We start from the raw sequence: 230,686 nt of genomic DNA on the forward strand, positions 1-230,686 counted from the left end.
TGAGTTGTGGTTATTGGCAAATATACCCTAGACTCCTCTCTTTCTCCAGCTGGATCAGTAAAAACACCAACCACTTTGAAGGTGATATTATTAATCACAAGTTGTTCACCAATAGGACTTTTTTCTTTAAATAAATCCAGCTTTACTTTTTGTCCAATAACGGTTACTTTTTCGCTGTTTTTTAAATCATTTTCATTGATAAATCTTCCTTGAACAATAGTTGCATTTTCTACATTTACATAATCGGGATAAACCCCAATAAATCTGTAATTTCCAGTTTCTTTACCATAAGTCATAACCCCGTTCCAGAAAATATAATTTGCAGATTTTATGTTTAATTGATCTCCGAATTTCTGAACTGAAATAGCATAGTCACTATTTCTGAATTGAATTTGCCTACCCGGATTTAACCCTTTATAGCCTTTTGTTGTCGTGCCAGACCACACAGAAATTAATCCATCGGCATCACGTTCAAACTGTTTTTCAATTCCGTTTTGAAGTCCCTTGCCCGCACCCAAAAGAATGACTAAAATGAAAATTCCAGAAGCCACAGAAATTCCCGTGAGAAACGTTCTCAGTTTGTTCTTGGCAATTGCCTCAAAAATTTCCTGCCAGCGTTCTACATTAAACATAAGCGGATGCTCTTACTTGTTCTACTAATTTATCATCGATGATTAAGCCATCTTTTAAAACTACATTTCTTTTGCACATAGCAGCAATATCAGGCTCGTGTGTTACAATCAAAATGGTTTTTCCCTCGTCATTAATCCCTTGTATCAACTCCATAACCTCATAAGATGTTTTGGTATCCAAAGCTCCTGTAGGCTCATCGGCCAATAATACTTTCGGATTTGACGCCAGTGCTCTTGCAATGGCAACACGTTGTTTTTGCCCACCGGAAAGTTCATTTGGCAAGTGATGAGAATGCGAAGACAAACCTACTTTCTCCAGAAAATTCATGGCAATTTCATTGCGTTCTTTTCTTTTTATACCTTGATAATACAATGGCATCGCCACATTATCCAAAGCACTTTTATAATTAATCAAATTGAAAGATTGAAAAACAAAACCTAAAAACTTGTTACGATATCTTGAAGCAATAGTTTCATTGAGATTTTTAATAGACACATTATCCAAAATATAATTCCCTGAATCCGCTTCGTCAAGAATCCCAAGAATATTAAGTAGTGTAGATTTTCCTGAACCGGAAGACCCCATAATAGCCACCAACTCCCCTTCTTTAATGTTGAAATTAATTCCTTTTAATACATGTAATTCGGAATTTCCCATTTTATAGGATTTATGTAAATCTTTAATTTCAATCATAATTATGTTAATTTTAAAACAATATTAATTCTTCTCTAAAAGAAATTGTAATAAGAAAACGTTAATACCTTTATCAGGAATTTAATCATAAGACTTAATTGTTGTGAAAATGTTACACATTAATCCTAAAAAAGAATTGTTTTGCTAATTTTGCCTCATCAAACTAAAATAAAATGCATAAATACTTTTCAACTCTACTTATAATCCTGTCTATCGCACTGATAACAAGCTGTTCAACAACTAATAAAATAGCTACTTTAAAACCAGAACCGGACGATGCCACACCTTTGGTTTACGAGAACACTCCTTCCTTTATCAATTTGCCCATCAGCGTAAAATTGAAGGATATCGAAAATCAAACGAACTCACTCCTGAATGGGCTAATTTATGAAGACAACAATATTGAAGATGATGATATTGAAATGAAGATTTGGAAACTAGCTCCAATCACAATCAAGAATGACAACGGAGCCAATGGTCAAAAAATCAGAACCGTCTTACCTTTGAAAGCTATTGTAAAATATAGGATTGGAACTAAGAAAATGGGCGTTGAATTATACAACACTAAAGAATTTAATCTTGATGGCGTCGTAACTTTACTGAGTGATGTAGGTTTGACCAATTGGAAAATGAATACCAAAACGGAATTAAAATCATTGGATTGGAATGAAAGTCCGACAATGACCGTTTTTGGAAAAAATGTTCCTGTAACTTATCTTATCAATCCCGGAATAAAGCTTTTCAAATCAAAAATAGAAAAGAAAATTGATGATGCTATTGCAAAATCAATGGACTTCAAACCGAATGTTTTGGCGGCTTTAGAGAAAATTTGTGTTCCTTTTCAAATGAGCGATGCGTATGAAAGCTGGCTTCGGATTGTTCCTATTGAAATTTATTCTACCAATGCCAAACTCAAAAATGACACTTTTGTATTGGAAATGGGAATGAAATGCAACATGGAAACATTAATAGGAAAGCAACCGGAATCTAAATTTAATGCCAGTAAAATTGTTTTAAAACCGGTATCTAAAATCCCTCAGGAAATAACGGCAAACATTGTTGCTGTTTCTACTTATCTGGAAGCATCAAAACTAATGACCAAGAATTTTGCCGGACAAGAATTTGGTTCAGGATCCAAGAAAGTAAAAGTTCAGAATGTTGCTATTTGGCACAAAAACGGAAAAATGATAATTGCATTAGATGTATTGGGTTCTGTAAACGGAACCATCTATTTAGCCGGTTTTCCACAATATAACGACAAAACCAAAGAAGTATATTTTGATCAATTGGATTATGCTTTGGACACAAAAAATAAATTAATGCGAACTGCTAATTGGTTAGCGCAAGGATTAATCTTAAGAAAAATAGAGCAAAGTTGTCGCTACTCCATAAAACCAAATCTTGAAGAAGGTCAAAAAAGCATGATGACTTATTTAAAAAACTACTCTCCTATGCAAGGCGTTTTTGTAAATGGAAAAATGGAAGAGATTCAATTTCAGAAAATCCAATTGACAAATCAAGCAATTATTGCTTTTATAAAAGTAAAAGGAACCGTAAATGTTTCCGTAGATGGATTGAAGTAGAGTGGTCTGTGGTCAGTTTTTAGTAATCAGTAAACCGTATCCTTTAAACTGAAATACACTGTTTTCAGATTGACTTTTGATATTCCTATTGAAATTTTTAGGATTTTTTCTTTTTCATTCGATAGATAGCATAACCAATTCCTGCAACAAGAAGATATGGAATTACCATTAAATAAACAATCCCATCATTTACCGCTGCTGCTTTAGTTGTATTTCCTTCACTAGTCAATGCAGCGCGACACATGGCACATTGCGCATTTGCTGATAGCGAAAAGAGATTGAAAACAAGAATTAACAATAAAGAAAAAAGATACGATTTACCATTTCTTTTTACTTTTCCAGGGGCTTTGACCACTTTAATTTTATTACTTAAATCGTTAGTATACATAATACGGTGAAATCATTAAATAAACAACTACTCCAGTTACGGCAACATATAACCAGATAGGAAAAGTAATTTTGGAGATTTTTTTATGCTTATCAAAATTTTCTGCCAATGCCCTAACATACGTTATTAAAACCATCGGAATAATGGCAATTGATAAAACAATGTGCGTAATTAAAATAAAGAAATAAACGTATCTAATTATTCCTTCCCCACCAAATTTAGCAGAATCAGAAGTCATATGATATGCTACATACATCACTAGAAAAGCAACAGACAAGGCAATTGCACTCGTCATCAATCTTTCATGAAGTTTTCTTTTTCCGTTTTTAATGGCTACAACAGCCGCGATTAAAATAATAGCTGTAATTCCATTAGTAGTCGCATAGATTGGCGGCAAAAATGAAAGTGGCTCTACATTATATCCAAAATCTTTTAGTTTAACCCCAAAAAGTATGGCAACCACAACGGGTATTAAAATTGAAACTGCAATAATGAACTTACTGAATCTCTGCTCTAACGAATTATTTTCCATTCTTATTCTTCTAATAAAATATTAATATCTTGTTGAATGTTTCTTACTCCTTTTTTATCCAAACCATCATAATATAAAATTGGATTTCCAAAATCATCATTTCTACAACGGATGTTTCCATTTTTATCAATCAATGCAAACAATCCTGAATGCTCGAAACCACCTGCAACTTTTTTGTTTTCACCAGCATAAAGATTAAAACCTTTATTGGCTAAATTAAAAATATAAGCTTTGTCTCCAGTTAAAAAATTCCAATTAGACGATTTTACTCCTAAAAGATTCGCATGTTCTTTTAATAATTGTGGCGTGTCATGTTCTGGATCAATAGTAATAGAAACAATTCCAAAATTAGGATTTCCAAAAAAACTCTTTTCCAAGACCAACATGCTTTCATTCATTTTTGGACAAATCGTTGGACAGGTGGAAAAGAAAAATTCTAAAACATACACTTTTCCTTTGTACGTTTCATTAGTAATTTTCTTATTGTCTTGATTTATTAATTCGAATTTAGGTGCTGGACCAATTTTAATTAACTGCCCTTCTTCTGCAGTTGCTGGATTAACACTGTCTAGTCTATCCCCTTGAACCACTTTATCGTTTTTAATTCTCTCTACTATTTTTGGAACTGCATAAATCCCAAAAATCAAAATAATAAAAGAGATTCCTATGTATGATTTATTTTTGAACATAAAATATTAAATTTTTCTGGTGGCGTTATTGTTCTTTTTAAGGGCTGCACGATATTCATAAAGAATGACTTTAAAATCATCCAGCATTTCGTTACTTAACTCCGCCGGGTGAAATGTATTATATCCTTCTTTAGCATCTTTCACAAGCTTTCGACCGCGAAGATTTCGTTTTTTATCAATGATGTAGACTTTTGGCGTACCAGAATTCTCATCTAATTTCTCCACTAATTTTAATTGGGAATAATAGGCGTTAATTTCTTCCGTAGGTGCGAATACAAATCGCCACTGGGCAACATCAGTAAAAGCGCCCAAAGCATCTACCACTTTTTTAGCATCTTTTTCAGTTCCGGTTGGACAAATCATCACAAACTGAACATCTTTGAACTCATGATACCTTTGATAAATTTTTTGATTTAAATTGAAAAGATTTCCTCTGTTTTTTAAAAGCTCAGTACCCATAAAACCGAGAATAGTTACTTTGCCGTTCAAACTAACTTTTTGACCGTCTAAAGATTGCCAATTCCCTAAATCAGCAGTATTAGGAGTTATTGTTGGTAATTTAGTAAATCCGTTGACACCTGAAGCAAAAAAAAGGTAGGCAACTATAGGTAAAATAAAAAGAACGAAAAGGACAATATTTTTTTTCATTGTAATGATACTTATTAAAGTACAAAAATAAAAAAAGGTACGCAATGCGTACCCTCTTTTTGAATTAATATCTTGTTAAAAATTCCATTTTATGGTAGAATTCTTAAAAACCTCATAAATATAATCCCCTTCTGTCAAAAGAATGAAGAGTAAATATAATATCAGAAAAATTACTGGAAAAACAACTGCACTTCTTAAAGAACTTTTTTCACCTTCCATGTGCATAAATGCATATACAATGTAATAGGCTTTAAAAATAGTAAGAGCATAGAATATCCAATTAAGTAAGTTCATACTTAAAAAATCATTCATGAAAAGAAAATCTGGTTTTAAAATACCCAAATAAACTTCAACAATAGTAACGGCAGATAATATTCCGAAAACTTTCCAGATTCTACCTATATTAGATACGTGTTCGTGTGACATGATAATTACTTTTTGAAATTAAACTAGATAGAAAACTGTAAATACAAATACCCAAACTAAATCGACAAAGTGCCAATAAAGACCCACTTTTTCTACCATTTCATAACTTTTTCTTTTTTCGTAAGTTCCAATTAACACATTAAAAAATATGATAATATTTATGATTACTCCAGAAAAAACGTGGAATCCGTGGAAACCAGTGATAAAGAAAAAGAAGTCAGCAAATAATTTACTTCCGTATTCGTTTCTTTTCAAGTTTGCGCCTTCAACAACATAATGTGCTTGGCTCAATCTTAATTCAGACTCTTCTCTTGAAAGAATTGTTTTTTTCTTCTCTTTGGTTATTACCTCAGTTCTGATTAAAAGTTCAGGATGCGCTTTGAAACCTGCTTGTACTTCAGCAACTGAATAAGAAGGCAAGCTTGGTTCATCCATAAACCATTTTCCTTTACTTCTTGTCAATTGTTCTCTTTCTTCAGGTAAAGTAGCTGCAAACTCAGCTAAAGCAACACGGTTGCCGTCTTTATCCACAAACTGAAGTAAACTTCCTCCTTTTGTTTCAATAGCACCATATTCACCTTTGATGAAATTTTTCCATTCCCATGCTTGAGATCCTACGAAAATCAAACCACCAATAATGGTCAGGAACATGTAAATAACTACTTTGTTTTTTTTCATTTGATGACCTGCATCAACAGCCAAAACCATTGTTACAGATGAAAAAATCAAAATAAAAGTCATTAATGCCACATAATACATCGGAGCAGATACTCCATGCATAAATGGGAAGTGAGTAAACACTTCATCGGCCAATGGCCAAGTTTCAATAAATTTAAATCGAGAAAAACCGTAAGCTGCTAAAAATCCAGAGAACGTTAAAGCATCCGATACGATAAAAAACCACATCATTAATTTGCCATAACTTGCTCCCATTGGCTCATTGCCGCCTCCCCAAGTTTTTTCTTCACTATTTGCAGTAGTAACTGTCGCTTCCATAAAAGTTATTCGTTAAAAAGTTCCCAAATTTACGTTTTTTTCTTATTTAAAGAAATATAAAAACAAAAACAAATAAACCCACAATAAGTCAAGAAAGTGCCAGTACATTGCACCTAGTTCAATTCCAAGGGTTTGAGATGAATTGTATTTTTGTTTAAAATGATTATAAATTATAATTAGAAGTGAAATCACGCCACCAGCAAGGTGAATCAAGTGCACAACCGTAACAACGTATAAAAAAGTAGTAGTTATTGAGCTTCCACTTCCGGTGAAATAATACCCATTATCCACTATTTGACCAAATCCTACGAACTGTAAAATTACAAACAATATTCCTAGAACTAATGTCGTCAAAAGAAAAATTGTCGTTTTACTTTGATTGTTTTTCTGAATCGCTTTTTTAGCCAAATGAAAAGCAACACTACATCCTATTATTGCTGCAGTACTGTAATAAAACGCTATTGGTAATTGAAAATCCTTCAACCAGTCTGCCCTGGATTTACTCACTACAAAAGCACTGGTAAGTCCAGCAAACATCATAGTCATACTAACCATTGCAAACAACAAAATCAACTTATATGATCTTGCAGTTCTAGATTTTTGTTCCTCAGTTGTCATTATCATCTCCATAACTATCTTAAAAATTTATCAAATATATAAACCAATTGTAACAATGTAATATAAGAAACACTAACTAACATTAAAGTTCTGGCCGATTTTGCAGTTCTTAATTTGTATAATCGAACAGCATAAAAAAGCATCCATAATCCAAGTAAAAATACAACAATCGCAGCAATTGGCGTCATGTACAAACGTCCTGTATATCCCAAAACTGGCAAAAGTGACGCTAAAATTAACCAAACCGTGTATAATATAATCTGCAAGGCTGTTCCTTTGTCTTTTTTACCTGTAGGCAACATAAAGAAACCTGCTTTCTCATAATCTTCATACAAAAACCACCCAATTGCCCAAAAATGGGGAAATTGCCAAAAAAACTGAATTAAAAATAAGGTTCCAGCTTCTATTCCAAATTCTCCTGTTGCCGCAACCCAACCCAACATAAAAGGAATAGCTCCAGGAAAAGCACCCACAAAAACAGACAATGAAGTCATCGTTTTCAAAGGAGTATAAACACTTGTATATAAAAATATTGAAACGGCGCCAAACATAGCAGTTTTTGGATTAATTGTATACAACAATGCAATTCCAACAACCGTTAAAAGACTCGCTATAATCAAAGCCGTAGTCTGAGACATTCTGCCAGCCGGAACGGGACGATTTTTAGTCCTATCCATCAAGGCATCTAAATCTTTTTCGATAACTTGATTAAAAGCATTTGATGCTCCTACCATACAATAGCCACCAACTGCCAATTTTAGCAAAACCATCCAATCCAATGAATGCAAATCATAGATCCCAAGCATAAATCCCGCGATAGACGAAAACACAACACTAATAGCTAAACGCGCCTTAGTGATCTCTCGGAAATCAATATAAATGGATTTTAATGAAAATGTATTTTGTGTTGCGTTCAATACTAGAGTTTGTTTGTTTTGAAAAACTTTTGCAAAAGTAGTGTATCAAAAGGGATTTGACAAAAAACAATTCACAAAAAGATTAATAATCAAAATACCAATTAAAAATATCAGCTCTCAATCCTAAAGTAAACCAATTAGTGCTTTCAGTGAAAGTGGTTGCGGTGTTTTTTGTAGGATCAAAACTTCTGTAAATATAACTTCCAAAAAGCTTCAGGTTCGTCGACGGATTCACTAAATACCCACCTTGAAAATCAGCTATAAAAACAGCCGTTTTATTTCCCTGACCTACTTTTACACCACTATCAAGAGCCCTGTTTTCATCATAATCCTTATAGATATTTCCTCCGTAATTAAAACCGTCTTCGGCGGTATCAAAATCAAATCCTCGAGTCCCCACAGTAACTTTTGCATCAGCAAAAAGCCTTCCTTTATGATAACGGGCAATGGCAATAAATTCCTTGAAATTTGCTCCCCATTGATGTCCGATACTTTGGTTGTTGTGCGCATAATTTGTGATTGGCATGCTATGAGAATACACATATGGGCGCACATGATTGTACTCTAATTGCAGCAGTAAATTATCAACTTTGAAAGCATTGTAATACTTAACACCTAACTGATATCCGTACTTATTTTTCCAACTATTATCTCCTTCTTTGATGTCTCCAAGAGAAAATTCATCCAGAATAAACTGTCCGTAAAAATTGATTTGATTGCTCCATTTATACTTAAATGTCAATCCTAAAACTGCATTTCCACTTCTTGCCGAAGAAGCGAATTCAACCGAACGATAAAATATAATTGGATTCACAAAATTCACATCAAAACCTCTGTCATTCGTATTGGTCCAAATCACCGACTCGAAGAAACCAAGATTCAATTTATTCGAAACGTTCCAACTCAAATAATGATTTGCCATAAATTTTGTAGCGTACGTTCTTTCTAATGTTACCTCAGGACGAACATCTTTGAGCCACATGTAGGTATTGGTATATTTTATTTTCCAAAAATTAGTATTCAATTTAAAATAAGGATACGGACTGGCGCCATCACTTTCTAACAAAGAACGGTATCCATCACCAATAAAATTTCTGCCGTAACCCAATTGTAAATCATAATATTTACTAGGCGTAAAAGTCAAATTGGCTTCAGCCAAAGGAAAATCATAAGCATCTGTTTTGAAATCTTTGGCAATCCCTATCCCAGGAATAATAGCAGGATTTCCGCCAGCTGGCTTTATGGATTCCGCATAACGATTGAAGTAATCTGCAAAGCGTCCTTGACTTTCAAAAACCGTGGTAGAAAAATTAAGCTGTTTGCCTAACCCTCCTCTAAAATTGATTCCGCGTGTGTTTACATAAGTGTAAGAGGCTTCACTTTTTGAATCTTTACCAACCTGCAAATCCAGTATAGGATTTAATGTAAACCAATATCCTTCGCCCTGAATTTCAACAGTATTCTCATTCCATAATTTTCTTGCCCACCAACCGGAAGCTTTCTTTTTTATCTTTTCATTAACGGCTTTCAAGTCGTAATATTTTGAAACCTCAGCATACGTATATGGCTTTGAAGCCGTGTGATTATTACTTCCCACTTGATTTAAAGAACCATCAAACTGTGCATAGTAACTGTGCGAAAAAGGAACATTCAAATGGCTTTCAAACTCCGGATTAGCAAACTTTTTATACACAATACTGTCCAATTCAGTAAGCTTCGGTTTATTATTTGAAACTATTTCGGCTTTCGCCAAAGCTTCTGCTTCGATTTCCGCTCTACTTTTTAAAGGTATGGCAATAGTAATGGTAAACTTAGAATAGGTAGGTTTTCCGTTATAGGTTGACGGTTCTATTTTTGGAAATGTACCAAAAACCCTTTTTGTTTCTTTTATCAACGTCTCATCAACAGCATCAACATAAATCACTTTAAAAACACCATTACTGTCCACTTCAAAAAGAACTTTTACATTCCCCTTAAAATTATTTTGCTTTAAATCATCCGGAACTTGGAAATTTTGAAAAACAAAATCCTGAACTTGACTGTAAAAGCAATTCTCAAGCACTTTCGATTGCAAATTTACACAATCAGGAAAAACAGGAAATCGCTCCGCCGAATTAACAGATTGTACTGAAGTCGTATTGAAATCTTGGGAATATGCAAAAAAGGAAAACGAAAATAAAAATAAAGCCAGCAACCCTTTTTTCATGTTTATAATTTTTGTGAATTTAATATTCATTATGTGAATTTTGTCCGTTAGCAATACTTTTTGCACCTGATGTACCTATTCTTTTTACCCCTAATTGAATCATCTTAACCGCTTCTTCATAAGTCCTTACTCCTCCTGCAGCTTTCACCGGAAGGGGCGATGCATTTTCAAGCATCATCAATATTGAAGGAATAGTGGCGCCATTTGGCAAATTATTTTCTGTTTTATAAAATCCAGTCGAGGACTTCACAAAAACCGATGCGAAAAGCTCTTGTTTAAAATTAGAAACGATTACATTTTTTATCAAACTTGACAACTGGATAATTTCCTTATCACTTAGAGCCGCCACTTCAATAATCCACTTTACTACCTTATTATTATCTAAACCCAATTGAGTACATTTCAGAATTTCTTCTTTCACCAAAGCTATTTCTCCTCTTTTAAAAGCTTCATAATTGCACACAAAATCTAAATCATCAGCACCATCATGTATCGCTTGAATAGCTTCGCTAAGTTTATTTTCTAATGAAGATTTCCCTTCCGGAAAATCAATTACAGTTCCTATTGCCACAACTGAATTTGCCTCAAGAATCATTTTTTTTGCCAAAAAAACCATATTAGGACGAATCATAATAAGCTTAAAATGCTCCTCGATTGCTTCTTGGACAAATCCTTTGACAACCAAAGTATTTTCTTTTTCGCTGAGTCCCGCTTGTTCTGCCGTTTTTAAATAGGTAGAATCTAAATATTGCTTAATATTCATGCGCTTTGATTTCTTAATTAGAGTAGATTATCACGCACAAAAATACATTTTATATGCACATAAGTTTACTATAAAATTTCACTATTTTGTATTTTTAACGCTAGAACTGAAGTTTTTACATGCTTTTTAAAAAAAGACAAACTAAACTAAATAAACATTCGTGTTTCTGAATGCTATAAATAAAAAAGTCCCACCAAAGTGGGACTCTATTTAAATTGAATTTTATGTGAATTTTGTTTTCAAATCAAATAAAATAATAACTGCTACTCCTAAAATTGCACCTGATAAATTTGCTAAAACATCAAATACATCTGCATGCCTGGTAGTGGTAAATAATTCTTGAGCTATTTCAATACCTATTCCAAAAAAAACAGAAAACAGCAAAGAAATTAGTATGGGTTTTAAACTGTTTATCGCATTTGTATATTTTTGAACAAACAAAAAACAAAGTATCATTAAAACAAAATGAAAAAAGACATGCACTAATTTATCCAGATTTGAAACCTCTCCCAGCGGAACATTATTCAGTTGAATCAAACAAAAAAAAGCAATAACTCCAGCCCATAATAAAGCGGCCAAAAAATATATTTGTTTAGGCACCAATAAGTTCTTTGTAAGAATCACTAGATAATAAATCATCTACTTCTGCCATATTTGCAATTTTTATCTTGATCATCCATCCAGCTCCATAAGGATCAGAATTAACACTTTCAGGAGTACCTTCAAGAGCATCATTGAATGCAATAATTTCACCTGTTAATGGCAGGAACAAATCAGAAACGGTTTTAACTGCTTCCACTGTACCAAAAACCTCATCTTTGTCTAAAGTCTGGTCTAAAGTTTCAACTTCAACATATACGATATCTCCTAATTCTTTTTGTGCAAAATCAGTGATTCCTACAGTTGCAGTATCGCCTTCAATACTAACCCATTCGTGATCTTTAGTGTACTTTAAATTTACTGGTATGTTCATATAAATTGTAATTGATAATTATTTATTGATAATTTAAATTTTATGCCACAAATGTAATAATCTTCTATTCAAAATTGTTCCCTTTTAGAAAAATTAATTCCCAAAATTATAACGAAGTGTGATTCCGGAACGAACATTTGTCAACGGAAAAGAAGTAGATATTACTGCTTTCGAAAAAGAGTGATCATAATAGAAAATAGCCGTCAGGTTTTTACTAAAAGCATAATCTGCTTTGACTGTCAAAGACCATATATTTTGTCCTCCAGCCAATTGATTGTTGTCATAATCTAAATATCTAACAATCGTTTGATTGTTTCTATAAGTCACATCTGCTTTTAAATTGATGTCACTTTTTATTATTCCTGTTGGATTATCTGCCAGTCTGGAAGAGAAAATTACGTCTTTGAAACGATAACCCAATCCTACCACATATTCTATTCCTTTAACTTCTGTCAACAAATTATTATCAAAACTCATGGATAATGCTCTGTCTTTTTTAATTTCGGCCAATACTTTTAAGGAACTTTTCAATTCAAAATCCATTCGCAACAACGGATTAAATTGTTCTACCAAGTTTATATTTGACATTATCGTTTGATTGAAAAAATTACCACTCGCATCCTTTCCTTCTGGATCTTTGTCGTATTCAAAATTTGATCTAAACGCATTTATCGTATAAGAAGCCCTGTAATTATGTTGCAAAGAGAACCGTTTGAAATTCTTTTTAAAGAGTCCATAACGCATCAAACCATTGTATTTTATCGACCAGTTTGGAATTGGGAAACTTCTAAAAATCCCAAGAGAAACATCTGAAGCATTTCCGCCTGAGTAAGCTGCTAAAAACGCAGGCAACAATACTGCCTGATTGTTTTTTCCATAACCTATCGGAAATCCATCTGGGTCCAAATTACCCGGATTAGTAATGTCAATTCCTCGTTGTGTAGCTAATCGATTGGCTACCGTAAGTCTGTTCATTCTAAAATCATCAAATGCAACCGATGAATTTTCATCACTAACCGAAAACGACGTTTTTATCAACACCGTAGAAATTGAAAAAATACCTGTATCATATGGAGATCTAGGGTTATAAACCCCGTCAATAACATCATACTGTTCCGAAGAATTTTCAGAATAAGCGCGATCTAATGACAAATCAATTTTTAAATCCGGCAGCAAATCTACATTTGCGGTAGCTTTAAATAATTTATTGGTTACCTGAGAAAAATTTTGGTTAAAATCAGGATAGTTCGTCAACCAACCATTTTTGGCAGCTTCATATCTTACATCGTCTTGTGCCCCAAAAATAAATCCTAACGATGGTCTTGACGAACCTAGAAACCCTACACTTGGCGTATATCCAGGTAAAACCGTACCGCTGTTATAGGTATAATTCATTTGGATGTTTTTAATACTGGTTAAAACACCTATAAAACCATCTACAAATTCATTATTTTTTGGCACTTGATTAGCATTTGTATTTACTATTTTTTCACCTGGTTTTGGAGCGGTTGTTTTAGGTTTTGGAACTGTTTTATTTGCATTTTTTGTTAGCCCTAAATATTTATACAACATATCCATATTTAAAGTTGCATTCAAATTATTTGAACTCGCATTTTGAACCGTATTCCCTAAATTATAACTGTTTCCATCAATTTCTATTTGAGACAATGCATTAGAAGTACGTTGCCAGCTATAGTCTCCCGTATAGGAATAATTGGCTTTGACAAAACTAAATAATGGAATTTTATTGATTGGAATTTCATAATTCACAACCAATTGCTGCATGTGCTGATTTGGATCTCCAATATCCCAATAACTATCCCAGATTGTAAAAGTTTCGATAGGTTCATTGTCTTCATTCAAATAATTTTTTACAATATTACTGGAAGAAGCCGTATAGTTTAATTTTAAAGATTTAGTCAAATTAAAATTAAATCCATATTGATAATTGAACGCAAAATTTCTTCGGTACAAAGGATCCAATCCAATTCCTTCAACATCTACCTGTCTAAATTGCTGACGGTTGTATTGTCTGATGATATTCGTATTAAACGATATATTAGATGGCAAATAATTAAAATTGAAATCGCTTAACAATTTCCAATAATTACTTTTTTTCATGAATTTTGTCTTCTTGAAAGGCTCTACTGATTTTGGTTTAAAAGTATAGGCATAGTCCACCGATGTATTTACCTGCTGGTCTACATAATCTTCAATTTCAAAATCATGTCTTTCCACTTCATTAAATGACTGGGAAAAAGTAAAATTCTCTGGGTCGTACACACGCTGTTTTTGTTCTGGGCTTCGATCTTTTCTAACCCCAATGAAGTTTATACTTTTACGTTTTGTATAATCAATAGCTCTTTTTTCGATGTTGTCTTTTTCATTCTGATCAGCTGTATTAGCAAGCAATTGTTTTAGTTTGATATCTTGATTAAAAGGATCATATTCCGGAGTTATGGTTTCTTCGCCAATAGCATAATTGAAAGGCAGGTTAATTTGCCATTTTGGAGGCAATAATTTACCCAGATTCACATTAGTCACAATACTATATTGTTCTGTATCCTCACGGTTTCTTTCGTTTGGTCCTTGTTCTAAAGTTCCAAAACCAATAGTACTCTTTTTACCTGAAGCAGAAACTGTAGCAAAATCAGCTAAATTTGTATCAACATTCAGTACAGCTGCCATCCCGCCTTGATTATCCATATCAGCTAAGCGCAGTTCATTAAACCAAACTTCTCCTTTGATATCATTTCGGGATTCGTTGTTTTTTAGACCAACCATCAGCGTTCGCACTAATCCAAAATTAGGATTCCCTTTTATACCCAATCGCAATCTATCACTTCCGTCACCCTCAGTATTTGCCGGATCATTATCCGGATAATAAATACCATCCAGTGGCAATGTACTAGGATTAATACTCATTGCGAGAATTTTCAATTTTGTCAATAAAGCCAGTGACAAATCAATCTCATTTTCTTCTGGCCAAACTTCCTCAGCGCTCAAAGGGGAACAATCTGTATTTGAAGCAGAAGTTGGACTCGTCACTTTTAAAGGAATTTCAATTTGATAGAAATTTTGAGTAAAGTCATTTCCAAAACGGATGAATCCAACCATTTGATCGTCTTGCAGTACAACTTCATTTGGTAATGATTCTGCGTGTAAAAACATTTTCAGTTTTTTAAATTGACGCATATCAATACTTACATTTTTAAAAACCGCTCTGGAATCTTCCGGTTCTAATCCGTTTCCGGATACTCTCAATGCTAACGACTGCTCATTTTGATTGATAACTGTATTGTTGTTGTATAATTGCTCCCTTTGCACTCCTGGAGGAACAATATAATTTATTGGACATCTCTCGTTGTTTTCCTGAACATTAACCGCTAAAACATCTAGATTAGTATCATCATCAGTAACATTAGTGTCATTAAAATCAAGCGTATTGGTATAGCGTCTCCATTCTCCTCGTACCAAATCCAAAGCACCAAAACGAACTGTTACTTCTTCACTAAAACCTGTCATAAACATTCTCATGAAACGTATCGATCTAAAATCAGAAATATTTCCTATCGTGTTTTCGGGTTGTGAAACCGGTATTTTAAACTGCAGCCATCTCGCATCAGTAGTTGAGCCATCCGGCAAAGTCACTTGGGTATTTCTTATATCAGTAATATAATTTTCCCCTACATTCATGTTTGGCTGTACATCAATACTATATTCGTAATACGCATTAATTGTGTTCATGGTATTATCCCTGTTGATATCCTCTACATCAGGAACAGTTGTTGATCCTCTGTTTGGGTCACTAATATCAACCGCAGAGTTTCCATCAGTACCGTTATACATTTTGTATCGGTCCAAAATTCCTCCGGAAGCATTCAAATAAAACGTATAATCATCTGCTGCCGGATCTAACTCTGAGGCAAAATTTGTATATACAACTCCTTCATTGCCATTAGCCAAACCATCCAAACCAATATCTTGATTCGTTCTGTTTGCTACATTAGTGTCAAAAGCATAAATTAGTGATTGTGAAGCCGGAACATCTCCCCATAATGGCTGTGGATTTACCAATATCTGATCAGGCCCAAGTCCGTTTTCATATTGTTTTCTTCCATCTTTCAAAACATCTTCAGATATTTCACCTAAATTGAAATAAATTTTTCCCGTATTGGATTGTGGCACCTGACCGTTTCCTACATAAGGATCTAGTACCCAAAACTGAATATATTCAACATTTCCTTGTTCGAAATTAGTCGAATTTAATGATCGCATAATTCCTCCAAAATTATCTCTTGGATTTGTAGACGAATTCAAACTGTTATTATACGGACCTCTATCAGAAGGATAATAACTTAAATCCAATGTATTTATAACCTGAGACTGTCCTTGTGCAATATCTGTCAAAGGATACAATTCCTCACTAAAAATTCTTCTGGTATTGTTGAAAGATAAATCTTGATTTGAAATTCCTGCGGGCTTTTGAGTATAAAAAATAGGATCAATAGAATACCAAGCTAGTTTGGCTCTTTTAAATCCATAACTCAAATCATTTGCATTCGCATTGAAATCATACGTGCTCATGGTATTTCTTTCCGGTGTTGATGACAGACTCCAAGCATACGGAGAACGCATATCAATAGTAGACTGTGAACCTTCAAAATCATCTACATAAATGGTAGATTCACCTTGAAACTGATCTGCTTTTGGAGTGTCAGGTTTCAAAAAAGCAATTTCTCCTCTTACAGAAAGATTAGATGGTACATCAGTATCTACATTTGGTAATTTATTAACCAATCGAGTCAAGAAAGGAACTTCGGTTGAAAAATTAGTATTGAAACCAAAAATAGTATTGTTAACTGATTCCTGACCAAAGCTTGATTTTTGAGTAAATGGTCTTTCGGTCATCTTAAGGAAAGTTCCTCCAATCAAGAAATTTTCAGAAATTTTATGTTCTACATTCACTCCCATAAACCTTCTGGTTTGTAAACCAAAAACGGAATTATTTTCCAATGACACTTCGATAGGTGTATTAGAAGCTTGAAGCGACGGATCTAAAATTTGAACTCTTCCCAATTGATAATTTACACTATAATCAATTCCTTCAACTAAAACTCTACCTGCAGCAGTAACCACAACAGAACCTTGCGGCACATTTAAAGCACCAATAGGTATTCCGTCTCCACCGGAGGATTTATATTTTCCTCTTAATAAAAATTTATTTTTATCGCTGTCCTGTAAAGCTCCAGATTGTGTGTTTCGGTACATACTACGAAACACATATTTCTTTTGGTTTTCATTATAAGAACCGGTATTGTTATAACTTTCTCCTCCAGTTGACAATTTCGAAAACAATAATTCTCCAAATGGTTCTTTGGTAGTAAAAATAATTCTTCCGTATTGGGCATCCATCGTTAAGCCTGGCATAAAATCAAAAAAACCATCACCTCCAGCTTGAGGATCATTGTTATAATTTAATTTATCCAAGTTAAATACTTTTAACAAAGGCGTTTCGGCAACTTCATTTTGAGGCAATGGATTCGGCGGAAAAGGACTTCCCGGAACTTCAGTAATATAATTTAAAGGAGAAGGATCTGTGTAAAGAATATTAAATCTAAAATCTTCTTGTTTTACTTGATAAGCACCCGGAATCTGATAGATGTTTTTCATCATCAAGTTCCAAACAGGATTTTTAACATTGGTCAAATTACTTTTCAGCATTTTCAAAATCAAACTTTGAGAAATAATCGCTTGATTTGAAGGACTGTTTCCTGTAACTACTGTTGCATCAACTCCGTCATTACCAAATTCCCCTACTTGATACACTTGATCGCCAATTGTATATTGATAAGCAACCGCCAAAACCTCATCATTAGCCAGTCTTTGTTGCAATGAAATATAACCTAATTGCGGGTTGTACGTATATTCATTTGGATTCAGCTTTCGAGCATTTTCTAATTTAGAATAATCCTGTCCTTCGCTTACAGTAACATTAAAACCTGAGTTTGAAGTTACAATTTCACGAATATTTGGATTCAATAAACCACCACCTGCTTGTATCAATTCAGGATTGTAGGCATTGTTTTTATTATCTGTTGGAGTATCCGGTCCTGCAATAAAAAAAGGAGGACTGGAAGGAATAGGATCCAAAACAACTACTTCATTATCCGTCAGACCATTTAATTGTCCTTCCCCTAAATCCTGAAGTGCAATAATATTTCTGAGGTTATTGTTGGTAGCGACTACCCTATTTTGTTTGTTGGTTACCCAAATTTCAAGTCGGGTAATTTGAACCCTACTATCTATAAATGGATAATTTACTAATGATTTATCGTATCTGTTTCTAAAGTATTGGGATAAGAAAAAGTGCCTGTCATTATCATAATCCAATGCAAACATGTCAAAATCTTGAATTGTCCCTCCGCCTTGAGCGATTAAACTTTTCGTTTGTGATTTTTGCTCAGAAAAAACTCCTGTAATGGTCGTTTTCCCAAATTGCAATTGTGTTTTTACACCAAATAAACTTTGCGCGCCTCGAATCAAAGAACTGTTCAAAGGCATACTCACATTTCCTACTTCAATTTTTTGGATAATATCGTCTTCTGAAGGCGCATATTCCAACTTCATTAAATTTTGAAAAGCAAATGTTGATTGTGTATCGTAATTAGCATTTACATTAAGTCTTGTCCCCACTTTCCCCATCAAACTCATACTTATCCTTTGATCAAAATCAAAAGAAAGATTGGACCTATTTCTAGGTGAAAAAGAGGGATTATCTTGTTTTGTATAACGCATTCCCAAATCCATTTCTATGGATCCGGTCGGTTTTACATCAATGGTATTACTTCCAAAAATAGACTCAAAAAGCCCTGATTTCACATAATATCTTGGCAATAAATCTTTTTTAGCTTCTTCGCTGCCTTCTTTTTTCCCTTCAATAGCATCCACCTTTTTTTTGAAATAATCGCGCATGGATTCTTTCAAAACCAATTTTTCGTATTCCTTTGGTGTCAATATAATAGGATAATTGATAGAGAATCCATCAACAGAATTTGTGTAAATATACCTGTCTGTTATAGGGTCATAGGTATAGGCTGAGAGAATACTCTTTGGGTTTTTCATCTGGACTTTTCCAATAGAAAATCCAGTTTTAACGGTATCCTGAGCTGCTTGATTTACTTGGGCTTGCGATGCAAAACCACAGAATAATACAAGCAAAAAAGTACAAATTTTATGCATACAACTCGTGTTACTTGAATACCTCTATAGGTTTTTTAAAGCTTTCTTGATGATTGACTCCACAGAAGCCTCTGGGTCTTCTTTGACAATCTTTTCTACCACTCTTTCTGAAGATTTTCGTAAAAACCCCAAAACTTCCAAAGCTGATAACGCCTCATCTCGATTTGTATTGCTTTGCGACATAGAAACTTCATCTAAATCATACAATTTTAATACTTTGTCTTTCAAATCCAGTATTACTCTTTGCGCTGTTTTGCTCCCTATCCCTTTTATAGATTGAATGGTTACCACATCACCAGATGCAATTGCATTCGTAATTTGTTTTGGGTCTAATGAAGAGAGCATTGTTCGTGCTATACTTGCCCCTATTCCGGAGACTGACAATAACATCTTGAAAATCTCTCTTTCTGACTTTTCCACAAAACCAAAAAGTGTATGCGCATCCTCTTTTATTTGAAGATGCGTATATACTTTTATAAAATCCGTATTTGGAAGCAAAGAATATGTATGTAAAGAAATATTTATATGATAACCAACTCCTCCACAATCAATAATTATATGCGTGGGCGATTTCTCTACTAATTTTCCTTGTAAATGTGCTATCATTAATTCTTAAATATAGCACCAAATATAATAAAATTAGCACATAATTTTATCATATTCATCAATTTAACTTCGCTTATAATTTATAGCTTATTAAGCTAAATTAAATTTGCTTTTTTCTTTCCTTTTTCCTGTGCATCTATCACCGCAATTGCCGCCATGTTGACCATTTCCTCAACACTTGCACCTAATTGAAATATGTGAACTGGTTTTCCCATTCCTAACATGATAGGTCCTATTGAGTCTACTTTATTCAATTCTTTCAATAATTTATAGGTGATATTAGCTGATTCTAAATTAGGAAAAATCAACGTGTTTACTTTCTTTCCTGCCAACTTAGAAAAAGGGAATTTTTCTTTTAACATTTCAGGATTCAAAGCAAAATCTGCTTGAAGTTCTCCATCAATAATCATATCAGGATGATTTTTATGCAAATAAGCTACCGCTTCTCTAACCTTTCCTGCACTTTCATTTGTTGATGATCCAAAATTAGAAAATGATATCATTGCAATTACTGGCTCAACACCAAACATTTTAGCTGTTTTTGCAGTCATAATAGCAATTTTAGCTAAATCATCCGCAGATGGATTAATATTTATTGCGGTATCCGATAAAAACATTGGCCCACGAGCCGTCATCATCATATTTGTAGTAGCAACAATTGAAGCTCCATGCGCTTTTTCAATAAGCTGCAACATTGGTTTCACCACAGATGGATAACTTCTGGAATGTCCGGTAACTAATGCATCAGCTTCTCCTTCATTGACCATCATGGCTGCAAAATAGTTTCTTTCTCGCATTAATTTTTGTGCGTCCAAAAAGGAAATACCGCGTCTTTGTCTGGAAGACCAATAGGTATTTGCAAACTTATTTCTACGCGCTTCCTCTTCTTTAATTTTAGGATCTATAATTTGAACATCGGCATCAAAACCAATTTCTTCTTTTAATTCTAAAATAATTTCTTTGTTCCCTAATAAAATTGGGAAACCGATACCTTCTTCCAATACAATTTGAGCAGCTTTAAGAACATCTAAATGATCTGCTTCAGCAAAAACAATTTTCTTAGGATCCATCTTAGCTCTGTTTGTAATCAAACGAACCATTTTATTATCATTCCCTAAACGGTCTAATAATTCTTCCTCGTACTTTTTCCAATCCGTAATAGGATTCAATGCCACACCTGAGTCCATAGCAGCTTTTGCAACAGCAGGCGCAACAATAGTTATTAATCTTGGATCAAATGGTTTTGGGATAATGTACTCTCTACCAAAATTTAATTTTGTAGCTCCATAAGCAACGTTCACTTGTTCTGGAACTGATTCTTTGGTCAATAAAGCCAATGCTTTAACGGCCGCCATTTTCATAGCTTCATTTATCTTAGTAGCACGAACATCTAATGCTCCTCTAAAAATATAAGGAAATCCAAGAACGTTATTCACCTGATTAGGAAAATCAGAACGTCCTGTTGCCATAATAACATCTTTACGAGTTGCAATAGCCAGATTATAATCTATTTCCGGATCTGGATTTGCCATCGCAAAAACGATAGGATTATCAGCCATGCCAAGTAACATTTGCGGAGACATAATTCCTCCCGTAGAAAGACCTAAAAAGATATCTGCACCAACTAATGCTTCTTCAAGACTCATTGGTTTAATATCTTTGGCATATTTTTGTTGCAAAAGAGACAGAGAAGGATTGTCTTTTGTCAAAACTCCTTTACTGTTAAACATTAAAATATTCTCCACTTTTACTCCTAATAAAACGTACAAATCGGCACAAGCCAAAGCAGCAGAACCTGCTCCTGAAACGACCATTTTTACATCTTCTGCATTTTTATCTGCTAATTCTAATGCGTTCAACAATGCCGCCGATGATATGATGGCTGTACCGTGCTGATCATCGTGCATTACAGGAATATTCAACTCTTCGACCAATCGTCTTTCAATTTCGAAAGATTCCGGTGCTTTAATATCTTCCAGATTAATACCACCAAAAGTTGGCGCTATATTTTTAACCGTTTGAATGAATTCTTCAATATCTTTTGTTCCAATTTCGATGTCAAATACATCAATATCAGCAAAAATTTTAAACAACAATCCTTTCCCTTCCATTACTGGTTTTGATGCTTCGGGACCAATGTCACCCAATCCTAAAACTGCAGTTCCATTTGTGATTACGGCAACTAAATTTCCTTTTGCAGTATATTTATAAACGTTGTTTACATCTTTGGCAATTTCTAAACACGGCTCAGCTACACCAGGAGAATATGCCAAAGATAAATCTCTTTGTGTTGCATATTTCTTAGTGGGAACTACTTGAATTTTACCAGGAGTAGGCTTTGCGTGGTATAATAATGCTTCTCTTCTTTTGCTATTTTTGTCCATTGTTTTTAGATTTTATTCTAGCGTACAAAGATAGGGCTCTTGATTTAAAAAAAGAGGACTTTTCCCCCATTCTTTTGTATAAAAACAAGCGTATTTTGATTCCAAAAAAAAAGCTGCACTACCGGCAGCTTTTTATAATTATAACTTTTCTGATTCTTTTTATTGTGTAATATAAGAGTTTAAATGTTTAATGGTATCTTTTTGCATCTCGATTATAGCTTTTACAACGTCACTAATAGAGATAATCCCAATTACAATTTCATTTTCCAGAACTGGCAAATGTCGAACTCTTTTTGTACTCATTAATTCCATGCAGTACTCTAAATTATCCGATGGACTTACCGTTACCACATCTGTTTCCATGATTTCATGAACAAAGGCTTTCTTTGAAGATTTCGCTTTCAAAACAATTTTTCGAGCATAATCTCTTTCAGACAAAACCCCTTTGAGAACAGTATCTTCTATAATAAGAATTGCCCCGATGTTTTTTTCGCTCATCACTGTCAATGCTTCGTATACAGTGTTAGTGGAAAGTATGGAAAAAACTTCCTTTCCTTTAGTGCTTAAAATTTGATTAACTGTCATAATTGATTCATTTAGTGAATTATAAAGTTAAAAAAAATATACATTCAAATAACAAAAATATTTTTCAGTACTAAAATATGTCATCGGGAGAAATCAGTTCTCCTAATTTCTCTTTTAATTCCGCATTCAAAATTTGCAATCCATATTGATAGGACGCATTCACCCAGCCAAAACCTTCTTTTGCGATGTAATCAAATTCAGTCCCTACGTTTCCATATTCGGCAAAAACTTTATGTGAACTGATTTCCAAATCAAATTTTTCCGGAATCGTCCCATTATAATCGACCGCATTTCTGGTAATTAACCACAACCAACGGTAGACCATTTCTTGTGCTTTATCCAAATAATTGTACTTAATCAATCCTTCCCACAACAACATTTGGTGCGGTGCCCAACCAAATGGATAATCCCATTGTCGTTGAGGCGCTTCTTCTGGAGCATTAGCAATACTCGCCTTAGTACTTCCCGTAATTCCGCCTGTTTTCACAAATTGTGGCAAGGCTACCTCGACTAATTTTTTAGCCTGATTTTCATCACACAACCCAGCCCACAAAGGAAAAAATGTTGTTGCAGCTTCAAATGGAAATTGCTCATGGTTCACAAAATCATAATCGAAATACATGCTTGCTTTTTCGTTCCAGCACAATTCATTCATTTTATCTTTACGAAAAAGCGCTTTTTGCTCCCATTCTTCCGAAGTATGAGCTACACCACCAACTTGAAAACTGTTCCCGAAATAAGTAGCAATTAGATAAGCTACATCTTTTTCGTATTTATAAAGAAAACTGTTGACATCTACTGAATTCAAATTGGCGCACGTATTAATGAGTCGGTTAGTCGTGTCGTGTCCACTTTCTCTCATGCTTCGGTCGTGAACAAAATAGACATCCAGTTCAGCATCAACAAGCGTTCTCTGCAAATATTGTTTTTCAAATTCTCGAATAGGTAAATTATATTTTTTAGCATACGGTTCTAAAACATCATCAAAATGTCCCGGTTCCACCTCAAACGGCATTCCAATTCCATCAGCCTTATATCGATTTAAACCCGTTGGCGTCAATCGGTTTCCTTGAACCATCCAAACCGTGTTGTATTCCAAAATAACCGTTTCCAAATGGCTTCTTAACCAGTCTAAACTTGGTATTTTCTTTTTGGCAATTTCTATTAGCAATGAGGAATACAACGGAGGTTGTGTTCTTGTCAAATAATAACTCCTATTCGCATTCAGAATTTTTCCGTAATGTATAATTTGGTATTTAAAATTTTCAGCAATCGCAATTGCTTTGTCTAATTGATTATCAATTAATAAGCCTACACCTATGAAATAACTGTCCCAACCATACATTTCGTTGAATCTTCCGCCAGGAACCACAAAGGGAACGCCTTGCAGACTGTATATTTTTTGTTCCAAAGCCAAAGCCAGAATTCCCGGTTTTTCATTTAAAGTTTCCACATATTCCACCGAATAATTTTCTGGTAGAATTTCGACTTTAAAATTTGGCAATTGTTTTTCCAATTCCTGAAAATAAGTAACTCCCTGTTTATCTTTTGCAGAAACATAAAGTGTTGCCACATCACTGGAGGTTTTTTCGTCTTCAATAATTTGTGTCAAACCTTTTTTATCAATAGTCCGAGTCAGTTCCTCCCAATAATCATCTTTGATTTTTCTTGAAATTCGTTGTACTGGATTCTCTTGAATACGACTCAAATCAACTTCACCCATTCCTGAATTTGCGTCCTTAAGTTGGGCTAATTCCTGTAATAAATTGGACAAATGATACGTCCCCACAATCGCTTCTTCTTGTTTAGTAGTTTCGTCTACCAAAATAAATCTTTTAGGGCCATTATCGTCTTTCGTGATTTTTTTGTCCTGATCCGTATCCTCTTGAAGCAATAGTTCCTGGAATACTTTGTCTATATTGAGTAAGAATTTCATTGTTTAGCAGTAAGTTTTTTTAGAATAAAGAAAGAAACCAGTAATAGCGCCATTGGTATTAATGTATAATAAAATGCATTTTCCGGGCCTTCGTTTTTAAATAAATAACCAATAACTCTGGAGCCCAAAGTACCGCCAAGCGCAGAGAAAACTACAATTAAACCAGTCATCGAACTGTGCAGTTTTTTAGGCAAAGCACTTAAAACCACTGAATTTAAAAGCGGATAAATAGGCGCAATAAAAAGTCCTACCAATGGAAAAGCAAATCCTATCAAAGGGATATCGCCAAGCGAATTGATTTCTTTGACATCCAATCCAACCGTTTTAGGAAGTACAAAAACCACAATAAGCATAGCTGCAACAATACAAAAACTAAGTACCCAAATCCAATTGACTCTTTTAGTAATTACACCCGCCAAAAGTCGTCCTACAGCTAATGAAATAGCCAAAATACTTGCCATCATAATGCTGATGTTCTCCGGTAGATGCAACACTTTACTATTAAAAGTAGGCAGCCAAGACATAATTCCCTGCTCAATCATTACAAACAGGAACGCACTGATTACAAAAACTATGGTTAATAGTTTTGCAAATAATTTGAACATTTGTTTGAAGTCATCTGCTAAATCTACGCCCGGAATTTCGGTTTGATTTTCGAATTTAGTAAAAAATAAAAAACCAAAAGAGACTAACGAAATCGCAGCCAATAACCAATATACATTCAACCAAGCATCTGGATTCGAATCTGAATTAAACGCGGGAAATAAGAAATATGCCAATGCAATTCCTATCATAAACACACCTTCAATACTACTCATCAAACTATTATGTTCCTGCTGATTCTCTGTTATTGTTCCAATAAGTGAATACACAGATACTTTTATCAATGCGAATGAAACACCAACGGTAGCAAAAAGTAATTTTGCCGTTCCAAAAGAATTTCCAAAATACATACTAATACAAGCCAGAGAAACCAAGGCTAAACCAATAAGCATAGCTCTCTTGTATCCTATTCTTGGTAAAAATGAAGCGATTAAAAATGAAACTATGGCGATGGGCAAATCCTTGAAAGCTTCCAGAACACTGGCTTGCAATTCATCTACACCATAATTTTTTTGTGCCTTTAGTATCACAATTCCTACGCTGTTCAGCAGAATCGCAAATACAAAGTAATTGAGATACATGGCAATTTTAACCGTACTTTTTTTCATCTTTATTTCTTAATTAATTGTATAATTATTGTTTTCAATCTCTTTAGGCTTGGCAATCTTTATTTTCATATTTTGGTAAGATATCAAAATTAAAAACTCATCGTACTTCTCAGTCCATTATCAGTATGCTCAATTATAAATCCATTAGTTTGAAGATTTGCCTTTAGATGCGCAACTGTGGTACCATTTACCCATTTGATATCTATAATTTCATCCACAGTATCATTGATTTCTACTTGACCTAAAAATGCATTCGAAGTATTCCTTAACCTAATAATCTCTAGCTGTCTATTAACAACTCCTGTTTTCAACCCGCGCTCAATATCGGGTAATGTCAATGTGGTGCGATTAATTTCTTTATGTCCTGCACTACCACCATTATCAGCTGCTTCATAATTATTTTTACCGGCAAAAATATCTAAGTACCAAACCTGTGGAATACCAGGCATAAACATTTGAATGGCCCTTGCCAGAAGTAATTTTTGTTCATTTTCACCTAATGCACTAAAAAATGTAGCATTTATTTGATAATAAGAAATTTTATTCCCAGATGGATCGTAGAGATTTTTCACACGACCACCTCGTTCCATGATTTTATTCATGATACCCTCTATATCAGCATCCTCTAACAATCCTTTATTATAAACACCATTTACCTCCTTGCCTTTCAAGTCCAAAACAGGTATTCCATCATGACAACCAAGCATATTTACTGTTTTATATCCTTTGGCAATAATTTCCTTAGCCCAACTTAATAAAGCTTTACTAGTTTTATTTTCGATAGTGTGTATCGTTAAACCAGGTAAGAAAAAATCATAGATATGATATCCTTCATTGGCGACCTCATCGTGTAAATGCAAACCATATTCTGCATGTATTTCTGGCAATAACATCAAATTATTTTGTTCTGCTATTTTCTTAATACGCTCTAAATATATCCAAGTTCCTGGTTTATTAAAAAAATTAGATTCCCCAACTTGTTTATGCAAATAGGCAAAAGCATCTAATCTAAGTATATTACAACCATAACCGCTTAATTTCTTTAGAGTCTCCTCATAAAATTCCCATACTAAAGGCGATTCACCATTGACATCCATTTGTCCTAAATAGGTGCGCTTTTGCTCAACAATTTGTAAAATTTCTGGTTTAAAAGGAGTGCAATCTTTAAAATCAACGGTTTTGAAATCTTGATTATTATTAATTGCGGTATTAACCGCAGTAACAATAAACTGACTTTTCTCTTCCGTTAAACTTATATTTTGTAAATCAATTACAGCAATTGGATTGTAGGTAACTTGCTGATAAAAAGTATTCCAATAAGGCTGTTCGGTACCATCGGGGAACCGTACTTTCAAGATGGGCAAACCTAACTTTCTCATGAATAATTTATTGAGAAATTCTGGTTTTGGAATTACAATTCCCTCTTCGTTCAGTACGCCGTTTCCCTCCCAGAATTCATTCCAATTTATAAAAAAATCTTTAAATTTTGATTTATTACCGTATTGTAGCATGTCTTTAAACTGAGGGGAAGCCACAGAAAGATGATTTAATACGATATCGAACTTCAATTTTATATTAAGCTCTTTTAAATCTAGCAAATCTTTTGTATCAACTAAATCCTTATTAATATCATAATCGATAATAGAAAAGCCTCTATCTAAATCGCTATTGAAAAAAGTGGGCAAAACATACAATAAAGAAAAAACATCTTTGAATTCAGTCATTTTAAGCATGCCTACAGCGTCAGTTAATTTTTTTCCAATACTGTCTGGATAAATATTAAGCATAACACCACTACTGATTTTTTTATTACTTTGTAGCATCGTATTTTATAAAAGTTTAGAGAGGATATTAATGTTATCCGGCAATCGTCCTACATTTTGCAATTTTAAAGCCGCTAGTTTTAAAGCGATGTCCAAACATTCATTAATTGATTTTTGCTTAATGTAAGCGAATAAAAATCCAGACCAAAAAGCATCACCTGCTCCTGTGGAGTCCATAACTTTGTCAATTTTTATTGCTGGCATTTGTATTATTTCTTTACCTTTTTGAGATAGTTTTACTCCTTTACTTCCTAAAGTTAAGCAAACCAAATCCACACCTTGATGGTGAAAAAATTCGAATATCTCTTCATGCGGAAGTTCTTTCTCAAAAAGACGCAGCATATCGTCCTCACTAATTTTTATTAATGGATTAAACTTACAATAGGCATTGATTACTTTAAAAGCCTTCTTTTTACTTTTCCATAGCTTTCTTGCATAGTTAACATCAATACTTAGCTTACATCCTAAATCATATGCCTCCTGTGCTTTCTTTAAGATTGTTTTTTGTGCAGGATTTTTACTTAATGCAAAACAAGTGGTATGAAATATCTTAGTATTGGATAATATTTCCTTTGAAATTTGTTTTTCATAAATACAACAATCTGCTGAACGATACGGAATGAAATCTGGCGTTCCCTGAGACCTTGAAACAAAAATCACACTCGTGGATTTATTATCAAGGACGTTGAGGTGGTTTGTATTCACCCCAACACTTGCTAATCGTTCCGAAATGTAGGAACCAAAACCATCATTCCCTACAGTAGCAACCATTATAGTATTTAATCCTAATCGCGTTGAATTCATAGCAACATTGGTTGGTGAGCCGCCCAAATACCTATGATAATCTCTAGTATCATTAATAAGAACATCTTCTTGATGACCAATAAAATCTACAAGTACTTCACCAACACAAAGGATATCTATTTTATTATTTATTGTATTATTCACTTAACTTTGTTTTTTTTGTTTTAATTAATAATGTGCAGAGAGCAGCAATCAGTAACAATACTCCAGCAAAACTGATAGCTTGACTCGGATCGTTATCTAAAAAATTCTTTAAAATGTAACCAAATGATAGGTTTTGGATAATCATTGGAATAACAATCATCATATTAATAATTCCCATATAAACTCCGTATCTTTCCTTTGGAACAACAGCAACAACCATCAAATAGGGAATGCCCATCATGCTTGCCCAAGCAATTCCGTAGCCAATAATCACAGCAAAAAATACATATTGATTTTGAACTATTGGAAACCACAAGAAAGAAACCGCTCCTAATAACAAGCATACAAAATGAATTATTTTAGCTCCGTGTTTTTTGGCCAATTTTGCCAAATAAAAAGCAATTGAAAATGTAACTATAAATCCAAAAGCACCGATTAATCCGTTCCATTCTACTGCTTTTTCATACCCCATTACATTCTTTGGAGTTACATTCCAAACTGATAATCCAATACTTTTTGAATTGTTTTGCCAGTAACACATCATTGCATACCACTGAAACAAATAGACAAGGAATAATTGCCACATTACCGTTGGCATTTCTAAAACAGCTTTGTAAATATCTATAAAAGGTGAAAAAACATTTAAAGGTTCTCGTTTTAAAATTGCTATTTCTTCTGCTGTTGGTGGGATTTCTTTTGTTTTACTCATACTCCACCAAATAGAAGTTATAGAAAGGACCGCTCCTAAAAAGAAAGAGGCATAAATCCAAGTTGGCAACGACCCCGTATACCCTACAAAAACAATTGGAAATAGAAATAACGAAATATAGGCCAGAAACTGTCCAAAACCAGTAAAAAAACTTTGAGCCTGAAAACCAGTTGGTTGTTGTTCTTCATCCAGCGTATCCGCAATAAAAGCGCGATACGGCTCCATAGCAGTATTATTACCAACATCAAGTATCCAAAGCAAACCTGCCGCCATCCATAACGAACTGCTAAATGGAAATAAAAATAAAGCAATACTACAAATTATAGCTCCAATAAAAAAATAGGGTTTTCGCCTTCCCCATCTTGGATGCCATGTTTTATCACTCATCGCACCAATAATAGGTTGAATTAATAAACCTGTTAAAGGTCCAGCAAGATTTAGTATTGGTATTTGATCTGGACTTGCATGTAAAAAATCATATATAGGATTTACGGCACTTTGTTGCAAGCCAAAGCTGTATTGAATACCAAAAAAACCAACATTCATATTGATTATTTGCCAAAAGCTCAATTTTACTTTTAAATTCATTCTACGTGATTAATTTGTTAATTTTTTCTAAAATTAATTTTAAAATCGCCAATTAAATACAGAATAAAAACAAAAACGTTTTCGGAAGACCCGAAAACGTTTTCGATAGATTTAAATTACCTAAAAAATCTTTTTTATTTTGAAGTAAACGGAATGATTATTTTAGTTTCCCATTCTAACTCTTCTCCTCCATTAAAAGGATTCGACAAGAAATGTTCCAAAACTTTATTCTCCAATTTAAGATTGTGCTTTTTTGCATAATCCATCAAAGCAAACCAAGCTCTGTCTGAAGTTCTGAAATTCCCGTAATAAGTAGCTTTTAATCCTTTTACAACTGGTAAATTTTTAAACTTCACAATATCATCCGGAACAATTTTAGTATTCTTATCAACTGGGAAGCAATAATTAAAATCAATTGTTTCTTTATCAAGATTCCAGTTTGTAACTTCTACATATGGCCTTCCAATTATTTTTATTTGATTTTGAAATAAAAAACCAGTTATTAAAGCATCGTTAGCAATCATCTTTTGTGCTTTTTCTTGCAAAACACTTTTTAAACTAATGTAGGCTACAAATGTTTCTTCTGAAACACCTTCTCCGTCAATTCTTATTTTAAAATTTTTCAAATGATCGCTCAGTCCTTTCTTAAAATCAGTAATTTTTCTGATTTGTTCTTGTTTAAACTTAGTATTAAAAAATGGAGCCGTTATTTTATTATAGATACTGTGATTCAAATCCTTGATACCAACATTGATTTTTGTCACTGAATCATTCATATACACAATGTCCCAGGTGTATTCCATTTGGACATCGTCTCTTTTCATTTCTTGCTTGATGAAATCAAAATTTCTCTTTTCTAAAATGATATAATTTTCTTTCTCATTTATCATTTGATTAGCTGACCACTCTTGAATACCTTGAAAAATAGTTCCTGTTGCCGCTTTTACTTTAAAAGAAACACGATAATCCGTTTCTTTAATAAACAAATACCAAACTAAAAACAAACAGAATAAGGCACTAAATCCTAATATAATTTTTTTTCTAACAGTCATTATTTTTTAATCATCTTTAATTTATTATTGATATAACCTCCAATATTATTGCCTTGTGCAACACCATTTTCAATTGCTGCTCTGTAGTGAATTCCTCCGTAAAGCCTACTAATTGAAGCTTCTGCGGCAGCTTGTTTAAATGATTTAAAAGGTCTTTTAGGCAACCCAAAAGAAACTTCTGAATCATCGATATAACTAAAATTATCCCCAAAAATAGAGGTTAAAATAATTGCTGAACACGAAGAAACAACAGAATGTCCGCTTACATATTCTGGAAAAGGTGGTGTTTGTAATTGTGGTCTCCAGTTTTCATCTATATTTTGATTAATATACGTTTCAGGACGCACAACATTACTTCTGTACTTTTCTTCCCAACAACTGATAAAACTCTCAAAAATTCCAATTGATGTTTTAGTATAAGCAAAAACCGTAGTCTCAAAATCTGATTTAGATTTTTTTAAAGCTATTTTAGTAATGTTAATCCAGTGTGCATCTGGTGTATTTTTCTTTTTTGCAAACATCATATGACCTTGTATAACGGTAGCATACGGATTACAATCCCAAAAGGAAGCTATAGCCGATTCTTCAGGAATTGGTTTGCTTGAATTTTTCTCCACTTCAACTAATTTTTCAGAAATCAAATTTCCTACATCATAAGTTTCCTTTGCATCTTTATAAAAAGCAGAATTTTTATCCGTAGAAAAAGGATAAGGTGCAATGGGTTTAAATTGAGATGCTGAATCCATAACCAAAGTCCTTATTTCTCCCCAATGCGGTTCAACACCATCCATATAAGATGGCGGAGTTGGCTGCCATCTTCCAGCTTGATCTGCATGAACTGAAAATTTAGAAAAAGTTCGAGTTTGCTTATAATTGTCTTTTCCCATCCACATTTTGATTCTATCCACCACTTTTAAAGCGTATTCTTTAGACAAATCAAATTCTTTTTGATTTTCGGAGCCCCATTTTTCATACAAGCTATCTCTGTATTTTTCTAGAGCTTCCTCAGAAAAAATCAATTGTTTACTCACTTCAATATGAGCAATAAGCGCTGCTAAATTTTTATTCACTCCACTTTTCGGATCTAGTTTAGGAATAGAATCCAATCCTTTTAACTGACCTTGCAAACTTTCATATTTAGTGTTGTTTTGAGCCATAATCTCATAAGCAGCAACATTTGGATAAACATAAATTCTACTGGCTACAGGAGGCGAAAATATATCATGGACCATAATTCCTGTTACCGTATCAACTGCAGCACAAAAATCATCTGTCGTCACTTTAATAGGAGTGTCTTTTTTACATGAAGTTAAAAAAAGCATTACAAGTCCTAAAAGATAAATTTTAGAGTTCATGTTATTGGGTTTAATTATTTTACTTGTCATTAAATTATTTTTTAGCTGAAGGCATTTCATACAATTCTGCTTTTTTATTATTGATAGTAATCAACATGTATTTCTTTCCGTTGAAATTGACAATATCCAAGTGCCTAACTGCCTTTTGAGTCAAATCAATTCCTATTTGATTGCCTAAAAAGATGGTTTTATCATTCTTGATCAAAGCTCCAGAAAATCCGTCAAATCTACTGTGATAGGGTGAAACCCCAAAGTAATTCCCTGCTGCAAAAACTTCCTCGTTCGCATCTGAATCAAAATTAGATTTCAGAAAACTTGTAATGGGTGCCACTTGCATTTTATTCGAAAAAGGAACAAAAGTAAACTTTCCTTTATCATTTCTCAAATAACCTGACTTCAGATTATGAACTTCAAACAAAGTTCCTTTTTCCAGCATTTTTGGATCAAAAATCTCAACCAATGTTTTACCCGCAAAGGATTTGTAACTGTTGAATTTCTTTTTTAGCATCCCGCTGAACTGTTCTGCAAGTTCATCCAGACCTAATATAGTATAATATTGTCCTTTCTTTTCTATTGCCACAATCGTTTCAAAAGATCCGTTAGTATCAAAATCATCATAATACATTTTCATTGGAAAATCCTGCGAAGCTTTAAATTTAGAATTCATTCCCCAGTTTCCTACCAAGTAATCTTCGTCACCATCATGATCTATATCAAAAGTAAGTACTGATTGCCACAATCCATTGCTTTTTTCCGAAAAAACTGTTGCTGTCACATCCGTGAATTTACCGTTTTTATTAGCAAAAAAAGTAGGCTTCATCCATTCGCCAACTACAATTAAATCTATCTTTCCATCTTTATCAAAATCAGTAAAAACAGCATCTGTAACCATTCCGATTTTCTCAAAAGTCTTATTTTGAACAATAGTTAATATTCCTTTATTGTTGTTCAATAAATAACAATCCGGCATACTTCCAAATCTATTATTGTATGAATTATTACCCACAAAAATATCTAAATCACCATCTTTATCATAATCAAAAGTCTTTACAACCGATGCATTTTGAGCCAGCTTAGGCAAAACTGCATTTATATACTGATTGTTTTTATTTAGATACAAACGATCTTGCAAATTAGATGCATTTTCACCTCCACCGGAAGCTACATACAAATCATTTGTTTTATCATTATTAAAATCGCCTATGACAACTGAAGCATCTTCAAAAATAGAATCTTTTTCGATTGCAGCAAATCCCTTTTTAGAAAATCCGGAAGCATTTTGAAAATAAATCGATACTTTTTTACCTTTGGAACCACCAAAGAAAATATCCTCTTTTCCATCTCCATTCAAATCTCCAACTGCCGTTGCTGCTCCACGATCAGAGCGTTGGTATGGAATTAATTTTTGGGACAAAATATCAATAAAATCATTTTCCTGATGTGTAAAATCAATTCCTAAACCAGCTTCTACCTTTTTAAAAATTGGCAGAACACCCGGATGTAATTTTTTATAATCAAAAGCTTTTCTATTCTGATTGGCTTTTACGGTAAGTGTTTGACATGTTTTAATATTTTTTACTGTTTGATACGTTTTATCCGGCCAAATCACCACTAATGAATCTATCTTAGTTGTTTTTCCATAACCAAAATGGACAATTGGTTCTGATGAAGACTGAAATCCTCTAGTAGTCTGTAGTTCCTTAAATTGTTTTTTTCCTTTGGAATAAGAAATTACTTTGGCTCCAATCCCAAAAGTATTTTTTCCTGTAAACCGCAGTTTCAATTTTAAATAGTTTGATTTGGTATCCGTTTTATTGATATAAAGGGAAGCAATTGCATTGGTATTATTGGTAATTACATCTAAATCTCCGTCATTATCAATATCTGCATAACCACTCCCATTTGAAATTATAGAATCATTTTCTATCCAATCACTTGAACGGTTTTTAAACTGTAAATCAGCTGCACCTTGAAAAACATAATTTGTCACATTTCCCTTTGGCATTCGCTTCAACGCTTCTTTATCCAATAACTTTGTCGTACTAATTTTGCTTTTTATTTGATCATTTGAATAATATTTCACATAATCTAAATCGTTCGGACGTTTTGGAATTCCGTTACTAACAAAAATATCTTGTTCTCCGTCTTGATCATAATCCCCAAATAAAGTACTCCAACTCCAATCTGTTGCTGCTACACCACTCAATAAAGCAGTTTCTGTAAAATGGCCTCCTGCTTGATTTAATTGCAACGTATTTCTGGAATACTGATAATGATAGCCTAGTTTTTCGGTTCTCATTTTTATCATTTGAGTATTGTCATCACCCAATGATGATTTCAACACTTTTTCGTCTTCTGGAAGCATGTCTAAGCTCAAAATATCAGGAAAGCCATCATGATTAACATCGGCAACATCAACACCCATTGAGAAACGACTCGTGTGTCCAAAATATTGTTTTAAACTTTCCGTAAAAGTTCCATCACCATTATTTAGATAGTAGTAATCATCTTCGTGAAAATCATTCCCCACATAAATATCTGGATAACCATCTAAGTTAAAATCAGAAACTGCCAATCCTAAACCGTATCCATTTGCACCGCCAAAAATCCCAGCCTGCTCACTTACATCAACAAATTTTCCATTATCATTACGAAATAACTTATCCCCACACTCATAACTCCTTTTATTCCTAATAGCAGCATTTCCAAAAGATAATTCAGAGTGGACGGCATGATTCAATAAATACATATCTAAATCCCCATCCAAATCATAATCAAAAAATGATGCTGATGAACTATAATTATCAAGATCTAATCCGTACTCTGCTGCACTTTCAGTAAATGTATTGTCTTTGTTATTGATAAATAATTCATTCTGACCTTCAAATCCATTAATTCCAACAACTGCACAAACATAAATATCCAGATATCCATCTCCATTTACATCAGCCATAACAGTCCCGGCATTCCAGTCACTTTGACTTTCTACACCAGCTTTTACTGAAATATCCTCAAATTTATTTTTCCCTTTATTCAAATACAATTTATTTTTTCCTTGATTGGAAGTAAAATAAATGTCTACCAAGCCGTCATTATTGATGTCACCAAGAGCTACTCCACCACCGTTATAATAGTAGAGATAATCTAAAATGGAAATATTTTTGGATTCTAATAATTGGTTATTGAATGTAATATTGCTTTCCTCTGAAGACAATTTCTCAAATAATTGTCCCTCTTTTTTGGAACAACCAATAAATAGCAATGAAGCCAGTCCTATTCTGAAAAAATTATTCATGGCGTCTAAATATTTTAGGAGTATTATCATTAACAACAGCTATAATCGAAACCGTTTTATTTTTATCTTTTATTATTTTAACTTGTTTTACTTCCCCTTTTATGAAGAAACCTGATTTATTATAAGGCATCCATGAAAAAGTTCCGTTCTTGCTTCCCAAAAGTAAGCTGCCATAATTTGCATCCAATCTAGAGAATTGTGGTTTGAATTCGTATTGATTTCCACCCAAGATTAAATCCAAAATCCCATCATTATTCACATCCATTGTAGCAATGGTATTCACACAAGAAAACTGAACTTCTTTTGGAAGTGCTTTTATCTCAAACTTACCATTTCCTTTGTTAATTGCGATAAAACTTTCTTGAATATTGACTGTCCTTTGAATCGAGTTATCCACTACTTCTTTAGCAAATAATTCCTGAAATGTTTTTTTGGAATAATCTGCATAGCTCAAATTTTTCTTCTTAATCGAAGGAATTTGTTTGGCCAATTCCTGTTTTAGGTTTATTGGTAAATCTCTACCTTCAATTGATCTGGTTGCTATTTGCTCAATGGTTCCATTATTATCAAAATCATTGGTAAACAATTTCATCGGATTAGCATTGGTCGCTTTGTAGTTTGTATTTGTTCCTTTATTACCCAAAATCAAATCTTTTTTACCGTCATTGTTCAAGTCAACACAACTAACAGCATTCCAGAAACCAAGATACCCAGCAAGATTAGATTTATATTCCACCAATCGGCGTCCATTATTTTTGAAAATCATTGGCGCTGTCCAATCCCCGACTAAAATTAAATCTTTTTTGGAATCGTTATCAATATCTTCCCAAATTGCATCGGTTATCATTCCAACCGAGTTAATTTTGAATGCTTTTTTATCCGTTACGTTTGTAAAGTTTCCTTTTCCGTCGTTTTCCAATAACAAATGCTTAGGATCAATTCCATAAACACCTGGGACGCTTCGACTTCCTATAAATACGTCGGTATCGCCATCATTATCAAAATCGTTTGAAGCGATTACCGAAACATTATTGTTAGTTGTTGGTATGTTGGTTTTGCTTTTGACAAAAACTCCTTTTCCGTTATTCAAATACAGACGGTTTTTATAATTAGCCTGATCCGCTTTTTCATTTCCACCGGAACCTACAAGTAAATCGATGTCTCCATCCTTATCAGAATCAAAAAAACTGGCGGCAGTATCTTCAAAAGTTGCATCTGTCTCTAAGTCTTTTTGGTCTGTAACTGAATAATTACCATTCCCCTTATTTAAATATATTTTACCGGATTGCCCTTTGGCTCCGCCAATAAAAACATCCTCATTCCCATCACCGTTTATATCAGCAACTGCTAATGACGGCCCTTCTTGAGAAAGCATTTTAGAGATTAGACCTTCATGATCAAAATCGACATAATTATTTTCTTTGTGTGCTAAAAATTGATTTTTCTTTTCAGCAAACAATGGTTTTTGTTTATCACTTTTAGGAACATAATCTATTTTGGCATTTGTAATATTCAAATTTAAAGTACAATTATTGGCAATTTTTTTAATCGTCTCAGATTTACCATTTGGCCAAATCACTTGCAATGAATCAATTTTTTTGGTTCCAATTCCAAAAGTCATTACATAATCAATAGACGATTGAAAACCTCTGGAAGGAATTAATTCTTGTCTAAGAATTTCTTTACCAGAAAATAACTCAACAACACTCCCAACACCAAATTTGTTTTGATTATCTCCTTTTAGTTTTACTTTAACGTAATGATTTTTCTTATTTTTCTCGGAGTTATTTCGGTATACAAAAGATTCCATATTGACATTATTGACAATCAAATCTAAATCTCCATCATTATCTAAATCTCCATAAGCGGCACCGTTAGAAAAACTTGGAGTATCTAATCCCCATTTCATAGCTTCATTGCTAAAGGTCAGGTTTTTGTTATTCTTGAAGGCGTAATTTGGTATCGGCGTGCTTGGCATTTTACTGATAATAGTCTGAATTTCTTCTTTTTTACCTGTAACCACCATTTTTTGCATAAACTCATTGGCAAAAAAATCAACAAAATCCTGATTGGTTAAATCGTTATAAATTCCGTTACAAACATAAATATCTTTGTAACCATCATTATCCATATCAAATAATAAAGCACCCCAACTCCAATCGGTTTTGGCAACGCCTGCATGATTTGCTATTTCAAGAAATTGATTGTCGCCATTGTTTATTTGCAACGTATTTTGCATGTATTGATAGTAGAAATCCAGATTTACTTTCCTTGTAAATAAATCATAGTTTTCAAAATTTGTAGTCGTTTTTAAGCGTTCATCCGGTTCCGGTAACATATCCGTTACAAAAATATCGGCTTTCCCGTCATTGTTTACATCGGCCATGTCAGCTCCCATTGAAGATTGACTAATGTGTGATGTCCATCCCTGAATTTGTTCGGTAAAGGTTCCGTTTTTATTATTTATGTATAAATAGTCTCTTTCATAAAAATCATTCGAAATATAAATATCCGGATACAAATCGCCATTTACATCTCCTACCGTAACTCCTAGACCAAAGCCTATCAAACTACCGTAGATTCCTGATTTCTCACTTACATCAATGAATTTTCCGTTGTCATTGCGCAACAACTTGTCACCGCCTCCTTTTAGAATTTCAGCGACATCCCAATCTTTATCCCTTAAATCTCTTTTGTTAGAATAATTAAGACTGCTTACTGGGATAAAACTATTATTTAGAATATAAACATCTAAATCACCATCTTTATCATAATCAAAAAAAGCAGCATGCGTAGTAATTCCTGTGTCAGCTAGATTGTATTCATCTGCTTTTTCGGTAAAAGTATTATTACCATTATTAATGAAAAGTTCGTTTTTTTGTTGATAACCCAAACTATTTCCTGCATTACATACATAAATATCGAGTAACCCATCGGCATTTAAATCAACCATTACAACACCGGTTGACCAGGTTTTGGTTCCTTCAACACCAGCTTTTTTAGAAATATCATCAAATTTAAAATTTCCTTTATTTAAGTAGAGTTTGTTCGTTCCTAGATTTGAAGTGAAATATACATCTGAAAGGCCATCATTGTTGATATCTCCAATAGCGACACCGCCACCATTATAAAAATTTCTGTATTTGAATATGTTCATGTCTGCGCCATTTTTAACTTCATTTAGAAAATCAATTCCGGTTTGTGAAGCATCTAACTTGGAGAATAAGGCGTCTTTATTTTCTGAATTTTCTTTGGAACAATTGGAAAAAAAGAGAATAATTAGGGGTAATAAGACAAAACGATTTGACATATTATATTGTAGAATTTAGTTAGGTAATTTCAGTTGATTAGAAATGCCTAATTTATATAATATTGATAATAAAAAAGAATAAAATTGATATAAAATAAAGAGGGTAATAAATACCCTCTTTATAACTAACTCAAAAAATAATTAATTGTAAACAATACTTTAGTAACCTGGATTTTGAGAAATATTTGGATTAAATAATGCATCCGATGGAATTGGAAACAAAATATATTTAGCATCCGAAATATAAGGTTTCAATTCTCTAGCTTGCAAGAATTTTCCAAAACGAATCATATCATTTCTTCTCCATCCTTCTAACCACAACTCTTTTCCTCTTTCCAAATATACTCCATCAAGAGTAGCAGGAGAAGCTACTTGACCTGAACGACTAGCTATATCAGTCATAATAGTTCCAACACTTCCTGTACCTCCTCTTAATATCGCTTCTGCTTTCATTAATAATGCATCAGAATAACGCATGAATACATAATCATTATCAGGTGTGCCTAAATTAGCAGCATCCGGAATATATTTTTGCATTCTAATCCCTGCTGTTTCAAGAGTAGCTCCACTAGTAATCAATGTAACTGTAGGTGTATAAAACAATGCATTTCCATTTCTGTCTTTCAAAGCTACTGTCCCACCTGGCTTGAACATTTGACCAACTTGTAACCCTACTGGATTACCAAAAGCAGCAATGATAGCTGGATCAGCATTTTTAATACGTCTATCATTTGGATTAAACTTATTGTAATATTCAGCTACTGTAGAGAAACCATTCCATCCATCAGGAGTTTGGTTGTAATGCATTGACATTCTCCAGTGGTATTGAATTCCTCCTCCTGCTCCACCTCTAACGTTTTTAGAAGAAAACAAGATCTCTGGTGAAGTATTATTTGCGGGCTTGAAGTTATCCCAATAATCCGCAGCTAAACTACTGTTAATTGCATTAACATGCTCAACAACTTTATTCATATCAGCAGCAGCAAAAGTATAAGGACCTGCAGCCGTAGTTGCAGTAAACACTCCTTTATTTAAATACAATTTCGCTAATAGAAAGTGCCCAGCATCTTTATTGGCAAAGTCAGCATTACTTGAAGTTCTTGCAGGTAATGAGGAAATGATTGCTTCCAATTCACTAATTACAAAATCTGTGGCTTCAGTTCTAGTCCAAACTTTTGGATCATTCCCTAATGCACTTCCTGCTTCTCTATATGGCGTTTGTCCGAATAAATCAATTACATTATAGTAATAGAACGCTCTTAAAAAACGAGCTTGAGGTATTTCAGATGCAGAACCATTTTCAATAACTAAGTTACAATTGTATACTTGAGATAATAAAGTATTCCATGCATTTCTAACTTCATTATGATCAGGCGCCCATGTATGAACGTGAATTTGTCTCCAAGTAGCATTGTCATCCCAGTCACCTCCACGAGTTGGCCCTACTAAAGCATCCGTTGACATTTCATCTAAGGCAAACATTTGCCCTTGAGTTTCAAAACCTCTTAATCCTTCATAAGCAGTAGTCAAAAGGGAAGCAGTATTTATTGTACCTCCACCTGTATTAGATATTACAACACCATCTAATACTTCTTCATCTAAATTGGTACAACTTACGCCTAATACTAGTGTACCTGCAAAAAAGATGCTTTTAATAATATTATTTCTTTTCATTGTTCTTTTTAATTAAAATGTTACGTTAAGACCAACAGATAAGCTTTTGTCTCTTGGATATGATAAGTACTCCATACCAGCCGAAGGTACTCCATTTAAAGATTTATCAGTATCAACCTCTGGATCAGAACCTGAATATTTCGTAATTATAAATAAATTAGAAGCATTTACATATAATCTTGCTGAAGACATTTTAAATTTATCCAAGATAGAACCTTTAACTGTATATCCAACTGTTAAGTTACCCATTCTCAAGAAATCTCCTTTTTCTAAATATTTAGTAGATGGTGAATTAGGATCTCCTTGTGCTTGAGCTGAAGTTGCAGCTTCTTGAGTTACGTTTCTACCACCTATGAAAGCTCCTTTAAAGAAATAAGCGTTCGTTGTATTATTGTAAATGTAATGACCAAAAGCGCCATAAAACGAAGCTCCTAAGTCAAAGTTTTTGTATGCAAAACTTGTGTTAAAACCAACATTAATTTTAGGTATTGGTTGTTTATCTAATAATTTTTTAGCCGCAGTACCTAAACCTGTATCGTTACCAGCTGCATCAGCATAGATAGAATTTCCACTAGCATCATACCCTCTCCACTCATACAAGTAATAGGTGTAAAGTGGCTTGCCATTTGTAAGCACTTGTGCGTAAGCACCTGACAAACCTTGACCATTTAATCCTCCAGTTGCAATAAACCCTGGGAAATTTTCTAATTTATTACTTAAAAATGAAGCATTTCCTGAAACATCCCAAGAAAAATCTTCTTTATCAATAACTTTATAAGCTAAAGAAACCTCAAAACCTTTAGTAATTATATTCCCTTTTAAGTTTGTATTACGAGGTGATGGTGGACCTGGTTGAGATGCAGCAGGTGGAACAGGAGAAATTAAATCTTTTGTGTCTTTTTGAAAATAATCTACTGAACCTGTCAATTTATTATTAATCAATTCAAAATCAGATCCTACTCCAAATGACTTTGTAGTCTCCCATTTTAAATTTTCATTACCATTATTATCAAGACCTAAAGATCCGTTCAATGTATAAGCACCTCTTGAAATTGCTGAATTAGGTGCAAATTCTTGATTACCTGTCTTACCGTAATTTCCTCTAATTTTGAAGCTATTCAATAAACCTTCTTTATCTTCAACAACTTTGTAAGCAATACCTACAGATGGAAAATAGTCATATTTATTATTCACCCCTAATTTAGTAGATCCATCTGAACGCAAGGTTCCGGTAACAATTAATTTTTTGTATATAGTAGCATTGAACCTAGCAAAATAAGATTGCAATTCCGTTCTGTTTCTATATGAAAAAACCCTAAATTCATTTTGCAAACCACCTTCAATATTATCTATTAAATTTGTTTGAGCTATATTATACCCTTTACCACTTGCAACACTTCCATCTGCGTTATAGTCATAGTAAGAATAACCAACTAATGCATCTAAATTAAAATTGTCACTAAAGTCGTTGTTATAATTTAAAGTATGCTCAAAAGTTTTATTAAACTTATTATTATTATTAATAAAAGCAGAACCAAACTTTACTACACCACTTGTAGGATCGGTTGCTCTAAATTGATCTCCTTGAATATCTATTGTTGGCAACAACTGACTTTTCCTTGCTGATGTAGAACTTTCGATACCAAATAAAAATTGATATTTTAATTTGCTATTAATTTTCCAAGTAGTATTGATACTTCCTAAAAATTTATTTGTATCAGTAAAATCTTTATATGAATTCAATAATTGAACAGGATTTAAATAAGTCCCACTCACTACATTGTATGTTCCATCCGCTTTGTATATTGGTAATGTTGGATTCCAATACAAAGCTGTACCAATAACGTTACCAATAAAACCTGCATTATTAGACAATATAGTAGTTTCATCTTTTAATGAAGCGTACATAATTCTCTGCTCTACCTTCAAAGCTCCTCCGAAGAAATCATTTGAATTATAAACTGTCGCAGTATATTTATCTAAACCAGAATTTTTCACAATACCATCAGTGTTACTTGCAGCTAAAGAGATCCTTGTATTAGAATTTTCTGTTGACTTAGTAAACGACAAATCATGATTCATAGAAAAACCACTACGTAAAACGGCATCTTTCCAATTGTAGCTTCTTGACCCTTTATCATCACCGCCAGCAGCAACAAATTGTTCTGGAGTCATTACATTAAAATCTCCTGACATTTTACTAAACTGTACAGAGGCATTATAGGACAACTGAGGCACTTTTGACTTACCTTTTTTAGTTGTAATTACTATAACCCCATTAGCTCCACGAGAACCATAAATAGCTGTAGAAGAGGCATCTTTCAATACACTAATACTTTCAATATCATTCTGGTTTACGAAATTTAAAGGATTTCTTGCTGAAGAAGACCCTAATAAATCAGCTCCACCTGCTGAAACATTTCCTCCATCTAAAGGGACACCGTCAATAACCACAAGTGGTCCATTTCCTGAACGTATAGAAGTGTTTCCACGAACTCTAATAGCAACACCTGCACCTGGCTCTCCACTAGACTGTGTAACTTGAACACCTGCAACTTTACCTCTCAATAATTGAGCAGGAGAAGGAGAAGATACATTATCAAAATCTTTTGCACCAATTTGATCAACTGCACCCGTTGCATCTTTCTTTCTAACTGAACCGTAGCCTATAACTACAACTTCTTTTAATTCAGCTGAGTCTTCTTTTAACACTACATTAACTGTGCTTTTTCCTGCTACATTTACCTCTTGAGTTTTAAGACCAATGTAACTAAAAACTAAAACTGCGTTTGAGCCAACATTCTTGATAGTAAATTTTCCATCGAAATCAGTTTGCGCTCCATTTGTTGTTCCTTTAACTAAGATAGAAGCCCCTGGAAGCGGACCGCTAGCATCAGATACAGTTCCAGACACATCTTGTGAATATGTCAAACTTGTACATAGCATCGTTAGAAACACCATCAAGCCTTTAATTAGACTATTTTTCATACGTAATAAATAAGTTGGTTAATAATTTGTTTTAATGGTTTGTTTTAAATATTAAGACCAAACATAATTATAATTTTATGATAATATTAAGATTTCATTAAACTATAACGTTTTCGTTATGCCGAAAACGTTTTCGATTTTAAAATTAATCCTTTAAAAAATTAATACTAAAATTATAATAAACATAAAAAAAAGCCTCTAAAAAAATCATTCTTGTATTATTTTCACTTTTGCATCGAAAAACTATTGCGTTTTAATCAAAAAAAACGTCTATTACGAAAGAACATTGCGAATTATCCAAAGTAATGTCGGTTTTTGTTATTAATCTATAATACTGGTTTGGCTTAATAAATATACCTCAAAACATTTGGCTAAAAAAACCACATCTTCTTTATTTTTCATTTCATAACGCTAAAAAAATAATAATGTAACACAGACAGATTAACATGAAGATTTAGACACACTAGCACTCTTTTTTGGACAAAAAAACTCAATACATTTTAAATCAAAAAAAAATATTTCATAAACTCATCCAGTACTTGAAAACCTTCTTTACTAATGATCTAAAAAAATAAAAAAGCCACAAATACAACAATTTAATCCATTTACAAACAGACTAAATCATGTATTCGTGGCAAAAAAAAACTTTAACTTAACTATTTGATAATAATTGTTTTGTTGTCAACTCCAATACCAATAATCTTTAACGATTTCCATTGCTTGGGTAACAATCCTTTATTATATTTCAATCCAAGGTCCGTTTGTTCCACTCCGCCAAAACCATAGATAACAGCTTGAAGCATCGCTCCAGCTCCCGTGGCAAAATAAGGGTTATTGCTATTAGCTGATTCCGAAAACACTCCAAAAGGAGGACGGCTATTTGGCAAATAGGATTTTACAAAATAACTATACGCTTTTTCTCTGTCCCCTAATCGTGCATACAAAACGGATAAAACTCCAGAGGCCATAGCTGGACCATCTTTTTTATCAATTTTTTCGGCGTAATATTCTAAATCTTTTTCAATTTGAACTTTGTCAGTGATTATATGTAAAGGATACGCTAACAAATTTACATCCGCTTGTTTTATCATCTGCCCCTGATACCCTTTATAATTTTGAGTAATCCCATTCTCTTTGTGAATGACTAATTTCTCCGACACTTCAATCCATTTCGGGTTAATCGGTTCGTTCAAAATTGTTGCCGCTTTAATCGTGTTTTTTAAAGATTCAATAGCTGATGCATTTGTAAAAGCATTATCATCTACGTGTTGCGCATATTCATCAGCACCCACTACATTTAAAATAGAGTAACTTCCATCTTGATTTTTAACTACACGACTTACCCAAAAATCTGCTGTTTCTTTCAGAACCGCCCATTCTTTTCTCAACCAAGATTTATCTTGTGTATAACTGAAGTAATTCCAAAATGCAATCGAAACATCCGCCGTGATATGTTGTTCAAAAATTCCTGTCAAAGCCCAAGTTGGAGTTGCCTCTTCACCTGTGTCATCAGATTCCCAAGGATACATTGCTCCTTTATACCCATAGATAAAAGCTTTTTGTTTTGCTTTTTGCAAACGGTCTGAACGATAATCTAGACATGATTTTGCCATATCAGGTTGTAAAGCCAATAGTGTTGGATACATCCAAAGTTCCGTATCCCAAAAAATATGACCGTTATATCCCTGAGATGATAATCCCATTGGAGCTACACTTTGCCTGGTTTCCGGACGTACGTATGAATACAAGTTGTACAATGCAAAACGTACCCGTTGTTGCGCATCAAGATCTCCTTCAATTTGAATGTCACCGGTATTCCATAATTCAGCCCAAGCTTGTTTGTGACGGTTCAATAATTTATCAATTCCTTCTTGTAAAGCATATATTGGTTGCCTTTCGGATTCATTCAAAGGATCAGTAACATCCTTTGAAGTACAAATTCCTCCTGCAACTGCAAAACGGTATTTTTTACCCTTCATTAATTTTTTAGTAAAGCCAACTTCATTTCCGGTTTGTGTTAAAGTTTCACCTTGTCCATCAAAAAGAAATGTAGTAGAAGCAGCTACCGTATATTTCCCAGTTAGCGTTTTAGCGACTGTCCCAAAAACTGGCATTAAATACTGATTATCTTTTAAAACACGGAACTGACTTTTAGCGTCTTTCAATTCATCAGGAACTACCATATAATTATTAGCAGTAATTTCGATATCTTTAATGGGAGTAATTTCGACAATTGCCATTGCTGAAAAAGGAACAGCTCTATTAGCCAAAATCGTATAATTGATAGTCGCCAAATCTTTAAATGAAAAGGAAGTGGTACTCGTCCCTTCTTTCATAGAAACTACTTGACTCCAGTCATCAATATTGTCTGATTTAATTTCTTGATTGTTTATATTCAAATGCAGATTCAAAAACTCAATTCCTCGTACAATTCTGCTAATTCCATTTTCGGGACTTCCGTCATAAACGCCATTCAGAATAATTTCTTTTGTTTTCAAAGGCGTATCGTCTGTAACAATTCCTATCTGTCCATTTGCCATGGCAACACCATAATAATTTTTCCTGGAATTTGCGAATAAGTGCCACTCATCTGATTTGCTTTGGCTAAAAACGACTGTAGTTAGTAAGAGCATAAACAACAAACTTTTAACTTTTGAAACCATAGTTTAATTTTTTAATAATATTTCCAAACTTATATATTTTTTAGGTAGAAATATTGAATAGTTTCATAATGTATGTCGAATACAAAACGAAAACGTTTTCGACTTATCAAAAACGTTTTCGATAACTCAATTATGTTTAATTAAAGAATATAATTCTATTTTTATGAAGATAATATAATAATTAAACCTTATTTTGATGAAGTTCACAAATAAAATACTCCCCTTTTATTTAGTATTTGGAGCCTCTTTATTCTTGTTTTCTTGTAAAAAAGAAGCGGAAAATGGAGTTATTACCATAGCTTCTTCCGAAAGTATAAAAACTGATTCCACGGTACAATACAAAGAACCTTATAGACCACAATTTCATTTTTCTCCAGAAAAAAAATGGATGAATGATCCAAACGGAATGGTTTTCTACAAGGGAATTTATCATTTGTTTTACCAATATTATCCAGACGACATTGTGTGGGGACCGATGCATTGGGGACACGCGACAAGTACGGATTTAATCCATTGGACACATAAAAAAATCGCTTTGTTTCCTGACAAATTAGGAATGATATTTTCAGGAAGTGCCGTGGTAGATTTAAAAAACACTTCTGGCCTTGGGACAAAAGAAAACCCGCCAATGATTGCCATTTTTACCTATCACGACATGGCTGGTGAAAAAGCGGGAAGAACAAACTATCAAACGCAAGGATTAGCATATAGTCGCGACGAGGGCGAGACTTGGGTAAAATATGATGGTAATCCAATTGTTAAAAATTCCGGCATGAAAGATTTTAGAGATCCTAAAGTATTCTGGAATACCGATAGCAATCTTTGGAATATGGTATTAGTAGCCGGAGATCATGCACAATTTTACACTTCCGAAAATTTAATCAGCTGGACTCTTGAAAGTGAATTTGGCAAAAATATAGGAGCACATGGCGGTGTATGGGAATGTCCCGATATTTTTAAATTAAAAGTTGCCGATACCAATGAAGAAAAATGGGTTTTACTTATCAGTATCAATCCTGGCGCTCCAAATGGAGGTTCCGGAACACAATATTTCGTAGGTGATTTTGATGGGGAAAGTTTTAAAACAACTCAAAAAGACATCAAATGGATTGACAATGGCGCTGATAATTATGCAGGTGTCACCTACAACAATACACCTGACAATAAACGAATATTCATAGGCTGGATGAGCAATTGGTCATATGCGAGAGACACGCCTACAAAGAACTGGAGAAGCGCTATGACACTCCCAAGAGAGCTTTCTCTTGCTAAAATTAATGGTGATTATATCCTGAAAAACGCTCCTGTTGAGCAGTTCAAAAAACAAGGAACTACAGCCTTTTCTAAAGATGAAATTATCCTAAAAGCGAATCAAAAAACTACAGTTGATTACCAATATTTGAATCAGTCAGTAGTACAATTGAATGCTAAAAATAAAAACTTAAAATTGGTTTTTTCCAATGAAGTAAAGGATTCTCTGGTTATCAATTACGATGCGAAGCTAAAGACTTTTGCTATTGATAGAACACATTCTGGAATAGTAAACTTCGAAAAAAGTTTTGGAGAAAAAATTCACAACACCAAAATTCCAAACATTAGAACTGAAACAATTGATTATCAATCATAGTAGATTGGTCCTCAATTGAAATTTTTCTGAACGGTGGCGTATATAGTTTTACGGAACAAATTTTCCCTAGCAAACCGTACACCAAACTTAGCATTCAATCAAATGGAAATCAGGAAATTAAAAACCTTACCATTTCTAAAGTAAAGGGAATCTGGTAGAAGAATTCTTTATAACAACCAAAATAATTAACCAAAAAACAAACTAATGAATAACAAAAAAATACTTTATTGGTCCATTATCGTTGCATTTGCAGGATTTTTATTTGGATTTGACACTGTAGTAATTTCGGGAGCCGATAAACAATTACAGCAATTATGGGGTTCTTCTGATTTGTTTCATGGACTAGTAGTTATGTCATCCGCATTATGGGGAACGGTTATTGGAGCTGTTTTTGGTGCATTTCCAACGAATATTTTAGGTCGGAAAAAGACTTTAATAATTATAGGATTGCTATTTTTTGTTTCTTCTATTGGAACTGCATTTGCAAATGATCCTATTTTCTTTTCCATTTTTAGATTTCTTGGCGGAATTGGTATCGGGGCATCTACTATTGCGGCTCCAACCTACGTTTCTGAAATTGCTCCTGCAAAAGACCGCGGAAAATTGGTTGCTTTATACCAATTCAATATTGTTTTTGGAATTTTAATCGCTTTTACATCTAACTATTATTTACAGGATATTGGAGAAAATGCCTGGCGTTGGATGTTAGGAATACAGGCTTTCCCATCCTTTCTATACACAATTCTGGTATTTGGAATCCCGGAAAGTCCGCGTTGGATTTTAGAATACAAGAAAGACAGAGCAAAAGCAGTCGCTATTTTGAAACAAATTAACAGTGAAGCAGCAGTAGAAGCAGAAATTGCAGCTATCGAAAAAGAAACTACTCATGAAGGGAAAAACGAATCCATTTTCATGGTAAAATATAGAAAACCATTACTATTGGCGTTTTTTATTGCCTTTTTCAATCAGCTCTCCGGGATTAATGCTTTTCTATATTACGCTCCTAGAATTTTTGAATTGGCTGGACTAGAAAAATCAGCATCTTTTTTGAGTAGTATCGGAATAGGAGTGATTAATTTGATATTTACCATGATTGGAATCTCGCTAATCGATAAGTATGGAAGAAAAACATTGATGTATTTAGGTTCTGTAGGATATATAATTTCTTTAGGATTAGTGACAACTGCCTTTTATTTTGAGTGGAAAGGAATGGCTGTTCCGTTATTTTTCTTTTTGTTTATAGCTTCTCACGCGATAGGTCAAGGAGCCGTAATTTGGGTATTTATTTCTGAATTATTCCCAAATAAATTAAGAGCGGCCGGAACTTCTTTTGGGACTTCTGTTCATTGGGTTTTAGCTGCATTGATTCCTTCTTTTATTCCGTTTTTGTTTAAAGAAATTGGGACTACAACTGTTTTTGCCATATTCTGCATAATGATGATTTTCCAATTGCTTTGGGTATTCACAAAAATGCCGGAAACTAAAGGAAGAACATTAGAAGAACTATCTGAAAGTCTATCAAAAAACGAATAACCATGACTAAAAATATAATCTGTTTCGGCGAAGTTTTATTTGACGTTTTCCCAACGCATAAAAAAATTGGAGGAGCACCATTGAACGTGGCACTTCGCTTGGCATCACTTGGCATCAATGCCAAAATAATAAGCCGGGTAGGAAATGATGAAATTGGAAAAGAACTTCTTGCTTTTATTAAAAAAAACGGAGTTGATACCAATACGATTCAAATAGACGAAAACCTATCAACCGGGCAAGTTATTGTTAAATTAAACGAAAAAGGTTCTGCTTCATACACCATAAATTACCCAGTTGCCTGGGATAAAATTGTTTGTATTCCAGAAGACGAAATCATGGTCAAAAAAGCGGATGCACTTGTTTTTGGGAGTCTTGTATGCCGAGATTCTGTTTCACAAAGCTCACTTTTAGAAATAATAAACTATGCAAAATACGCAGTTTTCGATGTTAATTTGCGTGCTCCTTTTTATACCAAGGAAATACTGATTAATTTGATGATGCAGTCAGATTTTATAAAATTTAATGATGATGAATTGTATGAAATAAGTGCTTTCATGAATTCTCCTTACCATTCATTGGAACAGAATATACTTTTTATTGCAGAACAGACAAACACAAAACACATTTGTGTAACCAAAGGAAGTCATGGCGCTGTTTTGTATTTCAATGAAAAAATGTATTACAATAGCGGTTATAAAATTGATGTTGTGGATACTGTAGGTTCTGGAGATTCCTTTTTAGCAGGATTGCTAAGCAAGTTATTGATAAATAGCAATCCACAAGAAGCGATTGATTTTGCCTGTGCGTTAGGGGCAATTGTAGCAAAAAACGAAGGGGCAAATCCAAAAATTTCCAGTAAAGAAATCAATGCATTTATGAATCCTATATAACAATTTTACAATACTGATTTCAACACACTTACAACTAAATACAGCAAAAAATTATTAATACAAACAACCATGAAACCTATTCTCAACTTATGCTTGTTTTCTGCTCTTACACTATTTTCTGCTGAGAGCACATCAGCTCAAAACAAGTTTGTACAAACAAGTCAAAAAAATGATACCAAATGGTGGAAAGAAGCTGTTGTGTACCAAGTATATCCTAGAAGCTTCAAAGACAGTGACGGCGATGGAGTTGGAGATTTAAAAGGAATCATTTCAAAATTAGATTATATAAAAAGCCTAGGAATCGATGCGGTTTGGCTTAATCCAATTTATACTTCTCCTAATGATGACAACGGATACGACATTAGTAATTATAGAGAAATCATGACCGATTTTGGGACCATGAAAGACTTTGATCTTTTGCTAAAAGGGATGCATGAACGCGGCATCAAACTCATCATGGATTTAGTGGTAAATCATAGCAGCGATGAGCACGAATGGTTCAAACAATCCAGAAGTTCAAGAGATAATAAATACCGAGATTACTACCATTGGTGGCCAGCCGAAAAAGGAAAACCACCTTACCGATGGAGTTTTTTTGATGTGAATAGCGATGCCTGGAAATATGACGCACAAACTGACGCCTATTATTTGCATTATTTTTCTCAAAAGCAGCCCGATTTAAATTGGGAAAACCCAAAGCTAAGACAAGAAATATATGAAATGATGCGTTTTTGGTTAGACAAAGGGATTGATGGTTTTAGAATGGATGCTTTTCAGTTTGCTTCAAAAGATACTACATGGCCAGAATTACCCAAAGGATATGAGAAAAACATCATAAAATACTACGGAGTAGGCCCGCATCTACATGATTATTTACAGGAAATGAACCGCGAAGTTTTTAGTAAATATGATATTATGACCGTTGCCGAAGGTGCCGGAAGTACTCCCGAAGACGCAATGCTGTTTGTAGATCCAGACCGAAAAGAATTAAACATGGCCTATCATTTTGAAAGCGTTGACATTGGTAAGCACATCAATGATTTTGGTCTTGTTAAATACAAAGATATTTTTTCAAGGTATGACAAAACTTTTAAAGATAAAGGTTGGCTGTCAATTTTTCTAGCCAATCACGATCAACCCAGAATGGTAAGTAAATTTGGCAATGACACTCCTAAATTCAGAGAAATCTCATCAAAGATGCTTTCTACATTTGTAATGACCATGCGTGGAACTCCTTATTACTATTATGGTGACGAATTAGGTATGACTAACATTCGCTTTGATTCCATAGAAGATTATCACGATGTGGATACCCGTAATAAATACATTGGCTTAAAAAATAAAGGAGGTGATTTGAAAGTATTTTTAGAAGGGCAAAAACAAACTTCAAGAGAGAACGGAAGAACACCTTTTCAATGGGACACAACTAAAAATGCAGGATTTACATCCGGAAAATCTTGGTTGAAAGTAAACCCGAATTATACGGTAATAAATGCTGAAGGACAGGAAAAAGATCCAAATTCAACGTTAAACTATTTTAGAACATTAGTCCAATTACGCAAGAAAGAACCTATTTTTGTTTATGGTAAATATACACTATTAGACAGAGAAAACCCAAGTGTATTTGCATACACTAGAGATTTAGAAGGCAAAAAAGTATTGATTTTATTGAATTTCTCAGAGAAAGAATCTTCATTCAACATCGGGATTCCCATCACTAAATCTAAAATCATTTTGGACAATTATACGAATACAAAAAAATTAAAAAAGAATATTTTACGTCCATTTGAAGCGGTAATAATTGAACTCAAATAGAAATTAACCCTTCCAAATAACGCCGAATTGACAAACTGTTTTTTGAAAATTGATTTACAATAAATAAATTGTAAATTCGTTTTCAAGAAGCAGTTTTTTTGGCTTTTACAAATAGAGTATTGAACTATGAATAATCCCACTCTCAAAGAAATTGCCGCACAATTAGGGATTTCTATAACAACTGTTTCAAAGTCATTAAAAGGATACTCAGACGTAAGTGAAAAAACAAAAAAAGCGGTAATTGAACTTGCTCAAAAACTACATTACACTCCAAACAGTTTTGCCGTAAACCTTAGAACAAAAGAATCAAAAACCATAGGATTGATAATCCCTACTCTTGTTCATGATTTTTTTTCAAATGTAATTAAAGGAATTCTTGAAGAGGCTGAGAAGAGGGATTACTTGGTTATTATTTTACAATCTAATGAAAAATTAGAGTTTGAAAAAAAACAAATCGATCTATTATTAAATAAAAGAGTCGACGGAATTTTAATGTCCTTGTCCAATGAAACTGGGGATTTTGAACATTTAAAATCGATTATTTCTCACAACACCCCACTAGTGCTTTTTGATAAAATTGCCAAGCTTGTTAATTGCTCAAAAGTAAGCATTAATGATAAAAAAGCGGCTTATGATGCCGTTAGCTTTCTTGTAAAAAAAGGATACAAAAAAATAGCTCATTTTAGAGGTTCATATTTACCCCAAAATGCTATTGATCGGTTTTTAGGATATAAAAAAGCACTTGAGGACAACGGTATTCCTTATGATTCGTCACTTGTTTTTGTATGTGACAACAACACAGATTTTGAAGATGGCTATGAAAATGCTAAAAAAGTGATTCATGAACATCCCGAAATTGATGCAATTTTTGCCGTTACTGACTTAGTCGCCATTGGAATCATTAAATACTTCAATGAAACAGGGATTTCCATTCCGCAAAGAATAGCTGTTTTGGGTTTCAGCAATTGGTTTATGTCAAGCGTTATATCACCAAAACTTTCAACAATTGACCAACCTGGATTTGAAATTGGAAGAAGGTCTGCCTCGATTTTATTTGATGAAATCAATCTAAAAAAGAATAATTCAGTAGTAACTTTTCAGTCAATTGAATTAGAAACCAATATAATTGAAAGAGAATCTACATAAAAAATTGAAGCCTTCAATAAACAACCAACACTACTTTACTTAATTTAACGAATCAATATTAATTTGTTTATTTTGACAAAAAACTCATAAATAAGATAAAAATTAATATCTTGGTAAAGAATATTTTAAATTAGAGTCTGTTTTTTTCAGGCACAAACTAAACACATGGAGACTTAAAATAAAGTCATTTCTAAAAATATTTTCCTAAAATTAAATACGTAGAAATTCGATTCATGAAAGATATTACTCTTAAAGAAATTGCAACAAAACTGGGAATTTCAATAACCACTGTTTCAAAAGCGCTGAAAAACTATCCGGATGTTAGTGAAAAAACTAAAAATGCGGTAATTGAACTTGCTCAAAAACTACACTATACCCCTAATAGTTTTGCTGTAAATTTAAGAACAAAAGAATCAAAAACCATTGGTTTAATTATCCCTGAAGTAGTACATCACTTTTTTTCAAATGTGGTAAATGCCATTATTAATGAAGCCGAAAAAAATGGATATCTCGTTATCATTTTACAGTCTAATGAAACGTTGGCTTTAGAAAAAAAACAAGTAGAACTCCTTATAAACAAGAGAGTAGATGGCATTATTATGTCACTATCTAATGAATCCAACAATGATGATCATATCAAAGAAATAATGAATAGAAATATTCCTTTTGTGATGTTTGACAAGATTGCGAAACTATCTAAATGCTCAAAAGTAATAATTGACGACCAAAAAGCAGCTTTTAATGCAGTCCAACACTTAATTGATAATGGCTGCAAGAAAATCGCTCATATTCGTGGTCCATTGAATCCTCAAAATGCTATCGACAGATACATTGGCTATAAAAAAGCGTTAGAAAAAAACAATATTCCTTTTGACAATAAATTAGTCTATACATGTGAAACCGTAACTTTTGAAGAAGGCAGAGATTTTGCAAAGCAAATTATTAATGAGCACCCTGACATCGATGGTGTTTTTGCAATTACTGATTTGGTTGCGGTAGGCGCACTAGCCTATTTCAATGAAAATAAAATAAAAGTACCAGAACAAGTAGCCGTAATTGGGTTTAGTAATTGGTTTATGTCACAAGTATTGACACCAAAATTAAGCACTGTAAATCAGCCGAGTCATGAAATGGGAATTGAATCTTTTAACTTATTGTTGGAAGAAATGAATTGTCATAAAGAAGGAATTCCTTTTACTCCAAGAACTGTTGAATTAGAAACTAACGTTATCGTTAGAGAATCTTCTATAAAATTCAAACAAATTGAATTCTAAGATACTGTTATTCTAAAAAATCAATATTTCTTTTTATTCCTTGAAACTTAGCTCTTTTTACTGGTGAATTTTTAAATACTGCTTTAAAAGTTTCTTCGGTAATTTCTATCCAATCCTTTTTTGACATGGAAAGTAATTCTGGATTTGGGTTAAATAGAGGTTCATCATGTGCTTTTGAAAACTTATTCCAAGGACAAACATCCTGACATACATCGCATCCAAAAGCCCAATCAGCAAACTTTCCTTTCATTTCTTGAGGAATATTCTCTTTTAATTCAATCGTGAAATAGGAAATGCATTTGCTACCATCAACCACGTAGGGAGCAACTATGGCCTCGGTAGGACAAGCGTCAATACAAGCGGTACAAGTGCCGCAATGATCTGTTGTTGGATTGTCGTAGTCTAAATCTAAATCGATAATGAGTTCTGCAATAAAATAAAAAGAACCTACTTTTTGAGTTAATAAATTACTGTTTTTTCCTATCCAACCTAAACCACTTTTGGCAGCCCAAGCTTTATCGAGTACGGGAGCTGAGTCTACAAAGGCACGACCGGAAACTTCTCCTATTGTTGATTGAATGGAGAATAAAAATTCTTTTAATTTTTCTTTAATTACAAAATGATAATCCTGCCCATACGCATATTTTGAAATTTTATAAGAATCTGGATTTTGAAGTTGCTCAGGGTAATAACTAAGCAGCAAGGAAACTACACTTTTAGCATCATCAACCAGTAAAGTTGGATTTAGACGCTTGTCAAAATGGTTTTCCATATAGGACATTTGACCATTCCTGTTGTTCTTTAACCAGTTTTCTAACCGTGGTGCTTCTTGTTCTAAAAAGCCAGCTTTGGATATTCCACAAGATAAAAAGCCGAGACGCTGTGCTTCGGATTTGATAAATTGCGTATATGTAGCCTTGTGGTTGATGCTTATAAAAATAGAAGTTAATAAATGGGATTCCCTAGCCCTGATAGCAGCGGCATCTCCCGGTTTAGAAAAACAAGGCTTTTTTAGCCGTAGTTTTTGTTAATCGGGAATATAGCGGATAGCAGGAAATAGCTCCTGAAAAATTAGAATAAACCTCCTTGAATGTTTGTATTTAATTTCCCTAAATGCTTATAAGCTTTGTCCGTAACTTCTCTACCTCGTGGTGTTCGCATGATAAATCCTTCCTGAATCAGAAACGGTTCATAGACTTCCTCGATTGTTTCGCTACTTTCGGATACGGCTGTCGCCAAAGTAGTTAAACCAACCGGTCCACCTTTGAATTTATCGATGATTGTGGTTAAAATTTTATTGTCCATTTCATCCAAGCCATGTGCATCAACATTAAGCGCTTTTAAGGCGTAACGAGCAATTTCTATATCAATTGTACCATTTCCTTTTATCTGGGCAAAATCACGCACTCGGCGCAACAGTGCGTTAGCAATACGAGGTGTTCCCCTGCTTCTACCCGCAATTTCTATGGCAGCCTCCATTGATATAGGCATTTTAAATATCGTAGCACTTCTTTCCACAATTGTGGTTAATAGCTCCGTTGTATAATATTGTAAACGGGAAGATATTCCAAAACGAGCTCTCATAGGAGCCGTCAATAAACCGGAACGCGTAGTGGCTCCAATCAATGTGAATGGGTTTAGATTGATTTGGACAGTTCTTGCATTTGGCCCTGATTCAATCATGATGTCAATTTTGAAATCCTCCATAGCAGAGTACAAATATTCTTCCACTATAGGGCTCAAACGATGAATTTCATCAATAAACAAAACATCCCTTTCTTCAAGGTTAGTCAATAAACCTGCTAAATCCCCTGGCTTGTCTAAAACCGGACCAGAAGTAATTTTGATTCCTACTTGAAGTTCATTAGCTAGAATATTAGCTAAAGTAGTTTTTCCTAAACCGGGAGGACCATGAAACAGCGTGTGATCAAGCGCTTCATTTCGTTGGTTTGCAGCTTGCACAAAAACTTTTAGATTTTCTAATATTTGGTCTTGTCCTGCAAAATCATCAAAAGAAAGCGGTCTTAATTTTTTTTCAAGATCAAGTTCTTCGGAATTGTAACTGTTTGATGTTGGGTCTAAATTTTCATTCATGTAACAAAGATAGCAAAGCAATCTTGAATTATAAATTATAAATTTTAAATGCTATAAAATTAAAAAAGGATCTGAACAAAAAGTAAGACAAGAGAAACAAGAATAATAAACGCCACAAAAAAAGCCTCTACTTTCGCAGAGGCTTTTCTTTATATTTTAGTGGTGTAAAACTTCTTCACCTTCTTTCATTGGAACGTTTTGAGGTACAAAATCCACATCGTGTGCTGGATTACTGTAGTCATAAGGCCAACGATATACGTGAGGAATTTCACCTGGCCAGTTACCATGCATGTGTTCAACTGGTGCTGTCCATTCTAATGTATTCGATTTCCAAGGATTCATTACAGATTTTTTACCATAGAAGATACTAACGAAAAAGTTGTATAAGAAAACCAATTGAAAAACTCCTCCAATTAATGCAAATGTTGTGATTAAAACGTTTACGTTTTGTAAATCATCAAATAATGGGAAGTTTGTGTTAGTATAGTAACGTCTTGGTAAACCAGCTAATCCGATAAAGTGCATTGGGAAGAAAACTCCATAAGCACAGATTGCAGTTACCCAAAAGTGTACATATCCAAGGTTCTTGTTCAACATTCTTCCGAACATTCTTGGAAACCAATGGTAAATACCAGCAAACATTCCATAAAGAGCAGAAATACCCATTACTAAGTGAAAGTGAGCTACAACAAAATACGTATCATGAACATTAATATCAAGCGTACTGTCTCCAAGAATAATTCCCGTCAAACCACCTGTAATAAATGTAGAAACTAAACCAATTGAAAACAACATAGCCGGATTCAACTGTAAGTTACCTTTCCAAAGTGTTGTGATGTAATTAAACGCTTTTACTGCAGATGGAATCGCAATCAATAATGTCGTAAACGTAAATACAGAACCTAAAAATGGATTCATACCTGAGATAAACATGTGGTGACCCCAAACAATTGTTGATAAGAAAGCAATTGCCAAAATTGACATAATCATCGCTCTGTAACCAAAAATTGGTTTACGTGAATTTGTTGCAATAACTTCCGAAGTAATACCCAAAGCAGGTAATAAAACGATATAAACTTCAGGGTGTCCTAAGAACCAAAATAAGTGCTCGAACAATACTGGTGAACCACCTTGATAATGCAATACTTCTCCAGCAATATAAATATCAGACAAGAAAAATGATGTTCCAAAACTTCTATCGAAAATCAACAATAAAGCTGCAGATAAAAGAACAGGAAAAGAAACGATACCAATAATTGCTGTTAAAAAGAAAGCCCAAATTGTAAGAGGCAATCTAGTCATAGTCATACCTTTAGTTCTTAAATTAATTACTGTTACAACGTAATTCAAAGAACCCATCAATGAAGATGCAATAAAGATAGCCATAGAAACCAACCATAAAGTCATCCCTAAACCTGAACCTGGGATAGCTTGTGGCAATGCGCTCAAAGGAGGATAAATTGTCCATCCTGAAGATGCTGGTCCTGCTTCAACAAAAAGCGAACTAACCATGATTATACTAGACAAGAAGAACAACCAGTATGATATCATATTCATAAAACCTGATGCCATATCTCGTGCACCAATCTGAAGCGGTATCAATAAGTTACTAAAAGTACCACTTAAAGCGGCCGTTAATACAAAGAAAACCATTATAGTTCCGTGTATAGTTACCAATGCCAAATAAATATCATTTGTCATTACTCCGTTTGGAGCAAATTTATCACCAAGTAAAATATTGAAAATTTTAAATGATTCTTCTGGCCATGCTAATTGCATTCTAAATAGCATAGACATCCCTACTCCTATAATTCCCATGATGATACCCGTAATTAGGTATTGTTTGGCAATCATTTTATGATCAATACTAAAAATATATTTAGTAATAAAAGTGTCTTTATGGTGATGTTCGTGTTCGTGATCTATTGCGTGATCGTGACCTTCTGCTGACATATATGTTTACTTTAAATTTTTCTTGTTAATTATTTCATGGCCATTACGGCAACTGCAGCAGTATCTTTTGCTTTAGTAGAATCTGTACCAGTTGCTCCATCAGTAGCAGCAGGTTCAGCCATTGCAGCTTTTACTTCACTTACAATTGTAGCTTTATCTTTCAACCATGCTTTATAGTCTTCAGGTGTATCTACAATAATTTTCATTTGCATATTATAATGAGATGCTCCACAAATTTTATTACAAAGCAATAAGTAATCAAACGTGTAAGGATCTAGAGCAGTTTCACCCTTAGCAACTAACTCTATACTTTTCTTAGATCTTAAAGCATTTATATTAGCTACTTTTTCTACCATAAATGGCAATTCTCTATACTCTGCAGTAGTGTATATTGGCTCAAAAGCAAATTGTGTAACCATACCAGGAACACAGTTCATCTGTGCTCTAAAGTGAGGCATGTATGCTGAGTGCAAAACATCTTGAGAACGCATTTTGAAAAGAATTTTTTTACCTTTAGGGATATGCAATTCTGTTACAACAATATCATCTTGTGCATATGGATCAGCTAAATCGACACCTACAGCATTTGCACCTTCAATAAATCTAACATTTGCTTTCCCTAATACATTATCTTGACCTGAATATCTAGCTTTCCAGTTGAACTGTTGTGCATACAATTCAATAACTATTGTATCCTCATCTTCATCAACAAACATAATATTTGTCCAAGCGAAAAGACCATAAAGAATCAATCCTGCTAAAACTACAGCTGGAATAACACTCCAAATAGCTTCTAACTTATTATTATCAGCAAAATAAAGTGCTTTTTGATCTTTTTTTCCTCTGTATTTGAAAGCAAAATAATGCAACAATACTTGAGTAATAGCCTGAACTATAAAAATAAGAACCCATGTAATATTCATTAAATTATCTACTTCACCACCATGTGCAGAAGCTGGCGTATGAAGAACAAGAGGTCCCCATTTAAACAATCCGTAAATTGAAAAAATATAAATGAAAGCCAAGAAACCAAACATCAAATAACCTTGAACGTTATTATCGTTATCTGTAGCTATTTCTGAACTATCTGAATTAGATCCAACTTGCGTCAGGTCGAATATTTTAGTCAATTGCCATAAAGCAACAGCTAATAAAACTAAAACTATGATTACCAACAAACTTGTCATCTGTTTTTTTCTTTAAATATTAATAATGAAAATGTTTACTTTCTTCTATGAAAGGATTTCTTTTTGCTAACAAAGGAGCTTTAGTTAACGCTGTGAAGACAACATAAATAAATAAACCTAAGAAGAAAAGAACGGATGCTATTTCAGGTATACCAATAAACCATCTGTCTCCTACTGTTCCTGGCATAATCATATTAAAGAAATCAATATAATGACCTGCTAGTATTACAATTCCTGCCATAACTAGTACCCAAGTAATTCTCTTGAAATCTGTATTAATTAATATTAATAAAGGGAATAAAAAATTCATTACTACAGCACCAAAGAATGGAAGATTATACAATTCAATTCTAGTGATAAAATATGTTACCTCTTCAGGAATATTTGCATACCATATCAACATGAATTGTGAGAACCATAAATACGTCCAGAATACACTTAATCCAAACATGAATTTTGCTAAATCGTGTATATGACTTGTATTTACATACTCTAAATATCCTCTAGATTTTAGGTATAAAGTAACTAAAGCAATTGTAGTAATTCCACTAACAAAGAAACTAGCAAATACATACCATCCAAATAATGTACTGAACCAATGCGGGTCAATAGACATTATCCAATCCCAAGACATTATAGATTCTGATACTATAAAGAAAACTAAAAACATTGCTGATATGTTGAAGTTTTTCTTGTAAAATGAGTTGTCATTTGATTCATCTTGAGCCAAACAGTTTTTTCTTGAAAAATATTGGTATAAACTCCAACCTGTCAAAAATATAGCCGCTCTAACGATCCAAAAAGGAAAGTTTAAATAACCTGTTTTATTAGCGATTAGTTTATCATGAGCAACAACTTCAGGATCTAACCATATAAAAATGTGATTAAAGTGTAATCCACATAATATTAGAATAACAAAAAAGATAACAGAACCAACTGGTAAATAAGATGTTATAGCCTGCATAACTCTAAATAATACTGGAGACCATCCAGCCTGAGCTACTTGTTGAATTGCATAAAAAACTAAAACCCCAAGAGAAACAAGCATAAAGAAAATACAAGCAACATATAAAGCAGACCAAGGTTTGTTTTGCAGTTGGTGTAGCACATGATTCAAATGCTCAGTATGTTCTGCTTCTTCACTAACATCGTGACCTTCTTTTTTAACAGCTGCTTCAGCGTGAACTGGTTCAGCATATGCTTCTTCAGCAACTTTAGTTGTATCACCTGTTGGAGCAACAGCTTCGTGAGATTCCTCGATTTTTTTCTCTTCGGTAGCTTCACTATGGGTAGCAGCAGCTTCATGGGAAGGTTCAGCAGTTGCCCCTTCATGTTTAGCTTCACCATGACCACCATGACTTTCGGCCGCAAGAAGCTTTTCAACTTCTTGAATATCTTTAGGTGCAGTTAAAAAACCATATCCAATTCCTAAAAGACCTACAGCCATTAAGATGAAAGAAAAAGTTTTTAATTTACTTGAAAATGTATACATATCTATTACGATCAGTTTGTTCAACAATTATAATTCGCTTTTTAGTTTTAGAACATAGTCAGTAACTAACCAACGTTCATGGGCACTCAATTGGTTGGCATGCGAACCCATTGAATTTAAACCATAAGTTATAACATGAAAAATACTTCCTTCAGTGATAACTCTATCTTTATAACTAGGAACACCCAGAAATTTTTCTCTTTCTACAAGCTTTCCTTTTCCGTTACCAGAAGCACCATGGCAACTGATACAATATATTTCAAAAAGCTCTTTTCCTTTATCAGAGTCTCTGCTTAAAGAATCCAACGGAGATTTAAGATTTGCTTTTGCTAACTCATATCCTGCAGTAGAATTTTCATATTCAAAAGGTTCAAACCCTCTGTTGATAGTTCCTGCAGCTGGAAGTTGACCTTCTTTACCGTCTTTAAATGCATTTGATTCAGAATAAGTTTCATACCCTACTGATTCATACATATTTGGAAAATACTGATAGTTTGGTTCCGCATTATTATGGCAAGATGAAACTAAAATAGTTATGCCAAATAAAAGTGTTATTTTATATACGCTTTTCATATCTATAATTAATGCTTTTCTATTACTTTAACTTCTACAGCTCCCGTGCTTTGGAAAAAAGAAACTAATTCTTCTTCATTGTCATTTACAGCAACTTCCATTAAAAAATGGTCATCTGTAGTTCTTACATCCGGATTCTCTGCTTCTTTGAAAGGCCATAATTTACTTCTCATATAAAAAGTAATAACCATTAAGTGAGCTGCAAAAAATACAGTAAGTTCAAACATGATTGGAACAAAAGCCGGCATGTTTTCAATATAACTAAAACTTGGTTTTCCACCAATGTCTTGTGGCCAATCTTGAATCATGATATAATTCATCATAGCTGTCGCTACCGAGATTCCAACACATCCATAAAGAAAAGCACAAATAGCTAATCTTGTAGGTGCAATTCCCATAGCTTTATCCAAACCGTGAACCGGGAATGGAGTAAAAACTTCTTCAATATGATGATGAGCTGCTCTGGTTTTTTTAACCGCATCCATCAATATATCATCGTCATTATAAATGGCGTATATTACTTTATTACTCATGGTGTGAATCTTTATTTGCTTCTCTTTCTCTTTTGTAATTATCTCCAGTTCCTTTCAAAATTGTTTTTACCTCTGCTTGTGCAATTACAGGGAATGTTCTTGAATACAATAAGAACAATACAAAGAAGAAACCTATTGTTCCAATGAAAATCCCAATATCAACAAATGTTGGTGAAAACATTGTCCAAGAAGATGGTAAATAATCTCTGTGTAACGAAGTTACGATAATTACAAATCTCTCAAACCACATTCCAATATTTACAACTATCGAAATTATAAATGAGAACATGATACTTGTTCTTAATTTTTTGAACCACATAAATTGTGGAGAAAAAACATTACAAGTCATCATTGACCAATATGCCCACCAGTAAGGTCCGGTAGCTCTATTCAAGAAAGCATATTGCTCATATTCTACACCAGAGTACCATGCAACAAATAGTTCCGTTATATAGGCAACCCCAACAATAGAACCTGTAATCATGATAACGATATTCATCAACTCAATGTGTTGAATCGTAATGTAAGCTTCTAGATTAGATACTTTTCTCATAATGATAAGCAAAGTATTTACCATTGCAAATCCTGAGAAAACCGCTCCAGCAACAAAGTACGGGGGGAAAATTGTAGTATGCCATCCAGGAATAACGGATGTAGCAAAGTCCATCGATACAATAGTATGCACTGAAAGTACAAGTGGAGTAGCTAAACCTGCAAGTACCAAAGATACTTCTTCAAAACGTTGCCAGTCTTTTGCTCTACCGCTCCATCCAAAACTTAATATAGAATACACTCTTTTATTAAAAGGAGTAATAGCTCTATCACGTAGCATGGCAAAATCAGGTAATAAACCAGTCCACCAGAATACTAATGAAACCGAAAGATATGTTGAAATTGCAAATACGTCCCAAAGTAATGGCGAGTTAAAGTTTACCCAAAGAGAACCAAATTGATTCGGAATTGGTAAAACCCAATACGCTAACCATGGACGCCCCATGTGAATGATTGGAAATAAACCCGCTTGGATAACCGAGAAAATTGTCATTGCTTCTGCTGAACGGTTAATCGCCATTCTCCAACGTTGACGAAAAAGTAATAATACCGCTGAAATAAGTGTTCCTGCGTGACCAATACCAACCCACCAAACAAAGTTCGTGATATCCCAAGCCCATCCTACAGTTTTATTTAATCCCCATGTTCCAATACCTGTAGATACGGTGTAAATTATACAGCCAAGTCCCCAAAGGAAGGCTATTAATGCGATTGAAAATACAATCCACCAATGTTTGTTTGCTTTACCTTCAACAGGCGCAGCTACATCTACAGTTACATCGTGATAAGATTTATCACCTATAACTAAGGGTTTTCTAATGGTTGCTTCGTAGTGAGACGACATAATCCTTTATATTGATTCTTAATTAATTATTTTTTGTACTAGGTATTTCTAACTTTAACGTGGTAAATCACATTTGGTTTTGTTCCAACATGCTCCAATAAATGATACATTCTTTCGTCAGCAGCTAACTTAGTCACTTCCGCTTCTTTATCATTTACATCTCCAAAAATCATTGCTCCAGTAGAACAAGCATTTGAACATGCAGTTTGGAATTCACCATCAACGATTGCTCTTCCTTCTCTTTTTGCTTTCAAAATAGTCGCCTGTGTCATTTGAATACACATTGAACATTTCTCCATAACTCCACGAGAACGAACATTAACATCTGGATTTAATACCATACGTCCTAAATCGTCATTCATATGATAATCGAATTCACTGTTTTTGTTGTACAAGAACCAGTTAAAACGACGCACTTTATACGGACAGTTGTTAGCACAATAGCGTGTTCCAACACATCTGTTATAAGCCATATGATTTTGACCTTGACGAGAGTGTGAAGTTGCAGCAACTGGACAAACCGTTTCACAAGGTGCATGGTTACAATGTTGACACATTACAGGTTGAAAAGAAACTTGTGGATTATCACCCGCTTTTTCCATTTCATTAAATGTAGATAATGAACTTGATAAACCTGCGATATTTTCTTTTCTTTCGTTATCTCCTTCAAAAGTACTTTCAGAAGAATAATATCTGTCAATACGCAACCAGTGCATATCACGACTTCTTCTAATTTCTGATTTTCCAACAACAGGAACGTTGTTTTCAGCATGACAAGCAATTACACAAGCACCACAACCAGTACAAGCGTTCAAGTCAATAGAAAGATTAAAATGATGCCCAGTTGAACGATCAAATGAATCCCATAAATCAACTTTAGTTGCTTCAACGAGTTTGTGATCCAATGAAACCATTGGTTGCTCGTTCCACTCTTTAGCATCTTTTGTATTGAAGATTTCTAAAGAAGTTTCTTTAATGATATCTCCTCTTCCCATTAATGTTTTCTGACCTTGAACACAAGCAAACTCATGTTCTCCTCCAGCTTTCGCCAATGTTACAGACTGTACATTATTAAAACCTTTATATAAAGAGTAGGCATTTAAACCCACCATCATTTCTTCTTTCAAAGCCGCTTTACGACCGTAACCTAATGCCAAACCGATAGTTCCAACAGCTTGTCCTGGTTGAACAATTACCGGAACATTTTCTAATTTAGCTCCATCTTCAGTAGTAATAGTAGCATAACTTCCATTTAAACCACCATTAGCAACGATTTCATTAGAAAGTTCATATTCCTTAGCATCAGCATTCGAAACAGTAACGTAATTATCCCAAGAAACTCTTGTAATTGGATCTGGAAACTCTTGCAACCAAGGGTTATTAGCTTGCTGTCCATCTCCCATACCTGTTTTAGTATATAAAACAAGCTCTAGTCCTTGAGAAGCTTTTGATTTTGCTAAAGCATTTGCAGCTGCGCTATAATCAGCAGAACCAGCAGATGCAGTTGGAACAACTCCAACATAAACACCATCATGTAACACTTTGTTCCAAGAAGAACCAGTTATTATAGTTGATGCATTAGCTTTGATATAATCGTAGAATGTACCTGTCAATCCATTTAAAGACAACAATACATCTTGAAATTGTTTTGTAACAAAAAGAGGACGAATAGCAGGCTGAGTAATTCCGTATGTACCTTTTGTGATACTTACATCATTCCATGACTCTAAATAATGAGGAACAGCAGCTGCAATAGTACTTACTAAAGCAGTTTCATCTTCTTTTAAAGAAAATGCCACTGATGTTTTTACTTTTTTAAGTCCTTCAACAAAAGAAGCACTATCTGCTAAAGTGTAAACCGGATTAACACCACTCATTACCAAAGTATGAACGCTTCCCGCTTTCATATCATTGATTAACTGAGTAACTTTTGCATCAGATCCTTTTCTGATTTGTCTTACTCCAGAAGTACTGAAAGCTTCACTTGCCAACACTTGGTTGATAGCTAAAACTAACAATTGAGCATTTTTATCTTGAATACCAGATACCAATACTCCTTTTGAACCAGCAGCTTTTAATTGTTGAGCCGCTTTTGTAACTTCTGCTTTAAATTTATCTTCTAAACTTACAGCAACAGCAGAACCTGTTACAATATTATATATATGAACTAATGCTTGTTTTTGATTAGCAGTAGACATCGGTAAACGCTTATCAGCAGCAGCACCAGACAAAGTCATGTTTGCTTCTAATTGGAAATGACGAGACATCTTTCCTTCTTTAGGAATTCTACCTTTAGCATAACCAGAATCAAATCCTCCACCTTGCCAATCTCCAAGGAAATCAGCTCCTACAGAAACTATAAGCGAAGCTTTAGAAAAATCATAATCAACCAAAGCTCTTTCTCCATATACTGTTTCGAAAGCATCTAATGCTTCAGATTCAGATACAGCATCATAAACAACATGTTTAGCATTTGGATTTTTACCGATAAACTCAGCAATCAACTTTTCAGTAGACGGGCTCGCTAATGTATTTGTCAAAAGTACTACTTGACCACCTTTTGCAGCAGCATCAGCTATACTTGATTTAATTTTAGAATCAACAGCAGACCAAGTTGAATTTTTACCTTCAATTTTTGGCTCTTTCAAACGCATACTATCATATAAAGACAGAATAGACGCATGAACTCTTGCATTAGCACTAAACTTAGCTCCAGCAATAGTATTATTATCTATTTTAATAGGACGCCCTTCACGAGTTTTCACCAAAAGATTAGCAAAATCAAATCCATCAAAAACAGAAGTTGCATAATAATCAGCTACTCCAGGAATGATTTGTTCCGGCTGAAGTACATAAGGTATTGACTTGTTCACAGGACCTTCGCAAGCTGCAAGCGTAGCCGCTGCAGTACTAAAACCAACGTACTTTAAAAAATCACGACGTGATGTTGATGAAGATGACAAAGCGTCATTATTTCCTAAAAACTCGTCAGTAGGAATTTCTTCAACAAATTCGTTATTTCTAAGCGCCTCAACAATAGAACTATTTTTGTCTAGTTCTTCAACACTTTTCCAGTATTTTTTGTTTGATGACATATATAAATATTAAAATCTTAATAATTTGATTAATAGTGGCATTTACCACATTCTAAACCTCCCATTTGCGCTGCAGTCAATTTGTCTACACCGTATTTCTTAGAAAGTTCTTCATGAATTTTAGTATAATACTCATTGCCTTCCATTTTAACATCAGTTTTTCTGTGGCAATCAATACACCAACCCATTGTTAATGGAGCAAATTGTTTTTGAATTTCATACTCTTGAACTGGACCGTGACATGTCTGGCATTCAATTCCAGCAACTGTTACGTGTTGAGAGTGATTAAAATAAACGAAGTCAGGTAAATTATGAATACGAACCCATTTTACAGGTTGAGTTTTTCCAGTATAACTTTGAGTTGTTTTATCCCAACCAACTGCAGTATATAATTTTTGGATTTGCTCATCATAAAATGCTTTACTGTACTCTGGAGTAGCAGTAGTTTCAGCAACTTCAGCAATATTCTTATGACAGTTCATACAAACATTCAGAGAAGGAATTCCTGCATTTTTACTCACACGAGCCGCAGAGTGGCAATACTTACAATTAATTTCATTATCACCAGCATGTATTTTGTGCGAATAATGAATTGGCTGAATTGGAGCGTAATCCTGATCAACGCCAACTTGCATTAAAAATCCGTAAACAAAATAAGCACTCGCCAAAAGCAAAAATATTGCCGTAACTAAAATCAAAAACTGATTTCTAGCAAAAGCTTTCCATATAGGAGTTGTTGGAGTTTTCGGAGCTACTTCAATACCATTTGCTTTTGCCACTTTAGACAAAACTCTGTTTACCAAAAACAACATTACAACCAAAATAACCATAACAAGCGCCAAAGCACCTAATATAATATTGTTTGAAATACCGTTATCTACAGCTGGCTTACCAGGGACTTCAACTCCAGGAGCTGGAGCAGCAGCTTCAGCTTTAGGCTCTGAAGTGTAAGCAATGATATTATCAATATCTCCATCTGATAATTGAGGAAAAGCAGACATTACAGCCTTGTTATTTTCTTCAAACACTTTTACAGCTTGAGCATCGCCAGATTTAATTAGCTCTGAACTGTTACGAACCCATTTATGAAGCCATGCAGCATCATATTTAGCAGACACACCTCTAAGAGCAGGACCTGTTGCTTTAGCATCAAGTTTGTGACATGCAGCACAGTTTGCATTAAAAAGCTCTTTACCCTTTACCGGGTCTGCACTTTGAGAAGTAGCTGAAGCATCTGGAGCCGCAGCATCAGCCGCAGGAGTAGCTTCTTGAGCAAATGAAGTAAAGGAAATAGATAGCATCAAAGCTATGCTAAAAAATAATTTCCTTGAGATCGAATTATGGTTACCCACCTTTTTCATATAGTATAATGATTATCTACTAAAAATTGGCACAGTTTTTTCTAATTGAATTATAGAAACTGATCCTTTATTTAAAAACTTGGACAAAAATACGACTTAAGAACTATTCTCAAAACCTTAAAATAGTCTTAATTTCAATTTATATTAATTCTAAATAACATTTAGTATTTGCTATCAGTCATTAAATATTACTTTTGCACAAAAACAATCACATTATGAGAATTTTAGCCCTTAGAAAAGCATTTTTTATCTCTCTTACCTTATTTATTTCCTATAGTAATGCATATGCCCAAGACGGAAACATCCGGGTAAATCAAGACTCTAAATTTGAACAATTATTAAATGAAAAGAGAAAAACAAATGTTTCAAACACTATAAATGACTATTATAAAATTCAAATTTTCAGTGGAGACAGCGAAAAAGCAAAAAAAACGTTAAATGATTTTAAGCAAGAATTCAGAGACATTGATGGAACTATTATTTTCTTTACGCCAAATTACAAAGTTTGGGTTGGGAATTTCAAAACACGAATTGAAGCAGAACGAAATCTCATCGAAATTAAAAAAAGCTACAGCAATGTACATTTAATAAAGCCTAATAAATAAAAAAAGACACCTAATTAGGTGTCTTTTTTTTATTGTCCCAAAGTTGTTTGGTAATATTTTTTAAGGATTTCTTTTCTTTCCAAACTACTTTTATTACCGTCCTTAAACTCTTTTAACAATTCAGGATATGGCGACAGCATAACTTTCATTTCACTATTCGATAGAAAGGACGGTTGACCCCTATAACAATCAATTAGCATTGGAGTAGACGAATCACTGGCTGCAGAAGCAATTGCAACTCCAATCAGTCCAAACATCGCGCCCATTGCAATAGCATTATTAGAATTATAAATTACATTTTCAATGTAATATTTACCATTAATTATTTCCGTCTTGGCATAATGTTTTGAGCTAGCATATTTTGAAACATTGATATAAAAATTTTCTCCATCACTGAATCCATAATAATTCAGTTCTTCAGAATTAGTAGCTTTATTTAGCAAATAAAACTTTTCCTTTTTGTTCGTGATTTCAAAATTAGTATCATCAATCGGCTTACCATTTAAAACATCTATATAAGTCAAATAAATACCTTTAAGCGGGACATCTGTAATCGTTTTACTTTTAATACTCTGATTAGCATCAAAAACGAAGGCTGATTTATCAGCATCACTTGTTTTCATATAATTAGTCAAACAATCCTGCAAAACTTTCTTCAATCGTTCATCGTGTTTACCGGTAACATCCCCATACCGTTACTTTCTGTTGAAGCCGTATACGACCCTACAATATAATCAGCACCTTCTTTAGACTCTATTACATCAATTGCTAAAGTTACGTATCCTGTTTCGGACATTGCTCGAGTAAGTTCAGAAACATACAGATCATTAATTCGGATAGAAATTTTAGACTTATTTTCTTCTTTTGGACAAATAATAGCGAGGTAATCCAAAAACTCTTCTGCCAAAGGTTTTTCAAAATTAGCTAATACTTTTCTATTAAAACCTCCTTTTTGAACGGTTCCAATATTTTCTTTAAACTGCCTTCCATCATAAACATTCTCAACATAAAAATTAAAGCCAACAGCATTATCTTTTTTATCTTTTAAAGATACTTTGTAGAATTCCGTTTTATTTTGAGAAAAGGTAACCGTGCTAACTACAACAAAAAATAACGCAAGTAATTTATTCATAAATAAAAATTTTAGTTTGCTATAAAAATAAAAAAATCCCGAATGAATCGGGATTTTAATTATAATATATTGAAATTTTATTTCAATTTCTTTTTAACAGCAACTTCATGGTACGATTCAATAACATCTCTTTCTTCGATGTCGTTGTATCCTTTTACTTGAATACCACAATCGTATCCTTTAGCTACTTCTTTCACATCGTCTTTGAAACGTTTCAGTGCTAAAAGCTCTCCTGTAAAGACAACAACACCTTCTCTAATAATTCTCATTTTAGCGCTTCGGACAATTTTACCATCCATAACCATACATCCCGCAATTGAACCCACTTTCGAGATTTTGAATATCTCTCTAATTTCAGCTGTACCCAGAATTTCTTCTTTCATCTCTGGGGCTAACATTCCTTCCATTGCATCTTTCAAGTCATCGATAGCAGCGTAAATAATAGAGTAGTAACGGATATCGATTTCCTCTTTGTCAGCTAATTGTCTTGCATTTCCAGCAGGACGCACATTAAATCCAATAATAATTGCATCTGAAGCAGAAGCCAACATTACGTCAGTTTCAGTAATTGCTCCAACACCTTTATGGATAATATTAATTTGAATTTCTTCAGTAGATAATTTAGAGAACGAATCAGACAATGCTTCAACAGAACCATCCACATCTCCTTTAAGGATAATGTTCAATTCTTTAAATTGACCCAATGCAATTCTACGTCCAATTTCATCTAATGTAATATGACGTTGTGTACGTACAGATTGTTCACGCATCAATTGAGAACGTTTCGAAGCAATTTGTTTCGCTTCTTTTTCGTCTTCAAAAATATTGAACTTATCACCCGCAGTTGCTGCTCCATCAAGACCAAGAACTGAAACCGGAGTCGAAGGACCCGCAACAGTTACTATATTCCCTCTTTCGTCATGCATGGCTTTAATTTTACCATGATGCTTACCAGCTAACATATAATCTCCAATTTTCAATGTTCCGTTTTGAACTAATATCGTAGAAACATATCCTTTTCCTTTGTCAAGGAAAGCCTCAACAACAGTTCCAGAAGCCGCTTTATTTGGATTTGCTTTCAAATCTAAAAGTTCTGCTTCTAACAATACTTTTTCTAATAATTCTTTCACACCTGTTCCTACTTTCGCAGAAATATCATGTGATTGAATTTTTCCACCCCAATCTTCTACAAGTAAATTCATACCTGCTAATCTTTCTTTTACTTTTTCAGGATTAGCATTTGGCTTATCAATTTTATTGATAGCAAATATGATAGGAACTCCAGCTGCTTGAGCATGGCTAATTGCTTCTTTAGTTTGTGGCATGATGTCATCATCAGCAGCAATCACAATAATAGCGATATCTGTAACTTGAGCACCACGTGCACGCATCGCTGTAAACGCTTCGTGACCCGGTGTATCTAAGAATGCGATTTTTTGTCCGTTATCCAAAGTTACTCCGTAGGCACCAATATGTTGTGTAATTCCTCCAGATTCACCTGCAATTACGTTTTCTTTACGAATGTAATCCAATAACGATGTCTTACCGTGATCGACGTGACCCATTACGGTTACAATTGGCGCTCTGAAAACTAAATCTTCTTCTCTGTCTTCAACAACTTGAATTGCTTCTTCGATGTCTACAGTGATAAATTCAACTTCATAACCAAATTCATCGGCAACAATAGTCAACGTTTCTGCGTCAAGACGTTGGTTCATAGTAACCATGATTCCAAGTGACATACACGTTCCAATCACTTTAGTAATTGGCACATCCATCATGATTGCAATTTCACCTACAGTAACAAATTCAGTAACCTTAATAGTTTTACTGCCTTCGTCAATAGCTCTTTGCTCATCATCAGATTTCTGACGGTGTGTATCTCTTTTATCTCTTCTATATTTAGCCGCTTTAGATTTACCACCTTTTCCTTGCAGCTTCTCTAAAGTCTCTCTAATTTGATTTTTAACTTCTTCCTCAGTAGGCTCCACTTTTGCAACAATGGCAGGTCTGTTTCCTTTTACAAAACCAGGTCTAGCACTTCTGTTTGCATTGAATCCACCACCACCACCAGTATTAGGTGTAATCTTGTTAGGGTTTGGCGCACCAGGAACTCCCGGTGTTGCAGGCGGTCTAGGAGCACCCGGTTTAGGAGCAATCCTTTTACGCTTGTTTTTATTTGCATTGGCTGCAGCCGAACCTGGAGCACCCGGTTTATTCGGAGTGATTTTCGGTTCTTCTTTTTTCTTTTTCGGTTTGTTGAATTGAGATAAATCAATTATCTGACCCGTTAAAGTAGTTCCAGATAGTTTTTGATATTGCGTGGTGATGGTTTCATCAACAGGTGCTTCATCAACTTTAACTGCCTCGGTTTTTGCAACCACTTTTGGTTCAGCAGGAACTTCTTTAGGAGTTTCTGTTTTAACCTCTTTAATCCCAGCAATAGGTTTTACCTCTTTTTTGTCTGAAACAGGTTTCTCAGTTGACGGCTTTTCAGTTGACGGTTTCTCAGATGAAACTTCTTTTGAGACAGCTTTTACTTCGGGTGCATTAGCTACAGGAGCTTCTGCTTTTTCAACAGCTTTTTCAGGCGCAACGATTGATGGTTTTTTTGGATTAAGATCAATCTTACCCACTTGAACCGGACCAGATATAATTGCTCTCGCTTTTATAACCTCTTGTTGTTTTACGCGCTCTTCCTCAATTTTACGTTTGTCTTCGATTTCTTTCTCTCGTTCTAAACGCAAAGCTTCTTTTTCTTTTCTTTTCTCTTCCCCTACTTCTTTAGAAGCCTCCTTATTCCCTTTGTCACCTGCAAACTGACCGCACAAGACATTGTATACATCATCAGAAATTTTTGCGTTTGGATTTGCTTCAATAGCAATCCCCTTATCTTTTAGATAATCCACAGCTCTTTCTAAAGAAATATTCAATTCCCTTAAAACTTTGTTTATTCTAATAATTCTCTCTTCAGACATAAAACCTTTTTATTATTACCTTTTTTGTTATTCCTCACTTTACTCCCAACCCGATACCTACCGAGCAAGAATTTATTGTAAAGTGGCATGTTTATCGTTGAAGATCCATTTGACTAACTGTCAAATTCTTCTTTCAATATTCTCATTACATCTAGAATCGTTTCCTCTTCTAGGTCTGTTCTTCTTACTAAATCTTCCACATCTTGTTTTAAGATACTTTTTGCTGTATCCAAACCAATTTTTGCAAATTCTTCAATCACCCAGTCTTCAATTTCATCTGAAAACTCAGTTAATTCAACATCATCCTCATCAGCTGTAGCACCTGCGACATCTCCTTCACGAATAACGTCTAGCTCATAACCAGTCAATAAACCCGCTAATTTAATGTTGTGTCCACCACGACCAATTGCTTTTGAAACTTCTTCAAGCTTCAAGAAAACTTCTGCTCTTTTTGTATCTTCATTTATTTTAATAGAAGACACTTTTGCAGGACTTAATGCTCTAGTTATAAATAACTGAATGTTGCTTGTATAATTGATAACGTCGATATTTTCGTTTCCTAATTCACGAACAATTCCATGAATACGAGATCCTTTCATACCCACACAAGCTCCTACTGGATCAATTCTGTCATCATAAGAATCTACGGCTACTTTTGCTTTTTCACCAGGAATTCTTACCACTTTTTTAACCATGATTAAACCGTCAAATACTTCAGGAATTTCTTGTTCAAATAATTTTTCCAAAAACTTCTCAGAAGTTCTAGACATAATAATTTGAGGTTTATTTCCTTTTAATTCAACGCTTTCTATTATTCCTCTAACATTATCTCCCTTACGGAAAAAGTCAGAAGGTATTTGTTTTTCTTTTGGCAAAATAATCTCATTCCCCTCATCATCAACCAAAATTACGACTCTTGGACGCACATGGTGTACTTCTGCAGTATAGATATCTCCTATTAAATCTTTAAATTGTTTGTAAAGATTCGTGTTATCATGTTCATGAATTTTAGAAATTAAATTCTGACGCAAAGCTAAAATCGCTCTTCTCCCTAAATCAATTAATTTCACTTCTTCGGAAACTTCTTCGCCAATTTCGAAATCAGGCTCAATTTTTCTTGCTTCAGTCAAAGTGATTTCAAGATGATCAAAATCTAAGTCTTCATCCGCAACGATTACTCTTCTCTGCCATATCTCCATATCTCCTTTATCAGGATTTATAATGATATCGAAATTATCATCTGAACCGTATTTTTTCTTCAATGCATTTCTAAATACATCTTCCAAAATTGCCATAAGCGTTACACGATCAATAAGTTTATCATCTTTAAACTCTGAGAATGAATCGATTAATGCTAAATTTTCCATGCGAATTCTTTAATTAAAATGTTACTGTAACAATTGCTTCTTTTATATCTGCGTAAGGTAATTTAAGTTCTTTTTGAACCGTTTCTTTCCCTTTCCCTATCTTTTTAGGCTCTCTTGCTTTCCAAGACAAAATTACAAAATCATCATTAGCATCCACTAATTCTGCCTCAATAATTTCAGCCGAAGTCTTCACAATCAATGTTCGACCTATATTTTTCTTGTATTGTCTTATTAATTTCAATGGAGAACCAACTCCTACTGACGCTACTTCTAAAGAGTAATCTTGCTCCTCTCTATCCAGATTGCTATCTATGAATTTACTCACATCTATACAATCTTGAAGCGCCACTCCATTATCTCCGTCCAAAGTTACAATAACCTTGAAAGCGTCAGTAATGATAAGGTCTATCAAAAAGATTGACGGCTTTTCTAACAAGCCTTCCGTCAACAACGTATTTACTTTTTCTTTAAATGTCATATTTTTATAAAAAGAGGGGACATTTAGTCCCCTCATTATCTAGATTTTAATAAATAACGGTGCAAATATAGTGTTTTTTTTTATAAACTAAAATAATCGATTGCTGTAAAATAATTTCTTATCTTTATAGGAGCATTAAAATAATAGTTTTTATCATAATTTAACACTTTATAGTTATGAAACGAATTTTAGTCCCTACCGATTTTTCTGAATATGCTGAAAATGCTTTAAAAGTAGCTGCCATAATTGCAAAAAAAAATAATTGTGAAATCTTTTTGTTGCATTTATTAGAATTACCTAACCAAATGAACGACGCAGTAACCGGCGGAAGCAGCATTCCCGAAGTAATGTTATTTATAAAAAAAGCAAACGAAACACTCCAAAAAATCAAGGAACAGCCCTACTTGAATGGAATTTCAGTAAATGCGTCTGTACAATTCGAAAGAGCTTTTAGCGGCATTTTATCTTTTAATAAAAAAAATGAAATTGATTTAATCGTGATGGGCTCGCATGGAACTTCAGACATCGAAGAAGTACTCATTGGGTCCAACACCGAAAAAGTGGTTCGACTCTCAGAAATACCGGTACTGGTTATAAAAAAAGATATTCGCGACTTTAAATTCAACAACTTTGTATTTGCTTCTGATTTTTCAAAAGAGACTAAAAAACCTTTCAAAAAAATGATAGAATTTGCCAAAATATTTAATGCAAATTTATACTTAGTCATGATTTGCACACCCAATAGTTTTAAAACCACCAAAATGTCTGAGGAAATAATGAAAAATTTTATTGCCTCATTTGAAATCGAAAATTACTCTACACACATTTACAATGACGTTAATATAGAAAACGGAATCATTAATTTTACCAATAGCATTGATGCCGATTTGATAGGCCTTTGCACACATGGAAGAACCGGATTTGCTCATTTTTTTAATGGAAGCATCAGTGAAGACTTGGTAAACCACACTGTCAAACCAGTGATAACTTTCAAGATTTAATCAATCCAGACGAAAATTAAACTCCAAAAACAATCTGTTCAATTCATTGCATAAAAAAACCCCTCAAGAATGAGGGGTTTTACGTTGGTCTACAAGGACTCGAACCTTGAAAGACTGCACCAAAAACAGTTGTGTTACCATTACACCATAGACCAGCATTGCTGCTAAGCGAGTGCAAATTTAAAATAAATTTTAGTTTGTACAAATTTATTTTGCCTTTTTATGAAAAAAAATTTGCTAAAAATTCAAAACAACTTGAAAAAATTACAAAAAACCTTTACACTCAATGTGTTATTGAAATGTAATACTTTTCCAGAAAATATTGTTAATGCTATCAAGGTTAAACAAAAAAACATTTTCTTTGTAACTCAAAATTAAATTAAATTTTAGTACATGGATAAAGCAGCATTCAATTTCAATAAATGGAATACAATTATTGGTTGGTTTACATTTGGAATAGCATTATTAACATACACTTTAACTGTTGAACCCACCATGAGTTTTTGGGATTGTGGAGAATACATTGCTACAGCAGCAAAACTTGAAGTAGGCCACCCTCCCGGAGCGCCATTATACCAAATGATTGGTGCGTTTTTCGCCATGTTTGCTTCAGATAACACAAAAATTGCCTTAATGGTAAACATGATGTCTGTATTTTCCAGTGCTTTTACTATTTTATTCTTATTTTGGTCTTCATCGATAATCTTGAAAAAATTAGTTTCTAGATTTTCAGACCCGAATAAAAACAATGACATTGTTATTCTTGGAAGTTCATTCGTAGGAGCCTTGGCCTATACTTTTTCAGATAGTTTTTGGTTCAATGCTGTAGAAGCCGAAGTATATGCTATGGCATCTTTATTCATTGCCTTATTATTTTGGTTGGGTTTACGCTGGGAACAAGACATGGACAAGCCAAGAGGAAACAAATGGCTGCTGATAATCTCTCTTGTTGTCGGGCTTTCATTTGGAGTTCATTTCATGGCATTACTAACAATTCCCGCAATAGGTTTCCTTTACTTTTTCAAAAACTACAAAGTAGTTACCCTCAAAAATTTCATCATTGCAAATGTTGTTGTAATCGCTATTCTATTATTTATTTTCAAATTACTTCTTCCTCTGACTATGGGATTCTTTGGTAAAACCGAAGTTTTCATGGTTAACAGCTTAGGATTACCTTTTGACTCAGGAACTATATTTGTTGCTTTAGTCTTAATTGCTTTCTTTTACTTTGGATTAAAATACACTAAACAAAAAGGTTTCGCATTCTACAATACTATAATCCTTTGTATATTATTTATTCTAATTGGTTTCTCTACATGGATGATGTTACCCATCAGAGCAAATGCAAATACCGTAATCAACGAAAATAAGCCTTCGGATGCTGCCGAAGTTCTCGCATACTACAATAGAGAACAATATGGTGTAAATCCTTTGTTTTACGGCCCTCAATACACAGAAGCGTTTGCTGGTTTAGACAAGGAGAATCCTTATCTGGATAAAGCGCCCAATTACGAAAGAGATTATAAGACCGGAAAATATATTATTACAAATAATTTCAAAAATGCCGAGCAAAATTCAGACAACAATCAAAAAACTATTTTGCCAAGAATGTGGAGCGGTGAGCACATCGAAAACTACATGAATTTTACAAATCCACCTCAATTCAGACTAAATCCTGATTATCCATATGAGGATGATTTAGCCAAATACGGTATCGATCCAAGTCAGTTGAGTGAAGAAGATTACAACAAAGCGATTGCTCAACTAAAAAACGAAACCGAAAAAATTGTTACCGAATTCAGACAAGCTTACGCTCAAAAACAAATTGACAACGAAGGTTATGTAACGTTCTTGAAAAGCTATGGTGATTATTTAATTGTTGAAAAACCAACAACTGCTGACAATTTAGGATTCATGGTTGAATACCAGTTCGGTTATATGTACTGGAGATACTTGATGTGGAATTTTGTTGGAAGACAAAACGACATTCAAGGAAAATACGACTATCTGGACGGGAATTGGCTTAGTGGCATCTCATTTATAGATGAATTACACTTAGGAAGTCAAGACAATCTTCCTTCGGATGTACTGAACAATAAAGGTCGAAATGTATATTTCTTTCTGCCGTTTATACTTGGCTTAATCGGTTTAATGTATCATGCCAATAAAGATTTAAAAAGTTTCTATGTATTACTCGCCTTATTCCTTTTTACCGGAATAGCATTAAAAATCTACTTGAATGAAAGGCCTTTCGAACCTAGAGAAAGAGATTATGCCTTAGTAGGTTCTTTTTATGTATTTGCCATTTGGATAGGCTTTGGCGTTTATGCATTATACGAAAGTGCCCAGAAATATTTAGCCCCAAAACTGGCTGGTCCAATTATTATTGCAGCAAGTTTATTGGCAGCTCCTGTTCTTATGGCTTCTCAAAACTGGGATGATCACGATCGTTCCGGTAAATATACTGCTGTTGCAATGGCAAAAGCATATTTGGAATCATGTGACCCAGACGCCATTTTATTCACAATTGGCGATAATGATACGTTCCCCCTTTGGTACGCCCAAGAGATTGAAAAAGTGAGAACGGATATCAAAATTGTAAACACAAGCCTTTTCATGACTGATTGGTATATCGATCAGATGAAAACTAAAACATACGAATCAGATGCTCTTCCTATTTCATTTACACACGATGAATATGTAGGGGATAAACTGGATTATGTAGCTCACATTCCAAAAATTGAAAGTCGTTGGGACATAAAAGACTTTATCAATTTTATTAAAAATCCAAAATCAACTGTAGACATGCAAAACGGACAAACAATCCATTTTTATCCTACAAATAAGATCCGAATTCCTGTTGACAAAAATACAATCATAAAAAACAAAGTGGTTAATCCTAAGCACAATGATTCTATTGTTCCTTACATCGACTTGGATATAAAAGGAAATGCATTGTACAAAAACAGATTGATGATGCTAGATATTGTTGCTAATAACAACTGGAAAAGACCAATCTATTTTAGCGGTGGTGCATTTGACAACGAAGATTATATCTGGATGAAAGAGTACCTTCAATTAGAAGGAATGGTATACAAACTTGTTCCAATAAAAACCGTTTTGTCAAAAGACGCAAGTCCTCTTAATATGGGACAAATAGACACTGATAAAATGTACGCAAAAGTTATGAAATGGGACTGGGGAAACAGTGAAAGCCCAAAAATTTATCACGACCCTGAAACACGCAGAAATAGCATAACATACAGAACCAACCTTTCAAGATTAATGAATCAATTAATTATTGAAGGACAAAAAGATAAAGCAAAAAACATTATCGATTTGGCGATGACAAAAATGCCGTTGGAATATTTTGACTATTACTCTCTAGTAGAACCTTTTGCTGGTGGATATTACAAAATTGATGAAAAATTAAAAGCACAACAATTGCTAAGCAAATTAATACTAAAATACAGAGAAAACCTTAATTATTATGGCAATCTAAAATCTTCTGAGCAAACTAGTATTGCCATTCCTATTATCACAGATATTGAGCGATACAGAAGCCTTTTGACCGTAATGAAAGAAAATGGAGATTTAGATTTCTACAACAAAAATAAAATGGTATTCAATACTTATATTAAAATGTTTGACCGCTTTGGACGCGAAAAAGAATAATTTTAAATAGAAAACTCTAATTATAAAAAGTAGCGATATTGAAAAATGTCGCTACTTTTTTTTAATTTTAAAACTAAAAAATGAAACTGTACTGGATAAAAACAAGTCGGATTATAAAAAAGATTTTCTCAAATTATACTTGGGATATTTCCAGTACAGGAAGCATTAAGACAGTCTACCTTACATTTGACGATGGACCTATTCCAGAAGTTACAGAATGGGTTTTGAAGGAATTAAAAAAGCACGATGTAAAAGCTACTTTTTTTTGCATTGGAGATAATATTGATAAAAACCCTGAAATATTCAAAAAGGTAATTAGCGAAGGTCATTCCATAGCAAACCACACATTCAATCATTTAAACGGTTGGAAAACATCAACTAAAGTTTACATTGAAAACACTAGACTGTGCGAAGAAGCAATTCAAAAAAACAGTCCTTCTAATCTAAAATCTAAACTGTTTCGTCCACCATATGGTAAAATAAAAGCATCTCAGTCTAGAAAAATAAGGGAACTGGGTTACAAAATAATTATGTGGGATGTCCTCAGTGCTGATTTTGACCAAACTTTATCGCAAGAACAATGTTTAAAAAATGCAACATCAAATCTAAGACCAGGAAGCATTATTGTTTTCCACGACAGTATAAAAGCCTTTAAAAACTTAGAATACGTATTGCCTAAAACATTAGCTTATTTAAAAGAAAACAATTTTAATTGTGAGGTGTTGTAATGAAATGCGTTACAATTGTTCTTGAACAATACTAATAATAGTATTCGCATCTAATTCTCCGGATTGTCTCCAAATCATTTGACCTTGTTTATAAATCATTAACGTAGGTAAGCCTTTAATGCGCAAAGCATCGGCTAATTCTTGATTTTTATCCACATCAATCTTTATGACTTTTGCTTTATCACCAAGAGCGGCTGCTACATCTCTAATTACAGGATGCATTGAAACTGAAGGCTCATTCCATTCCGTGTAAAAGTCTATTAACACAGGTACTTGAGCGTTTATAAGTTCTCCAAATTTTGACATAAAACCAAAAATTTAATTTTTTAAATTCACTAAAAAGAGATATTTATTTTACAAATGTAGCATTTTAAACGAATTATGCCACATTAACACCTTTTTTTAGTTCGATGACCGTTATTTCCGGCATTATTCCCACTCTGCCCGGATAAGCATGAAAACCAAAGCCTCTATTTACATAAACGTATCTTCCGAGGTTTTCATATAATCCAGCCCATTGTTTGTATACATATTGTGCCAAACTCCATTTAAAATAACCTGGTATTTCGATTCCAAACTGCATTCCGTGTGTATGACCCGATAGTGTAAGATGGAAATTTTTATCATGATGTTGTACTTCATATTCCCAATGCGAAGGATCGTGACTCATCAAAATTTTAAAATCTTCTTTATTTACATATTGAGAAGCTTTGTCAATATCTCCTGCTTTTTTGAAATTATGCCCCCAGTTTTCTACGCCAATTAATGCAATTTTTTCATCTCCTTTTTCAATAAAGGTATGTTCGTTTAGCATTAATTTAAAACCAATTTGTCCATATAAATCTTTAATGGCTTTAAAATTATCTTCTTTTGCCACCTCAGAGGGCCAAGTTACATATTCTCCATAATCGTGATTTCCTAAAACGGAATATTTACCATATTCATGTTTTTTAATCCTGTTAAAGGTCTCTATCCATGGATGCATTTCTTTGGCATCAGTATTCACAATATCTCCGGTAAACAAAATCATGTCTGAATTTTGCTCATTTACTAAATCTATTGCATAATTAATTTTCTCGGGATTATCAAAACTTCCGCTGTGAACATCTGAAATTTGAGTAATCGTAAAACCATCAAAAGCATCTGGTAAATCCGGGAAAAATATACGTTGCTTGATGACTTTATAATTGTATTTACCTATAGTCACCCCATATATTAAAGATAAAAAAGGAACAGCTGCTAATCCTAATCCTATTTGACTGATAAACTTTCTTCTTGAATTCAGAAAGTCTGTGTTTTTATCATAATTGACAAAATAGTTAACCGTTCCGGCACCTAATCTAAAGATGTCTTCTCCCATTAATATCAATGTCAAAATTAATTTTGGAACATAAACAATAAGCAGCAAACCCATGACAACCATCATTTGTTTGGTCTGACCTACACTTCGGTCAAATTGCATCAAAGAATAAACAATATATACTAAAACTAATATGCTTATAATCTGAATTGAAAACAATATTGGCTTTGATTTTATTAAAGTTTTTAATACTTGAAAAGTATAAAGCTCAATAACAAGAAGGATTAAGCACAAGAATACGATACGAAAGATCATTTTAAAAAAATTTTTAACAAAATAACAAAACAATTAACCAGAATGGTTTTTTATTAATTAAAATTTAACGGTTGATTAAACTTAAAAGGCTCCTGCGATTTAGGAATATGGAATACAAATAAAAACCGCATTATTTAGGTTTAAAATAATGCGGTTTTTAGATTATATAAGCTTTTACTATTTTACAACTAATGTCATATTTGGAGTTATGATACTATCATTATTATTAGTAGATGAATACCTTTGCGCAAAAACCTCTATATAATCAGAATTTGACAACTCGACTAATGCATTTAATGGTAATACTAAAATATCATTTACAGCTGCTCCACGACCATAGATCTTATACTGCGAAATTGGTGTACCATTCTTAGAAATATAAATTATATAAGTACCTATAGCTGGAACTTGAAACGAAATAGAACCCGTAACTTGGAAAAAACGTTTCTTTTTACCTAAATATATAAGTTTATTACTAACTCCCCCGGTAGAAAATCTAAATAAATTTGATGAGGCAGAGACACCCGCAACCTTTATAATAGAAGTTGGATTTGATCCAGAGAAACCCGTAGAAGCACCAGAACCTACAGCATAATCCACTGAAAACTCACCCACTGCTGATGCATCAATTTCAGTTGGAATTCCTGCACAACGAACACTCCAATTATTATCAAAATTATATCCTGAATAAATTGCAGGACTATATCCGTTTACATATTTTCCTGTTGTTACTGTTCCTGTAAAAACAACCGTTTCCATAACGGCATCTCCCGTTATTGTTGGGTTAGAAGATACGTCAAAACCAATAGCTGCTCCAGAAACCTCGCTAAATCCTCCTTGCTTTTGCACTAATCCAAATGTCCCTTGTAATTTTTCATAGGTTCCTCCATTATTACTAAACCACGCTGCATTACTTATCAATAATTTACCGATAGAATCATAAACAATACCAGTAGTATTTCCAACATATTGAACTATACTGACAAAAACTAATCCAAAACCAGTTATAGAACCCACATTAGAAGAACCTGCAATTACTGTATCTCTGATAATTATATTTTGTGCTGCTGTTCCACTCAAGTTAAAAACTTTTCCTCCTCCGGTAACCTGAATGGTAACATTTCTAATACTTCCCCCTGTTGAACCATCAAACAGATTTCCAGATGTTCTAACTAACTTATCCTCATTAGCATCCTGACCTGAAATATAGGCATTGTTTAAATCAACTGGCAAATCAAAAATTATGGTTCCATTTATTTCATAATAAGTGTTAACATCCAAAACATACTTCGCATTACTTCCCGCAACCTTCTCTGCTGCCAAAACTGTCGCTAAAACATCTGTAGATTTTATACGTTTAAACTTTAATCTGCCTGTTGTGCCACTATTCATTACATTCCATGCTGTTAACGTTGAATTGTAATGATAAAAAGATTTCAAATCTGTATCATAAACCATTAAGCCATCAGCTGGAGACGCAATAGCCAATCTTTGTGCAGTTGTCATTCTGGGCGTTAACATCCCTTGAGTTGTTGATGAAACATCCAATACGGAACTCGCATGTGGTGTAATTGTTCCTATACCTACTTGGGCAAACACATTTGTTGTTATTATCATGAAAAATAACACACAGGCTTGTAATACCTTTTTTGAAAAATAATTTTTTCTCATAATATAACGAATTAAAGATTAAACATAAAGAACCTTACCGACTTAAAACTTCTTGTATAAAATTACATAAAAACAACGTTTAAATACATAAATAATCGTTTAAAAGCATTATTTTATTAAATGTATATTTATATTCTTACAATTTTATCATTTGAAAATGATTGCCTATCACAGATTAATAGCAATTTTCTTTCAAATCATTATTCGCAATTTTTCTCCAAATAAAGAATTGATTACTTAATTTTAAAGACGAAATTTTCAGAAACAAAAAAATGGGCTTTAGTAACAATCATAATAAATATTTCAAACCTTCACTCCTTTATCTCACAAGTTTTGTACTTTTGAAAACTTTACAAAATCATAATTATGTCACAACAAAAACGCCTTTTCCTTCTTGATGCTTATGCCTTAATTTTTCGTGGTTATTATGCTTTCATAAAAAACCCAAGAATCAACTCTAAAGGGATGGACACATCAGCCATTATGGGATTTATGAACTCCCTGATGGATGTAATAAAAAGAGAAAAACCAGATCATTTAGCAGTTGCTTTTGACAATGGCGGAAGTCAATTAAGAAATGATATATTTCCAGAATACAAAGCGCATCGTGATGCAACCCCCGAAGCTATTAAAATTGCTATTCCATATATCCAAGATTTACTGAAAGCCATGCATATTCCTATCATAGAGGTAAAAGGATATGAAGCTGATGATTTAATTGGTACAATTGCTAAACAAGCCGAAAAACAAAACTACAAAGTCTTTATGGTTACTCCTGACAAGGATTTTGCACAACTCGTTTCGGAGAATATATTCATGTACAAACCCGCCCGAATGGGGAACGGAATAGAAATTTGGGGGATTCCGGAAGTTTTGGCAAAATTTGAAATCGAAAGACCAGACCAAGTAATTGACTTTCTTGGAATGATGGGCGATGCTGCCGATAATATCCCCGGACTTCCTGGTGTAGGCGAAGTAACTGCTAAAAAACTTTTGAAAGAATTTGGAACCATGGAAAATCTTTTAGCCAATACAGACAAGCTAAAAGGAAAAATGAAAGAAAACATTGAAGCCAATAAAGAAAAAGGATTATTATCCAAAACTTTGGCGACAATTTTACTGGACTGCCCCGTTATTTTTGACGAAACGGATTATGAATTATCAACTCCCGATGTCGAAAAAACAGATGCGCTTTTTAATGAATTAGAGTTTAGAAGAATGGCGGAGCAATTTGACGCTATATTTAAAAAAGGCGGAACTGCAACCACTAACAACAATCCGGTTGACGAAACCAAACTATACAAAAAACCACAACCAAAAAACGAAGACCAATTCGATCTTTTTGGAAGTGCCATTCAAGATGATTCTTCAGAAGAAACCCGTCATCAATATTATAGTTCACTAGAAAACACAGCGCATTCCTATCAGATAATTCAAGGTGATTTAGGAATGAAATTACTGTTGCAAAATTTACAAAAACAATCTTCAGTGTGTTTTGACACAGAAACAACTGGACTAGATGCTTTGCACGCCGAATTAGTTGGAATCTCATTTTCGTATGAAAAAGGAAAAGGCTTCTATGTTCCTTTTCCAGAAAACCAACAGGAAGCACAAACTTTAATCGAGAAATTCATTCCTTTTTTCGAAAATGAAAACATCGAGAAAATTGGCCAAAATTTAAAATATGATTTAAAGATTCTTTCTAATTACAATGTTACCGTGAAAGGAAAATTATTCGATACGATGATTGCACATTATCTGATTAATCCGGATATGCGTCATAATATGGATATTTTGGCAGAAACATATTTGAAATATTCACCTCAATCCATTGAAACGTTAATTGGTAAAAAAGGAAAAAACCAAAAATCAATGCGCGACGTTGTATTGGAAGAAATCAAAGAATATGCCGTTGAAGATGCTGATGTTACCTTGCAACTCAAGGAAATATTTACTTTAGAATTAGACAAAACCGGAACCAAAAAACTTTTTGAGGAAATCGAAATTCCATTAGTAAAAGTTCTGGCTGATATGGAAAAAGAAGGGATTCGTGTCGATGTAGATTTCTTGAAATCGCTTTCAAAAACATTAGACGATGACATTAAAATATTAGAGGCAAATATTTTTGAAACTGCAGGAGAAAAATTTAATCTGGCTTCTCCAAAGCAATTAGGCGATGTTTTATTCGATAAATTAAAAATTGGAGGTGTAAAACAAAAGAAAACCAAAACCGGTCAATATGCAACCGGAGAGGAAATCTTGAGTTATTTAGCAGCCGAAAACCCAATTGTAAAAGACATTCTGGATTGGCGACAATTAGTAAAATTACAAAATACTTATGTCGAGGCTTTGCCAAACCAAGTAGATAAAATCACGCAGCGCATCCACACCGATTATATGCAAACCGTTGCCGCAACAGGCCGTTTGAGTTCAAATAATCCGAACTTGCAAAACATTCCCATTCGTACGGAACGAGGAAGACAGATTAGAAAAGCATTCGTGGCTCGAGATGAAAATTACACCTTGGTTTCTGCGGATTATTCCCAAATAGAATTGCGAGTAATTGCGGCATTGAGCGGTGAAGAAAATATGATTAAAGCATTCCAAAACCACGAAGACATTCACAAATCTACTGCTTCAAAAGTATTTAATGTTCCGCTCGAAGAAGTAACTCGCGAACAACGAAGTCACGCCAAAACGGTAAATTTTGGAATTATATATGGGGTTTCAGCTTTTGGATTGAGCAATCAAACTAACTTATCTCGAAAAGAGAGCGCTGATTTAATTGAGGCCTATTACCAAACCTATCCAAGATTAAAATCCTACATTCAAGAACAAATAGATTTTGCGAGAGACAATGGTTATGTGCAAACCATCCTAGGACGTCGTCGTTATTTGAAAGATATCAATTCGCAAAACGCCATTGTTCGCGGTGGTGCAGAACGAAATGCGGTAAATGCACCAATTCAAGGAAGTGCTGCAGATATTATCAAAATTGCAATGATTAATATTCATGAAAAACTAACCTCCGAAAATTGGAAAAGCAAAATGCTGCTTCAGGTGCATGATGAGCTTGTTTTTGATGTTCATAATTCGGAACTCGAAAAAATCCAACCGATGATAAAACACGAAATGGAACACGCTTTCAAACTTGATGTTCCTTTGGATGTTGATTTAGGGTTAGGAAAAGATTGGCTGGAAGCACATTAAATATCTTCCATCATACTCATAAAAAAAATCTCTAATCATTTAAAACGATTAGAGATTTTTTTTAAACCTATTATTAAATGAGTTTCTACAACTTCCTAGTTGACTCTCTTTCTTTCAATTTTGTTTTGATTACCACCGTTTCATAAGGCAGATCTTCTTCTTTGGATTCTAACCTGTCAATAAGCAATTTAGCGGCCACCTCACCTATTTCGATTCCATGCTGACTCACCGTTGTTAAACTTGGAGATAATCTTCTGGAAGCCAGAATTCCATCGGCAAAACCAATGATAGAAATTTCTTCCGGTACTTTATATCCTTTTTTAAGCGCAATACGCAAAGCTGCTACTGAGTCATTTTCTTCAAGAGCAAAGATTCCATCAATTTTATTTTCAAAAACTTTTTCGATTTTATCCTTTAAATCATCTTCAGAATCCGTTCTTAAAATGATATCGTTGTTTACAGCAATATTATTGTTTTCCAATGCTTTCAAATATCCATCGGCTCTTAATTTACCTACACTTAAATTGTCAATAGAGGATAACAAGGCAATATTCTTGCATCCTATATCAATTAAATGTTGTGTTGAATTTAAAGCGGAGTCAAAATCATCAACAATTACTTTGTCACAATCTACGCCATCTGCAATACGATCAAACATAACAATTGGAGTTCCATCATTAATGATTGCGGAGAAATGGTCGTAATCCTGATTTTTTTGTGCTTCTTCAGAAACCGAAACAATAAATCCATCGATAGTTCCATTACTTAGCATTTCCAGCGTATGGGCTTCTTTTTCTGATGATTCGTTAGAGATACACATAATCACATTGTATCCTTTTTCGTCGGCTATTTTTTCGATACCGCTAAATACTTTGGCAAAAAAAGAATTTAAAATATTTGGAATAATTACACCAATGGTTTTTGTCTTTCTATTTTTAAGGTTCAGACCAATAACATTGGGTTTGTAATTTTTAAGCTTAGCATATTCTTTAATTTTAACTTTCGTCTGCTCGCTAATCTCCGGGCTATCGTTCAACGCTTTAGAAACTGTAGAAACAGAAACATTCAGTTCTTTAGCGATTTGTTTTAAAGTTGCTTTAGCTTTCATAAGAGATATATTTGACGTAATTTATATGATAAAAACAGTTACAAGATATGAATAATTAAAATATTAACTGTTTAAATGTCAAAAATAGCCAATAAAATGTAAAATTTGCTTCCAAATATTAGAAATATACAATAAAATTAAATAAAAACAGCAGCGCCTTGAATTCAACTCATCAACAAGTACGAAACACAAATTCAATCTTAGAATATTATTTTAAATATACATTTGATTATCAGAGTAAAAACAAGAAAAAAATATTCATTTAAGGTATTTGTATTTAAAATAATTAATTGTACTTTTGCAACCCCTTTATTGGGGATGGAATGTTTAATTAAAAATATATTATGGACGCATTAAGCTACAAGACACAATCAGCAAGCAAAGCCACCGTTACTAAAGAGTGGATTGTTGTAGATGCTGATGGTCACAACTTAGGTCGTCTTGCTTCAAAAGTCGCTATGATTTTGAGAGGTAAGTACAAGCCAAGTTACACACCACACGTGGACTGCGGTGATAACGTAATCGTTATCAACTCAGAAAAAATTAACCTTACAGGTAACAAAATGGATGAAAAAACATACATCCGTCACACAGGTTATCCAGGAGGTCAAAGAACTTTAACTGCTAAAGTATTGCAATCAAAAAACCCTGCATTACTAGTTGAAAAAGCAATAAAAGGAATGTTACCTAAGAATAAATTAGGTGCTGAACTTTTTAGAAATTTAAATGTTGTTGTAGGATCTGAGCACAAACAAGGCGCTCAAAAACCTAAAACAGTTAACCTTAACGATCTTAAGTAATGGGAGTTATTCACAAAATCGGTAGAAGAAAAACCGCTGTTGCACGTGTTTATGTTTCAGAAGGAACAGGAGTAATCACTGTAAACAAAAAAGCATTCGAAACGTACTTCCCAACTGCAACTTTACAGTACAAAGTATTACAGCCTATGTCTATGACAGAAAATGTAAGCAACTTTGACGTAAAAGTTAACGTTTACGGAGGTGGTTCAACTGGTCAAGCAGAAGCTGTAAGAATGGCATTGGCACGCGTTATGTGTGAAGTAAATGCTGAAAACAGAGCTATCTTGAAACCAGAAGGTTTATTAACAAGAGATCCAAGAATGGTTGAACGTAAGAAATTCGGTCAGAAGAAAGCTCGTAAGAGATTCCAATTCTCTAAACGTTAATATTACCTGTCTTGTTCAAATGGGACAAGACATCGTTCATTTATTATTGAATTTAAAAAAACAGTTGTTGTTGCTCTCCTACTGAGGTAGGAAATAGTTTAGCATCTAAATGTATAAAGCCGGGAAGCCGCCATTTATTCATTGCTAATCAACAGAACGTAAACTAGAACAAAATGGCAAACAAAGTAGAAGTAAAAGAATTACTAGAAGCAGGTGTTCACTTCGGACACATGACTAGAAAGTGGGATCCAAACATGGCTCCTTACATTTATATGGAGCGTAATGGTATTCACATTATCAATCTATATAAAACTGCAGCAAAAATTGAAGAAGCTAATGAAGCTTTGAAAAAAATCGCTGCATCAGGTAGAAAAATATTATTTGTTGCTACCAAAAAACAAGCAAAAGACATCGTTGCTGAAAAAGCAAAAGCTGCAAACATGCCTTACATCACTGAAAGATGGCCTGGTGGAATGCTAACTAACTTCGTAACTATCCGTAAAGCTGTTAAAAAAATGGCTACTATTGATAAAATGAAGAAAGATGGTACATTCATGACTCTTTCTAAAAAAGAGCGTTTGCAAGTTGATCGTCTTCGTGCTAAATTAGAGAAAAACTTAGGTTCAATCGCTGACATGTCAAGACTACCAGCTGCATTGTTCGTAGTTGATATCAAAGCGGAACATATCGCAATAAAAGAAGCTCAAAAATTAAACATTCCAGTTTTTGCAATGGTTGATACAAATTCTGATCCTCGTGAAGTAGAATATGTAATTCCTGCAAATGATGATGCTTCTAAATCAATTGATAAAATTTTATCTTTAGTTACTGCTGCAATTGTTGAAGGACTTTCTGATAGAGGTTCTGACAAAGAAGCTGAAGCTACTGCTGAAGTTGTTGCTCCTGCTGCTGAAGCTGTAGAAGTAGCTCCTGCTGTAGAAGCTGCTGCTCCAACTGCAACTGAAGAATAAATAAACATTTAATTCCAAGTTTTAAATTCCTCTCCAAAAAAAATTAGAAACCTAAAGTTGATAATTTAATAAAATTGGAAATTGGATTTAACACTTGGAATTTTTTACTTTTAACCTTAAAAAATAATACAATATGGCAACAATTACTGCTGCAGACGTAAATAAATTAAGAACAATCACTGGTGCAGGTATGATGGACTGCAAAAAAGCCTTGGTTGAAGCAGACGGAGATTTTGATTTAGCTATCGAAAACTTACGTAAAAAAGGACAGAAAGTAGCTGCAAACCGTTCAGATAGAGAATCTACTGAAGGTGCTGCAATTGCTGTTGTAAATGCTGACAAAACTGCTGGAGTTGTTATCACATTGAACTGTGAGACTGACTTCGTAGGGATGAATGAGAACTTTGTAAAAATGGCTACTGAAATGGCTAATTTAGCATTGAACTTCAATACTAAAGAAGAATTTTTAGCTGCTGACTTCAACGGAATTACTGTTGCTGATAAATTAATCGAGCAAACAGGAGTTATCGGTGAAAAATTAGAAATCAGAACTTTCGAAAAATTAGAAGGTGCTTTCATCGGATCTTACATCCACTCTGGAAACAAAATCGCTACTTTAGTTGCTCTTTCTGCAAATGTTGAAGGTGCTGACGAAGTTTCAAGAAACGTATCTATGCAAGCAGCAGCTATGGCTCCTATTGCATTAAACGAAGAAGGTGTTGATGCTGAAACTATCGCTAAAGAAATCGAAATTGCTAAAGACATCCTACGTCAAGAAGGAAAAGCTGAAGCAATGTTAGACAATATCGCTAAAGGTAAACTAGCTCGTTTCTTTAAAGACAACACTTTAGTAAACCAAGATTACATCAAAGACAACAAATTAAGCGTTGCTGCTTATGTTAAATCTTTAGACAAAGATCTTATCGTTACAGGTTTCAAAAGAGCTGCTTTAGGATAATCATTCTAAAATCGTTTCAGAATTATAAATTTATTTACAATTCTGATTACAAATATAAAATCCCATTCGTTCACTCGAATGGGATTTTTTTTAAATCAACTACTGTTTATTTTATAAAACATAAATTTCAAATTAAAATACTAAATTTGAGTACTAATTATCATTTATGTTTAAAACCAAAAAAGAGCTCGTATTTGTTATACTCGCCGGAATCTTCATTACTAATGCTGTTACTGCCGAATTAATCGGTGGAAAACTGATACAAATAGGTCCGTTTGTAATGAGCATCGGTATTTTACCTTGGCCCATAGTTTTCCTGACTACCGATTTAATCAATGAATATTTTGGAGAAAAAGGAGTAAAAAAATTGTCTTTAATAACAGCCGGTTTAATTGCTTACGCTTTTATTCTTTTGTTTTTAGCCATAAGCATTCCAGCAGCAAAAGGAATAAGTCCGGTAAATGACGACCAATTCTTTGCTGTTTTTGGCCAAAGTATGTGGATAATCGTTGGAAGTATCATTGCATTTCTAGTTTCACAATTGATTGATGTAACTATTTTTTGGTTTTTCAAAAACCGCACAGGAAATAACAAAATCTGGCTCAGAGCAACAGGCTCTACTATAATTTCTCAATTATTCGATTCTTTTATTGTCCTTGGAATTGCTTTTTGGTTGCCCGGAAAAATTAACTTTGATACTTTTATCACATCTGCATTGACGGGTTATACTTTCAAACTTGGAATTGCAGTTTTATTGACCCCGCTAATTTATTTGGGGCACTACATTATAAAAAAATATTTATCAGAAGAAACAGAATAAATCATGGAAGAAAAAATAAGATGTAAATGGTGTGTGGGTATTGATATTTACGAAAAATACCATGATGAAGAATGGGGTGTTCCTGTTTATGAAGATCAAAAATTATTTGAATTCCTAATTTTGGAAACCTTTCAGGCTGGACTAAGTTGGATTACAATCCTAAAAAAAAGAGAAAACTTCCAATTAGCTTTTGATAATTTTGACTATAAAAAAGTTTCGAATTATACTGAAGATAAGATCCAGGAATTACTTCAAGATGCAGGGATTATTCGCAATCAATTAAAAATTCGCGCAGCCGTTTCTAATGCGATTGCTTTTATGAAAGTACAAGAAGAATTTGGTAGTTTTTCAAAATACATTTGGGAATTCACTGAAGGAAAACCAATAAATAACAATAGAAAAACGCTAAAAGAAGTTCCTGCCACCACTCCACTTTCTGACGCTATCAGTAAAGATTTGAAAAAACGTGGATTTAAATTTGTGGGATCCACCGTAGTTTATGCACACATGCAAGCAACAGGAATGGTCGATGATCACGTCGATGATTGTTGGAAGAAAGCTAAGTAATCAGATTCCAGTTGCAGTTTTCAGCTATTGAAAATATCACAAAAAACATTTAGGCTACCACAACTTTAAACATTAAACTTTAAGTATCTAAACAAAAAAACTATTACATTTGCTCCACACTTTAGGGGTGTCTACAACATTGTAGGCTGAGAATTACCCTCTGAACCTGATCTAGTTCATACTAGCGTAGGGAAAAGTAAGATGACTTCCACGCACATTTATGTGTCATTGTAGCCATTCCTAAAGTATAACTGTCCCGAAAGTTTCGGGACTAAATTCAAAAGGAATGGAGCTTAAAATCAACAATCAAACAAAACAATTTGCAATTGACAGTCTTACTGTTCAAGCACTTCTTGACTTGGAAATTCCCATCAAACAAAATGGAATTGCCGTAGCCATTAACAATACCGTGATTCCAAAATCAAACTGGAATTCCCATCCCATACAAGAAACCGACGACATTCTCATCATCTCTGCAACTCAAGGAGGATAGTTTGGCTGCTCGGGCGGGCTATCCATTTCAAGTCCGCAGTTGCAATCCTATAAAACATAGTCTTAGTCAAAGCTTCCTTATGGTCGCTTCACTAATCCTTGTTTTATTTGGCTTTCCACTTTACGGGCTTTCCATTACTATCCCTAGCAGAAGACGAACACTCCTAAAATCATAAAATTCAAACAAATGAATAACGAAGAAAAAATCTCAAGAACTCCTTTCCCAAACTCTACAAAAATTTACGTAGACGGAACCATTCATCCCATAAAAGTGGCGATGCGAGAAATCGCATTGGCAGACACAAAAATGTCCAATGGACGAATAGAAAAAAATCCTCCCGTAACTGTTTATGATACTTCGGGTCCATTCACCGATCCAAATATTGAAATCGACATTCGAAAAGGATTGCCACGCATTCGTGAACAATGGATTTTGGACCGTAATGATGTGGAAGAATTAACTGAAATCTCTTCTGAATATGGGAAAAAGCGTCTGAATGACGAAAAACTAAACGAATTGCGTTTTGAATATTTGCACAAACCGATGCGTGCCAAAAAAGGAGCCAATGTATCCCAATTGTATTACGCAAAACAGGGAATCATTACACCCGAAATGGAATACATTGCCATTCGTGAAAACCAACGCTTGGAGCTAATAAACAATCAAACTAAGGCGATGCAATGCCAACACGGCGGAAACAGTTTTGGAGCCAATACGCCAAAATCTAAAATCACACCTGAATTTGTCCGTAGCGAAGTAGCCAGAGGTCGTGCCATTATCCCAAATAACATTAACCATCCTGAAAGTGAACCGATGATTGTGGGACGCAACTTCTTGGTAAAAATTAATGCGAACATTGGGAACAGCGCCGTAACCTCCACGATCGAAGAAGAAGTGGAGAAAGCAGTTTGGGCTTGCCGTTGGGGAGCTGACACGATTATGGATTTATCGACAGGTAAAAACATTCACGAAACCAGAGAATGGATTATCCGAAACTCTCCCGTGCCTATTGGAACGGTGCCTATTTACCAAGCCTTGGAAAAAGTAAATGGCGTTGCCGAAGACCTGACTTGGGAAGTCTATCGGGATACGTTAATCGAACAAGCGGAACAAGGCGTTTCTTATTTTACTATTCATGCCGGTGTTTTATTGCGTTACATCCATTTAACAGCCAACCGCGTTACCGGAATTGTTTCCCGTGGTGGTTCTATCATGGCAAAATGGTGCTTATTTCACCACAAAGAAAATTTCCTTTACACCCATTTTGAGGAGATTTGCGAAATCATGAAACAGTATGATGTAGCCTTCTCATTAGGAGATGGTTTACGCCCTGGCTCTATTGCCGATGCAAATGATACTGCGCAATTCGCCGAGCTGGAAACACTTGGCGAACTGACAAAAATAGCTTGGAAACACGATGTTCAAGTATTTATTGAAGGTCCTGGTCACGTACCGATGCACATGATTAAGGAAAACATGGACAAACAATTAGAACATTGTGACGAAGCTCCTTTTTATACTTTAGGGCCATTAACAACTGATATCGCTCCAGGTTATGACCACATCACTTCTGCTATTGGAGCTGCAATGATTGGCTGGTATGGTTGTGCGATGTTGTGCTATGTGACACCAAAAGAACATCTTGGTTTACCCAACAAAAAAGACGTAAAAGATGGAGTCATCACTTATAAAATCTCCGCTCATGCCGCTGATTTGGCCAAAGGTCATCCTGGATCACAATACCGTGACAATGCCTTGAGTAAAGCGCGTTTTGAATTTCGTTGGGAAGACCAATTCAACTTGTCATTAGATCCAGATACAGCCCGCGAATTTCACGATGAAACATTACCGGCAGATGGCGCAAAAGTAGCCCATTTTTGCTCTATGTGTGGGCCAAAATTCTGCTCTATGAAAATTTCACAGAAAATTCGTGATGTTGCAGAAGCTGAAAAAGGGATGCAAGAGAAATCACAAGAATTTGTAGAAAGCGGAAAAGAAATTTATGTTTAGAATTAAGATCAGGAGTATTAAGTATCAAGATTTTAAAAAAAATACTTACTTCATAATACTTAATACATTTCAATATGATACTAATCTCAAATCCAATTCCAATCGAGAATGAAATTAACCTCATCCATCAATTTTTCAAAGAAGGATTACAGTTATTTCATGTTCGAAAACCAGATTTTTCTACAGCAGAAATGAAAGCTTTTTTATCGGAAATAAAATCGGATTATAGACAAAATTTGGTTTTACACAGTCATCATCAATTGGCAGTAGCGTTTGGAATACATCGCATTCATTTTACAGAAAAAAAACGAAATGAAACACTCGAAGAAAGTTTGAAAAAATGGAAACAAAAAGGATTTACACTCTCTACTTCCATTCACAAAATGGTTGATTTTGAAAAATTATCTGATGTTTTTGACTATGCGTTTTTCGGACCCGTTTTAGAAAGTATTTCTAAACCAAATTACAGTTCAGATATTGATTTTGAAAAAGAATTAAAACAAAGAAATAATAACAAAACTGCACTAATTGCAATAGGAGGAATTACATCTGATAAAATCAAAACTACATTGAAATATGGTTTTGATGATGTGGCGCTTTTAGGTACCATTTGGAACAGTAACAATTCAGTAGAAAATTTTAAACTATGCCAACAAATCGTCCTTTCGTATTAACAATTGCAGGCTTTGATCCTTCTGGAGGTGCAGGAATTTTGGCCGATGCGAAAACATTCGAACAACATCATGTCTATGGATTTGCAGTGAATACCGGCAATACCATTCAAACTGAAAATGCATTCTACGAAATGCAATGGACTGACTTAGATTTTGTTTTGAACTCAATGAGAAAATTGTTCGACAACTATACTATTAAAGCCCTAAAAATCGGAATTATTCCTTCATTAGATTATTTAAAAGAAATTGTTTTGGTTGTAAAAAAACTTTCACCAAAAACGAAAATAATTTGGGATACGGTTTTGAAATCCAGTAGCGAATTCAATTTTACAACCATCGACAATCAAGCTTTTTTGATAGAAATTTTAAAAAAAATAGATTTAATAACACCCAATTATAATGAGATTTTACAATTGTCTTCGGGAGAAAAAAATCCTGTTTTAATCGCTCTTGAACTTTCAAAATACTGTTCAACTTTACTCAAAGGAGGTCATAATCCATTTGCAGTTGGTATCGATTATTTATATACCGGAAATAAGATTTTCAGGCTTGCGCCAAATAACACTTTAGTTTTCGAAAAACATGGCTCCGGCTGCGTATTATCATCCGCTATTACTGCCAATTTAGCCTTAGGACAAGACCTAAAAACAGCATGCAGCAACGCCAAAAAATATATAGAAACCTATTTACAATCTAACCAAACCAAATTAGGATACCATTATGCATAACCAATTACAATACATTTCGCAAGGAAACACAGTCGAAGAACAATTATACAACATCCACAAAGCATTGGATAATGGTTGCGATTGGATACAAATGAGATTCAAAAAAAATTATTCAGATGATGCTTTCACTTTGGCGGAAGCCGTAAAAATGTTATGCAAAGAATATTTAGCCACTTTTATCATCAATGATAACGTCCATTTAGCAAAGCAATTGGATGCGGATGGAGTTCATTTAGGCTTGAGTGACATGAGCGTTGAAGAAGCAAGACTCATTTTAGGAAAAACAAAAATCATTGGAGGCACCGCAAATACTTTTGAAGATGTGCTTCAAAGAACAGCCGAAAATTGTGATTATATTGGTTTGGGTCCATTCCAATTTACAACTACCAAACAAAATTTAAGTCCGATTTTAGGATTGGAAGGATATCGTTCGATTATCGGTCAAATGAAGGCAAAAAACATCCAAATCCCCATTTATGCCATTGGAGGAATCACACTTGAAAATGTAGAAAGTTTAATGAAAACTGGGATTCACGGCATAGCCGTTTCCGGTTTGATTACACAAACCGAAAACGCATTGCAACTTATCAATCAACTTAACGACAAATTATATGTTACCATTTAAAATAGGAGATAAAACCTTTGAATCCCGCTTATTTTTAGGCACAGGGAAATTTGGTTCAAATCAACAAATGGAAGAAGCCATTTTAGCATCCGGGAGCGAGTTAGTAACCGTAGCGTTAAAACGTATTGATTTAGAAACTGAAACAGATGCTATTTTAGCACATCTTAAACACCCGAAAATTAATTTATTACCCAATACCTCTGGAGCAAGAAATGCTAAAGAAGCCATTTTTGCAGCACAATTAGCCCGCGAGGCATTAGAAACGAACTGGCTAAAACTGGAAATTCATCCTGATCCAAAATATTTAATGCCTGATGCGATTGAAACCTTAAAAGCTACGGAAGCATTAGCCAAATTAGGATTTATCGTTCTACCTTATATTCATGCGGATCCGGTTTTGTGCAAACGACTGGAAGACTCCGGAACTTCGGCAGTGATGCCTTTGGGCTCGCCGATTGGGAGTAATAAAGGATTGAAAACTATCGATTTTTTAGAAATCATAATTGAACAAAGTAGAGTTCCAGTAATTATAGATGCCGGAATTGGGGCACCTTCTGATGCTGCTAAAGCAATGGAACTTGGAGCTGATGCGGTTTTGGTAAATACTGCGATTGCAGTGGCAGGAAATCCAATACTGATGGCAGAGGCTTTCAGAGAAGCTGTTATTGCAGGCCGAAAAGCCTACGAAGCACAACTAGCACAAAAGGTTAATCGGGCAATAGCTTCGAGTCCATTGACAGCATTTTTGTATGAGTAATATATTTTTGGTCTATTTACAAGAAAACCACTGAAAAAATGGCACGCAGATTTTGCAGATTTACGCAGATAAAAACTTAAAAAAAATCTGCAAAAATTCGCAGAATTTGCGTGCCAAAAAACAGCATATTCTTTTTGCAGTAAAAAAACAAAACAATGAACACATTTAAATCGGTTTTTAACAATTACGATTGGGATACCATTAAATCCAAAATATACAGCACAACAGGAGTAGAAGTCGAATATGCGTTAGCCAAAAACAAACGCAGTCTCGATGATTTTCTGGCATTAATCTCACCTGCTGCGCAACCCTATTTAGAGCAAATGGCGCAACTGGCACATGAATTAACCAAAAAAAGATTTGGCAAAACGATTCAGATGTATGCTCCCTTGTATTTAAGCAACGAATGCCAAAACATTTGTACGTATTGTGGTTTTAGTTTAGACAACAAAATCAAGCGAAAAATACTCACCGAAAGTGAAATTACCTTAGAAATTGAGGTCTTAAAAAAAGCGGGATTTGATCATGTTTTACTGGTTACCGGCGAAGCAAATCATACCGTAAACATTCATTATTTTCTAAAGACAATTGCTCAAATAAAAAATGACTTTTCCACCATTTCAGCCGAAGTGCAACCCTTGTCAACAGAAGAATACGAGCAATTACATGATGCTGGCGTCTATTCGATTTTAGTATACCAAGAAACGTATCATCGTGATGTTTACAAGCAATACCACACAAAAGGAAAAAAATCGAATTTCGACTTTCGTTTGGAAACACCGGACCGAGTAGGAACTGCAGGTATTCATAAAATTGGGTTGGGTGTTTTATTAGGATTGGAAGATTGGCGTACGGACAGTTTTTTCAATGCCTTGCATTTAGATTATTTACAAAAAACATATTGGCAAACTAAATATGCGGTTTCTTTCCCCAGATTAAGACCGGCAGAAGGAGTTATTGAGCCCAACTTTATCATGGATGATACCGATTTGACCCAACTCATTTGTGCCTACCGTTTGTGGAATGAAGATTTAGAAATCTCCATGTCAACCCGTGAAAATGAAAAATTTCGTGATAATATTATTCCAATAGGCATTACCAGTATGAGTGCCGGTTCTAAAACTAATCCTGGCGGTTATGTTGTTGATCCACAATCATTGGAACAATTTGAAATCAGTGACGAACGATCGGCTGCTGAGATTGCGAAAGTCATTTCCAGTAGAGGATACGAACCCGTTTGGAAAGACTGGGACAGAAGTTACGCGAATCTAGATTAACATTTTTAGAATACAGAATTATGAGTATTATTCAGGATTTTTTACGCTACAACCGACAAATAATGTTACCGGAAATAGGTGATTCAGGACAGGAAAAACTCAAGAAAGCTAGAGTTCTAGTGATTGGTGCTGGCGGATTAGGGTGCCCTATTTTACAATATATAGCAACGGCCGGAATTGGGACCATAGGAATTGTAGATTTTGACAAAATCGAATTGCACAACTTGCACCGTCAAATTTTATATACAGAGAAACACGTTGGTCAATCAAAAGCAATTACGGCAAAATCTGTTTTGGAAACTTTAAATCCATTGATTGATATTATTGCTTTTGAAAAAAAACTAACTATGGAAAACGCCACACAGATCATCATGAATTTTGATGTAGTTGTTGATGGGAGCGATAATTTTGCAACTCGTTATTTAGTAAACGATACTTGTGTGATGTTAGGAAAATCATTAGTCTACGGCAGCATTTTAAAATTTGAAGGACAAATGGCTGTTTTCAACCATAATGGAAATAAAAATCTTCGTGACTTATTCCCAGAACCACCAAATCCAAAAGATGTTCCCAATTGTAATTTGAATGGTGTTTTGGGCACACTCCCGGGGATGATTGGCACAATGATGGCGCATGAAACTTTGAAGCTGATTATGGATTTACCAACATTGGAAAATGAATTGATTCTTTTTAATACACTGGATTGGAGTTTTAAAAAATTAAGCTTTTAAGTGTTATTTGCTTTTCAATATTTCCATAAAATCCGTTCTTTCAATTTCTCTACAGCCCAAACTTTCAAGATGAGGATTATAAACCTGACAATCCAGCAATTTATAATTGGCAGCCTTTAACTCGTTGACCAATGCGATAAAAGCTACTTTTGAAGCATTCGAAACTGTAGAAAACATACTTTCTCCACAAAAAACATTTCCTAAATCGACACCATACAAACCGCCAACTAATTCATCATTTTGCCAAACTTCTACTGATTTAGCACTCCCTAATTCGTTCAATTTGCAATAAGCTTCAATCATATCATTGGTAATCCAAGTCCCATTTTGACCGTCTCTTTTTATGTTTTGACAGTTTGAAATTACGTCTCTGAAATTCTGATTAAAAGTAACCTTGAAACTATTTCGATTCAGAATGTTGCGCATACTCTTGGAAACAATCAATTCATCCAGAAACAAAACCATTCTGGGATTTGGAGACCACCATGTAATAGGTTCTCCATCTTCAAACCACGGAAAAATGCCACTTTTATAAGCAAGTTGCAGTCTTTCTGGTGACAAATCTCCTCCAAGAGCTAGAATACCCGAAGAATTGGTCAGAGAAACTGGAGGAAATAATAGTGTTGCAGTTAAATAATACATTCTTTATTAAAAAATAAAACCCGACAGTGTTTTTGAATACCTGTCGGGTTTGTTTACTATATCAATAGGAACTCAAATGATTAAAAAGGTAAATCGTCTGCTTCTTCTTCGTTTAAGTTTGTTGCTGGTGCAAAAGCTTCTGCAGCCGGCATAGGAGGCATTTGTGCAGCAGAAGGAGCTTCAGCTTGCAATTTTCCAATTCTCCATCCTTGGATAGTATTAAAATAAACCGTTTCCCCTTGAGGATTTGTCCATTCTCTACCTCTTAAATTAATATCAATTTTCACAGGCTCACCTACTTGAAAACCGTTCAATAAGTCACATTTATCCTGAACAAACTGAACTAGAATATGTTGTGGATATTGCTCATCAGTAGTAACAACTACATCTCTTTTTTTGAAACCTCCAGATCCAACTTCTTTAGTTTGATCGATCATTTTAATTTTTCCTGTAACTTCCATCTTCTATGTTTTAATTGTTTTGCTCTATTTTTTTCTTTCTGCCAAAAGTACTTTCCATGCTGAAAACACGTCGTTGGCATTTAAATATTTTTTAGCTTCCAAATGCACTTTTAACTCATCATCGGAGCTTAAAACTCCTTTTACTGCGAAATTTTGTTTTACAAATATAGTAACTTCTTCCTTTGTAGGCAAGGCTTCAATATTCCCTAAAATCCCTAAATCATTTCCATCAAAAACTGTACTTTCTTTTATAAAATCCGGAATAGCATCCACTCCAATTCCTAATGTAGATAATGGTTTTGGCACTTCAAAAAGACCTTGATTCGATCTGGAATACCAGTTGCCGCCTAATCTAGAAACTAGATCAATCTTGTGTTGATCAATCGCTCCGTTTTCGTCTAAAACAGATTCGTCAATATGAATGCGCACTACTTCACAAAGTACTAAATTTCCGGCTCCTCCTTCAGTTCCCAATGGAATAATCTGAGTGACTTTGCATTCAAATTGAACGGGGGATTCTTTTACCCTAAAAGGTTTTACCACCTCCGAAGCAATTGGAGTCAAGCCAGATTTTATAAACTCATCTACTCCATCAGCATATTCCGTACTGGCCAGAGACGTTTGCTGAACTATATTATAATTTACCACATTAATCACCACTTCACGAGTCGCTTCGGCATTGATTAAGGTGTGTTTTATCGAATTATCACGAACGCGTCTTGCAGGCGAAAATATCAGAATTGGAGGATTAGCACTGAACACATTGAAGAAACTAAAAGGCGATAGATTAGGATTCCCTTTAGCATCCATCGTACTGGCAAAAGCAATAGGTCGTGGCCCAACGGAACTTTGCAAATACCCTTGCAGTTTTGCTGTTTCAATACTTTTAGGATCAATAGTAATCATACGTTTTTAATTTATTGCTGAAAGATACAAAAGTAGACAAATGAATTAAGTTTAAGAAGCAGTAACTTCAAATTAGAATAAAATAAAGGATTGATTTTCTCAAAAAAAATTCTTTCTCCAAAACTAAAATACAAAAGCATTTATTTCGTTATATTTATACCACTAAATTATATTTATGCAGTTTTCTGAAAGAAGAAATACAACTCGTTGGGTTATTATTTTTGCATCCTTTTTAATCATTTCATTAATTCTCTGGAACACTTATACTTTTTTTCAAATCTTCAAAAATGAAGAACGATTAAAAATGAACCTTTGGGCAAAAGCTCAAAAAACACTTAACAATGCCGGTGAAAATACCGATGTAGAACTCCCTCTTCAAATTTTCAGCAACAATACCTCAATTCCTATTATAGTTACGGAGAATGACAGCATCATAAACACCGTAAACATTGACGATGCTATTGTGAAAAATAAGTCCAAAGCCCAGGATTTTTTATCCAAATTAAAAAGCGAAAATGAACCTATTGTCATTGAATATGTCCCGGGGAAATTTCAAAATTTATATTATGGTAATTCCGCATTACTGAATAAGTTAAAATATTATCCCGTTGCTTTAGTGCTTATCATTGTGCTTTTTGGTGCACTCGTTTACAATTTTTACAGAAGTACCAAAATGGCTACGCAAAATAAACTTTGGGCGGGAATGGCAAAAGAAACCGCACACCAGATAGGAACTCCGCTTTCTTCCTTGATTGGCTGGGTCGAACTCTTGAAATCCGAAAATGTGGACGAAAGCACCACTTTCGAAATTGAAAAAGACATTGAACGTTTACAAACCATAACAGATCGTTTCTCTAAAATAGGTTCAGAACCAAAATTAGAAAATAAAGACATCGTAGCAGAAACCTTTCAGTCCTACGACTATTTACAATCCCGATTTTCAAAACAAATTGAATTTTCGTTCAAGGCACCAAAATCACCTATCATTGTTTCTTTGAATCCTACTTTACACAGTTGGACCATTGAAAATCTTGTAAAAAATGCCATCGACGCTATGAAAGGAAAAGGGAAATTAGCACTTGAAATTGAACAAGAAGGTGATTCTGTAAAAATAAACGTTACCGATACAGGAAGCGGAATTCAAAAAAACCAATTCAAAAGCATCTTCGAGCCTGGATTTACAACTAAAAAACGCGGTTGGGGATTGGGTCTATCATTGACTAAAAGAATAGTGGAGGAATACCATAAAGGAACCATAAAAGTATTGAATTCCGAAATTGGAAAAGGAACAACGATGCAAGTCAGTTTTAAAAAAAGCAATTTAGTTTAACGGAACACTAAACCAAGAGACTTTAGAAAACATAGTTTTTCTGACTATTTTAGACTTACTCAAGTAATTTTTCACAAACAAGGAATGTTCTTCGGCTTGCGCCAAAGCTGCTCCAATTGATTTTTTAATCGATGCTACATTAGATGCGTTTTTGCTGCCAACTGAACCAACGCTGTAAATATCGTTCTGACATTTCACCAGCTGTTCTCTTGGCGTTTCAATCATATTGCTAATTTCATCATCTGATAAAGCAGGCTTGAACTTATTGTTCCGATAATAAATAAAATCATTTAATAGAACAACTGCCTGATTCATTTCATTCACAATGGAATTCAATTTCTCAATATTCGTATTATGTCTCAAATAAGTCAACTGCTGCTTTTTCCCTTCATAACGTTCCAGAATCATGGCGTTTTTCAATCCATTTTTCTCTATTCTTTCTGCCGAATCAAATAATTGATCGGCTTCAGACAAGGCATTATATTTGGTGATTTCTTTCTCAAAATCAAAGTATTTCTTGGTTTTGTTGATTTGAATTTTTCCTTCATAAAACTCACCATTGGTAATAGGATAATTGGAAAATTGCCATAAATAATCAAATGGAATGTGGGAAGCAATTATTTTAGCGGGTTCAGCCTTAAAATAATAGTTATTTATTTTTTTATAAAACCTCCCATTATTGACATAACCAGAACCCCAAGTTGGATCAAATACATACCACTTTTTATCAATTTTTGCGGCTATCCAAGCGTGAGCTAAATCACTTACTTTTCCGTTTTGCTTTGTATACCCATCAATTATATAGGATTGTATTCCTGTCTTTTGCGAAAGCTCATTAAAAACAACAGCATAATGAATACAAATCCCTTTTTTGGTTCTTAACGTCCTTGCGATTTGTTCCTGTACCGTTTCATTGAAATTTATAGTAAACATATTGGCCACATCATAGCTTATATTTGATGAAGTCCAATAAAAAACAGCTCTGATTTTATCCGTTTCTGTTTTGAAATTACTATTGATATATTTGGCAATTGCATCAGTAGAGGTAATTGAACTAGCAGGAATAGCAGCCATTTTAGCATCAACCAAAGGATATCCGGCATTGACCTGTCCAAAACTCAGAAGTGAGAAAAAGAAAAAAAGTACTAAACAAATGTTTTTCATAGTATATAATGTAGTCTCAAAAAATTAAAAGGGGGATAGGTTTTCACCTATCCCCCTTTCTAAACTAAAATCATACCAATTTATTTTATTTACTAAAATATTACAAATTAGCTTTAATGCTCTCTGCCAAAGCTTCAAATTCATCTTTGGACAAGGATACTTTATTTTGAAAACGCATTTCATCCATTTCATTCAAGGGAATTAAATGAACGTGCACATGGGGAACTTCAAGTCCTACAACTGCCATTCCAATTCTTTGGCATGGAACTGTTTTTTCAAGGGCAACTGCTATTTTTTTAGAAAACTGCATCAGTCCGATATACAAATCATCTTCCATCTCAAAAATCTTATTTATTTCTTGTTTTGGAATACAAAGGGTGTGTCCTTTTGCATTTGGATTTACATCCAAAAAAGCCAAGAAATTTTCATCCTCTGCGATTTTGTAACATGGGATTTCTCCGTTTATAATTTTTGTAAATATACTTGACATTGTTGAATTGGTTAATTGTTGAATCGGCTAAACCTTTAACTATTTAATCACGAGATATTTCTAAAATTTCAAATTTCAACACTCCGTTTGGAACAGTGATTTCTGCCACTTCTCCTACTGATTTCCCCAACAAACCTTTCCCAATAGGCGAGGTTACTGATATTTTTCCAGTTTTCAAATCGGCTTCACTTTCAGCTACCAGTGTGTATTTCATTTCCATTCCATTGGTTTGGTTTTTGATTTTCACATTAGACAAAACCAATACCTTAGAAACATCAAGATGTGTTTCATCTATTAATCTGGCATTAGAGTGTACTTCTTCCAGTTTAGCAATACGCATTTCCAGCATTCCTTGTGCTTCTTTAGCAGCATCATATTCGGCATTCTCAGAAAGGTCGCCTTTATCTCTTGCTTCAGCTATATCTGCAGATGCTTTTGGACGCATTACGCTTTTTAAATAATCTAATTCTTCTCTTAATTTCTTTAACCCTTCTGCGGTGTAATACGATACTGTACTCATAACTTCATCATTTATATAAATAGAAAAAATCCCATCAGGACGGGATTTCTTTCCACAAAGATACTATTATTATTTTTTCGTCTATAAATATATGTTAATCATATATAATTCAAAGTTAAATAAATTAAATTTGTTTCACTAATACTTTGACACTATTTTAAAATGAAAAAATACCTGCTGCTTTCCATTATAATTCCTTTCTTTTTCTCGTGTAGTGATGCCGGTTTTGACAATACAAATCCATATATCCCTAATTATACTTTTACGGTAGATATTAATATGAATTTGCCTGCGTATTCAAATCTTAAATACGCGAGTAATGCTATTTATTATGCCGGAGTAGGCGCACGTGGCATTATTGTCTTTAATACTGGCAGCGGTTACAATGCTTTTGATGCGGCTTGTCCTAATCAAGCAATAAGTTCCTATTCTACCATGACCATAGATGGGATAAATGCCGTTTGTGGATGTGACAGTAAAGAGTACAGTTTATTTACCGGACAGGGAACTTTACAATATCCTATGAAACAATATCGTGTTCAAGTAAACGGAACTTCTCTTCGAGTTTATAATTAAACAAAAAATCCTGACAGGTAAACCATCAGGATTTTTCTCATTATAACTAAAACAATATTCTAAAACTTCAAAGTCAATCCTGCAAGGAAATTAATTCCTGCTTGTGGATAATAATATGGATATACATCATACATGTATCCGTTAGAAACATATTTTTTATCTAAAAAGTTATTGACTAAACCAGTCACAATAATCGATTTAAAAACTGATTTTAGTTTAAACTCATACGCAACATTCAAATCATTCACAAAGTAGTCTGCCAATTTTGCAGCCGGCAATTCAATGTTATTCATGTATTGTTCCCCAACGAATTTTTGCAACCATGAAATATAAAGATTTTCTACTGGTGTATAGACCAAAATATTTCCCGCAATAATCGATGGTGAATACGCGATATCAGTAGTACCATAATTCTGTCCTTCTACCGCTAAATCAGTATTTTTATTAGCACTCAGGGTAAAATTAGGACGGATAATCAATTGATTTGTCAACGCTATTGTAGCGTCTACTTCCAGTCCTAAACGGTAGCTTTTTTCGCTATTGGAACGTATCGGAGCGCCTACATCATCCAGATTTCCAGTTAAAATCAATTGATCTTTATAAGCCATATAATACACATTCGAATTGAATTGTACTTTCTCTGCAACATATCTCCAACCCAATTCAAAGTCATTCAATTTTTCTGACTTTACGTTTCCGCCTTCATAATCGGTTCTGTTTGGTTCCCTGTTCGCTCTGGCATAGGAAAAATACAAAGCATTATTAGCATTGATGTCATACGTCAACCCAGTCTTTGGATTAAAAAAATTAAACGTATCATCTACTACAGTGGCCTGAACCCCGTTGGCTTTATAATTAACTGTACGATATTGTAAATCTCCAAATAAGCTTATTTTCTCTGTGATTTGGTAATTGGCTTTGGCAAAAATAGTTCCATCCGTTTTGACAGCATAATCGTCATAATAACGATCTCCTAATTCGCTCTGCGAAGCAAATCGTGCCCAAATAACTTTCCCGAAGTGACTTCCTTCATATTTATTCCATCCACCACCAAAAATCACATCCAGTTTGTCTTTCTTGTAATTTGCAGAAAATGTAGTTCCGTAGAAATCATTATCCAACCATTTTTGACGAATCAAATCAGATGTTGTCACGGCACCAACTGGCTGCAATCCATAATCGGTTAAATCAGCGTCTTCTTTGTAATTTTCATAAAACCCTTTGCCTTTTGTGTAATGCAACGCAAAATTAGTACTCCAGTTTTCTGATATCTTTTCGTTCCAGTGTAATTGAGAATGATCTTGCTGGTAATTATCGGTTTCATTGTCATAAAAACGAGCATTTCCTTGTTCATCCGTAAAAGCTCCTGCTGAATTAAACGTGCGATTATTGTTGAGTGTTTCGCCGTCAATTCCGTTCCAAGACTGATATGTTTTCTCTTTTCCTCCAAATACCAAGGCTTTTATCAAAGTAGTTTTACCCACATAGGTACCTTGAAGAAAATAGGATTTCAAATCAGATGCGCCACGGTCCACATAACCATCAGAATTTAAAGCAGACAAACGTCCCGCTATTTCGAAATGATCATTCATCAAACCAGTACTAAATTTTACTGTATGTTTTCTGGTATTGAAACTTCCAAAAGAGTTAGAGATTTCTCCTGTACTTTCTTTGGCAAAATTATCCGTAAGCATATTTAAACTGGCTCCAAAAGCTCCTGCTCCATTAGTTGAAGTTCCTACGCCGCGCTGCAACTGCAAACTCTCCACTGAAGATGCAAAATCAGGCATATTTACCCAATACGTCCCATGACTTTCAGAATCATTGTAAGGAATTCCGTTGATAGTAACATTCACTCTTGTTGCATCACTACCACGGACACGAATTCCGGTATATCCCACACCATTTCCCGCATCAGAAGTGGTCACAACTGAAGGCAGATAATTCATCAGAATAGGAATATCCTGTCCTAAATTTCGGAATTTGATTTCCTTTTTGTCCAAATTGCTAAAACTGACCGGCGTTTTTGAAGTAACACGAACTGCCGAAACTAAGACTTCATCGAGTTGGTTTACTTTAGTAGTGTCTTTGACTTGAGAAAAGGAGAGAAAAGTTGCAAGAAGAAAGACAGAAGACATATAATATGTCAAATTCTTGGACTTTGAGACTTTGAGACTTTGAGACTTTGTAACTGTAATAAAAGTATTCATCCGTAAAAAGATTACGAATAAAAGGGGGAATTATTCTTTTGTTAAATTAAAAAATGATTGTTTCCTATGACAAATAAAGTAGTGTGCACGCTATTTGTTTGTCATTTTTTCCCTTGACAACATTACTTGTCCAGGTTCTTTGGGTATAATCTCAGCTCGTTATTTAGAGCACCCCTTTGAGACAGCGCAAAACTAATTATAAATTGTGAATTATAAATTATGAATTGGAATAAATTTTAAAAATCAGGTTTTCTGCGTGTCTTTTTAATTTCAGAAATGTTCTTTTTGTCCTTTATTCGCTTTCTAATAACCGACTTAGGGATTTTAGTAGGTTTACGTTCTTTAGGAATAAGCAACGCATTTTTTATAAGTTCCAAAAATCGTTTGATTACAATTTCTTTGTTTCTAAACTGACTTCGATCTTCATCACAATTCAAGATTAAAACAGAATCAGTTGTTAACCTTGAAGACAATTTGGTTTCGACCAAAAATTTTTCTTCTTCGGTTAAAGCCTGAGAATTTTTCAAATCAAAACTCAACACCACTTTTGAAGAAACTTTATTTACGTTTTGACCACCGGCACCACTACTGCGAACGGCTTTAAAACTCAACTCAGATATGATTTTTTCGTTTTCCATTTAGGTTTTTCCGAAATTTCGGGACTGTTTCCATAAATTATTACAGCTGATGTGCTGGTTTTAATAAATCATTTACTGTTTTTACCGGGTTAAAAGTAAGCAAAGGCACTTGAACAAATACAGTCATCCATTTTGCCATAGCGCCATTCCATAGACCAGGTAATTCATACGATTTAATAGCCCTTCCAAAAGTTGTTTTCTCTACTATAAAGCCACTGTTATGATCCACAAACTGATTTAAATCAAACTTCTCCTTTTTATAATTTTTGATTCCGCAAACTATATCAACTGGATTAAAATGCGTAGATGCATTAAGGATTCCCCTCTGATTATCATTTGATAAATCTACTTGCGAACTCTCAACAATTTGTAAAGTAATAGAGCCATACTCATCTTTTACCCAAAAAGGACCTCCACCAGCTTCGCCTTCATTTTTTACCATTCCACAAACTCTCATAGGCCTGTTTAAAATAGTTCTAAGTTCGATTATTTTATTTTCAAAACTAAGTTCATAAAAACTGTTTGAGACTCTAATATTTAATTTTTCTTCCAAAAAAAGTAAAATTTCTTCACTTTCTTCTTGCTGAATTTCTTCAGCATCAATTGCATATAAATACTTAAACACTTGCTGTTGCAATCCTAATAAAATACCTGCTAGTGCTTTTTTGTACAAAGCAATTTTGTCAATATTATTTTGGATTACGTTGTCAATATTTTTTATAAAAATAATATCAGCATCAAGATTGTTTAAATTTTCTATCAAAGCTCCATGTCCACCCGGCCTAAAAAACAACTTTCCGTTTTCATCTCTAAAAGGATTGTTTTTAAAATCTACAGCAAGGGTATCCGTATTCTCATTTTGACAAGAGTAACTAACGTGTATTGCTATCCCTGACTTTTTTTCCAACTTGCCTTTAATGGCACTAATTGTCTTTTTAAATTGAGCCAAATGAGATTCAGTAACCGTAAAATGCAAGTTTGATTTTAAATTTGAATTTGCATAATGAACACACTCATTCAAGTGTTGCTCAACAGGAGTTACAATATGTGTTTTGTATCTATGAAAAGGCAAGATTGCTTTTGGTTTATTAGAAAAACCAAAATAATCAGGAGCTAAAAGTAATTTTATAAAATAATAATTTTTATAATCTCGATGAAGTAGCTCAAAGTCAATAAATTCTTCTCTAAGTTTTTTATCTACGGCCTTAAAAAATGGAAACTTCTCTAAACCCACTATAAAAACAGATAACTCAGTGTCTTTTTTTCTGTTTATATAGGCGTTGATACTTTCATTTTCAACATCAAATTCATTCAAAAAAGTAATTAAAAACTTAAACATTCTAGTGGCTGCTCCAGATGCAGGGACAAATTTTTCCAGTTTTAAACTGGATTTATTTTCATCAAAATAATCTGCTTTTATTCGAAAATCATTTTCTGATAATTTCAAAATACCATTAAACAAAGTTGCCGGTCCAACCAGATTACTTTTTGTAATTCCGTTTCTAAAAAAACCAAGTTGTTGTTGAATATTTTTTAACGAAACTCTTTTTTCATAAATCTGAATAAAATCAAGCGAAGAAAGTCCCATTTCTTTAGATTTAGTCAAATCATTAACAATAGCGACTGCTTTTTTTAGTCGTAATTTTTTATCTCCTGAAAGAATTACAAATGGTTTTTTATTATCAATTAAAGATTGTTTAAAAATTGCAAATACAGATTCTCTTTCTTCCGGACGGTCTCTTAAATCGTCTTTTTCCCAAGGAACATCAATATCCGTAAGAAAAAACAAGTCGTACTCATGTTCGCGAGCTGCTTGATCTAATAATGGATCACAATAATCATAATACACCTCCGAAAAAACTTTGGTTACCAATAAATTAGTATCACAAAAAAGATAGTTATTAGCAATTAAAGCACTTTCATTTTCTAATTTAGTTTGCCCAAAAGCAATAGGAAGCATATCGTTAACATCACAAATCTGTTGATTTGCATCCCATTTTTCTTGAAGGTATTCTCGTGCATATTCAGGAACCCATTCTGTTTTATAATATTCAGCGAGTTGTTTTGCTAATGTGGTTTTTCCAGTACTTTCCGGACCAAATAGAGCAATTTTAATTATTTTTGTAACTCCGTTTGAGAGCTGTCTGAGATTTTCTTCCATTCTAAATAGCCAAAAATGGCAACTATTGTAAATACTATGTATTGAAAACTTGTAAAAGTAAATCCTTTTGAAAAATATAATGGAATTGAAATTACATCTCCAATAATCCAAAATACCCAATTTTCTACTTTCCTTTTGGCCATGAGCCACATTCCTACAAAGAAAATTCCTGTGATAAATGTATCTACATAAGCATACCAAGTGGTGAATTTTTCGAAATACTGATATACCGAAACCACAAAAGCGACCGTAAATATAAAAAGAATTATCGCAATTCGTTTTTCAGAACTCGATATTTTTGAAATTGGGAACTCAACCATATCCTCTTTTTTTCTGGTCCAATGGTACCAACCATAAATACTCATCACAAAATAGTATCCATTAATCATCATATCGCCCCATAAAGTCCATTTCCAAAGCAAATAAACATAAATAGATGTACTTACTAATCCCGTTGGAAAAACTAAAATATTGTCTTTTTTAGCATACCAAACACTTAATAAACCAAAAACGACTGCTACAATTTCTAAAACTATATCTAAGGTTGGGTAATCCGCGTATTGAGAAAAAAAGTATTCTATCATTGCAAAAATTAAATTATTGATTAAAAAAATTCATGTCGTTTTCAAAAGCTGTTCCTATAATTACTAAATCGGCACCGGCATGATAGGCGTTTTGAATTCCTTGCAAATCTACAATTCCGCCTCCAACAAGTAACGGAATTTCAATATTTTGAGAAACTAATTCAATCATTTCCAAGGGAACAGCTTGTTTTGCACCACTTCCCGCTTCCAGATAAATCAATTTATTGCCTAACATTTCTCCCGCTTGTGCTGTTGCCAATGCTAAATCTAGATTATTTCTATCTAAAGGCTTTGTTTTACTAATACGTTCTACGGCGGTTTCATTTCCACTTTCAATTAAAATATAACCCGTAGAAATGATTTCGAGTTGGGTTTGTTTTAAAATGGGTGCTGCTTTTACTTGGTGTTCAATTAGAAAATCTGGATTGCGACCAGAGATTAAAGACAAAAATAAAATCGCATCGGCTTTATCTGAAATCTGAGATGGATTTCCTGGGAAAAGAACGATTGGTAGATTGCAGTTTTGTTTAATTTTCACAATTAATTCATCAATAATAGTAGTTGTAACTAGGCTTCCGCCAATGAAAATATGAGACGCCGGCGATTGGTTAATTTTTGAAATTAAAAGATCCCAGTTTTCTAAAACCAATTTGTCGGGATCAAGAAGGATAGCGAGTAATTTTTTGTTATTCGTTTTGGCTTTTATTATTTGGCTGTATAGGTTCTTCATAAGTTTTACCGCTAATTCACTAATTTTCGAAAGCGTAAACTAACGTAAAATCCTCTATTTCTTCAAAATGAATATTGAAGTATTTTATTGAATTATTAAAATGCAGTTCAGCGATTGTTTGTTTACTTTCTAATTCAAAAGAGTTTACTTTGATATGGTCTTTAAAACTGATTCCTTTTTCGTTTCTAATTTTGAAAATGGCTTCTTTGGCACCCCAAATTACTGTTAATTTTCGAATGTATTCTTCACTGTCCTTATCAAAAAATTGAAATTCGGAGTCACAGAATTTATCGGCGATTCGGAGGATTTTGTCTCGCTGCAATTCGATATCGATTCCTACGGTTTCGTCACTGATGATAATTGCCGAAAAATTATGGGAATGTGTTATGGAAATATGGTTCTCTCCATGTAGATGTGGCTTCCCGAATTCGTCATAATACAAATCTAAATCGGTGTGGCCCGTTTCATGTAATAACTTGCGAACACTCAGAAAGGCACGTTGGTGCATTTCAGATTTCATTCCGTCGAGGCGGAGGCGATTGCTGTCGTTTAAGACGACTTGTTCTAATAATTCCGCATAGGATTCAGTTACTTTCCAAACGAGGATTTGAGTAGTGGTACCGACGCTTCGGGAGAAATGTATCGTTTTGTAAAGTGGCATCGTATTGTGTTCTTGGTTTTTTAGCCCCGGTAGTAGCGGCATCCTTTTTTCACGCTTTTTTTGCGTGTAAAAAGATATAGCGAATAACGGGAAATAGCTCCAGAAACTGAAACAAGTTCAGCTTAAATAAATTATTTAGTTAATGTTCAAAAGATTAGCGAATTAAACAATTCATAAATCTTTTAGAAAACAGTTAAATTCTAAAGTTATTACGTAAATTTGCAAAAAAATTTACGCCCGAGCCTAAAGGCGAACGGACGAAGTAATTACAAATATACTATAAATGAGTACTACAACTATGCCTTTTGTGGCTTTCAAAGTTAAAGACATTTCTCTAGCGGCTTGGGGAAGAAAAGAAATTGAACTAGCAGAAGCTGAAATGCCAGGTTTAATGGCGCTTCGTGCTGAATACAAAAACGAACAACCACTTGCTGGTGCTCGTATTGCAGGATGTTTGCACATGACAATCCAAACTGCGGTTTTGATTGAAACTTTAATCGCTCTTGGTGCTGAAGTTACTTGGAGTTCTTGTAACATTTTCTCTACTCAAGATCAAGCTGCTGCTGCAATTGCTGCTGCAGGAATTCAAGTTTATGCTTGGAAAGGTTTGAACGAGGAAGATTTTGACTGGTGTATTGAGCAAACTTTATTCTTTGGTGAAGATAGAAAACCATTGAACATGATTCTTGATGACGGTGGAGATTTGACTAATATGGTTATTGACCGTTACCCGGAATTGGTTTCTGGAATCAAAGGATTATCTGAGGAAACTACAACAGGTGTTCACAGATTGTACGAAAGAGTAAAAGCGGGAACATTGCCAATGCCTGCTATCAATGTGAATGACTCAGTTACTAAATCGAAATTTGATAACAAATACGGTTGCAAAGAATCGGCTGTTGATGCGGTACGTCGTGCAACTGACATTATGCTTGCTGCAAAAAGAGTAATCGTTTGTGGGTACGGTGACGTAGGTAAAGGAACCGCTGCTTCTTTTAGAGGTGCAGGTTCTATTGTTACTGTTACTGAAATTGACCCAATTTGTGCTTTACAAGCTGCAATGGACGGTTTTGAAGTAAAAAAATTAGATACTGTTATCGCTACTGCTGATATTATCATTACTACTACTGGAAATAAAGATATCGTTTTGGGTTCTCATTTCGAAAAAATGAAAGACAAAACTATCGTTTGTAACATCGGACATTTTGATAACGAAATTGATATGGCTTGGTTGAACGAAAACCACGGTGCATCAAAAATTGAAATCAAACCACAAGTTGATAAATACACTATCGCTGGAAAAGACATTCTTATCCTTGCAGAAGGTCGTTTAGTAAACCTTGGTTGTGCTACTGGTCACCCAAGTTTTGTAATGAGTAACTCATTTACAAATCAAACTTTGGCTCAAATCGAATTATGGAAAAACAGCGCGGCATACAACAATGACGTTTACATGTTACCAAAACATTTGGATGAGAAAGTAGCAATGTTGCACTTGGCTAAACTAGGTGTAGAATTAGAGACTTTACGTGTTGATCAAGCTGATTATATTGGTGTTCCTGTTGAAGGTCCATTCAAACCAGAATATTACAGATACTAGATTTTAGTAATTAGTCCTTAGTGATTAGTAATTAGCTAAAATTATTCATAAAGAAACCTTTGCATTGCTGCAAGGGTTTTTTGTTTTAAATTGGCTTTTATAACAACGTACAAGATGTATGAATTAGTCTTATAGTTGTATCCCAGATTTTTCGAATTAACAATTTACAATTGTAGTAAATAAACATTTTCTAACAGTATGAAAAAATATTTATCCAACTTATTATTATTCATGTCTATACAGATTTGGTCACAAGACGCTATTCGGAATCAATATCAAAAAGAAAATTTTGAATCAGCAAAAAACACCCTTGAAAACGGCAATCATACAGTAGCTATCCGAGAATTCTTATTAGTCTACGACATGAATGCAAAATCTGAAATTGCTCAAATTGCTATAAAAAAAGCAGATTCATTAAAATCAATTATTAGAAATAATAAGCTCAATAGATTACTTGGAGATTGGAAATGGGTTTCTAAAGAGGGAAACTGGGCTATCCGAGAAGACGGCTTAGGTGGAAAAATGATTACTATCAATGTAGATGAAATCCTATTTTTCGAACTGTATCGTAATTCAAAAAAATGGGAATTAGTAAAAACAGAAAAGATTAAGTTTTCCGAAAATCCAGAGTCGTATTCTTTTACAGAATTTTTATATTCAAACAAAGAGATTTGGGATTATAGTGTAGATGAAAATTCAGGAGAATTAAAAGCTTATTACATTGGAGAAAAAACCGAGGAAGGATTTTCAGAATTAGTTTGTGGAAATCCAGTATTTTATTATTTTAAATTGCAATAATTATTAATCAAATACTGTGAAGAGCAAAAAAAACCCATTTCGAAAGAAATGGGTTTTTATAATAATTGAGAAAATCAATTATGCTTCAACTTCAAATGGAAGGATAGAAACATAAGATTTGTTATCTCTTTTCTTTTGGAAGAAAACAACTCCATCTACTCTTGCGTGTAGTGTGTGATCTTTACTAATGTAAACGTTTGCACCTGGATTATGTTTTGAACCTCTTTGTCTTACGATGATGTTCCCAGCAATAGCAGCTTGACCACCAAATATCTTAACGCCTAAACGTTTTGATTCTGATTCTCTACCATTCTTAGAACTACCGACACCTTTCTTGTGAGCCATGACGTATTAGTTTTATTTTGTTATTATTCTTTTGTGTCTTCTTTTTTAGCTTTAGCTACCTTTTTCTTTGGAGCTTCAACTTCTTCTGTAGTTGCTTCAACTGCTGCTTTTTTAGGAGCTGCTTTCTTTGCACCAACACCAGTAATACCTTCAATTACAATTTGAGTAAGATATTGTCTGTGACCGTTTCTCTTTTTATATCCTTTTCTTCTTTTCTTTTTGAAAACGATAACTTTATCTCCTTTTAAGTGTTGTAACACTTTAGCTTCTACTGAAGCACCTTCTATAGCTGGGGCGCCTAAAGTGATTGTTCCGTTATCATCTAATAAAAGAACTTTGTCAAAAGAAACTTTTGAACCTTCTTCATTAGTCAAACGGTGAACATAAACCTTTAAGTCTTTGCTTACTTTGAACTGTTGCCCTGCTATCTCTACGATTGCATACATACTGAATTGTTTTAATAATTTTTAAGGTTGCAAATATACAATTAAATATTTAACCTGCAATTAGTAAAACAAAAAATATTTACTACACCTAACACCCTGATTTATCATACTTTTGAAGCTGTTTGATAAAAAAATCAAATGAACAGTTGTTAAAGTTTTATTCCGTAGTATTTTTGATGTAACAATACCCCTTTTTCCGTTACTAATAGAAAATAAAAATTATTAATCTAATTATGAAAAAATCAATAATGGCCTTAAGTACAGCGCTCATGCTTGGTGGAGTAGCTTCGGCTCAAAAAGTAGTTTTCGAAGAATATAATTTAGACAATGGCATGCATGTCATTTTACATAACGATCCTTCTGCTCCTGTAGTTGTCACTTCTGTGATGTATCATGTGGGCTCCAAAGACGAGAAACCGGATCGAACTGGTTTTGCCCATTTCTTTGAACATTTATTATTTGAAGGAACTGAAAACATAAAACGTGGTGAATGGATGAAAATTGTAAGTTCAAACGGAGGCACGAACAATGCGAACACTTCGGATGACCGAACGTATTATTACGAAGTATTTCCTTCTAATAATTTAGAATTAGCACTTTGGATGGAATCCGAAAGATTGATGCATCCTGTAATAAACCAAATTGGTGTTGACACACAAAATGAAGTTGTAAAAGAGGAGAAAAGAACCAGTTTTGACAATCGCCCTTATGGAAATATCCTTACGGTTGTAAAAGAAAATATGTTCAAGAAACATCCGTATCGATGGAACACTATTGGTTCAATGAAAGATTTGGATGCTGCAACCTTAGAGGAATTTCAGGCATTTAATAAAAAATTCTACATTCCAAATAACGCTGTTTTAGTTGTCGCCGGTGATTTCGAAAAAAATCAGGCCAAAGAATGGATTCAGAAATATTTTGGACCAATAAAAAAAGGAACTGCTGTAACGAAACAAACTTTTGTTGAAGAGCCAATCACTCAAACGATAAAAGCAACCTATCAGGACGCTAACATCCAGATTCCAATGTTAGTTGCTTCGTACAGAACACCATCAATGAAAACAAGAGATGCCAGAGTTTTGGATTTCATCTCTTCCTACTTAAGTGATGGGAAAAGTTCAAAATTGTACAAAAAAATCGTTGATGATAAAAAAATGGCATTGCAAATAGGTGCCGTTGGTTTTAGTCAGGAAGATTACGGAATGTATATTTTGTATGGTTTGCCAATGGGAACTAATACAGCTGCTGATGTATTAAAAGAAATTGACGAAGAAATTGTAAAAATTCAAACTGAATTGATTTCGGAGAAAGACTTCCAAAAATTACAAAATAAATTTGACAATAATTTCGTGAATGCCAATTCAAATGTAGAGGGAATTGCTGAAAATTTAGCAACCTATTATATGCTTTACGGCGATATCAATTTAATCAACACCGAAATAGAGCTTTTACATTCTATCACTCGTGAGGAAATTAGAGACGTAGCGAAAAAATATTTGAATCCAAACCAAAGATTGCTTTTGGATTATATTCCTTCTACAGAACAGGCTAAAAACTAAGACATTCTAAATCATGAAAAAAACAAATATATTATTATTCATTTTGTTGGTAACAGGAATTATGCAGGCACAAGATCGCACACAACCAAAACCTGGAGCTTCACCAGTAGTAAACATCAAAAAACCACAAACTTTTGTTATGTCAAATGGCTTGAAGGTTATGATTGTTGAAAATCACAAGCTGCCAAAAGTTAGCTTCAGTCTTTCATTAGACAATGCTCCTTATGCCGAAGGCAATAAAAAAGGAGTTGATGACTTAACGAGTAGCATGATAGGAAACGGAAGTAAAAAATTAGCAAAAGATGCTTTTAATGAAGAGATTGATTTTCTGGGAGCTGATCTTAATTTTAATTCTCAAGGCGCTTACGCAAGCACTCTTTCTAAATATTCTAAACGAATTTTGGAATTGATGGCCGAAGGAGCTTTACACCCAAATTTCACTCAAGAAGAATTCGACAAAGAGAAAGCAAAATTACTGGAAGGGCTTAAATCTCAGGAAAAAAGTGTTCCTGCAATTGCAAACAGAGTTGTTGACGCACTTGCTTTTGGAAAGAACCACCCATCAGGAGAATACATGACCGAAGAGACGATTAAAAACGTAACTCTTGCAGACATTCAAGCCAATTACACTAATTATTTTGTTCCCGAAAACGCTTATTTGGTAATTATTGGAGACATTAAATACAAAGAAGTAAAACCAATTGTAGAGAAACTATTCGGGTCATGGCAAAAAAGAAGCAGGCCAAAACTGACGTACGCAGCACCGGAGAATGTACCTTTCACTCAAATCAATTTTGTTGATGTTCCCAATGCAGTACAATCGGAGATTTCATTAGTGAATACAGTGAATTTAAAAATGAGTGATCCGGATTTCTTTCCTGCTGTAATTGCGACTTCTATTCTTGGTGGTGACTTCAACAGTTACCTTAATATGAATTTAAGAGAAAAACACGCTTGGACCTACGGTGCCAGTTCTGTAATAGGAAGCGGAAAATACGTGACTAAATTAAGATCGACTTCGGCCGTAAGAAACGTAGTTACTGATAGTGCAGTAGTTGAATTTATCAAAGAAATCAAAAAAATACGTACCGAAAAAGTAAGCGAAGAATTACTGAGTGACACTAAAGCCGGCTACATAGGACGATTTGTTATGCAGGTAGAAAAACCACAATCAATCGCACGATATGCATTGAATATTGAGACGGAAGATCTTCCAAAAGATTTTTATGAAAACTACATCAAAACGATCAATGCGGTAACTGCTGATGATGTACTTCGTGCAGCCAACAAATATTTCCTTTTAGACAACAAACGAATCATTATTGCCGGAAAAGGATCGGAAGTAATTCCAGCTTTGGAAAAACTAAAAATTCCAATGTTTTATTTTGACAAATACGGTAATCCATTGGAAAAACCAGTTTTCAAAAAAGACATTCCTGCTGGCGTAACTGCGAAAAGCGTTATTGATAATTACATCAAAGCTATTGGCGGTGAAAAAGCGGTTTCTGCTGTAAAAACGATTGTAATGAACGGAACAACTACTATTCCACAAGCACCTTCTCCTTTAAGTTTTACTTCTAAGATAGATGCTAAAGGAAAATTAATGGTTGAATTAGCGATGGGGACCATGAGCCTGATGAAACAGGTGGTAAATGAAAAAGGAGCTTACGTAATGCAACAAGGGCAACGCCAAAACATCGAAGGAACAATGCTTACTGACATGAAAGCTAGCGCAACTACTTTTGAAGAATTATTGCTTTCTAAAAAAGAAGGATTGGTATTGGGCGGTATTGAAACAATCAACGGAAAAGAGGCTTATGCTGTAAAAAATGGAAAAACAACATTCTATTATGATGTGACTTCAGGATTAAAACTGGCTGAATCTAAAGTAATAGAACAAGGCGGTAAAACCATAACACAAACTACAAATTATGGAGATTACAAGGATGTAAAAGGAGTTAAGATTCCTTTTAACATCATTCAAAATGTAGGATTTGAACTGGACATTAAAATGTCTGATGTAAAAATCAACGAAGGTGTTTCAGATGCTGATTTTCAATAATCAAAACTTGAATTAGTGAATAAAGGCTGTCTTTTTAGGCAGCCTTTATTGTTTTATAAAGTTTCCGAATCTATATTGTTGTTCACCTGAATCTATCTTTTTCGAACTGAACACTGGATACTGAACACTATTTCTTAGCCGATAAATACACTCCGATTAGAATAATAAAGGCACCGAAAAACTGAACCGATGTAAGCATTTCATTGTCTAATAATCCCCAACAAAAAGCAACAACAGGAATCAAATACGTTACTGATGTAGCAAAAACCGGTGAGGACATTTGGATAAGTTTAAAGAACAGAATATTTGCAATTCCAGTTCCTACAACTCCAAGAACCATGATAAACAAAACGGATTCCTGCACTTTTACATCATGTACCACTTCAAAGAAACCAGAGAAAAACAAGATGATGAATGCCGGGAAAAACAACACCATAAAATTACCGGTAGTGATACTCAACGGACTCAAATCATGCAAATATTTCTTAATCAGATTCACATTGACAGCATAACATATTGACGCTATTAAAACCAAAATAGCATAATAATAATTTTGTTCCGGATGATGAATAGCACCATTCAAAATCAACAAAGCACTTCCTATTAAACCAATTAGAATTCCAAAAATCTGATTCCTTTTGAATTGTAATCCAAAAACCAAAGCTCCTAAAATCAATGTATTCAAAGGAGTCAGAGAATTCAAAATAGAACTCACGGAACTGTCAATTTCCGTCTGTGCAATCGCAAACAGATACGCTGGTATAAATGTCCCGAACATGGAAGTCAAGGCAATATATTTCCACTTGTACGCCGGAATTTTGGATAAACTTTTAAATCCTATCAGCACTAAAAAAACAGCTGCAAAAATAATTCGCAACGATCCCAATTGTAAAGCTGTTAAACCAATAAGTCCTTTTTTTATTAATATAAATGAACTTCCCCAAACCAAGGCAAGAACCATCAAATACACCCATTTTAACTGCTTCGATTCCATAAAGATTATTTTGCCCCAAAATTGTAATTATTTTATGAATTACTCCTCCTTTTTTTAATTAATTTTGCAACTCAGAAACACGCTTTTAATCTTTAAAATTTACATTATAATGAATTTCAAAAAATCAATCGTAACACTACTACTTACAAGTGTTTTATTTGTAGGCTGTAAAGAAAAATCAACTGAAATAGTTTCGAAAGAAATTACTGAAACAGCATCTCCAAAAGTTAAAAAAGAAATCGCAGCTGCCAATCTTCAAACAGCGAGTTTTTCTGTAGAAGGAATGACTTGCGCTATAGGTTGTGCCAAAACGATTCAAGAAGATTTAACCGGACTGGATGGTGTTCAAAAAGCAACGGTAGATTTTGACACAAAATTAGCCACCGTAACTTTTGACAAAACGGTTCAAACTCCAGAAAAATTGACTAAAGTTGTCGAAGCCGCCGCTGACGGGAAAACATATAAAGTTTCGAATATGAAGTCATAAATTGACTTTTACATTTCACAAAAAAAGCATTCGTTACTGGCGAATGCTTTTTTTATACAATACTATTTCCATTTCAAGGTTTCCAGCAGTCGCTGCATGTCATTTTTGATATAACTTGCCGCTGGCATAATGGAATCATAATTGGGTTTTGCATAGAAATAAACAGAACCTGTTACAAAATGTTTGGTGCTGTCCGTAGCGTAAAACTGGGAATTAGTTGCCGCATTTCCTTCTACCTGATAAAACATTCCATAAACCTTTTTGTCTGAATTCAAATACGGTTGTTCTAATATATCATCCGCTTTTATCACGTGTTTATAAGTCAATGTTTGTGCATCACGCAACAGTTCATTAATATTTTTCGCCACTGGCTTATAGGTAAGATAAATAGTCGCTTTCATTTTTGGATACGTAATCGTAAAACTACAATCGGCCTCTTTTTTAATAACTGCATCTGAATTCATTTCGAAAGCAAAAGGGCATTCGTTTTGAAAATTCACATATTTGGCTTCCGGATAATCCAATCGCAAATAGCTTGAAGGTTTTGGCAAGACATCATCTTTACAACTAAAACTCAAGAATGAGACTGCAATTATTGCCGAAAAAGCGATTATTTTTTTTAACATTTTTACTTATTCAATTGTTACTTTTATTTGTTTCACCCTTTTTTGATCCACAGCTTCTACTGTAAACAGACAATTTTCGAATGAAATTTTTTGATTTTTTTTTGGAAAATTTCCCAAAATTTCAAGAATAAACCCAGCCAGGGTTTCAGCTTCTCCTTTTTTGATTTCGAATAATTCCTCGTCTACATCAATTATTCTGTAAAAATCCTTGAGGTTTATTTTTCCTTCAAAAAGGTAATTTCTATCGTCAATTTGGGAGAAATTAATATTCTCATCGTCAAATTCATCACTGATATCCCCTACTATTTCTTCGATCACATCTTCAAGCGACACTAAACCTGACGTTCCTCCATATTCATCGACTACAATTGCAAGATGGCTTTTCATACTCTGGAAATCTTTTAGCAAATTGTCCAGTTTTTTATTCTCCGGAACAAAGAAAGGTTCCCGCAACAATGATTTCCAGTCAAATTCATTAGTATTAATATGTGGCAGCAAATCTTTGACATACAAAACGCCCTCTATCTGGTCTATATTGTCTCGATACACGGGAATTCTGGAATATCCTTTTTCTATGATTTTAGGACAAATAACAGCAAAAGATTCGTCTATTTCTAAAGCGAAAATATCGATTCGGGGACTCATCACTTGTCTTGTATCGGTATTTCCAAAACTTACTATTCCTTCTAAAATTTTTTGTTCTTCGGTAGAAGTTTCATCCGAAGCGGTTAATTCTAAGGCTTGAGACAATTGATCGACAGAGAAATTTGTTTTTTGCTTTCCTAATTTATTGTGCAAATAAATCGTGGCTGCGCGCATGGGCAAACTTATTGGCGAAAGCAATTTGTCCAAAAAAGCAATTGGATAGACAATCAGTTTAGCAAATTTTGTATTGTTTCTGCTAGCATATACTTTTGGCAAGACCTGACCGAATAATAAAATTAAAAAGGCTGCGGTCACTACTTCCAGAATAAATTTTAAAAGTGGTGCTGTTACTCCGGAAAAAATTGTTTTTCCAACAAATGAAAACAATAATACTATGGAAATATTAATGAAATTATTAGCAACAAGAAGTGTCGCTACCAGTTTTTTTGGTTTTTCTAAAAGTTCCGAAATAATTTTGCCTTTAGAATTATTTTCTTGTACCGTTTCATCGATGTCTTTTTGTGACAACGAAAACAAGGCTACTTCAGCGCCTGAGATTAATGCTGAACAAAACAGCAAAATGGCAATTCCTGTAAAGCCAAATACTATATTAGCATCAATAGCGTAAGAAAAAAATAAACTGGGCTCTGGGTCCAAACTAGTTAAGATTAATTAAACAATCAAAATGGCAGGTCATTAATAGGCAAGACATTATTTTCCGTATCAAAATTAGTGTTTTTGGCGACATCAGCTACAGGAATTTGTTTGTTGTTTTCACTGTCTTTTTTTGTGGAAAGAAAAGTGAATTCGGTTACCTGAATTTCGGTGGTGTGTTTTGTACTTCCATCCTCTGATTGCCATTGACGGGACTTTATGCGCCCTTCCACATATATTTTATCTCCTTTAGAAAGGTATTTTTCACAAAGTTCAGCCGCTTTATTGCGTACTACCAAATTATGCCACTCTGTAGAAGTGATTTTTTCATTGGTAGTTTTGTTTATATACACTTCGTTTGTTGCCAACTGAAATCTTCCGATACAGTTGCCACCGTCGAAATAATGCATTTTGACATCATCACCAAGAAAACCAATTAGCATAACCTTATTTAATGTTCCGTTCATTTTAGAATATGGTATTTTATCAAAGATACATTTTTTTAGAAACTCTATAAATCCTTTTCAATAAAATTATGAATCACAATTGGGAAAGGAAAAGTCTTCAAAGTTTCTCCATCAATTCCGTTTTCAATTGTTCCTTTTACAGATACTTTCCAAAACTTGATATGCAAATGCTGGTGTGACAATTTATGAATGATGCTTTTTTCGTTGTATTCTAACATGCTTATAATTTCGTATTGGTTGCCAAAATCCTTTTGAACCATAGCAACAACACTATCAAAATCTTCTGTCGCATCGGTTTCTATCAAAGGGAATTCATATAAGTTGTGCCAAATTCCTTTGTCCGTTCGTTTCTGGATAATTGTATTTCCCGTTTCGTCTTCAAGAACCAAATAATTAAAATATCGGTTCCTAACTTTTAGTTTTTTGGACTTTACAGGCAACTGATCGACTTTGTTTTTTTGCAAAGCGGCGCAACTTTCGTTAAAAACACAAATGCCGCAATTTGGACTTTTAGGAACACATTGCAACGCACCAAACTCCATAATCGCTTGATTGAACGTTGCCGGATTATCTTTTGGCATGAGTTCGAAAGCCAAAGCAGCGAATTTTTTTTTGGCGGAAGCCTGAGCAATATCCGTATCCATGTCGAAATAACGGGACAAAACCCGGAACACGTTCCCATCAACCACCGGAACGACTTCATTATAGGAGAAAGAAGCAATCGCCGCTGCTGTATATTCTCCTACTCCTTTTAATTTCAATAAGTCATTATAAGTTCCTGGGAAAACTCCCGATAAATCAAAAGCGATATGCTGTGCTGTTTTATGTAAGTTTCGAGCTCTGGAATAATATCCTAATCCCTGCCAAAGTTTCAAAACTTGTTCTTCATTGGCTTTCGCCAAATCAAAAACGGTAGGAAAAGCGGTTGTAAAAGATAAAAAATAAGGCATTCCTTGTGCAACACGCGTCTGTTGTAACATGATTTCAGAGAGCCAAATAGGGTATGGATTAGTGGTATTCCTCCATGGCAAATCGCGTTTATTTTGTAAATACCATTGTATTAGCAAGTTAGAAAAAATCATGTTTTAATTATTTGTTAGCAAAAGTAAAAGTTTATGTGATTAAAATTTAATGAATTAGCTTGAATAATTGTTTTTTAAATTCCTATATTTGCAAACTCAAAAAAATAGTACAACATTATAAATAGGAAAGAAAATGACGAAAGCAGATATCGTAGCAAAAATTTCAGAAAAATTAGGTCTTGAAAAAGGAGATGTACAGGCAACTGTAGAGACTTTTATGAATGAAGTAAAAAATTCATTAGAAACTGGAGACAATGTTTATTTAAGAGGTTTTGGAAGTTTTATAGTGAAGACTAGAGCTGAGAAAACAGGAAGAAATATTTCTAAGAATACAACAATAAAAATTCCTGCACACAACATTCCTGCATTTAAACCTGCAAAAGTATTTGTAGAAGGAGTGAAAACAAATAACGAAGCAAAATAACAATATTAATTAATCATAAAATCTACAAGATATGCCAAGTGGTAAAAAAAGAAAGAGACATAAGGTAGCAACGCACAAACGCAAGAAAAGAGCGAGAGCTAACCGTCACAAAAAGAAAAAGTAGTTTTAAACTACTTTTTTCTTTTTAAACGTTCATTGAAATTGAGAATTAGTAATCAGTATTCAGTTTTTAGTATTCAGTTAACTGCGTACTTACCACTGCAAACTGCCAGCTAATTTTCCCCGGGTTCAATACCTGTTAAAATATTGTTTAATCCATTTGTTCGCCTTGGCGAATAGATAAAAAATTTACAGTGTGAATAAAGAATTAATCATTAGATCTAGTTCTGAAGCCGTAGATTTTGCCTTATTAAAAGATGGAAAACTAATTGAATTACACAAAGAAGAAGAAAAAAGCAACTTCCAGGTTGGTGATATTTTTATTGCCAAAATCAGGAAACCAGTTGCCGGATTGAACGCTGCTTTTGTAAATGTAGGCTTCGAAAAAGATGCCTTTTTACATTATCACGATTTAGGTCCTAACTTATCTTCCCAACTGAAATTCATAAAACTTGTAAGCACAGGTAAATTAAAAGATTTCTCCCTAAAAACCTTTCAGTTTGAAAAAGAAATAGATAAAGATGGTACTATCACTGATATATTAAGTGCCAATCAATCTGTTTTAGTACAAGTCGTCAAAGAACCTATATCTACAAAAGGACCAAGAATTAGCGCTGAGCTTTCTCTTGCCGGAAGATTTATAGTTTTGGTTCCCTTTTCTGACCGCGTTTCTATTTCACAAAAAATAGAAGACAAAAAAGAAAAAGAACGCTTGAAACGATTAGTACAATCCATCAAACCAAAAGGATTTGGTGTTATTGTTCGCACAGTAGCCGAAGGCAAAAATACAGCCGAATTAGAAAAAGATTTGCAGAACCTGCTCAGCAGATGGACTGCAATGTGTAAAAAATTACCAACTGCTCATCATCCGTCCAAAGTATTAGGAGAACTCAACAGAGCCTCTTCGATATTAAGAGATGTATTTAATGATACCTTCAGCGGTATTCAGATTGATGATGAAGAGTTGTACAACCAAACAAAGGATTATTTGCAAGAAATTGCACCATCCAAACAATCAATTGTTAAGTTTTATCAATCAAAAGACACGCCTATTTTTGAGAAATACAACATAGAGAGACAAATCAAAACTTCTTTTGGAAAAACAGTATCCATGAGTAAAGGAGCTTATCTTATTATCGAACACACTGAAGCTTTGCACGTTATAGACGTAAACAGCGGAAACCGTTCTAATAAAGCTACCAACCAGGAAGATACCGCCATGGAAGTCAATATGATTGCAGCTGCCGAAATCGCAAGACAATTACGTCTTCGTGATATGGGCGGAATCATCGTAGTTGATTTTATCGATATGTCAAATCCTGAAAATCGTAAAGTGTTGTTCGATTTCTTGAAAGAAGAAATGAGCGACGATAAAGCTAAACACAAGATCTTGCCTCCTAGTAAATTTGGATTAGTTCAAATTACAAGACAAAGAGTAAGACCAGAAGTAAATATTAAAACTAGAGAAGAAGATCCAAACAATGAAAGTGGCGAAATTGAAGCGCCAATTCAAATCATTGATAAAATTGCTTTTGATCTGGAAAGAGTATTAAAAAACCACAAAGATGTTGTGCTTAATGTACATCCTTTTGTGGCCGCATACCTTACCAAAGGTTTTCCATCATTACGTTCAAAATGGTTTCTTGAACATAAAAAATGGGTGAAAATTATACCTCGTGATGCTTACACGTATTTAGAATATCATTTCTACGACAAAAAAGAAAATGCTGTCATAGAATAAATAAATAACTCCTCAAGAAATTGGGGAGTTTTTTTTTGCTCTTTTTTCAGGAGCTAATCCAGCTATCCGTTACAATCTTTTCTTTTTTAAAGAAAAAAAGAAAAGGATTTCTACTGCTATCCGGGCTAGTACCTTTAAGTAAACAGAATTATTTTCTTCTTTCCACAAAAAATCGCTTCATCAACTCCGAAGCTTCATTTGCCAGAATTCCAGAAACAACAGTAGTTTTAGGATGCAATTGTGTTCCCATTTTTACAAAACCCCGATTTTCATCGCTAGCGCCAAAAACAATTTTAGAAATCTGACTCCAATATAAAGCACCGGCGCACATCTGGCAAGGTTCCAGTGTGACATAAAGCGTGCAACCAATTAAATATTTACCGCCAAGATAATTCGCTGCTGCAGTAATAGCCTGCATTTCGGCATGAGCCGTAACATCAACCAGCATTTCTGTAAGATTATGACCTCTGGCAATGACTTTATTGTCAATTACAACAATAGCACCAACAGGAATTTCGCCTTTTTCGAAAGCCATTTCGGCTTCCTGCAAAGCTTTTTTCATAAAATATTCGTCGGTGAAAGGATTTATCATAACTACAAAAATAAGAATTCAATTCGTACATTTGCTTTATGTCAGATAATTTACTTTCAAACATCAATAACCCAACCGATTTAAGACTGCTTGATGAAGCCCAACTTCCTCAGGTTGCTCAGGAATTACGTGATTTCATTATCGATATTGTGGCTGCAAAAGAAGGACATCTTGGCGCCAGTTTAGGAGTTATAGAATTGACCATTGCTTTGCATTATGTGTTTGACACGCCAAATGATTTATTGATTTGGGATGTAGGCCATCAAGCCTACGGACATAAAATACTGACAGGAAGAAGAGAAAGTTTTCATACTAACAGACAATTGGGCGGTATTTCCGGTTTCCCAAAAAGAAGTGAGAGTATTCACGATGCTTTTGGCGTAGGCCACTCCTCTACTTCCATTTCGGCAGCTTTAGGAATGGCAATTGCCTCTAATTTGAAAGGCGATTTCAATAAACAACACATTGCGGTGATTGGAGATGCTTCTATCGCATCAGGAATGGCGTTTGAAGGATTAAATCACGCCGGAGTTACCGATGCTAATTTATTGGTTATTCTTAATGATAATGCTATTGGAATTGACCCAAGTGTAGGTGCTTTAAAACAATACCTCACTGCCGTAAAAGCAGGAAAAAATCCGAGGCAAAACAACATGATTAAGTCTTTGAATTTTAATTATTCAGGTCCAATAGACGGTCATGATATTTTTGCTGTCATCAAAGAATTGAAACGTTTACAAAAAACCAAAGGACCAAAATTCCTTCATATCATTACCACCAAAGGAAAAGGACTGCAACAAGCCGAAGAAAATCAGGTAAAGTATCATGCACCAGGGAAATTTGACGCTGCAACAGGAGAAATTCACATCAAATCCGAAGAAAATCTACCTCCAAAATATCAGGATGTTTTTGGCTTGACCGTATTGGATTTAGCCAAAAAAAATGAAAAAATTATAGGAATTACGCCTGCAATGCCATCTGGAAGCTCCTTGAAATTTATGATGGAGGCTTTTCCAAAACGTGCTTTTGATGTAGGAATCGCCGAGCAACACGCTGTGACTTTAGCAGCCGGAATGGCAACTCAAGGAATGGTCGTTTTTTGTAACATTTACTCCACTTTTTTACAAAGAGGATACGATCAGGTGATTCACGATGTGGCTTTACAGAATCTTCCAGTGATTTTTTGTTTGGATAGAGCCGGTTTAGTGGGAGAAGACGGCGCAACGCATCACGGTGTTTTCGATTTGGCTTATTTACGTTGTATTCCTAATATGATTGTTTATGCGCCTCGCAACGAAATAGCATTACAAAATATTTTATACACCGCACAATTGGGATTAGATCATCCTATCGCTATCCGTTATCCAAGAGGGCGCGGTGTTATTGCCGATTGGCAGACGCAACATCTTGGAACGTATAAAAAAATAGAAATTGGAAAAAGTGCTTGTATAAAAGAAGGTTCAAAAGTAGCCGTTTTATCCAATGGAACTATTGGCAATAATGTCACGTTGGCTATAGCCAAAATAAAGCATCCAGAAACCATTGCACATTATGACTTTCCATTTGTTAAACCATTAGACGAAAATGCATTGCACACCATTTTTACAGAATTCGCAACAATAATTACTATAGAAGATGGTGCCGTAAAAGGCGGTTTTGGAAGTGCGATTCTGGAGTTCGCCTCAAAAAACAATTATACTTCAAAAGTAACCGTTCTAGGTATTCCTGATGAGTTTATCGAGCAAGGAACTGTAGCTGAATTACAACAATACTGCAAAATTGACGTTAAAAGTCTTGAAATACTTTTTTCGAGTTATTAAAATAATTATTTTGCAACCTTAAACATAACTAGTCCAAAATGAAATTATTAACCTACACACTCCTTGTACTTACTTTTACAATCTCATTTAATAGTTTCTCCCAAGAAGTAAAAATCACATCATTATCTGATACACTTAAACCTATAACAACACTATCAACAGCAAACAAACCGTTGAAAGTAGCATTTAAAATACAAACTCTGACGTATTATCTTCCATTATCCCATTGGAGTAAAAAAAACAGTTTAGGTTTTGACATCTCTGAAGTTGCCTTTGTCAACTGGAGTGCAGGGGGAACAAGTTCGATTTCAGGATTGTTTAAAGGAAAATTCCATAGAGTTTACGCCAGGAGCAATTACAACTGGTCGAATGAGTTAATCGTTAAATACGGTTTGAATAAACAAGACGGGATCGACATACGAAAAACAGAAGATGCGATACAATTAAACTCCACATTTGGCTATAGAAAAGACACTCTTTCAAACTGGTATCATTCGGCTAAATTCAATTTTAATACACAATTCACAAATGGTTATGCGTATCCAAATACTGAAAAAGCAATCTCAAAACCTTTTGCGCCAGCTTATATTTTTATGGGTGTAGGTGCTGAAAATATTGATAAGGATAAAAAAAGAACATTTTATATCTCGCCATTTACATTTAAAACAACCTTAGTTTTAGACCAAAGATTGGCAGATCAAGGTGCTTTTGGTGTTGCCAAGGCTACCTATGACCTGGAAGGAAATCTACTCACCGAAGGAGAAAGATCAAAAATGGAACTCGGTTTTTTAATAACCAATAAATACAAAAAAGAAATCTTCAAAAATATCAATCTGGAAAATCGTCTAAGCTTATATTCTGATTATGTAAATCGTTTTGGAAACATAGATGTAGATTGCGACTTTCTAGTAGAACTTGTGGTGAATCAATATGTAAAAGCAAATATTGGAGCGCATGTTATTTATGATGACGATATCAAATCAAAAAGAGAAATTGCAGGAATACAAGTAACTGAAGGTCCAAAAACACAAGTACGACAAGCTATTGGAGTTGGAATCGAATATATATTTTAAAAAAAAATCTTGAAAATTATTTCAAGATTTTTTTTAAAATATAATTTATTAATTGATAATAACTTTTTCTTTATAATTCAGTGCTTCTCCTACTATTTCTAGAATATAAATTCCCTGAGTAAGTTGACTTAAATTAATATTTTTCTCATTAATAAACTCTTGTTTTACAGCTTTATAAACAATCCTACCATTACTATCAATCATTTTAATATCAACATCACCAATGTAGTTGTTAATTCTTACTGTAATTTCTCCTCTCGATGGATTTGGAAAAACTCTCATCACATCTTCGCTATCAAAATCATTAACAGCTAAAGAACAATTAGGTCCATCAGCAGGCCTGGTAAAATCTTCCACTTGGTCATTCCCTTTATTTTTATCACCAGCTGTTGCATTAACCCCCAAACCTCTAGCTGCAAATACTTCCCAAATCATACAATAATCCTGCCCTCCAGTTATTGCCTGATCAGCTGCTAAGATAGCATTTCTAGCATCTACAAAAGTGGGACTACATGGCTGTAATTTTATTCCATCTAAAACAATTCGCATCAATTTATTATTGCCTCCCTGACCTGAATATTTATTATTATCATACCCATATTTATTGATATAAGCCCACGTTAAATCCCATAACATAGTAGCCCAAACTGAACCAACACCATGAACCGAAGTCTTTTCAACACCATCATTATCAACAGATTGGTAATTATTAGTAAACACATATGTCATAGGATTGATGACTCTATCAGTTGAATAAGGATAATCTCTTATACCAAGCCCATCAGTAGATTCTGAAGAAACAAAAGTTCCGATTCCTCTTCTTGCTCCACCAAAATCACCTGGTTTAATTTGCATCATCAACGCAAACCAGTCAGACCAACCTTCCCCCATTTGATCAGTATTGCTCAAACAATTGGAATTATTAGGACCACCCGCTAAACGTATTGAAATCCCATGACCATATTCATGCGCAATAATACCATTGTCAAAATCACCATCTACATTTATAAATGGAGATGATTGTGCTTGTATTTTTACATTTACAGCCTCAGTCTTCATTTGATTTATAATAGTTTCCCCAATGGAACTACTAACACTAATAGCGGGTATATTTATTGTTGCATCTGCTCCAGACATAATCAAATCTGAATCAACATTATTTACAACAATCACTGCAATTGCTCCTGCATTTTGCGCCGCTTTTACCTTAACAACAAAATTGCAACTTCCTCTTCTTAAAATAACTATTTTTCCATTCAAATCAGCTCTATTAGAAGGAGACACACAGCCTTCTGATGTCCCTCCAAAACTATCAAGATATAGCACTAAATCTGATTGCAAAAAACTTGGTGTAATAGGCAAATCAACGCGTCCCGGATTAAAAGAATTCTGCTTTGCTACATAATTACCAGCTAAAATTGATGGTGAATTAACTATAATTGGTTTTATTTCAGGAGCTCTATTCCATAAAAACATTTGCATTCTACCTCTATTGCCATCAACTGGAACAGAAAAATTAGCATTATTCAAACTCATTGGCACAGCTAATGAACCATCTTGTGCTTCGGCAATAACATAATCACTAGATACACCTCCACGTCCATAATTGTTTTCTTGAAAATTACCGCTAGCTTCATCAAACCCATATTGATACCACACATCATGCATTATATTATTCATATAAAATAAATTCGTATTTGCAGCATCAATATATGTTCTTGCATCAACATTTGTACCTCCATAAGGAAAATCAAAAATCAAAGAATTTCCACCTTCAGGACTACTTGAAACAGTTGAATTATCTCCGGCAAAATCATCTTTGGCCCATACATTATTACCTCGTGTTATAGTGTAATCCGCACCATCTGCTCCGTCAACATCATGCCAGCCAAAAAGAGATGCTTTAGCATCCGAAGGATTTGAAATGAGTTGAAATGGGCTATGACTCGGGCTTTCATAATTGAATGGAATAACGCGATATGACCCTCCAACTGCTGCAGATGATGTCCCAGAATAAATTTGCTTATACGTTATATCATTGTTTATAATTGATAAGTCTTTCGTTGATGAATACACTTTATTTCTATCAAAATTACAAGAAATAACTAAATCATTTTTTTCCAATAATTTACCATTTAAAGCGTCTATTCTAACACTCCATAAGTGATCATGTACGCTGGTATGAATATTAAAATCCCAGGCCAAAATTAATTTATTGTCGCTTTCTTGGTGGTATACTAAATTTGCAATAACAGGTTCTTCAATGCCTAATCCATTACTCAATTTAAATTTATTTGACCCTAGATTTTCTATCACATCAAGTTTATCCTTAACAGTAATACCTAATTGGAAATAGGCTTTCACCAAAGCATCTACCGCAGATAAAGAGGGCGTTGTAGCATTTACTTTTTTTGAAACATCATCAATAATTCTTTTTTGAACATCAATTACTTTTCTGCCTTTTATTGAAAAATTTGAAACTGCCCTAAATATTTCAATTCCTTGATAACGTTGTATCACATAACAATTCTCAATTCCAGATGTTGTAAAACCTCCTTCACTTTGAATTGTCCACTCTTTGAAATCATGATTTGAAATGTTGTTCTTGGCATGAGATGTCTTTAAATAACTTTGAATTATTTCTTTGTTAGACTGAGAAAAAAGAAATAATGGGAACATCATTAATATGGAGAGTACCGTTTTTTTCATAAAATATTGATTAAAATATTTGGTTAAGATATGAATTAATTTTTCTTTCTACCATTAATAGTTTCAAATAATTCGAGTGCATTTCCATCAGTCAGCAGCGACACATAATGACAAATATGAAGTAATCTTCCATAAAGATTTTCCTTTTCTAAATGATGTTTCTCAGGCAACATTTTCAGGATTAAGGAATCATAGTTGGACGCATTTCCGTTGAATTTATTATTGAAAGCTGTTATGAATTTATCTAACAAGGTTTGTATAATTTGGTACCCAACAATTTCTTTCTCAATGACTTCACGGCTTTGGTAAATGTTTTTAACGCTGATTTTAATGATATCATCCATCTGCGCTTTATACTTACTTTTATCCATGATGGCAAACGGGAATTTACCATCCATAATTAATGCTTCATTTTCGATAAAAACTTTCACAGCATCATTAATTAAACTACCAATTGCCAAAGCTCGCAAATAACTGATTCTATCTTCTTTGGTTTCTAAAGTTTTGTATTTAGAGGTGTCAATACTGTCTTTTACCAATTTTATCAAATATTCCAAGGCAAAATCCTCCGAAACTAACCCTAAATTGATTCCGTCTTCAAAATCGATAATGGTATAACAAATATCATCCGCAGCTTCGACTAAATAAGCCAAAGGATGTCTTTCGAAACCTATATTATCTCCTGATTTATTTAGAATCAAACCCATATCAGCAGCCACATCTTGAAAAAAGACTTTATCAGTTTGAAAAAAACCGTATTTTTTATCTGCAATAGCTGCGGTAGGTTTTTTCGGCAGACTTTCTTTTGGATATTTCATAAAAGCACCAAGAGTCGCATAGGAAATTCTAAGTCCACCTTCAATTCCGGGGCGACCTGCTGTCAGTACTGAAAATCCATTCGCATTTCCTTCAAAATCAATTAAATCCTGCCACTCTTTGGCTGTAAGCTGGTCTTTGTATTGCTGTCCTTTTCCAATCGAAAAATACTCTCCAATCGCTTTTTCTCCTGAATGTCCAAAGGGCGGATTCCCAATATCATGCGCCAAAGACGCTGCGGCAACAATAGCCCCAAAATCATTCATATGATAGCCATGAACTTCTTTCAAATGTGGATATTTTTCTATGATTTTCTTACCAACCAATCGCCCTAAAGAGCGTCCTACTACCGAAACTTCTAAACTGTGTGTTAATCTGGTATGTACAAAATCAGTTTTCGACAATGGAATAACTTGTGTTTTATCCTGTAAACTTCTAAAAGCAGACGAGAAGATTATACGATCATAATCAACCTCAAAACCCAAACGGGTATCGTCTTGTTCTACACGCAATCTTTTGCCCTTGTCGCCTTGTCTTCTTAGTGATAAAAGTTGTTCCCAGTTCATTATGATTTATAATTTCAGATTAACGAATTTTGATCTCCGATTTAAAAGAACCAAAAATACATTTTATTTTAAGATTTTACCCCGCAATTAAAATTCTCTTAAAACAAAAATTCTAACTCAATCATTTTGCATTGTTAAATAGCCAATGCCGTACTGTGCTTGATTTCTCCCATCACAAAAACACTTTGCGTATTCCCGATATTTTCGATAGTGGATAGTTTATTCATCACAAAATCTTGGTAACTGGACATATCTTCCACCAGGATTTTCAACATAAAATCATAATCTCCTGCAATGTTGTAGCATTCGATAATTTCAGGAAGGGCAACAATATCTTTTACAAAATTACTCCCCACATTTTTAGCATGTTCCTTTAGTCGTACATTACAAAAAACAGTCATTCCAAGATTTAATTTTTTCTTATCAAGCAAGGCAACATATTTCATAATATAGCCATCTCGTTCCAGTCTTTTTATCCGCTCATAGACTGGTGTAACCGTCAGAAATAATTTACTTGCTAGCTCTTTAGTATTGATATTGGAGTTTTCTTGTAGGTGTTTTAAAATTTGTAAATCAATGTTGTCTATATTTTCCATAGTATTTTTTACTGTTAAAAATCATTTTAAAAGTTTCATTCAGAACTAAAACCTGCCATATACTCATACAGCATTTTTATTCACTGAAACAATGTGCTAATTTAAGTTTAAATATCCAATACAATAACTTTGCATAGTAAAAAATACTGTATACAATGAAAACAAACAATCTAGGTTATCCAAGAATTGGTAGCAACAGAGAATTAAAAAAAGCCTGTGAATCGTATTGGGCAGGAAAAATTTCTGTAGCAGAACTTTTAACTGTAGGTGCAACTATCCGCAAGGAAAACTGGCAGTTACAAGCCGAGGCCGGAATCGATTTAATCCCTTCCAATGACTTTTCGTTTTACGATCAAGTACTGGATTTATCACTTACATTAGGTGTTATCCCAAAACGCTATCAAGAATTAGCCAAAACAAACTCCATTATCGATTTGTATTTTGTCATGGCAAGAGGTTCACAAAAAGACGGAGAAGATGTAGTTGCGATGGAAATGACAAAATGGTTTGATACCAATTACCATTACATCGTACCGGAATTTACAAAAGACCAAGAATTCAAATTATTCTCCGAAAAAATAATCAACGAGTTCAAAGAAGCCAATGCTTTAGGAATCGCAACAAAACCCGTACTTATAGGACCTGTTTCCTACTTGCTTCTCGGAAAAGAAAAGGAAGAAGGTTTCCATAGAATAGACCTTATCAATAAATTACTTCCGGTTTATTTTGAAATTCTTCAAAAACTGGAAAATGAAAATGTAGCATGGATTCAATTTGACGAACCATTCTTGGCTTTGAATCTAACTGATAAAGAAAGAAATGCCATCACTTATGTGTATACCGAAATCAACAAACGTTTTCCTAAAATCAAATTAATCCTTACTAACTATTTTGATTGTTTTGGTGAAAATCTTGAAACTGTCCTTGCCTTACCCGTTCATACTTTGCATTTGGATTTGGTGCGTTGTCATTCGCAATTGGATGATATTTTAGAATCCGGACAATTATCAGATAATGTGAATCTTTCGCTTGGTGTTGTAGATGGAAGAAATATTTGGAAAAATGATTTCAAAAAATCTTTAGCCCTTATCAAGAAAGCAACGGACGCACTTGGCGAAAACAGAATCTTAATTGCGCCATCGTGCTCTCTTATTCACTCGCCATGCGATTTGGATTTAGAAACTAATAACACAACACTAACTCCCGAAATCAAACAATGGCTGGCTTTCGCCAAACAAAAAATCGATGAAGTAGTGCTGCTTCAAAGCTTTGCTTTAAATGAGATAACTCAACATGAATCGGTTTTATTTCAAGAAAATACGATCGCAAACGAAAACCGAAAAACATCTAAATTAATCCATAATGATGCAGTGAAAAATCGTGTCGCCAGCATTACAACCGGTTATGATCAGAGAGGAACTCCGTTTTCCATTCGAAGAAAAAAACAAATAAACGTATTGAATCTTCCGTTATTACCAACTACAACTATTGGTTCTTTCCCGCAAACCACCGAAGTGCGTAGCTGGAGAGCGAAGTTCAAAAAAGGCGAATTAAACCAACAACAATACGATGATTTACTCCAAAAAGAAACCGAAGAAACGATTCGCTTTCAAGAAGAAACCGGCATTGATGTATTGGTGCACGGAGAATTTGAACGCAATGACATGGTGGAATATTTTGGAGAACAATTAGACGGATTTGCATTTACCAAAAACGGCTGGGTACAAAGTTACGGAAGCCGTTGTGTAAAACCTCCCGTTATTTATGGTGATGTATCGCGTCCAAATCCGATGACTGTGAAATGGTCAGCCTTTGCACAATCGCTTACGCAAAAATGGGTAAAAGGAATGCTAACTGGTCCCGTGACTATTTTACAATGGTCCTTTGTCCGCAACGATCAACCGCGCTCAGAAACCTGTACTCAAATTGCATTGGCGATTAGAGATGAAGTAGTCGATTTAGAAAATGCAGGAATTAAGATTATTCAAATTGACGAACCTGCCATTCGAGAAGGATTGCCTTTACGCAAAGAAGAATGGGCAACCTATTTGGATTGGGCCGTAAAAGCGTTCAGAATTTCGGCAAGTGGCGTAAAAGATGACACCCAGATTCACACACACATGTGTTACAGCGAATTCAATGACATCATCCAGAATATTGCTGATATGGATGCCGATGTAATCACCATAGAATGTTCGCGTTCGCAAATGGAATTACTGGATGCTTTTGCCGATTTCAATTATCCAAATGAAATAGGGCCTGGTGTGTATGACATTCACTCGCCTCGTGTACCTTCCAGTACCGAAATGGTAAAATTATTAGAAAAAGCTTCGGCTGTCATTCCTGTCGACCAACTTTGGGTCAATCCGGATTGTGGTTTAAAAACCCGCCATTGGGACGAAACTAAAAAGGCTTTAATAGAAATGGTAGCCGCTGCTCAAGAGATGAGGATTGCTGTAGAAAACATTGCAACTGTTTAATCATTAAAATAAAAAACCTAGTAAATTTTTAAATTTACTAGGTTTTGTTTTTAAGGGATACTGTTGCTAAACTACAATCTCATCTGATGGATTAAGCAATTTCTTTTTTTCTACAAATTCATGCTTTTTCACCACATACGTAACGGATAATGTATCATGCCATCCTCGTTCAGCCGTTAAAAAAGAAAAAGGCTCTAAAGGAATTAATCTCGATACTGTACGTATAATAATGCTTTTCATATTTGGTTTTGAACCGTCGTTTTTTACAACTAGTGTTTTTGTAAAATATTTAGCGAAGGTTCTGGAGAAATACATTTCGGTAATTGAGTAATAAAAAAACAGGATAATCAGTCCAAAAAAGAAGCTTTCAATTAGGCTTAATGATGTAACCCAATTCGACGCAGCATAACTATGGGTCAAATCTCCTATTATAATTATGGTGGTGCCAATGGTGATTTCGATGATATAAATAATCAATACATCGATAATGAAATTCAGGAGACGTTGGCTTTTGGAAGCTAATAAATCATCTGTAACAGTAAATTTTTTATTTTCCATAGTAGTTCATATAAAAAATGATTACTTATAATGATAACTATCTCAAATATAGTGAATTATTTACAAATTTAAGAAGTAACTTCCTGATATTTTAGCCCGAATAGAAGAAAAAATGAAGAGATTACATCGGAAAAATGGGCACGAACAAAGCGAACCTACGAAGTAAATAGCTTAAAAAAAGTCAGCTACCATAAATGATAGCTGACCTTAAAATTAAAAAACTACTTTTTCTTCGAAATACTAACAGTAGTTTTCGGATGCTTAGAAGCATAACTAGAAGTAACAAATTTTCCAGTTATTGCGCTTCTATTTCCAACAGCAGTGGTCTTCTTTGCACTCATGTTTAAAAATTTAGACATTTAACAATAAAGAAGTCCTTTTTTTACCAAAAATTTTTATATTTGGGGTGTGAAAAACAAATAAATGTTTGGCTATAGAATAGAACTTCAATTCTATTATCTATAATTAAATTTAGAAAAGGCTTCAACTGCAATTGAAGCCTTTTTTTATTTTAAAAAACTTAAGACCCACACATTTCACATTCGTCCGGACCTGCATTCTTAGACAATTCAATCATTGCTCTGTATTCTTCGGCAGTCATTTCTACAGCTTCAGCGACAACAGGAACAGCGATTGGTTGTTCTTTCACTTCAATTGGATCTGCTTTTTTATCATTGTTCAATGTAAATTTAATCGCATCCACCGCAGCTTTTGTTCTTAAATAATACATTCCCGTTTTCAATCCGGATTGCCAAGCATAGAAATGCATCGATGTCAATTTAGAATAATTGGCATTTTGCATGAATAAGTTCAACGATTGTGATTGATCCACAAAATAACCACGTTGACGTGACATATCAATAATGTCTTTCATAGACATTTCCCAAACGGTTTTGTACAATTCTTTCAAGTCTTGCGGAATATCAAGCGCTTGAACTGAACCGTTATTTCGCATTAATTCTTGTTTCAAGGTTTCGTTCCACAAACCGCGTTCTACTAAATCGTGTAACAAGTGTTTGTTTACCACAATAAACTCACCCGAAAGTACTCTTCTGGTGTAAATATTAGAAGTATATGGTTCGAATGCTTCGTTGTTACCCAAAATTTGAGAAGTCGAAGCTGTAGGCATTGGCGCTACTAATAATGAGTTTCTCACCCCGTGTTTCATTACTTCTTTTCGCAAAGAGGCCCAGTCCCAACGACCAGATAATTCCTCATCTTTCATTCCCCACAAATTGAACTGAAATTCTCCTTGTGACATTGGCGAACCTTCAAAAGTAGAATACGGTCCTTCTTCTTTGGCCATTTCCATAGAAGCAGTAACAGCTGCAAAATATAAAGTTTCAAAAATATCCTGGTTCATTTTTTTAGCTTCGTCACTCGTAAACGGCAAGCGCAACATAATAAAAGCATCGGCTAGTCCTTGTACTCCTAGACCAACTGGTCTGTGACGCATATTTGAGTTTTCAGCTTCTTTTACCGGATAATAATTTCTGTCAATAACTTTATTCAAGTTTCTGGTTACACGTTTGGTAACGGTGAACAACAAATCGTGATTGAATTTTTTGTTTTCCACAAACATTGGCAACGAAAGTGAAGCCAGGTTACAAACCGCAATTTCATCTTTCGAAGTGAATTCCATAATCTCGGTACACAAATTCGAAGAACGAATCGTACCTAGATTTTTTTGGTTTGATTTTCTGTTGGCTGCATCTTTGTACAACATGTAAGGTGTTCCAGTTTCAATTTGCGATTCTAGAATTTTCTCCCACAATTCATGCGCTTTGATGGTTTTTCTCCCTTTTCCACGTTTCTCGTAATCAATGTACATCGCTTCAAATTCTTCGCCATACACATCATACAATCCCGGACATTCATTCGGACACATCAACGTCCAATAACTGTCTTCCTGTACTCTTTTCATAAACAAATCTGAAGTCCACATGGCAAAAAACAAATCTCTTGCACGCATTTCTTCTTTTCCGGTATTCTTTTTCAAGTCTAGGAATTCAAAAATATCCGCATGCCAAGTTTCAATATAAATGGCAAAACTACCTTTACGTTTTCCTCCTCCTTGATCCACATAACGCGCAGTGTCATTGAAAACTCTTAACATAGGAACAATTCCGTTTGACGTTCCGTTTGTTCCACGTATGTAAGAACCAGTAGCTCTCACGTTATGAATAGAAAGTCCAACTCCACCTGCTGATTGGGAGATTTTTGCCGTTTGTTTCAACGTATCATAAATCCCGTCAATACTATCATCTTGCATTGCCAAAAGGAAACAAGAAGACATTTGAGGCTTTGGCGTTCCGGCATTAAATAAAGTTGGTGTTGCATGCGTAAAGAACTTTTTCGACATTAAGTCGTAGGTTTCTATTACCGATTTCAAATCGTCTAAGTGAATCCCGACTGACACCCGCATTAACATGTGTTGCGGACGCTCTACAATTTTACCGTTTATTTTTAGCAAATACGATCTTTCCAAGGTTTTAAACCCAAAATAATCGTAATTGAAATCTCTATTGTATATAATATGTGAGTCTAGAAACTCCGCATTATCCATAATCACTTTATGTACTTCCTCAGAAAGTAACGGAGCATATTGACCGTTTCTTGGGTTTACATAATTGAACATATCATTCATCGTTTCCGAGAATGATTTTTTGGTATTCGAATGTAAATTTGAGATTGCAATACGAGCTGCTAATTGTGCATAATCAGGATGCGCAATAGTCATTGAAGCCGCAGTTTCGGCAGCAAGATTATCCAATTCAGATGTCGAAACACCATCATAAAGTCCTTCAATTACGCGCATTGCCACTTTCACAGCATCAACCAAATCATTCAAACCATAACATAATTTTTTAATTCTGTCAGTGATTTTGTCGAACATTACCGGCTCTTTGTGCCCATCTCTTTTAACTACATACATACGCTTAATTGTTTTAAAAAACAGAAAATCCCTTTCCCGTTTTTGAGTATTTGTTTCATTTTTTTGGGAAGCTAATCCCGCTGTCATTCCAATCTTTCTAGTCCTGAAAAAAGTTCAGGACTAGAAAGGATATTCCCTTCCATCGGGGCTAAAACACCCGATGATGCGATAACTACTTTCTAAAAATCAGCGTCAAAACTAATTTTCTGAGCATCTTCATCGGTATTCATAACACCTGCTTTTTGATATTCGGCAACTTTCTTTTCAAAGAAGTTTGTTTTCCCTTGAAGCGAAATCATATCCATAAAATCAAAAGGATTTGAAGTGTTGTATTCTCTCTCGCAACCTAATTCAACTAATAATCTGTCCGCAACAAATTCTAAATATTGTGTCATTAATGCTGCATTCATTCCTATTAAACTCACAGGAAGGGATTCAGTGATAAATTCTCTTTCAATATTCAAAGCATCAACAATAATACTTCTAATTCTTTCTTTTGGAACTTTATTTACTAAATGGTGGTTGTGCAAGTGTACTGCAAAATCACAGTGCACTCCTTCGTCGCGAGAAATCAATTCGTTAGAAAAAGTCAATCCTGGCATTAATCCACGTTTTTTCAACCAATAAATAGAACAAAACGCTCCCGAAAAGAAGATTCCTTCCACAGCTGCAAAAGCAATCAAACGCTCTGCAAACGAATCAGATTCAATCCATTTCAAAGCCCAATCCGCTTTTTTCTTAATCGCAGGAAAAACTTCTAAAGCATTAAATAATTCATCTTTCTCCGCTTCGTCTTTCACATAGGTATCAATCAATAATGAATACGTTTCACTGTGAATATTTTCCATCATGATTTGAAAACCGTAAAAGAATTTTGCTTCAGCATATTGCACTTCGTTCACAAAATTTTCAGCTAAATTCTCATTTACAATTCCGTCAGAAGCAGCAAAAAAAGCAAGAATATGTTTTACAAAATAACGTTCCTCATCAGAAAGTTTGTTATTCCAGTCATTTAAATCTTGTGATAAATCGATTTCTTCAGCAGTCCAGAAACTAGCTTCCATACTTTTATAAAATTCCCAAATATCATGGTGTTTAATTGGAAAAATCACGAAACGATTTTTATTTTCTTGTAAAATTGGTTCAAGTTGTGCCATTATAGTAGTTTGTTTTTTGAGATTTTAACGAAATTTTATGCTTTCTGTGGATTACAAAGATTGTGAAATATTGCCGAAATTAAAAGTCAAACTTATTCACAATCGGCCATAGTTTTTAACAAACGAAAAAAATTGAGGTATTTTTCATGTGGATTTTAAACACTTAAAAATCAGTATTTTAAAATTTAAAAAAAGAGATGAAGTACCGTAAAATATAGGATTTTAAAAACAGCAAACAAGAAAATTTGCATTTATTTTAGATTTATTTTTTGAGTTCCTGTGCGACAATTTCAAGCTCCGCATACCAGTCCTCTCCAAACTTTCTAACCAAAGCTTCTTTGACAAATTTATACACTGGCACCTCAAGCTCCTGACCTAAGGAACAGGCTGGATCACAAATATCCCATTTGTCATAATTAACGGCAGCAAACTCCGTGAAATCCTTCACACGAATAGGATATAAATGACAAGAAACAGGTTTTTTCCAGTCAATCACACCTTGATTGTACGCTTGCTCGATACCACATAAAGCTGTTTTACCGTCAAACATTACATAAGCACAATCTTTATTGTCAATCAGTGGCGTTTCAAGATCACCATCAGTTCCTTTTGTCCAAGTTCCTTGGGCTTCGATAGCCGCAATCCCTTGTTTGCGTAAAAATGGTTTTACTTTAGGATAAATTTCTTCTAATATCTTAGTTTCCTCAACGCTCAATGGAGCTCCAGCATCGCCATCAACACAACAAGCCCCTTTACAGGCTGACAAATTGCAAACAAAATCTTTTTCGAGTATGTCTTCTGAGACGATGGTTTTTCCTAATTGAAACATTATTTTGGGATACTGAGATTATAAAGTGCAAAGGTAGTTAAACTAAGACAGAACCTGTCTGTTAAATGTTGAATTTTATGTAAGCCGAAACAAATCTAGTATCCAGTTTTTTTGTTCTACATAACCAATAATAGCAGCGTATGAATCAAAAAAAAGCCTGTTTTATTAGTATCTCCACTCCTATTCATTTGTTTAATTCTTTTTCGCATTAGAAATGACTCCATAAATTCGAAACTATCACAACGAAAAAGCGATTTCAATTATTCCGTCGGCTTTTCCTCCGTTTTAGAAGCCAGAGGACGGCTTTAAAATCTGAAAATCACAGGAGTGACAATCTCAAAAACAATGGCTTTCAATTTATCTCAAACAACACTAACCCTAAAGATTACAGATCAATATGTAATCTTTAAAATAGTGTTTATGTATTTAAAGTCTCCATTCCCATTTGACAAATCCACATATATATTATTGTTTTTGTCTATAGTCATACCTCTTATACTCCCCATGTTACCTTCTAATTTAAAAGATACTATTGCACCTGTTGGTGTAATTTTACTGATTTCTTCAAATGTACTTGTCGTATATAAATTGCCTTTACTATCACATATTAATGAATTCGAGCCAAAACGATCCGAAGTAGAAAAGGAACTATTTCTTCCTTCGAGATCTATTTTATTTATGTACAAGTAATTTCCAATATAATAATTTCCAAAAGAATCAATAGTAAAGTCTCCAATTCCAGCATAACTAGCAAACTCCGAAATGTTACCATTTGCGTCAATTTTTTTTAACTTCCCATAACTACCATCACTTACAAATAAAACTCCAGTCTTTTTATCAAAAACCAAGTCTGCAATAAAAAAATTAACTTTTTTAAAAACGGTAACATTCCCGTTCACATCAATTTTATTAATGGTTGTTTGAAAATTTTCTGGTAATAAAGCAACCAAATTCCCATTTGAATCAAAAGCCATAGAAGAATAAGACCCCGTAACAAAAGCAGAAACAACTCCAGAAGTACTTATTTTATAGATGCCATCATTTGCGGATAAAAACAAATTACCAGCGTTGTCAAATATCATATCCTGAACAAAAGAAGTAATTGCACTAGTATTTGCCGAATAAGAAGCTACACTTACATTTAGAGCAGTTGGCGTCCATTTTCCATATAAAGTAAAGTCGCTATTTATTGGGTTTTCACTTCTAAATTTTAGCTCTAATTTAGTATCATAATACCATCCCGCAAAAGCAAATCCTTTATTTACGGGCGTTATTTCTTTAATATCCGAACCTGAAGTAACTGTAATGGCAGGAATATCATTCCCTCCATTTGAATTAAAACTCACCGTGTATTGTGTTTCATCTGGCTTTGAACAGCTAATTAGAAAAAACAAGGAGATTAAAATTAATGAAATTCTTTTTTTCATTTTTATTTTTTTTTTAAAAATAAGCATTTTAAATACGCATTTTAAATATTTCAAAAAAAAATGCAAAAAACTATGTTTAGACGAATTTAGATCTCTTAAAACTAAAAATGAACTCACATAAATTCTTATCTTTACAAGCAAAAAAATTATGTTTGAAATGGATTTTAGAGAAATAATTACGGTTGGAATGGTCCTTTTTGCCGTAATTGATATCGTGGGAACCATTCCTATTATTGTTGATTTAAGATCAAAACATGGACACATTGAATCTGAAAAAGCTTCAATAGTAGCGGGTATAATCATGATTGTTTTCCTTTTTGTGGGAGAAGAATTATTGAATTTAATAGGGATTGATGTAAACTCTTTTGCGGTTGCAGGTTCATTTGTATTATTCTTTCTGGCATTAGAAATGATTTTAGGGATTCGCATCTACCGCGATGAAGAAGCAAGTTCTGCATCTATTGTCCCTTTGGCGTTTCCTTTGATAGCCGGAGCCGGAACAATGACTACTTTACTATCTTTACGTTCCCAATTTTCTACTATAAATATTGTTATCGCAATAATTTTGAATATTATTCTGGTATATATCGTTTTGAAATCATCATCTAAAATTGAAAAAATACTAGGAGAAAATGGACTTGGCGTCATTCGAAAGACTTTTGGCGTTGTACTTCTTGCGATTGCTGTTAAATTATTCGCTGCGAATGTTAAAGGTTTGTTCGTCTAAAATAAATTTTCATAAATTTACCCCCTAAGATAATTTTAAAAGATAATCTGATTTTAAGCTGACATGTGTTTCTAAAATAAAAAATCTGTTTCTTTTATATCAAAAACAAAAACGTATTATGAAAATTTTCACTAACATCTTGGTGTTTTTAGCAATAGCGCTAATCATATTTAATGTTACTTTGTTGGATTTTAGAAATCCATTTCAAGGAGATAGCGTAGTTGCTTTTATTGGAATAGCTGCTTCTTTTTGTGCCGTTTTGATTCTTCTGATTTTTAAAATGGCAAAAAAGATTGAAGAGAAATCAAACGACCAACTGTAATAATGTTTGATGTTCTCATCGTTGGCGGTGGCGTTTCTGGAATTTCATGCGCACTCGTTTTGGGTTCTGCAAAAAACAAATCCTTTGTCACTGACAAGAGAATTGGCATTTTCACCCATCAAAAAACATCATCTCTTCAAGAAGCACTGTTTAATAATGCTTACGGAATCCCTCCAGGGAAATTAGGTTCTGAATTATTAGAGGAAAGCACCGAACATCTTTCGAAAGCGTATCCACATATCACTCAAATTCCAGGGGAAAAAGTACTCAAAATTGAAGGACAATTTCCTGAATTTACAGTCATCACAAACAAGAATTCCTACCAAACAAAAACAATTGTCATAGGCATAGGATCCGCAAATTCTTTTGCAATAGATGGATTGATGCATTATGTAGAACCCCATCAAAAATCCCTTCCCGAAAAACAACGAATTCAACTCAAGAACAGCGACCACAAAGTGGCTGAAGGAATTTATGTCATAGGAACTTTAGCGGGTTGGAGAAGCCAACTGACCATTGCTGCCGGTAGTGGCGCTGCCGTTGCAACGGATATTCTTACGTTATGGAATGACGGCGTGCAAACTCATGCACACGACAGTATCAGGTAAATAGATTTTCATTCTGGAAAATCTCAAGAAAAATAGTGGTAGGTTTACATTTTCAATATACTTTTTATGTTATCACTATTATTGGGCTTGACCAGGCTAATTATTTTTATAGTATTCGTTTCCTTTTTTTCGATTCTTTTCTATTTGACGAGTTTCTTTTGCAGCGAAGAAATGAATTCCAAAAGAGCACTTCATCTACGCGATTTTTTAATTCGGGTGTCCAATTACATTTTAGGCATTCGCACCATCATTTATGGAGAAAAACCCACGATACAAGGACTGATTGTAGCCAATCACCGTTCTTATTTTGACCCAATTGTCATTGTAAATCAAATACATGCTTTTCCTGTAGGGAAGAAAGAAGTTGCGTCATGGCCTATGATTGGCTACATCTGTAAAATATCGGGTGTTTTATTTGTAGATAGAAAATGCCAAAAGAGCAGACAAGAAACTGCCGAAAATATTCGTGAAGTTCTGGCCAAAGGATATTCTATCATTAATTTTCCGGAAGGCACTACCGATGTTTTGCCAACGACTGTGGATTTCAATTATGGCTCGTTTGTAATGGCCACGAAGATTAAATCTGCCGTTATTCCTATTGCCATTGATTATAAAGAAAAAACGGATGCTTTTGTGGGAGACGACACTTTCATTCCGCATTTTTTAAAGTGCTTTGGAAAATGGACTACTGAAATTAAAATGACTTTTTTTCCTCCTATTTATTCTGAAGATGCAACCTATTTATTAAACACGTCTAAGAAAATGATAGACGATGAACTCATTCGGTACAGGAAAGATTGGGACAATGAAAAATAGTTATTTTTAAACAATATTTCTATTCACAATTACTTCTTGGAAACGGCTTTAATCATCGCATCTTCTTTCAATACAATCTCATAATAATAGCTTTCTCCATACAATTGTCGGGCAAATTCAGCAGCCAAGTATCTTTTTACCAATGACTTGCTTTTCCCAAAATTCAAATCCAATCCGTTTTCGAAAATAAATTTTTGAAACGAATTAAAATACAAATCCGTTTCATTCATTTTAGTTTTGAATTGTTCAAAGTTAAGTCCTTTAAAAGCGCTTCTATTTTTATCTAATTGCTCGAAAACAAAATTACCCAGGATTCCGGATTGCAATAAATAAGCCGTACTTTCATTTCCATGCTCTACTTCTAGCGGTACAAAAACGTCAGGGACAATTCCGCCGCCACCGTATACAATTTTACCTTTTTTAGTTTTGAATTTTAAAGTATCCGCAACTTTTATACTGTCTTTTTCATACAATTCTCCATTTCCAAAACGAGCTTCTGATTCTTTAAAATACGCCTCATTTCCTTTCGAATATGGTTTTTGAATCGAACGCCCCGTAGGTGTGTAATACCTAGCAATAGTCAATCGAACGGCCGAACCATCGGCAAAATCCATTTCACGTTGCACCAATCCTTTTCCAAAAGAACGACGCCCTACAATAGTTCCTCTGTCATTATCCTGAATGGCGCCCGCTAGAATTTCACTGGCAGAAGCGCTGTTTTCATTGATTAAAACAAACACATTTCCGTTTTCGAAACTCCCTTTTTTGGTTGCAAATGTCTTGTCTATATTCCCATTTTTATTTTTAGTAAAAACAATCAACTGCTTGTCTGTCAATAATTCATCGGCAATAGCAATGGCTTCTTCCATATAACCGCCACCATTATCGCGAACATCAATTACAAGTGATTTTGCTCCTTGTTGTTTCAGTTTAGTTAAACCCGCCATAAACTCTCTATACGTAGTTTCGGCAAATCTATTTATTTTTATATAACCGGTTTTATCACTCAAAAGTAAAGCGGCATCGACACTTTTTAGAGGAATAACATCCCGTTTTATTTTTACTTTAAGTTTTTTACCTTCAGATTTTCTGTAGATAGTAAGCTCAATATCAGAACCTACTGTTCCTTTTAATTTAGAATACAAACTGTCACTTGGCAATTTGCGACCAAATAATTTTGTTTTATCAGCATACAAAATTCGGTCGCCAGCCTTTATTCCAGCTTTTGCCGAAGGGCCATTTTCAACTGGTCTTATAACTGCAACTGAATCATTATACATATAGAAATTCACGCCTATTCCCACGAAATTCCCTTTCATGCTTTCTACCACTTCCAGCTGATCGCTTGGCGGAATATAAACTGAATGCGGATCGAGTTGCGCCAGAATATTATCTACGGTAAGATTTACAATAGAATCCGTGTTGATATCATCGACATATTCATTGTCAATAAAATCAATCAGCTTGTTGAGTTTGCTTCTAGAATTATTTCTGTCTGCAAAATCAGCTGCGTTAGGAAAATTCAACATTCCGCCCAGCACAACTCCCAGAGCGAGTGTTGAGAAAATAATAATGGGCAAATATTTTACGTTATATTTCATACGAAGACAATAATTATTCTTCTAATACTGGGATGTGTTCTACTTCTACTCCTGCTTTTATAAGGAACTGGATTCCTGAATCATCGCGATATCCATTATGATACACTACTCTTTTTATTCCGGATTGATGAATCAATTTGCTGCACTCTTTACATGGCGAAAGCGTAATATACAAGGTTGCGCCTTCACACGATTGTGTAGATCGTGCCACTTTCAGAATCGCATTTGCTTCGGCATGTAAAACATCCCAACGCGTTAGTCCTTCATCATCTTCACAACAATTTTCAAAACCAGTTGGAGTTCCGTTATAACCATCAGAGATTATCATTCTATCTCGCACAATAATCGCACCAACTTGTTTGCGTTTACAATAGGACAACAAACTCCATTCTTTGGCAATTCTAAGATACGCTTTATCGTATTTATTTAATTTTTTTTCGTTCATTTTTTATCTAATCCAGATTTCACTTTCAACAATCAATGGTATCACTACCCCAATAATAAATGCCGACATCACTAAAGTCCAATCGCGTTTCGAGAATCTAAAAACGGTTTGAACAATGTACGACAAAATCAAAACCACAAAAACCACTACAATCTGGGCCGCTTCTATTCCTAATGCAAACTCTGACAATGGCAATATTTTAGAAGTGGCATCACCTCCAAGAATCGATTTGAAATAATTTGAAAAGCCCAATCCATGAATTATCCCAAAGAAAAGTGTGATAAAAAACACCAAATTTATACTTTCTTTCTTGCTTGATTTTCCCGCCGTAAAAAGATTAAACAACGCCGTTATTAATATCGTTATTGGAATTAATAATTCGACAACATTCACTTTAATCGCAATTATACCAAAAACGGAAAGCAATAAAGCCATCGTGTGCCCAATGGTAAAAAGCGTCACCAAAAGCACAATTCGCTTCCAATCCTTAAAAGAGAAAGGAATTGCTAATACTATTAAAAATAAAACATGATCATAAGCATGAATATCTAAAACGTGTTTTAATCCTATTTGAAAGTAAATCCAAAATTCTGACATAGGTAATTTATTAGGTTGATAAAGGGGTTGTAAACTTACGATTAATTTTGAAAATGATTGATTTGATTATTTAAATAAATGCAATTCAAAAGAGATCAAATTCAAAGAAAAAATATAAAAAAATTAAAATCATTAATTTAAAAATAGATTTATCTTTGTAAGATAAAAAAACAATAATTATGTCATTTTCAGATTTATTTGATAGCGAATTCAAACAAAGAAATAAAGGTCATTTTTCAGCTATTGTTCGTGTAGCACTTGCTGACGATACGTTTGCTCCGGAAGAAAAACTATTTTTAGACAAACTGGCTGTTCGATTAGAAATTTCTCAAGCAGAATATGAAGAAATTTTAGAAAACCCACTAAAATATCCTATAAACCCTCCTTATTTACATGAGCAAAGACTGGAGCGTTTGTTTGATTTAGCAAGAATGGTTCACGTTGATCATCAGTTAGGTGACACACAAGAATTATTATTAAGAAAAATTGGAGTAGCACTAGGCTTTAATGCTGAAAATGTAGATTATATTATACATAAAGCACTTAAATTAGTAGATAGAAAAGTAGATTTAGATACTTTCCTTTTCGAAATGCAAAACATGAACAAGTAATTGTAAAGTATAAAAAAAGCTCCCAGAAATCTGGGAGTTTTTTTTATTAAACATGCATTTTAGTATTTGCTTAATTTAGCTTTATGCATAAATTCTTCTGCTTTTTCTACCATGTTGTAGCTTCCGCAAAAGAACGGGACCCTTTCATGTAATTCTGTTGGTTCAATTTCCATGATTCTATTAAATCCGTCTGAAGCTTTTCCTCCGGCTTGTTCAGCAATAAAAGCTAACGGATTGCATTCGTAAAGCAAACGTAATTTCCCTTTTGGTGCTTTGGAACTTGTAGGATATAAATAAATTCCGCCTTTAATCATATTTCTATGAATATCAGAAACCAAACTTCCTATATATCTTGAAGTATACGGTCTGTCTCCTTCTTCTAACTGGCAATATTTTATATAATCTTTTACTCCCTGCGGAAAATGAACATAGTTCCCTTCGTTGATGGAATAAATATGACCATCTGTTGGAAATTGCATTTTCGGGTGCGATAAATAAAAAGTTCCAATGGCTGGATTCAGCGTAAATCCATTTACTCCATGTCCCGTAGTATAAACTAACATCGTCGAGGTTCCGTAAATAACATAACCTGCCGCAACCTGATTGATTCCCGGCTGTAAAAAATCTTCTATGGTAACTGGAGTTCCTATTGGAGTAACTCTTCTATAAACCGAAAATATAGTTCCTACGGAAACATTCACATCAATATTTGATGAGCCGTCAAGCGGATCCATTAAAACCACGTATTTGTTGTTATGACTATTGTCACTTCCTTCTACAGTGATAAAATCATCATTCTCTTCGGAAGCGATTCCACATACAATTTCACGATTGATTAAAGTTTGAATGAAAATTTCATTGGCATAAACATCGAGTTTTTGCTGATCTTCACCTTGTATGTTTTGTTCTCCGGCAGCCCCAACAATATCAACCAATCCTGCTTTGTTTACTTTATAATTGACTACTTTGGCAGCCAATCGGATGGAGTTAATGATTCGGGATAATTCGCCTGACGAATATTGAAAAGCATTTTGGTTTTCAATGATAAATTCTCCTAGTGTTTTGTTGCGTTCTTCCATTACGAAATCGATGTAGTTATTTTGAAGTCACAAATATCGTTTTTTTTGTGAAAACAATTTGAATACTATTTATTTAGTTTGACAGTATTGTATATTTGCTGAATAAAACACAAAATTAATACGTAAAAATGCAATTTTATTGCGTTTTTGAATCATTAAAATAAAAATTTATGAATATTAGAAAAGGAAAACCCGAAGACATGCAAGCTGTTTTAGGCCTTATTCAAGAATTAGCCGACTTTGAAAAGGAGCCAAATGCTGTTCTTATAACTGTTGACGATTTAATTCGTGATGGTTTTGGTCCTGTTCCTCTATTTCATGTTTTTGTTGCCGAAGTTGATAGTGAAATAGTTGGTATTGCTTTGTGGTATTACCGCTATTCTACCTGGAAAGGAAAAATAATTCATCTGGAAGATTTAGTGGTAAAAAATACGATGAGAGGTACAGGATTAGGCTATGCTTTGTATTCTGAAATTATAAAACAGGGCAAAAAAGACAATGTTCGAAGAATTGACTGGCATGTTCTGGACTGGAATACTCCTGCTATTGAATTTTACGAAAAATCAGGTGCAAAAGTGCTAAAAGATTGGCATGTGGTACAAATGGATGAAATAGGAATCAACCATTTTGTAGAAAATAAATTGAAATAAAGTATAAAGAACAATTTTTGTTTAAAACTATGAGAGTATTCAAATTTGGAGGAGCTTCTGTAAAAGATGCCGCAGGAATTAAAAACGTATATGACGTTTTACAAAAAGTGGGTTACGAAGATGTATTGTTGGTTGTTTCTGCAATGGGGAAAACGACGAATGCACTGGAAATTGTCATAAAAAACTATTTCGATAAATCGGCTGAATTAAATTCATCAGTACAAGAAGTAAAGAAATACCACAATCAAATTTTGATGGATTTATTTGAAGATGACAAAAACGAAGTTTTTGCAGCTGTAAATACTCAATTTGCTGATTTAGAATATTTCTTGACACATAATAAATCTCCTAATTATAATTTTGTTTACGACCAAATTGTAAGCTATGGCGAATTAATTTCGACAACTATTCTTAGTCATTTCATGAATTTCATGGGAATAAAAACGCAATGGCTGGATGTTCGTAATTTCATAAAAACAGACGCAAATTATAGAGATGCGGAAGTAGATTGGGAATTGACACAGAAAAACATTGCCAAAAACGTAAAACGAAAAATCCTGAACATCACACAAGGGTTCTTAGGTTCTGATGAAAATAATTTTACCACTACTCTAGGCCGTGAAGGTTCAGATTATACTGCTGCAATTTTTGCCTATTGTCTAAATGCAGAAAGCGTAACCATCTGGAAAGATGTTCCCGGAGTAATGAATGCCGACCCAAGATATTTTGAAAACGCAAGTTTATTAAATCAAATTTCGTATCGCGAAGCCATTGAATTAGCTTTTTACGGCGCAACGGTTATTCACCCAAAAACACTGCAACCTTTACAAAAAAAGGAAATTCCTTTGTATGTAAAATCATTTATAAACCCATTATTAAAAGGGACAAGTGTTTCTAAAGGTGTCGATTTAGAACCGTATTTACCTTGTTTTATTGTCAAAAGAAACCAACTTTTAATTTCTCTTTCATCAATAGATTTCTCTTTCATCATGGAAGAAAACATCAGTGAGATTTTTGCGTTGTTTCACCAATTCAAAATAAAAGTAAACTTAATTCAAAATTCTGCCATTAGTTTTTCTGTATGTGTAGAGGATAAATTTGATAATTTTAAAGCACTGAATGCTATTTTATCTAAAAAATTCAAAGTGGATTACGACGAAAATGTAACCTTATACACAATCCGACATTTCAATGACAAGGCAGCACAAACTGTCGAAGAAAATAAAGTAGTTTTATTGAAACAAGTCAGCCGTGAAACCATGCAAGTGATCACTAAAGAAGTTTAAAACTGTTTCAACAATATTAAAATGGGAATCGAAATTTAATTTTGGTTCCCATTTTTTTGTTGTTCCAAAGCATAAAATCAAGCACTCTAAACCAGAATATGTCAATTTGTCTATTCCTCGATTTTCTGATTGGCACATTTTCTAATTATCGAATTATAAATACTACTTTTGGTACTTTCGAGTTATAGTATTTATGTTGAAAAAATTACTTTTTTGGATTGTAATAGGCTGTTTTTCTGGGCTCCATGCTCAGGAAATTAATTCGCTGTACAAAACCAAAAAAATCCTTCTTTCCCGCGACACAATTTATATTGAAAAAGAAAGTATTAATTCCAGTTTTTTCAAATTACTTGACGCCAATGGCAAGCCTATCGACAGTACTTTATTTAAAATAAATTTCAAAAAGGGAACTCTGATTTTAAAGGAAGACAGTTCTTTTACCTCCGATTCACTTACAGTACAGTATCTTAAATTCCCTGAAATACTAACCCAAGAATACCGCATTTACGACCCCAGCAGAGTGGTCAGCAATGAAGCCGGGAACGGGAATTTGTATACAATTGAAGCGAAAAACCTAAAGAAAAACGTTCCTTTTGACGGCTTGAATACTTCCGGAAGCATTACCCGTGGCATTACTATAGGAAACAATCAAAATGCTGTTTTGAATTCTAATTTAGATTTACAAATTACTGGTAAGATTTCCGAAAAAGTAAGCTTAAGAGCTTCCATTCAAGACAGTAATATTCCATTGCAGGATGGCGGCTATTCTCAAAAACTGGATCAGTTTGATAATGTTTTCATGGAATTATTCAGTGACCAATGGAACATTCGAGCAGGAGATATTTTTCTAGAAAACAAGAAAACCCAATTCTTGAATTTCAATAAAAAAGTACAGGGACTGTCGACTAATTTCAACTTTGGAACCGAAGAAAACAAAACGAATGTATTTGCATCAGCGGCACTCGTTCGAGGACAATATGCCAAAAGTAATTTTGTGGGACAGGAAGGCAATCAAGGTCCTTACAAATTAAAGGGACAAAACGGAGAATTGTATGTTCTGGTAGTTTCGGGCTCAGAGCGGGTTTATGTAAATGGTATTTTACTGAAACGAGGTGAAAACAATGATTATACGATAGATTACAATGCCGGTGAAATTGTATTTACACCACTTTTTACCATCACTTCCGAAATGCGGATTGCCATAGAATATCAATATTCCGACAGGAATTACACCCGTTTTGTAACGTATGCCGGTGCCACGCATGAAAATAAAAAATGGAGTTTTGGAGGCTATTTATATTCGGAAAACGACTTGAAAAATCAGCCGCTACAACAAAATTTATCACAAGAACAAGCCCAGATATTAGTCAATTCAGGAGACAATCCTGATTTAATGACAGCACCTTCTGCCTATGCTGATTCCTATTCCGAGAACAAAGTATTGTATCGAAAAACGATAGTTAATGCCATTGAAATTTTCGAATATTCAAATGATGCTCAACAGGAATTATTCAACGTCCGTTTCACTTTGGTCGGAGTAAATAATGGGAATTATATCGTGACAAATTCGGCTACCATTACTCGGGTTTATGAATATATTGAACCCATAAATGGTCTTCCTCAAGGAAATTATGAACCCATAATTCAGCTCATTGCACCAACAAAAATTCAAGTTGCCACCTTTTTGGGAAAATACAAACCCAGCGAAAAAACGGCTGTCGATTTTGAAATTGGCCTTAGTAACAATGATCAAAATTTATTTTCATCCATTGATGACCGCAACAATCAAGGCTTGGCCGGAAAAATCAATGCCAAGCAAAGGCTTTTTTCAAAAAAATGGCAGGTTGATGCTTTTGCGAATTATCAATTTATACAAAAAGATTTCAGATCCGTGGAACGACTGTACAATATAGAATTTGACCGAGACTGGAATTTAGGAACCGCTGCCATTGGAAATCAAAGTTTATTGGTTTCCGGCTTGCAATTGGACTTAAATCCAGAACCAAAATCTACTACTAAAGGACTGTTGTTGTATCAGTTTGAAAAACTGGATTTCTCTGAAAATTTTTCGGGTAGCAGACATATTTTAAATGGTTTGTTTCAAATAAAAAAATGGACTTTTCAAAACCAAGGCAGTTTCCTAAAAAGTGATGGAAGTGTTTTATCGTCGAAATTTTTAAGAAACCAATCTCAAATGCGTTTTCATTTCGATAAAAATTGGGTTGGCTCCAGCTTGCGTTTAGAAGACAATCAAGAAAAAGACAAAGCAACAAATCAGTTTTCGGCTCTAAGCCAAAAATTTACGGAGTATGGTTTTTTTACCGGTCGTGGCGACAGCACAAAAGTTTTTGTAGAATTGGGCTATTTAAGAAGAACCAATGACAGCCTACAATCCCGAAGTGTCGGAATGCTGCTGCAGCGGGTAAATTCCTCCCAGACTTTCATGTTAAAATCTAAATTGATACAAACCAACAGAAGTGATTTATCTATTTATGCCAATTACAGAATCTTGGATTTTGTGGATGCAACGAGAAAAAGAGAACCTACATTAAATTCCAGAATAGTGTACACGGATCGTTTTTTCAATCAATTAATCCAAAGCACAACCGTTTATGAAACGAATTCAGGAACCATTCCGCAACAGGAATTTACGTATTTGGAGGTTTCCGCAGGTCAGGGCGTTTATACCTGGAATGATTATAACGGCAATGGAATTCAGGAATTGCAGGAGTTTGAAGTCGCTCCGTTTATCGATCAGGCAAAATTCATCAGAGTATTTTTACCCAATCGGATCTATATAAAAACACATCAAAATAAGTTCTCACAATCCGTGACCTTAAACCCGAATCAATGGCAAAATGAAAAAGGATTAAAAAAATTACTTTCTTATTTCTATAATCAAACCGCATTTATAATTGACCGAAAAACGAGAAGTGACGGAGCTAATTTTGAATTAAACCCGTTTAGCGATTCTAATGAGAATGTACTTGGATTAAATTCCAGCTTGAGGAACAGCTTGTTTTATAATCGGGGAAAGCAAAACCATTCGATTACCTATTCTTATCTTCAGAATAAAACAAAAAACTTGTTATCGATAGGTTCGCAAGAAGCCACCAACAGTTCGCATCAATTGCAGTATGGACATTTGTACAAAAAAAGTTGGCTGTTCGGTTTTTTTGCCAAAACAATCCAGACAACTATTCAATCCGAGAATTTCCCAGAAAAAAATTATGACATAAACGGATATCAATTGGCACCAAAAATCAGTTATTTATTCTCTAAAAACACCAGCTGGGATCTCTTTTATGAATTGCAAAGCAAAGAAAACCAAATTGGAGTTTTCGAAACGTTGTTACAAAACCGCTTTGGAACTTCCTTTTCTTACGCCAGCGATAAAAAAATAACGCTGAATGGCGAAGTCTCTTTTTACCAAAATAAATTTGAAGGAAATGAATTTTCTTCGGTTGGATTTCAAATGCTGGAAGGATTACAAACTGGACAGAACCTAACCTGGAGATTGCTTTTACAAAAAAACATCACACAGTTTTTAGACATTAATTTCAATTATCAAGGACGAAAAAGCGAATCAAGCCAAACCATTCATACCGGAAATGTTCAATTAAGAGCTTATTTTTAATACTGAAATTTGGAATAATTTCATTGATTGAATTTATAAACTATGATTATTTTTTATTATTTTTATTATATAAAATTTAAAATCAAATTATTATGAAAAAATTACTGTTGTTATGTTTTGTAATTATTTTGTCAGTAAACTTGCAAGCACAAGAAACTGCAGCCGAAAAGAAAGCAGCAAAAGCTAAATCTGAAAAATTGGCTAAAGCCAAAAAAGAAAAAGCGGAAGCGGCTAAAGATAAAGCGGCTATAGCCAAAGAAAAAGCAGCCACGGCTAAAAAAACAGCTAAAGACAAAGCAGAAGCTGCCAAAGACAAAGCAACTACAGCTAAAGAAAAAACAACAAAAGACAAAGCCGAAACTGCAAAAGATAAAGCTGCAACTTCTAAAAAAATAGCAAAAAACAAAGCGGAAGCTGCCAAAGACAAAGCGACTACAGCTAAAGAAAAAGCGGAAACTGCTAAAGATAAAGTAGTCAAAGATAAAGCCGAAACCGCAAAAGATAAAGCTGCCATAGCTAAAGAAAAAGCAACAGCATCTAAAAAAACAGCTACAAAAAAAGCAGAAACTGCCAAAGATAAAGCAGCGACGGCTAAAACTGCGATAAAAGAAAAAGCTACAAGCAGCAAATCAGTAAAAAAAATCAAGGAAACCAATGAAAAAGCACCTAATGTAGCCGACAAAATAACAGGTGAATACAATGGTAAAAAAGTATATACTGGTCCTCGAGGCGGAAAATATTACATTAACGCAAACGGAAATAAAACCTACATACAAGAATAATCTTTTTATAGAAAACATATCGGAAAGGCTGTCTGTAAAAAGATAGCCTTTCTTTATTTTAGTCCAAAAATAGAAAAAAAACAATCCGAAATTGCTATTCCAAACATTGGATAATTTAATAGTTTAGTAATATTTTGCAAATACAAAAAAGGGCTTAACTTATGTATCTTTCAACTATAAAAAACATTTGATACAATTAGAAATGGATATAAAAACCGCCCCTAAAACTATTTTGATTGCGCCTTTAAACTGGGGTTTAGGTCATGCCACCCGTTGCATTCCAATTATTAGAGCTTTACAAGAGAACAACTATATTCCCATAATTGCCTCTGATGGTATTGCTCTTGAATTACTCCGAAAAGAGTTTCCCAACGTACAAACTCTGGAACTCCCATCCTATCAAATTGAATATGCTAAAAATGGCGCCAATTTTAAATGGAAACTAATAAAGAATGGCCCAAAAATGATTAAAGCCATTCTGGAAGAAAAAAAAATAATCCAAAATTGGATTGAAAAATATGCAATAGACGGCATTATTTCAGACAATAGATTGGGTGTTTTCAGCAAAAAAGTACCTTCTGTATTTATTACCCATCAATTGAATGTGATGACCGGAAATACCACTTGGATAACCAGTAAAATTCATCAATCAATTATAAAAAAATATACGGAATGCTGGGTTCCCGATCTATCTGGAACTCCAAATTTAACCGGTAAATTAGGTCATATTGACAATCCAAATCTCAAAACAAAATACATTGGTCCTTTGAGCAGACTCCAAAAGAAATTGTTACCAAAAAAATATGATTTACTGGTAATTCTCTCTGGTCCTGAACCTCAACGTGGCATGTTAGAAAAACATTTAAAAGAAGAAATTGTTAACTACAGCGGTAATGCAATTTTTATTGAGGGAAATATAGAAAAGGAGCAAAAAACAACAATAATTGGAAATGTCACTTATTACAACTTCATGAATTCAACTGAACTAGAGCAGGCTTTTAACGAAAGTGAAATGGTTCTTTGCCGTTCGGGTTATACTACAATCATGGATTTAGCTCAACTAAGAAAAAAGGCTTTTTTTATTCCAACACCCGGGCAATATGAACAAGAATATTTAGCCAAAAAATTGAAAAAAGAAGGTCTGGTTCCTTATGCAACCCAAGATGATTTTAGAATGGAAAATATTCTAGAGATTGAGGAATATAAAGGATTGCCTCGATTAGACTCTAAAATTGAATGGGCAAATTTGTTCCAAGTTTTTAGAAAATAATCAAAATTTGATTCATAGAAATAAAAAAACCGATTCACAAGAATCGGTTTTTTTATTTCTATGAATCGTAGGTTTTATGTTGTTTTCTTACTTGTTTTTGTTTTTTCAAGTGTAAAAGAAAATTCAGAACCCACGCCATACGTACTGTCTACATAAATTTTCTCATCATGCGCTTCAATAATATGTTTTACAATGGATAAACCTAAACCTGAACCGCCTTCGGTTCTTGCTCCGCTCTTATCAACTCTGTAAAAACGCTCAAAAAGTCTTGGGATATTTTTTTTCTCTATTCCTTCTCCGTTATCCGTGATTCGAACAATGACTTTTTCATCTGTCAAATCTTCAATACTTACCTCCGTAGAACCTTTTACTTTTCCGTATTTGATTGAGTTTACAACAAGATTCATCACTACTTGTTGTATTTTTTCCTGATCCCCAACCACCATGACCGGTTTGTTGTATTTCATGTCAAACATCAAGAGGATATCTTTCTTAGAAGCTTTCATTTCGAGCAAATCAAAGACATTTTGAACTAATTTAACAATGTCAAATTCGGCAATTTCCAAGTTCAAATCTCCAATTTCCAGTTTAGAAATCATGTCTAAATCTTGTACGATATAAATCAATCGTTCTACTCCTTTTTCGGCGCGTTCTAAATATTTTTTTCGGATTGTTTTATCGCTCATGGCTCCATCGAGCAAGGTTGACAAATATCCCTGAACCATAAACAAAGGCGTTTTAAGTTCATGAGAAACATTCCCAAGAAACTCTCTTCTATATTCTTCACGAACTTTTAAAGTTTCGATTTCTAACTTTTTATCGGTGGCAAACTTTTTCACTTCGCGTGTAAGCGTCGCCATATCTGTTGTAATAGGCTGATTCCTGAAAGTACTTGACTCTAATAAAGAGACGTCATCGTATATTTTTTTAACTTTTTTATAGATAAATCGCTCTACTCGATACTGTATGACAATAAATGAAAAAGCAGCTATAGCAATGGCAAAAATCATACAAAAACGATAGGAAAAGGTAAAAAATAAATACATGAGGAAACCAACTAATCCTGTAGAAAAAAGAGTGATGTAAAGCGCTGACTTTACGGCAAAACGATATGTTTTTTTAAAATTTATTGTCATTTACACTTCAAACTTATAGCCTACTCCTTTTATTGTTTTAAACAATTCTTCTCCTATTTTCTCTCTTAGTTTTCTGATGTGAACATCAATCGTTCTTCCACCAACAACTACTTCATTTCCCCAAACTTTGTCGAGAATCTCGTCACGTTTGAATACTTTTCCAGGTTTTGAAGCAAGCAGGTAGAATAATTCAAACTCTTTTCTAGGCAATGCAATTTCAATATTATCCTTAACGATTTTATATTCTTCACGATTTATTTCTATTCCGCCTACGTTAAGTGTTTCACTGTTTTGCTCCTTTTCTTTTAATCGACGTAATAATGCTTTTACTTTACTGACTAATAATTTAGGTTTAATGGGCTTTGTGATGTAATCATCAGCACCAGCATCAAAGCCTGCAACTTGAGAATAGTCTTCACTTCTGGCTGTCAAAAAAGTGATGATTACATTACTGAGTTCAGGAATCTTTCTAATGTTTTCGCAAGCTTCCATTCCATCCATTTCCGGCATCATAACATCCATTATAATAAGGTCTGGCATTTCTTTTTTAGCTTTCGCTATTGCCTCTCTACCATTTGCTGCCGTAACGATTTGATACCCTTCTAGAGAGAGGTTATACCCTACTATTTCCAAGATGTCCGGTTCATCATCTACTAATAAAATCTTCGTGTTTTTCTTCTTCATAAAGCGCCAAAAATTGTTTTTGAATTGTAAATGTAATCATAAATGGGATATTCAAATGGTGTTAACCGTAATTTAATATTGGGGCGATTTTAGAACCCAAAACAAAACATAACCATAACAAGCCATTAACTTACATTTTACATTTCAGACGTTACTTTGCAAAAAAATTAAAACCAAATGAAATTCAAGTTACTATTTTTCACGTTATTAATAACAGTTATTTCTTTTTCACAGAATAAAGGAACGATTTCTGGAATCTTAACAGACAAAGATGCTAATAATCAGTCTTTACCTTTTGCTAACGTTCTTATTAAAGGAACAAATATAGGAACTAATACTGATATTGATGGTAAATATACCATAACTATACTACCTGGAAGCTATACTTTACAACTTAGTTTTGTAGGTTATGAATCTGTAGAAATTCCTGTGACAGTGGTTGCTGATGAAACAGTAACTATTAACAGAGCACTAGGTTCTGGTAGCTATACCCTGAAAGATGTTGTTGTAAGAAACACAGCAAGCAGAGAAAAGGAAACGGCTCTTTTATTAGACCAAAAACAAGCGGTCGTAATTAAACAAAGCATCGGTGCTCAAGAAATGGCTCGTAAAGGAGTTAGCGATGTTGAAGAAGGTTTGACAAAAATCACCGGAATCACTAAAGTTGACGGAAGAGGTTTATTCATTAGAGGATTAGAAGACCGTTACAATAACTTATTGATAAACGATTTACAATCACCATCAAACAGTCCTTTCAAAAAAATCATTCCATTAGATTTATTCCCTACTGATGTTGTGGGAGTATTAAATATATACAAAACTTTCAATACTAACATTTCTGGAGATTTTGCCGGAGCAACCGTTAATATCGAAACACCTCAACCAAAAAACATCACTAAATTGAATATTGGTTTTGGATATACGACTAACAATAATCTTCAAGACTTCTTACTTTCTGATGATGCAAATTCAACAAAGGGAACTTTAGGACTGATTGGTAATGACAGAGCACTTCCTGGTATTTTTGGATCAGTTCCAAGTGGACAAAAACTTTCTCCTGCTGAATACGAAAATGGATTTGGTAAAAAATCATGGGATGTTAACAATACAAAAAGTCCTTTGAATTCTAGTATTGGATTTTTACATGCTCAAAAATTCAATCTTAAAAACGAAAGAAACATTAGTTACATCATGTCTTTCAACTTTGACAACAAATACTCGTACAGAGAAGGTGTTGACAGAACTTTCAATCTTGGACAAGGGAACTACGACAATAATTTATACAATACGCAATACAGTTACCAAACTACTTTTTCTGGTTTAGCAGGATTGAAGTACAAGACAGATCGTTTTAATTTAAGCTTCAATACGTTCTTGATTAAAGCGACTGAAAGCAAAATTCAAGACCAAGTAGGCTACACAAACAGTTTGGCAAATCAGACAAACAACCTTATTAGATTAAATCAATACGAAGAATCTAATTATTGGAACTCACAATTGTACGGTGATTATAAATTAACCGAAGACGGAAAACACAGCATAAAAGCTGGAGGTTCTTATGTGAAAACTTCTTTTCAACAACCTGACAGAAAATTTATCACTGGTGTAAAAGTAAGTGACAGCCAAATAAATATGTCTTATGGTGGTAATAACTTGAACCGTCAATTTCTTGATGTAAAAGGAAACTTCTATTACTCTTCACTTTTAGAATATAATTTAAAATTTGGAGACAAGGAAGATTCTAATAAATTATCTATTGGATACAACAGTTCGCTGAACGACATGGAATCTTCTTACCGTTTCTTCTCAGGAAGAAGAAATTTGGAGAAAAACTATACTGCTGATTTAAGTACTATAAGCCAAAACATCAACGAAGATATCAACAACGGAATTGTTTATGTTCAGGAAGAATCTAACGGAGATTATAAAGTAAAATTGAATCAGTTTGTTAATGCTGGTTACTTCAATTTGTTCATGAATCTTGGAGAAAAATGGGATTTGAATGCTGGTATTAGAGGTGAAAGTTCTACTCGTACCATAAAATACAGACAACAAGGTGATCCTTTTGGAAGCGCTTACCGCAAAAAGACAGATGACAAACTTGATATCTTACCATCTATAAATGCGAAACGTATTTTGAATGAAAACAGTAATTTGAGAGTGTCATTGGCAAAAACAATAACTCGTCCAGTAGCGATGGAGTTGTTACCAATAAATTACATTAATGCCGATGGAACTTCAGAAAGTGGAAACCCAGATTTGAAAGACAGTGAAAACTATAATGTTGATTTCAAATATGAATTGTTTCCTAACAATAAAGAATTATTTGCTGTAGGAGTATTTGGAAAAATGATTAACGATCCTATTGAAAGAGTTTTCAAACCAACTGCAAATAGCGGTGGACAAATCACAACTTTCAAAAACTCAGAGCAAGCGGTTATTTATGGTGCCGAAATAGAAATGCTTTTCCAATTGAGCAGAATCAGCAAATCTCTTTCTAATTTCTCTTTAGGTTTCAATACGTCATTGATGAGTACTGATGTTAAAATTGACATTAAGAAACAAGGGAATGAATTAGAAAACAGCACAAATCGTAAGCTGCAAGGTGCTTCAAACTGGTTAATCAATTCTGATTTAAAGTATGACTTCATCCTTAATAAAGATTGGAAAAACTCTATGACCTTAGTATATAATGTTTATGGAGACCGTATTTTCGCTGTAGGTTCTTCAGGAATTGATCATATCTACGAGAAATCTTTCAGTAAATTAGATTTTGTTTGGACTAACTCAATTTCAAAAAGTATCGAACTTAAATTTGGAGTAGACAACATCTTAAATCCAAGTTACAAAAAAGAGTTGGGAAGCAAAAGCACTTTAAACATTACAGAAGACTCGCTAATTTTAAGAGAATTCAAAAAAGGTGTCGGGTTCTCCCTTAACATAGGATACACGTTTTAAAAACAACAAAAAAAAGAGCTTTAATAGCTCTTTTTTTGTTTACATAAGTAACATAAACTTTACATCAAATTCATTGTTATATAATACTTTAATAACAATTACATAACTAAATTTCAGAAGCTCGGAAGTACTTTTGAAATAAATAATTAACAAAAAAACTTATAATTTTAAAATCATTAAAAATGAAAAAATTAGTATTCAGTCTTGCATTATTGAGCTTGGTTTTTACAAGTTGTACTTCAAGTGATGACGATGTTGTAACAACTCCACCAACTGCAACGGGTGAAATCACAGGAGATATCACAGCAACAAAAACCTACACAAAAGGTGTTTATACTATTAAAGGTACAGTAAGAGTAAAAAGCGATGTTACACTAACTTTTGAAGCTGGTTCAGTAATTACTGCTGATGTAGCTGACGGTACAGATGCTTTATTAGTAGAAAAAGGCGGGAAATTAAATATTTCTGGAACTGCAGCAGAACCTGTTGTATTTACTGAAAAATCTAAAACTGCAGGTTCTTGGGGAGGTATAATCATGTTTGGTGATGCTCCTATCGTTTCTGGAAAAGCAGCTGACGGAAGTGCTATTACAACTGCAACTTCTGAAGACGGAACAAATATAGTTTATGGTGGTACAAATGCTGCTCATAATGGTGGTTCTTTGAAATATGTACGAGTAGAATATGCAGGTAAAAAAATCCTTGACGGAAATTCTGAGATGAATGGTTTCTCATTCTATTCAGTAGGTTCTGGAACAGTATTAGAAAATCTTGTTGCTTACAAAGGAGCTGATGACGGTTTTGAATTTTACGGAGGAACTGTAAGTGCTAAAAACCTTATTTCTTACGGAAACACAGATGATTCTTTTGACTGGCAAGATGGATGGCAAGGTCAAGCAAACACTAACTGGTATGCTTATCAAACTGGAGCTGGAAATTTTGGAATGGAAATCGAAGCTAAAAGTGTGAACAATACTTTCTTCCCAAAAGTATCTAATATTACTTTAAGAAGAGCTGCCGGTACAGCAACTGAGGCTGGTAACCCACTTGAAATAGATGCAATCCAATTCAAAAAAGAAGGAAACGGAGAATATTCTAATGTAGTAATTTCAGGATACACAAATACTGCAGTTTCAGGAACTACAACAGTAAATGCGGTTGCCGTTAGAATACAAGATGCTGCTACAAACACAAATCAAGTTCTTACTGGTAAAATAAAAATGTTAAATGTAAAAATTTCAGACACTAATACAGCTCAATGGGGCGCTGGTGCAGCTTTTACAGTTTCATTCTTACCTGCAAACTTCACAACAAGCACAACAGCATCTGGAGCAGTATTGACTCCTGGAGCATGGGCTATTGTAGATGGTGTTAATTTACTATCGAATTTATAAAAAACACCCGCATATATTTATATCAAACATCCTGAGTTTTCAGGATGTTTTTTTTGGTACGCTTTTTGAATTATTTTTTGTATATTTACTATTCAATCTAATCCGATGGCAAAAAACTACTTTTATACTACCCTTTTATTGGTTTTTTTATTTTCTATGAGCACTAATGCTCAGGAAACTAAGCAACAACCAAAAACACAAGAAACCGCCGTTATCGAAGGTTTAAACTTGTACCCGAACCCTGTGAGTAATGGGAAAGTCTACATTACTTCAAAAAATGACTTAGATAAAGAAATCATTATCTTTGATGTTTTAGGAAAAAAAGTGCTTCAAACAATGCTTAGTTCCAGAGAGCTTAATGTCTCTAATCTAACTTCCGGTGTTTACATCATAAAGATTAATGAAAAAGAGGCATCTGCGACCAGAAAACTAATTATAAGATAATACGTCAACATTTAAATACAAAAGCTCCAATTCCTATTGGGGCTTTTTTTTATGCCGAATTCTAATGTAGGCGAGTCCAAAAACATACTATTGCACTTTTGTAAATGAGCTTGCCTTAAAATTTTTGATTACTTTTGCAAAAAAAATTCTTGATTACATCCTCCGATATATTTGCTATTTCCAGTCAAAAACAGTTTGAGAAAATCGCCTTGAAAGTGTTTCGTTTCCAATACGAAAACAACTTGGTCTATCAAGAGTTTTGTAAATTTTTAAAAACAGATCCTCATAAAGTAAAGTCATTACAGCAGATTCCCTTTTTACCGATTCAGTTCTTTAAGAGTCATGAAGTGGTTTCCAATACTAATCCAATTCAGGAAACTTTTACCAGCAGCGGAACAACCGGAATGATTACCAGCAAACATCTGGTTACCGATGTTACCTTATATGAAGAAAGCTACCGCAAAGGATTTTCAGAATTCTATGGCAATATCGAAGATTATGTCATTTTAGCCTTGCTTCCATCCTATCTAGAACGAGAAGGTTCTTCCTTAATTTACATGGTCAAGGATTTAATTGAACTGTCCAATCATCCTGATAGTGGTTTTTACCTGCACAATCATGACGAACTGATTGCCAAACTCATAGCTTTAGACCAAGCCGGTCAAAATGTCATTCTGATTGGTGTTACTTTTGCTTTATTGGATTTAATTGAAAAACACCAGTTTCAACTGCAGCATACCATTATCATGGAAACCGGCGGTATGAAAGGCAAACGCAAAGAAATGATTCGCGAAGAATTACACGAACAATTGTGTAAAGGATTTGGCGTTTCTGCCATACATTCTGAATATGGAATGACCGAATTGCTTTCGCAAGCCTATTCTTTAGGAAACGGCGTATTTGAATGCCCTTCTTGGATACAAATCCTCGTTCGTGACACAGAAGATGCTTTAACCTACATTCAAGACGGAAAAACAGGCGGAATCAACGTGATTGATTTGGCCAACATTAATTCTTGTTCGTTTATTGCTACGCAGGATTTGGGCAAAAAAAATCCCAACAACTCTTTCGAGGTATTGGGACGTTTTGATAATTCTGATATTAGAGGTTGTAACTTGATGGTTCTTTAAAGTCTATTTGGTAATTTGTTGATTCGGTTAACCAAATCAACGAATAAACAAATAAGCTATTAAACCACTCTCACCACAAAATAATTTTTCTTTCCACTTTGCAACAATACAAACTGATTATTGATTAAATCTTTTGTTGAAAGCACAAAATCCTCGGCAACTTTTTCTTTATTCACTGAAATAGAATTAGCTGTCAAAGCGCGTCTTGCTTCTCCATTCGATTTCATAAAACCTGTTTTTTCATTCAAAACAGTAACGATATCAATTCCTGCTTCGATTTCGGTTCTGCTGATTTCCGCTTGAGGAACACCATCAAAAACATCTAAGAAAGTTGCTTCACCCAATTGTTTCAAATCATCCGAAGTCGAATTCCCAAACAAAATATTCGATGCTTTTATCGCATTTTCTAAATCTTCTTTTGAATGAACAAAAACCGTAAGCTCTTCGGCCAATTTTCTTTGTAAAGCTCTTAAATGTGGAGCCGTTTTATGCTCTTCTATTAACGCATCTATTGTTGCCGCATCTAAGAAAGTAAAAATCTTAATGTATTTTTCTGCATCAACATCGGTCGTATTCAACCAAAACTGGTAAAATTTATAAACCGAAGTTTTATCAGCGGTTAACCAAACATTTCCTCCTTCGGATTTTCCAAATTTAGAACCATCCGCTTTTGTTATCAAAGGACAAGTCATCGCGTATGCTTTAGCCTCTTCACCTACATTCATACGACGAACTAATTCTGTTCCTGTTGTAATATTCCCCCATTGGTCAGAACCCCCCATTTGCAACAAACAATTGTATTCTTTGTGCAGATGGTAAAAATCATACCCTTGAATTAATTGGTACGTAAATTCCGTAAAAGACATTCCTTCGCCTTCACCCGACAATCTTTTCTTTACAGAATCTTTGGCCATCATGTAATTCACTGTGATTCGTTTACCCACATCACGAGCAAAATTAATGAATGACAAATTCTTCATCCAATCGTAATTATTTACCAGAACTGGCGCATTTATTTCATTCGAATTAAAATCTAAAAAACGAGATAAAACACTTTTTATTCCCTCTACGTTATGATTCAAAGTCGCTTCATCCAAGAGATTTCTCTCATCCGATTTCCCAGATGGATCACCAATCATTCCTGTAGCTCCACCAACCAATGCAATAGGTTTATGTCCAAAATTTTTCAAGTGAACCAAAAGTATTATAGGCACTAAACTTCCAATATGTAAGGAATCCGATGTTGGATCAAATCCTATATAAGTCGTTGTCATTTCTTTTAGAAGTTGTTCTTCAGTTCCAGGCATAATGTCGTGAACTAGACCGCGCCATTGTAATTCGGAAATAATATTTTTCATTTTATAAAAATCAATTTTCACAAAGATAGCTTTAATTGCATAATTTGAAAATCTATCGGTCTAAAAATCGAACAATCTAATTATCTTTACAAAATGATTTTAGTCACAGGAGGAACTGGTTTAGTAGGCGCACATTTATTGCTTCATTTAATTGAATCCCGAAGTATCGGGAGTGAAAAAGTACGCGCCATTTATCGAAGTCTCGCTTCGATGGAGAAAACCAAATCGCTGTTTGCTACCTATAAAAAGGAATCGTTGTTCGAACAAATTGAATGGATTCCCGCAGATATTACCGAAGTTCCTTCGTTAGAAATCGCTTTTCAAAATATTGACACCGTGTATCATTGTGCCGCTTTGATTTCTTTTGACCCAAAAGATGAAGATGCATTGCGAAAAACAAACATTGAAGGCACCGCGAATATTGTGAATTTTTGTATCGCTTTTGGAATAAAAAAACTGTGTTTTGTAAGTTCTATTGCTACTTTGGGCGATTTACTGCCTCATGAAAAATTCATTACCGAGGAAACCGAATGGAATCCAGAAAAACCACATAATGATTATGCCATTTCTAAATATGGTGCCGAAATGGAAATTTGGCGTGGGCAACAAGAAGGTTTAGATGTAATAATTGTAAATCCAGGCGTTATTCTTGGTCCCGGTTTTAGAGAGCAAGGAAGTGGACAACTTTTTACGAAAGTAAAAAACGGATTAAAATTTTACACGCTGGGTTCAACAGGATTTGTTGCCGTTACTGATGTTATTCGGATGGCGCATCAATTAATGCAAAGCGAAATTAAGAATGAACGCTTCACCTTGATTGCCGAAAATAGTGTTTTCCGTGACATTCTGAATTCTATGGCTGATGCATTGGGTGTTAAAAAACCTGAAATTCACGCAAAACCCTTTTTTATGGAAATGCTTTGGAGATTGGATTGGTTTATTTCGAATGTGTTGCAACAAAAGAGAAAACTGTCTCAAACAACTGCTAAAGCTTCGTACTCGACAACTATTTTTTCGAACCAAAAGATTAAAGATACCTTGAAAACTGATTTTATAAATATTCACCAATACATCAAAGAAATCTCTAATCTATAAGTTCTTTTCTTAGTCTAATTTTGTAGTATCCCTGCTGATTGCTGCTTGTTTTTGCTTTTTGTCACCAATAGGATTCTTTTTCTTTTTTTTCAATTTGACCAAAGAATCCACACTCTTTGTATTTGCTTCCAATCGCTTTCTGATTTGTTCAAACATGCTCTTGTATTCATTGTAATCAGAGGCATAATAAACATTGCTTTTAGCAAATTGAACACTGTCAATTTTATATTTTTTAAAAATATAGTCTCTCGAATTTATTTTAAAGGTATCCAGAGAAGCCGGATTTTGATTTCTTATGGCTTCCAAAATAGATAAATCATACATAATATCCACCATAACGTCTTTCTCTATAAGTCGTTCCGGCTTGTTCACCACTTCTTCTTTACAGCTTACAAACAGTGTTACAATCGTTAAAAATGTTATGATTTTTCTCATTTACAAAATTCTATCTATCAAATAATAAACGTTTTCCTGCACGAATGTCTTTTACTTTAAAAGCGGTATAAACCAATTGCCCGTTTACAAAAGTATGGGTAATTCTGGATTTAAACGTAAAACCTTCAAATGGAGACCAACCACATTTAGCCAAAATATTTTCTTTTTTTACGCTCCAAGGCAAACCTGAATTTACAATTACCAAATCCGCATAGTAGCCTTCTTTGATAAAACCACGTTTTTCTATTTTGAAAATTTTCGCAGGATTGTGGCACATTTTCTCCACAATTTTTTCAATGCTTATTTTTCCTTGGTGATGCGCTTCAAACATAGCTACAACAGCATGTTGCACTAATGGCCCACCAGAAGGCGCATTCAAATACGATTGTTTTTTTTCTTCTAATGTATGTGGCGCGTGATCCGTTGCAACCACATCAATTCTGTCATCCAGCAATGCTTCCCAAAGTGCTTTTCTGTCATTCGCCGTTTTTACAGCTGGATTCCATTTTATAAGATTGCCTTTAGTAGCATAATCATCATTGGTAAACCATAAATGATGCACGCAAACTTCGGCAGTGATTTTCTTATCTTCCAAAGGAATTTTGTTTGTAAACAAATCCATTTCTTTGGCAGTCGAAAGATGAAAAATATGCAAGCGGGCACCTGTTTTTTTAGCCAGCGCAACCGCTTTGGAAGACGAAATATAACACGCTTCCTCGCTTCTGATAAGGTGATGAACCGTAACAGGAACGTCCTCTCCAAACTCTGCCTTGTATTTCTCTAAATTATTTTTGATAGTCGCTTCATCTTCACAATGCACCGCAATAAGCATGGGTGTACTCGAAAATATTTTCTCTAAAGTAGCTTCATTATCTACCAACATATTCCCTGTTGAGGAACCTAAAAATATTTTTATTCCGGCAACATTCTTTGGATTTGTTTTTAAAACTTCTTCCAAGTTATCGTTGGTTGCGCCCATCATAAAAGAATAATTCGCATACGATTTTTCGGCAGCCAACTCGTATTTTTGCTCTAATATTTCTTGGGTAACCGCATTAGGAACCGTATTCGGTTGTTCGATATATGAAGTAATTCCTCCTGCAACCGCCGCTCTGGATTCTGATTCGATGTCTCCTTTGTGTGTCAGCCCTGGTTCTCTAAAATGCACTTGATCATCAATTGCACCCGGAATCAAATAATTTCCTTCGGCATCAATGATTTTACATTGAGAGGATTTTGCACTAATACTTTCTGAAATCTCAACAATTAAGTCATTTTCAATTAATACATCGCCCTCAAAAATCACCCCTTCATTTACTATTTTGGCATTCTTAATTAAAACCCTGTTCATCCTGTCTTTTTCTTATAATGTGTTGACTAATCTTTTTAATCTAAGTGCAATAACTCCAAAAACGGCTTCAATAATTATCGAATTACTCATTTTGGATTGCCCTTTTGTTCTATCGGTAAAAATGATGGGAACCTCAGCAATTTGAAATTTTTTACAATACGTTCTGTATTTCATTTCAATTTGAAAAGCATATCCAACAAATTTTATTTTATCTAAATTAATCTCTTCGAGCACTCTTCTTTTGTAACAAACAAAACCTGCAGTGGCATCATGAATTTTCATTCCGGTAATCATTCGTACATAAACTGATGCAAAATAGGACATCAATACACGGCTCAACGGCCAGTTTACCACATTTACTCCGGTAACATAACGCGAACCAATCGCTAAATCAGCATCGCCAAAATGACACGCATTGTATAATTTCTCTAAATCATTTGGATTATGGGAGAAATCAGCATCCATTTCAAAAACAAAATCATATTGATGCGCTAATGCCCACCTAAATCCATGAACATAAGCCGTTCCCAGACCCGATTTTTTTTCTCTTTTTTCCAAAAACAATCTCCCTCCAAATTCAGACTGAAGTAAAACAACCTTATCAGCAGTATGATCCGGTGAATTATCATCAATAATAAGAACATGAAAAGATTTATGCTGCGAAAACACCGATCGAATAATGCTTTCTATATTTTCAATTTCGTTATAGGTAGGAATTATAACAATACAATCATTCATATTTTTGACTAATTTCACCGCAAAAGTAAACTTTTTATGCCATTTCATCCTTAATAAAATTATAATAAAAAGAATGATATAAAAATTAGTAATTTTGCAGCGTTATGATCGAAAATATACTTCATCCAAGAATAACTGAGAGCAAAGACTGGGCAACCGTGCTTTTTGTTCTGTCATTTGCTATTATTGCTGTTACAAAATCTGTTTTCGAAAACAGATTTGGTGATTTTGCTAATTTAATTTTTTCCAACAAATACAACAAAGTGTACAGAGACAGCAGCCACCTAAAAAGCGGTTTTACCATTTCCTTGTTTTTTGTCCAAGTCATTTCACTTGCTTTCTTCATCCAAATTTCGCTAAGTTATTTTGGCCATGCTTCAAAGACAGATTGGATCCTTTACATTCAAATTTTTACTTTCCTAAATTTTTTTGTTTTATCTAAATATTTGATTGAGAAAATAATAGCCACATCCTTCAATATTGAAGAATTTATGGAGCAGTTTAACCTCCAAAAGGTGACTTATAGAACCTATATTGGACTAATCATACTGCCGTTGAATATTATTTTGTTTTATTACGAATCATTTTCAAGAAATATTCCATTGCTAATTATTGCTATAATATTGATAATTAATATTTTAACTTATTTGATTTCAATAAAAAATTATCAAAATATAATATTCGGTAAGTTGTTTTATTTTATTTTATATCTTTGCGCTCTTGAAATAGCACCCTATTATTTTATGTATTATTGGTTTACAAAAGGGAGTGCTTAGAAACCGTTAAATATGAAAGTGAAAACAATTTTGGTGTCACAGCCTGAGCCTAAAGTGGAGAATTCCCCTTACTTTGAACTTCAACAAAAGCATAAAGTAAAAATTGATTTCAGACCTTTTATTCATGTAGAAGGAGTTAATGCAAAAGAGATTAGACTTCAAAAAATCGATCTTAATCATTACACCGCAATTATTTTAACGAGTAAAAATGCCGTAGATCATTTTTTTAGAGTGGCTGATGAAATGCGTTATAAAGTTCCAGAAGGATTAAAATATTTCTGCCAATCAGAAGCTATTGCTTTTTACCTGCAAAAATACGTAGTGTATAGAAAACGTAAAATCTACGTTGGACCAAAAGATTTTGCTGATTTATCTCCGCTGATAAAAAAATACAAAGACGAAAAATTCTTATTGCCTGCTTCAGACCAACTAAATGCCGATGCGCCAATAACGCTGAACGCATTAAAAGTAGACTGGACTCCAGCTGTTTTTTACAGAACGGTAATGAGTGATTTATCTGATTTAGCCGATGTATATTATGATGTTTTAGCTTTCTTTAGCCCAACCGGAATAAAATCATTGTTTATGAATTTCCCAGATTTTGAACAAAACAATACTCGAATTGCAGTTTTTGGAAGCACTACTCAAAAAGAAGCGTTGGATCATGGATTAAGAGTAGATATTCTTGCACCAACACCAGCAACACCTTCTATGACAATGGCTTTGGAAAAATACATTATTGAAGCTAATAAAGGAAAATAAAAAATTACTTTTCAAAATAAAATAAAAAAGTCATTCGCAATCCGAATGGCTTTTTTTGTGATGTAAATCACGAAAATTGCCTCATATTCTTTTTACTAATCGTTTTTTACTTAAATTTGATTTCCAATTCAAACTAAATTTCACATTTTAGTTTAAAACAACAACTCATGAAAATCAATTCCCTAATAGTAGAAATTGACGGTATCGATAAAGAGATTTTACGTGACCTGATGGAAGATGCCCGAAAACCAATTCTTCAAATCGCCAATAAAATAGGAATTTCAGGAGCGGCAATTCACCAACGTTTGCGAAAACTGGAGCAATCAGGCGTTATTTCGGGATCAAAATTTACGGTAAACAATAAAATTCTGGGTTATAATACAATGGCTTTTGTGGGAATCTATTTAGACAAAGCCGCCCGAAATCCAGAAGCCGTAAGGGATTTAAAGAAAATACCTGAAGTATTGGAATGCCATTACACCACAGGAAACTGGTCGATTCTAATCAAAATTATTTGTCGGGACAATGAACACTTAATGCACTTGCTCAACACCAAAATCCAAGCGATTGAAGGCGTTTCCAGAACAGAAACCTTCATTTCTTTAGACCAACAAATCGATAGGCAAATACAACTATAGATTATTAGATTTATATGAACACAAAAAAGCCGTCTCGTTAAGACAACAAGACGGCTTTTTCTATAATTCTCTAAAGATCTAGTTTTCTAACAATCTAATCTCTTCTGCTTCCTCCCATATAAATGGAAACGTAATACAATAGCGTAGCAATTGACCCCAAAGCAGCCACGACATACGTTCTGGCAGCCCATTTAAGAGAATCTTTCGCTCCCGCTTGTTCTTGTTGCGTCAGCATTCTTTTATTCTCTAACCAAGCCAATGCACGGTTGCTCGCATCATACTCGACTGGTAAAGTAACAATCGAAAACAAAGTGGTTGCGGCAAAAATGATAATCCCTACCAATAATAATTGTGGAAAGGTTTTCATCATTAAGATTCCGGCAAGCAAAATCCATTGCATGTACGTTGACGCCACATTCACCACCGGTACTAATTTAGAACGCATCGTCAGCCATTGATATCCTACAGCATGTTGTACGGCGTGACCACATTCGTGCGCAGCAACAGCAGCCGCAGCGGCATTGCGTTGGTTGTAAACCGCCTCACTTAGATTCACGGTTTTATCTACCGGATTGTAATGATCCGTCAAACGTCCTGGCGTAGAGATAACTCTCACATCACGAATTCCATTATCGGCAAGCATTTTCTCAGCGATTTCAGCGCCTGACATTCCGTTTTGTAATTGTAATTTAGAATAATGTTCAAATTTGCTTTTTAGTCTTGAACTAACTAACCAGCTGAAAAGCATAATTGCTCCGGCAAGAATCAAATAACCCATTCCCATATTTTTGTTTTTTAATTGTATTGTTAAAGTTATAAAAGAATCATCAAAATCTGAACCAATTTTTTACAATGTCAATTTGGCATTCTTGAAATGGAACACGGATTACACCGATTAAACTGATTGGCACGGATTTTAATAAATTTTAAAAAAAATCCAAATCCCAAAAATGATTTTGGAATTTGGATTTTAGAATATTTGTAAATTCGGTTTTACCCCACCAAATTGATAATTTTTCCCGGAACAATAATCACCTTGTTTGGCGTTTTTCCTTCTAATTGTTTGATAGTTCTTTCGTCGTTCATTACAATTTCCTCGATTTGTTCCTTGGTTAAATCCAAAGGTAAAACCATTGTGAAACGCATTTTTCCGTTGAAAGAAACCGGATATTCTTTACTGTTTTCTACTAAATGTGCCGGTTCGAATATTGGAAAAGCAACTGTTGCAATTGAACCTGTATTTCCTAATAACGACCATAATTCCTCAGCGATGTGTGGCGCATACGGCGAAATCACAATTGCTAATGGTTCCAAAATTTCACGAGAATGGCAATTTTGCGTTGACAATTCATTCACACAAATCATAAACTGAGAAACCGACGTATTGAAAGAGAAACCTTCAATATCTTCCGCAACTTTTTTGATGGTTTTGTGTAATGATTTTAAGTTGTCTTTGGTTGGTTCGTCATTGGTCACAATCAAACCGTTGTCATCAAAATACAAACGACATAGTTTTTTCAAGAATCCAAAAACTCCCGAAATTCCTGCCGTGTTCCAAGGCTTTGCTTGTTCCAATGGTCCCAAAAACATTTCATACAAACGCAAGGTATCCGCTCCGTACTCGTTACAAATATCATCTGGTGTTACCACATTGTATTTGGATTTCGACATTTTTTCAATTTCGCGACCTACAATGTATTTTCCATTTTCTTCAGTGATAAAAATAGCATCTTTATAATCTTCTCTCCAGTTTTTGAATCTTTCAACATCCAATTCGTCAGAAGTATTTACAAAAGAAACATCTGTATGTAGAGGTGTAACATTTCCAAATTTAGATAACTTTATTTGGGCTGATTTTCTTACTTCTAAATCTAACAAAGAAGTTAGGTAAATTTCCACTTCTTTAACCTTTTCAACTATTTTCAGTTTCAAAACTACCTCTTTCTCATCAAGACCAGAATCCTCTTTAGAAATCAATTCTTTAGCATTTTTGGAAATAAAAATTTGAGGCAAACCATTTGCATTCCAATTATTTTCACTGATACTACCAAAAAGATGTGGGGTAATTCTATAAACAAACGCACTCATTCCCAAAATCATCCCCTGATTAATCAGTTTTTTGAATGGCTCTTCAGTTGGCGCAAAGCCTTTGTCTTTAAGGAATTTGTTCCAAAAACGAGAATATAATAAGTGACCTGTTGCGTGTTCGCTTCCGCCAATGTATAAATCCACGCTTTCCCAATACGCCAAAGCATCTTTGCTGGCAAATTCATTTTCATTGTGCGCATCCATATAACGCATCCAATACCAAGAACTTCCCGCCCAACCCGGCATCGTGTTCAATTCTAATGGAAATATTATCACATTATCTACTAACTGAGTACTAACAACTGAACACTGAACACTATCCCAAGCCCACGTAGTTGCGTTACCTAAAGGCGGTAAACCATCTTCGGTTGGTAAATATTTCTCTACTTCCGGCAAAATAATTGGCAAATGTTGCGCATCAATCATTTGCGGCAAACCATTCACATAATATACTGGAAACGGTTCTCCCCAATAACGCTGGCGAGAGAAAACGGCATCACGCAAACGGTAATTCGTTTTTCCTTTTCCTTGGTTTAATTTTTCTAATTCTTCAATTACTTTTTGAGTTCCTTTTTTGTAACCTAATCCATTTAGAAAATCAGAATCTACCAATTGGAAACCTTCTTTGGCTCCAAAAGCACCTTCAGATATATCTTTATCAAAAATGTTTTTGATTTCCTGCATTCCGTTTTGACCTTTGAAGAAATTCGCAAAAGCATAATCTCTTTCGTCGCCACATGGAACTGCCATAACCGCGCCTGTTCCGTAACCTGCCAAAACATAATCCCCAATCCAAACCGGAATAGGTTCTTTCGTAAACGGATGTTCCGCATACGCACCCGTAAAGACACCTGAAATGGTTTTTACATCAGCCATACGTTCTCTTTCGGAACGTTTTGACGTTTTTTCTATATAAGCATCTACTTCTGCTTTTTGTTCTGCAGTTGTAATTTGAGAAACTAATTCGTGTTCCGGAGCCAATGTCATGAACGTAACTCCAAAAATAGTATCAGGACGTGTTGTGAAAACATCAATATATTGTTGCTCACTTTCGACTTTTGACTTTTGACTTTCGACTTTAAAAGAAACAGTCGCTCCAACTGATTTTCCAATCCAGTTTCTTTGGCTTTCCTTGATGCTTTCGCTCCAGTCAATGTCATTCAAACCTTGTAACAAACGTTCCGCATAAGCCGAGATTCGCATGCTCCATTGCGTCATTTTTTTACGAACAACCGTAAAACCACCACGCTCAGAAACACCATTTACGATTTCGTCATTAGCCAAAACCGTTCCTAATCCCGGACACCAGTTCACCTCAGTCTCGGCTAAATAAGTCAATCTATATTGCAGCAAAATTTTCTCCTGCTGTTCTTTTGCGAAAGCGTTCCATTCATTTGCTGAAAAAGCCTCTATATTTTCATCGCAAACCGCATTGACATTTGCATTTCCTTCTTTTTGGAAAATCGAAACCAAAGTCGAAATATCTTCTGCTTTATCGCTGTTTTTGTTGTACCAAGAATTGAATAATTGGATGAAAATCCATTGCGTATGCTTGTAATAATCCGGATTTGAAGTACGGACTTCTCTACTCCAATCGAAGGAAAATCCAATTTTGTCCAATTGTTTTCTGTAGCCGGCAATTTTATTTCCTTCTTTATCCATTCCCCCGTCAATATTTACCGAAGTCGTATCCTCAGGACGTTGCCCCGTTTGTATCGCATATTGTTCCGCAGGCAATCCAAAACTGTCATAGCCCATTGGGTGCAACACATTAAAACCTTGGTGCCTTTTGTATCTTGAATACACATCAGAGGCGATATATCCCAGAGGGTGTCCTACGTGTAATCCCGCTCCAGATGGATAAGGAAACATATCAAGTACGTAATATTTAGGTTTTTCTGAGTTATTTTCGGCTCTAAACGTTGCGTTTTCTAACCAATATTTCTGCCATTTGGCCTCTATTTCGTTCGGATTGTATTTCATTCCTTTTTTTATTATTTTTTTAATGGAGTCATGCTGTCGCACACTCAAGTCATATTGTTAGATTCAAAGTAACTCGGTTACTAAGTTGCTGTATTATATTTGGAGAAATGATTATTTCAAGGTGCCAAATTTACGTTTATTGTACGAAAGTTGAAACTTTGAGCGTTATTAACTTTAAATAAAGAAATTCTTTATTATTTTTACCCAATAATTTCAGTAAACTATGAGTTCTTCCTTTGATAAATTTCAAAAACGCAGATTAATTTCCTCTTATTTTTCAGTAGTGCTAAGTGTATTCTTGGTTTTATTTTTATTGGGTGTATTGGGTCTTTTTATCATAAATTCTAAAAAACTGGCTGACGATTTTAAAGAAAATATTGCCATGACCGTTTTTTTCAAGAACGAAGCTAACGACAGTATTTTAAAGGCTTTTGGAACTGAATTAAAATCGAGCCGTTTTGCAAAATCATACGATTATGTAACCAAAGAAGCTGCCGCAAAACAACATACGGATATTATCGGAGAAGATTTCATGGAATTTCTTGGTGAAAATCCACTTCAAAACTCTTACGATATTCACCTGAAAGCCGATTATGTAATCAAGGACAGTATAGCAAAAATAGAAACCCGCTTGCGCAAAAATGCTATGGTTTCGGATATTGTGTATGACAAGCAATTAGTGAATCTAGTGAATGACAACATCAAAAAAGTAAGTATGTGGATTCTTGTAATCAGCGGATTTTTGGCCGTGATTGCTGTATTGTTAATCAATAGTTCGTTGCGTTTATCGATATATTCCAACCGATTTATCATTAAAACCATGCAAATGGTAGGCGCTACCAAAGCTTTTATCAGAAAACCATTTGTGGTAAGAAGTATAAAACTGGGAATGATTGGCGCAGGACTTGCAATTATTGCATTAATTGGCGTTTTGATTTACGTTCAAACTAATTTTCCAAATCTTGGTATACTTGACGATAAAGCTTTAATTGCATTGGTATTATTAGCTGTTTTAGGAATTGGAATATTGATTACCTGGTTAAGCACGTATTTTGCAACACAACGTTTCTTGAATTTAAGAACGGACGACCTTTATTAATTGAAGATAAAAAAAAGCATTATCATTCAGCATTTTTAGATGCTGAACTAAATCCAGCATAAATGAAAAATAACGAACAGCAACCAGAATTTCTTTTTGACAAAATAAATTATAAAATTCTATTACTTGGAATTGGAGTAATTGCCTTAGGATTTATTCTAATGGCTGGCGGAGGAAGTGATGACCCAAATGTTTTCAATGAAGACATCTTCAATTTCAGAAGAATTCGATTGGCACCAACTACCGTTTTAATCGGTTTTGGAATTACCGTTTATGCCATCCTTAAGAATCCAAAAAAATAGTAAACAGTGACTAGTAATAAGTTGCAGTATAAAGCAAACTATATCAACTGAACACTAAAAACTGAACACCGATCACTATATAATGAATACATTACAAGCATTTTTAATTGCTGTTATCGAAGGATTAACAGAATATCTTCCAGTTTCTTCAACAGCTCACATGGTTTTTCTAAGTTCATATTTTGGAATCCAAGAAGATGATTTTGTGAAACTATTCCAGGTTTCCATTCAATTTGGAGCCATTCTGGCCGTTGTCGCCTTGTATTGGAAGAAATTTTTCGATTTCTCTTCAAAAAGTGTTGCCATCAATTTTTACATAAAACTTATTTGCGCCGTAATTCCAGCTTTGGTTTTAGGGAAATTATTCGATGATAAAATCGAAGCGGTTCTTGGAGACCCTATTCCTATTGCGATTGTATTAATTTTAGGCGGAATCATTTTATTATTTATAGACAGTCGTTTTCAAAGTCCAACGGTTCTTCAGGAAGAAGACATTACCATTAAAAAAGCAGTAACCATTGGTTTTTGGCAATGTTTAGCGATGATGCCCGGAACAAGTCGTTCTGCCGCTTCCATAATTGGCGGTATGCAACAAGGGTTAACACGTCACGCTGCGGCGGAATTCTCCTTCTTTTTAGCGGTTCCAACGATGATGGCAGTAACATGCTACTCTGTATTCTTAAAAACCTACGAAACGTCCCAAATGAAAGGCTACGAATTGATTTTAAAATCAAACGAAAACATTCAATTGTTTCTAATAGGCAATGTTGTTGCTTTTATTGTTGCCATTATAGCCATTAAATTCTTCATTGAAATTATCAAAAAATACGGTTTCAAACCTTGGGGATGGTACCGCATAATAGTAGGCATTTTTTTATTGATCTACTTTTCATACTTAAAATAATTCCCATTGAAAACAGCCGAAGATTACCAAAACGGACAAATTTTACTCATAGACAAACCATTGAATTGGACTTCTTTTCAGGCAGTGAATAAATTAAAATGGGCATTAATAACCAACCTGAATTTACCAAAAAAATTCAAGATTGGTCACGCTGGAACTTTGGATCCATTAGCAACTGGACTGTTGTTAGTTTGTACTGGAAAATTCACCAAAAGAATCACAGAACTTCAAGGTCAAGCCAAAGAATATACAGGAACGTTTTATATTGGAGCCACAACGCCTTCCTATGACTTAGAAACTGAAATCGACCAAACTTTCCCAACAGAACATATTCACGAAGCTTTAATTCAGGAAACCGTAAAACAGTTTTTAGGAGAAATAGACCAAAAACCACCCATTTTTTCGGCAATAAAAAAAGACGGTGTTCGCTTATATGAACATGCACGCGCTGGAGAAACAATAGAAATTGCGAGAAGAAAAACAACTATTCACGAATTTGAGATCACTCGAATTGCGCTTCCGGAAATAGATTTCAGAGTCGTTTGCAGTAAAGGAACCTACATTCGTTCCCTAGCTTTTGATTTTGGAAAAGCCATGAATTCAGGCTCTCATTTAACTGCTTTACGCCGAACAAAAATTGGCGATTATAATGTGGCAGATGCAATGGACGTTACTTTATTTGAGGATAGTATTAGATTCAAATAATTAACACTATGGGATTTTTAAGAACCATATTCGTTTTCTTATTTTTTACTTTTTCTGTTTTTTCCCAAAACAAGAAATTCACTTATACACAATTTGACATAGCTTTTTTTATCAAAGGAAATCCGAATCGAGGCGAAACTGACCCAAATGGAAACACTAATAATTTGTGGTTTTTACCCGATGGATTGAACAGTAGAATAGGATATGGAATACATCAAAACAAATGGGTTGGCTTAGGAATTCACTCTGGTGTAGACTGGAAATGGACAGACAAACTGGTTGTAGTTCCTGTTTTTGCTAATTTAAAGTTAAGCCCTAAAATTGGAGATAATACTAGAATCACACTACAACTTGCTTTAGGAAAAGCAATTGCTTTAGGTCGAGGTAATCTGATTGGGGACTACAAAAAAATCAGTTTGGGTATACAAACGCCTGACGACCTTATTTTATTTATTGAAATAAATAATTATACAATTCCCATTTATAATCAAAAAGATAGCGGAAGCATCAGTTTAGGACTTTCCCTAGTTACTTTTTAAAGTAAAATGTTTTAGGCTGTTGAAAAACTAACTCTTTAATACTTTCTGCGCCTTCAATTGTAATCCAAAACCAAAAACACATTACAAATTCAAAATGAATCTGCAATGTGTTTTTTTTTCTAGTGTTAAAGTAGTTTTAATTCATAGACATTTGCCTGCTGGTAAAAAAATTAATAATTAGCAATGCCTTTTCCCCCGAATAGCAATTGCGATAAATAATCATAAAACTTTTCAAATCGATTTTTCATAATGATGTTTTTTAGTTGTGAAACAATATTTAAACACCAATAAAAAAAGTAAATTAACAATAGACCTGGTTGGCAGTTACTAACTTACGAATTTTTTTTCGATACGCAAAATAAAAAATAAAAAAAATAAATTTAATTATTTGACCCCAATAAACATTGAACTTCAGGTGTCTTTTACATTAAAAATTTCACGCCAAATGAATAATTTATTGCGCTATAATAGATTTTTTTTAACAATCATAAAACACTAAAAGCTATGAAAGTTATCCATTTTGAACATTTTATTGTTCCAAATCAAGCATCAAATTAACCAACTCATCTTGGGTACTAATTCCTTTATCATGCAAATACCATAATTGCAAGTTCGTCTTTGCTGTTTCGTCAATAACTCCAAATTCCTTTTTATAATCCGTAATTAAATCCGTTGCACCTTTGGGTCTTGGTCCCCATTTTCCAAGAACACTTCCTGTTACTTTATCTACAACAATCACCATTGGAATTGATTTCTTTTTATTAGTTAAAAACAACTTCATCAATTCGTCATTTTCATCACGCAGAACAATTCTCAATTCTATTTTACCGGAATCAATTGCCATTTTATTAATAATTGGCAGGAGTTGGGCAGCATCCCCACACCAACCTTCGGAAATAACTAGCCAAATGTATTCGCTTTTTAATTTCTTTAATTTCAGATTATTTTCATCGGTAATTTTCATCGTTTTATCCAAACGATTCATTCGGGTTTCATTTAACTCACTGTAATGGGTTAAATTTTCCGATTGTTCATTACCTGTTGATTTTCCTTCAAGTAATAAGTCTGATACAAGCTTTTTATATTCTGAATAAGAATGGCTATTAAACAATGCTTTAGCAACTGGAATTTTCATAATGAATTATTTATTTTCACAAAGTTACCACAAAATTGGAGCATAAATATGACATAAGTCACTTTCAATTCCACAAAAAGAGTAATTTTATCACAAATAAAAAAGATGGATTTAAAAACAAAATCAATAGGATTAGTACTTTCTGGCGGAGGTTCTAAAGGTATAGCCCATGCTGGTGTGATTAAATTTTTAGAAGAACAAAACATCCGTCCGTGCCAAATGGCAGGAACTAGCGCAGGCTCAATTGTAGGCACCATGTATGCTTGGGGGAAAACTCCCGAAGAAATTCTAGAATTTTTTAAATCAATATACCTTTTTCATTGGAAGCATTTAACGTTCAAAAAAGCTGGATTAATTGATTCTGAATCGTTTAAAACTTATTTCCATAGTATTTTTAAAGATGCTACATTAGCTGATTTGAAAATTCCGATTCAAATTACGGCAACCGATATGGTTCGCGGAAAATTAAAAATATTTGGCCCGGAAACAAAGATCATCGATGCTATTTTAGCTTCTTCTGCATTTCCTGGAATTTTATCCCCATATGAAATTAAAGGAAAAATATACAGTGACGGCGGAATATTGAATCATTTTCCCACTGATATTCTACAAGGACAATGTGACACATTGATAGGCGTTTATGTGAGTCCGATTCAAAAAATTGAAGCCAAAGATTTAAGTTCAATCAAAGCCGTAACCACGCGAGCCTTTGATATCCTTTCAGCAAATTCAAACCTGCACAAATTCAATATTTGTGATTGGGTCATAGAACCAAAGGATTTGTGTCTTTACAGCACCTTTGAAACCAATAAAATGAAGATGGATGCCGTTTTCAACATTGGCTATCAAGCCGCCAAAAAATCGTACGAAAAACTTAATTTATAAAATTTCAGCAACATTATTTTAAAAAAAAAGAATATTCTATATTTGCACCAATCAACTCAACACACACATGAAATACAAAAGAATTCTTCTAAAACTAAGTGGAGAAGCTTTAATGGGCGACTTGCAATATGGAATTGACCCAAAAAGACTCGCTGAATACGCTGACGAAATAAAACTAATTCATGACAAAGGTGTAGAAATAGCCATTGTAATAGGTGGTGGAAATATTTTTAGAGGAGTTGCCGGAGCGAGTGCAGGAATGGACAGAGTGCAAGGCGATTATATGGGAATGCTGGCAACTGTGATCAACGGAATGGCATTACAAGGCGCGCTGGAAGAAAAAGGAATGAAAACCCGTTTACAAACTGCCTTAAAAATGGAATCAATAGCCGAACCGTACATCAAGAGAAGAGCGGATCGTCATCTTGAAAAAGGAAGAATAGTAATTTTTGGCGCCGGAACTGGAAATCCTTATTTTACAACCGATACCGCAGCGGTTTTACGTGGTATAGAAATCAATGCCAATGTGATTTTAAAAGGAACTCGTGTTGATGGTATCTATGATTGTGATCCAGAGAAAAATGCTTCCGCAGTGAAATTTGATCATATTACTTTTGAAGATGTCCTTAGAAAAGGATTGAATGTAATGGACACGACTGCATTTACATTAAGCCAAGAAAATAAATTACCAATTGTTGTTTTCGACATGAATAAAGTAGGAAACTTACTGAAAATCTGCGATGGAGAAAATATAGGAACCGTAGTAAATATATAAATAGACAAATTTAGATTGTTAGACTTTTAGATTGTCAGACAGTCTAAAGATCTAAAATCTAAAAATCCAAAGATCTAAATTATGACTGAAGAAATTGAATTTATATTAGATAGTACAAAAGAATCTATGACAGGTTCTATTGCGCATTTAGAAAAAGAATTTTTGAATATTCGTGCCGGGAAAGCATCTCCAGCTATGCTTGGAAGTGTTTTTGTAGATTATTACGGATCGGCAACACCGCTTTCTCAAGTATCAAAAATTAGTGTTCCTGATGCCAGAACAATCACCTTGCAACCTTTTGAAAAAAATATGCTGCAAGTAATTGAAAAAGCAATTATGGTTGCCAACATTGGTTTTAATCCAATGAATAACGGTGATGTAATTATCATTAGCGTTCCCGCATTAACTGAGGAAAGAAGACGTGATCTTGCCAAACAAGCTAAAGTTGAAGCCGAAGATGCTAAAGTAGGGATTCGAAATGCAAGAAAAGACGCTAATACTGATATTAAAAAATTAGAAAAAGAAGGAACATCAGAAGACATTTGTAAAAGTGCTGAAGAAGAAGTTCAAAACTTAACCAATACTTTCATCCGAAAAATAGATGAACTTTTAGTGGTGAAAGAAGCTGAAATCATGAAGGTGTAATTCCTTTTCAAATTATATTAAAAATCCGCCTCGTTAGTTTTACGAGACGGATTTTTTTATTGTTATTTTTGCGATACCAAAATGAAATTATACCCGTTTTGCAGTAAACCCTATTTATGAAGCAATTGTGTTTGTTCTTCTTTTTTTTAACGCTTTCGCTACAGGCGCAATTTCAGGTAAATGGAATTGTGAAAGAATCCACTACCAACAAACCGTTGCCGTTTGCCACCATTACAACAAATAATGGCCTAAATACCATCTCTGATGTGGATGGAAAGTTTAGTATCGCAACAGCAATTCCCTTTACAGCTTTTGATATTTCTTATATTGGTTTCACCAAGGCTAGGATTGCCATCGAAAAAAACAAAAATTATTATGTGGTTGTTCTTTCCCAAAAAACGGATAATTTGAATGAAGTGAGAATTTCAAATGAAAATCCTGCTTTGGCAATTATCAGGAAGACAATCGAAAATAAAAACAACAATAATCCCCAAAAAAAGCTCCGCAGTTTTGAGTTTAAATCTTATAATAAACTCATTGTAACCGCAAATCCTGACTCTATTGACGGAAGAATCGATTCCGTTTTTGTCCAAAAATCTATTGGAAAACAATTCTCAAAAATTGACTCTTCTGATTATAAATTTAAAGAAGTCATACGTCAACAGCATCTTTTTCAAACCGAAAAAGTGTCACAATATCAATTTGCCAATAGTACATTAAAAGAAACGATATTAGGTACCAAAATGGCTGGTTTCAAGCAACCTGTTTATGAAATCATTGCTTTCAATTTACAGTCATTCTCTATTTACGATTCCAGTTACGAACTTTTTGAAACCAAATACAATAGCCCTATTGCCAATGATGCGCTAAACGATTACAACTATAAACTCTTGGATTCACTTATCATTGACGGCAGAAACACCTATATGATTTACTTCAAAAACAAGAAAAAAAGAAAAGCATCAGGACTGGAAGGTGTACTTTATATTGACCAAAATAATTTTGCTGTTGCCAAAGCGGTAATGCGCATAAAAGGCGTTCTTGACATTAGCGGAATTCATGATTTTAAGTACATTCCCAATGAAAAATTATGGTTTCCAACGGACAAAACATTTAAAATTGTAAAGGGCAAAAATGATGACGATATAAAAATTCTTGGCGGAACGATTCAATTTGATGGCGATGTAGAACAAGATTTTAAAGAACGAAAAAAAGTAGCCTCAGATTTCACGTATTTGCTCTCGCACACGAATAATTTTGAAATTCAGTATAACATTCCGATACAAATTAAAAAATCGGCTATTTATATCGAAATCAAAGACGATGCGATTAACAAACCAGAACATTTTTGGAACACTTACAGAAAAGACAGCTTAGACAGTCGAAGCCAAAAAACGTATTTGGCATTGGACAGTATTTCTTCCAAAAAAAGAATTGAAAGCCGCATCCGTTTTGGACGAAAAATCATCAATGGATATTTACCCATTGGGAAATTCGATTTAGACTTACGTAAATTATTCAGTTATAATAATTATGAAGGATTCAGATTAGGAATTGGCGGAGTCACCAATGAACAATTTTCAAAAAAATTCAGAATCGAAGGCTACACTGCATATGGAACAAAGGATGGGAATTTCAAATACAATTTGGGAATGGCGACTAGGGTTGGCAAATTTTCGAATTCCTGGATTGGCGTTTCTTATACCGATGATGTTCGAGAAATTGCAAGCACCGTGTTTACAATTGATAAAAAACCGTTCAAAATCTATGATCCAAGACCAATAAACATCAGTACATTTTACAATTATGTGAGTTGGAAAACATTTATAGAGACAAAAATCATTCCGAAAACAGAAAGTTTCTGGGAACTTTCCCGTGCCGCAATAGAACCAAAATTCAATTATATATTTAACCTCAACGAGAAATTATACTCGAGTTATGTAATGACAACCGCAATGGTTTCTTTGCGTTGGAATCCATTCAGCGATTACATGCAAACGCCTACGGGACGAATTGAAGTAGAAAAACGCTTCCCGAAATTCACTTTTCAATACACACAATCCCTGCCTAAGGTTATGCAAAATGATTTTGAATTAAGCAAATTTGATTTCAAAACAGAGTATGAAAAGAAATATTTAAACGGGCAAAAAACAAGTTTACTTTTCGAAGCCGGTTATGCACTTGGTGATGTACCGCTGACACATTTGTACAATACGTCTCCCAATAATATTACCAAGGAAACTATTATGCAGAGAATCACTTTTGCAGGAAAAAACAGTTTTGAAACCATGTTTTTCAATGAATTTTTCTCCAGTGAATATGCCTATTTTCAATTCAAACATGGCTTTAGCCGCGTAACTTTATTCAAAAAAGTAAAACCTTCCTTAGTTCTTGTTTCCAGAATGGCTTGGGGAAATTTACGCAAACCGGAACAACATGTTGGATTGGATTACAAAACCTTGGACAAAGGTTATTTCGAATCTGGAATAGAGTTAAACCAAATTTACAATGGCTTAGGATTAGGAGGATTTTACCGATACGGTCCAAACCAGCTGAGTAAATTTCAAGATAATATTGCGGTAAAAATAAGTTTCGTCCTTAATCTGGGGCTTTAATGACTCGAAACGAATTTCAAACCAATAATCGAACTGATTAAAGTGGTAATGAAAAATATTCGCCAGAAATCAGCCGGTTCTTTAAATACAAAAATTCCAACAAGAACTGTTCCTACTGCCCCAATTCCTGTCCAAACCGCATAAGCTGTTCCAATAGGCAATGTTTGTGTGGCTTTGTAAAGCAACACCATACTTATTACCAAGCATATTAAGAATCCTCCCAACCATAATGTTGCTGTCGTTCCTGAACTTTCTTTGGCTTTGCCCAAACAAGTCGCGAAACCCACTTCAAAAAGACCGCCGATAATCAATAAAATCCAGTTCATGTTAGTGCTTTATAATTAATACCGAAGGAACGCCGCTCAACCAAGTACTTCTAGAATCAACAAGTTCTTTCCAGCTTTCAAGACTGATTAACATTAAATCCTGTTGATCCAAAAATTCCTTTTTAATTATTTTATTGGTTATCAAACTAATGTTGTTTGGATGTTTTTGTTCCAAAGAATCTATAGCGCTATTCATCACAAAATTAGTCGTAAGATGTCCATTTACATCCAAAAGAATAATTTTAGAATTGTTGTTGTAAATTAATTTTTGCACATAATCAATCAAAAAGGAATCCTCAGGGCTGAAAATTGGAATGAAAACATGGTTTACTTGCTGTAAATCTTTATCGATCAAAATCCCTATTGGCATCTTGGTTTTAGAAATAATCTGTCTGGTTCTTTCGTCAAAAGGGGAATTTTCAAACAACCCTTCTTTTCCGGTGAACTTATCAATCAATCGATCCGGATTGATTATTCTTGTGGTAAAACCAATTACTTTTCCAAGAATGGTTCCTTCAAATATTGATTTTCCCAAACCTATCAGCAGTAAATCATAATCCCCTTGATTGGCAACATCGGCAATTTCAGTTTCAATATCCATCGTTGCTTTAAAAATGGTGGTAATATCCTGTTTAAGTAGGTGGGATTCTTCAACAATAGGGTAAAAACTATTTTTTTCTTTGTCTTCCATGTTAAAAGTATGCACCTCATCACTTAAAGATAAATGCATCACGGTTATACTGGAAGTGTTTTTTTGCCTTTTTATTAAACTATTGGCCAATCTCAACAAGGATTTTCCTTTTTCGTTGTTCCCAAATGAAATTAAAATTCGATATTTATTATGGTTTGTTTGTTCTATAATTTCAACACCATCTTTAGTTTTAAAGATATAATTGATTAAATCTAAAGCAGGTCCCGTCATAAAAGTAGTAACCAAAGCCATGATTACCATCATTGTAAACACTTCGGGAGTTAAAACTTTAAGTTCTAAACCGATGTTTAAAACAATCAATTCCATCAGTCCTCTGGTGTTCATCAAGGCGCCAATAGTCAAACTGTCTCGCCAATTCTGACCTACAAATTTGGCTGCTAAAGCACTTCCTAAAAATTTTCCCACTACGGCTACCAAAATAATAAAACCGGTAACTTTCCATAAGTAAGGATCGTTAATAAGGCCAATTTCGGTTTTCAAACCCGTGAAAACAAAAAACAAAGGCAGTAAAAGTATCAACGCAACATCCTCTACTTTTTCTATGAATATCGTTCTGAATTTTGGAACATCCGGCATAATAGCTCCCGCCATAAACGCTCCAAAAAGTGCATGAATACCAATAACTTCGGTTGCATAGGAAGAAAGAATCAGTACCAGAAAAAAGATTGCCACAACCGGTTTGATTATAGTATCTTTTGAACCATACAAATCCCCAATTCTTTTCAAAAATGGTTTTACAATAAAAATCATGGCAACAACATAAAGTACTGCCAACATAATAATGTATAATGAACTGACGAAAGTTCCAGCTTTTACAATTGCAATTACCACGGCCAGAATACACCAAGCGGTAATATCATCGGCAGCGGCGCACGTAATGACAATAGCTCCTAATTTTGTTTTATGAATTCCTCGTTCCTGAACAATTCTTGCTAAAACCGGGAAAGCGGTAATACTCAAGGCTATTCCCATAAACAAACTGAAAGCAAGAAATTTGACTCCCTCTGGAGCAAATCGATTGTAAACAAAATAAGCCAATCCAATCCCAAGTGCAAAAGGTATAACGATACTGGCATGACTGATTACCACCGCTTCATTGGCTTTGTTTTTCAGCACTTTCAAATCGAGTTCCATTCCTATGACGAACATAAAAAGTATCAATCCTATCTGACTCAAAAACTTTAAATTTCCTAAGGATTCAGCCGGAAATAATGCCCCGGAAAATTCAGGAAAATACAATCCCAATAAGGACGGTCCAAGAACAATTCCCGCAATAATCTCCCCGATTACTGATGGTTGTCCAATTTTCTTGAAAATCCAACCAAAAACTCGGGCAACAAGTATTATCGTTATAATTTGTGCCAAAAGGATGGCTAAAGGATCCTGAAAATTGTGTTGCATAGAAGCTATAAAATCACCCCAAGAACCGTTTCCGCTTTCAGGCGTTACGATAACTTCACTTGCTTCTAATTTTTTTCCTTTACTAATAATCCAATATATTAATGCAGTGAAACCGCCTGTTACACCTAAATAAAACAATGTATTTTTATAATTCTTCATATCCATTTTTATGTATTCATGCTCAACTCTAAAAAAACAAAGATGAGAAATTCAAATGTATAATTTATATCCCACAAAATTATTTAATTGTAAAATAAAAAACCGGTATAATCAGTCCCATAAAACAACAAAAAGTTTTAGTTAAAACAAATGATTTATAGTGGTTTTGACTACCTTTACCGCCGTTAAATATGAATTATGATTAAGTGGTTTAGTTTAGGATTTTGGGAATTAATAGCCCGAATTGTCCTTAGAAATAGAATTTTGATGTTATCCATTATTGTAGCGATAACAGCTCTTTTAGCAATGCAATGGAAGAATATCCACTTCACCTTTACCGAAGCCAATTTATTACCGGATGACAATATTGTAAACATTCAGTACAATGCCTTTTTAAATAAATTTGGTGAAGAAGGAAATCTAGTCATCATAGGTGTAAAAGACAATGCCATATTTACCCCAAAAGCTTATGCTTCCTGGAGTAAAATGATGAATACTTTGAAAGGAGACCAAGCGGTAGATTTAGTAATTTCATTAAATGACTTAAAGAAATTACAAAAAAATGATTCGTTGGCAACCTTTGAATTGGTTCCTTTTGTGGACCAAAGCAAAACCGTCGACCCAGCCTATCTTCAAAAAATAAGGAAAGAACTTTTCAATGATTTACCGTTTTACGAAGGATTGCTTTTCAACAAAAGATCGGGAAGCATTCGCTCTGCGGTTTACATGGATAAGAAAATTGTAAACACAGTGGCACGAAAAGATTTTATTCTCGATAAATTAGTTCCTGCAGTTGAAACATTCGAAAAAGAAACCGGAATCGACCTGCGTGTTTCGGGAATGCCTTACATCCGAACGCTGAATGCAAAAACCATTACTGATGAAATAAGCATCTTCATTGGCGCCTCATTATTAGTCACCTCGTTGCTTTTCTTCTTCTTTTTTAGAAGTTTTAGAGCCACCTTAATATCAATGGTAATTGTTATTATCGGGGTGATGTGGTCCTTTGGATTTTTAGGATTATTAAATTACGAAATCACGGTTTTAACGGCACTAGTTCCTTCATTAATTATCGTTATCGGGATTCCAAATTGTATTTTCCTGACCAATAAATACCATCAGGAATACAAAGTTCACCACAATAAAGCCAAAGCATTACAGCGTGTTACTACCAAGGTGGGAATGGCAACACTAATGACAAATCTTACCACAGCTATTGGTTTTGCTACGTTTGTCGCTTCAAATAATCAATTGTTATTAGAATTTGGGGTGGTAACTTCCATCAATATCATGGCACTTTTCTTTTTGTGTATCATTGTTATCCCTATTTTTCACAGTTATATTCCAGCCCCAAAAGAGCGTCACATTGAGCATTTAGACCGAAATTATGTTAAGGTTTTCATGGATTGGATTCTGAGAAACGTAAAATACAATCGCTTTTCGATTTATGTAGTTGCAATTCTACTTTTAGTAATTAGTATTATCGGAATCTATGAAATGCGTATTTCCGGCAGTTTGATTGAAGACATGCCTAAAAAAGAAGCCTTTTTTGAAGATATTGTTTTCTTCGAAAAAGAATTTGATGGCGTTATGCCGCTGGAAATCATGATTGACACCAAACGTAAAAAAGGAGTCATGAGATTGTCTACGCTGAGGCGAATGGAAGAACTCGAGGAAACCATTGACGAAATCCCGGAATTATCAAAACCCATTTCCATTGTCAATTTGGTTAAATATTCTAAGCAAGCATACTACAACGGAAATCCGGAATATTATGAATTGCCGACGTCACAGGAACAGTCGTTTATTTTGTCGTATGCTAAAAATGCAACAAAAAACTCGAAAGACAATCTGATGAAAAGCTATGTCGATTCCACAGGACAATTTGCCCGAATCACAACTTTTATGCGTGATGAAAACGGTGATAATATTGCCAAAATTGAAGCTGAAATTCGTAAAAAAGCAGATAAGCTTTTTCCACCAAGTCAATATAACGTAAGCATTACCGGAAAAGCATTGGTTTTCCAAAAAGGAACCGGTTACCTGCTGGATAATTTGCTTTCCTCTTTGGTTTTTGCCTTTTTCCTAACCTCACTTTTGGTGGCCTTTATGTTCCGTTCGTTCAAAATGGTACTGGTTTCTATTATCCCGAATTTATTGCCTTTGTTGCTGACGGCAGGAATTATGGGCTTTCTGGACATTCCGCTGAAACCATCAACGATTTTGGTTTTCGGAATCGCGTTTGGACTTTCGGTAGATGATACGATTCGATTTTTGGCGCAATACCGCGAGGAATTAAAGAAAAATAACTGGAAAATCCGCAAGTCGGTTTACGCCACATTTACAGATGCCGGTTTGAGCATGTTTTATACTTCTATCGTATTATTTTTCGGGTTTTCGGTATTTATGTTGTCCAGTTTTGGAGGAACAATTGCTCTTGGCGGATTGATTTCGTTGACATTATTGTTCGGAATGCTGTCGAATTTGATGTTACTGCCGGCTTTGGTATTGACGTTGAATAAAACATTGGCAAACGAACAGGAATTCATCGAACCAAAAATTGACATCATCGAACATACCGATGAGGAGATTGACAATTTCGAAAAAAATAAATAAGAAAATTAGGCGCTGTTTACTTCGTTTGTTCCCGCTTTACACTACAATCTTTTTCAATCCTGTCAGGGTTCAAAACCCTGACAGAATTAGTTGTAAACTAGATATAAAATAAGACATAAAAACAGCTTTTTTTTATGATCTGGGTTTATTAAGTCCTCGATCGTATAGGACAATGCTTCCTGCAACAGAAACATTCAAACTTTTTTCGGATTTGAATTTTACGAGGTAATGACATTTTGCAATGGCAGCTTTTGATAACCCACTATCCTCAGCGCCCAACAGATATACACAACGTCTGGGATGTTCAAAAGTCTCGAGATCAACAGCGTTTTCATCAAGTTCAACGCCTACCAAGCGAGCGCCTTTGGGTAAGTTGTTGTAAAAATCCTCAAAATTTTCGTAATGAAAATAAGGGATTGATTTTACAGCATTATGCGTATCGCAAGCCTGCTTGGCGTAGCGATTACCAATTGTAAAAATATAACTTGCACCAAGATTTTGTGCTGTGCGCCATAATACACCCAAGTTCTCAGGAGTTTTACCGTTTTGAATTCCAATACCAAAATACTCTGTTACAAAATTGTCGTTCATGGAGCAAAAATACAAACTGTTACTAGGTTTGTCAAGTTTTTAAAATATTTATGCATACCGTCTTTTCTTCATCGTGCCGTTATTTATCGGTACAGCCTCTTTTTTTGCTTGAAAACCTAAAATTCCACCGCTACCTAGCCCCGATAACAGCGGCATCCTTTTACTTTTTGCTGCAAAAAGTAAAAGATATAGCGAATAGCGGGAAATAGCTCCTGATTACCCTATTTCTTACAATGACTTTTCAAACAAATCATTTATATTTGCAGTTCAGTTACAAGACAATTTTTAATATCAATTATATACATAAAATGAGACATACAAAAGTTAAAGACTTACTAAACAGCACAACAACGCTTCATGAAGTAAATGCAAAAGGATGGGTGAGAACTTTTAGAAACAATCAATTTATTGCCTTAAACGATGGCTCGACCATTGATAATATACAATGTGTTGTCGATTTTGAGAACACGCCAGACGAGACTTTAAAGAGAATTACGACAGGAGCAGCAATTTCAGTAACAGGAACTTTGGTAGAAAGTAAAGGTGCCGGACAGAAATTTGAAATTCAGGTGGCTAAACTGGAAATCCTTGGAGATTCGGATGCAGAGAAATTCCCGATACAACCAAAAAATAAACCGAGCTTGGATTTCTTGCGTGAAAATGCGCATTTAAGAGTTCGTACCAATATGTTTGGAGCGATTATGAGAGTGCGTTCGGTATTGTCGTATGCGGTTCACAGTTATTTTCAAGAGAAAGGTTTTGTGTATGTAAATACGCCAATCATAACGGGTTCGGATGCTGAAGGTGCCGGTGAAATGTTCAAAGTTACCGCTTTGCCATTTGACGGAACGCCAAGAACCGAAGACGGAAAAGTGAATTACAAAGAAGATTTCTTTGGAAAAGAAACGAATCTTACGGTTTCGGGACAATTAGAAGGAGAGACTTTTGCGATGGCTTTGGGTCAGATTTATACTTTTGGACCAACCTTTAGAGCTGAGAACTCGAATACTTCTCGCCACCTTGCGGAATTTTGGATGATTGAGCCGGAAGTGGCGTTCAATGATTTGAATGACAACATGGATTTGGCCGAAGATTTTATTCAGTATGTCATCAAATACACAATGGACAAATGTCCGGAGGATTTGAAATTCTTGGAAACACGATTATTAGACGAAGAGAAATCGAAACCAGTTGCGGAGAGAAGCGAAATGGCTTTACTTGACAAATTAAACTTTGTTTTGGAAAACAATTTCAAACGTGTTTCATACACCGAAGCAATTGACATTTTGAGAGATTGTACGCCAAATAAAAAGAAAAAATTCAACTATATCATTAACGAATGGGGTGCTGATTTACAATCAGAGCATGAACGTTATTTGGTGGAGAAACACTTTAAATGTCCTGTAATCTTGTTTGATTACCCGGCAAATATCAAAGCATTTTACATGCGTTTGAACGAAGACGGAAAAACGGTTCGCGCCATGGATATCCTTTTCCCTGGAATTGGAGAAATCGTGGGAGGTTCTCAAAGAGAAGAACGTTTTGATGTTTTGGTAGAAAAAATGAAAGCCTTGGGAATTGACGAAGAAGAATTGTGGTGGTATCTTGACACCCGAAGATTCGGATCGGCAGTTCACTCTGGTTTTGGACTTGGATTCGAAAGATTGGTATTATTTGTAACAGGAATGACAAACATTCGTGACGTAATTCCTTTCCCAAGAACACCAATGAATGCAGAATTCTAAAAATTTGTTTCAAGTTTCAAGTTTCAAGTTCAACAACCTGAAACTTTAAACCTTAAACAAAAACAACAAAAATATAAAATGCTAAAGCAATTCTTAAATTTAAAATTATCCCAAAAATTATCTCCACAGCAAATCCAGCTGATGAAGTTAATTCAATTGCCTACGCAAGCTTTCGAACAACGTTTATTGGAAGAAATGAACGAAAATCCAGCTTTGGAAGCCGGAAAAGAAGAAGATGAGTATGAAAAGGACGAGTTCGAAAACGAAGATTATGATGATTATGATGATTCGGAATCAGATAGAATTGAAGCCGAAGACATCAACATTGACGAATATTTAAGCAACGACGAAACTCCAGATTATAAAACACAGGCCAACAATTACAGTGACGATGATGAAGATCGCGAAACGCCTTTTGCTGCGCCAGTAAGTTTTCATCAGGATTTAATCAATCAGTTGAACACCTTTATCCTGAATGATGAAGAGCGTGAAATTGCCGAGTTTCTGGTAGGAAGTATCGATGATATGGGTTATATACGTCGCAGCGTTCCTGATATGGTGGACGATATGGCGTTTACCCAAGGTATTTACACCGATGAAAAAATGGTGGAGAAAATGCTGCAGGTGATTCATGAACTGGAACCATCCGGTGTAGGAGCGCGTGATTTGCAGGAATGTTTATTGTTGCAATTGAAACACAAAACACCAACGGAATACGTAGAACTAGCCACTGATATTATCGAAAATCAGTTTGATGCGTTTACCAAAAAACATTACGACAAGCTGTTACAAAAATACAATGTTTCGAATGAGCAACTAAAAAAAGCCATTCACGAAATAGAAAAACTGAATCCAAAACCAGGCGGATCATTTACCGGAAACAACAAAGTAACGGAAAATGTAGTTCCTGATTTTGCCATCAGAATTGTGGACGGCGAACTGGAACTAACCTTAAACGGGCGAAATGCTCCTTCCCTGCACGTTTCCAAAGATTATCAGGAAATGATGCAAACCTACAAGGATTCCCGTGATAAATCAGCGCAGCAAAAAGATGCAGTGCAGTTTATCAAACAAAAACTGGATTCGGCTAAATGGTTTATCGATGCAATACGCCAACGTCAAGAAACACTTTATGTAACCATGAATGCGATTATGCATTATCAGGAAGAATATTTTCTGGACGGCGATGAAACTAAGTTGAAACCGATGATTTTAAAAGACATTGCCGATATGGTGGGTCTTGATATTTCGACAATTTCACGTGTTGCGAACAGCAAATATGTGGAAACGCCTTATGGCACGAAACTGATTAAAGAATTCTTCTCGGAAGCCATGAAAAATGACCAAGGGGAAGATGTTTCGACATTGGAAATCAAGAAAATTCTTCAGAATACCATTGAGGAAGAAGATAAGAAAAAACCACTTCCAGACGATCAACTAGCCGAAATTCTTAAAGAAAAAGGCTATCCAATCGCGAGAAGAACGATCGCAAAATACAGGGAACAACTCGACATTCCGGTAGCGAGAATGAGGAAGAAAATGTAAGAATGTTGATTTTAGAATGCTGATTAACGATTTGAGATTTAGTGTTGCTAAAAAATGATTTTATAAAAAGACAAACCCTTTCGGAGTTCTAAACTCTGAAAGGGTTTGTCTTTTTATAAACTTTAATATTTCAATCCTGTCTCAGCTCCCTTTCCTTCGGAGAGTCCCAAAGCGTAGGGAGAGGAGAGGATTTCTATTTTTTCTCCTGATCCTTCTTCATCGCGTGAAAATACGCTGCACGGCTTAACGGCTCGTATTCTTCGGTTTCGCCTAACATGACCAGTTTATCATTGTCAGTTTTTCGGAAACTGTAATTCGCCAAATTTCCGGTGCGGGTACACACGGCATGTACTTTGGTAACATATTCGGCAGTTGCCATTAAAGCCGGCATCGGACCAAAAGGATTCCCTTTGAAATCCATATCTAATCCGGCAACAATTACTCGTATTCCCTGATTGGCCAAATCATTACAAATTTTGACAATTTCGTCATCAAAAAATTGTGCTTCGTCAATTCCTACGACATCACAACCTTGCGCCAAAATAGCAATATTTGCGGCAGCAGGAACGGGCGTAGAACGGATTTCATTGGCATCGTGCGACACGACCATTTCATCATCATAGCGCGTATCGATTGCCGGTTTGAAAATTTCTACTTTTTGCTTGGCAAACTGCGCTCTTTTCAAACGACGGATCAATTCCTCGGTTTTACCCGAAAACATGGAGCCACAAATGACTTCGATCCAACCAAATTGTTCTTTATGATTTACTGTATTTTCGAGAAACATTTTGTACTTTTCTGACTTAAAAAATGAATAGTTTTTATTACTTTGTAATGGATAAAACCGACTTAAAAATTTTATACTTTTACGTCGTTTCAAAAGTATAACATTTTTATTGAATCGGAGATTCGCGAGCTCTTATTTAAAAAATAAAATCATGCGAGCAAAGGTTCCTTCTTCCTTATGCTAAATAAAAATAGGAAGATATTTATTAAAAAGACCCGCCTAACACACTATAATTTCAAAAGTTATGAAAAAAAAATTGGAAGCCGATTTAATCAGCATTGCACACAGAATATTACAATTAAAAAATAAATCTGACATCAATCAATTATATCTGGAAACGCAGAAATTATATGAAAAACTTTCTGTCTTACGATTTGTAGAGGAGCACTTTAGTGAGGCAAAACCAACAATTGGTATTCAGGAAATTAACAGAGAAATTGAATCTATTTTTGACAAAACAGAATCGGTTCAACCGGAAGCTAAAGCAATAATCGAGAAAACTGTCGTTGAAGAAATCGCTGAAACGCCTTTGGAACAAGCAACAACAACTGCTGATGAATCTGAATCTGAAACAAATATTGTGGAAGAAGAAACTATTGAAGTTCCTTTGGAAGAAACAATTTCTAATGAAGAAGTAACTCTGGAAGAAGAAAAAGAAGAACCCATTATTGAGGAAGAAATAGTTGTGGAGGAAAAAGAAACTTCAGCACCTGAAATGGCAGCGTTCACTCCGGCTTTTGAATTATCTCAAGAGGAGGAAGTAGAAACGGAAGTGGAAGCTCCAAAGAAAATGGAACCGGTACAAATTTCTTTCGAAGATTTATTGGGTGGAAATTACCATGACACCCAATTTGTAAAAGTGCAACAAATTGAAAATATTCCCACTGCAGTAGTAATCGAAACTCCAAAAGAAATCGTTGCGGAGGAAGAAGAAACAGTTGAACCAAAAACAGTTTCACTGAACGAAAAATTAGCCAAAGGAATCAACATCGATTTGAATGATCGCATTGCTTTTATAAAACACCTTTTTGGAAACAGCAGCGAAGATTACAACCGTGTTTTAAATCAATTAATCACGTTTGATACGTTCTACGAAACCAGAGATTTTATTCAGGAAATGGTAAAACCGGACTACAATAACTGGGAAGGAAAACAAGAATATGAGGAACGTTTTATGGATATTATAGAGAAGAAATTCTTGTAAACTTCCTTAAATTTTCTGAATATACATTTGAACAAATACAGATTTTCTATAAAATTTGTATTTAATTATTTTATCTATGTCAAAATTATACATCGTTCCTACGCCTATCGGCAATCTCGAAGACATGACTTTTCGAGCGATTCGGATTCTTAAGGAAGTCGATTTGATTCTCGCCGAAGACACGCGTACGAGCGGAAAATTGTTGAAGCATTTCGAGATTGGCACACACATGTACAGCCATCACATGCACAACGAACACAAAACCATCGAGAATTTAATTTCGAGATTGAAAGCCGGAGAAAATATCGCCTTGATATCCGATGCGGGAACGCCTGCCATTTCGGATCCCGGTTTTTTATTGACCCGCGCTTGCGTTGAAAACGGAATTGACGTAGAATGTTTGCCTGGTGCAACAGCATTTGTTCCGGCATTAGTCAACAGCGGCTTACCCAATGACAAATTTGTTTTCGAAGGGTTTTTGCCTGACAAAAAAGGACGTCAAACCCGATATTTAGCATTAGCGGAAGAAACTAGAACGATGATTTTATATGTTTCACCCCATAAATTAGTGAAGACTTTAGCAGAATTCATCACCTATTTTGGCAAAGACCGCCAAATATCAGTTTCCAGGGAATTATCCAAACTGCACGAAGAAAATGTTCGCGGAACAGTTAAAGAAGTGGTCGCTCATTTTGATAAAATAGCGCCAAGAGGAGAAATTGTAGTCGTAGTCAGTGGAAAAACAATCACGAAAGAACCTAAAAAAAGTAAATTTTCGGAAGAAGAATAACCTATAAAAATACCATGAATTTAGAATCCTTTTTAGAAAAATTAAAGCAGACACCAGAATCCATCGCTTTTGCAGAAACCATTGCAACAATTGAAAAAAACTACGACTTTACTCCAACGGCATTTGAGAACGGTTTGCAACACAATGCAGCTGGAGAAAATTCAGGTTCCTGTAAATTATTTGCTTTCGCCGAAATTCAAAACCTATCAGAAGCAGAAACATTAGCTTGTTTTGGAGCATATTATTACGAAGATGTTTTAAAAAATCCAAACGGAACTGATCATCAAAACATTCGCAATTTCATGAAAACCGGTTGGGATGGAATTGCATTTTACGGAAGTGCTTTAGTATTGAAATAAAAAAGTTAAAACGCTAATTCGTAAATTAAATCGAAAGACATAATTAACGGAATTAGCGGTAGTTACTTTTTCGAATTCCTAATTTTTATAATCCCAAACCAGTATGCGTTGGACCCTTAAATCAAAACCTTCCGAAGATACCGTGAAAAATTTGGCGAAAGCTTTGAATGTCGAGGATTTTGTGGCCACTTTATTAGTGCAACGCGGCATCGAAACTTTTGAAGATGCCAAACGGTTTTTTCGCCCAAGTTTAGATGATTTGCACGATCCATATTTGATGAAAGATATGGAAAAAGCAGTCGCCCGAATCGAAGAAGCGATTGAAAACGAGGAAAACATCCTTGTTTTTGGCGATTATGATGTAGATGGAACCACCGCAGTTTCACTCGTTTCTTCCTATTTAAAAACCTATTATCCAAACGTGGCGACCTACATTCCCGATCGTTATGACGAAGGTTATGGAATATCTTTTAAGGGAATTGACTTTGCTGATGACAATGGATTTTCACTCATCATTGCTTTGGATTGCGGTATAAAATCCATCGATCATGTGGCATACGCCAAAGCACGAAACATCGATTTTATCATTTGTGACCACCACAGACCGGGAGATTTTTTACCTGAAGCCGTTGCCGTTCTCGACCCAAAACGAGACGACTGCACTTATCCTTATGATGAATTGTGCGGTTGCGGAATAGGTTTCAAGTTGATTCAGGCATTGGGGAAAAACAGAAACCAGACAATCGATGATTTGATTCCCTATCTGGATTTAGTTTCGGCTGCAATTGCTGCTGATATCGTCCCGATGACCGGAGAGAATCGGGTGTTGGCTTATTTTGGATTGCAAGTCATCAATTCTGACCCAAGACCAGGAATCAAAGCCATCATTCACCAAATAAAAAAACAAACCTTAGATATTACCGATGTTGTTTTCATCATCGCACCCAGAATAAACGCAGCCGGACGCATCAAACACGGCAATCATGCGGTGGAATTATTAACCGAATTTGATTTTGACCAAGCTCAACAATTTGCTTCCGAAATCGAGGCGTATAATTCGGAGCGAAAGGATTTAGACAAATTAATCACGAAAGAGGCGTTAAAACAAATTGAGGAAAACAATGAAAAAGAACGTTTTACCTCCGTAGTTTTTCAAGAAGATTGGCACAAAGGTGTGATAGGAATTGTCGCTTCCCGATTGATAGAAACCTATTACCGTCCGACACTTGTTTTTACTAAAAGTGGCAATAAATATGCCGCTTCGGCACGTTCCGTAAAAGGATTTGATGTGTATAATGCTCTCGAAGCGTGTACCGAACATTTGGAACAATTTGGTGGTCATATGTATGCTGCGGGAATGACGTTGAAGGAAGAAAACTATCAAATCTTCAAAGATGCTTTCGAAAAAGAAGTCGAAAGAACCATTCATCCGGATATGTTGACGCCCGAAATTGCGGTTGATGCCGAAATTGATTTTGCGGATATTACCCCAAAATTAATTAGAATCCTGAAACAATTTGAACCGTACGGCCCACAAAATATGACTCCAATTTTCCTGACCAAAAACATCAAAGATACCGGTTATGGAAAACCGCTTGGACAAGAAGACGAACATTTAAAACTTTTTGTTAAACAATCCCGAAGCCTCGGGACCGAAGGCATCGCTGCAATTGGTTTTAATTTGGGAAACAAAATCGAACTGACTACCCATCAAAAACCTTTTCAAGCCGTGTATTGCATTGATGAAAACGAATGGAAAGGCAAATTCAGTTTGCAATTGCGATTGCGAGATATTAAACAATGATTGTGTTGCTATGAAAAAAAACGACCCATACTCTGCCCTGCGTTATAAAGAATTCAATATTTTTTTATTATTACGTTTTGCCATGGTTTTTGGTTGGTCAATGCAGTTTATCGTGATTGAATGGGAAGTATATAGTTTGACCAAAAATCCGTTATCGTTAGGAATCATTGGATTAATGGAAGTCATTCCAGCTATTTCGATGGCATTATTTGCCGGACACATTGTGGATCAAAAAGAGAAAAAAGGATTGCTTTTCAAATGTATTTTAGGGTTTTCAATCATTAGTTTGGGCTTGTTTTTATTTACGTGGCCACCGTTTATAAAAGATTTTTCTACCCAAACTATTTTATACTCCATTTACTTTTTCGTGTTTTTAGGAGGATTGGTCCGTGCTTTTCTTGGCCCGACGATATTTTCTCTTTTGGCATTGATTGTTCCTAAAAAAATATATCCAAATGCTGCCACATGGAGCAGTTCCGTATGGCAAATAAGTTCGGTTTTAGGACCTGCAGTAGCCGGTTTTTCCATCAATTGGATTGGCGTTCACTGGTCAATGTCTATCGTTTTGGGATGTTCACTTTTGGCGCTAATCTCTTTAACCCAAATAGCAACGAAGCCTATTTTGAATCCAAAAATTGGGGAACCTATTATGGAAAGTTTGAAAGAAGGTGTAAAATTTGTTTTCAACAATAAGACGATTTTAGGCGCTTTATCATTGGATATGATTGCCGTTCTTTTTGGTGGAGCCGTTGCTTTGTTACCCATTTTTGCACAAGATATTTTAAAAGTGGGACCGCAGGGATTTGGTGTTTTGAGAGCCGCTCCTGCTGTTGGAGCTTTTTTAATGCTGATAATCTCCGCTTATATTCCTTTTACTAAAAATGCGGGTATGAAACTGCTGTCGGCAATTTTTGCGTTTGGGATTTGTATTATCGTTTTTGGACTTTCGTCTATTTTTTGGTTGTCAGTTACGGCTTTGTTTTTAAGCGGTGTTTTCGACGGAATTTCGGTAGTGATACGCCAAACTATTTTGCAATTGAAAACTCCCGATCACATGCGAGGCCGAGTTGCAGCTGTGAATTCTATTTTTGTGAGTTCTTCCAATGAATTGGGTGCTTTTGAAAGCGGATTAACTGCAAAGCTGATGGGAACTGTTAGCGCAGTGGTCTTTGGCGGAAGCATGACACTTATAACCGTATTTCTAACCGGAGCCGTATCGCCTACTTTTAGAAAACTAGACTTACAAAAAGATATAGAAGAACACGAAAAGAGCGAGTAATAAATAGATTTTTTAGAAAAAAAACTTCCTATAGCCAGTCGGTAAAATAATCTCAAGATTACTTACCGACTTTTTTATGTCTTTTTTATGTTTTATTATTTAGAATAAATATAAATAATACTTATATTTGTTTCAAACTGATGACAGATGCAAGAAATAAAACAAATATATCATAACAATTTAGGTACTTCTTTTTACTGGAGAAAGGATAATGGCATTGTACTGGACAAAGTCCAACTGGTTTTTAGAGAAATGGGTTTTTATTTTACCCAACAGGAACTGCAACTATTTAAGCGCTGTATTGAGGACAGCTATTTCCAAAATAAATGCTGCGAGGATTGTGAACTGAAAAACAAATGCCACAAATTTTTACTAAAAACGCCTTGTTCCCAAATTGATTTAGCCGTTTCCATGGAAGAATTAGATGCCGTAAAAGACTTGGTGGAAGGTACTTTGTTTAAAATAAATCTAGATGAATATTTGTATGGAGAGGGAATGAATTGAGACTTAATACTTTTTAATCTCAAAATTCTCGCCATCAAAAACACCATAGGTAAAATACGTAATCCAGTCACCCAGATTCACATACTCGGCATTTTCTCCTACGGTTACTTTCATAGGCAAATGACGGTGGCCAAAAATAAGGTAATTGTAGTGTTTGGTTTCTAATTTCCTTTTGGAATAAAGAATCAGCCATTCGTTGTCTTCGCCAAGAAAAGTCACATCTTCATCACCAGAAATCAATTTGTTTTTTACGGAAAGGTATTGCGCCAGCTTCACGCCAATATCAGGATGAAGCCATCTAAAAAGCCATTTGAAAAATGGATTTGTAAATATCTTTTTCATGCGTTTGTATCCTAAATCGCCAGGACCTTTTCCGTCGCCGTGACCAATAAGGAATGTTTTATCTCCAAAAGTGTATTCTTGATTGTCATGAAACACGGGAATATTCAGTTCTTTCTGGAAATAATCTTCCATCCATAAATCATGGTTTCCCACGAAAAAATAAATAGGGATTCCACTGTCTCGGATTTCGGCGAGTTTGCCTAAAACACGAATAAATCCTTTTGGGACTACAGTTTTGTATTCGAACCAAAAATCAAATAAATCGCCCAATAGAAAAATAGCTTCGGCATCGCCTTTTACCTCATCGAGCCAAGCCACGAATTTTTGTTCTCTCGGAAAACTCAATTCAGGTGTTGGTGCGCCAAAATGCTGGTCGGAGGCGAAATATATTTTTTTGTTATTGGGTAATTGCATGAAGTTACAGTATGGATTTCATATTATCACTAGCAAACCATTCTGCAAAAGAAGATTCGGTTTCTTGTAATTTCAAAGAGAAAAGAGTGATTCCTTCCGGTAATCGGCTGATGATTCTTTGAGAAAAATCGACTACCATATTTTCGCTTGTTGGTTGGTAATCTACCAAAATAACGTGGTGTCCGCGGCTCATTAATTCGTTTGCCAATTCGATATGCGGAGTCGTTCCGTTGAAAACAGTTGCATGGTCAAATTGATCTACAATTTCTTCTTTTACAATTTTCTTTAAATCCGTGAAGTCAATCACCATTCCAAATTTCACATTGGAACGATCTGTAATTGGAGTTCCAATTACCGTTACTGACAATTTATAACTATGTCCGTGAACATTTTTACATTTCCCGTCATAACCGTATAAAGCGTGTCCGGTTTCGAAACTAAATTGTTTTGTAATTCTGATATTGCTCATCGGAGTTTAATTTTGATGCAAATTTAGCAAATTGATATGAGAAATGAGATGTAAATCTTGGTATTTGGATTCCACTGAAGTCTAGCCCTGATGATCCCGAAGCTTCGGGAGGCATCCTTTTTATAAGGTGATTTTTCTTCACCTTATAAAAAGATATAGTGAACAGCAGGAAATAGCTCCTGAAATAAATCCTGAAAAAATTACTTTTTGAATTGGGACAACGCTTTTCTGGTAAAATCAGACAATACCAATTTTCCTGAAATCGCGGCGCGTTCCAGCAACAATGTATCCCAATGTTGCGTTCCTTCCCACAACACTTTTTTCATTTCCAGTAAAGCTTCGGGATTATAACTGGATAATTTAGCGCTGAAATCAGTTATTGCTGCATCCAGTTCTTCGGCGGTTTCAAAAGTATTGGCGTACAATCCTTTGGCTGCAGCCCAATCAGCGGTTTTCCATTCGTGGGCTGCGAGCGTCATTTCGGCCATTGCCGTCTTACCGATTTTCTTGGAAACTACAGGTTCTATCACAAAGGGACCTATTCCGATTGCCAATTCCGATAGTTTTATTGATGCGTTTTTTGTCGCCAATGTATAATCACAAGCGGAAGCAATTCCTACGCCGCCGCCAACTGCTTTTCCGTGAACGCGACCCACAATAAGCTTAGAACACGAACGCATTGCATTGATTAAATGCGCAAATCCGGAGAAAAACTGGTTTCCTGCTGCTTCATCAGAAACAGCCAAAAGTTCATCAAAAGAAGCTCCTGCACAAAAAGCTCCCGAGCCTTCGCTTTGAATAACAATCACCGAAACGGCTGGATTCGTGCTCAAAATAATGAACTCATTCGTTAAACGATCCAACAATTCTCTTGGAAAAGAATTACTCGAAGGGTGACCAAATGTAACGGTTGCGATTTTATTTTCGATTGTTGTGAAGAGCGAACCTGTTGGGTTTTTTGATACCATAGTGGGGATTTTGATGTAAAGTTAAAAAAAAGTAAAGGAGGATTTGACTTTTTTTCATATAGAATGGATTTGCATTTTGAAATTTGCTTTTTGGGAAATTTATATGTTATATTTGCGCTCTAGTTTGGGGGATTAGCTCATTTGGCTAGAGCGCTTGCCTGGCAGGCAAGAGGTGATCGGTTCGAATCCGATATTCTCCACAAAATAAAACCGTAAAATCTTTTAATTAAGAGTTTACGGTTTTTTATTTTTAGAAATTGTTTGATTGTGTTTCTGAGGTAAGAAAAACTATTTTTAATAGTCTATTTTCCCTACTTGTCTCATCACGCGAACAATTTTAGCTTTTCGTCTGTTGATGTATGAGGAAGAACTGGTCGCCGAATATTTTCTTGGATTAGGTAATATTGCGGCAATACCTGCGGCCTGCATCGACGTGAGACTGGAAGCTCCTTTTCGATACCAATGTTCTGCGGCTGCCTGTGCTCCATACACACCATTTCCCATTTCGATGCTGTTCAAGTACACTTCCATGATGCGTTCTTTTCCCCAAATAATTTCAATCAGAACCGTAAAATACGCTTCAAGTCCTTTTCTCAAATAACTGCGGCCTTGCCAAAGGAAAACATTCTTGGCTGTTTGTTGTGATATGGTACTTCCACCCTTTATTCTTCGGCCTCTTTCATTGCTTTTATACGCTTTTTGCATTGCGACAAAATCAAAACCATTGTGTTTCAGGAACGTTCCATCTTCACTGGCGATTACGGCTTTTTGAAGATTCATCGAGATGTTTTCAATAGGTTCCCAGTCATGGCTGAAAAAAACTTCTTTCCCGGTAGCTTTGTTTTCAATCGCCCGAATCACCATTAAAGGCGTAAACGGAACCGGAACAAATTTAAAAAGTACCACAAAAAACAAAGAGAGTCCAAAGAACCATAACAATGCTTTGAATAAAAAACGGGTTAGTTTGCTCATAAAAGAGGTGGGTTCTTTTTTAACGGGTTGTCTTGATTTTCTTGGTGTTATTTTCGTTGCCATTATACTAAATCTGCTAATTCTGTTCCAATTAAACTTCCTATTGCCACTCCCATTCCGCCCAAACGTACGCCACAATAGACATTATCGGACAGTTGTGAAACAATTGGATTCTTGCTGTTGCCAATACCCATAATACCGCTCCAGCGGTGCGCAATTTGGAAATCCTGATGAGGCAAAATTACTTCTTTTAATAATTGTTCCAATTTTTTTTGGACGATTTCTGTTTGCCCAAATTCTGCTGTGTTCTCCGTCTCAAAATCCAGGTTTCTTCCTCCGCCCAGTAGTATTCTATCCCCAATATTCCTGAAATAATAATACCCTCTATCTAAGTGAAAAGTCCCTTTTATGTCTAAATTTTTAATAGGCTCCGTAATTAAAACCTGTGCTCTGGCTGGTTTTACGGCTCCATTTGTCAATGTATGGGCAAAACCGTTCGTAGCAAACAATATTTTTTGGGTACTAAAACTGAAATCGCCAAGAGCCACTTCCACTCCATTCCCTTTGTCGAAATAAGAGGTAACAGTTTGTTGGTTTAAAATTAAAATATTTTTAGAAACCGCTTCTTTCAACAACGCCTGCATCATATTTCCGGTATCAATTTGCGCTTCAAAAGGATTGAAAACCAAATATTCCTGTATGCCGTTGAACCCAAAACGGTCTACTTCCTTGGCAAAAACATCCGCTTTGAAAAGTGGTCTTAAAATTTCATTGATAAACGGTAATTTCCCGACACACTCACTGTAACAACTTTCGTCGTCTTTTAAAAACAACTCATAACCGCCATACGGTTTGAAATCTATCGTATCATCACCGAGTCTTTTTCGTAACAATTGCAAGCCTTTCCATCGTTTTTGAACAAGATGAATCACTTCTTCCTCTGAATGGGATTTTAAATCATCTATAATTTCTGAAAGGCTTCCGAAACACGCAAAACCGGCATTTTTCGTACTCGCTCCCTGCGGTAACATTCCTTTTTCCAACACTAGAATTTTGCTTTCGGGGAATCTTTCGCGCAAGCGTAATGCAGCATGCAAGCCCACAATACCGCTTCCTACGATAGTATAATCTACATCAGTAAACCAGTTTTTTAATTCCCAATAGCTCAAATCCATGTTCAATTTTTTTCATAAAAATAATAATTTTTTGAAGCTAATCCTGCTATCCGTTATAAATAAATTTACTTAACTCCAAATTAAAATAAAAGTAGTGTGACGTAATCTGGGCTAAAAAGCAAGTGTTAAAAACGAAAAAACATCAAATTAAATTGGCTAATTTTAGCATTCGAAAAAATCAATTATTTAAATGAAAAAAATACTGCTTATACCCTTATTAATGATGAGTTTAAATGCTATGGCACAAAATGTAATGACTCCAGAACTACTTTGGAAACTAGGAAGAGTAACTCCTTTAGGTATTTCCAAAGATGGAAAAAATATAGTTTACAAAGTAACAACTCCTTCTGTTCAAGAAAATAAATCGGACACAAAATTCTACATTTTACCCGTAAATGGTGGAAATCCAACCGAAGTAAAAGAGACTAAAGATCTATTAAAAGACAAGAACATTTCTCCAGACGGGAAATATATTGTTTACAATGAAGAAGTAAAAATCGAAAAAATTCACGGAAAAGATTTTTATCCTGAACTGGAAAAATCAGATGTTCAAATCTACGATGGCTTGAATTATCGCCATTGGGACACCTGGAACGAAGGTAAATACAACCATGTTTTTTACAAAGAAAACAAAGAAGGCGCAACGGGAATTGACATTCTGAAAGGAGAAAATTTTGACAGTCCACAAAAACCTTTTGGTGGAAACGAAGATTACATTTGGTCACCAGACAGCAAAAGTATCCTTTATGTAAGTAAGAAAAAATCAGGGACCGAATATGCAGTTTCTACCAACACCAATATCTTCGAATACAATCTGGAAACTGGAAAAACTAGCAATCGAACCGAAGAAAATCTAGGATATGATATTGCTCCTCAATTTTCTCCTACAGGAAATTTGACTTGGTTACAAATGAAACGAGACGGTTATGAAGCCGATAAAAACGACCTGATTGTTAGTTTCAAAGGAATGAAAATGAACCTAACGGCAAATTGGGACGGTACTGTCGATCATTTTATCTGGAGTAGTGACGGAAAAAAAGTCTATTTTGTGGCGCCGATAGACGGTACAAAACAATTGTTTGAAGTTAATTTTCCGGGTCTTGCAAAAATAGTAATTACCGTTCGTCAAATCACCACTGGAGAATTTGATGTCAATGATTTAGTTGGTTTTTCTGGTGACAACATTATTGTAACGAGAACTGATATGAATCATGCTGCGGAAATTTTTTCGTATAATTTAAAGAAAAGCACTTGGAAACAATTGTCCAATGTCAATACAGCAACGTATAATTCTTTGGCGTTAAGCAAAACCGAAAGAAGATATGTAACGACTACGGACGGTAAAAAAATGTTAGTTTGGGTGGTACTTCCGCCTAATTTTGACGCCACAAAAAAATATCCAACACTTTTGTATTGTCAAGGTGGGCCACAGTCTCCATTGACACAATTTTATTCTTACCGATGGAATTTACAGTTGATGGCTGCCAATGGGTATATTGTTGTTGCTCCAAACCGTCGCGGTATGCAAGGTCATGGCGTGGAATGGAATGAGCAAATCAGTAAAGATTGGGGCGGACAAGTAATTGATGATTACCTATCTGCAATTGATGATGTAGCGAAGGAAAAATATGTTGATGCAACACGTTTAGGATGTGTTGGCGCCAGTTACGGCGGATATTCTGTTTTCTATTTAGCCGGAATCCACAACAACCGATTCAAAACTTTTATTGCCCATGACGGTATTTTTAATACCCAAAGCATGTATGGAACTACCGAAGAAGTTTTCTTTACCAACTGGGATTTTGGCGGTGCTTATTGGGAAAAAGATAATGCTGTTGCACAAAAAGCTTATACAACATTCAATCCAATGACGCTGGTAGAAAAATGGAATACCCCTATTTTAATTATTCAAGGCGGAAAAGATTTTCGTGTACCAACTGGACAAGGACAAGAAGCTTTTCAAGCGGCACAATTACGAGGAGTAAAAAGTAGATTTTTGTATTTCCCCGAAGAAAATCATTGGGTATTAAAACCTCAGAATGCTCAGGTTTGGCAAAGTGAATTTTTCAAATGGTTGAAAGAAACTTTGTAGATTTATATATCGATAGAAAACAAAAAACCTCACTTTTCAGTGAGGTTTTTTTTATATTTTGAATTTACTATTCCGGATCGTTCATTTTGAAAGTATCCATAAATGCAGTTGTGTACTCTCCTGCTATGTAACGAGGATCGTCCATCAATTGTCTATGAAACGGAATTGTCGTTTTTATTCCTTCGATTACAAATTCATCCAAGGCTCTTCTCATTTTACTAATGGCTTCCTCACGAGATTGAGCAGTAGTAATAAGTTTTGCAATCATTGAATCGTAATTTGGTGGAATAGTATAGCCTGAATACACGTGAGTATCTAAACGAACTCCATGTCCACCTGGCATATGTAATGTTGTGATTTTCCCCGGAGACGGACGGAAATCATTATAAGGATCTTCTGCATTAATTCTGCATTCGATCGCGTGTAATTGTGGCAAGTAATTTTTACCCGAAATAGGTATTCCAGCAGCAACCATAATTTGCTCACGGATTAAGTCATAATCAATAACCTGCTCCGTAATTGGGTGCTCCACTTGAATACGGGTATTCATTTCCATAAAGTAGAAATTACGGTGTTTGTCCACCAAAAATTCTACTGTTCCAGCACCTTCATATTTAATGTATTCGGCTGCTTTTACAGCTGCTTCACCCATTTTTACACGCAACTCATCTGTCATAAATGGAGATGGAGTCTCTTCGGTTAATTTTTGATGACGTCTTTGAACGGAACAATCTCTTTCAGAAAGATGACAGGCTTTTCCGTAAGAATCACCTACTACTTGAATTTCAATGTGGCGTGGCTCTTCGATTAATTTCTCAAGATACATTCCGTCATTTCCAAAAGCTGCCGCAGATTCCTGACGTGCACCTTCCCAAGCTTTCAACAATTCATCTTCTTTCCAAACGGCTCTCATTCCTTTTCCACCACCACCAGCAGTTGCTTTAAGCATTACTGGGTAGCCAAAATCTCTTGATAATTGTAAAGCTTGCTCATACGATTCTAAAATTCCTACTGAACCTGGAACACAAGGAACACCTGCTTCAATCATCGTAGCTTTTGCGGAAGCTTTATCTCCCATTCTATCAATCATCTCAGGAGAAGCTCCAATGAATTTGATACCATGCTCTTGACAAATTTTAGAAAATTTAGAATTTTCAGAAAGGAATCCGTATCCTGGGTGTATTGCATCTGCATTTGTAATTTCGGCAGCGGCAATAATATTTGACATTTTTAAATAGGACAAGTTGCTTGGAGGTGGTCCAATACAAACCGCTTCATCAGCAAACTTTACATGTAGACTTTCAGCATCTGCAGTAGAATAAACGGCTACTGTTTTTATACCCATTTCCTTGCATGTCCTAATTACGCGTAACGCAATTTCCCCTCTATTGGCAATCAATATTTTTTTAAACATCTTTATTTGAAATTTTAAATGTTGAATTTTAAATTTTAAATTACTTCAAATAACGAAAACTCATCATTCAAAATTTATAATTTATAATTTATAATTTCTTATGATGGATCTACTAAGAATAACGGCTGGTCAAATTCTACTGGAGACATATCGTCAACCAATATTTTTACAATTTTACCAGAAACTTCAGATTCAATTTCATTAAATAATTTCATGGCTTCAATTACACAAAGCACGTCACCTTTAGAAATTGTTTTACCTACTTCAACAAACATTGGTTTATCTGGAGATGGTTTTCTGTAAAAAGTTCCAATAATTGGAGATTTTATGGTGATATAGTGCGCATTTTCTACTACTGGAACTTCTGGAGCTGCTGCAACCGGAGCAATTTGTTGCGGTGCTGCTGCTTGTGGAAGTGTAGCTTGAGCTGGCATTTGTTGAACATACGTGGTCTCAGTTACATTCCCTTCTAAAGTTGTTCTGATGGTAATTTTTACATCATCCATCTCTAATTTAACTTCTGCAACTCCTGAATTTGCTACAAACTTGATTAGATTTTGAATTTCTTTTAAATCCATAATTATTTGTTTTTAGTTTAAATTTATTTTTTATCGTATGCCCATTTTAGATATATAGATCCCCAAGTGAATCCACCTCCAAAAGCAGCCAAAATTATCGTATCTCCTTTTTTGAATAAATGTTCAAAATCATTAAGGACTAATGGTAAAGTCGCAGAAGTTGTGTTTCCGTATTTTTCAATATTCATCAGCACTTTAGAATCTTCTAAATTCATTCTATTTGCTGTTGCATCGATAATACGTTTATTGGCTTGATGAGGAACTAACCAATCAACATTTTCATTGGTTAAATTATTTCTTTTCAGAATTAATTCACTTGAATCAGCCATATTGGTTACAGCATATTTAAATACTGTTTTTCCATCTTGAATAATATTGTGTTTATTATCTCTTACCGTTTCGTAAGAGGAAGGAAGTAGAGAGCCACCAGCATCAATCTTTAAAAAATCTCTTCCGATTCCATCACTGCGTAAGTATTCGTCTTGCAACCCTAATCCTTCATAATTAGGTTCAAACAATACTGCTCCAGCTCCGTCTCCAAAAATGATACAAGTTGATCTATCTGTGTAATCTACGATAGAAGACATTTTATCAGCACCAATTAAAAGTACTTTCTTGTATCTTCCGGACTGTACGTACGCTGCTGCAGTTGACATACCAAATAAGAAACTGGAACATGCTGCTTGCAAATCATATGCAAAAGCATTTAAAGCTCCTATTTCGGTTGCTACATATACACCTGTTGCAGCAACAGGCATGTCTGGCGTTGCAGTTGCCATTATCAACAAGTCTATTTCTAGAGGGTCGATATTGGCTTTAGCTAATAAATCTTGTGCAGCTTTTATTGCTAAAAAAGAAGTTCCTTTACCCTCTTCTTTGAGGATTCTTCTTTCCTTTATTCCTGTACGAGAGGTTATCCACTCGTCATTGGTGTCAACCATGGCCTCAAGAGCTTTGTTAGTTAAAACAAAGTCTGGAACATAGGCTCCAACAGCGGTTATTGCGGCTGTAATTGTATTCATTGTATGCGATTATTTTTTGTCAAATGTTGCCATTTGAAAAATTTTTAAAAGACTTGAAAATTACAAAAAAAATTCCATTCTCATTTGATTTGGAACTTCTTATTTAACGAAAATTATAAACAACAAAAAAACTCTCACGATGTGAGAGTTCGAATATCATTTACAAAAATGTATTAAGCAACAGCTACAGATTTATCTATAACAACTTGCCCTCTGTAATACATTTTACCTTCATGCCAGTAAGCTCTATGGTATAAATGCGCTTCTCCTGTGATAGGACAAGTAGCAATCTGTGCTACAGTAGCTTTGTAATGTGTTCTTCTTTTATCTCTTCTTGTTTTGGAGATTTTTCTCTTAGGATGCGCCATTTTACTATATTATTTATCCGTTAATAGTTGCTTTAATTTGTCCCAACGTGGGTCAATATTTTCTTCTTGTTTATTCTCTTTTTTTACTTCTTTTACTATAAGTTCATTAAGTTTAGTCAAAGCTTCTGTTTTTAAACTTCCATCTTTAACACCTGGATGAACCCGCCTTAGAGGTACTGACAATACTACCATTTCATAGATGTATTGTGCAATATCTATTTCAAACTCCCCATGAGGTAAAATCAACAATTCTTCATTGTCATTATTATATTCCTCGCCAAAACGAACAATTAAATTCATTTTGCCTTTAACTGGTAAGTCAAAATCTTCGCTTGTCAAGTCACAAGGTACATTTACTACCCCTTTATGCTTAAAACTTAATTCTAACAGCGTACTTTTTTTCTCTAAAACTACATTTACTTTGATATTTGAATCTTGATATTCATTATAATCAAAGATTTCAAAGAACGAATTATTTATTTGATACTCAAAATGATGTTTTCCTAGCTTTAATCCTATAAAAGGTATTAAAAATTCTTTTGTCTTCTTCATTTCAACAACATTTTGACCCTAAACTTCGGGAGTGCAAAGATATAAAATTATTGCAAATCTAATAATGTTATTCACTTTTTTTTGTTCACAACTGTTTTTCTTTTGTTTTCAATGGCTTCACACTGATTTCGGCATATTGATTTCTCGAATGATAAATATCAATTGCAAGATATACAGCCTCTTTGAACGAGTTAAAATCAGCCACTCCTTTTCCAGCAATATCGTAAGCAGTACCATGATCCGGCGAGGTTCTTATTTTATTCAAACCCGCAGTATAATTCACGCCATTACCAAACGATAATGTCTTGAAAGGAATTAATCCTTGATCGTGATAGGCCGCAATAATAGCATCGTACTTCTCATATTGACTACTTCCAAAAAAACCATCCGCGGCAAAAGGACCAAAGACCAAGGTTCCTTTGTCAAATATCTTTTTCAATGTTGGCTTTATAACCAAATCATCTTCGGTACCAATAACACCTCCATCACCACAATGCGGATTCAATCCCAAAACAGCTATCTTAGGCTTATTAATACTAAAATCTTGTATTAATGATTGCTTAACCGTTTCAATTTTTCTTTTAATCAATTCTTCCGTAAGATGAGAAGCCACTTCACTTAACGGAATATGATCCGTCAAGAGCCCTACTCTTAAATTATCCTGAACCATCAACATAAGTGCATTTCCCTCAAGTTCTTGGTCTAAATAATCCGTATGCCCCGGGAATTTAAACTCTTCCGACTGAATATTGTACTTGTTTATAGGTGCAGTCACCAATACGTCTACAAGACCATCTTTCAAAGCTTTGGTAGCCGCAACAAATGATTTTATAGCATATTCACCTGCTTTAGGATCATTTACCCCTAGATTCAGATCAACTCCTTCTCTCCAAAGATTGAGAACATTAATCTTTCCCGGAACAATTTGATCTAGTTTATCAATTCCATGCAATAAAGAAGCCGATTGAAAACTTTTCTTCACGAAAGACAACAACTTAACATTAGCAAAGATAACAGGAGTACACAACTCTAACATACGAGAATCCTCGAATGTTTTTAAAACAACTTCGCTTCCAATACCGTTTAAATCTCCTATAGAAATCCCAACGATTATATTTTCTGCTTTTTTCATCATGACCTAACGTTATTTATTGCTAATTTTGAAGTGCAAATTTAGTAAAATAAAACAAGAAATGTTTACAGGAATCATAGAAACCCTTGGCACCATCCAAGAAATAAAAAAAGAGAACAGTAATGTTCACATAACGATGAATTCATCGATTACCAGCGAACTACAAATTGACCAAAGCGTTGCTCATAACGGAATTTGCCTTACTGTTGTTGCTATCAATGATACTTCCTATACCGTAACCGCAGTAGATGAAACGATAAAAAAAACAAATCTGGGCGATTGGAAAATTGGAGATAGCGTTAACCTAGAAAGAGCAATGAAACTTGGCGACAGACTTGACGGACACATCGTACAAGGACACGTAGACCAAACAGGAACCTGCATAATCGCAGAACAAACCGATGGAAGCTGGATTTACACCTTTGAATACAACGAAAAACTAAACAACATAACCATCGAAAAAGGTTCAATTACCGTAAATGGCGTAAGCTTAACCGTAGTGAATTCTAAAAAAAATGAATTTAGCGTAGCCATAATCCCTTACACGTATGAGCACACTAATTTCAAAACCTTTGAAGTTGGTACAAAAATAAATCTTGAATTTGATGTAATTGGCAAATACGTTTCTAGACTATACGCTAACAAATAACTCGCAACAACACTAAAAACAAAAACCCCATTTAAATTGGGGTTTTTGTTTTTAATATATTGGTGTAAATGATATAAATTCCAAATAATAATGAAATTGCAATTATTATAACACTATTTTCATCAATAGACAATCCAGGTGGTGGTGGCGGTTTTTTTGACGTAGGTGCAGGAGGACCAGAACCTCCAGGACCAGCAAAAACATCCACAATCCCAAAAAGGAAAATGATTAAAAAATAAAATTTATTTGACTCAATTTTCATCGGCTTCAAAAATAGTAAATTTACTGAAATAAAAAAATCTATAAAATCACAAATAAGAAAGTCTTATCCCTAACATCATAACAAAGATACGTGTTTTAGTCCAACTTGGTTTTTAGTAAAAAAAGAAAAACCCTCTAAAACATTTGTTTTAAAGGGTTTTGTGGTCCCACCTGGGCTCGAACCAGGGACCACCTGATTATGAGATAGACTATTAATGTTTGTATTTAATTGCATTTAGCTTCAAAGCTACTGTATTATAGTTATTTATCATTTTTAAAAAATATTTTTGTTTCATCCTGCTTCACAATATGTATGCATTTGTTGTACGTATGTTGAACTTTTAAAAATATTAAAAATGAAAGCTAGTGTAAAAATCATCCTAAAAAAAACAATGCTTAATGATGGCACTTTTCCAATTAATTTAAGAATAACGATAAACAGAAAATCGAAATTCTACAAAACCCCTTACAATGTATTACCAAAATTTTGGAACAACAAAGCAAATGAATTTACATCTAAATTCCCTAATTATTTACAATGTAATCGAATATTAAATTCAATAAAACAAGATGCTTCCAAAATAGTAAATATAATGATTGAGGAAGGTCATAGCTATTCTCTTGAATCATTTGACTCTTTATTTAGACCTGAAGAAGTTAAAAAACTAAGCTTTATCGCTTATTTTGAGGAGAGAAAACTCCAATTAAAAGAATCTGGAAAAATAAGTTCAAGCTGTTCCTATCGTGACACCATTTCTGCTCTTATGAGATTTAGATCAACAATTATAACTTACGATTTTACAAAAATTAATTACGATTTTCTAATAGCTTTTGAATCTCATTTACGAGCTCATGACTGTAACGATGGTGGTATTGGCGTATATATGCGCAATATTAGAGCAATATATAACTCAGCAATAAAATCTAAAATTGTTTCTAGTGAATTTTATCCTTTTAAAGATTATATAATTTCAAAATTGAAATCCAGTAAAGTAAAGAAGGCTTTAAGTAAACAAGATTTACAACTATTACTGGACTATGACATATCTGAAAACAAAGAGGGCGCGAAAGCATTGTATGCTTATCTATTTAGTTTTTACTGCCGAGGTATGAATTTCACAGATGTAGCTGAGTTAAAATGGGAAGATGTTGATTTAAGCAGTTTTTCGTATATTAGAAATAAAACGCAAGTAAAATTAAATATAAAAATTCCAACTAATAATTATACGAAAACTATTCTAAACTACTTTAAAATTTATCGACCATTTGATACCGATTATATTTTCCCAATTTTAGACAAAGATGAAAAGCTATACACAAAAGAAGAATTGAGAGATAGAAAAAAAAGTGTTTTAAATTATTATGGGAAACTTCTCAACATTATTGCACTCCAATGTGGTATTAAAAACAAAGTGACTTTTTATACTGCTAGACACACCTTCGCAACAATATCTTTAAAAAAAGGTATCAATACCATCATGATTAAGCAAGCCTTAGGACATCAATCTATTAAAACAACTGAAACTTATTTAGAAGATTTCAATACTACAGATTTAGATTTCGCCTTTGAGAACTTAATCTAAAATTATTGGAACTTTCTAATACAAAAACTTCATTTTTTACGAATGTAATTATAGTTTCTGATAAACTTATTTTTTTATAATAAGAAGGATTATCGATCCACGATTTTTCCTTTTATAATTTTCACAAAGAAAAAAAGAAAAAAAAGAAAGTCCTCGCAGTAGTGGAGGTTTCAAAATAAGTCAAGTTTTTTTGAAAAAATACTACCACAATAGTTTTCAAGAATAGAAAGTGTGATTGTATACTGAAGAGTAGTTATGGAAATGTGAGGGTGGAGATTTTTTCAAAAACCCGTAGGGCTTGAACTTTACTTTTTGAAACTGGAACTTACCTTTACTTTCTTTTTTTTATTTTTTTTTCGAAGACGAGTGTTGTTGTTTACCGTTTTTAGGGGGAGTTCTTATGGAATCGGCAATCAAACACCCCCAAGCACCGCAGAAAATAATAATTGTAGCGATAGCGGAAATTATTATTTTTAGAGGAGCGAAGTGGCGGGGTTGCGGCAATCGAACAGCCACCCTAGGCCGAGAACGAAACGTAGTCCCGCTTTTTCTGCGGGACGAAGTGCAGAGAAGGGCTAGGAGCGTGAAACGGCGGGGTATAAAATAATATAATCAGCCCCTTTTCGGGGCGTTCCTTAATTTAGTGCAAAGTGCTAACGGAGCCAACCCCGATGGCTGTGCGAAGGAGCAACCGCCGAAAAAATAAGGGGCGATAGACACAATAGTGCTGGAATGCAGTGGAGCGTAGCCTGCGGAGTGAAACGAAATGAAGCGGTATTGTGGATGTAATAGCCCCGACGAATGCAGGAAGCGACCGTGTGAAGACGAGGAACGAAACAGCGCAAAAAAAAGAGCTGCTTTTTTTCTAAGCTGCTCTTTTTTTTGTGCTGTGAAGTGCCTGTGAAACGGACGAAGGAGGCTTTTTCTGCCGACGACCGACTGGAACAGCCGAGCGGAACAAAGGAAGCGACCGGAGGGAGACCGCTTAATTGCCCGTGATGTTAAATGATACTTTGTTTTGGAAATGAATCTTTTTTTTGAAATTAACTGGACGCATTAATAATGTATTCCAATATTTCTATTTCTTCTGAAGTTAATTCTATATTATGCTCTAGATAATACTCATCATCTCCTATTTTTATTGCACTCAAAAATACTTCATAATATTGTGAATTAAATATTGGTGAATTATTTTTAAATATATCGAAATCCCTACTGTTGAAAGAATGATTTTTTTTAAGTGATTTTGTACTAGTGAAGTACCAGTGAAATCCTCCGATACAATATATTTTAGTCAAGTTTTGTAAAAGCATTGTCATTGAAACCGCTACCAAATCATTTTTGTCTAATAAGTGTCTTTGAGATAATATTTCTTCACAAGCTTCTCTATCAACAAAATCATCTTTTACCAAAGCCAATACAGAAGGAATCATTTCTTCGTTTTTTATAATGTCATTGTAATAGCCTTGATAGATTTTAGTTTTTTTATATGACTCAATATTAGTTTGACCAATGTATTTTTGAATGAATTCACTTGTGAAACTCTCCGTAATTAATTGTCCAGTCTTGTTGTAAATTTCTTCGTCAAGAAGTAATAATGGCAGTGGGTCAACAACTAATCTATAAACAGCGACAGCACCAATACTTTTTATTAAGAAAAATTCAAAGTCAGAAATTATTTTTTCTTGATTTTTTGAAAAATCATCTCCCCGATAAGTATAGAATTTATTCAGTCCTTGCTTATGAATATATTTATTCATTCGTTGTTTTACTTGCTCAATTTCATTGAAGAAATCTTGCATTTCTTTTTTGATATCAGCAAAATCACTTTTCCGATGATCTAATTGATTTATCATTTGATTGTGAAGTGGGAAGCGTTCTTCCTTTTTCCACTTTATCATCTCTTTTTTTCTATTCGGTTCATTATCATCAACAAAATAAATTGTAGTTGTTGAAATTTCCAATGATTGTCTAAGGGAATAAAAGGCACAATCAAAATAACCTTTTTCAAAAAGTGCAATAGCATTTATAATGAGTTGAACCGCTTCTTGAAAAAATTGATTTGAAAACATGGCATCAAATCTCCCAGTTCCTCCCCATTCAATATTATTTAAATCTCTATAATAATCTTCTTTTCCAGCAATTGGACTAGGTATTAAATATTGAGATTCCTTATGTTTTATAAAATCAAAACTCATTGATTTAGTTTTTTTTTATACAATAGTAAAACGTATTGTAAGTTTATAGCTGTGTCGGGTCTTTTCTATAAAATATGAACCTTTTAATTATTACTTTTTGAAGAGTAGTTTTATTCAAAACAACATTTAAAGTTAATACGAGAATGTATAGATCACTAATTCATATAATGAATTGTTTTGACCAATATGATTCTTGATAAAAAAATAATTATTGGATTATTCTTGTTTTTTTAATACTGTGTTGTCAGTAAATTTAAAAGTATAATCGCTGTACTCTTCCCAAAATTCTTTAGATATTTTCGATACCAAAACATCTCGTGTTGTCTTACCTGGGTAAATAATAATATTTTCTTTATTCATCGAAGTAATTAATAAACTCCATCCTTCTATAACACCTTTGACATAGGAGGGATCTTTTATTACATATTTCTCTAATTCTTTATTTTCTTCCTTATTCAGATCTTTAGGGGATATATAAACCATTAAAACATATTTCTCTTTATTTTTAAGTAATAAATGCCTTTCATTTAATTCAAATAAACCTATGGTTGAACGTTTCTTTTCAAAATTATAAATATCATTTTTTTTCTTTCCTAAAGAAACCCTCTCTTCGATATATAAACCAAGTCCTTCATTTATTAGTAGAGGACTTTGAGAAAAAAGAGATGTTAATCCATTACTGTACGAGTGAAGTATTTTAGTTTTATCATTAACTTTTTGGATTGTCTGTCTATCTAAAAGATTAAACAATCTTTGGGGAATCAATGGATATAAATTAGAAACAATATCGTATTTATCATCAAAAGGATTCCATTCATCAGTACATATCAATATATCAAATTCTGAAAATGAACGTCTTTTTTTGATCAAGTTTGTTTTAATCAGATTTTCTTGTTCTATTGAAATATTGGAATTCTCAATGTTAATTTTCTTAGCTGAAATTAATTTTGTCAGTATCATTTTTTTTGAAAGAACATCAAGAGTTGATAAATTAAAATTAATTAAAGTGATTTCTTTTGATGATAAGAATTCTTTTATGGAAAGTTGTTTATTCAATACATTAGATAACTTCTCCCAAATTATGTTTCCATATTCAGTATCTGATAAGTTATTTATAAAAAGTACATCTGCAAACCCGATTTTTTCAAATACGTATTCCCATAATAAATGAAATTCTTTATCGGTGGACATGAATTTATATTTCTCAATATGATTTTTAGTTGTTTCTATAATTACTTTGATTAATAATTTAGAAATTTCTTCTGCAACTTTTTCGCATTTTTCGGGATAGTCTACTATTGATGTTCTATCAACAGACAATTGAGGTCTTAATTCTCCAGTGAAATTTATAATTCCATTGTTATGGAGTTCATGTGAGTAATAATTATCGATACGAATCGAATTATTATTATCTATAAATATCCCATCAATACTAAATCCCCTGCTACCAACTTCTGGTGTTATATACATATTTTCAAGAATGAACCCTTTTTTGGGAAGGGTTAAAGTAGTTCTGTATTCAACACCATCGCAATTTATTAAAAGTGGGTAATTTTCAATAAACTGCTTTATTTCATTGTATTTTTGTTTTAAAGGATAAAAACGACCACGATTATTTAAATAATCAAGTAAATAAGAATCTTTTTCTTGGAGTTCCAATTGTTTATTATTGATATCAATCAAGATCGGTTTTGATAAGAGTTTTATACTTTCTCCATTTTCTACTCCGATTTTTACAATTATATTATCCGGAATAATTTGAACGAAATGATCAATTTTATTGTACAAATGTTCATTCCAATTTTCAAAAAGCGGAAGATACGAATCGAACTCCTCAGGTAAATTAATATTTATTCCAAATAGTAAAAGTCCTAATTTTTCTATCTTGCTATTATTCAATACGTTTTGATTTTCACTATTAAGTAAAATTCTGACTATTGTTCCAGATGTAGGTAGTTTTTCTTTTTCTAATGATAAAGTCTCTTTATAATAAAAATGCTCATGCGGTCCATTAATTGAACAGGAAATCCAATCATCATTTTTTGTTTTGGTCGTAATTTCTATTTTATCTCCAATCATAAAGCAGGAAAGAATTCCTATTCCAAATTGAGAAGTTGGAGTGAAATTTCCTCCCCAATTAGCCTGTTGTTTGTAAAAATCAGATGATTTATAATAGGAATTACCAATTTTTAAAAGGTATTTTTCAATTATGTCTTTTGTCATACCTATACCATTATCAGTACAGGTTAAATACACCTTATCTCCCTCTTTTTCAATATTAAATTCAATTTTACCTTCAGAAATAATATTAGAAAGATTGTTTTGTGACAACATACAGCGACAGGCATCTAGTGAGTTCTGATAAAGTTCTCTAAGGCAGGCAAATTTATCTTTGTATAATCCAACTCCCATCAATAGTTCTAAAATCTTTTTTTGATTCAAAGAAAAATTCAAGCCTCTTTTAGGTAAAAAGGAATCATTATCGTTAACAATATTTATTCTATCTACTTTGTCTTGCAGATTATAAATATAGCTTTTTTCCCACTGTCTTTGAAACTTAAAATAGTTTTGAATCTCAGATTCAATCCAGTCAATATATTCGTGTAATTTAAAATATGTATCAGGGTTTTCGCAGTAAGCTCTAAATGATATTTTGCCATTTTCAATTGAATAATTCGCTCCACTGTTTTTTATAGCCCATTGTTGAAAACTATATTCTGATTTAAACAATCTTGAAGTACGTAAATCAATTGGTGCTCTGTCATAACTAAAGTGAATTACATCTCCAAGTCTTAGCATTATGGCTACAAATTGTAAGTTAGCACTATCTGCACCGTAATATTGTGCGTTGACGCTAAAACTATTGATAAAGCTTGCATCTTCACCATGTGATCTACAGATTAAAGCTAAATCATGTGCCAATTTTTTACCCCATGCGGGTTGTTCAAATGCGTTGCCAAACAAAATATCTAAATTTTTTATATAAGCTTCAATTCTAGAATGATGTGTTGCTCTAATAAAATCAATTCTAATGAAATCATTCAGTTCTTCAAATTCAGCTTGATTTTTTACTTTCTTTAATTGATCTGCAAAACCATTTCTGAAATGTTGATACTCAACCAGTAAATTGCCGAGATATTTAATTAGATCATCTTCGCTATTAGGACTAAATATCCACCGTTGTACATCACCTTCAAATATTTTATAGAGTTTGTCTTTTCTTTCTTTAATTAATTCAATTGCAGACGATAATTTTAATGGTGTTTTTAAATCATGTTTTATTGAAAAATCAGATGCAGAGTACAAATCATTTCCCTCGGTTAATTTCATTGTATTTATTTCCCAATCAGATGGAGCCATTGCACAGTCGTGAAAAAAAGCAGAAAGATGTAACAAGAATAATTCATATGATGATAATGAATTTAAGGTTTCATCCCCCAAAAGAAGTTCTATATTAGAGATTACTTTTTCACTATGTTTTTCATCATGAATGTCAAATTCAGACAGGATAGTTATAATTCTTTTAAGGTGTACCCTTGATTTTTTTTCTAAATCATCCGCTAAATTATAAAGTTTGAGATCTATTTTGACTTCATCATTAGCATTATTACTTCTTTGTTTTAATATCTCAATAATTCTCATAGTGTTATTTTTTCTGATTACTATAATTCCCCAATAAACTCCAAAAAGCTTTTGGCTGAATGACAACCCTCAATGTTTTTGGTTAAGAAAACCATAAAATATTGTGGTTTTATCCTTATTCTACAACCCATTTCTGGTTCTAAAATGTTTTGACTTTATATCTTCATTATCCAGAAAATCTCCTTTTGTTTCCACTAAAATAATATTGTCTATCTAGATGTAAAAAATAAAGTTGGGTTAAAAAGTACTGTCGATGGAGTTTATTTGATAAATCTTGAAATAGACCTTGGTTTGAAATCACCCCAAGGCATTAGACGTTGTTTAGGATAGGATATAAACAAAAATCTTTTGGAGCGAGTAAAGGCAACGTAAGCGTTATTTTTTTCTTGTTGTAATTCTAGTCCTCCTTTATTCACAGCCCTGTAATCAGGAAATGTACCTTCATCCATTCCTATTATAAACACAATATCGCTTTCCTGACCTTTCATGGTATGGACAGTACTTAAAGTAATACCATTTTCATTTTTAGGATGATTTGTAATCCCTAGTGAGATTGAGTTTTTAAAACCGCTCAAAGTTCTTTTTTGATTCTTCATTTGATAAGTTTTCCAATTACTATCAAATTCATCGATATCCTCAATAATAAGTTTTCTATCATCGTCTGTTAAACCATCAACTTTATTTTCTTCAAACAATTTTCTAAACTTTTTAATTTCTAAAGAAAGATTATCTATCGTTAGAGTATTTACAAAACTTAATGAATATATTGACTCAGGAAACTTAGATGATTTAATTATTTCTTCATCATATACATCTGATATATTGAGTAACTTTTCAAGCCTACTCAAATGGAGTTTGTCAGAAGGATTTATTTTTATGCGAAAATAGTAATCGAAAATTTGCATAAGGGTACTACTAAACTTCAAACCTATATTTCCACTTTTATAAAAATAAGGTATTTTATTTTCTTTTAGCGATGACTCTACATTTTTAAAAACGTATTTATTTCTGGCTAAAATTGATATATTATCGTAATTAATTTCTCCCTCAATGTCTTTATGTTTTTTTAATTCGATTAACTTTTTGATTTTATCAACAACGAAATTTGCTTCTTCCTCTTCATTTAACAAGCCATTTATTTCAAAAATTCCATCGATGACGTAATTAACTGCTTCAGCTTGTAAGCCCATCAATTTATTTGATGCTTCAATAACACTTCTTGAACATCTATAATTTTCAGTTAGTGTATAAACTGTTGTTCCAAAATCTTCTACAAAATCATTCTCCATATAATCGGAGGTAGAACCATTAAAAAGATATATTGCCTGATTTGGATCCCCAACCATCATTATATTTTTATTCTCATTACCTACCAAAGCTTTTAGTAGATAGTATTGGGCTTTATTTAAGTCCTGAGCCTCGTCTAAACACACATATTCGTATGTTTTACGGTAAAGATTAGCAACCGAATCATTATTTATTAATAATTGATAGATTAATAAAATTAGGTCGTCAAAATCTATAGCATTGTTTGACTCTAAGATGTCTTGGTATACTTCATATAAATTACGAAATTCTTCATTTTCAGAATTAGATATAAGCTCCTCAGGAGATATTAATTCTCTTTTGACTTGAGAAATAAAATTCAAAGCTTTGTATTTATATTCAAACAATTGTTTCCCCTCTAAACCGGAATATATCTCTTGAAAATATGGAACTTGAAAAATAGCCTGTTCTATCAATTCGATTCTATCAGAATCTTCTTCAAAAATATGTGGCATTGAAGAGTAACCCAATAATTTAAAGCGTAACTCCAAAATTGATTGACAAAAGCTATGAAAAGTACCAACAAAAACTTTTTCTTTTACCCTTTCAGATGTTCCAAGTCTTTCTTTTAATTCTTCTCCAGCTTTATTTGTAAAAGTAATGGCTAATACTTTTCCCTTAGATATATTAACTATTCGCTTAATCCTTTCAGTTAGAACTCTAGTTTTACCACTACCGGCACTTGCCTTAACTAAATATGCTCCTTCATCAAGATCTACTATTTTTTGTTGATTTTCAGACAATTCAATATTATTCATTTCCTGTTGGATTTAATTTTTTACTAACCTCCTCAAATAGTTCAATAATCTTTGCAGGCATCTCTTTATCACTGTTATATATTAATTCAGATAATATTGGAGGATATTTGGTTTTGCTGTCTGAAAGTAAATCATTCAAGGCTAACAAACGACCACCATCAACGCTATAATCTCTTAAAACATCTTCGAAAATATTTTGATTGCATGTTTCACAAATATTTGCTGTTTTATTGCGATTCTTTAGAGTCCCATCTTTCTCAATAATTTTATCTTCTAGTCTGCCTTGTAGTAATTCATTCAAGCATAATTCTATTTCATCTTGAAAACCACATCTTAATAAATAGTTTTCAAAATCATCTCCATCATCAAAAAAACAAATATTTTTATAATTAAGTAAGTCAATATCTTCAGTTGAGTTAGTGAGCTTCTTTAAATCTTTTTTAAGTTTTTTTAAAATGGGTATTTCTCCGTCACTTAAAACATACCAATTGATTCCTAATTTTTCTGCAAAGTTTATGAAAGGAAAATAATTTCCTCCACCTCCAATACCGACTATATCAATACCTAATTCAATTACATCCTTACCAAAATGTTTCTTAATTAAAAGAGGAAGTGATTGTTCTTCGGTTTCACCTTCACATAGTATTATTGCTTTTGAAAAAAACAGTTCCCCTCTTGTATTAACAACATGTCGTTCAATTTTTCTTATATCCTCCGGGGAGAATTCAGTAACTTCAATTTTTTTGACTTCTACATTTGAATTATTTTTTGTCAATGAGCGTATTTCCTTTAATTCGGCAGAGCCTGCAATGTAACTTGAATGTGTTGAGATGATTTTTTGTCCAGGAATAGATTTTAGTTGAGAATATAATTTCTTTTGCGCGTTAGGGTGCAAGTGTGATTCGGGTTCTTCAATAGCAATAATTGGAAAATACATTTTTGCACTGGCTTCAAACTTTCTCTTGTAATATTGTAAAAATGATTTTAAAACTAATAAAGAAGACCAGCTTCTCGTTCCCATCCCGTGATAATCCATTGAAAATTCAGAATAAGTAATATTAACACCTTTGTTAAGATCCTTTAATTTCTTTGTAAAAGGTGTAAGACTTACTGTGTTTTCTGGATTGTCCATAGCTGTATCAAGCTCTAAAAGAGTTGATTCTATATTTGAAAGTACATCACTACTTTCTATGGTACGTCTATTCAGCTCTTTAATTAATTCTTCAATAGCTTCTTTATCATTGGAATCGTATTCTATTGTAGATAATAATCTACCAAAATAAGAGGTTTTTGATTTAATATCATCCAATATATCTCTATTAGCATCAATGTAGAAAAATGGAATTTCATCAAAATAGAAATTCAAATCCTTATCATATTCGTTTTCGTACCAAGAAATACCTCCATCTTCAAATTTTGCCCACTCGTCAATAATATATTGTTTTTTTCTGTATGTTTTTTTTGAAAAATCTTCTTCAATTATTGTTCGGAAACTAAGAATTTGTTTTCCTTCGTCTGTAAGGGTAATTCTATCAGTTGTTATAACAGAGTGCCAATCATCTTCAAACTCATCGATTTGTGAAAAGTCACCATCAACCGGAATCATAAGTACATCGATGATTATTTTATTAGACATTCTTGCTTCACAATAAAAAAAATCATCAATAGAAATTGATAAAGAATTACTTAAAGCAAGCTGAAGTGCTTTTAAAAGTGTTGTTTTTCCAGAATTATTACACCCTACTAAAATTGTATTAGGCTCAAAATCAATTTCAATATTTTCAAGACCTCTAAAACCGTATATTCTTACTTGCTTTAATAAAATTCCCATATTTTCATTTCTTTTTCTTTAATTAATCGTAATGGATTATCTTTTTCTTGTGAAAGGGAGATTGTTGTTGAAAAAATAGATGTCTTTTTTTTTATTTAAGCATAGTCTAATTAAAGCTTACAACTCCCCAATAATCTCCATAAAGTTCTTGGCAGTATAACAACCCTCCACGTTTTTGTTCTCAAAAACCATAAAATATTTATAGCTATCTCCTGATTTTTCCGCCCACTTTTTACCTAAAACATTTTTTGCTTTGCTGTCGTCATTATCAAGGAAATCTCCTTTGGTTTCTACTAAAATGATGTTTTGCTTTTGAGTATATAATATAAAATCTGGATAGTGATTATTGCTAAATCCGTTTAAGTAAAAACCTTTGTCTTTGGTCACTGAATTTCTGTGCCAAAACAAGACATTTTCTTGTGAAGCAATATCCATTATTAAACGCTGTTCGAAATTATTCATATCGCCTTCACGTTCGTAAAGGGATTTGTCAATTTTTGCCCCTTCTTTGCTATGAACTAATGTTTCTTTGAATTTGAAACTTGGTTTGACAATAATTTTATTGGTATCTAATAGTTTTTTGAATTCCTCTTTAGCGTGTTGATTAGCCAATTCAAGAATTTTGGCTTTTATTTTTCCGACATAAGGGAATTCATTATTGACAGCATCAATAATCTCTTCGGTAGAAAATTCACCAAAAATACGCTCAATGTATTTTTTGATTTCCTGTTCTGGAATAGGAGTCATATTGCCAATTTTACCAACCATAATACTGGTAATGTCTTTGACTTGCCTTTCTTTTGGTTTAGCTACAATAGTGTCGATTAACATTTTTTTTGCCTGCACACTAAATTTAGAAATTATCGCATCTTTCCGAACTTCATCATAATCTACTTTTACAATTTCGGCATTAACATTATTAAAATCAATGTCAATATCTTTTGAAGACAATTTAAATGTGCTCAATAACTGATCTCTGTTTAAGAAAACTTCTCCCTGGCTAAGTTCGTCAAAAATCAATTCACGACTTAAAACATCGGTCTCTAGTTTTTTGTAAAATTGTGGCAACTCGATGCTTTCTGCTACTTGATGAAAGTGTTCGACTATTTTGTAACGCTTTGGTTCTTTTCCCATTTCTCTTAAAAGGTATTCGGTGCTGTCTCCTGTATCTTTTGCTAATCTTGTCTCAAATTCGTTGCCATCAATAATCGCTTTCTTGGTCATTAGATCAAGAGGAGAGTTAGCAACAGGTTTGAAATCTTTCTCTGTTGGATCAAATGGTATTGCATTAACATTGATGTTTGTAATGTCATTATCATCAAATTGGTTGTTAATTTTAACATCGTCTGAACTACCAAACAATTCCTGGTTTAAAGCTTCTTTGTCAGATATTGGAGCAACGGTATTTTCACTGATAATTTCTTCGGCATAATAATCCTTGTTACTGAATCCGGCATCTTGCAATCCTTTTACAATATTGTCTAAGGTTTCATTGAATTTTGCGGAAGCCGTTAATACAAACGACAAATTCAACAATGGTTCTTTGTGTTTCAAGACATAAGGTTGTCGTAGAACCCTCCCTAAAATTTGTTCTACTTCGACAGCGGAAGATTTATCGGCTAATGAAGCCAAAATATATGCAAATGGACAATCCCAGCCTTCTTTTAAAGCGTTGATTGTTATAATGTATCGAACAGGACAGTTTTCGTCCATTAAATCAATTCCTTTCAACTCGTCTAAGCCGCTTACTTTGATTTTGATTTGTTCTTCTGGAATTTTCAATTCCATTAGTTTTTCTTTAATCTTTATATAAGTGGTATTGTCACTTCCTTTGATATTGGATTGTGCCTGAAATAAAATTATTGGTCTTATTTTTTTACCACCATCTAAACTTTCCTGAATAGCTAATTGTTCTAACTGTCTTTGTAAATGTAAGGCACTGTTGATTACTTCTTCTTTTCGGCTATGGTTGTAAACTATCACTGGAAGTTTTACCATATGCTCTTTTTTCAATTCAATGGCATTGACATAACTAACAATATTGCTGTTCTTTTTTGGAGTGGCTGTTAAATCCAGTACAAATGATGGATTAAGGTTTTGTAACATTTCTACACTCAAATCACTTTCGGCATTATGACTTTCATCGACAATAACCAAAGGATTAAGACTGCGGATAATGTTTATCAAAGCGCTTTCGTCGGTATCGGGTAAAACCAAATCTTGTTCGACAACGGTATCTCTAAAGGCTTCTAAAGAACCGTTTTGTTGGTAAATTTTACGGTCGTCTTTTTTCTTGGAATTGATGCGTAAACTACTGAAATTGAACACGAAAATATTTAACTGTTCTGAAACGGATGTTGGATTGAAATTGGCACCTTGTAACAAGCTTTCTTTTTCATATACTTCAACACTATGATTGAATAAAGTGTTTAATTTTTGACGGTATGGATGTGACGAATCCGATAAACTTGAAGCCGTTTGTTGTAATAAATTGCTCCAAGGCACTAACCAAACGACTGCTTTTGGCTTGCTACTGTCGTAAGTGCTAAAAATAGAGTGTATGGCGTTGCAAGCAATGAAAGTTTTTCCTCCAGCGGTTGGGACTTTTATGGCAATGTGCGGTGTGTTGATGATATTCTCTTTGTATGGCACCATTCCGCTGTAAGTTCCATCTAATTTTAATTCATACGCGCCTACTTTATCTTCCCAATATTGTTTGAAAGCTATTGCAGGTTTAGGATGCTTTTGAAGGTATTCTAAAAATAAATCTAAATCTGTGATAACTTGTTGCTGGTAGGATTTTAACTCCATATTTTGTTTTTGTTTTTAGCTATAATGTACTTGTAATGTACTATTAATAAACTATTAGTATGCTTTTAATGTACTTTTAGTATATTTTTTTGATTATTTCATATACAATTTTATATATTTGCACCGAGTTCATCATTCCGTTTGGATGAAGGAAATCGAGAAACGCAAGCCTAGATGCTCTGCGTTTTTTGCTTTTTATCAATATACCACTTCTAATTTTCGTTTGTATTTTTTTAAAAATTTATCTCTAGCTTTATCTTTTCCCTGAACTAAATAGGCAGTAAGCAAATAGTATTCGTGTACTTTTCGAAGCGGTTCCAATACTATCACATATTTTTCTACGCAGTCATAAATATAGGTTCTTATCCCATTTGGTTCTTTTACGGAAAACACTAAAACCTGGTCTTTCTTTTTCTCATCAATGTGAAATTTTATCCAATGCAAACGTTCGCAACGGTCCTTATCATAATCACGCTGCTTTGTTTTTTCGTCAATTGTTTTTGTAGTAAGATGGTAAAAATGTCTATCTAAATCTATTTTATTTTCGTGAGGTGTTGGATTTAGTGGTTTAGTTCTAAAAACAATTCTTTTTTCGGGAACGATATCCCTATCATAGATTTGTCTTAAACAAACTGCCCTTTGTTTTACAGAATAGGAATTGAGCTCCAATAACTGGTTGTACTTTTTTAACAGATTAAACGGCATATTATTGAAGTTCGATAAAAAACATATTAAACAAATTGTCATAAGAAGTTGCATCTAAACTTTGCGTGGTATGATGTTTAATCCTGTCTATAATCTGCCTTTTAGCAATTACTTTTCTGTCGGGGTCATTCAAATTATAGGATAAAGC

191 protein-coding genes, 2 tRNA genes and 1 riboswitch (2 of these 194 running past the window's edge) are annotated in these 230,686 nt (G+C 34.2%); of the genes, 79 read left to right on the plus strand and 114 right to left on the minus strand.

All coding sequences use genetic code 11. The features are described 5' to 3' along the window. Both QLS65_RS02280 and QLS65_RS02285 read right to left on the minus strand, forming a co-directional pair. Positions 1 to 632: the 5' portion of an ABC transporter permease gene (locus QLS65_RS02280; protein WP_282714958.1), read on the minus strand. 613 nt of this gene lie to the left of the window's left edge; the window shows 632 of its 1,245 coding nt (coding positions 1-632); its start codon is at positions 630 to 632; its stop codon lies beyond the left edge, outside the window. After that, positions 625 to 1,326, minus strand: a complete 702-nt coding sequence (locus QLS65_RS02285; protein WP_282710826.1) for an ABC transporter ATP-binding protein — start codon at positions 1,324 to 1,326, stop codon at positions 625 to 627. Before QLS65_RS02285 ends, QLS65_RS02280 begins: the two co-directional genes overlap by 8 nt. Positions 1,327 to 1,499: 173 nt before the next feature. Between QLS65_RS02285 and QLS65_RS02290 the strand changes: the two genes are divergently transcribed. Further along, positions 1,500 to 2,909 (plus strand): DUF4403 family protein, encoded by a 1,410-nt coding sequence (locus QLS65_RS02290; protein WP_282714959.1) that lies wholly within the window; start codon positions 1,500 to 1,502, stop codon positions 2,907 to 2,909. Positions 2,910 to 3,006: 97 nt separating this feature from the next. Here the strand turns inward: QLS65_RS02290 and QLS65_RS02295 are convergent, their stop codons facing one another. The 28 genes from QLS65_RS02295 to QLS65_RS02430 all read right to left on the minus strand — a co-directional run bounded on the left by QLS65_RS02295 (position 3,007) and on the right by QLS65_RS02430 (position 46,404). Further along, positions 3,007 to 3,297 carry a hypothetical protein gene (locus QLS65_RS02295; protein WP_282710828.1) on the minus strand — a complete coding sequence of 97 codons (291 nt, stop codon included), beginning with the start codon at positions 3,295 to 3,297 and terminating at the stop codon, positions 3,007 to 3,009. After that, positions 3,287 to 3,829 carry a DUF420 domain-containing protein gene (locus tag QLS65_RS02300; RefSeq protein ID WP_282714961.1) on the minus strand — a complete coding sequence of 181 codons (543 nt, stop codon included), beginning with the start codon at positions 3,827 to 3,829 and terminating at the stop codon, positions 3,287 to 3,289. The genes QLS65_RS02295 and QLS65_RS02300 overlap by 11 nt, the downstream gene beginning before the upstream one ends. Before the next feature lie 2 nt (positions 3,830 to 3,831). Beyond that, positions 3,832 to 4,518, minus strand: coding sequence for an SCO family protein (locus QLS65_RS02305; RefSeq protein ID WP_282710829.1), 687 nt, complete (start codon positions 4,516 to 4,518; stop codon positions 3,832 to 3,834). Between the two features lie 6 nt (positions 4,519 to 4,524). Further along, complete coding sequence (locus tag QLS65_RS02310) at positions 4,525 to 5,166, minus strand: thioredoxin domain-containing protein (protein ID WP_282714963.1); 642 nt, start codon at positions 5,164 to 5,166, stop codon at positions 4,525 to 4,527. Between the two features lie 75 nt (positions 5,167 to 5,241). Continuing rightward, positions 5,242 to 5,592, minus strand: a complete 351-nt coding sequence (locus QLS65_RS02315) for a cytochrome C oxidase subunit IV family protein (RefSeq protein WP_099714321.1) — start codon at positions 5,590 to 5,592, stop codon at positions 5,242 to 5,244. A gap of 18 nt (positions 5,593 to 5,610) precedes the next feature. After that, a complete protein-coding gene (locus QLS65_RS02320) occupies positions 5,611 to 6,588 on the minus strand; it encodes a cytochrome c oxidase subunit 3 (RefSeq protein WP_121342861.1) in 978 nt (325 codons plus the stop codon). A gap of 42 nt (positions 6,589 to 6,630) precedes the next feature. Then, positions 6,631 to 7,218 (minus strand): cytochrome c oxidase subunit 3, encoded by a 588-nt coding sequence (locus QLS65_RS02325; RefSeq protein ID WP_099714319.1) that lies wholly within the window; start codon positions 7,216 to 7,218, stop codon positions 6,631 to 6,633. Positions 7,219 to 7,220: 2 nt separating this feature from the next. Beyond that, a complete protein-coding gene (cyoE, locus tag QLS65_RS02330) occupies positions 7,221 to 8,123 on the minus strand; it encodes a heme o synthase (RefSeq protein ID WP_282714965.1) in 903 nt (300 codons plus the stop codon). A gap of 82 nt (positions 8,124 to 8,205) precedes the next feature. After that, positions 8,206 to 10,329 carry a gliding motility protein RemB gene (locus QLS65_RS02335; RefSeq protein ID WP_282715745.1) on the minus strand — a complete coding sequence of 708 codons (2,124 nt, stop codon included), beginning with the start codon at positions 10,327 to 10,329 and terminating at the stop codon, positions 8,206 to 8,208. 19 nt (positions 10,330 to 10,348) lie between these two features. Further along, positions 10,349 to 11,092, minus strand: a complete 744-nt coding sequence (gene deoC, locus QLS65_RS02340) for a deoxyribose-phosphate aldolase (protein ID WP_282714968.1) — start codon at positions 11,090 to 11,092, stop codon at positions 10,349 to 10,351. A 222-nt stretch (positions 11,093 to 11,314) separates the two neighbouring features. Continuing rightward, positions 11,315 to 11,692 carry a VanZ family protein gene (locus QLS65_RS02345; RefSeq protein WP_282714969.1) on the minus strand — a complete coding sequence of 126 codons (378 nt, stop codon included), beginning with the start codon at positions 11,690 to 11,692 and terminating at the stop codon, positions 11,315 to 11,317. Continuing rightward, the gene (gene gcvH / locus QLS65_RS02350; protein WP_282710836.1) at positions 11,685 to 12,065 is read right to left on the minus strand and encodes a glycine cleavage system protein GcvH; all 381 of its coding nucleotides are present in this window, start codon (positions 12,063 to 12,065) and stop codon (positions 11,685 to 11,687) included. The genes QLS65_RS02345 and gcvH overlap by 8 nt, the downstream gene beginning before the upstream one ends. Before the next feature lie 93 nt (positions 12,066 to 12,158). Further along, positions 12,159 to 19,307 (minus strand): T9SS outer membrane translocon Sov/SprA, encoded by a 7,149-nt coding sequence (gene sov, locus QLS65_RS02355; protein ID WP_282714972.1) that lies wholly within the window; start codon positions 19,305 to 19,307, stop codon positions 12,159 to 12,161. Between the two features lie 24 nt (positions 19,308 to 19,331). Continuing rightward, positions 19,332 to 19,913 (minus strand): Holliday junction branch migration protein RuvA, encoded by a 582-nt coding sequence (ruvA, locus tag QLS65_RS02360; RefSeq protein ID WP_282714973.1) that lies wholly within the window; start codon positions 19,911 to 19,913, stop codon positions 19,332 to 19,334. 95 nt (positions 19,914 to 20,008) lie between these two features. Beyond that, positions 20,009 to 22,297 carry an NADP-dependent malic enzyme gene (locus QLS65_RS02365; RefSeq protein WP_282714975.1) on the minus strand — a complete coding sequence of 763 codons (2,289 nt, stop codon included), beginning with the start codon at positions 22,295 to 22,297 and terminating at the stop codon, positions 20,009 to 20,011. Positions 22,298 to 22,456: 159 nt separating this feature from the next. Further along, the gene (locus QLS65_RS02370) at positions 22,457 to 22,882 is read right to left on the minus strand and encodes a CBS domain-containing protein (RefSeq protein ID WP_282714977.1); all 426 of its coding nucleotides are present in this window, start codon (positions 22,880 to 22,882) and stop codon (positions 22,457 to 22,459) included. Between the two features lie 70 nt (positions 22,883 to 22,952). Further along, entirely contained in the window at positions 22,953 to 24,818 is a 1,866-nt protein-coding gene (locus QLS65_RS02375; protein ID WP_282714979.1) for a trehalase family glycosidase, read from the minus strand. After that, positions 24,815 to 26,029, minus strand: a complete 1,215-nt coding sequence (locus tag QLS65_RS02380) for an MFS transporter (protein WP_282710840.1) — start codon at positions 26,027 to 26,029, stop codon at positions 24,815 to 24,817. The genes QLS65_RS02375 and QLS65_RS02380 overlap by 4 nt, the downstream gene beginning before the upstream one ends. A gap of 89 nt (positions 26,030 to 26,118) precedes the next feature. Further along, the gene (locus tag QLS65_RS02385; protein ID WP_282710841.1) at positions 26,119 to 27,852 is read right to left on the minus strand and encodes an alpha-amylase family protein; all 1,734 of its coding nucleotides are present in this window, start codon (positions 27,850 to 27,852) and stop codon (positions 26,119 to 26,121) included. Between the two features lie 6 nt (positions 27,853 to 27,858). Then, a complete protein-coding gene (locus tag QLS65_RS02390) occupies positions 27,859 to 28,800 on the minus strand; it encodes a carbohydrate kinase family protein (RefSeq protein WP_282714981.1) in 942 nt (313 codons plus the stop codon). Then, positions 28,793 to 30,097, minus strand: a complete 1,305-nt coding sequence (locus QLS65_RS02395) for an MFS transporter (protein ID WP_282714983.1) — start codon at positions 30,095 to 30,097, stop codon at positions 28,793 to 28,795. The genes QLS65_RS02390 and QLS65_RS02395 overlap by 8 nt, the downstream gene beginning before the upstream one ends. A gap of 134 nt (positions 30,098 to 30,231) precedes the next feature. Next, positions 30,232 to 31,149: a GyrI-like domain-containing protein gene (locus tag QLS65_RS02400; protein ID WP_282714985.1), complete on the minus strand. Its 918-nt coding sequence runs from the start codon at positions 31,147 to 31,149 to the stop codon at positions 30,232 to 30,234. After that, positions 31,149 to 32,504 (minus strand): vanadium-dependent haloperoxidase, encoded by a 1,356-nt coding sequence (locus QLS65_RS02405; protein ID WP_282711269.1) that lies wholly within the window; start codon positions 32,502 to 32,504, stop codon positions 31,149 to 31,151. Before QLS65_RS02405 ends, QLS65_RS02400 begins: the two co-directional genes overlap by 1 nt. A gap of 34 nt (positions 32,505 to 32,538) precedes the next feature. Then, on the minus strand, positions 32,539 to 35,799 hold the full coding sequence (locus QLS65_RS02410) for a VCBS repeat-containing protein (protein WP_282714986.1): 3,261 nt from the start codon (positions 35,797 to 35,799) through the stop codon (positions 32,539 to 32,541). After that, complete coding sequence (locus QLS65_RS02415) at positions 35,792 to 39,109, minus strand: VCBS repeat-containing protein (RefSeq protein ID WP_282714988.1); 3,318 nt, start codon at positions 39,107 to 39,109, stop codon at positions 35,792 to 35,794. The genes QLS65_RS02410 and QLS65_RS02415 overlap by 8 nt, the downstream gene beginning before the upstream one ends. 159 nt (positions 39,110 to 39,268) lie before the next feature. Beyond that, positions 39,269 to 40,783, minus strand: a complete 1,515-nt coding sequence (locus QLS65_RS02420; protein ID WP_282710848.1) for a RagB/SusD family nutrient uptake outer membrane protein — start codon at positions 40,781 to 40,783, stop codon at positions 39,269 to 39,271. 12 nt (positions 40,784 to 40,795) lie between these two features. Next, positions 40,796 to 43,771, minus strand: a complete 2,976-nt coding sequence (locus QLS65_RS02425; RefSeq protein ID WP_282710849.1) for a SusC/RagA family TonB-linked outer membrane protein — start codon at positions 43,769 to 43,771, stop codon at positions 40,796 to 40,798. A 656-nt stretch (positions 43,772 to 44,427) separates the two neighbouring features. After that, positions 44,428 to 46,404 (minus strand): kojibiose hydrolase, encoded by a 1,977-nt coding sequence (locus QLS65_RS02430; protein WP_282714991.1) that lies wholly within the window; start codon positions 46,402 to 46,404, stop codon positions 44,428 to 44,430. A 226-nt stretch (positions 46,405 to 46,630) separates the two neighbouring features. On the opposite strand from QLS65_RS02430, the gene QLS65_RS02435 reads away from it, so the two are divergent. From QLS65_RS02435 to QLS65_RS02465, 7 genes are all read left to right on the plus strand, one after another. Further along, positions 46,631 to 48,061, plus strand: coding sequence for a glycoside hydrolase family 32 protein (locus QLS65_RS02435; protein ID WP_282714993.1), 1,431 nt, complete (start codon positions 46,631 to 46,633; stop codon positions 48,059 to 48,061). A 26-nt stretch (positions 48,062 to 48,087) separates the two neighbouring features. Further along, positions 48,088 to 48,219, plus strand: a complete 132-nt coding sequence (locus QLS65_RS02440) for a GH32 C-terminal domain-containing protein (RefSeq protein WP_282715748.1) — start codon at positions 48,088 to 48,090, stop codon at positions 48,217 to 48,219. A 46-nt stretch (positions 48,220 to 48,265) separates the two neighbouring features. Continuing rightward, entirely contained in the window at positions 48,266 to 49,594 is a 1,329-nt protein-coding gene (locus tag QLS65_RS02445; protein ID WP_282710853.1) for a sugar porter family MFS transporter, read from the plus strand. A 2-nt stretch (positions 49,595 to 49,596) separates the two neighbouring features. Beyond that, positions 49,597 to 50,484: a carbohydrate kinase family protein gene (locus tag QLS65_RS02450; protein ID WP_282710854.1), complete on the plus strand. Its 888-nt coding sequence runs from the start codon at positions 49,597 to 49,599 to the stop codon at positions 50,482 to 50,484. Between the two features lie 69 nt (positions 50,485 to 50,553). Beyond that, the gene (locus tag QLS65_RS02455; RefSeq protein ID WP_282714995.1) at positions 50,554 to 52,299 is read left to right on the plus strand and encodes a glycoside hydrolase family 13 protein; all 1,746 of its coding nucleotides are present in this window, start codon (positions 50,554 to 50,556) and stop codon (positions 52,297 to 52,299) included. Between the two features lie 126 nt (positions 52,300 to 52,425). Further along, on the plus strand, positions 52,426 to 53,445 hold the full coding sequence (locus tag QLS65_RS02460; RefSeq protein WP_282710856.1) for a LacI family DNA-binding transcriptional regulator: 1,020 nt from the start codon (positions 52,426 to 52,428) through the stop codon (positions 53,443 to 53,445). Between the two features lie 233 nt (positions 53,446 to 53,678). Next, on the plus strand, positions 53,679 to 54,719 hold the full coding sequence (locus tag QLS65_RS02465; RefSeq protein WP_282714998.1) for a LacI family DNA-binding transcriptional regulator: 1,041 nt from the start codon (positions 53,679 to 53,681) through the stop codon (positions 54,717 to 54,719). Positions 54,720 to 54,726: 7 nt separating this feature from the next. On the opposite strand, the gene queG is transcribed toward QLS65_RS02465, so the two are convergent. The 10 genes from queG to QLS65_RS02515 form a co-directional block, all read right to left on the minus strand. Continuing rightward, positions 54,727 to 55,647: a tRNA epoxyqueuosine(34) reductase QueG gene (queG, locus tag QLS65_RS02470; protein ID WP_282715750.1), complete on the minus strand. Its 921-nt coding sequence runs from the start codon at positions 55,645 to 55,647 to the stop codon at positions 54,727 to 54,729. A gap of 143 nt (positions 55,648 to 55,790) precedes the next feature. Beyond that, positions 55,791 to 56,813 carry a Holliday junction branch migration DNA helicase RuvB gene (gene ruvB / locus QLS65_RS02475; RefSeq protein ID WP_099714294.1) on the minus strand — a complete coding sequence of 341 codons (1,023 nt, stop codon included), beginning with the start codon at positions 56,811 to 56,813 and terminating at the stop codon, positions 55,791 to 55,793. A 156-nt stretch (positions 56,814 to 56,969) separates the two neighbouring features. Continuing rightward, positions 56,970 to 58,766, minus strand: coding sequence for a cytochrome c oxidase subunit I (locus QLS65_RS02480; RefSeq protein ID WP_282715000.1), 1,797 nt, complete (start codon positions 58,764 to 58,766; stop codon positions 56,970 to 56,972). A gap of 29 nt (positions 58,767 to 58,795) precedes the next feature. Beyond that, positions 58,796 to 59,953, minus strand: coding sequence for a cytochrome c oxidase subunit II (locus QLS65_RS02485; RefSeq protein WP_282715002.1), 1,158 nt, complete (start codon positions 59,951 to 59,953; stop codon positions 58,796 to 58,798). Positions 59,954 to 59,972: 19 nt separating this feature from the next. Further along, on the minus strand, positions 59,973 to 61,445 hold the full coding sequence (locus QLS65_RS02490) for a cation-translocating P-type ATPase (protein WP_282715004.1): 1,473 nt from the start codon (positions 61,443 to 61,445) through the stop codon (positions 59,973 to 59,975). A 27-nt stretch (positions 61,446 to 61,472) separates the two neighbouring features. Continuing rightward, a complete protein-coding gene (locus QLS65_RS02495; protein ID WP_099714290.1) occupies positions 61,473 to 62,018 on the minus strand; it encodes a c-type cytochrome in 546 nt (181 codons plus the stop codon). 8 nt (positions 62,019 to 62,026) lie between these two features. Continuing rightward, a complete protein-coding gene (locus QLS65_RS02500; protein WP_099714289.1) occupies positions 62,027 to 62,551 on the minus strand; it encodes a DUF3341 domain-containing protein in 525 nt (174 codons plus the stop codon). After that, on the minus strand, positions 62,544 to 63,947 hold the full coding sequence (gene nrfD, locus QLS65_RS02505) for an NrfD/PsrC family molybdoenzyme membrane anchor subunit (RefSeq protein ID WP_099714288.1): 1,404 nt from the start codon (positions 63,945 to 63,947) through the stop codon (positions 62,544 to 62,546). Before nrfD ends, QLS65_RS02500 begins: the two co-directional genes overlap by 8 nt. A 38-nt stretch (positions 63,948 to 63,985) precedes the next feature. Beyond that, positions 63,986 to 67,042 carry a TAT-variant-translocated molybdopterin oxidoreductase gene (locus tag QLS65_RS02510; RefSeq protein ID WP_282715006.1) on the minus strand — a complete coding sequence of 1,019 codons (3,057 nt, stop codon included), beginning with the start codon at positions 67,040 to 67,042 and terminating at the stop codon, positions 63,986 to 63,988. 29 nt (positions 67,043 to 67,071) lie between these two features. Beyond that, a complete protein-coding gene (locus tag QLS65_RS02515) occupies positions 67,072 to 68,403 on the minus strand; it encodes a c-type cytochrome (protein ID WP_282715008.1) in 1,332 nt (443 codons plus the stop codon). Positions 68,404 to 68,618: 215 nt separating this feature from the next. On the opposite strand from QLS65_RS02515, the gene QLS65_RS02520 reads away from it, so the two are divergent. Beyond that, a complete protein-coding gene (locus QLS65_RS02520; protein WP_282715010.1) occupies positions 68,619 to 69,008 on the plus strand; it encodes an SPOR domain-containing protein in 390 nt (129 codons plus the stop codon). A 29-nt stretch (positions 69,009 to 69,037) separates the two neighbouring features. Here the strand turns inward: QLS65_RS02520 and QLS65_RS02525 are convergent, their stop codons facing one another. From QLS65_RS02525 to rimP, 5 genes are all read right to left on the minus strand, one after another. Next, positions 69,038 to 69,667, minus strand: a complete 630-nt coding sequence (locus tag QLS65_RS02525; protein ID WP_282715012.1) for a DUF6563 family protein — start codon at positions 69,665 to 69,667, stop codon at positions 69,038 to 69,040. Continuing rightward, on the minus strand, positions 69,664 to 70,140 hold the full coding sequence (locus QLS65_RS02530) for a hypothetical protein (protein WP_282715014.1): 477 nt from the start codon (positions 70,138 to 70,140) through the stop codon (positions 69,664 to 69,666). The genes QLS65_RS02525 and QLS65_RS02530 overlap by 4 nt, the downstream gene beginning before the upstream one ends. Positions 70,141 to 70,217: 77 nt before the next feature. Continuing rightward, on the minus strand, positions 70,218 to 73,118 hold the full coding sequence (gene infB, locus QLS65_RS02535) for a translation initiation factor IF-2 (protein WP_282710867.1): 2,901 nt from the start codon (positions 73,116 to 73,118) through the stop codon (positions 70,218 to 70,220). Positions 73,119 to 73,231: 113 nt separating this feature from the next. Beyond that, positions 73,232 to 74,485, minus strand: coding sequence for a transcription termination factor NusA (gene nusA, locus QLS65_RS02540; RefSeq protein WP_282710868.1), 1,254 nt, complete (start codon positions 74,483 to 74,485; stop codon positions 73,232 to 73,234). Between the two features lie 13 nt (positions 74,486 to 74,498). Further along, entirely contained in the window at positions 74,499 to 74,963 is a 465-nt protein-coding gene (rimP, locus tag QLS65_RS02545; RefSeq protein WP_282715016.1) for a ribosome assembly cofactor RimP, read from the minus strand. A gap of 176 nt (positions 74,964 to 75,139) precedes the next feature. Here rimP and QLS65_RS02550 point away from each other — a divergent pair, with 176 nt between their 5' ends. Next, positions 75,140 to 75,964 (plus strand): universal stress protein, encoded by an 825-nt coding sequence (locus QLS65_RS02550; RefSeq protein ID WP_282715018.1) that lies wholly within the window; start codon positions 75,140 to 75,142, stop codon positions 75,962 to 75,964. Positions 75,965 to 76,048: 84 nt separating this feature from the next. Here the strand turns inward: QLS65_RS02550 and QLS65_RS02555 are convergent. Further along, positions 76,049 to 76,119: transfer RNA gene (locus QLS65_RS02555), tRNA-Gln, on the minus strand. 238 nt (positions 76,120 to 76,357) lie between these two features. Between QLS65_RS02555 and QLS65_RS02560 the strand changes: the two genes are divergently transcribed. After that, a complete protein-coding gene (locus QLS65_RS02560; protein ID WP_282715020.1) occupies positions 76,358 to 79,639 on the plus strand; it encodes a glycosyltransferase family 117 protein in 3,282 nt (1,093 codons plus the stop codon). Between the two features lie 80 nt (positions 79,640 to 79,719). Next, entirely contained in the window at positions 79,720 to 80,367 is a 648-nt protein-coding gene (locus QLS65_RS02565; protein ID WP_282715022.1) for a polysaccharide deacetylase family protein, read from the plus strand. A gap of 9 nt (positions 80,368 to 80,376) precedes the next feature. Here QLS65_RS02565 and QLS65_RS02570 read toward each other — a convergent pair whose 3' ends face one another. From QLS65_RS02570 to QLS65_RS02580, 3 genes are all read right to left on the minus strand, one after another. Further along, the gene (locus tag QLS65_RS02570; RefSeq protein WP_099714276.1) at positions 80,377 to 80,673 is read right to left on the minus strand and encodes a thioredoxin family protein; all 297 of its coding nucleotides are present in this window, start codon (positions 80,671 to 80,673) and stop codon (positions 80,377 to 80,379) included. 73 nt (positions 80,674 to 80,746) lie between these two features. Then, on the minus strand, positions 80,747 to 81,982 hold the full coding sequence (locus QLS65_RS02575; RefSeq protein WP_282715024.1) for a metallophosphoesterase: 1,236 nt from the start codon (positions 81,980 to 81,982) through the stop codon (positions 80,747 to 80,749). A 177-nt stretch (positions 81,983 to 82,159) separates the two neighbouring features. Continuing rightward, positions 82,160 to 83,653: a hypothetical protein gene (locus tag QLS65_RS02580; RefSeq protein WP_282715026.1), complete on the minus strand. Its 1,494-nt coding sequence runs from the start codon at positions 83,651 to 83,653 to the stop codon at positions 82,160 to 82,162. Between the two features lie 366 nt (positions 83,654 to 84,019). Here QLS65_RS02580 and polA point away from each other — a divergent pair, with 366 nt between their 5' ends. Beyond that, entirely contained in the window at positions 84,020 to 86,863 is a 2,844-nt protein-coding gene (gene polA / locus QLS65_RS02585) for a DNA polymerase I (RefSeq protein ID WP_282715028.1), read from the plus strand. 85 nt (positions 86,864 to 86,948) lie between these two features. On the opposite strand, the gene QLS65_RS02590 is transcribed toward polA, so the two are convergent. Beyond that, positions 86,949 to 87,971, minus strand: coding sequence for a LacI family DNA-binding transcriptional regulator (locus tag QLS65_RS02590; RefSeq protein WP_121342895.1), 1,023 nt, complete (start codon positions 87,969 to 87,971; stop codon positions 86,949 to 86,951). Between the two features lie 344 nt (positions 87,972 to 88,315). Between QLS65_RS02590 and rplM the strand changes: the two genes are divergently transcribed. From rplM to QLS65_RS02660, 14 genes are all read left to right on the plus strand, one after another. Beyond that, positions 88,316 to 88,771: a 50S ribosomal protein L13 gene (gene rplM / locus QLS65_RS02595; protein ID WP_035669714.1), complete on the plus strand. Its 456-nt coding sequence runs from the start codon at positions 88,316 to 88,318 to the stop codon at positions 88,769 to 88,771. After that, positions 88,771 to 89,157 carry a 30S ribosomal protein S9 gene (gene rpsI / locus QLS65_RS02600; RefSeq protein ID WP_066080508.1) on the plus strand — a complete coding sequence of 129 codons (387 nt, stop codon included), beginning with the start codon at positions 88,771 to 88,773 and terminating at the stop codon, positions 89,155 to 89,157. The genes rplM and rpsI overlap by 1 nt, the downstream gene beginning before the upstream one ends. A gap of 173 nt (positions 89,158 to 89,330) precedes the next feature. Further along, positions 89,331 to 90,128: a 30S ribosomal protein S2 gene (rpsB, locus tag QLS65_RS02605; protein WP_282710879.1), complete on the plus strand. Its 798-nt coding sequence runs from the start codon at positions 89,331 to 89,333 to the stop codon at positions 90,126 to 90,128. Between the two features lie 133 nt (positions 90,129 to 90,261). Next, positions 90,262 to 91,086 carry a translation elongation factor Ts gene (gene tsf / locus QLS65_RS02610; protein ID WP_099714269.1) on the plus strand — a complete coding sequence of 275 codons (825 nt, stop codon included), beginning with the start codon at positions 90,262 to 90,264 and terminating at the stop codon, positions 91,084 to 91,086. A 166-nt stretch (positions 91,087 to 91,252) separates the two neighbouring features. Next, complete coding sequence (locus QLS65_RS02615; protein WP_282710881.1) at positions 91,253 to 91,906, plus strand: queuosine precursor transporter; 654 nt, start codon at positions 91,253 to 91,255, stop codon at positions 91,904 to 91,906. Between the two features lie 3 nt (positions 91,907 to 91,909). Further along, the gene (locus QLS65_RS02620; RefSeq protein WP_282715033.1) at positions 91,910 to 92,473 is read left to right on the plus strand and encodes a DNA-3-methyladenine glycosylase I; all 564 of its coding nucleotides are present in this window, start codon (positions 91,910 to 91,912) and stop codon (positions 92,471 to 92,473) included. A 113-nt stretch (positions 92,474 to 92,586) separates the two neighbouring features. Next, positions 92,587 to 92,683, plus strand: a riboswitch (TPP riboswitch). A 76-nt stretch (positions 92,684 to 92,759) separates the two neighbouring features. Beyond that, a complete protein-coding gene (thiS, locus tag QLS65_RS02625) occupies positions 92,760 to 92,966 on the plus strand; it encodes a sulfur carrier protein ThiS (RefSeq protein ID WP_282710883.1) in 207 nt (68 codons plus the stop codon). A 186-nt stretch (positions 92,967 to 93,152) separates the two neighbouring features. After that, positions 93,153 to 94,976: a phosphomethylpyrimidine synthase ThiC gene (gene thiC, locus QLS65_RS02630; RefSeq protein ID WP_282715035.1), complete on the plus strand. Its 1,824-nt coding sequence runs from the start codon at positions 93,153 to 93,155 to the stop codon at positions 94,974 to 94,976. 74 nt (positions 94,977 to 95,050) lie between these two features. Beyond that, complete coding sequence (locus tag QLS65_RS02635) at positions 95,051 to 95,650, plus strand: thiamine phosphate synthase (RefSeq protein ID WP_282715037.1); 600 nt, start codon at positions 95,051 to 95,053, stop codon at positions 95,648 to 95,650. Next, positions 95,623 to 96,378: a hydroxymethylpyrimidine/phosphomethylpyrimidine kinase gene (locus QLS65_RS02640; protein WP_282715039.1), complete on the plus strand. Its 756-nt coding sequence runs from the start codon at positions 95,623 to 95,625 to the stop codon at positions 96,376 to 96,378. Before QLS65_RS02635 ends, QLS65_RS02640 begins: the two co-directional genes overlap by 28 nt. Next, complete coding sequence (locus QLS65_RS02645) at positions 96,371 to 97,003, plus strand: thiamine phosphate synthase (protein ID WP_282715041.1); 633 nt, start codon at positions 96,371 to 96,373, stop codon at positions 97,001 to 97,003. The genes QLS65_RS02640 and QLS65_RS02645 overlap by 8 nt, the downstream gene beginning before the upstream one ends. Beyond that, positions 96,990 to 97,760 (plus strand): thiazole synthase, encoded by a 771-nt coding sequence (locus QLS65_RS02650; RefSeq protein ID WP_282715042.1) that lies wholly within the window; start codon positions 96,990 to 96,992, stop codon positions 97,758 to 97,760. Before QLS65_RS02645 ends, QLS65_RS02650 begins: the two co-directional genes overlap by 14 nt. 155 nt (positions 97,761 to 97,915) lie before the next feature. Beyond that, positions 97,916 to 99,037 carry a 2-iminoacetate synthase ThiH gene (gene thiH, locus QLS65_RS02655; RefSeq protein WP_282715044.1) on the plus strand — a complete coding sequence of 374 codons (1,122 nt, stop codon included), beginning with the start codon at positions 97,916 to 97,918 and terminating at the stop codon, positions 99,035 to 99,037. Positions 99,038 to 99,057: 20 nt separating this feature from the next. Next, the gene (locus tag QLS65_RS02660) at positions 99,058 to 99,768 is read left to right on the plus strand and encodes a HesA/MoeB/ThiF family protein (RefSeq protein WP_282710891.1); all 711 of its coding nucleotides are present in this window, start codon (positions 99,058 to 99,060) and stop codon (positions 99,766 to 99,768) included. A gap of 3 nt (positions 99,769 to 99,771) precedes the next feature. Here QLS65_RS02660 and aat read toward each other — a convergent pair whose 3' ends face one another. The 3 genes from aat to QLS65_RS02675 form a co-directional block, all read right to left on the minus strand. Next, on the minus strand, positions 99,772 to 100,410 hold the full coding sequence (gene aat, locus QLS65_RS02665; RefSeq protein ID WP_282715046.1) for a leucyl/phenylalanyl-tRNA--protein transferase: 639 nt from the start codon (positions 100,408 to 100,410) through the stop codon (positions 99,772 to 99,774). An 80-nt stretch (positions 100,411 to 100,490) separates the two neighbouring features. After that, on the minus strand, positions 100,491 to 100,871 hold the full coding sequence (locus QLS65_RS02670; RefSeq protein WP_099714265.1) for a DUF3127 domain-containing protein: 381 nt from the start codon (positions 100,869 to 100,871) through the stop codon (positions 100,491 to 100,493). A 24-nt stretch (positions 100,872 to 100,895) separates the two neighbouring features. Continuing rightward, positions 100,896 to 101,777 carry a flavin reductase family protein gene (locus tag QLS65_RS02675; RefSeq protein ID WP_121342901.1) on the minus strand — a complete coding sequence of 294 codons (882 nt, stop codon included), beginning with the start codon at positions 101,775 to 101,777 and terminating at the stop codon, positions 100,896 to 100,898. A 175-nt stretch (positions 101,778 to 101,952) separates the two neighbouring features. Here QLS65_RS02675 and QLS65_RS02680 point away from each other — a divergent pair, with 175 nt between their 5' ends. Further along, a complete protein-coding gene (locus QLS65_RS02680; RefSeq protein WP_121342902.1) occupies positions 101,953 to 103,107 on the plus strand; it encodes a sensor histidine kinase in 1,155 nt (384 codons plus the stop codon). Here QLS65_RS02680 and QLS65_RS02685 read toward each other — a convergent pair. From QLS65_RS02685 to greA, 3 genes are all read right to left on the minus strand, one after another. Further along, positions 103,099 to 104,271 (minus strand): transglutaminase domain-containing protein, encoded by a 1,173-nt coding sequence (locus QLS65_RS02685; RefSeq protein WP_282715052.1) that lies wholly within the window; start codon positions 104,269 to 104,271, stop codon positions 103,099 to 103,101. The genes QLS65_RS02680 and QLS65_RS02685 overlap by 9 nt on opposite strands. A gap of 100 nt (positions 104,272 to 104,371) precedes the next feature. Then, positions 104,372 to 104,761, minus strand: coding sequence for an HIT family protein (locus QLS65_RS02690; RefSeq protein ID WP_282715054.1), 390 nt, complete (start codon positions 104,759 to 104,761; stop codon positions 104,372 to 104,374). 43 nt (positions 104,762 to 104,804) lie between these two features. Then, positions 104,805 to 105,281, minus strand: a complete 477-nt coding sequence (gene greA / locus QLS65_RS02695) for a transcription elongation factor GreA (protein WP_091165910.1) — start codon at positions 105,279 to 105,281, stop codon at positions 104,805 to 104,807. A gap of 162 nt (positions 105,282 to 105,443) precedes the next feature. Here greA and QLS65_RS02700 point away from each other — a divergent pair, with 162 nt between their 5' ends. After that, positions 105,444 to 105,857 carry a Rieske (2Fe-2S) protein gene (locus QLS65_RS02700; RefSeq protein WP_282715056.1) on the plus strand — a complete coding sequence of 138 codons (414 nt, stop codon included), beginning with the start codon at positions 105,444 to 105,446 and terminating at the stop codon, positions 105,855 to 105,857. 59 nt (positions 105,858 to 105,916) lie between these two features. On the opposite strand, the gene QLS65_RS02705 is transcribed toward QLS65_RS02700, so the two are convergent. The 6 genes from QLS65_RS02705 to QLS65_RS02730 form a co-directional block, all read right to left on the minus strand. Next, positions 105,917 to 108,067: a TonB-dependent receptor gene (locus QLS65_RS02705; protein WP_428831866.1), complete on the minus strand. Its 2,151-nt coding sequence runs from the start codon at positions 108,065 to 108,067 to the stop codon at positions 105,917 to 105,919. A 236-nt stretch (positions 108,068 to 108,303) separates the two neighbouring features. Beyond that, positions 108,304 to 108,705 (minus strand): alternative ribosome rescue aminoacyl-tRNA hydrolase ArfB, encoded by a 402-nt coding sequence (gene arfB / locus QLS65_RS02710; RefSeq protein ID WP_282715059.1) that lies wholly within the window; start codon positions 108,703 to 108,705, stop codon positions 108,304 to 108,306. A 40-nt stretch (positions 108,706 to 108,745) separates the two neighbouring features. After that, on the minus strand, positions 108,746 to 110,866 hold the full coding sequence (locus QLS65_RS02715) for a DUF4301 family protein (protein WP_282715061.1): 2,121 nt from the start codon (positions 110,864 to 110,866) through the stop codon (positions 108,746 to 108,748). Then, complete coding sequence (pnuC, locus tag QLS65_RS02720; RefSeq protein WP_282715063.1) at positions 110,821 to 111,450, minus strand: nicotinamide riboside transporter PnuC; 630 nt, start codon at positions 111,448 to 111,450, stop codon at positions 110,821 to 110,823. The genes QLS65_RS02715 and pnuC overlap by 46 nt, the downstream gene beginning before the upstream one ends. Before the next feature lie 13 nt (positions 111,451 to 111,463). Then, positions 111,464 to 112,180, minus strand: coding sequence for a phosphoglycerol geranylgeranyltransferase (locus QLS65_RS02725; protein ID WP_282715065.1), 717 nt, complete (start codon positions 112,178 to 112,180; stop codon positions 111,464 to 111,466). A 19-nt stretch (positions 112,181 to 112,199) separates the two neighbouring features. Then, positions 112,200 to 112,841 carry a 4'-phosphopantetheinyl transferase family protein gene (locus QLS65_RS02730; RefSeq protein ID WP_282715751.1) on the minus strand — a complete coding sequence of 214 codons (642 nt, stop codon included), beginning with the start codon at positions 112,839 to 112,841 and terminating at the stop codon, positions 112,200 to 112,202. A gap of 283 nt (positions 112,842 to 113,124) precedes the next feature. Between QLS65_RS02730 and ahcY the strand changes: the two genes are divergently transcribed. Both ahcY and QLS65_RS02740 read left to right on the plus strand, forming a co-directional pair. Beyond that, complete coding sequence (gene ahcY / locus QLS65_RS02735; RefSeq protein WP_282715067.1) at positions 113,125 to 114,441, plus strand: adenosylhomocysteinase; 1,317 nt, start codon at positions 113,125 to 113,127, stop codon at positions 114,439 to 114,441. Between the two features lie 198 nt (positions 114,442 to 114,639). Continuing rightward, on the plus strand, positions 114,640 to 115,239 hold the full coding sequence (locus QLS65_RS02740; protein ID WP_233550036.1) for a hypothetical protein: 600 nt from the start codon (positions 114,640 to 114,642) through the stop codon (positions 115,237 to 115,239). A 78-nt stretch (positions 115,240 to 115,317) separates the two neighbouring features. Here QLS65_RS02740 and rpmA read toward each other — a convergent pair whose 3' ends face one another. Together rpmA and rplU are read right to left on the minus strand one after the other, a co-directional pair. Further along, entirely contained in the window at positions 115,318 to 115,584 is a 267-nt protein-coding gene (rpmA, locus tag QLS65_RS02745; protein WP_086453627.1) for a 50S ribosomal protein L27, read from the minus strand. 23 nt (positions 115,585 to 115,607) lie between these two features. Further along, positions 115,608 to 116,030 carry a 50S ribosomal protein L21 gene (gene rplU / locus QLS65_RS02750; RefSeq protein WP_121342910.1) on the minus strand — a complete coding sequence of 141 codons (423 nt, stop codon included), beginning with the start codon at positions 116,028 to 116,030 and terminating at the stop codon, positions 115,608 to 115,610. 233 nt (positions 116,031 to 116,263) lie between these two features. On the opposite strand from rplU, the gene QLS65_RS02755 reads away from it, so the two are divergent. Both QLS65_RS02755 and QLS65_RS02760 read left to right on the plus strand, forming a co-directional pair. After that, positions 116,264 to 117,589 carry a M16 family metallopeptidase gene (locus QLS65_RS02755; protein ID WP_121342911.1) on the plus strand — a complete coding sequence of 442 codons (1,326 nt, stop codon included), beginning with the start codon at positions 116,264 to 116,266 and terminating at the stop codon, positions 117,587 to 117,589. A 13-nt stretch (positions 117,590 to 117,602) separates the two neighbouring features. Then, entirely contained in the window at positions 117,603 to 119,651 is a 2,049-nt protein-coding gene (locus QLS65_RS02760) for a M16 family metallopeptidase (RefSeq protein WP_282715069.1), read from the plus strand. 127 nt (positions 119,652 to 119,778) lie between these two features. On the opposite strand, the gene QLS65_RS02765 is transcribed toward QLS65_RS02760, so the two are convergent. Then, complete coding sequence (locus tag QLS65_RS02765) at positions 119,779 to 120,645, minus strand: DMT family transporter (protein WP_282715072.1); 867 nt, start codon at positions 120,643 to 120,645, stop codon at positions 119,779 to 119,781. A gap of 109 nt (positions 120,646 to 120,754) precedes the next feature. Between QLS65_RS02765 and QLS65_RS02770 the strand changes: the two genes are divergently transcribed. Continuing rightward, positions 120,755 to 121,132: a heavy-metal-associated domain-containing protein gene (locus QLS65_RS02770; RefSeq protein WP_282715074.1), complete on the plus strand. Its 378-nt coding sequence runs from the start codon at positions 120,755 to 120,757 to the stop codon at positions 121,130 to 121,132. Between the two features lie 62 nt (positions 121,133 to 121,194). Here the strand turns inward: QLS65_RS02770 and gldD are convergent, their stop codons facing one another. Genes gldD through mutY form a run of 4 tightly spaced genes read right to left on the minus strand, consistent with a single transcriptional unit; the run spans position 121,195 to position 124,606 of the window. After that, entirely contained in the window at positions 121,195 to 121,758 is a 564-nt protein-coding gene (gldD, locus tag QLS65_RS02775; RefSeq protein WP_121342914.1) for a gliding motility lipoprotein GldD, read from the minus strand. Positions 121,759 to 121,764: 6 nt separating this feature from the next. Beyond that, positions 121,765 to 123,060, minus strand: a complete 1,296-nt coding sequence (locus QLS65_RS02780) for a gliding motility-associated protein GldE (protein ID WP_282710910.1) — start codon at positions 123,058 to 123,060, stop codon at positions 121,765 to 121,767. Between the two features lie 23 nt (positions 123,061 to 123,083). After that, positions 123,084 to 123,524, minus strand: a complete 441-nt coding sequence (locus QLS65_RS02785) for a single-stranded DNA-binding protein (protein WP_282710911.1) — start codon at positions 123,522 to 123,524, stop codon at positions 123,084 to 123,086. 44 nt (positions 123,525 to 123,568) lie between these two features. After that, entirely contained in the window at positions 123,569 to 124,606 is a 1,038-nt protein-coding gene (gene mutY, locus QLS65_RS02790) for an A/G-specific adenine glycosylase (protein ID WP_282715077.1), read from the minus strand. 133 nt (positions 124,607 to 124,739) lie between these two features. Between mutY and QLS65_RS02795 the strand changes: the two genes are divergently transcribed. Both QLS65_RS02795 and QLS65_RS02800 read left to right on the plus strand, forming a co-directional pair. Continuing rightward, the gene (locus tag QLS65_RS02795) at positions 124,740 to 125,030 is read left to right on the plus strand and encodes an HU family DNA-binding protein (protein WP_066080765.1); all 291 of its coding nucleotides are present in this window, start codon (positions 124,740 to 124,742) and stop codon (positions 125,028 to 125,030) included. Between the two features lie 316 nt (positions 125,031 to 125,346). Next, positions 125,347 to 126,891, plus strand: coding sequence for an Rne/Rng family ribonuclease (locus QLS65_RS02800; RefSeq protein WP_282710914.1), 1,545 nt, complete (start codon positions 125,347 to 125,349; stop codon positions 126,889 to 126,891). 148 nt (positions 126,892 to 127,039) lie between these two features. Here the strand turns inward: QLS65_RS02800 and QLS65_RS02805 are convergent, their stop codons facing one another. Beyond that, entirely contained in the window at positions 127,040 to 127,483 is a 444-nt protein-coding gene (locus tag QLS65_RS02805; protein WP_282715080.1) for a nucleoside deaminase, read from the minus strand. Positions 127,484 to 127,521: 38 nt separating this feature from the next. Between QLS65_RS02805 and QLS65_RS02810 the strand changes: the two genes are divergently transcribed. Then, positions 127,522 to 129,303 carry a 1-deoxy-D-xylulose-5-phosphate synthase gene (locus QLS65_RS02810; RefSeq protein ID WP_282715082.1) on the plus strand — a complete coding sequence of 594 codons (1,782 nt, stop codon included), beginning with the start codon at positions 127,522 to 127,524 and terminating at the stop codon, positions 129,301 to 129,303. Between the two features lie 38 nt (positions 129,304 to 129,341). Beyond that, a complete protein-coding gene (locus QLS65_RS02815) occupies positions 129,342 to 130,376 on the plus strand; it encodes a DUF3078 domain-containing protein (RefSeq protein ID WP_282710917.1) in 1,035 nt (344 codons plus the stop codon). Positions 130,377 to 130,424: 48 nt separating this feature from the next. Here the strand turns inward: QLS65_RS02815 and QLS65_RS02820 are convergent, their stop codons facing one another. From QLS65_RS02820 to QLS65_RS02830, 3 genes are all read right to left on the minus strand, one after another. Then, entirely contained in the window at positions 130,425 to 133,085 is a 2,661-nt protein-coding gene (locus tag QLS65_RS02820; protein ID WP_282715084.1) for a T9SS-dependent M36 family metallopeptidase, read from the minus strand. Between the two features lie 35 nt (positions 133,086 to 133,120). Beyond that, positions 133,121 to 134,467, minus strand: a complete 1,347-nt coding sequence (gene dgt, locus QLS65_RS02825; RefSeq protein WP_282715086.1) for a dGTP triphosphohydrolase — start codon at positions 134,465 to 134,467, stop codon at positions 133,121 to 133,123. 134 nt (positions 134,468 to 134,601) lie between these two features. Further along, positions 134,602 to 135,063 carry an Lrp/AsnC family transcriptional regulator gene (locus tag QLS65_RS02830; protein WP_282710921.1) on the minus strand — a complete coding sequence of 154 codons (462 nt, stop codon included), beginning with the start codon at positions 135,061 to 135,063 and terminating at the stop codon, positions 134,602 to 134,604. Between the two features lie 155 nt (positions 135,064 to 135,218). Here QLS65_RS02830 and metE point away from each other — a divergent pair, with 155 nt between their 5' ends. Further along, complete coding sequence (gene metE / locus QLS65_RS02835; RefSeq protein ID WP_282715087.1) at positions 135,219 to 137,543, plus strand: 5-methyltetrahydropteroyltriglutamate--homocysteine S-methyltransferase; 2,325 nt, start codon at positions 135,219 to 135,221, stop codon at positions 137,541 to 137,543. Positions 137,544 to 137,609: 66 nt separating this feature from the next. Here the strand turns inward: metE and QLS65_RS02840 are convergent, their stop codons facing one another. The 5 genes from QLS65_RS02840 to QLS65_RS02860 form a co-directional block, all read right to left on the minus strand. Further along, a complete protein-coding gene (locus QLS65_RS02840) occupies positions 137,610 to 138,101 on the minus strand; it encodes an RDD family protein (protein WP_282715088.1) in 492 nt (163 codons plus the stop codon). 520 nt (positions 138,102 to 138,621) lie between these two features. Beyond that, the gene (locus QLS65_RS02845; RefSeq protein ID WP_282715089.1) at positions 138,622 to 141,036 is read right to left on the minus strand and encodes a ribonucleoside-diphosphate reductase subunit alpha; all 2,415 of its coding nucleotides are present in this window, start codon (positions 141,034 to 141,036) and stop codon (positions 138,622 to 138,624) included. Between the two features lie 179 nt (positions 141,037 to 141,215). Then, entirely contained in the window at positions 141,216 to 142,193 is a 978-nt protein-coding gene (locus QLS65_RS02850; RefSeq protein ID WP_099714235.1) for a ribonucleotide-diphosphate reductase subunit beta, read from the minus strand. A 262-nt stretch (positions 142,194 to 142,455) separates the two neighbouring features. Then, positions 142,456 to 143,022, minus strand: a complete 567-nt coding sequence (locus QLS65_RS02855; protein ID WP_099714234.1) for a DUF3109 family protein — start codon at positions 143,020 to 143,022, stop codon at positions 142,456 to 142,458. 392 nt (positions 143,023 to 143,414) lie between these two features. Next, positions 143,415 to 144,449 carry an InlB B-repeat-containing protein gene (locus tag QLS65_RS02860; protein WP_282715090.1) on the minus strand — a complete coding sequence of 345 codons (1,035 nt, stop codon included), beginning with the start codon at positions 144,447 to 144,449 and terminating at the stop codon, positions 143,415 to 143,417. A 148-nt stretch (positions 144,450 to 144,597) separates the two neighbouring features. On the opposite strand from QLS65_RS02860, the gene QLS65_RS02865 reads away from it, so the two are divergent. The 4 genes from QLS65_RS02865 to QLS65_RS02880 all read left to right on the plus strand — a co-directional run bounded on the left by QLS65_RS02865 (position 144,598) and on the right by QLS65_RS02880 (position 146,922). Beyond that, positions 144,598 to 145,176, plus strand: a complete 579-nt coding sequence (locus QLS65_RS02865) for a MarC family protein (RefSeq protein WP_282715091.1) — start codon at positions 144,598 to 144,600, stop codon at positions 145,174 to 145,176. Positions 145,177 to 145,294: 118 nt separating this feature from the next. Continuing rightward, positions 145,295 to 145,498: a hypothetical protein gene (locus QLS65_RS02870; RefSeq protein ID WP_099714232.1), complete on the plus strand. Its 204-nt coding sequence runs from the start codon at positions 145,295 to 145,297 to the stop codon at positions 145,496 to 145,498. Positions 145,499 to 145,500: 2 nt separating this feature from the next. Then, complete coding sequence (locus tag QLS65_RS02875; RefSeq protein WP_282715092.1) at positions 145,501 to 146,106, plus strand: FAD-dependent oxidoreductase; 606 nt, start codon at positions 145,501 to 145,503, stop codon at positions 146,104 to 146,106. A 66-nt stretch (positions 146,107 to 146,172) separates the two neighbouring features. Continuing rightward, the gene (locus QLS65_RS02880; RefSeq protein WP_282715093.1) at positions 146,173 to 146,922 is read left to right on the plus strand and encodes a lysophospholipid acyltransferase family protein; all 750 of its coding nucleotides are present in this window, start codon (positions 146,173 to 146,175) and stop codon (positions 146,920 to 146,922) included. 29 nt (positions 146,923 to 146,951) lie between these two features. On the opposite strand, the gene QLS65_RS02885 is transcribed toward QLS65_RS02880, so the two are convergent. From QLS65_RS02885 to QLS65_RS02895, 3 genes are read right to left on the minus strand one after another with little or no spacing between them, the layout of a single operon-like run. Further along, positions 146,952 to 148,523 (minus strand): S41 family peptidase, encoded by a 1,572-nt coding sequence (locus QLS65_RS02885; protein WP_282715094.1) that lies wholly within the window; start codon positions 148,521 to 148,523, stop codon positions 146,952 to 146,954. A gap of 13 nt (positions 148,524 to 148,536) precedes the next feature. Continuing rightward, on the minus strand, positions 148,537 to 148,968 hold the full coding sequence (locus QLS65_RS02890) for a deoxycytidylate deaminase (RefSeq protein WP_099714228.1): 432 nt from the start codon (positions 148,966 to 148,968) through the stop codon (positions 148,537 to 148,539). 3 nt (positions 148,969 to 148,971) lie between these two features. Beyond that, entirely contained in the window at positions 148,972 to 149,565 is a 594-nt protein-coding gene (locus QLS65_RS02895; protein WP_282715096.1) for a HupE/UreJ family protein, read from the minus strand. Between the two features lie 179 nt (positions 149,566 to 149,744). On the opposite strand from QLS65_RS02895, the gene QLS65_RS02900 reads away from it, so the two are divergent. Then, on the plus strand, positions 149,745 to 150,176 hold the full coding sequence (locus QLS65_RS02900) for a TerB family tellurite resistance protein (RefSeq protein WP_282710933.1): 432 nt from the start codon (positions 149,745 to 149,747) through the stop codon (positions 150,174 to 150,176). Between the two features lie 59 nt (positions 150,177 to 150,235). On the opposite strand, the gene fbp is transcribed toward QLS65_RS02900, so the two are convergent. Further along, positions 150,236 to 151,255, minus strand: a complete 1,020-nt coding sequence (fbp, locus tag QLS65_RS02905; RefSeq protein WP_099714225.1) for a class 1 fructose-bisphosphatase — start codon at positions 151,253 to 151,255, stop codon at positions 150,236 to 150,238. A 170-nt stretch (positions 151,256 to 151,425) separates the two neighbouring features. On the opposite strand from fbp, the gene QLS65_RS02910 reads away from it, so the two are divergent. From QLS65_RS02910 to QLS65_RS02930, 5 genes are all read left to right on the plus strand, one after another. Continuing rightward, on the plus strand, positions 151,426 to 151,905 hold the full coding sequence (locus QLS65_RS02910; protein WP_282715099.1) for a GNAT family N-acetyltransferase: 480 nt from the start codon (positions 151,426 to 151,428) through the stop codon (positions 151,903 to 151,905). A gap of 29 nt (positions 151,906 to 151,934) precedes the next feature. Next, entirely contained in the window at positions 151,935 to 153,191 is a 1,257-nt protein-coding gene (locus QLS65_RS02915; protein ID WP_282710935.1) for an aspartate kinase, read from the plus strand. 193 nt (positions 153,192 to 153,384) lie between these two features. After that, positions 153,385 to 156,828, plus strand: a complete 3,444-nt coding sequence (locus QLS65_RS02920; RefSeq protein WP_282715101.1) for a hypothetical protein — start codon at positions 153,385 to 153,387, stop codon at positions 156,826 to 156,828. Between the two features lie 92 nt (positions 156,829 to 156,920). Continuing rightward, positions 156,921 to 157,610, plus strand: a complete 690-nt coding sequence (locus QLS65_RS02925) for a hypothetical protein (protein ID WP_282715103.1) — start codon at positions 156,921 to 156,923, stop codon at positions 157,608 to 157,610. A gap of 202 nt (positions 157,611 to 157,812) precedes the next feature. Continuing rightward, complete coding sequence (locus QLS65_RS02930; RefSeq protein ID WP_282715105.1) at positions 157,813 to 158,880, plus strand: glycosyltransferase; 1,068 nt, start codon at positions 157,813 to 157,815, stop codon at positions 158,878 to 158,880. A gap of 74 nt (positions 158,881 to 158,954) precedes the next feature. On the opposite strand, the gene QLS65_RS02935 is transcribed toward QLS65_RS02930, so the two are convergent. Both QLS65_RS02935 and QLS65_RS02940 read right to left on the minus strand, forming a co-directional pair. Beyond that, positions 158,955 to 160,016 (minus strand): sensor histidine kinase, encoded by a 1,062-nt coding sequence (locus QLS65_RS02935; protein ID WP_282715107.1) that lies wholly within the window; start codon positions 160,014 to 160,016, stop codon positions 158,955 to 158,957. Continuing rightward, positions 160,017 to 160,700, minus strand: a complete 684-nt coding sequence (locus QLS65_RS02940) for a response regulator transcription factor (RefSeq protein WP_282710941.1) — start codon at positions 160,698 to 160,700, stop codon at positions 160,017 to 160,019. It abuts the gene before it with no gap. A gap of 177 nt (positions 160,701 to 160,877) precedes the next feature. On the opposite strand from QLS65_RS02940, the gene QLS65_RS02945 reads away from it, so the two are divergent. The 4 genes from QLS65_RS02945 to QLS65_RS02960 all read left to right on the plus strand — a co-directional run bounded on the left by QLS65_RS02945 (position 160,878) and on the right by QLS65_RS02960 (position 166,626). Next, positions 160,878 to 163,658, plus strand: a complete 2,781-nt coding sequence (locus tag QLS65_RS02945; RefSeq protein ID WP_282715109.1) for a TonB-dependent receptor — start codon at positions 160,878 to 160,880, stop codon at positions 163,656 to 163,658. A 182-nt stretch (positions 163,659 to 163,840) separates the two neighbouring features. Then, positions 163,841 to 165,052 carry a hypothetical protein gene (locus QLS65_RS02950; RefSeq protein ID WP_282715111.1) on the plus strand — a complete coding sequence of 404 codons (1,212 nt, stop codon included), beginning with the start codon at positions 163,841 to 163,843 and terminating at the stop codon, positions 165,050 to 165,052. A 105-nt stretch (positions 165,053 to 165,157) separates the two neighbouring features. Further along, positions 165,158 to 165,496, plus strand: a complete 339-nt coding sequence (locus tag QLS65_RS02955) for a T9SS type A sorting domain-containing protein (protein WP_099714215.1) — start codon at positions 165,158 to 165,160, stop codon at positions 165,494 to 165,496. Positions 165,497 to 165,645: 149 nt separating this feature from the next. Continuing rightward, the gene (locus QLS65_RS02960; protein WP_282715754.1) at positions 165,646 to 166,626 is read left to right on the plus strand and encodes a LuxE/PaaK family acyltransferase; all 981 of its coding nucleotides are present in this window, start codon (positions 165,646 to 165,648) and stop codon (positions 166,624 to 166,626) included. A gap of 59 nt (positions 166,627 to 166,685) precedes the next feature. Here the strand turns inward: QLS65_RS02960 and tyrS are convergent, their stop codons facing one another. After that, positions 166,686 to 167,984: a tyrosine--tRNA ligase gene (gene tyrS, locus QLS65_RS02965; RefSeq protein WP_282715113.1), complete on the minus strand. Its 1,299-nt coding sequence runs from the start codon at positions 167,982 to 167,984 to the stop codon at positions 166,686 to 166,688. Positions 167,985 to 168,077: 93 nt separating this feature from the next. Here tyrS and QLS65_RS02970 point away from each other — a divergent pair, with 93 nt between their 5' ends. Beyond that, a complete protein-coding gene (locus QLS65_RS02970; protein ID WP_282715115.1) occupies positions 168,078 to 169,079 on the plus strand; it encodes an NAD-dependent epimerase/dehydratase family protein in 1,002 nt (333 codons plus the stop codon). Positions 169,080 to 169,088: 9 nt separating this feature from the next. Here the strand turns inward: QLS65_RS02970 and QLS65_RS02975 are convergent, their stop codons facing one another. From QLS65_RS02975 to QLS65_RS02985, 3 genes are read right to left on the minus strand one after another with little or no spacing between them, the layout of a single operon-like run. After that, positions 169,089 to 169,514, minus strand: coding sequence for a DUF4296 domain-containing protein (locus QLS65_RS02975; RefSeq protein ID WP_282715118.1), 426 nt, complete (start codon positions 169,512 to 169,514; stop codon positions 169,089 to 169,091). Positions 169,515 to 169,524: 10 nt separating this feature from the next. Next, positions 169,525 to 170,865, minus strand: a complete 1,341-nt coding sequence (locus tag QLS65_RS02980) for a dihydroorotase (RefSeq protein ID WP_099714211.1) — start codon at positions 170,863 to 170,865, stop codon at positions 169,525 to 169,527. A gap of 12 nt (positions 170,866 to 170,877) precedes the next feature. Beyond that, the gene (locus tag QLS65_RS02985) at positions 170,878 to 171,603 is read right to left on the minus strand and encodes a polyprenol monophosphomannose synthase (protein WP_282711273.1); all 726 of its coding nucleotides are present in this window, start codon (positions 171,601 to 171,603) and stop codon (positions 170,878 to 170,880) included. Positions 171,604 to 171,707: 104 nt separating this feature from the next. Between QLS65_RS02985 and QLS65_RS02990 the strand changes: the two genes are divergently transcribed. From QLS65_RS02990 to QLS65_RS03000, 3 genes are all read left to right on the plus strand, one after another. After that, a complete protein-coding gene (locus QLS65_RS02990) occupies positions 171,708 to 172,379 on the plus strand; it encodes a DUF4271 domain-containing protein (protein ID WP_282715121.1) in 672 nt (223 codons plus the stop codon). Between the two features lie 12 nt (positions 172,380 to 172,391). After that, positions 172,392 to 173,141 (plus strand): uroporphyrinogen-III synthase, encoded by a 750-nt coding sequence (locus QLS65_RS02995; RefSeq protein WP_099714209.1) that lies wholly within the window; start codon positions 172,392 to 172,394, stop codon positions 173,139 to 173,141. Positions 173,142 to 173,308: 167 nt separating this feature from the next. Further along, positions 173,309 to 173,779, plus strand: coding sequence for an Lrp/AsnC ligand binding domain-containing protein (locus QLS65_RS03000; RefSeq protein ID WP_099714208.1), 471 nt, complete (start codon positions 173,309 to 173,311; stop codon positions 173,777 to 173,779). A gap of 94 nt (positions 173,780 to 173,873) precedes the next feature. On the opposite strand, the gene QLS65_RS03005 is transcribed toward QLS65_RS03000, so the two are convergent. Together QLS65_RS03005 and QLS65_RS03010 are read right to left on the minus strand one after the other, a co-directional pair. Then, positions 173,874 to 174,563, minus strand: coding sequence for a zinc metallopeptidase (locus QLS65_RS03005; protein WP_196852946.1), 690 nt, complete (start codon positions 174,561 to 174,563; stop codon positions 173,874 to 173,876). 209 nt (positions 174,564 to 174,772) lie between these two features. Next, complete coding sequence (locus tag QLS65_RS03010) at positions 174,773 to 177,850, minus strand: leucine--tRNA ligase (protein WP_282715124.1); 3,078 nt, start codon at positions 177,848 to 177,850, stop codon at positions 174,773 to 174,775. Positions 177,851 to 178,073: 223 nt separating this feature from the next. Between QLS65_RS03010 and QLS65_RS03015 the strand changes: the two genes are divergently transcribed. The 5 genes from QLS65_RS03015 to QLS65_RS03035 all read left to right on the plus strand — a co-directional run bounded on the left by QLS65_RS03015 (position 178,074) and on the right by QLS65_RS03035 (position 181,399). After that, on the plus strand, positions 178,074 to 178,949 hold the full coding sequence (locus tag QLS65_RS03015) for a cell division protein FtsX (RefSeq protein ID WP_282715126.1): 876 nt from the start codon (positions 178,074 to 178,076) through the stop codon (positions 178,947 to 178,949). A 62-nt stretch (positions 178,950 to 179,011) separates the two neighbouring features. Beyond that, positions 179,012 to 179,251 carry a DUF3098 domain-containing protein gene (locus QLS65_RS03020; RefSeq protein WP_099714206.1) on the plus strand — a complete coding sequence of 80 codons (240 nt, stop codon included), beginning with the start codon at positions 179,012 to 179,014 and terminating at the stop codon, positions 179,249 to 179,251. An 82-nt stretch (positions 179,252 to 179,333) separates the two neighbouring features. Further along, the gene (locus QLS65_RS03025) at positions 179,334 to 180,155 is read left to right on the plus strand and encodes an undecaprenyl-diphosphate phosphatase (protein ID WP_282710951.1); all 822 of its coding nucleotides are present in this window, start codon (positions 179,334 to 179,336) and stop codon (positions 180,153 to 180,155) included. A gap of 6 nt (positions 180,156 to 180,161) precedes the next feature. After that, entirely contained in the window at positions 180,162 to 180,860 is a 699-nt protein-coding gene (gene truB, locus QLS65_RS03030; RefSeq protein ID WP_282710953.1) for a tRNA pseudouridine(55) synthase TruB, read from the plus strand. An 8-nt stretch (positions 180,861 to 180,868) separates the two neighbouring features. Further along, positions 180,869 to 181,399, plus strand: coding sequence for a hypothetical protein (locus tag QLS65_RS03035; RefSeq protein WP_282710954.1), 531 nt, complete (start codon positions 180,869 to 180,871; stop codon positions 181,397 to 181,399). A 529-nt stretch (positions 181,400 to 181,928) separates the two neighbouring features. On the opposite strand, the gene QLS65_RS03040 is transcribed toward QLS65_RS03035, so the two are convergent. Beyond that, positions 181,929 to 182,534, minus strand: coding sequence for a thioredoxin family protein (locus QLS65_RS03040; RefSeq protein ID WP_282715129.1), 606 nt, complete (start codon positions 182,532 to 182,534; stop codon positions 181,929 to 181,931). A gap of 105 nt (positions 182,535 to 182,639) precedes the next feature. Here QLS65_RS03040 and QLS65_RS03045 point away from each other — a divergent pair, with 105 nt between their 5' ends. The 4 genes from QLS65_RS03045 (at position 182,640) to QLS65_RS03060 (ending at position 187,454) form a co-directional block, all read left to right on the plus strand. After that, entirely contained in the window at positions 182,640 to 183,419 is a 780-nt protein-coding gene (locus tag QLS65_RS03045) for a patatin-like phospholipase family protein (protein ID WP_282710956.1), read from the plus strand. A 67-nt stretch (positions 183,420 to 183,486) separates the two neighbouring features. Then, positions 183,487 to 184,194: a UMP kinase gene (gene pyrH, locus QLS65_RS03050; protein ID WP_282710957.1), complete on the plus strand. Its 708-nt coding sequence runs from the start codon at positions 183,487 to 183,489 to the stop codon at positions 184,192 to 184,194. Positions 184,195 to 184,275: 81 nt separating this feature from the next. Further along, positions 184,276 to 184,839 carry a ribosome recycling factor gene (gene frr, locus QLS65_RS03055; RefSeq protein WP_113634119.1) on the plus strand — a complete coding sequence of 188 codons (564 nt, stop codon included), beginning with the start codon at positions 184,276 to 184,278 and terminating at the stop codon, positions 184,837 to 184,839. A 116-nt stretch (positions 184,840 to 184,955) separates the two neighbouring features. Then, complete coding sequence (locus QLS65_RS03060; protein WP_282710958.1) at positions 184,956 to 187,454, plus strand: DUF5686 family protein; 2,499 nt, start codon at positions 184,956 to 184,958, stop codon at positions 187,452 to 187,454. Here QLS65_RS03060 and QLS65_RS03065 read toward each other — a convergent pair. Both QLS65_RS03065 and QLS65_RS03070 read right to left on the minus strand, forming a co-directional pair. Next, entirely contained in the window at positions 187,451 to 187,780 is a 330-nt protein-coding gene (locus QLS65_RS03065) for a DMT family transporter (RefSeq protein WP_282710959.1), read from the minus strand. The genes QLS65_RS03060 and QLS65_RS03065 overlap by 4 nt on opposite strands. Before the next feature lies 1 nt (position 187,781). Further along, complete coding sequence (locus QLS65_RS03070; protein WP_282710960.1) at positions 187,782 to 190,052, minus strand: cation:proton antiporter; 2,271 nt, start codon at positions 190,050 to 190,052, stop codon at positions 187,782 to 187,784. A 198-nt stretch (positions 190,053 to 190,250) separates the two neighbouring features. Here QLS65_RS03070 and QLS65_RS03075 point away from each other — a divergent pair, with 198 nt between their 5' ends. Continuing rightward, positions 190,251 to 192,668: an efflux RND transporter permease subunit gene (locus tag QLS65_RS03075; RefSeq protein ID WP_282715132.1), complete on the plus strand. Its 2,418-nt coding sequence runs from the start codon at positions 190,251 to 190,253 to the stop codon at positions 192,666 to 192,668. Positions 192,669 to 192,800: 132 nt separating this feature from the next. Here the strand turns inward: QLS65_RS03075 and QLS65_RS03080 are convergent, their stop codons facing one another. Beyond that, a complete protein-coding gene (locus QLS65_RS03080) occupies positions 192,801 to 193,259 on the minus strand; it encodes an RNA methyltransferase (protein WP_282715134.1) in 459 nt (152 codons plus the stop codon). A gap of 308 nt (positions 193,260 to 193,567) precedes the next feature. Here QLS65_RS03080 and asnS point away from each other — a divergent pair, with 308 nt between their 5' ends. Both asnS and rpoN read left to right on the plus strand, forming a co-directional pair. Beyond that, the gene (gene asnS, locus QLS65_RS03085) at positions 193,568 to 195,004 is read left to right on the plus strand and encodes an asparagine--tRNA ligase (RefSeq protein ID WP_099714194.1); all 1,437 of its coding nucleotides are present in this window, start codon (positions 193,568 to 193,570) and stop codon (positions 195,002 to 195,004) included. A 78-nt stretch (positions 195,005 to 195,082) separates the two neighbouring features. Further along, positions 195,083 to 196,549, plus strand: a complete 1,467-nt coding sequence (gene rpoN / locus QLS65_RS03090) for an RNA polymerase factor sigma-54 (protein WP_099714193.1) — start codon at positions 195,083 to 195,085, stop codon at positions 196,547 to 196,549. Between the two features lie 193 nt (positions 196,550 to 196,742). Here the strand turns inward: rpoN and QLS65_RS03095 are convergent, their stop codons facing one another. Next, the gene (locus QLS65_RS03095; protein WP_196852309.1) at positions 196,743 to 197,336 is read right to left on the minus strand and encodes a thymidine kinase; all 594 of its coding nucleotides are present in this window, start codon (positions 197,334 to 197,336) and stop codon (positions 196,743 to 196,745) included. A gap of 244 nt (positions 197,337 to 197,580) precedes the next feature. Here QLS65_RS03095 and QLS65_RS03100 point away from each other — a divergent pair, with 244 nt between their 5' ends. From QLS65_RS03100 to QLS65_RS03125, 6 genes are all read left to right on the plus strand, one after another. Beyond that, positions 197,581 to 198,540 carry a hypothetical protein gene (locus QLS65_RS03100; protein WP_282710962.1) on the plus strand — a complete coding sequence of 320 codons (960 nt, stop codon included), beginning with the start codon at positions 197,581 to 197,583 and terminating at the stop codon, positions 198,538 to 198,540. 76 nt (positions 198,541 to 198,616) lie between these two features. Continuing rightward, on the plus strand, positions 198,617 to 199,330 hold the full coding sequence (gene rsmI / locus QLS65_RS03105; RefSeq protein ID WP_282710964.1) for a 16S rRNA (cytidine(1402)-2'-O)-methyltransferase: 714 nt from the start codon (positions 198,617 to 198,619) through the stop codon (positions 199,328 to 199,330). A gap of 14 nt (positions 199,331 to 199,344) precedes the next feature. Further along, the gene (locus QLS65_RS03110; RefSeq protein ID WP_282710965.1) at positions 199,345 to 199,689 is read left to right on the plus strand and encodes a HopJ type III effector protein; all 345 of its coding nucleotides are present in this window, start codon (positions 199,345 to 199,347) and stop codon (positions 199,687 to 199,689) included. Positions 199,690 to 199,792: 103 nt separating this feature from the next. Then, positions 199,793 to 201,493: a single-stranded-DNA-specific exonuclease RecJ gene (gene recJ / locus QLS65_RS03115; RefSeq protein WP_282710966.1), complete on the plus strand. Its 1,701-nt coding sequence runs from the start codon at positions 199,793 to 199,795 to the stop codon at positions 201,491 to 201,493. A gap of 10 nt (positions 201,494 to 201,503) precedes the next feature. Next, positions 201,504 to 202,772: an MFS transporter gene (locus tag QLS65_RS03120; protein WP_282715138.1), complete on the plus strand. Its 1,269-nt coding sequence runs from the start codon at positions 201,504 to 201,506 to the stop codon at positions 202,770 to 202,772. Between the two features lie 147 nt (positions 202,773 to 202,919). Continuing rightward, the gene (locus QLS65_RS03125) at positions 202,920 to 203,276 is read left to right on the plus strand and encodes a hypothetical protein (RefSeq protein WP_282715140.1); all 357 of its coding nucleotides are present in this window, start codon (positions 202,920 to 202,922) and stop codon (positions 203,274 to 203,276) included. A gap of 3 nt (positions 203,277 to 203,279) precedes the next feature. On the opposite strand, the gene QLS65_RS03130 is transcribed toward QLS65_RS03125, so the two are convergent. From QLS65_RS03130 to QLS65_RS03140, 3 genes are all read right to left on the minus strand, one after another. Next, entirely contained in the window at positions 203,280 to 204,032 is a 753-nt protein-coding gene (locus tag QLS65_RS03130; protein WP_282710969.1) for a UDP-2,3-diacylglucosamine diphosphatase, read from the minus strand. Between the two features lie 4 nt (positions 204,033 to 204,036). Further along, positions 204,037 to 204,501, minus strand: a complete 465-nt coding sequence (locus QLS65_RS03135) for a 6-pyruvoyl trahydropterin synthase family protein (protein WP_099714184.1) — start codon at positions 204,499 to 204,501, stop codon at positions 204,037 to 204,039. 200 nt (positions 204,502 to 204,701) lie between these two features. After that, positions 204,702 to 205,469, minus strand: coding sequence for an enoyl-CoA hydratase/isomerase family protein (locus QLS65_RS03140; RefSeq protein WP_282715143.1), 768 nt, complete (start codon positions 205,467 to 205,469; stop codon positions 204,702 to 204,704). A 126-nt stretch (positions 205,470 to 205,595) separates the two neighbouring features. On the opposite strand from QLS65_RS03140, the gene QLS65_RS03145 reads away from it, so the two are divergent. Continuing rightward, positions 205,596 to 205,669 (plus strand) — tRNA-Ala (locus QLS65_RS03145). 94 nt (positions 205,670 to 205,763) lie between these two features. Here the strand turns inward: QLS65_RS03145 and mtgA are convergent. Beyond that, positions 205,764 to 206,504: a monofunctional biosynthetic peptidoglycan transglycosylase gene (gene mtgA / locus QLS65_RS03150; RefSeq protein ID WP_282715145.1), complete on the minus strand. Its 741-nt coding sequence runs from the start codon at positions 206,502 to 206,504 to the stop codon at positions 205,764 to 205,766. Further along, the gene (locus QLS65_RS03155; protein ID WP_282715147.1) at positions 206,504 to 207,616 is read right to left on the minus strand and encodes an NAD(P)/FAD-dependent oxidoreductase; all 1,113 of its coding nucleotides are present in this window, start codon (positions 207,614 to 207,616) and stop codon (positions 206,504 to 206,506) included. Before QLS65_RS03155 ends, mtgA begins: the two co-directional genes overlap by 1 nt. 190 nt (positions 207,617 to 207,806) lie before the next feature. Between QLS65_RS03155 and QLS65_RS03160 the strand changes: the two genes are divergently transcribed. Beyond that, on the plus strand, positions 207,807 to 209,708 hold the full coding sequence (locus QLS65_RS03160) for a S9 family peptidase (protein WP_282715149.1): 1,902 nt from the start codon (positions 207,807 to 207,809) through the stop codon (positions 209,706 to 209,708). 67 nt (positions 209,709 to 209,775) lie between these two features. Here the strand turns inward: QLS65_RS03160 and accC are convergent, their stop codons facing one another. The 6 genes from accC to pdxA all read right to left on the minus strand — a co-directional run bounded on the left by accC (position 209,776) and on the right by pdxA (position 214,777). After that, a complete protein-coding gene (gene accC, locus QLS65_RS03165; protein WP_282710974.1) occupies positions 209,776 to 211,122 on the minus strand; it encodes an acetyl-CoA carboxylase biotin carboxylase subunit in 1,347 nt (448 codons plus the stop codon). A 98-nt stretch (positions 211,123 to 211,220) separates the two neighbouring features. Beyond that, positions 211,221 to 211,700 (minus strand): acetyl-CoA carboxylase biotin carboxyl carrier protein, encoded by a 480-nt coding sequence (accB, locus tag QLS65_RS03170; RefSeq protein ID WP_099714177.1) that lies wholly within the window; start codon positions 211,698 to 211,700, stop codon positions 211,221 to 211,223. A gap of 23 nt (positions 211,701 to 211,723) precedes the next feature. Then, a complete protein-coding gene (locus QLS65_RS03175; protein WP_282715151.1) occupies positions 211,724 to 212,722 on the minus strand; it encodes a beta-ketoacyl-ACP synthase III in 999 nt (332 codons plus the stop codon). A gap of 173 nt (positions 212,723 to 212,895) precedes the next feature. Next, positions 212,896 to 213,090 carry a 50S ribosomal protein L32 gene (gene rpmF, locus QLS65_RS03180; protein WP_007137315.1) on the minus strand — a complete coding sequence of 65 codons (195 nt, stop codon included), beginning with the start codon at positions 213,088 to 213,090 and terminating at the stop codon, positions 212,896 to 212,898. A 9-nt stretch (positions 213,091 to 213,099) separates the two neighbouring features. Then, a complete protein-coding gene (locus QLS65_RS03185; RefSeq protein ID WP_282710978.1) occupies positions 213,100 to 213,642 on the minus strand; it encodes a YceD family protein in 543 nt (180 codons plus the stop codon). Between the two features lie 85 nt (positions 213,643 to 213,727). Further along, positions 213,728 to 214,777, minus strand: coding sequence for a 4-hydroxythreonine-4-phosphate dehydrogenase PdxA (pdxA, locus tag QLS65_RS03190; protein WP_282715153.1), 1,050 nt, complete (start codon positions 214,775 to 214,777; stop codon positions 213,728 to 213,730). Between the two features lie 58 nt (positions 214,778 to 214,835). On the opposite strand from pdxA, the gene QLS65_RS03195 reads away from it, so the two are divergent. Next, entirely contained in the window at positions 214,836 to 215,423 is a 588-nt protein-coding gene (locus tag QLS65_RS03195; protein ID WP_282715155.1) for a riboflavin synthase, read from the plus strand. Positions 215,424 to 215,454: 31 nt separating this feature from the next. Here the strand turns inward: QLS65_RS03195 and QLS65_RS03200 are convergent, their stop codons facing one another. After that, positions 215,455 to 215,685: a hypothetical protein gene (locus QLS65_RS03200; protein ID WP_282710981.1), complete on the minus strand. Its 231-nt coding sequence runs from the start codon at positions 215,683 to 215,685 to the stop codon at positions 215,455 to 215,457. A 355-nt stretch (positions 215,686 to 216,040) separates the two neighbouring features. Between QLS65_RS03200 and QLS65_RS03205 the strand changes: the two genes are divergently transcribed. Further along, positions 216,041 to 217,267, plus strand: a complete 1,227-nt coding sequence (locus QLS65_RS03205; protein WP_282715157.1) for a site-specific integrase — start codon at positions 216,041 to 216,043, stop codon at positions 217,265 to 217,267. 1,043 nt (positions 217,268 to 218,310) lie between these two features. Here QLS65_RS03205 and QLS65_RS03210 read toward each other — a convergent pair. The 7 genes from QLS65_RS03210 to QLS65_RS03240 all read right to left on the minus strand — a co-directional run. Next, a complete protein-coding gene (locus QLS65_RS03210; protein ID WP_282715158.1) occupies positions 218,311 to 219,465 on the minus strand; it encodes a hypothetical protein in 1,155 nt (384 codons plus the stop codon). Between the two features lie 216 nt (positions 219,466 to 219,681). Beyond that, a complete protein-coding gene (locus QLS65_RS03215) occupies positions 219,682 to 223,173 on the minus strand; it encodes an HD domain-containing protein (RefSeq protein ID WP_282715159.1) in 3,492 nt (1,163 codons plus the stop codon). A gap of 194 nt (positions 223,174 to 223,367) precedes the next feature. Continuing rightward, positions 223,368 to 225,191 carry an ATP-dependent helicase gene (locus QLS65_RS03220; protein WP_282715161.1) on the minus strand — a complete coding sequence of 608 codons (1,824 nt, stop codon included), beginning with the start codon at positions 225,189 to 225,191 and terminating at the stop codon, positions 223,368 to 223,370. Further along, positions 225,184 to 227,022: an ATP-dependent nuclease gene (locus tag QLS65_RS03225; protein ID WP_282715163.1), complete on the minus strand. Its 1,839-nt coding sequence runs from the start codon at positions 227,020 to 227,022 to the stop codon at positions 225,184 to 225,186. The genes QLS65_RS03220 and QLS65_RS03225 overlap by 8 nt, the downstream gene beginning before the upstream one ends. A gap of 117 nt (positions 227,023 to 227,139) precedes the next feature. Then, positions 227,140 to 229,833, minus strand: coding sequence for a DEAD/DEAH box helicase (locus QLS65_RS03230; RefSeq protein WP_282715165.1), 2,694 nt, complete (start codon positions 229,831 to 229,833; stop codon positions 227,140 to 227,142). A 198-nt stretch (positions 229,834 to 230,031) separates the two neighbouring features. Next, positions 230,032 to 230,538: a hypothetical protein gene (locus tag QLS65_RS03235; protein WP_282715168.1), complete on the minus strand. Its 507-nt coding sequence runs from the start codon at positions 230,536 to 230,538 to the stop codon at positions 230,032 to 230,034. Between the two features lies 1 nt (position 230,539). Next, positions 230,540 to 230,686: the 3' end of a DUF3800 domain-containing protein gene (locus QLS65_RS03240; protein WP_282715169.1), read on the minus strand. It continues 525 nt past the right edge of the window; the window shows 147 of its 672 coding nt (coding positions 526-672); its start codon lies off the right edge, out of view — the gene reads right to left on this strand; the stop codon is at positions 230,540 to 230,542.

It is taken from the genome of Flavobacterium algoritolerans, assembly GCF_030010385.1.
Classification (GTDB): domain Bacteria; phylum Bacteroidota; class Bacteroidia; order Flavobacteriales; family Flavobacteriaceae; genus Flavobacterium; species Flavobacterium algoritolerans.

Coding starts and splice junctions, on each gene's coding strand:
- QLS65_RS02285 (WP_282710826.1), bottom strand. CDS start 1,326: ATGATTGAAATTAAAGATTTACATAAATCCTATAAAATGGGAAATTCC.
- QLS65_RS02290 (WP_282714959.1), top strand. CDS start 1,500: ATGCATAAATACTTTTCAACTCTACTTATAATCCTGTCTATCGCACTG.
- QLS65_RS02295 (WP_282710828.1), bottom strand. CDS start 3,297: ATGTATACTAACGATTTAAGTAATAAAATTAAAGTGGTCAAAGCCCCT.
- QLS65_RS02300 (WP_282714961.1), bottom strand. CDS start 3,829: ATGGAAAATAATTCGTTAGAGCAGAGATTCAGTAAGTTCATTATTGCA.
- QLS65_RS02305 (WP_282710829.1), bottom strand. CDS start 4,518: ATGTTCAAAAATAAATCATACATAGGAATCTCTTTTATTATTTTGATT.
- QLS65_RS02310 (WP_282714963.1), bottom strand. CDS start 5,166: ATGAAAAAAAATATTGTCCTTTTCGTTCTTTTTATTTTACCTATAGTT.
- QLS65_RS02315 (WP_099714321.1), bottom strand. CDS start 5,592: ATGTCACACGAACACGTATCTAATATAGGTAGAATCTGGAAAGTTTTC.
- QLS65_RS02320 (WP_121342861.1), bottom strand. CDS start 6,588: ATGGAAGCGACAGTTACTACTGCAAATAGTGAAGAAAAAACTTGGGGA.
- QLS65_RS02325 (WP_099714319.1), bottom strand. CDS start 7,218: ATGGAGATGATAATGACAACTGAGGAACAAAAATCTAGAACTGCAAGA.
- QLS65_RS02335 (WP_282715745.1), bottom strand. CDS start 10,329: ATGAAAAAAGGGTTGCTGGCTTTATTTTTATTTTCGTTTTCCTTTTTT.
- deoC (WP_282714968.1), bottom strand. CDS start 11,092: ATGAATATTAAGCAATATTTAGATTCTACCTATTTAAAAACGGCAGAA.
- gcvH (WP_282710836.1), bottom strand. CDS start 12,065: ATGAACATACCAGTAAATTTAAAGTACACTAAAGATCACGAATGGGTT.
- sov (WP_282714972.1), bottom strand. CDS start 19,307: ATGCATAAAATTTGTACTTTTTTGCTTGTATTATTCTGTGGTTTTGCA.
- ruvA (WP_282714973.1), bottom strand. CDS start 19,913: ATGATAGCACATTTACAAGGAAAATTAGTAGAGAAATCGCCCACGCAT.
- QLS65_RS02365 (WP_282714975.1), bottom strand. CDS start 22,297: ATGGACAAAAATAGCAAAAGAAGAGAAGCATTATTATACCACGCAAAG.
- QLS65_RS02370 (WP_282714977.1), bottom strand. CDS start 22,882: ATGACAGTTAATCAAATTTTAAGCACTAAAGGAAAGGAAGTTTTTTCC.
- QLS65_RS02375 (WP_282714979.1), bottom strand. CDS start 24,818: ATGAAATTCTTACTCAATATAGACAAAGTATTCCAGGAACTATTGCTT.
- QLS65_RS02380 (WP_282710840.1), bottom strand. CDS start 26,029: ATGAAAAAAAGTACGGTTAAAATTGCCATGTATCTCAATTACTTTGTA.
- QLS65_RS02385 (WP_282710841.1), bottom strand. CDS start 27,852: ATGCTACAAAGTAATAAAAAAATCAGTAGTGGTGTTATGCTTAATATT.
- QLS65_RS02395 (WP_282714983.1), bottom strand. CDS start 30,097: ATGAATTTAAAAGTAAAATTGAGCTTTTGGCAAATAATCAATATGAAT.
- QLS65_RS02400 (WP_282714985.1), bottom strand. CDS start 31,149: ATGACTGTTAGAAAAAAAATTATATTAGGATTTAGTGCCTTATTCTGT.
- QLS65_RS02405 (WP_282711269.1), bottom strand. CDS start 32,504: ATGAACTCTAAAATTTATCTTTTAGGACTTGTAATGCTTTTTTTAACT.
- QLS65_RS02410 (WP_282714986.1), bottom strand. CDS start 35,799: ATGAATAATTTTTTCAGAATAGGACTGGCTTCATTGCTATTTATTGGT.
- QLS65_RS02415 (WP_282714988.1), bottom strand. CDS start 39,109: ATGTCAAATCGTTTTGTCTTATTACCCCTAATTATTCTCTTTTTTTCC.
- QLS65_RS02420 (WP_282710848.1), bottom strand. CDS start 40,783: ATGAAAAGAAATAATATTATTAAAAGCATCTTTTTTGCAGGTACACTA.
- QLS65_RS02425 (WP_282710849.1), bottom strand. CDS start 43,771: ATGAAAAATAGTCTAATTAAAGGCTTGATGGTGTTTCTAACGATGCTA.
- QLS65_RS02430 (WP_282714991.1), bottom strand. CDS start 46,404: ATGCTCTTACTAACTACAGTCGTTTTTAGCCAAAGCAAATCAGATGAG.
- QLS65_RS02435 (WP_282714993.1), top strand. CDS start 46,631: ATGAAGTTCACAAATAAAATACTCCCCTTTTATTTAGTATTTGGAGCC.
- QLS65_RS02445 (WP_282710853.1), top strand. CDS start 48,266: ATGAATAACAAAAAAATACTTTATTGGTCCATTATCGTTGCATTTGCA.
- QLS65_RS02450 (WP_282710854.1), top strand. CDS start 49,597: ATGACTAAAAATATAATCTGTTTCGGCGAAGTTTTATTTGACGTTTTC.
- QLS65_RS02455 (WP_282714995.1), top strand. CDS start 50,554: ATGAAACCTATTCTCAACTTATGCTTGTTTTCTGCTCTTACACTATTT.
- QLS65_RS02460 (WP_282710856.1), top strand. CDS start 52,426: ATGAATAATCCCACTCTCAAAGAAATTGCCGCACAATTAGGGATTTCT.
- QLS65_RS02465 (WP_282714998.1), top strand. CDS start 53,679: ATGAAAGATATTACTCTTAAAGAAATTGCAACAAAACTGGGAATTTCA.
- ruvB (WP_099714294.1), bottom strand. CDS start 56,813: ATGAATGAAAATTTAGACCCAACATCAAACAGTTACAATTCCGAAGAA.
- QLS65_RS02480 (WP_282715000.1), bottom strand. CDS start 58,766: ATGTCAGCAGAAGGTCACGATCACGCAATAGATCACGAACACGAACAT.
- QLS65_RS02485 (WP_282715002.1), bottom strand. CDS start 59,953: ATGACAAGTTTGTTGGTAATCATAGTTTTAGTTTTATTAGCTGTTGCT.
- QLS65_RS02490 (WP_282715004.1), bottom strand. CDS start 61,445: ATGTATACATTTTCAAGTAAATTAAAAACTTTTTCTTTCATCTTAATG.
- QLS65_RS02495 (WP_099714290.1), bottom strand. CDS start 62,018: ATGAAAAGCGTATATAAAATAACACTTTTATTTGGCATAACTATTTTA.
- QLS65_RS02500 (WP_099714289.1), bottom strand. CDS start 62,551: ATGAGTAATAAAGTAATATACGCCATTTATAATGACGATGATATATTG.
- nrfD (WP_099714288.1), bottom strand. CDS start 63,947: ATGTCGTCTCACTACGAAGCAACCATTAGAAAACCCTTAGTTATAGGT.
- QLS65_RS02510 (WP_282715006.1), bottom strand. CDS start 67,042: ATGTCATCAAACAAAAAATACTGGAAAAGTGTTGAAGAACTAGACAAA.
- QLS65_RS02515 (WP_282715008.1), bottom strand. CDS start 68,403: ATGAAAAAGGTGGGTAACCATAATTCGATCTCAAGGAAATTATTTTTT.
- QLS65_RS02520 (WP_282715010.1), top strand. CDS start 68,619: ATGAGAATTTTAGCCCTTAGAAAAGCATTTTTTATCTCTCTTACCTTA.
- QLS65_RS02530 (WP_282715014.1), bottom strand. CDS start 70,140: ATGAATAAATTACTTGCGTTATTTTTTGTTGTAGTTAGCACGGTTACC.
- infB (WP_282710867.1), bottom strand. CDS start 73,118: ATGTCTGAAGAGAGAATTATTAGAATAAACAAAGTTTTAAGGGAATTG.
- nusA (WP_282710868.1), bottom strand. CDS start 74,485: ATGGAAAATTTAGCATTAATCGATTCATTCTCAGAGTTTAAAGATGAT.
- rimP (WP_282715016.1), bottom strand. CDS start 74,963: ATGACATTTAAAGAAAAAGTAAATACGTTGTTGACGGAAGGCTTGTTA.
- QLS65_RS02550 (WP_282715018.1), top strand. CDS start 75,140: ATGAAACGAATTTTAGTCCCTACCGATTTTTCTGAATATGCTGAAAAT.
- QLS65_RS02560 (WP_282715020.1), top strand. CDS start 76,358: ATGGATAAAGCAGCATTCAATTTCAATAAATGGAATACAATTATTGGT.
- QLS65_RS02565 (WP_282715022.1), top strand. CDS start 79,720: ATGAAACTGTACTGGATAAAAACAAGTCGGATTATAAAAAAGATTTTC.
- QLS65_RS02570 (WP_099714276.1), bottom strand. CDS start 80,673: ATGTCAAAATTTGGAGAACTTATAAACGCTCAAGTACCTGTGTTAATA.
- QLS65_RS02575 (WP_282715024.1), bottom strand. CDS start 81,982: ATGATCTTTCGTATCGTATTCTTGTGCTTAATCCTTCTTGTTATTGAG.
- QLS65_RS02580 (WP_282715026.1), bottom strand. CDS start 83,653: ATGAGAAAAAATTATTTTTCAAAAAAGGTATTACAAGCCTGTGTGTTA.
- polA (WP_282715028.1), top strand. CDS start 84,020: ATGTCACAACAAAAACGCCTTTTCCTTCTTGATGCTTATGCCTTAATT.
- QLS65_RS02590 (WP_121342895.1), bottom strand. CDS start 87,971: ATGAAAGCTAAAGCAACTTTAAAACAAATCGCTAAAGAACTGAATGTT.
- rplM (WP_035669714.1), top strand. CDS start 88,316: ATGGACGCATTAAGCTACAAGACACAATCAGCAAGCAAAGCCACCGTT.
- rpsI (WP_066080508.1), top strand. CDS start 88,771: ATGGGAGTTATTCACAAAATCGGTAGAAGAAAAACCGCTGTTGCACGT.
- rpsB (WP_282710879.1), top strand. CDS start 89,331: ATGGCAAACAAAGTAGAAGTAAAAGAATTACTAGAAGCAGGTGTTCAC.
- tsf (WP_099714269.1), top strand. CDS start 90,262: ATGGCAACAATTACTGCTGCAGACGTAAATAAATTAAGAACAATCACT.
- QLS65_RS02615 (WP_282710881.1), top strand. CDS start 91,253: ATGTTTAAAACCAAAAAAGAGCTCGTATTTGTTATACTCGCCGGAATC.
- QLS65_RS02620 (WP_282715033.1), top strand. CDS start 91,910: ATGGAAGAAAAAATAAGATGTAAATGGTGTGTGGGTATTGATATTTAC.
- thiS (WP_282710883.1), top strand. CDS start 92,760: ATGGAGCTTAAAATCAACAATCAAACAAAACAATTTGCAATTGACAGT.
- thiC (WP_282715035.1), top strand. CDS start 93,153: ATGAATAACGAAGAAAAAATCTCAAGAACTCCTTTCCCAAACTCTACA.
- QLS65_RS02635 (WP_282715037.1), top strand. CDS start 95,051: ATGATACTAATCTCAAATCCAATTCCAATCGAGAATGAAATTAACCTC.
- QLS65_RS02640 (WP_282715039.1), top strand. CDS start 95,623: ATGCCAACAAATCGTCCTTTCGTATTAACAATTGCAGGCTTTGATCCT.
- QLS65_RS02645 (WP_282715041.1), top strand. CDS start 96,371: ATGCATAACCAATTACAATACATTTCGCAAGGAAACACAGTCGAAGAA.
- QLS65_RS02650 (WP_282715042.1), top strand. CDS start 96,990: ATGTTACCATTTAAAATAGGAGATAAAACCTTTGAATCCCGCTTATTT.
- thiH (WP_282715044.1), top strand. CDS start 97,916: ATGAACACATTTAAATCGGTTTTTAACAATTACGATTGGGATACCATT.
- QLS65_RS02660 (WP_282710891.1), top strand. CDS start 99,058: ATGAGTATTATTCAGGATTTTTTACGCTACAACCGACAAATAATGTTA.
- aat (WP_282715046.1), bottom strand. CDS start 100,410: ATGTATTATTTAACTGCAACACTATTATTTCCTCCAGTTTCTCTGACC.
- QLS65_RS02670 (WP_099714265.1), bottom strand. CDS start 100,871: ATGGAAGTTACAGGAAAAATTAAAATGATCGATCAAACTAAAGAAGTT.
- QLS65_RS02675 (WP_121342901.1), bottom strand. CDS start 101,777: ATGATTACTATTGATCCTAAAAGTATTGAAACAGCAAAACTGCAAGGG.
- QLS65_RS02680 (WP_121342902.1), top strand. CDS start 101,953: ATGCAGTTTTCTGAAAGAAGAAATACAACTCGTTGGGTTATTATTTTT.
- QLS65_RS02685 (WP_282715052.1), bottom strand. CDS start 104,271: ATGAAAAACATTTGTTTAGTACTTTTTTTCTTTTTCTCACTTCTGAGT.
- QLS65_RS02690 (WP_282715054.1), bottom strand. CDS start 104,761: ATGTCAAGTATATTTACAAAAATTATAAACGGAGAAATCCCATGTTAC.
- greA (WP_091165910.1), bottom strand. CDS start 105,281: ATGAGTACAGTATCGTATTACACCGCAGAAGGGTTAAAGAAATTAAGA.
- QLS65_RS02700 (WP_282715056.1), top strand. CDS start 105,444: ATGAAAAAATACCTGCTGCTTTCCATTATAATTCCTTTCTTTTTCTCG.
- QLS65_RS02705 (WP_428831866.1), bottom strand. CDS start 108,067: ATGAATACTTTTATTACAGTTACAAAGTCTCAAAGTCTCAAAGTCTCA.
- arfB (WP_282715059.1), bottom strand. CDS start 108,705: ATGGAAAACGAAAAAATCATATCTGAGTTGAGTTTTAAAGCCGTTCGC.
- QLS65_RS02715 (WP_282715061.1), bottom strand. CDS start 110,866: ATGGAAGAAAATCTCAGACAGCTCTCAAACGGAGTTACAAAAATAATT.
- pnuC (WP_282715063.1), bottom strand. CDS start 111,450: ATGATAGAATACTTTTTTTCTCAATACGCGGATTACCCAACCTTAGAT.
- QLS65_RS02725 (WP_282715065.1), bottom strand. CDS start 112,180: ATGAAGAACCTATACAGCCAAATAATAAAAGCCAAAACGAATAACAAA.
- QLS65_RS02730 (WP_282715751.1), bottom strand. CDS start 112,841: ATGCCACTTTACAAAACGATACATTTCTCCCGAAGCGTCGGTACCACT.
- ahcY (WP_282715067.1), top strand. CDS start 113,125: ATGAGTACTACAACTATGCCTTTTGTGGCTTTCAAAGTTAAAGACATT.
- QLS65_RS02740 (WP_233550036.1), top strand. CDS start 114,640: ATGAAAAAATATTTATCCAACTTATTATTATTCATGTCTATACAGATT.
- rpmA (WP_086453627.1), bottom strand. CDS start 115,584: ATGGCTCACAAGAAAGGTGTCGGTAGTTCTAAGAATGGTAGAGAATCA.
- rplU (WP_121342910.1), bottom strand. CDS start 116,030: ATGTATGCAATCGTAGAGATAGCAGGGCAACAGTTCAAAGTAAGCAAA.
- QLS65_RS02755 (WP_121342911.1), top strand. CDS start 116,264: ATGAAAAAATCAATAATGGCCTTAAGTACAGCGCTCATGCTTGGTGGA.
- QLS65_RS02760 (WP_282715069.1), top strand. CDS start 117,603: ATGAAAAAAACAAATATATTATTATTCATTTTGTTGGTAACAGGAATT.
- QLS65_RS02765 (WP_282715072.1), bottom strand. CDS start 120,645: ATGGAATCGAAGCAGTTAAAATGGGTGTATTTGATGGTTCTTGCCTTG.
- QLS65_RS02770 (WP_282715074.1), top strand. CDS start 120,755: ATGAATTTCAAAAAATCAATCGTAACACTACTACTTACAAGTGTTTTA.
- gldD (WP_121342914.1), bottom strand. CDS start 121,758: ATGTTAAAAAAAATAATCGCTTTTTCGGCAATAATTGCAGTCTCATTC.
- QLS65_RS02785 (WP_282710911.1), bottom strand. CDS start 123,524: ATGAACGGAACATTAAATAAGGTTATGCTAATTGGTTTTCTTGGTGAT.
- mutY (WP_282715077.1), bottom strand. CDS start 124,606: ATGATTTTTTCTAACTTGCTAATACAATGGTATTTACAAAATAAACGC.
- QLS65_RS02795 (WP_066080765.1), top strand. CDS start 124,740: ATGACGAAAGCAGATATCGTAGCAAAAATTTCAGAAAAATTAGGTCTT.
- QLS65_RS02805 (WP_282715080.1), bottom strand. CDS start 127,483: ATGATAAATCCTTTCACCGACGAATATTTTATGAAAAAAGCTTTGCAG.
- QLS65_RS02810 (WP_282715082.1), top strand. CDS start 127,522: ATGTCAGATAATTTACTTTCAAACATCAATAACCCAACCGATTTAAGA.
- QLS65_RS02815 (WP_282710917.1), top strand. CDS start 129,342: ATGAAATTATTAACCTACACACTCCTTGTACTTACTTTTACAATCTCA.
- QLS65_RS02820 (WP_282715084.1), bottom strand. CDS start 133,085: ATGAAAAAAACGGTACTCTCCATATTAATGATGTTCCCATTATTTCTT.
- dgt (WP_282715086.1), bottom strand. CDS start 134,467: ATGAACTGGGAACAACTTTTATCACTAAGAAGACAAGGCGACAAGGGC.
- QLS65_RS02830 (WP_282710921.1), bottom strand. CDS start 135,063: ATGGAAAATATAGACAACATTGATTTACAAATTTTAAAACACCTACAA.
- metE (WP_282715087.1), top strand. CDS start 135,219: ATGAAAACAAACAATCTAGGTTATCCAAGAATTGGTAGCAACAGAGAA.
- QLS65_RS02840 (WP_282715088.1), bottom strand. CDS start 138,101: ATGGAAAATAAAAAATTTACTGTTACAGATGATTTATTAGCTTCCAAA.
- QLS65_RS02845 (WP_282715089.1), bottom strand. CDS start 141,036: ATGTATGTAGTTAAAAGAGATGGGCACAAAGAGCCGGTAATGTTCGAC.
- QLS65_RS02850 (WP_099714235.1), bottom strand. CDS start 142,193: ATGGCACAACTTGAACCAATTTTACAAGAAAATAAAAATCGTTTCGTG.
- QLS65_RS02855 (WP_099714234.1), bottom strand. CDS start 143,022: ATGTTTCAATTAGGAAAAACCATCGTCTCAGAAGACATACTCGAAAAA.
- QLS65_RS02860 (WP_282715090.1), bottom strand. CDS start 144,449: ATGAAAAAAAGAATTTCATTAATTTTAATCTCCTTGTTTTTTCTAATT.
- QLS65_RS02865 (WP_282715091.1), top strand. CDS start 144,598: ATGTTTGAAATGGATTTTAGAGAAATAATTACGGTTGGAATGGTCCTT.
- QLS65_RS02870 (WP_099714232.1), top strand. CDS start 145,295: ATGAAAATTTTCACTAACATCTTGGTGTTTTTAGCAATAGCGCTAATC.
- QLS65_RS02875 (WP_282715092.1), top strand. CDS start 145,501: ATGTTTGATGTTCTCATCGTTGGCGGTGGCGTTTCTGGAATTTCATGC.
- QLS65_RS02880 (WP_282715093.1), top strand. CDS start 146,173: ATGTTATCACTATTATTGGGCTTGACCAGGCTAATTATTTTTATAGTA.
- QLS65_RS02885 (WP_282715094.1), bottom strand. CDS start 148,523: ATGAAATATAACGTAAAATATTTGCCCATTATTATTTTCTCAACACTC.
- QLS65_RS02890 (WP_099714228.1), bottom strand. CDS start 148,968: ATGAACGAAAAAAAATTAAATAAATACGATAAAGCGTATCTTAGAATT.
- QLS65_RS02895 (WP_282715096.1), bottom strand. CDS start 149,565: ATGTCAGAATTTTGGATTTACTTTCAAATAGGATTAAAACACGTTTTA.
- QLS65_RS02900 (WP_282710933.1), top strand. CDS start 149,745: ATGTCATTTTCAGATTTATTTGATAGCGAATTCAAACAAAGAAATAAA.
- fbp (WP_099714225.1), bottom strand. CDS start 151,255: ATGGAAGAACGCAACAAAACACTAGGAGAATTTATCATTGAAAACCAA.
- QLS65_RS02910 (WP_282715099.1), top strand. CDS start 151,426: ATGAATATTAGAAAAGGAAAACCCGAAGACATGCAAGCTGTTTTAGGC.
- QLS65_RS02915 (WP_282710935.1), top strand. CDS start 151,935: ATGAGAGTATTCAAATTTGGAGGAGCTTCTGTAAAAGATGCCGCAGGA.
- QLS65_RS02920 (WP_282715101.1), top strand. CDS start 153,385: ATGTTGAAAAAATTACTTTTTTGGATTGTAATAGGCTGTTTTTCTGGG.
- QLS65_RS02925 (WP_282715103.1), top strand. CDS start 156,921: ATGAAAAAATTACTGTTGTTATGTTTTGTAATTATTTTGTCAGTAAAC.
- QLS65_RS02930 (WP_282715105.1), top strand. CDS start 157,813: ATGGATATAAAAACCGCCCCTAAAACTATTTTGATTGCGCCTTTAAAC.
- QLS65_RS02935 (WP_282715107.1), bottom strand. CDS start 160,016: ATGACAATAAATTTTAAAAAAACATATCGTTTTGCCGTAAAGTCAGCG.
- QLS65_RS02940 (WP_282710941.1), bottom strand. CDS start 160,700: ATGAAGAAGAAAAACACGAAGATTTTATTAGTAGATGATGAACCGGAC.
- QLS65_RS02945 (WP_282715109.1), top strand. CDS start 160,878: ATGAAATTCAAGTTACTATTTTTCACGTTATTAATAACAGTTATTTCT.
- QLS65_RS02950 (WP_282715111.1), top strand. CDS start 163,841: ATGAAAAAATTAGTATTCAGTCTTGCATTATTGAGCTTGGTTTTTACA.
- QLS65_RS02955 (WP_099714215.1), top strand. CDS start 165,158: ATGGCAAAAAACTACTTTTATACTACCCTTTTATTGGTTTTTTTATTT.
- tyrS (WP_282715113.1), bottom strand. CDS start 167,984: ATGAAAAATATTATTTCCGAATTACAATGGCGCGGTCTAGTTCACGAC.
- QLS65_RS02970 (WP_282715115.1), top strand. CDS start 168,078: ATGATTTTAGTCACAGGAGGAACTGGTTTAGTAGGCGCACATTTATTG.
- QLS65_RS02975 (WP_282715118.1), bottom strand. CDS start 169,514: ATGAGAAAAATCATAACATTTTTAACGATTGTAACACTGTTTGTAAGC.
- QLS65_RS02980 (WP_099714211.1), bottom strand. CDS start 170,865: ATGAACAGGGTTTTAATTAAGAATGCCAAAATAGTAAATGAAGGGGTG.
- QLS65_RS02985 (WP_282711273.1), bottom strand. CDS start 171,603: ATGAATGATTGTATTGTTATAATTCCTACCTATAACGAAATTGAAAAT.
- QLS65_RS02990 (WP_282715121.1), top strand. CDS start 171,708: ATGATCGAAAATATACTTCATCCAAGAATAACTGAGAGCAAAGACTGG.
- QLS65_RS02995 (WP_099714209.1), top strand. CDS start 172,392: ATGAAAGTGAAAACAATTTTGGTGTCACAGCCTGAGCCTAAAGTGGAG.
- QLS65_RS03000 (WP_099714208.1), top strand. CDS start 173,309: ATGAAAATCAATTCCCTAATAGTAGAAATTGACGGTATCGATAAAGAG.
- QLS65_RS03005 (WP_196852946.1), bottom strand. CDS start 174,563: ATGGGAATGGGTTATTTGATTCTTGCCGGAGCAATTATGCTTTTCAGC.
- QLS65_RS03010 (WP_282715124.1), bottom strand. CDS start 177,850: ATGAAATACAATCCGAACGAAATAGAGGCCAAATGGCAGAAATATTGG.
- QLS65_RS03015 (WP_282715126.1), top strand. CDS start 178,074: ATGAGTTCTTCCTTTGATAAATTTCAAAAACGCAGATTAATTTCCTCT.
- QLS65_RS03020 (WP_099714206.1), top strand. CDS start 179,012: ATGAAAAATAACGAACAGCAACCAGAATTTCTTTTTGACAAAATAAAT.
- QLS65_RS03025 (WP_282710951.1), top strand. CDS start 179,334: ATGAATACATTACAAGCATTTTTAATTGCTGTTATCGAAGGATTAACA.
- QLS65_RS03035 (WP_282710954.1), top strand. CDS start 180,869: ATGGGATTTTTAAGAACCATATTCGTTTTCTTATTTTTTACTTTTTCT.
- QLS65_RS03040 (WP_282715129.1), bottom strand. CDS start 182,534: ATGAAAATTCCAGTTGCTAAAGCATTGTTTAATAGCCATTCTTATTCA.
- QLS65_RS03045 (WP_282710956.1), top strand. CDS start 182,640: ATGGATTTAAAAACAAAATCAATAGGATTAGTACTTTCTGGCGGAGGT.
- pyrH (WP_282710957.1), top strand. CDS start 183,487: ATGAAATACAAAAGAATTCTTCTAAAACTAAGTGGAGAAGCTTTAATG.
- frr (WP_113634119.1), top strand. CDS start 184,276: ATGACTGAAGAAATTGAATTTATATTAGATAGTACAAAAGAATCTATG.
- QLS65_RS03060 (WP_282710958.1), top strand. CDS start 184,956: ATGAAGCAATTGTGTTTGTTCTTCTTTTTTTTAACGCTTTCGCTACAG.
- QLS65_RS03065 (WP_282710959.1), bottom strand. CDS start 187,780: ATGAACTGGATTTTATTGATTATCGGCGGTCTTTTTGAAGTGGGTTTC.
- QLS65_RS03070 (WP_282710960.1), bottom strand. CDS start 190,052: ATGAAGAATTATAAAAATACATTGTTTTATTTAGGTGTAACAGGCGGT.
- QLS65_RS03075 (WP_282715132.1), top strand. CDS start 190,251: ATGATTAAGTGGTTTAGTTTAGGATTTTGGGAATTAATAGCCCGAATT.
- QLS65_RS03080 (WP_282715134.1), bottom strand. CDS start 193,259: ATGAACGACAATTTTGTAACAGAGTATTTTGGTATTGGAATTCAAAAC.
- asnS (WP_099714194.1), top strand. CDS start 193,568: ATGAGACATACAAAAGTTAAAGACTTACTAAACAGCACAACAACGCTT.
- rpoN (WP_099714193.1), top strand. CDS start 195,083: ATGCTAAAGCAATTCTTAAATTTAAAATTATCCCAAAAATTATCTCCA.
- QLS65_RS03095 (WP_196852309.1), bottom strand. CDS start 197,336: ATGTTTCTCGAAAATACAGTAAATCATAAAGAACAATTTGGTTGGATC.
- QLS65_RS03100 (WP_282710962.1), top strand. CDS start 197,581: ATGAAAAAAAAATTGGAAGCCGATTTAATCAGCATTGCACACAGAATA.
- rsmI (WP_282710964.1), top strand. CDS start 198,617: ATGTCAAAATTATACATCGTTCCTACGCCTATCGGCAATCTCGAAGAC.
- QLS65_RS03110 (WP_282710965.1), top strand. CDS start 199,345: ATGAATTTAGAATCCTTTTTAGAAAAATTAAAGCAGACACCAGAATCC.
- recJ (WP_282710966.1), top strand. CDS start 199,793: ATGCGTTGGACCCTTAAATCAAAACCTTCCGAAGATACCGTGAAAAAT.
- QLS65_RS03120 (WP_282715138.1), top strand. CDS start 201,504: ATGAAAAAAAACGACCCATACTCTGCCCTGCGTTATAAAGAATTCAAT.
- QLS65_RS03125 (WP_282715140.1), top strand. CDS start 202,920: ATGCAAGAAATAAAACAAATATATCATAACAATTTAGGTACTTCTTTT.
- QLS65_RS03130 (WP_282710969.1), bottom strand. CDS start 204,032: ATGCAATTACCCAATAACAAAAAAATATATTTCGCCTCCGACCAGCAT.
- QLS65_RS03135 (WP_099714184.1), bottom strand. CDS start 204,501: ATGAGCAATATCAGAATTACAAAACAATTTAGTTTCGAAACCGGACAC.
- QLS65_RS03140 (WP_282715143.1), bottom strand. CDS start 205,469: ATGGTATCAAAAAACCCAACAGGTTCGCTCTTCACAACAATCGAAAAT.
- mtgA (WP_282715145.1), bottom strand. CDS start 206,504: ATGGCAACGAAAATAACACCAAGAAAATCAAGACAACCCGTTAAAAAA.
- QLS65_RS03155 (WP_282715147.1), bottom strand. CDS start 207,616: ATGGATTTGAGCTATTGGGAATTAAAAAACTGGTTTACTGATGTAGAT.
- QLS65_RS03160 (WP_282715149.1), top strand. CDS start 207,807: ATGAAAAAAATACTGCTTATACCCTTATTAATGATGAGTTTAAATGCT.
- accC (WP_282710974.1), bottom strand. CDS start 211,122: ATGTTTAAAAAAATATTGATTGCCAATAGAGGGGAAATTGCGTTACGC.
- accB (WP_099714177.1), bottom strand. CDS start 211,700: ATGGATTTAAAAGAAATTCAAAATCTAATCAAGTTTGTAGCAAATTCA.
- QLS65_RS03175 (WP_282715151.1), bottom strand. CDS start 212,722: ATGAATACAATTACAGCCGCAATAACCGCTGTTGGAGCCTATGTTCCA.
- rpmF (WP_007137315.1), bottom strand. CDS start 213,090: ATGGCGCATCCTAAGAGAAAAATCTCCAAAACAAGAAGAGATAAAAGA.
- QLS65_RS03185 (WP_282710978.1), bottom strand. CDS start 213,642: ATGAAGAAGACAAAAGAATTTTTAATACCTTTTATAGGATTAAAGCTA.
- pdxA (WP_282715153.1), bottom strand. CDS start 214,777: ATGATGAAAAAAGCAGAAAATATAATCGTTGGGATTTCTATAGGAGAT.
- QLS65_RS03195 (WP_282715155.1), top strand. CDS start 214,836: ATGTTTACAGGAATCATAGAAACCCTTGGCACCATCCAAGAAATAAAA.
- QLS65_RS03200 (WP_282710981.1), bottom strand. CDS start 215,685: ATGAAAATTGAGTCAAATAAATTTTATTTTTTAATCATTTTCCTTTTT.
- QLS65_RS03205 (WP_282715157.1), top strand. CDS start 216,041: ATGAAAGCTAGTGTAAAAATCATCCTAAAAAAAACAATGCTTAATGAT.
- QLS65_RS03210 (WP_282715158.1), bottom strand. CDS start 219,465: ATGAGTTTTGATTTTATAAAACATAAGGAATCTCAATATTTAATACCT.
- QLS65_RS03220 (WP_282715161.1), bottom strand. CDS start 225,191: ATGAATAATATTGAATTGTCTGAAAATCAACAAAAAATAGTAGATCTT.
- QLS65_RS03225 (WP_282715163.1), bottom strand. CDS start 227,022: ATGGGAATTTTATTAAAGCAAGTAAGAATATACGGTTTTAGAGGTCTT.
- QLS65_RS03230 (WP_282715165.1), bottom strand. CDS start 229,833: ATGGAGTTAAAATCCTACCAGCAACAAGTTATCACAGATTTAGATTTA.
- QLS65_RS03235 (WP_282715168.1), bottom strand. CDS start 230,538: ATGCCGTTTAATCTGTTAAAAAAGTACAACCAGTTATTGGAGCTCAAT.